The sequence below is a fragment of the Rhodococcus sp. SGAir0479 genome, from assembly GCF_005484805.1.
Classification (GTDB): Bacteria; Actinomycetota; Actinomycetes; order Mycobacteriales; family Mycobacteriaceae; genus Prescottella.
The window spans coordinates 1,371,635-1,602,320 of sequence record NZ_CP039432.1 but is presented as its reverse complement, the minus strand read 5'-3'; the positions used below and the strand labels follow the sequence as shown (position 1 = coordinate 1,602,320).

Sequence of the window (230,686 nt, the reverse complement as noted above, 5' to 3'; positions counted from 1 at the left end):
CATGCCGCCGTGGTATTGGAAGTAGTCGTCGGAGTCGGCGATGTCGTGCTCGCGGGTGTCGGTGTTCTTGGCGGCCACCGCGATCCGCTTGTACGCGCTGCGCATGTCGTCCGACGCCGGGACACCGTCGAGTCCGCGCCCGTACGCGTAGCCGCCCCACGTGGTGTACACCTGCGCCAGGTCGGCGTCGTCGCGCCAGTTCTTCGAATCGATCAGCTGCAGCAGGCCGGCGCCGTACGTGCCGGGCTTGGAGCCGAAGATGCGGGTGGTGGCGCGGCGGTCGTCGCCGTGTTCGGCGAGGTCGGCCTGTGCGTGGGCGCGGACGTAGTTGTCCTCCGGGGACTCGTCGAGGCCGGCGACCAGGCGGACCGCGTCGTCGAGCAGCGCCAGCACGTGCGGGAACGCGTCCCGGAAAAAGCCGCTGATCCGGACGGTGACGTCGATGCGCGGACGGCCGAGCTCGGCGAGGTCGATCACCTCGAGGCTCGTGACGCGACGCGACGCCTCGTCCCACACCGGGCGGACGCCGAGCAGCGCGAACACCTCGGCGATGTCGTCGCCGGACGTGCGCATCGCGGACGTGCCCCACACCGACAGTCCCACCGACTCGGGCCACGCGCCGTGGTCGGCGCGGTAGCGGGCGGCGAGCGACTCGGCCATCGCCTGACCGGTCTCCCACGCGAGCCGCGACGGCACCGCCTTGGGGTCGACGGAGTAGAAGTTGCGGCCGGTCGGCAGCACGTTGATCAGCCCGCGCAGCGGGGACCCGGACGGGCCGGCCGCGATGAAGCCGCCGTCGAGCGCGTGCAGCACCTGATCGATCTCGCCGGACGTCTGCCGCAGCCGTGGCACCACCTCGGTCGCGGCGAAGCGCAGGATCTGCCGGACGGTGTCGTCGTCGGACAGCCGGTCGGCGGCAGCCGGGTCCCAGCCCGCGTCGGCCAGCGCGGCCAACAGCGCGTGCGCCCGCGCCTCGATCTCGTCCACCCGCCCGCGGTCCTCGTCGCCGGCTTCGCTGAGCCCCAGTGCCTCCCGCAGACCCGGCACCGTCTGCTCGCCGCCCCACATCTGCCGGGCCCGGAGCATCGCGAGCACCAGCTCCACCTCGGCGTCGCCCTCCGGCGCCTTGCCGAGGATGTGCAGGCCGTCGCGGATCTGGACGTCCTTGATCTCGCACAGCCAGCCGTCGACGTGCATGAGCATGTCGTCGAACACGTCCTCCTCGGGACGCTCGGTCAGGCCCAGGTCGTGATCCATCTTCGCGGCCCGCATCAGCGTCCAGATCTGCTGGCGGATCGCCGGCAGCTTCGCCGGGTCCAGCGCGGAGATGTTCGAGTGCTCGTCGAGCAGCTGCTCGAGCCGCGAGATGTCGCCGTAGGACTCGGCGCGGGCCATCGGCGGGATCAGGTGGTCGACCAGGGTGGCGTGCGCGCGGCGCTTGGCCTGCGTGCCCTCGCCCGGGTCGTTGACCAGGAACGGGTAGATCATCGGCAGGTCGCCGAGAGCGGCGTCGGTACCGCACGACGCCGACATGCCCAGTGTCTTGCCGGGCAGCCATTCGAGGTTGCCGTGCTTGCCCAGGTGCACGATCGCGTCGGCCTGAAAGCCTCCGGCAGCCGCGTCGGCGGCGAGCCAGCGGTACGCGGCCAGGTAGTGGTGGCTCGGCGGCAGGTCGGGATCGTGGTAGATCGCGACCGGGTTCTCGCCGAAGCCGCGCGGCGGCTGCACCATCAGCACGACGTTGCCGGCCCGGAGGGCGGCGATGACGATCTCGCCCTCGGGATCGGACGACCGGTCCACGTACAGCTCGCCCGGTGCGGCGCCCCAATGCTCCTCGACGCCGTCACGGAAGTCCTGCGGCAGCGTCTGGAACCACTCGCGGTAGCGGGCGGCGGAGATGCGGATCGGGTTGCCCTCGAGCTTCTCGTCGGTGAGCCAGTCCGGATCCTGCCCGCCCGCGGCAATGAGCGCGTGGATCAGCGCGTCGCCGTCCTGGGCGGCGAGGCCGGGCAGCGCGTCGTCGCCATCGACCGGTCCGAGGTCGTAGCCGTGCTCACGCATCGCCGTGAGCAGGTCGATCGCACTGGCCGGGGTGTCCAGGCCGACGGCGTTGCCGATGCGCGCGTGCTTGGTCGGATACGCCGACAGCATCAGCGCGATCTTCTTGTCCGGGTTCGGGATCCGGCGCAACCGCGCGTGGCGGACGGCGATCCCGGCGACGCGGGCGGCGCGCTCGGCGTCGGGCACGTAGGCGGTGAGGCCGTCGGCGTCGATCTCCTTGAACGAGAACGGGACGGTGATCAGGCGGCCATCGAACTCGGGGACGGCCACCTGGGTGGCCACGTCCAGCGGGGACATGCCGTCGTCGTTGGCCTCCCACGTCTCGCGGCTGCTGGTCAGGCACAGGCCCTGGAGGATCGGCACGTCGAGCGCGGCGAGTTCGGCGACGTCCCACGCCTCGTCGTCGCCACCGGCCTGCGCGTTGGCGGGCTTGGTACCACCGGCCGCGAGCACGGTCACGACCAGCGCGTCGGCGCGGCCCAGCGTCTCGAGCAGATCGGCGGGCGCGGTGCGCAGCGACGCGCAGTAGATCGGGAGCGGATTCGCGCCGGCGTCCTCGATCGCCCGGCACAGCGCGTCGATGTAGGCGGTGTTCCCGGCCAGATGCTGGGCACGGTAGTAGAGCACCGCGACGGTCGGCTGGCCGAATGTCACATCGGTTCCGTCAGACTGAACCGATGTGACATTCGGACCCCGGCGCTCGAGAATCCCCCAGGTCGGCAGGTGGACGGCGGGTTCGAATCCGTACCCGGTGAGCAGCACCGTGTCGGACAGGAAGTTGTGCAGTTGCCGCAGGTTGTCCGCGCCGCCCTCGGCGAGGTACGTGTGGGCCTCGGCCGCGGTCCCGGCCGGGACCGTCGAGCATTCCATCAGCTCCGCATCCGGCGCCTGCTCGCCGCCGAGCACGACGGCCGGCAGCCCCGATGCGAGCACCGCGTCGATGCCGTCCTCCCAGGCCCGGCGGCCGCCGAGGATGCGGACGACGACGAGGTCGACACCGTGGAGCAGCGCGGGCAGGTCCTCGTCGACGAGCAGGCGGGCGGGGTTGGCCCAGCGGTAGTCGGCGCCGCTCGCGCGGGCGCTGAGCAGGTCGGTGTCGGACGTCGACAGCAGCAGGATCACTGGTGCAGCCTTTCCGGGGTTTCGCGCCCCACGGCAGGGTTCGACGAGTCCGCGGACTCGTCGAAGCGGTTCGGGCGGCAACGGAGGGTCTGACTTTCACAGTGGCGCGACCGCCCGGAATCTCACCGGCTTCCTCTGCTGCCGCGGTCGCCGGTGATGCTACCGGTCGCGCGTCGCTAGCCTTGTCGTGTGTCGTCTCCACGTTCTGTCCCGGACCGGTGCCCGGGCGCTCTCCAGGTTCACCAGGCCGCCGACGGCCCCCTCGCGCGTGTCCGCCTGCCGGGCGGGGTGATCACATCGGTGCAGCTCCAGGCGCTCGCGGCGGCGGCGCAGGAGATCGGCAACGGCGAGATCGAACTGACCTCGCGCGGCAACGTCCAGCTCCGCGCGGTCGCCGACCCGCAGGAGTTCGCCCGCCGCATCGCCGACGTGGGCCTGCTGCCGTCCACCACCCACGAACGGGTGCGCAACATCCTCGCGTCCCCGCTGTCGGGCCGCATCGGTGGTGTCGTCGACGTCCGCGGCCTCGTCACCGACCTCGACCGCGGGCTGTGCGCCGATCCGGCACTGGCCGACCTGCCCGGACGCACGCTGTTCACGATCGACGACGGCACCGGTGACGTCTCGGGTCTGCGCGGCGACTTCGGTGTGCACGCGCTCGGCGACGACGCGTTCGCGCTGGTCCTGTCCGGCGAGGACACCGGGGTGCGGGTGGCGGAGTCGGCGACGGTCGACGTGCTGCTGCGGGCGGCGCGCACGTTCACCGAGATCCGCGCCGACGCGTGGCGACTCGACGAGGTGCCCGGCGGCACCGAACGCGTCCTGGCGCGGCTCGGTCTCGAGTACGGCGATCCGATACGGCTCCCCGAACCGATCGAGCGGGGGCCGATCGGCTGGCTCGACCAGCCCGACGGAAACGTCACCCTCGCCGCGGGACTCGCGTTCGGCACCCTCCCGGCGCGGCTCGCGGAGTTCCTCGCCGCCGTCGAGAAGCCGATCGTGGTGACCCCGTGGCGCTCGGTGCTGCTGCCCGATCTCGAGGAGTGGGCCGCCGAACAGGTGGTGCGGGTACTCGCGCCGATGGGCCTGATCTTCGACGAGAACTCACCGTACCTGCAGGTCAGTGCGTGTGCGGGCCGACCCGGCTGCGCCAAGTCGCACACCGACGTGCGGGCCGACGTCCGGCAGGCGATCGAGGACGAGGATCTGCCCGCCGAGGGCCGACAGCACTGGTCCGGATGCGAGCGCAAGTGCGGTCGCCCGCGCGGTGAGGTAACAGATGTGGTCGCCGCCCCCGAGGGTTACCGGGTGCAGAACCCGCGCTCGTGATGCCTCTATCGTGTGGCGCATGATCGACTACGTCCGCGACGGTGCGGAGATTTATCGCCAGTCCTTCGCGACCATCCGGGCCGAGGCGGACCTCACCCGGTTCCCCGCCGACGTCTCGCAGGCGGTGGTGCGGATGATCCACGCGAGCGGTCAGGTCGATCTGGTCGACGACATCGCCTTCACCCCGAACGTCGTGGCCGACGCCCGCGAGGCGCTCCGTCGCGGCGCCCCGATCCTGTGCGACGCGAAGATGGTCGCCGCTGGTGTCACCCGCAAGCGTCTGCCCCGTGACAACGACGTGCTGTGCATGCTCGGTGATCCCCGAGTTCCGGTGCTGGCCAAGGCGATCGACAACACCCGGTCGGCGGCGGCGCTGGAGTTGTGGGGCGACAAGCTCGCGGGCGCGGTGGTCGCGATCGGCAACGCCCCCACCGCACTGTTCCACCTGCTGAACCTCATCGAGGCCGGTGCGCCGCGACCCGCGGCGATCGTCGGTGGACCCGTCGGTTTCATCGGCGCGATGGAGTCGAAGGAGGCGCTGATCGAACATCCCGCCGGCCTCGAGTACCTGGTGGTTCGTGGACGCCGCGGCGGCAGCGCGATCACTGCGGCCGCCCTCAATGCGATTGCGAGCGAAGTCGAATGAGTGGTGCAGGCAAGCTCTGGGGCGTCGGCATCGGACCCGGCGACCCGGAACTGATGACCGTCAAGGCCGCCCGCGTGATCGGCGAGGCCGACGTGGTCGCGTTCCACAGCGCCCGGCACGGCCGCAGCATCTCCCGCGGGGTCGCCGCGCCGTACATGCACGACGGCCAGATCGAGGAACACCTGATCTACCCGGTGACCACCGAGACGATCGATCACCCCGGTGGATACCAGGGCGCGATGGACGAGTTCTACGAGCAGGCCGCCGCCCGCCTGGCCGCGCACCTCGAGGCCGGTCGCAGCGTCGCACTCCTCGCCGCGGGCGACCCGCTGTTCTACAGCTCGTACATGCACATGCACAAGCGTCTGGCCGAGCGGTTCGAGGCCGAGGTGATCCCCGGTGTGACCGCCGTCAGCGCCGCGTCCGCCGCCCTCGCCGAGCCGCTCGTCGAGGGTGAGGAAGTGCTGACCGTCCTGCCGGGCACGCTGCCGCAGGACGAGCTGACCCGCCGGCTGCGCGAGACCGACGCCGCCGCGATCATGAAGCTCGGGCGCACGTATCCCGCTGTGCGCCAGGCGCTGAAGGACTCGGGCCGGATCGACGAGGCGTACTACGTCGAACGCGCCAGCACCGACCGCCAGCGCGTCGCGGCCGCCGATGAGGTCGACGACGCCGGGGTCCCGTACTTCTCGATCGCGATCGTGCCCAGTCCGGTCAACAACCGGACCGCACCCGCGCCGGCGCGCGGGGAGGTGGTGGTCGTCGGGCTCGGTCCCGGTGACCAGGGCTGGACCACGCCGGAGGTGCGGCACGAGCTCGCCCACGCGACCGACCTGGTGGGCTACACCACCTACATCGACCGGGTGCCGGTGCGACCGGGCCAACGTCGGCACGCGAGCGACAATCGCGTCGAGGCCGAGCGGGCCGCGATGGCCCTCGACCTGGCCAAGCAGGGCGCGCGCGTCGCGGTGGTCTCGTCCGGCGATCCGGGCGTGTTCGCGATGGCCGCTGCGGTGCTCGAGGTGGCGGCCGAGGACCAGTGGCGCGACGTCCCGGTCCGGATCCTGCCCGGTATGACGGCGGCCAATGCCGTCGCCAGCCGGGTCGGCGCGCCCCTGGGCCACGACTACGCGATGATCTCGCTGTCCGACCGCCTCAAGCCGTGGGACGTCGTCGCCCAGCGGGTGTCCGCGGTCGCGAGTGCCGATCTGGCGTTCGCGGTCTACAACCCGGCGTCGAAGTCCCGCACGTGGCAGGTGGCCGCGATGCGCGATCTCGTCCTCGAACACCGCTCCCCCGACACCCCCGTGGTGATCGGCCGCGACGTCGCCGGCCCGCAAGAGTCGATCAAGATCGTGCGCCTCGCCGATCTCGACCCCGCCGACGTCGACATGCGGTGCCTCCTGATCGTCGGCTCGTCGCAGACCACCGTCGTCGAGCACCCCTCCGGGACGCGGGTATTCACCCCGCGGCACTATCCGGGCTGACCCCAACCGCTGAACGGGAGTTCACGGCACGCTTTCGCCGCAGAAGTGTGCCGTGAACTCCCGTTCGGCGTTTGCGCTGAAGGACGCCCGGCACCTTACAGCCGCGCGATACGCACGAACGGGTACCGGGCCACCGCGGTGACGACGAAGCCGTATGCGGCAGTGGCCGCGCGTTTCCAGGTGGGAAGCGGGATCCGAAACTCCGAGAAGATGCCGGGGGCCAGGGCCGCCGCCGGGATCAGAGCGAGCACCGCCGCCGCAGCGCACCATCGAGCGACGAGCGTGTTCGCGAGCCGCGTCAGTTCCGGGTTTCCCCGCACTGTGGACGGGACCCGGTAGCCCTTCGCCGGATCCGTGACCCAGCCCCGGGTTCCGGTGTACGCGGCCAGCGCACACACGCCGGCGAAGGCCACGAACAGCAGCGCCAGTACTACGTCTTCCATCAGTTCCACTCCCACTCGCACGCACGGTTCCACCCGGCGCCTCCGATGATGCCGCGGAAGACGGGTACCGTCCCTGCGATGGGTGCAAATCCGGGACGGTCGTGGTGGGACGACTACAACGACGACGTTCGACGCCTGCACGAATCCGGCTGGGGCAAAGGAGCATCGGTCCTCTCGCCGGAGATCTGCGCACTGCTCACCGACGTCGACGCGGCCTTCGCCGTCACCGGCCCGGACACGCCGGGGTGGCCGAACCCGTACGGGGACGGCGCCGAGCGGAACGAGGCCGTGTACGAGCGCGTCACCGACCCGGAGAAGTTCCTGATCGTGGTGGCCCGGGCGCGGGCGTGGACGCGGGTGCTCCTCGACCGCGGCTGGGCGCGAGAAGCCGCGCAGGTGAGGTGGGCGCTGCGCCCCTCGGAATCGGGCGGTGCCGACACCGTCCTCGAGCCCGTGGTCGACGGTGCGGTCCCCCTGGTGCTGACGACGCACAGCCCGGTGGACAGCGACCACATCTTCACCGTCACGGTCGCAGCGGGCGACCCGGCAGTGACGTTGGCGGAGATCCCCGACTGCGGATGCGACGGGTGCGACAGCGGGTCCGCTGAACTGCTCCAGGAGATGGACGAGTGGGTGCTGTCGGTGGTCGACGGGTCCCTCCGGGTCGACGTCGCTGTCGACCACTCCTCGATCCGGACCTCGTTCGGCGGTCGCGGCGGCACGGTCCAGAACCTCGACGAGCCCACGTCGTTCACGGCCGCACCGTGGTCCGCGAACTGGACCGCGCGCCCCCTCCCGCCCGAGATCGAGACCCGCCATCCCGAACGCGCGTTTCCGCGCGCGGTGCTGAATCGCCTGCCGGGCCCGGACGGACCGCCGGGCAGCGCGCAGCGCTACCGGTCCCGATGAACGCTGGTCTGACCACTTGACCAGATCGATCACCTCGCCCTAGCGTTGTGACATGGATCTCACTCCGGTGCGCCGCAGATCGATCCCCGACGAAGTGTTCGACCAACTCCTCGACAGCGTCGTCGCGGGCAGTCTGGCGCCCGGCGAGACACTTCTGGGCGAACGCCGGATGGCGGACGCCCTCGGCGTCTCACGACCCGCGGTGCGCGAGGCGCTCACCCGGATCGCCGCACTGGGCCTGCTCGACATCCGGCAGGGCGGTGCGACGGTCGTCAACGACCTGCGACGCCGCGGCGGGCTGGATCTGCTCCCCCGACTCCTGGTTCGCGGCGGCGAGGTCGATCTCGCGGTGGCCCGCAGCATCCTCGAAGCACGCCTGTGGAACGGCCCCAAGGTGGCCGAACTGGCGGCGAGGCGCGCGCCGGCCGCCACCGCCGACACCCTGGACGCCGTCGTCGACGCGCTCGACGCGGACGACGACCCGGTCCGCCGACAACGGGTCGCCCTCGACTTCTGGGACCTGCTCGTCGACGGCGCCGATTCCATCACCTTCCGCCTGATGTTCAACACGCTGCGGGCGTCGTACGAGCCGATGCTCGACGCCCTGGCGATCGTGATGGCGGCCGAGGTCTCCGAGACGGGTCGCTACCGCGCGCTCGCCGACGCGGTCCGGCGACGCGACCCGGAGGCGGCATTCACCGCGGCGCACACCCTGCTCGAGCCCGCGACCGCACTGCTCGACACCGCGCTCGTCGCCGCACAGGATCCAGCCGAGGAGGACACATGACCACCTCCCGCCCGACGTCGCCCGCGTTCGGCCGCGACGTCACCCTCGCGGGCGCGGCCCGCGAATTCGTCCGCCACCCGAGTCCGTGGATCATCGGTGGCCTCCTCGCCGGCGCCCTGACGATCCGTCTCGTGCTGGGCGGATGGACGTGGGCCGACGCCCTGGTGCCGGTCGTGATGGCCGCGCTGTTCCCCGTCCTCGAATGGCTCATCCACGTGTTCGTCCTCCACTGGCGCCCGAAGCGGATCGCCGGGATCACGATCGATCCGCTCCTGGCCCGCAAACATCGTGCGCACCACGGAGACCCGCGGAACATCCCCTTGGACTTCATCCCGACGCCGGTGTTCGTGTGGCTGGTGCCGCTGTTGCTGGCGACGGCCCTGCTCGGCTTCCCACGGGTGGAACTCGGGTTGACCTTCCTGATCGTCATCACGGCACTCGGCCTGGCGTACGAGTGGACCCACTTCCTCATCCACACGGACTACAAGCCGACATCGGCGCCGTACCGGGCGACGTGGCGACACCATCGCAATCATCACTACCGCAACGAGCACTACTGGTTCACGGTCACCAGCTCGGGCACCGCCGACCGGGTGTTCGGCACGGAACCGGATCCGGACGCCGTCGAGAAGTCGCCCACCGCGAAGCGCCTGCACGGACTCGACGTCGCCGGCGCCTAGCCGGGTCGCACGGGAATCAGCCGTCCGCGTCCTCCCTCAGCGTGTGGGCGACGAGCGCGTTGGCGTGCCCGCGACCGAGGCCGTGCTCAGCTTTCAGCCAGTTGACCAGGTCCATGTGCTCGGTGAGCTCCGAGGCCCGAATCAGGCTCTGCCACTCGCCGATCGGCCTGCCGTACTTCTTCTCGATCGACGGAAAGTACGACGCGGGGCCCTTCACCGGTTCAGTCATGACCGGGAGGCTAGCGGTGAGCTACGACACGCCTGCGCATTCCCCGTAGCCACGCCGCCGGGTCCCAGGTCCCCGGCCTCGCCCGCGTGAGCGGGTAGCACCCCAGTCCGATGAGCGTGGCGGTGAAATGTCCGATGTCGGTGAAGGTCAGGCCACCGAGCAGCGGCAGCCCGTAGACGAGCAGGACGCCGACCACATACGGATAGCGCCACGGCGGCGCGATGCGGTAACTGAGCACCGCCATCACGCCGGCCAGCGCGTAGCTGACACCGATGTCGAGCGTGTTCACCGCGGACTCGGGCGCCCGCCCGTGCCGGATCGCGAGGTACAGCACGCCCTCGCTCAGATACGTGGCGCCGACATGCGCGACGACGACCACCGTGAGCCACCGCCACGTGCCGAGCCACCGTTCGGCCGGTACGTGGAAGAGGTTGTAGAGCACGACGTAGCCCAACCACGATCCGCCCGCCAGCCAGAACGCGCTGCTGATCAGGACACGGACCGGGTCCTGCCGCAGATGGTGCAGATTGGTGGAGCGATCCCCCAGCACGTCGTTCAGCGCGGTCGGCGACAAGTGATGCATGACGACCGTCGTCGCCAGCAGAACGGCCAGCCAGACGAACGTGCCCGGTGCGCGGCGCACATACCCCCAGGCCGCGGACGGGAGGTCCCGGCCCCGGAATCGCCGCTCGGCATCCACCTGACCAGTATGGCGCCGGAGACCTGCCGCGTGACGCCCGTCGCCTGCGGACGATCGCGGGCAGCACCCGCCCGCCCCTTCCATCTGTGCACCTGGCCGAGTTCTTTGGGAGGTGGGACCGGTTCTCGACGGGTGGTCATGGGAGGCGGCGGTGGTGTTTCGGTAATTCCTTCCATTCCGTCCGGCGCGAAGTTCCACACCGGCGGCCTCGCCGTCACGGTTGCTGCCACTACAGATCAGGCGCACTGGCGCGGAGCGCCTCAGTCGTGGAGCACCCAGTCGACGGCGACGTCCGGATCGGTGGTCGACGCCACCCCGTCCGGGATCGGCGTGCGCGCGACCATCACCACCGGGACGCCCAGCCGGCGGGCCGCCGCGAGCTTCGCCGAGGTGAGCGCTCCCCCGCTGTTCTTCGTCACCAGCACGTCGATCCGGTACCGGCGCATCAACGCGGCCTCGTCGTCGACGGTGAAGGGGCCACGCGCGAGCAGCAGTTCGGACCGCTCCGGCATGCGCACCTCGGGCGGATCGATCGCGCGGATCAGGAACCACCCGGAGGCGTCGGCGAACGCGTCGACACCCTGCCGTCCGATCGTTAGGAACACCCGCTCCCCCAATTCGGTCACCGACTCGGCGGCCGCGACCAGATCCGGAACGACATGCCAGTCGTCCCCCGGCCCGGGAACCCACTCGGGGCGGCGTAGCACCAACAGCGGAACTCCGATCCACGCGGTCGCCGCGGCGGCGTTCGCCGTGATTCTCGCGGCGAACGGGTGCGTGGCATCGACGACGGCATCGATTTCGTTGTCTCGCAGCCAGTGCACCAGTCCGTCGATGCCGCCGAAGCCGCCCACCCTGACCTGCCCTACCGGCAACACCGGTTCACGAACCCGGCCGGCGAGGGACGAGATCACTTCCACACCGGGCTCGCTGTCCAGCCGCGACGCGAGCGTCCGGGCCTCGCGGGTGCCGCCGAGCACGAGAACCCGGCGCGACCGCGATCTCAATGGGTGTCGCGCGACCGCGTCGCCGAGTACAGGTAGCTGTCGGGGAATCCCTCGGCGGCCAGCACCCGGCCCACGATCACCACGGCGGTCTTGGTGATGCCGGCAGCGTGCACCTGGTCCACCAGCGTCGCGAGCGTGCCGCGCAGGATCACCTCGTCGGGCCGGGTCGCGAACGCGACCACCGCTGCGGGACAGTCGGATCCGTAGTTCTCCGACAGCTCCTCGACGATCTGCTCGATTCGGTGCGCCCCGAGGTGCACCACCATCGTGGCGCCGCTGCGACCGAGCGATCGCAGGTCCTCCCCCGGTGGCATCGCCGTGGACAGCGTGGACACCCGGGTCAGCACGATCGACTGCGAGACGCCCGGCACCGTGAGCTCGCGACCGAGCGCGGCCGCGGCGGCGGTGAACGCCGGAACTCCCGGCACGATGTCGTACGCGACCCCCGCCGCGTCGAGCCGGCGGACCTGTTCGGCCACCGCCGAGTAGATCGACGGGTCACCCGAATGCAGCCGCGCCACATCGAGCCCCGCGGCGTCGGCGGCGATCAACTGTTCGACGATCTCGTCGAGACTCATCCTGGCGGTGTCGACCACCTCCGCGTCGTCCGGGCAGAGGGTGAGAAGTTCGGCCGGCACGAGGCTTCCCGCGTACAGGCACAGCGGGCTCGTGGCGATGAGGCGCGAGGCGCGCAGCGTGATCAGGTCCGCGGCGCCCGGCCCGGCTCCGATGAAGTGGACTGTCATGTCGTTTCCCTTTCGGTGCTGACGGAACGGCCGGGCTTGACGACCGTCCACTGCGCCACCGGCAACTGCGGTCGCCACGCCGTGAACCCGCCGAGCGGCTCGCCGCGGTAGACCTGGAACTTACGGAGTTGCCCGCCCACCCGCGAATGCCACTGCAGTACGAGCGCCTCCGATTCGGCGGTGACGGCGTTGACGACCATCCGTCCGCCCGGACGCAGCCGCGCCCAGCACGCGTCGAGCATGCCGGTCTGCGTCACGCCGCCACCGACGAAGATCGCGTCGGGGGGTGTCGACTCGTCGGCGAACGCCGCCGGCGCCGCCCCGACCACGCGCAGGGACGGGGTGCCCAGCCTCGACGCGTTGTCGACGATCTGCGCGACGCGCTCGTCGTCCCGCTCGAATGCGACGGCGCGGCACCGCGGGTCGGTGCGCATCCACTCGATCCCGATGGTGCCGGACCCGCCGCCCACGTCCCACAGCAGCTCCCCCGGCGCGGGGGCGAGCGCGGACAGGGTCAGTGCGCGCACCTCGTGCTTCGTCATCTGCCCGTCGCCGCGATAGGCCGCGTCGGGCAGCCCGGGGGTGCGGGTGAGCCGCAGCGCCGAATCCGACGCCCGCAGGTCGAGCGCGATCACGTTCAGCGGGTCCCCGGGTGCCCGGTCCCACGTGCCGGCCGAGCCGTGCACGACGTTCTCCGCGGGTCCGCCCAGTTGTTCGAGGACCACCATCTCGGTGTTCCCGAAACCCCCGTCGGTGAGAACCTTCGCGACTTCGGCGGGGGTGTGCTCGTCGTTGCTGAGCACGAGCAACCGCTGACCGTCGACGGCCGCCGCCACGAGCGTGGACGGCGGCCGTCCCACCAGGCTCACGGTCGACGTCTGGTGCAACGGCCAGCCGAGGCGGGCGCACGCGAGCGACACCGACGACGGGTGCGCGATCACGCGCAGCCGTTCCGGCCCCAGGATGCGGCCCAGGGTGACGCCGATGCCGTGGAACATCGGGTCGCCGCTGGCGAGCACGCACACCCGCCGGCCGCGGTGGGCGTCGAACAGGGCTGCCAGTGCGGGCAGCATCGGGGACGGCCACGGCACCCGTTCGGCGGCCGACTCGGGAACCAGCGCGAGCTGGCGGGTCGAGCCCATCAGCACCTCGGCGTCCCGGAGGGCCGCCTGGGCGCGTGGCGCGAGACCGTCCCAGCCGTCGGCACCGATTCCCACCACGACGATCGGGTCGCTCACTCGGGTCGTCACCGGGGCATCCGCCGCCACACGAACTGCGGCAACAGGCGCATACCGAAGAAGATCGGCCGCAGCAGTCCGGGCACCCACACCCGCTCGCTTCCCCTGCGGAGCCCGTGCGCGACCGCGTCGGCCACCTGTTGCGGCGTGCTCGAGAAGGGGGCCGGCTTCATCCCCTCGGTCATGCGGCCGATGACGAACCCCGGCCGGACCAGCAGCAACCGCACCCCGCTGCCGTGCAGGGCGTCGGCGAGGCCGCTTGCGAAGCCGTCGAGCCCCGCCTTCGCGGACCCGTACACGTAGTTGGCTCGCCGGACGCGGACGCCGGCGACCGACGAGAAGACCACGATCTGTCCCGAACCGTGGGCCCGCATGAGGTTCGCGAGATGCGTCAGCACACTGATCTGCGCGACGTAGTCGGTGTGCACCACCGCCAGCGCGTGCCCGGCGTCCTGCTCCGCTCGGGCCTGGTCGCCCAGCACTCCGAACGCGAGGATCGCGACCCCGACGGGACCGTGCTGCTCGACGATCGCCGACAGGACCGTCGGGTGATCGGCGACGCGGTCGGCGTCGAACTCGACGCAGTGCACGGCCGTGGCCCCGGCGTCGAGGATCGCGCGCCGCTGCTGCTCCAGGTCGTCGCTGCGGCGGGCCGCGAGCACCACCACTCGGCCGGGTGCCAGCCGCTCCGCCACCTCGACGCCGATCTCGCTGCGACCGCCCAGCAGAACCACCGTGCCGGGCGCGTAGTCCGTGTCGGTCACGCCTCTCACTGTCATGCCTCCAGTGTCGCGGATTCGGCCCGCTCGAGTACCGTCGGGGCATGGCCCGAACTCCGTCCGATCCCTCCCACCTCACCGCCGAGGCCGGGACCTTCCTCACCGAGCGGCATCTGGCGACGCTGACCACCCTCCGCAAGAACGGCACCCCGCACGTGGTGGCGGTCGGATTCACGTGGGATCCGGACAGTCGGATCGCCCGGGTCATCACCAACGACACTTCCCAGAAGGCCCGCAACGCCGACCGCGGCGGGTACGCCGCCGTCAGTCAGGTCGACGGGGGCCGCTGGCTCACCCTCGAAGGGCCCTCGCGGGTGCTGTCGGACCGCGAGTCGGTCGCCGATGCCGAGCGCCGGTACGCGGCGCGGTACCGGACGCCGCGGGAGAACCCGACACGCGTGGTGATCGAGATCGCGGTGGAGCGGGTGATGGGGTCGGCGATTCTTCTCGATCGGTGAAATAGCCTGATTTGCACCGACATTCGGCGGACCGGATCCGCCGTGCGGCGCACGCGGCGCGGGTACCGTCGGGGGACGTCACCAGCGCAGCCGAGTGGGGATGGCCATGACACCTCGACCCGAACACCCTTCGACCGACAACCGCCGGGTCCGCCGCGCCCCACGGTGGGCCGCAGTCGCCGCCGTCGCGGCCGCGACCGTCGCGGCACCGGCAACCGCCCACGCCCTGCCGCCCCACCCGTTCGGTCCACCGGCCCTGACCATCGGCTGCGCCAACCAGGGCAGCGTGATGTCGTTGACCGGCGCGACCGGACAGTCCGGACCCGAACAGAACCCACCGATCGGACCGGGTGAGATTCGCTTCGCCACGTTCCCTGCGGCGCCCCCGATCCCGGCCGCCGGGCAGGTGACGGTGGCCTGGATCAACCTCGACACCGGCGCGACGGGGGTCGCCGCACTCGAGGGCACCTACCCGTACTACGCGAAGACGGTGAACACCGGGCACGGCAACATCCGGGCCACCGTCTTCGGCACGATCGACCTGACGAGCCTGCCGCTGTGCCAGACGAATCCGACGTTCGGGAACTTCGTCGTCTGACGCGCGCCGTCAGCCCGGCAGCACCGTCAGCCCGTGGGGACGCAGGTTCATCGACTCACACCCGTCCGCGGTGACGACGACGATGTCCTCGATCCGGGCGCCCCACCGACCGCGGAAGTAGATGCCCGGCTCGATACTGAACGCCATGCCCGGCTCGAGCGTGACGGTGTTGCCGGCGACGATGTACGGCTCCTCGTGGACCGACAGACCGATGCCGTGCCCGGTGCGGTGCACGAACACGTCGGCCAGACCGGCATCGGCCAGCACGTCCCGCGCGGCCGCGTCCACGGACTCGGCGGTCACCCCGGGGCGGACGGCTCGGGTTGCGGCGCGCTGGGCGGCCTCGAGGATTCCGACCTGCCGGGCGATCTCGGCATCGGGCTCGCCGAGGACGTAGGTACGCGTCGAGTCTGAGTTGTAGCCCGGCTCGACCGGCCCGCCGATGTCGACGACGACGACGTCACCGGATTCGATGACGCGTTCGGACACCTCGTGATGAGGATCCGCGCCGTGCGGCCCGGACCCGACGATCACGAACGCGGCCTCGGTGTGCCCCTCGTCCAGGATCGCAGCCGAGATGTCCGCGGCCACCTCGGCCTCGGTGCGGCCCGGTCGCAACCACTCCCCCATCCGCGCGTGCACCCGGTCGATGGCCGCGCCGGCCCGGCGCAGCGCCTCGATCTCGGCGTCGTCCTTGATCATGCGCAGTTCCCGGAGCACGCCCGTCGCCAGCACCGGAACACCGCCGAAACGCCGAGCCAACGGCACCAAGTGCAGCGCCGGCATCGCGTCCGCCACCGCCACCCGCGGGGTCTCGGGCAACAGCGACGAGACCAGCTCGTACGGATCGACACCGTCGACCCAGTCGTGCAGCGGCAGATCGAGCTCCGCGACGGCCGAATCCCCCAGCGACGCGAGCTCGAGCCGCGGCACCACCACGGACGGGGCACTGCCGTCCGACGGCACGACCAGGCACGTGAGCCGCTCGAACGAGTCGGCACGCGAGCCGACCAGGTATCGCAGATCCGGACCCGGGGTGATGAGCAGACCGTCGAGCCCGGCGCGTTCCGCGAGTGCGGCCGCGCGCGCGAGCCTGTCGGCATACACGGCGGTGGGGAAACGGGCAGCGTCGGCGTCGAGAGAACTCGCCGAGGATTCCTTACTCATGCCGATCAGGTTAGTGCCGTTTGGCAGGATGAGCGCATGAGTGCGCCTTTGCTGCTGTTGGACGGTGCGAGTCTGTGGTTCCGGGCGTACTACGCCCTCCCGGAGTCGATGACGGCCCCGGACGGACGTCCGGTCAACGCGGTGCGCGGATTCACCGACATGGTGGCCGCGCTCATCACCCGCACCCGGCCCTCCCGCCTGGCGGTGTGCCTGGACCTCGACTGGCGTCCGCAGTTCCGCGTCGACGCCGTGCCGTCGTACAAGGCGCACCGGGTGGCGGAGGAGTCCGACGGGTCCGTCGAGGAAGTGCCCGACACGCTGACCCCGCAGGTCGGCATGATCATGGACGTGCTCGCGGCGGCCGGTATCGCGACCGCCGGAGCCACCGGCCTCGAGGCCGACGACGTGCTGGGAACCCTTGCCGCGCAGGAGAAGAACGACCCGGTCGTGGTGGTGAGCGGAGACCGCGACCTGCTCCAGGTCGTCTCCGACGATCCCGTCGCCGTCCGCGTGCTGTACGTGGGGCGCGGGCTCGCGAAGGCCGAGCTGTTCGGCCCGGTCGAGGTGGCCGCGAAGTACGGTGTGCCCGCCGACCGGGCCGGGGACGCCTACGCCGAATTGGCCCTCCTGCGTGGCGACTCGTCCGACGGGCTGCCGGGTGTCAAGGGCGTGGGCGAGAAGACCGCGTCGACGCTGCTGCTGCGGCACGGCTCCCTCGAACAGCTCCGCGCCGCCGCACTGGATCCGACGTCGGACGTCGCGAAGGGTGTGCGCGCGAAGCTCGCGGCCGCCACGGACTACATCGATGCCGCTCTGCCGGTCGTCCGCGTCGTCGCGGACGCCGACGTCGAGCTGTCCCGCCCGGACGTCCTGCCCACGGCGCCGGTCGACGGTGATCGACTCGCCGCCGTCGCCGCCGAGCTGGGAATCGAGCGATCGGTGGCCCGACTCGTGGCCGCGATGGCGGCCGAGCGGCCCGAGCTGCCCTAGCCGGGCGGCCCGGACCGCGGCCGGAACCCTACCGCGGGCGGCCGACCTCGTAGGTGCCGTCGTCGTCGGTGAACGTGACGGTCACCTTCTTCGGGCTTCCGTCGACGGTCAACGAGCACTCGAAGGTCGCGCCGCGGTCGACCTTCTGGTCGGCGGGGCAGCTGACGTCGGTGACCGAACGGCCGCCGTACGAGTCCGTGACGATCTGCTCGACTCCCCGCTCCGCCGCGGATCGGTCCAGAGTCTTCCCGCCCAGCACGCTCGACAGCGCCAGACCGATGACCGCAAGCACGACGAGGACACCGGCGCCGATACCGACCCACACCCACGGCTTCTGCTTGCCGCCGGCCGGTCGGGCGGGAGGCGGAGCCCACTGGTTCGGCGGCTGCGCACCGAACTGCGGCTGCGGATAGCCCGGCTGCTGACCCCACTGGGGCGGCTGCGGCGCGCTCGCCTGCGGGTGCCACTGCGGTGCCGGTCCGGGCGCCCCCCAGGCCGGGCCGCCGCCCCACTGCTGCGGCGGGACCGGGCCGCCCGGGCCGGGCTGTCCCCACCCCAGGGCCGGCGCACCGTAGGGGCCGGGCCCACCCGGACCGGGAACGGGCTGTCGCTGCTCCTCGGATCCGGCAGGCGTCGCCGCGTGTCCCTGTCCCGGCCGGGCCGCCCAGCCGGTGTTCGACTCGTCGGGGCCCTGAAGTCCGCCCATGGTCACCTTTCCTCGTCCTCGATCCGATCGGCTACGACGCGACGACGTACGTGAGCACACCGCGACCGCGTCGATACTCACGCACGTGGGAGCTGTTCACCGCAATATCGTGCGTCGAGATCAACGCCACATTACGCACCGACGGCGCTCGCCAGGCACCGTGCCCCCACCGGCGCCCGCGGCTCGGCTACTCGGTCAGATGGGCCGGCGTGTGCGTGACGCCCTCGATGTCACCCACCGTCGTCTCGATCAACTGGTGGGCCAGGTCGGCCAGCGCCCGGGCGGTGGCGAGCTCGTCGCCGATCTCGGGAACGTTCCGGTCCAGCGGGTTGCGGCGAGCCAGCCCGACGCCGACCAGCGTGGTGTCCCGGGTGTGCAACCGTGCGGTCGAGCGAGTCCGACTGTCGTGCTCGTCGATGGCGATGTCCACGTTCCACTGTTTCGTGTCCATGTGCGCGCTCCTCTCGTCCGATCCCGGCGGCAAACCGTTCCGCCGGGCGTACAGGAGCAAGTCAACCGCGTCCGGAGGCGGTCCGGTAGGGCCGCGCGGCTGCCCGTCCCGGCCGCCGCCGACTCACGTGGCCGCGACGGCCACCACACCCCGTCGGATGGCCCCGACCGCACGCGCGGCCGCCTTCGCCACCGACGGATCGGGCGCGGTGGAATGCAACTGGTCGAGGATGTCGATCACCTGCCGGCACCACCGCACGAAGTCGCCCGCCGACAGCTCCTTGCCGCCGGACCCGGCGGCGAGCAGCGCGTCCACCAGCGACTCCTCGCTTGCCCACTGATAGATCGCGTTGACGAAGCCCGTATCGGGTTCGCGGGTGAGCGGCAACTTGTGCCGGATCTCGTCGGCCCGCAGCTGTCCCCACACCCGCGCGGTGTCGGCGAGCGCCCGCCGGATCGGGGCCGTGGGCCCGCGGTCGGGTGCCTCCGCGTCCTGGCGCGACTCGTACACCACGCACGAGACCACCGCCGCCAGTTCGGCCGGCGTCAGCCCGCTCCACACCCCGTTGCGCAGGCACTCGGCCACCAGGAGATCGCTCTCGCAGTAGATGCGGGCGAGGCGTCGGCCGTCCTCGGTGGCCTTGGGGTTCTCGCCCGCGTCGATGAAGTTGCGCTCCGTCAACAGCGCGACGATGCGGTCGAACGTGCGGGCCAGCGAGTTCGTCGTGGCGGCCACCTTCTGCCGCATCGACTCCGTCTCCCGCGCCAGACGGCTGTAGCGCTCACCGATCCGGCTGAGCTGCTCACGGTCCGGATCCGTGTGGCACGGGTGCGCGCGCAACGCCTTGCGCAGCTCGACGATCTCGGCGTCCTCGCGACCACGCTTGTCCCGCTTGGGTTTGCGGGGAGCGTGGATACCGGTGCTCCGCAGCGCCGAGGCGAGGTCGCGGCGCACTCGCGCCGTGCGGTGATCGACGTGCCGCGGAAGGCGCATGCGACCCAAGGCCCGCGCGGGCACCGGGAAGTCCGCCGCACTGATCTGTCCCGCCCACTTGTCCTCGGTGAGCACGAGCGGCCGGGGGTCGCCGCGATCCTGGCCGGTCTCGAGCACCACGGCGAGGCCCGACCGCTTCCCCACCGGGATGGCGATGACGTCCCCGCGGCGAAGCGAGTTGAGCGACTCCACCGCCGCGCCGCGACGATCGGCGCGCTTCTGCCGCTCGAGCGCGCGCTCACGGCTGCGCAATTGCTCCCGGATGGAGATGTACTCGAAGTACTCGCCGTCCGCGCCGCCGAGGCGGTCGAGCAGCTCGGCGAGAACCTGCTCGTTGCGTTCGATCCCCCGGGTCAGACCCACGACCGAACGGTCCGCCTGGAACTGTGCGAACGACCGCTCGAGCAGCGCCCGGGATTCGACCGCCCCCATCCGGTCGACCAGATTGATCGACATGTTGTATCCGGGACGGAACGAACTACGCAGCGGGAAGGTTCGCGTCGAGGCCAGTCCGGCGACGTCGGCCGGTTCGACGCCCGGCTGCCACAGCACGACCGCATGCCCCTCGACGTCGATGCCCCGACGCCCGGCACGACCGGTCAGCTGCGTGTACTCGCCCGGTGTCAGTTCGGCGTGCGTGTCGCCGTTGTACTTGACCAGACGTTCGAGCACGACGGATCGCGCCGGCATGTTGATGCCCAACGCGAGGGTCTCCGTCGCGAACACCGCCCGCACCAGGCCGTTGACGAACAGCTCCTCGACCGTCTCGCGGAACGCGGGGAGCATGCCCGCGTGGTGGGCGGCGAAACCGCGCTCGAGTGCCTCCCGCCAGCCCCAGTATCCGAGGACCTCGAGGTCCGCCTTGGGAAGGTCGCGGGTGTGCTTGTCGACGATGACGCGAATGCGGGCGGTCTGCTCCGGCGTCGTCAGCCGCAGCCGGGATCGGACACACTGTGCGAGTGCGGCCTCGCAACCGGCCCGGCTGAAGATGAAGGTGATGGCCGGCAGCAGGCCCTCCTCGTCGAGGCGGGCGATGACATCGGGGCGTGGGAGCGGGCGGAAGTCGCCGGAGCGCCCGCGACCACGCGAGTCCCAACCGTTCATCCGATCCAGCGCCAGGCGCTGTTTGACGTGCCGCATCAGGTCGGGGTCGACGACGACGTCACGGCCCCCGGCCGGGGTGGACTTGGCGTCGAACAGGTCGAACAGTCGGCGCCCCACCAGAATGTGCTGCCACAACGGAATCGGGCGGGTCTCGTCGACGACGATCGTGGTGTCGCCGCGCACGGTCTCCATCCACGCGCCGAACTCCTCGGCGTTGCTCACGGTCGCCGACAGGCTCACCAACCGGACGTCGTCGGGCAGATGCAGGATCACCTCCTCCCACACCGCGCCGCGGAACCGGTCGGCGAGGAAGTGCACCTCGTCCATCACGACGTGCGAGAGCCCCCGCAGTGCCGGCGATTCGGCGTAGAGCATGTTGCGCAGCACCTCGGTCGTCATCACGACGATCGGGGCGTCGGAGTTGATGCTGGTGTCGCCGGTGAGCAGGCCGACCGCGTCCTTGCCGTACCGCTCGGTGAGTTCGGCGAACTTCTGGTTGCTCAGTGCCTTGATCGGGGTGGTGTAGAAGCACTTGCGGCCCGATTCGAGCGCCAGGTGCACCGCGAACTCACCGACGACCGTCTTGCCGGCGCCCGTCGGTGCGCACACCAGCACGCCGTGCCCGGCTTCGAGCGCCGCGCACGCCTCGACCTGGAACGGGTCGAGCGGGAAGCTCAGCTGTTCCGTGAACGAATCGAGTTGGGTCCTGGGCCTCACAGTGTGTCCGAGAAATCCTGTGCGGACGACGTCGTGGGCGTCGTCGACGGCCGCACCGGCACGGCGTCGTCGATCGGGCTCGGCGCGCCGATGGTCGAGGCCTCCTCGTCCGAGAGGGCGGCGAGGTCCTCGGCCTCACGCCGCTGCTTGCGCTTGTCGTGCACCCGTGCGATCTGGATCGAGAACTCGAGCAGGACCGTGAGCGCGCCCGCCAGCGCCAGCATCGTGAACGGATCCTGGCCCGGGGTCGCGATCGCGGCGAACAGGAACAGCGAGAAGATCAGGCCGCGCCGCCAGCGCTTGAGCTTGGCGTACGGCAGCACGCCGACGACGTTGAGCGCCACCACGAGCAGCGGAATCTCGAAGCTGACACCGAAGATGATCAGCACGTTGATGACGAAACTGAAGTACTGGGCACCGCTGAGCGCCGTCACCTGGACGTTGTCGCCGATGGTGAGGAGGAAGTGCAACGCCTGAGCGACCACCACGTAGGCGAGGACGGCGCCGGAGACGAACAGCAGCGACGCCGCCGTGACGAAGCTGAATGCGTACTTGCGTTCCTTGGCGTACAGCCCGGGCGTGATGAACCGCCACAGCTGGTACAGCCAGATGGGGCAGGCCAGCACGATGCCGGCGGTGAGCGCGACCTTGAGTCGGAGCATGAACTGCTCGAAGGGCCCGGTCGCGAGCAGACGGCACGCACCGTCCGGGCTCAGGTCCGCACGGCTGGACGAGGGCAGCGAACAGTACGGACCGCGCAGCAGTTCACCCAGGCTCTCGATGCCCAGCACGCGGCTCGAGTACCAGAAGAACCCGACGAGGGTCGTCACGACGATCGCGGCGACCGCGATCAACAAGCGGGTTCGCAGCTCGTACAGGTGCTCGACGAGCGACATCGTGCCGTCTGGATTTGTCCTGCGCCGGCTGCGACGCGGGTCGAACGGAATTCGCACTATGGGCCCTAGCCTTGGTCAGCAGTGATCCGGGGTGAAGAACTCACCCCGGATGCTCGTCATACGTGAACTAGGCCGACTTCGGCTCGGTGCGAGGCTGCTGCGGGGTCTCCACGACCGTGGCATCGACCGGCGCCGACGGCAGCTGTGCGGACTGGTTCGGGTCGGCTGCGGGATTCGCCTGGCTGTTGCCGTCGTTCTGCATCTCCTTGACTTCACTCTTGAAGATGCGCAGCGACCTGCCGAGTCCACGAGCCGCTTCGGGCAGCTTCTTGGAGCCGAACAGGATCACGACCACCAGCGCCACGATGGCCCAGTGCCACAGGCTGAAGCCTCCGGTCATTACTACCTCCCAATGTCAGACGCCAACGATGCTACCGGACGTGCAGGTGTCGGCCGTAGTGCAAATGCCCTGTTCACCGTGACGTAACAACCGTCCGGAGCGGTATGCGCACCTGCCGGGCTCCCGGTTCACGCAACCGCCATCCGAAGTTACTCTTCTCGCCGTCTGCGTGCGCCGGGCCGCGCCGGGAGGACCGGGCCGGGATCTCACACTTCCAGGGTCTCGTACGCCGCCAGCGCTGCCCGCGCACGGTCGCGCACCGCGTCGACCAGTTCCGCGGGGCCGAGCACGGTCGTCGCCGACCCGAAACCCAGAACCAGGCGGGCCATCCATTCGAGGGAGCCGTAACGCATGGTGACCTCGACCGATCCGTCCGGCAGCGTCCGCACCGGGTCCATCGGATAGTTGTCGAGGATCCAACCCTGGTCGGCGGAGACCCGCAGGTGGGCCTGGGGCAGCGCGGGATCGTCACTGAACAGCTCGAGATGCTCACCGGCGCCCAGCGCGCGGGCCGGCGGCGCGGACGGCTCGTCCAGTTCCTCGGCGGCGTCGATCCGGTCGAAGCGGAAGAGCCGCACCCCCTCGGCCTGCCGGCACCACGCCTGCAGATACGTGTGATCGTCCACCAGCAGCGACCGGATGGGGTCGACGACACGTGCGGAAACGGTGTCGCGGGACGCCGAGTAGTACGTCAGGTGCAGCGCGTGATCGTGCTGGAGGGCCGAGCGGACCGTCGCGGCCACCGGGGACTCGGGCACCGCGGCGTCGTCGCCGGACTCGTCGCCGTTCTTCTCGCGGGCGACGGTGCCGGCCGCCGACTCGATCTTCGCGATCGCACCCTGCGCGGCGGTCGGGTCGACCATTCCCGGCATCTCGGCCAGCGACCGCAGCGCGACCAGCAGCACGGTCGCCTCGGTGGATGTCAGCCGCAACGGCCGGTCGATGCCGGCGGAGAAGATCACCGACACCGTGTCCTCGTCGAAGGACAGGTCGATCAGGTCGCCGGGACCGTACCCGGGCAGGCCGCAGACCCACAGCTGGTCGAGATCCTTCATCAGATTCGGCACGGTGACCCCGAGGTCGCGCGCCGCCTCTTCCTTGCTGACCCCGGGGTTCGCCATGAAGTACGGGACCATGTTGAGCAGTCGCGCCAGCCGCGACACCCGAACACTCATCGCGCGACCTCCGTGTCGTCGAGACCGGCCGCGAACCTGAGCCGCTCCCGCACACTGGCGCGCAGCGACTCCGGTTCGAGGGCGACCGCGTCCACCCCGTGACCGGCGACGAGTCGGGCGATCCATCCCCAGGACCGCACGGGAATCTCGAGGATCGACCCGGGCCGGCCACCGAACTCGCGCGGCTCGCGGACCGTGCCGAGGCGGCGCAGTTCGAACGCCCGCCCCTCCGCCACCCACACGACGGCCATGCCCGTCACCGAACCGGCCCCGGTGGCCGCGGCGACGATGCTGCGCAGATCGACGTCGGCGGGCTTGCGGACCGCGTTCGGCGGGCCGACGGCCTCCACGGGTTCGGCGATGCGCGAGAGCCGGAACGTCCGCGTCGCATCGCGGTCGACGTCGTGCCCCACGAGGTACCAGCGTCCGCGGAGCGTCACCACACCCCACGGCTGCACGGTCCGGGTGACGAATTCCGCGGTGGGCGCGCTGCGATGCCGGAAGGTGACCGCGCGTCCGGCGTCGATCGCGGCGAGCAGCTGCCGCATCGCGGACTCGGACCCGCGCGTGCGTGCGGGAATGGCCGACACCGGTACCGCGTCGAGGTCGGGATCCACCTGCACACCCGCGGCGCGCAACTTCATCAGCGCGCTCTGCGAGGCCGACATCATCTCGGGCGAACCCCACAGGCCGGCCGCGACCGCGACCGCGGCGGCTTCCTCGGCATCGAGGTCGATCTCGGGAAGTTCGTACGCGGTGCGGTCGATGCGATACCCCTCGACCCCGGAGAAGCGGGAGGCCTGACCGGTCTCGAGCGGGATCCCCAGATCGCGCAGTTCGTTCTTGTCCCGCTCGAACATGCGGCTGAACGCCTCGTGACTGGCCGAGTCGTCGTAGCCGGCCACGCTCTCCCGGATCTTCTCGGCAGTGAGGAACTGTCGCGTCGAGAGCAGGCAGATGACGAGGTTCATCAACCGCTCGACTTTGGATATCGCCACTTCGCCGAGCCTAGCGGCACCGCGGCGGACCGAGCGGTAGCAAAACGGGCGAATTGGGGCCCGTCACATCGACGCGATGAGCCGCTCCACCCGTTCGTCCACCGAGCGGAACGGATCCTTGCAGAGCACCGTGCGTTGCGCCTGATCGTTGAGCTTGAGGTGGACCCAGTCGACGGTGAAGTCGCGCCCGGCATCCTGCGCGGCGGCGATGAAGTCGCCGCGCAGCTTCGCCCGCGTGGTCTGCGGCGGGGTGGAGACGGCCGCCTCGATCGTCTCGTCCTCGGTGACCCGCTTGGCCAGACCCCTGCGTTGCAGCAGGTCGAAGACCCCGCGGCCGCGCTTGATGTCGTGGTACGCGAGATCGAGCTGTGCAATCTTCGGATCCGCCAGTTCCATGCCGTACTTGTCCTGGTACCGCTGGAACAGCTTGCGCTTGATCACCCAGTCGATCTCGGTGTCCACCTTCGCGAAGTCCTGACTCTCGACCGCGTCGAGCGTGCGCCCCCACAAATCGACCACCTGGTCCACCTGAGGGTCGCGCTCGCGGGTGCGCAGGTGCTCGACCGCGCGCGAGTAGTACTCGCGCTGGATGTCGAGCGCGCTGGCCTGACGCCCGCCGGCGAGCCGGACCGGACGGCGTCCGGTGAGGTCGTGACTCACCTCCCGGATGGCCCGGATCGGGTTGTCGAGCGCGAAGTCGCGGAAGGGGACGCCCGCCTCGATCATCTCGAGCACGAGGGCCGCGGTCCCCACCTTGAGCATCGTGGTGGTCTCGGCCATGTTGGAATCGCCCACGATGACATGCAGCCGGCGGTACTTCTCGGCGTCGGCGTGCGGCTCGTCCCGAGTGTTGATGATCGGCCGCGAACGCGTGGTCGCCGACGACACGCCCTCCCAGATGTGCTCGGCTCGCTGCGACAGGCAGAACGTCGCCGCCTTGGGGGTCTGCAGAATCTTGCCGGCACCGCAGATCAACTGCCGGGTCACCAGGAACGGCAACAGCACGTCCGAGATGCGGGAGAACTCGCCGGCCCGCACCACCAGGAAGTTCTCGTGGCAGCCGTACGAATTGCCCGCCGAATCGGTGTTGTTCTTGAACAGGTAGATGTCGCCGCCGATACCCTCCTCGGCCAGCCGTTGCTCGGCGTCGACGAGGAGGTCCTCGAGCACCCGCTCGCCCGCGCGATCGTGGTTGACCAGCTGCAGCAGGCTGTCGCACTCGGCGGTCGCATACTCGGGATGCGAGCCGACGTCGAGGTACAACCGGGCGCCGTTGCGGAGGAACACGTTGGAACTGCGACCCCACGAGACCACCCTCCGGAAGAGGTAGCGGGCAACCTCGTCCGGACTCAATCGCCGGTGACCGTGAAAGGTGCAGGTGACACCGAACTCGGTCTCAATTCCCATGATTCGTCGCTGCACACTTCGACAGTACAGCGCCGGACGCGATTGCCTTGCCGTTCAGGAACGCCCATTCCGCCCTACGGTAGGAACGTGGCCGAAGTGAGATGTTTCCCCGAACGTACCGACCGCGTACTCATGCGCCTGAGTTCCGAGCTCCCGGCGTCCCGACTGGACGGCGGACTGCGCCGGTTGAGCACCGCCGCGAACCACAGCGTGCTGTGGATGGGCATCGGTGCCGGCATGGCGCTGGGGGGCCGTCGTGCGCGCCGCGCCGCGGTCCGCGGACTGCTGTCGGTCGCCGGCGCCAGCGCGGTGTCCAACGCGGTCCTCAAGCCGCTGCTCCCGCGCCGGCGACCGCCCGCCGGCACGGCCGAGTTCGCGATGCGGCGCGGTCTCCCGGCGCCCCGCTCCTCGTCGTTCCCGTCGGGGCACTCGGCGTCGGCGGCGGCATTCGCGACCGGAGTAGCGCTCGAGTACCCCGCGGTCGGCATCGCGCTCGCCCCGCTCGCCGCGGCCGTCGCCTACTCGCGGGTGCACACGGGAGTGCACTGGCCGTCGGACGTGGTGGTGGGAATGGGCGTGGGGGCCGCGGTCGCGCTCTCGACCCGGCGGTGGTGGGCCGTCCGGGACGAGGAGCCGGCGACGCTGGGGCCGGACCACCCGACCCACGCGCTCCCCGACGGCGCCGGCATGGTGGTCTTCGTCAACCCCGGCTCCGGCACCGACGACGGCACGATCCGCGACGAGGTACTGAAGTACCTGCCGGACGCCGAGGTAATCGAGTTCGACGGGGACCGCGACTTCGGCGCCCAGATCGACGAGGTCGTCGCCGACCGCTCCCCGCGCGCGCTGGGCGTCTGCGGCGGCGACGGCACGGTCGTCACCGTGGTCGACGCCGCGGTCCGGCACGACCTGCCGCTGGCCGTCTTCCCGGGCGGCACGCTGAACCACTTCGCCCGCGATGCCGGCGTCGGGGACGTCGCGTCCACCGCCGACGCGATCGCCACCGGCAGCGCCGAACTCGTCGACCTGGGTCGGATCCGGGTGGACGGTCATCAGGAGTCCGCGTTCGTCAACACTGCGAGCCTGGGCGGATACCCCGACTCGGTGCGGCTGCGCGAGCGTTGGCAGCCCAAGCTCGGGAAGTGGCCCGCCGCGGGACTGGCCATGGCCCGGGTGCTCGCGTCGGCGCAACCGCTGCCGGTGACCATCGACGGCGCCGAGCACACCCTGTGGATGCTGTTCGTCGGCAACGGCCGCTATTCGCCGCGGAATCAGGTCCCGATGTCGCGACCCGAGATCCACCGCGGCACCCTCGACGTGCGGTACCTCCTCGCCGACCGGCGCTTCTCGCGGACCCGGCTGGTCTCGGCGGCACTCACGGGCACGCTCGGCGCCTCCCCCACGTACGTGCAGCGCAACGTGCGCTCACTGACCGTGGAGATCGACGGCGATCCCGTGGCGCTGGCGACCGACGGCGAGGTGGTCGCCGACGGTCGTCGCTTCCAGTTCCACAGCGAGCCCCAGCGCGTGGTGCTCTACCGCAAGCTCTAGTCGGATCCGGCGGTGTCCCCGGCCCCGGGGGCATCGCCCGATCCGGACTGCTCGAACTCGCCGTTGCCGGTCCCGCCGGTGGACGTCGCGGCGGGCGGCAGCAGCGGCTCGAGTGCAGCCCCGGCGATGCGCCGGAACGCCCGCCGCGGACGGGACTGGTCCAGGACCGCCACCTCCAGGCTCGCCACACCGATGGTTCGTCGATCGGCGTCGCCGTTGCCCGATCCGCCGTCCAGCAGCGCCGTCACCGCAACAGTGACCGCCTCGGCGAGATCCATTCCGGGACGGTAGGACTCACGCAACGCCGTCACGATGGGCTCGGTGGTACCGCCCATCACCACGAAGTGCTGCTCGTCGACGATGGAACCGTCGTACGTGATGCGGTACAGCTGTGCCTGCGGGGGCGCGCCGTGCGGCCCGACCTCCGCGACGCAGATCTCCACCTCGTACGGCTTGGGCTGCTCGGTGAAGATCGTGCCGAGCGTCTGCGCGTACCCGTTGGCCAGCGAACGCCCGGTCACGTCCCGGCGGTCGTACGAGTACCCCCGCATGTCGGCGTGCACGATCCCGGCACGCCGCAGATTCTCGAACTCGTTGTACTTGCCGACGGCCGCGAAACCGAGGCGGTCGTAGAGCTCGCTGACCTTGTGCAGCGCCGTGGAGGGATTCTCCGCGACGAACAGCACCCCGTCCGCGAAGGTCAACACGATGACACTCCGTCCGCGCGCAATTCCCTTGCGCGCCAACTCCGAGCGATCGCGCATGATCTGCTCGGCGGAGGCATAGTACGGAAGCGTCATCGCGGAGTGCGTCCTTCCTCGGTACGGTCGGCCACCACGGCACGAGCGATCTCGGCGGTGCGTTCCGCGGGGACGTATGCGGCGCCCGCGGAGGAAATCGAGACGGCGGTCGGGTAGATGGACCGCACCATGTCCGGCCCGCCCGTCGCGGAGTCGTCGTCCGCCGCGTCGTACAGCGCCTCGACTGCCATCCGCAACGCCGACGCCTCGTCGCCGCCCTCGCGGTAGAGCTTCTTGAGCGACGCCTTGGCGAACAGCGATCCGGACCCGACAGCGTGGTAGCCGGCGCGTTCCTCGTACCGCCCGCCGACGACGTCGTAGGACACGATCCGGCCGGCCCTCTCGGGGTCCGCGGCGTCGAGGTCGAATCCGACCAGCAGCGGTACCACGGCCAAGCCCTGCATCGCCGCACCCAGGTTGCCCCGGACCATCGACGACAACCGATTGGCCTTGCCGTCGAAGGTCAGCTGGACGCCCTCGATCTTCTCGTAGTGCTCGAGTTCCACCGCGAACAGGCGCACGAGTTCGATCGCCACCCCGGCGGTGCCCGCGATGCCGGCCGCCGAGAAGTCGTCGGTGACGAACACCTTCTCGACGTCACGGCTCGCGATGAGGTTGCCCATCGTGGCCCGCCGGTCGCCGGCGATCACGACACCACCGGCGAACGTGAGGGCCACGATCGTCGTGCCGTGAGGCGCGATGTCGGCGGTGTCGCCGTCCGAACCGGTGCGGCTCATGTTCATTCGATTTCCGGGCAGCAATTCCGGTGCGTGGAGGCGCAGGTGCTCGGTGAACGACGACAGGTTCGATCCGTAGGTGAACCCCGTGTTCATGCCCACGCTGTCGAACGCCGACGGCACCCCTGCACGATCCGCCCTCACTGGCCGCCCTTCTGGACGTAGGCGCGCACGAAGTCCTCGGCGTTCTCTTCGAGCACGTCGTCGATCTCGTCGAGCAGATCGTCGGTGTCCTCCGCCAACTTCTCGCGACGCTCCTGCCCGGCCGCGCCCTCCCCGATCGGGGCATCGTCGTCGTCGCCACCACCGGTACGCTTGGTCTGCTCCTGGGCCATGGCCACCGACCTCCTTCTCACCGCGGACTCGCCGAAGGGTCTTCGACGAGTCCTGCTCGGACCCTAACCCTACCGACCGCCGGTGTCCGGCGGGCTGCAGGCGCGCGGCGCGATTCGCCGCGTGATCAGTTCGTAAGCTGATTGACGAGCTCGGCCGCGGAATCCACCGAGTCGAGGAGTTCACCGACGTGTGCGCGGCTGCCCCGCAACGGTTCCAGCGTGGGGATCCGGACGAGCGATTCACCACCGAGGTCGAAGATCACCGAGTCCCAGCTCGCGGCCGCGATGTCGGCACCGAACCGCCGCAGGCACTCACCACGGAAGAAGGCGCGGGTGTCGGTGGGCGGATTGTGCACGGCGTCCAGGACCTGCTGTTCACTCACCAGCCGTTCCATCGAGCCGCGGGCCACCAGGCGGTTGTACAGGCCCTTCTCCAACCGGACGTCCGAGTACTGCAGGTCGATCAGGTGCAGTCGGGGCGCCGACCACGACAGTCCCTCGCGCTGGCGGAACCCTTCCAGCAGACGCAGTTTCGCAGGCCAGTCGAGCAGGTGCGCGCACTCCATGGGATCGCGCTCGAGCAGGTCCAGCACCATCGCCCACTTGTCGATGATGTCCGCTGCCCGCGGGTCGTCGTTGCCCTCGCGGTCGACGAACTTGGCCACCCGGTCGAGGTAGATCCGCTGCAACGCCAGTCCGGTCAGTTCCCGCCCGTCGGCGAGGGCGACCGTGGCGCGCAACGTCGGGTCGTGGCTGATGTGGTGAACGGCGGTGACCGGGCGCGCGAGCTGCAGGTCGGTGAGATCGACGCCGGCCTCGATCAGATCGAGCACCAGCGCGGTGGTGCCGACCTTGAGATACGTCGACATCTCGGCGAGGTTCGCGTCACCGATGATGACGTGCAGGCGGCGGTACTTGTCGGCGTCGGCGTGCGGTTCGTCGCGGGTGTTGATGATGCCGCGCTTGAGCGTCGTCTCGAGCCCCACCTCGACCTCGATGTAGTCGGCGCGCTGGGAGAGCTGGAAGCCGGGCACGTCGCCGCCCTGCCCCATTCCCACCCGCCCCGAGCCGCACACGACCTGTCGTGACGCGAAGAACGGGGACAACCCGGTGATCACGGCCGAGAACGGCGTCTCGCGGGACATCAGGTAGTTCTCGTGGGTGCCGTACGAGGCGCCCTTGCCGTCCACGTTGTTCTTGTACAACTGCAGCCGTGGCGCTCCGGGCACACTGGACGCGTGCCGGGCGGCGGCCTCCATGACGCGCTCTCCGGCCTTGTCCCAGATCACCGCGTCCATCGGGTCGGTCACCTCGGGCGCCGAGTACTCCGGATGCGCGTGGTCGACGTACAGCCGTGCCCCGTTGGTGAGGATCATGTTGGCCGCGCCCACCTCGTCGGCGTCGATCACCGGGGCGGGGCCGTTGAGTCGTCCCAGGTCGAACCCGCGGGCGTCACGGAGCGGGGATTCCACCTCGTAGTCCCAGCGCGTGCGCTTGGCGCGGGGCACCCCCGCCGCCGCCGCGTACGCCAGCACCGCCTGCGTCGACGTCAGAATCGGGTTGGCCGAAGGCTCGTTGGGCGAGGAGATGCCGTACTCGACCTCGATACCGATGATCCGCTGCATGGCACGAGCCTAGATCGTTTCGGCCGGACACATCCGAGCGACCGCGACCGCCGCCGTGATCACTGCAGGTCCAGGCGGCATTGCAGGTAGTTCTCCGCCCCGATCCGCCGGAGCACCGCGGCCACCGGCGCCGGCGCCCAGCGCGCGGAGCGGTCGGTCTCGAGCCGCGGATCGACCAGATGGATGCGGCGTCCGCGCACGGTCACGTCACACTCCCCCGCCGCCAGAACGTTGCGCGCCCAGTCGCTCTCCCGGCCGTAGGTCAGCGCGAAGCGATAGCCGTTGCCGATCCGAAACGCGTTGACCGGCGTCGTGTAATCGCGTCCGGAGCGACGCCCGGTGTGGTGCACCAGGGCGAAGCCTGGCAGATACCCGGCGACGAGTCTCACCACCCGGTTGAGACCGACGCGGTTCATCCGTGCGAGTCGACGTGGAAGTACCACGACGCCACCGCCTCTCGTGTCGCGGGCGTGCTCCCGGATCCTATCCGGGTGGACCGCACCGGCACGGCGGTTCGGCGACGATGACACGATGGGCGGATGGACGAGGTCGTCGCGGTGTACGACGCGCAGGGTCACCCGGTGGGGCAGGCATCCCGTGCCCGGGTCTACGCGGAAGGGCTGTGGCACGCGAGCGCCGGGGTGTTGTTGCGTTCGATGGACGGCGATCGGCTGTACGTCCACCGACGTTCCCTCGCCAAGGCCGTGTTCGCGGGCATGTACGACTGCCTGGCCGGCGGAGTCGTCGATCCCGGCGAGACCCCCGAGGTGACCGCGCGCCGTGAACTCGCCGAGGAACTGGGCGTGACCGGCGTGCGCCTCTCCCCGCTCGCGCAGATCGCGTGGGACGGCGTGTGGCACGACGCGCCCCTGCGGTGCCACCTGTTCGCATTCGAGGCCCGCTACGACGGCCCCGTCCACCACCAGCCGAGCGAGGTCGTCGACGGGTGGTGGTGGACGGAACGGGAACTGCGGGAGCACCTACAGGACCCGGCGTGGCCGTTCGTGCCGGACACGCGGGTCCTGCTGGCGGACCACCTCGACTGAGCGTTCCCGCTACAGGTACTGCCCTCGCTTCACGGAAACTGCGCTGGGTTCACAAGTACTGGCCGGTGTTCGACTCGGTGTCGATCGCCCGGCTCGCACTGGCATTCTTGCCCGTCACCAGCGTGCGGATGTAGACGATCCGTTCGCCCTTCTTACCGGAGATTCGCGCCCAGTCGTCGGGGTTGGTCGTGTTCGGCAGATCCTCGTTCTCGGAGAATTCGTCGACGATCGAATCGAACACGTGCTGCACCCGCAGACCCGGCGACCCGGTTTCGAGCACCGACTTGATCGCGTACTTCTTGGACCGGTCCACGATGTTCTGGATCATCGCACCCGAGTTGAAGTCCTTGAAGAACAGCACTTCCTTGTCGCCGTTGGCGTACGTGACCTCGAGGAACCGGTTGTCGTCGCTCTCGGCGTACATCCGGTCGACGACCCGCTCGATCATCGCCTTCACGCACGCGGTCCGATCGCCGTTGAACTCGGCGAGGTCGTCGGCGTGCAGCGGCAGCGTCTCGGTGAGGTACTTCGAGAAGATGTCCTGCGCCGACTCGGCGTCCGGGCGCTCGATCTTGATCTTCACGTCGAGGCGGCCGGGCCGGAGGATGGCCGGATCGATCATGTCCTCGCGGTTGGACGCGCCGATCACGATGACGTTCTCGAGCCCCTCGACACCGTCGATCTCACTGAGCAACTGCGGCACCACGGTCGTCTCGACGTCCGAGGAGACGCCGGATCCGCGGGTCCGGAAGATCGAATCCATCTCGTCGAAGAACACGATCACCGGCGTGCCCTCGGACGCCTTCTCCCGCGCCCGCTGGAAGATCATGCGGATGTGCCGCTCGGTCTCACCGACGAACTTGTTCAACAGTTCGGGGCCCTTGATGTTGAGGAAGTAGGACTTGGCCTCCTTGCTGTCCTCACCCCGCGCCTCGGCGATCTTCTTCGCCAGCGAGTTCGCCACCGCCTTGGCGATCAGCGTCTTGCCGCAACCGGGCGGCCCGTACAGCAGCACGCCCTTGGGCGGACGCAGCGCGTACTCGTGGAACAGATCCTTGTGCAGGAACGGCAGTTCCACCGCGTCGCGGATCTGCTCGATCTGCCGGCCCAGGCCGCCGATGTCGTTGTAGCCGACGTCCGGCACTTCTTCGAGCACGAGGTCCTCGACCTCCGCTTTGGGGATCCGTTCGAACGCGTAACCGGCCTTGGTGTCGACCAGCAGCGAGTCGCCGGGGCGCAGCCGGCGCGACGGCGAGTCCGGATCCTTGACGACGTCCTCGATCGCGATCTCGGCGAGCGGCGCCGCTAGCCACACCACGCGCTCCTCGTCGGCGTGTCCCACGACGAGCGCGCGGGTTCCGTCGTCGAGGACCTCACGCAGCGCGCAGATCTCCCCCACACGTTCGAAACTCGTCGCCTCGACGATCGTCAGTGCCTCGTTCAGCCGGACGGTCTGGCCCATCGACAGCGATTCCGCGTCGACGTTCGGCGAGCACGTCAGACGCATCTTGCGGCCGGACGTGAACACGTCGACGGTCTGGTCCTCGTGGACGGCGAGCAGTACCCCGTACCCGCTCGGCGGCTGGCCCAGGCGGTCGACCTCCTCGCGCAGTGCGATGAGCTGCTGGCGGGCCTCCTTGAGGGTGTCCATCAGCTTGCCGTTGCGGATGGTGAGCGAGTCCACCCGTGATTCCAGCTCGCGGAGCTGCTCCGGCGATTCCGCGAGTTGTCGGCGGAGCGCGATCGCCTCCGCCCTGAGCGCCTCGAGTTCACGAGCCGCCGCAACCGGGTCCGGATTCTCTGTCGGGTTCATTGCAGCTCCTCCCAGTCCGATCTATCAACGCTACCGGGAGCGAGAGGAATGCGCGCCGCGACACGAGGCGGATACGGTCGTCGGCGTCTCTCTTCGGTCTCGGAACCGCGAATACCAGGCATGTTAGCCTTACCTATCTCTTGGTCCCGGCCCGTCCGAGTGACCCCGAACGAAAGGCTTCCCCCCGTGATCATCCGCAAATCCCTCGTCGCCGCCGGCGTCCTCGCTGCCGCCCTCGGCATGACCGCATGCGGCTCCGACGACTCGTCCGATCAGGCGGAGACGACGGCGACGACCACGTCCGCCACGACGGGTGCGACGACCTCGACCGCAGCCTCCGCGGCCGCGCCGTCCGCGGAGGTTCTCCAGGAGCAGCTGACGACGTTCTTCGACCCCGCCGTGCCGGCCGCCGAGAAGAGCGAGGTCATCGAGAACGGTGCGCAGCGCACCGCGACGCTCGAGCAGTTCAATCAGGTACTGGCCGGCTACCCGCTGACCGCGAAGGTCGGCGAGGTGACCGCCGCGGGAGACACCGTCACGGCCACCACCGAGATCGCGGGCCCGCACGGCGGCGCTCCGGTCCCCGTCACGTTCACCGAGTCGAACGGCGAGTGGGTCATCTCCGACGCCTCGAGCTGCCAAATCTTCGGAATGGGCCGCGTCAGCTGCTGATCGCGACCCCTCCGCGCCGCGGCGTCAGCCCTTGCTGGGGCGGCGCTGCGGCTTGGGGGTCACCGTCCCCTCGGCCAGCCGGCGCGCGGTGACCAGGAACGCCGTGTGCCCCTGCATCCGGTGCTCCGGACGCACGGCCAGGCCCACCACGTGCCACCCGCGCACCATCGACTCCCAGGACCGGGGTTCGGTCCAGCACTCCTGCTCGCGCATCGCCTCGACGACCTTGGACAGCTGCGTCGTGGTCGCCACGTAGACCACGAGCACACCACCCGGCACGAGCGCCTTGGACACTGCAGGCAGCACGTCCCACGGCGCGAGCATGTCCAGCACCACCCGGTCGACCTTGCCGTCGATGTCGGCGTCGTACTCCGCGAGGTCCGCGATCGTCAGGTCCCAGTTGTCGGGACGCCCGCCGAAGAACGTCTCGACGTTGCGGACCGCGTGCTCGGCGTGGTCCTCGCGCACCTCGTACGACGTGACGCGGCCGGTGGGACCGACCGCGCGCAGCAGCGAGCACGTCAGCGCGCCCGAGCCGGCGCCCGCCTCGAGCACGCGCGCACCCGGGAAGACGTCGCCCTCGTGCACGATCTGCGCCGCATCCTTGGGGTAGATCACCTGCGCGCCGCGCGGCATCGAGAGCACGTAGTCCGTGAGCAACGGCCGCAGCGCGAGGTACGGCGTGCCGTTCGTCGACGTGACGACGCTGCCCTCGTCGGTCCCGATCAACGCGTCGTGCAGGATTCCGCCGCGGTGCGTGTGGAACTCCTTGCCGGGTTCGAGGACGACGGTGTACTTGCGCCCCTTGGCATCGGTGAGTTGGACGCGGTCACCGACCTGAAACGGTCCGCTACGTCCCAGTCCGCCTGATGCCATCTCGTGCCCACTCCGTTCGTCCGACGGGCCCGACACCGTGTCGGACCCAGCGCCTAGCCTGCCAGGTGTGAGCACGACCCTTCCTATGCCCCCTACCTACGACGCCCCGATCGCCGACCCGCAGCCAGACCGGGGATCGGTGCGGCGCCCCGCGTTGTCGCCCTCGCGCGCGGGCGACTTCAAGCAGTGCCCGCTGCTCTACCGGTTCCGCGCGGTCGACCGGCTTCCCGAGACGCCCTCACGCGCACAGGCCCGGGGTTCGGTGGTGCACGCCGCGCTCGAGGCGTTGTTCGCTCTGCCTGCGGCAGAACGCATTCCGGAGCGGGCGCGCGAGCTCGTCGAACCGGCGTGGGAACGGGTGCTGGCGGAGTCCCCGGAACTGGCGGACGTGATCACCGCGGACGAACACGGCCGCTTCCTCACCGAGGCGCGGCGTCTGGTCGCCGGCTACTACCGACTCGAGGATCCGACGCGCTTCGACCCGGAAGCGTGTGAGCTGCGTGTCGAGACCGAGCTCGACGACGGTGTGCTGCTGCGCGGCTTCGTCGACCGCATCGACGTCTCTCCCACCGGGCTGGTGCGGGTGGTGGACTACAAGACCGGCCGCGCACCCCGGGAGGTGGGCGAGTCCAAGGCGTTGTTCCAGCTGAAGTTCTACGCGCTGGTCCTGCTGCGCGTGCGCGGGGTCGTGCCGGCCCAGCTGCAACTACTGTACCTGGGCGACGGGCAGGCGCTGACGTACGAACCGGACGAGGCGGAGCTGCGACGCTTCGAACGGACGTTGTCGGCGCTGTGGGAGGCGATCCTGGCGGCCGGGCGGACGGGCGACTTCCGCCCCAAACCGAGCAGACTGTGTGACTGGTGCGACCATAGGGACCGTTGCCCGGCCTTCGGAGGAACACCGCCCCCGTACCCGGGCTGGCCCGACGTTCCCCCCGAGGCGAGTTCGGATTTCGAGGAGATGGTCGAGTGAGCGATCTGGCGTACTACGTCCCGCTCGGGGTCGGTGCGGACGGAGCCGAACGGTTCTCGTCGACGCCGCTGACCGCCAGCACGTGGGCCGACACCATGCAGCACGGCGCGCCGCCGTCCGCGCTGCTGGTCCGCGCACTCGAGCACTGCGAACCGCGGCCGGACGCTCGGCTCACCCGTGTCGTGATCGAAATCCTCGGGCCCGTCCCGATCAGCGACATCGAGGTGCGCTCGTGGGTGGAGCGCCCCGGCAAGCGTGTCGAACTGGTGGTGGCCGAGCTGTGGGCCGCCGGGCCCGACGGCGCCGCGCGGGCGGTCGCCCGCGGCACCGGGTGGCGGATGCAGACGGTCGACACCACCCCGGTCGTCCACACCGCCGACGCGCCCCTGCGTCCGGTCTCCGCGGGCCACGAGATCGAGATGTCGGGGCCGTTCTGGGGCAGCGGATTCGTCACGAGTCTCGACTGGCGCTGGCTGGCCGAGATCAGTTGCGAGGGGCCGGGACAGGTGTGGGTGCGCCCCAATCCCGTTCTCGTCGAGGGTGAGTCGCTCAGCCCGATCCAGCGTCTGTTCAGCGTCGTCGACGTGTCCAACGGTGTGGGCGCCAAGATTCATCCGAGCGAGTGGACGTTCCTCAACACCGATCTGACGGTGCACCTGTTCCGCGTCCCGGACGGCGAGTGGATCGGCCTGTCGTCCGAGACGTCGTACGGCCCCGACGGTGTCGGCATGTGCGCGGGCGTCGTCTACGACGAGGCCGGCGCGGTGGGGCGGATCAACCAGACCGTCCAGGTCCGCGCACGGTAGGGCTCCCGACAGCGCGAGGGCGGTGGCATCCGTGTCGGGATGCCACCGCCCTCGCGGTACGAGTGTCGTTCGGGTCAGAAGGCGCGGCAGGACCGGATGTCGGACGCCAGGATCGCCTTGGCACCGAGATCGGCGAGCTCGTCCATCACGGCGTTGTGGCCCTTGCGTGGGACCATCGCGCGCACGGCCACCCAGTTCTCGTCCGCCAGCGGGGACAGGGTCGGCGACTCGAGACCCGGCGTGACCTTGACGGCCTTGTCGAGCACGGTCTTGGGGCAGTCGTAGTCGAGCATCAGGTACTGCTGCGCGAACACGACACCCTGGACGCGGGCGATCAGCTGGTTGCGGGCGCGGTCCTCGCGGTCGGAGCCCTCGCGTTCGATCAGTACTCCCTCGGAATCGCAGAGCGACTCCCCGAACGCGACGAGGTTGTGCTGGCGCAGCGTCCGGCCGGAGCCCACGACGTCGGCGATCGCGTCCGCGACCCCGAGCTGGATCGAGATCTCCACGGCGCCGTCGAGCCGGATGACCGTGGCCTCGATGCCCCGGGCGGCGAGATCCGTGCGGACGAGATTCGGGTAGGAGGTGGCGATCCGGAGGCCGGCGAGGTCCTCGACCTTCCACTCCTTGCCCTGCGGTCCGGCGTAGCGGAACGAGGACCGGCCGAACCCGAGCGAGAGCCGCTCGGCGACCGGGGCGCCGGAATCGAGTGCGAGATCACGGCCGGTGATGCCGAGATCGAGATCGCCCGAACCCACGTAGATGGCGATGTCCTTGGGGCGCAGGAAGAAGAACTCGACCGAGTTGGTGGGGTCGAGGACGGTCAGGTCGCGGGAATCGGTGCGGCGACGGTATCCGGCCTCGGCGAGAATCTGGCTCGCGGACTCGGAGAGCGATCCCTTGTTGGGTACTGCGACGCGCAGCATGCGGGGTGGTCCTTCCGGGACGATGTGGCTGACGGTGGTGACGACGGCTGCCGTCACAGATGTCGGTAGACGTCCTCGAGCTTCAGCCCCTTGCCCACCATCAGGACCTGAACCCAGTACAGCAGCTGGGAGATTTCCTCGGCGAGCGCTTCGTCGCTCTCGTGCTCGGCGGCGATCCACACCTCGCCGGCTTCCTCGAGCACCTTCTTGCCCTGCGCATGGACACCTGCGTCCAGCGCGGCAACGGTGCCGGATCCCTCGGGGCGGGAAGCGGCGCGCTCGGTCAGCTCGGCGAACAGGGATTCGAAGGTCTTCACGGGGACCCATTGTTCCACGCGGCAACGGACGCCTCGCACTCAGTACTCCAGCACCCGCCGGCTCTCGAACCGCCTGGTCTCGCCGGTGAGCGGGTCGTCGAACTCGAGGGCTCGGGCGAGCAGGCGCAGCGGGTCGGTGAAGTCGTCACGTTCGCGCCGCCTCAGCTGCGGATAGAAGTTGTCGCCCACGATGGGCGCGCCGAGCGAATCGAGGTGCAACCGCAGCTGGTGGGTGCGTCCCGTTCGCGGGAACAGCCGGTAGCGGGCGAGACCACCGCGCCGCTCGACGAGCTCGATCAGTGTCTCGGAGTTGGGTTCCCCCGGCTCCTGGGAGGCGGTCAGCTCGCCGTGCACCTTCCGGATCCGGCTGCGGATCACTCGCGGGAACTCGACGTCGTCGAGGTACGGCGCGACGGCCTCGTAAGTCTTGCGGACTCGCTGTCGTTCGAACAACTCCTGGTAGGGCCGGCGCAATCCGGGATCCGACGTGCACAGCAGCACCCCGGCGGTCATCCGGTCCAGCCGGTGCACCGGAACCAGGTCCGGAAGCCCGAGGTCACGTCGCAACCGCACGACCACGGTCTCCCGGATGTGCGTACCGCGGGGAATGGTGGCCAGGAAGTGTGGTTTGTCCACGACGACCAGTCCGTCGGCGTGGTGCAGGACGTCGATGTCGAACGGCACCGGGATCTCCGGCGCGGGCTCCCGGTAGAAGTACACGAATCGCGTCGGCTGGTAGCCGGTGTCCGGGCCGATCACGCGGCCGTGTTCGTCGACCACCTCGCCCGAGGCGACCCGGCCGTTCCAGTCCTCGCCCGGGTGATGCGTCGTCAGGAATTCCAGGATCGTCGTCGCACCGAGGTCGGCGGGCATGCGAAGGCGATCCGGGCCGAGGCCGTCCCGCACGGGCAGAGGGGCACGCGTCATCGTTCGCCGGTCAGGCGTCCGGCACGCAGGATTCGCACACCAGCGTCAGCTCCCGGCCGTTCACGTCCGGATGGTTCCGGTACCTCGACGTCGGCGACTGGCACAGCGTGCACGTCCCGAGCGTCACGGCCCGCTCGGTGAAGTCCACGTTCATCCGCTTGTCGAACACGTACAGCGACCCCTCCCACAGGCCGTCGTCACCGAAAGTCTCTCCGTACCGGACGATTCCGCCGTCGAGCTGGTACACCTCGTCGAAGCCGCGACCACGCATCAACGCCGAGAGCACCTCGCAACGCACCCCGCCGGTGCAGTAGGTGACGACCGGCTTCGACTTGAGGTGGTCGTAGCGTCCGCTGTCGAGTTCGGCCACGAAGTCGCGGGTGGTCGCGACGTCGGGAACGATGGCGTTCCGGAAGCGTCCGATCTCGGCCTCGAAGGCGTTGCGACCGTCGAAGAACACCACGTCGTCGCCACGCTGCTCGATGAGTTCGTGAAGTTCGTTCGGGGACAGGTGCACTCCGCCCCCGACGACACCGTCCGCATCGACCTTCACTTCGTCGGGGGCACCGAAGGTGACGATCTCCGGCCGCACCTTCACCGACAGCCGCGGGAAGTCGTCACCGGTGCCGTCGGACCACTTGATGTCGGCGTCCTTGAACGGCCCGTACGACCGGGTACCCCGCACGTACCGTTTGACGTCTGCGATGTCGCCGCCGACGGTGGCGTTGATCCCGCGCTCGGAGATCAGGATCCGACCCTTCAGGTTGTTGGACTCCGCCAGGGTGTGCTGCCACAACCGGATCGCCTCGGGATCCGCCAGTGGCGTGAATCGGTAGAACAGAACGATCTTCGGGGTCGCCACGGCTACGCCACGCCCGACCTGTGCAGCTCGCGCAGGTCGGCCGCCGTCAGCCCCTCGAGCGTGGTGCGGAAGACCCGGTGCGCCGACTCCGGCACGGTCGTGATCGACGGCACCACCAGCACCGCGCATCCGGCCGCCTCCGCCGAAGCCGCGCCGGTCGGCGAATCCTCCACCGCGAGACAATCGGTCGGATCGACACCCAGCAGCTCGGCGGCCCGCAGGTACGGCGCCGGGTCCGGCTTGCCGGCCGGGACCTCGTCGCCGCACACCGAATGGTCGAAGTGCTCGCGACCGAGAGTCTCGAGTGCGAACTCGCACAGCTGCCGGTCGGTGTTGGTCACCAGCGCCGATCCCAGACCGGCCGACCGCACCGCCTGCAGCGCGTCGCGTGCGCCCGGACGCCACGGCAGCCCGCCCGCGAACAACTCCCCCATGCGCGTGTACAGCCAGCGCTTGGCGTCCGCCAGCGCGTCCGGTGTCGGCTCGAGACCGAGCGACGCGAACACGGTGATCAGCGCGTTGTAGCTCGAGGCGCCGATGGTGGCCTGACGGGTCTCCTCGGACATCGGGCCGCCGAGGTGCAACGACAGCTCGCGCACCCCGACGTCCCACAGGTTCTCCGATTCGAGCAGCGTGCCGTCCATGTCCCACAGCACCGCTCGCAGGGTGCCGGTCGTGGTGACGTCGGTGGTGCCGGCGGGATCAAACATTGAAGTACTTGGCCTCCGGGTGGTGCAGCACGAACGCGTCGGTGGACTGCTCGGGGTGCAGCTGAACCTCCTCAGACAACTCGACGCCGATCCGATCGGGTTCGAGCAGCGCGACGAGCTTGCGTCGATCCTCGAGGTCCGGGCACGCGCCGTAGCCGAACGAGTAACGCGCGCCGCGATATTCGAGCTTGAAGAAGTCCTCGACATCGGCGGGGTCCTCGGCGGCGACGTTGCGTCCGCCGGGCATGATGAGTTCCTCGCGGACCCGGCGGTGCCAGTACTCGGCCAGCGCCTCGGTCAGCTGGACGCCGATGCCGTGGACCTCGAGGTAGTCGCGGTACGAGTTGGCCGCGAACAGCTCGTTCGCGAAGTCCGCGATCGGCTGGCCCATCGTCACGAGATTCATCGGCAGCACGTCGACCTGTCCGGCCTTCCGGGCGTCCTCCCGCGAGCGCACGAAGTCCGCGACGCACAGGAACCGCCCGCGCTGCTGGCGCGGGAACGTGAACCGGAAACGTTCGGGCGCATCCGCATCCGGCTCGGTGAGCACGACGACGTCGTCACCCTCCGAGACGGCCGGGAAGTAGCCGTACACCACGGCGGCGTGCTGCAGCACGCCCTCGGTGCTGAGCCGGTCGAGCCAGTACCGCAGGCGCGGCCGCCCCTCGGTCTCCACGAGCTCCTCGTACGTCGGTCCGTCGCCGGCACGCTGGCCGCGCAGGCCCCACTGCCCCAGGAAAAGTGCCCGTTCGTCGAGCAGACCGGAGTACTCGGCCAGGGCGATGCCCTTGACGATCCGGGTGCCCCAGAACGGCGGCGTGGGCACGTCGATGTCGGTCGCGACGTCGGAACGCTCCGGTACCTCGACCGGGACCTCGGCGGCCTTGCGCTTCTCGGCGATCCGCTTGGACCGCTCGTGCCGCGCCTTGCGTTCGGCCGCCTTCTCCTTGGCGGCCAGCGCCTCCGGGCTGTCCGGGTCCGGACCCTCACCGCGCTTGGTGGCCATGATGCTGTCCATCAAATGCAGGCCCTCGAAAGCGTCCCGCGCGTACGACACCTCGCCCTCGTACACCTCGGAGAGGTCGTTCTCGACGTACGAGCGCGTGAGCGCCGCACCACCGAGCAGCACCGGGAACTGCTCGGCGACGCCCTTGGCGTTGAGTTCCTCGAGGTTCTCCTTCATGACGACGGTCGACTTCACCAGCAGTCCCGACATGCCGATCACGTCGGCCTTCTTGTCGAGCGCGACGTCGAGGATCGTGGCGATCGGCTGCTTGATGCCGATGTTGACGACCTCGTAGCCGTTGTTGGAAAGGATGATGTCGACGAGGTTCTTGCCGATGTCGTGCACGTCGCCCTTGACGGTGGCGAGCACGATGCGACCCTTGCCCTCGTCGCCCGTCGACTCCATGTGGGGCTCGAGATGGGCCACGGCCGCCTTCATGACCTCGGCCGACTGCAGCACGAACGGTAGCTGCATCTGACCGGAGCCGAACAGTTCACCGACCGTCTTCATCCCCGACAGCAGGGTCTCGTTGATGATCTCGAGCGGCGGGCGCTCGGTCATGGCGGCGTCCAGGTCGGCCTCGAGCCCGTTGCGTTCGCCGTCGACGATGCGCCGCTCGAGCCGCTCGAACAGCGGCAGCGCGGCCAGTTCCTCGGCCCGCGATTCGCGCGCCGACGCCGCCGAGACGCCCTCGAACAGCTCCATGAGCTTCTGCAGCGGGTCGTATCCCTCGCGGCGGCGGTCGTAGACGAGGTCGAGCGCGGTCTCGCGCTGCTCGTCCGGGATACGTGCCATCGGCAGGATCTTCGACGCGTGCACGATCGCGGTGTCCAGCCCGGCCTCGGTGCACTCGTGCAGGAACACCGAGTTCAGCACCTGCCGGGCAGCCGGATTGAGGCCGAACGAGATGTTCGAGATACCGAGCGTGAAGTGGACGTCGGGGTAGCGGCGCTTGATCTCGCGGATCGCGTCGATCGTCTCGATGCCGTCCTTGCGCACCTCCTCCTGGCCGGTGGAGATAGGGAACGTCAGGGCGTCGATGATGATGTCGGACTGCGTCAGCCCCCACGTGGTGGTGATGTCCTCGATCAGCCGCGCGGCGATCCGCACCTTGTGCTCGGCGGTGCGGGCCTGGCCCTCCTCGTCGATGGTGAGCGCGACGACGGCCGCGCCGTGTTCCTTCACCAGGCGCATGATGCGCTGGTACCGCGAATCGGGCCCGTCGCCGTCCTCGTAGTTCACCGAGTTGACCGCGCAGCGGCCGCCCAGGTGCTCGAGACCTGCCCGCAGGACCTCGGGCTCGGTGGAGTCGAGCATGATCGGCAGCGTCGAGGCGGTCGCGAACCGGCTCGCCAGGGCCGCCATGTCGGCGGCGCCGTCGCGGCCGACGTAGTCGACGTTGAGGTCGAGCATGTGCGCGCCGTCGCGGGTCTGGTCCTTCGCGATGTCGAGGCACTTCTGGTAGTCCTCGGCGATCATCGCTTCGCGGAACGCCTTGGAGCCGTTGGAATTGGTGCGTTCGCCGATCATCAGAATGCTGGCGTCCTGCGCGAACGGCACCGCCTGGTACAGCGACGACGTGCCGTCCTCCGGATCCGGCCGGCGCTGCGCCTTCTCGACCGCACGAACGGCCTCGGCGACCTGCCGGATGTGCTCCGGGGTGGTGCCGCAGCAACCGCCGACGAACGAGAGACCGAACTCGCCGACGAATCCCGCCAGGGCCGCGGCCAGCTCCTCCGCACTGAGCGGGTACTCCGCACCGTTGGGGCCCAACTGCGGCAGACCTGCGTTCGGCATCACCGAGACCGGCAGCTTCGAGTGCCGAGACAGGTGCCGCAGGTGCTCGCTCATCTCGTCCGGGCCGGTGGCGCAGTTGAGGCCGATCATGTCGATGCCGAGCGGTTCGAGCGCCGTGAGCGCCGCACCGATCTCGCTGCCGAGCAGCATCGTGCCGGTCGTCTCGACCGTGACGTGGGTGATGATCGGCAGGCGGCGGCCGAGCTTCTCCATCGCGTGCTGGCTGCCGATGATCGCTGCCTTCACCTGGAGCAGGTCCTGACACGTCTCGATCAGGATCGCGTCGGCGCCACCGTCGATCATGCCGAGGGCGGATTCGGTGTACGCGTCGCGCAGCACCGCGAACGGGGCGTGGCCGAGAGTGGGGAGCTTGGTGCCCGGGCCCATCGACCCCAGCACGAACCGCGGCATGCCGTCGCGGCCCGGCCCCATCTCGTCCGCGACCTCCCGCGCGATGCGGGTGCCGCGCTCCGCGAGGTCGCGGATGCGGTGGGCGATGTCGTAATCGGCGAGGTTCGGCAGATTGCAGCCGAAGGTGTTGGTTTCGACCGCGTCGGCGCCGGCCTCGAAGTACGCGCGGTGGATGTCGCGCAGGACGTCGGGGCGAGTTTCGTTGAGAATCTCGTTGCAGCCCTCGAGCCCGAGAAAGTCGTCGAGCGTCAGATCCGCGGCCTGCAACATCGTGCCCATGGCGCCGTCGCCGATCACAACGCGCTTTTCCAGCGCATCGAGCAGGGCAGAGTGGAATGGTGCAGACATGCCGTCCAGAGTAGTGGGCGGCTCGACAGGGGCGGGTCGTAGGCTGGACACGTGAGTTCCCCCGAGTACCCCGAGGCTACCGAATCGGCTGCTGCCGATGCGGAAGTGCCGACGTTGCGCGACCCCGTCCTCATCGCCGCCTTCGAGGGGTGGAACGACGCCGGCGACGCGGCCAGCGGAGCCGTCGAGCATCTCGAGTTGACCTGGGACGCGACCCCGCTCGCCGAACTCGACTCCGAGGACTACTACGACTATCAGGTCAATCGCCCCATGATCCGGCAGGTCGACGGCGTCACCCGCGAGATCGTCTGGCCCACCACCCAGCTGTCGCTGTGCACCCCTCCCGGCAGCGAGCGGGACGTGCTCCTCCTGCGCGGCATCGAGCCGAACATGCGGTGGCGGAGCTACTGCGCCGAGCTGCTCGAGTTCGTCGAGGAACTCGGTGTCCACACCGTCGTCATCCTGGGCGCGCTGCTCGCGGACACCCCGCACAGCCGGCCGGTCCCCGTTACCGGCACCGCGTACAGCGCCGAGGCCGCCGAACGTTTCAATCTGGAGCGCTCCCGGTACGAGGGGCCCACCGGTATCGCCGGCGTGCTGCAGGACGCCTGCGTGAAGGCCGGGGTGCCGGCCGTCTCCTTCTGGGCCGCGGTCCCCCACTACGTGTCCCAGCCGCCCAATCCCAAGGCCACCGTCGCGCTGCTGCAGCGGGTCGAGGACGTGCTCGACGTCGAGGTCCCGCTCGGCGAGCTGCCCAGCCAGGCCGAGGACTGGGAGGAGTCGGTATCCGAGATGACCCGCGACGACGAGGAGATCGCGGAGTACGTGCGCACCCTCGAGGAGCGCGGCGACGCCGAGACCGACATCTCCGAGGCGATCTCGAAGATCGACGGGGACGCGCTCGCGGCCGAGTTCGAGCGTTACCTGCGACGCCGCGGTCCCGGACGTTTCGGGGCGTGAGCTCCGACACCGCGCCCACCCTCCGCTCCCGGCTCCAGCTCTCCGCGCTGTACGCGGGCGGATTCCTCGGCCCGTTCGGCGGGGGCGTCGTCACGTCGATGCTGCCCGAGATCGGCACCGGCCTGGGCGTCGACGCGGGTGCGGCCGCCTCCTCCCTCACGGCGTACCTGCTGCCGTTCGCGCTGGTGATGCTCGTGTCCGGCACCCTGGGGACGCGCTGGGGCCGGATGCGGACCGTACGCATCGCCTACGGCGTGTACCTCGCCGCCTCGGTGGCGTGCTTCGCCGCTCCGACGCTGGAGCTGTTCCTCGGCGCCCGCATCGTGCAGGGCTCCGCGAACGCGTTCACCACTCCCCTCCTGCTCGCCACCCTGGCGGCGATGACCCCGCAGCACAAGCTCGGTCGTGCGCTCGGCGCGTTCGGCGCCCTCCAGGCCGCCGGTCAGACCAGTGCCCCACTGATCGGCGGACTGGCCGCCGAGGCGAACTGGCGGCTGGCGTTCCTGGCGATCGCCGTGGTCGCCGCCGTCCTGGGCGCCGTCGGGCTCCCGGATGCTGCGCGCAGCATCCCCGCGGACACCGGCGCCCGGCTGCGGGACGCGTGGACTCCCGCGGTGCTGCGGGTCGGCGTCGTCGCGCTGCTCGGGTGGGGCGCGCTCGGCGGCCTCGGCTTCCTGCTCGCGTTCCGCGCCGAGGACGTGTTCGGGATGAGTCCCGCGACCCGCGGACTGCTGCTCACCGGCTTCGGTGTGGCCGGCATCCTCAGCGCCCGGCCGATCGGCACGCTCATCGACCGGATCGGCGCGCGGAGGGCGGTGCTCGTCGGCGCGTTCGCGGGCGCGGTACTGGTGGCGATCGCCGGCACGGTGGGCCTGTCCGCGGTCGCCGCGGCAGCGTGGTTCCTCGCCGGCACCGCGTCACAGTTCCTGCTCGTCGGGGTCAACGCCGTCGTCCTCGGCGGCCGGGGCGGGAACCGGGGCGGGGCGGTCTCGGTGGTGCAGTCACTGCGCTTCGCCGGCGCGGCGCTCGCACCGGTGGCCCTCACTCCGCTGTACGCCGTCCACCCCGGCATCAGCTTCCTGCTCCCCGCTCTGCTGCTCGCGGTGCTGCCGCCGTTGCTGATGCCGCGCTCCACCACGCCCCCGAATTCGCGCTGAGGCCGCTCCGGGCCCGGTGCGCCGCAGGCGCACCCCGGACGCGCGCAGGCCCATGGTTCGGAAAATCCCGACTTTCCGTCGAGTACCGATCTCCGCGTCCGGAACCGCGCGGCCCCGTTGCACGACACGCCGGCGCTGATTCGGCATTTCTTCCGTTTCCGTTGTGCACAGAGTGGCTACAGTGGCGAATGTGACTGTTGCTGCCGGAACCGTCCCGCGCCCCGAGCGCAGCATCGACATCTACCGCCGAGCGCTCACGTGGCTGGAGACGCATCTCCCCGGGGGCTGGTCGGTGTCGTCGGACCGCCCACGCTCCCCCGCTGCGCCCAACCGATTGCTCGTCACCGCGCCCGACGGCGACTCGGTGTCGTTCGCCATCGTCGCGTCGAAGGGGGTCCTCAGCGGCGACGTCGCCCGTATCGCCGCCGAGCTGTCCGACAGCGACCGCGGATTCGTGTGCGCGCACTACCTGTCCGAGCCCGTCCGGCGGCAACTGGACGGACACGGGATCTCGTACGCGGACGCGACCGGCAACGTCAGTCTGGTGGCGGACCGGCCGGCGATCTGGGTGCGCAACCGGGGCGCAGACGCCGATCCCTGGCGAGGACCGGGACGCCCGTCCGGGGTACTCACCGGCGAGCCCTCCGAACGCGTCGTACGCGCCCTCGCCGATCACGCCGGCCAGATGTCGGTCCCCGAACTGATCAAGTTGTCGGGCGCGTCCACGGGTGCGGCGTACCGCGTCGTCGAGGTGCTCTTCGAACGCGAACTGGTGTCCCGGCTCCCGAGGGGCCCCATCACCGAGGTCCGGTGGGAGCACATGCTGCGGGCCTGGGCCGCCGACCGCAAACCCTGTCCGACACGCGGTTTCGCCGCCCCGGCGGGCCTCGACGAGCTCCGGGCACGACTGGCCGCCGCGGACGGCGCGCTCGGCTACGCGGTGACCGGTATCGGCGCCACCGACTACGCGACCCCGGTGGTGCTCGAGGTGTACGCCGACGACGTCGACGCGTTCGCGGCCGCGCTCGAACTGCGTCCCGTCGACGGCGGCGCCGACGTGGTGGTGGCGACGCCGTGGTCCTCGGTGGTGTTCGACCGCATGCAACACCGCGACGGATTGCATTGCGTGGCCCCCTCGCACGCCTACGCGGACCTCGTCGCGGGCCCCTTCCGGCACCCCGACGCGGCCGAGTACCTCCTGACGACGATGACGACGGACGAGACGAGTTGGCGCCGCGCCGTCCGCCGCGCGCGGTGACCTACCGGCGTGTTCGCTCGCGGGTACACCGACGCCCTAGGCTGTGACGGTGAGCGATTCAGGTGACACGCAGGCGGCGGAGACGTCGTCGGACGTCGACTTCACCGTGCGCGAGGACCGGCTGCGGCTGTTCTCCTTCACCACCGCGGAGAAACGTGCCGAATACCTCTGGGTACTGCGGGCATTCGACAACGCCCGGGCGAACTACGTCGTCCTCCTGCACGCCGGCGAGGTGGCCGACATCCTCGGCCGCATCGCCGACGACGGCGCGGCGTTGACGTCCGGCGAGATCACTCCCCTGCTCGAACAGTTGCACGTGTGGGGAGTCCTCGAGCGCAGCTACGACGGCAGCCGCGCGGCCACCCTCGCCGAGTACCGCAACCGGCACTTCGTCTACCAGTTCAGCCAGGCCGGCTACCTCGCGTTCCGGGCGGTCGAGGACCTCCTGGGCGCGCGGCTCGAGGATGCGACGCTGTCCCGGCTGGCGCTGCCCGACCTGCTCGCCGATCTCGAGGAGCTCGCCGAGGCCAATCGGCGCGGCGACGGCGACCTGATCTACCGCAAGCTCGCGCGACTGGATTCGACGCTGTCCGACATGGCCGCGCGGGCGGCGCAGTTCTATCTCATGCTCGGCGACCTGGTCCGCACCACGGAGGTCACACCCGAGGCGTTCCTGGCCCACAAGGACGCGCTGCTCAGCCACATGCGCGAGTTCAGCTCGGATCTCGCGCGGTACGCGCCCAAGCTCGCGGCCGCGATCGGCGTCGTGGAGTCGACCGGTGTGGACGCGCTCGTCGCGCGCGCCGCCGCGAGCGACGACCGACTGTTCCTCTCGCACACCGAGCGTGAATCCGACTGGCGGGCAAGATGGTCCGGGCTCACCCAGTGGTTCGTGGCAGGCGCCGGTCCGAGCGAGTCCGACCGGTTGCGCGAGGGCACGATGAGTGCGATCGCCGCTGTGCTGTCGCTGCTGCGCCGCGTGACCGAAACCCGCCGCGGCGGGGTAAGCCGCGAGAGTCAGCTCCGGCACCTGGCCGGGTGGTTCGCCGCGACCCCCACCGAGGAGTCCGCGCACGCGCTGTTCCAGCTGGTGTTCGACCTCGGCCGTCCCCGGCACCTGTCGATGGTCCATCCGGACGCCGACATCATCCCAGACTCCCGGTCGTGGTGGGATGCGACGCCGGTCGAGATCTCCCGCACCCTCGCCGAGACCGGACGGGCCGCGACACCGGGCATGCCGTCGCGGGTGCAGCGCAACGAGGGCAGCATCCGCCGTCTGCGCGAGGAACAGCTGGCGGCGCAGCGGGCCCGGGCTGTCGCCGCGTCGTCACTGGCGACCAAGGGCCCATACGACCGTGTCCTCGACGCGCAGGAGACCGACGTCCTGCTGAGCCTGCTCAACGCCGCTCTCACCGCACGGGTTCCGGTGAGCGGCGCGGTGCCCAGCTCCACCGGCTCGGAGAGCGGGGTGCGACTCACCCTCAGTCCGCATGCCGAGTCGACGGTCGTACAGACCGCGCGCGGCCGCCTACACCTCGACGGACTGCAGGTGAGTGTGCAGTGAGGGCTCGCACCGTCTCGCCCCTGGATCTCGACTCGTACCAGCGGGCCGCTCGCGTCATCCTGTCGAATCACCTTGTGACGCAGACCTATCCGGACCGGCTGGCGCTTCCGTTGCTGCGCCGGTGGGCGACGGAGCTGCGTGACGACCTGCTCGACCTGTTCGGCTACCGCCTCGAGGTCACCGAGACGACCGCGCGTCTGTTCACCGTGGCGGACCGGCTCACGCCCGGAACGCCCGCCCGCACCGCCACGGACCGCACGTTCGACCGGCACCGGTACGCCTACCTCGCGCTGGCGTTGGCCGCGCTCGGCCGCGCCGGCAACCAGATCACGCTGTCGGAGCTGGCCGAGCACGTCGCCACCGAGGCCGCGCAGGTCCCGGGCGTGACGCTGTCGACCGATCGCGCCGCCGACCGCGACGCGTTCGTCGACGCCGTCGGCTGGCTCGCCGCGCGCGGCGCGATCGTGCTGGCGGACGGCGACGCCGGCGGGTGGGCGTCCAACCCCGGTGCCGGCGAAGCGCTCTACGACATCGACCGCTCGGTGGTCGTCGCGCTGTTCCGGCCGCCGCGAGCTCTCCAGCACCTGACGTCGGCGCGCTCGCTCCTGGCGGGTGAACAGCCCGGAGCCGAGGACGAGGTGATCGCGTACCGCCCCGCCGACCAGCGTGAGGTCGCCCGGCGGATACGACGCGCGCTGGTCGAACGACCGGTCGTCTACGCGGACGAACTCACCGACGACGAACGCCTGCAACTCGCGCTGCCACGCACCGCCGCCGATGTCGAAGAGCTCACCGGACTCGTCGCCGAACGCCGCGCCGAAGGCATCGCGATGATCGACCCGTCGGGCCGGATGTCGGACGTCCGCTTTCCCAGCACGGGCACGGTCTCACAGGTGGCGCTGCTGTTGGCGGGCGAGATGGCCGACCGGGTGCTCGATCCGGACGCGCCCGCGCTACCGACGCGGCCGCTGCCGGATTCCGGCACCGACGCCCTGATCGCCCAGTTGGACGCCGCCATCCCCCGTCACGGTGTCTTCGAGCAGTTGGCGGACGAGCCGGCCGATACCGTCCCGCCGGCAGAATTCTTCGCGCCGGCCGACGACTCCCCCGACCCGGTCCGCTACGCACTGCTCGACGACGCGTGGCTGACCGGCGCGGTCGACGAACTCGTCCATCAGTTCGGACGCACCTTCGCCGCCCAGTGGCAGGCCGACCACACCGGGCTGCGCCGCAGCGCCGTCGCGCTGCTCGACCGGCTGGACCTGATCCGGACGGTGGACGACGGCGTCCTGGTCCTGCCGGCGATCGCCCGCTTCCGCGGCGTCGTCGTCAACATCCGGGAACGCACGGCGCAGTCCGACCTGTTCCACGACCCGGTCCCCGGCGGCCCACCCACCACCGCCGAGCACCCCTCCGCAGAGAAGTAGAGGCACCTTTCGCATGGCACACGCGCGTTTCAAGCCGACCCGCGCCGGGATCATCAACCTCTGGGACTACCGCGACCAGGAGTTCTCCTTCGCCGACGGCCGCCTCGTGCTGCGGGGCCCCAACGGCTCCGGTAAGACCAAGGCGCTCGAGGTGCTGTTCCCCTTCGTGTTCGACGGCCGGATCGAGCCGCGTCGGCTCAACCCGTTCGCGGGCGAGGAACGGACCATGAAGTCGAATCTGCTCTACCGCGGACAGGATTCGGCGCACTCGTACGTGTGGATGGAGTTCTGCCGCGGAGCGCAGGACGACCCGGAAGCCGTCACGGTCGGCATCGGGATGCGCGCGACCCGCCAGAACGACAAGGTCACCCGCTGGTACTTCGTCGCCGAGGGACGCGTGGGGGTCGATTTCTCGCTGCTCGGCAGCGACGACCGGCCGCTGACCAAGAAGCAGCTCGCCGACCAGCTGGGCAGCGACGCCATCACCGACCGCCCCGTCGACTACCGTGCTGCCATCGACGCGCGCCTGTTCGGGCTCGGCTCCGAGCGGTACGACCAGTTGATCAACCTGATCCTGACGCTGCGGCGTCCTCAGCTCGCGAAGAACCTCGACCCCAAGGGGCTCTCGCAGGCCCTGACCGACGGACTGCGCCCGCTCGACGAACAACTGGTGCTCGAGGCGGCGCGGTCGTTCAGCGACATGGAGGAGGTGGGCCGGGCCCTCGAGGGCCTCGCCGCCGCCGACCAGGCCGCGCAGAGCTTCGTGACGGTGTACTCGCGGTATCTGGCTCAGCAGGCCCGCACCGACGTCGAGCAGGTCGCCCGCCGACTCGAGTCGGTGGACCGCGCGAAGGCGGTCCTCGACGAGGCGTTGGCGTTGCAGACGACGCGCCAGGAGGAACGGCTGCGCGCGGAGGACCGCTTCACCGCCGCCGAGCGCGCGCTCGAGCAGGCCCGCGCGGATCTCGACACCTTGCAGCGGTCGGGCGCCTACGAGGGCAAGCAGCAGCTCGACGACCTCGCCGCCGCCGTCGAGCAGCTCAAGGTGTCGACCGCCCAGCAGGCGGACAAGGCGCGCAAGGCGCAGGCGACACTCGAGCAGCGCACGGCCGATGCGGCCCGCGCAACCGACTCGGTCCGCCGGGCGGGTGCCGCGCTGGTGCGCGCGGAGGAGGAGCTGGCCGACGCGGCCGAGCAGGCGGGCATCGCCTGGACGCCGCTGCCCGAGAACGTGCGCTCGGACAAGATCACGACCGCCGTGCGCGGACACGCGGAGGAACGCGACGGCGACGTCCGCGCGGTCCGCGCCGCGCTCGCCACGGTGGAGAAGGCCGGCACGGAGCGGGAGCGCGCCGACCGTGCAGCCGGCAAGGGCCGCGAGCTCCTCGACGCCGCGCAGGCCGCGGTGGCCGAGGCCGAGGCGGCCGTCGAGCTCGCGCGCGCGGACTGCGCGGCATCGCTGCGCGGGTGGTGGACCGAGCACTCCACCGAATACGCGTCGATCGGGGTGACCGCGGACCTGTTCGCCGCGCTCGACGGCGCTCTGGCGCAGGCCGGTGAGGACGACTCCCCCGGCCTGCCGACCGTGCTGCACGAGCATGCGCAGTCCGCCCTCGACGAACAGCGTGCCCAGCGCCGCGACGCGGTGGCCGCGCAGACGGCGACGAAGGAACGGATCGCCGCGTTGCGGGCCGACCGCGGGCGGGTCGCGGCCGAGCACGACGACGCCCCGGCGGCCTTCGCGTTCCGGACGGATGATCGCAGCGGTCTGCCGGGCGCACCGCTGTGGCGTCTCGTGCGCTTCGCGGACGGGACGGACGCCGCGGTCGCCGCCGGTGTCGAGTCCGCGCTCGCCGCGGCCAATCTGCTGGACGGCTGGGTGTACGGCGGCGAGGATCCGCTGCCCGACGTCGAGTCCGAGCAGTTCCTCACGGCGTTGCCGGCCGACCGGCGGCCGGCGGGGCCGACGCTGGCGGACGTGCTCGAGGTCGAGCCCGACGCGGGTGTGCCGGAGGCGGCCGTGCAGGCGATCCTCGAATCGATCGCACTGCACCGTGACGGTTCCGTCGGCGACTTCGGTGTCGCCGTCGGGATCGACGGGCACTTCCGGCAGGGGATCCAGCACGGTCGTCACGTCAAGGCCCACGCCGAGTACATCGGCACCACGGCGCGCGAGCGGCGCCGCGCCCAGCGGCTCGCGGAGATCGACCACGAGATCGCGGCCGCCGAGGAGGCGCTCGCCGCGGCCCGGGACGCGGAGGCGGAGACCACCGACGTTCTCGATCGGTTGGCCGGGGCCGCCAAGGCGCTGCCGCGCACGTCGGGGGTGCTGGTCGCGATCAAGAAGCTCACCGAGGCCGCGGGCGCGCTGCGGACCCGCACCGAATCCACCGCGAGCGCCGGCGACGAACTCGACCAGGCGATCGCCGATCACACCGCCAAGGAGAAGCAACTGCGCGCCGTCGCCGCCGCGCACCGGATGCCGCCCCACGCCCGCGACGTCGACGCGCTCGCGGCCGCCATCCGTCACTTCGAGAGCCAGGGCGAGCAGCTGCTGCGGTGCCGACGCGAGCACGAGAAGGAACTCGAACTGCACCGCGAGGCGGAGGACCGCCTCGAGGAGGCGCGCGGCAACACCGAGGAATTCGTCGAGGAAGCGGCGGTCGCGGAGGAGAACTACGCGCAGCAGGTGTCGCGCCTCGAGACGCTGCGGGAGGCGCTGGGCGCGAGCGCCGAGCAGATCGACGCCGACCTCGAACAGGCCCGGGCCCGCATCGAGATGTGCAAGACCGAGCAGCGCGCGGCCCGCAAAGCCTACGACGTCGCTGTCGAGCAGATCGGCAAGGCCGAGGGCGCGCACACCGCGGCGATCGAGACGCTGCGCAACGCCCTGACCGAAACCCGAACGGACGCAGATCGTCTCGCGCCCTACGCGCGCCGGGACCTGCTCGACCTGCTCGGTGTGGAGACCGCCCACTCGTGGCCGCAGAGTTCGGCCGCCTGGATGACGCCCGACCAGCTCGTCTATCGGATCGCGACCGAGGGCGATCCGGACGCACCCATCCTCCCACCCGAGGTGGCGGCGCTGTACCGCGCGGTGGACACCGCGACCGGGTCCGTGAGGACGAGTGAGAACGCCAAGAAGTCGACTCGATCGGCGCTGACGGCCGCGCTGCAGGACTTCGACGCCCAGTTGGCCGCCGCGGGCCAGGACTACCGTCTGCAGTGGGACGCGCCGGACGGTCTCACCGTGGTGCGCGTCCAGGACGACCAGGGGTACTCGTCGATCGGTGAGTTCTCGACCCGGATCCGCGCGGCGCGGCAGGAGCAGGAGGTGCTGCTGACCGACTCCGAGCGGCGAATCCTCGAGGACGCACTGCTCACGGGCCTCGCGCAGCAGATCCACGAGCGCACCGCCGACGCCCGCGACCTCATCGCGCAGATGGGTGCCGAGATGCGCGAGCGGCGCATGTCGTCGGGCAGCACGATCGGCGTCCACTGGGTGCTCGCCGACAATCTCGACGACAGCTCGCGGGCCGTCTCGAAGCTTCTCGACCGCGCGCCTTCGGCACTGAGCGCCGACGAATTGGCTACCATCCGTGCGCATTTCGCGTCCCAGGTGCGGTCCGCACGAGCCGCGCACCCGGAGCGGTCGTACCCGGAGATCCTCGCGGGGGCGCTGGACTACCGACGCTGGCGCGTGTTCTCGTTCACGCTCATCGGTGGCGACGGAAGCGAGGACCGGCTCACGGTCGCCCGGCACAGCGCCCTGTCCGGCGGCGAGCAGTCGGTGTCGCTGCACCTGCCGCTGTTCGCGGCCGCACACGTCATGCTGTCCTCGGCCGATCCGCACTCACCGCGCCTGTTGGGGCTGGACGAGGCGTTCGCCGGCGTCGACGACAACGGGCGCAGCGAGTTGCTGGGGTTGAGCGTGCAGTTCGACCTCGATCTGTTCATGACCGGTTACGACCTGTGGATCACGTATGCCGGCGTGCCGGGCTGCGCGCACTACGATCTCGCGCACTCGACAGCCGAGCAGACGGTGAGCGCGGCCCTGCTGGTGTGGTCCGGCGGGGAACTGCTGGCCGAGCACGACGGCAGCAACCTGGCGCGCGCGCTGGGCTCACCGATGCGCCGCCGGCTCCCGGCCGCGGCTGAAGGCGGCCTGGAATTCGTCGACGCCTGACCGGCGGCCGGCCCGAACGGTAGCTACGCCGTCCCGCACCCGCGGGGCGGCGTATTGCCGTCTGTACCAGCACAAACACCGCGTGCAGGCTTCGTCACACCGCTCGCCCACCGCTGTGGGCCATGTCACACCGTTACTGGATTGTGACGCTGTCGATGCGTCCTTGCGATCTTTGCGTATCGACCTGTTATCTAGTTGTGACCTTGCCGTGACCGCCGAGTAATTCAACGGTCGGAACCACTCCCCGACTCTACCGGTGCTCACGTCCGGAGGCTGCCCCGTCTGCAGCCCGAAGCTGGAGCACGAACCTTGACCGATTCGCGTACGTACACCTTCGACCAGACGTCGACCTCCCGCTGTGGCTTCATGTCACGCGCCCGCGTAGCGGGACTGGCGACCCTCGCCGCAGCCGGCCTCTGGGTGGGTAACGCCACCCTGGGCTCGGCGACACCGAGCCAGGCCGCAACCCTGCCGGACGCTCCCGCAGCCACGGCCGCGCCGCTGACCACCCCGGCGCAGTTCCTCGATTCCACCGGCCTGCTGAAGGCCCTCAACCTGCCGGGCACCACCACACCCGCGACCTCGACGACCAACGCCGTCACGGACGTTACCGCGACGGCGCCCGCGCCGCAGGCCGCCGCCGTCCCCGCGGCGATCGCGGCCATCGCACCCCCGCCGCCGCCGGCACCGGCATCGGTGACGCTGGACGAGCTGGCCCGCATCGTGCCGCAGGTGGCGCCCGATCGACTGGCCGGCTACGTCGCGCCGCTGAACGAAGCGCTCGCGAAGGCCGGGATCGACACCCCGCTGCGCAAGGCCGCGTTCATCGCGCAGCTCGTCGTCGAGTCCGACTCGTTCCGCACGTTCGAGGAGTACGCCTCGGGCCGTGCCTACGAGGGCCGCGCCGACCTCGGCAACGTCGCTCCGGGCGACGGCGAGCGTTACAAGGGTCGCGGCGCGATCCAGGTCACGGGCCGGCACAACTACGAGAGCGTGAGCGCCTACCTGGGCATCGACTTCGTCGCCCACCCCGAGCTCATGGCGACGCCGGAGAACGCGTTCGAGACCGCCGCCTGGTACTGGCAGTCGCGCAACCTCAACGCCGTGTCCGACAGCGGCAACATCGAGAGCGTCTCGCGCATCGTCAACGGCGGAACGCACGGCCTGCTGCAGCGCATCGACAGCTTCCAACGCGGCCTGGCCGTGCTGCACTAGGCCGTTCCACCACCGACCACGGTTGAGGTTTCGGGTAGCCGAACTCTATAGTGCGAACATGCGAATGGCCGACCGGCGGCTGTTCGACCGACGCCCTCTGGAGTTCCGTGAGCACCGAGACCGCCGCACCCGCCCCGCGCCGTCCGCGGGGCGGGTTGCGTTCCGTTGCGCTCCTGGGGCCCGCGTTCGTCGCGGCGATCGCGTACGTCGACCCCGGGAACGTCGCGGCGAATCTCACCGCCGGCGCCAAGTACGGCTACCTGCTCGTGTGGGTCCTGGTCCTCGCGAACGCGATGGCCGTCCTGATCCAGTACCTGTCGGCCAAGCTCGGCCTGGTCACGGGCCGGTCGCTGCCCGAGATGCTCGGACTCCGGCTGCGGAAGGGCACTCGCCGCGCGTTCTGGCTGCAGGCGGAGGCGATGGCCGCGGCCACCGATCTCGCCGAGGTGATCGGCGGAGCCGTCGCGCTGCACCTGCTGTTCGGGCTGCCGCTGTTCGTGGGCGGTCTGATCACCGGCATCGTGTCCACGGCCATCCTGTCGATCCAGTCCCGACGCGGCCAACGAACGTTCGAGTTCGTCGTGATCGGGCTGCTCGCCGTCATCACGCTCGGGTTCCTCACCGGTCTCGCGTTCACCGACGTCTCGGGCCGCGACACCGTCGCGGGGCTGGTGCCGCGATTCGAGGGCGCCGACACCGTCCTGCTGGCCGCGAGCATGCTGGGTGCGACGGTGATGCCGCACGCGATCTATCTCCATTCCGCGCTCGCGCGGGACCGCCACGGATTCGCCGGGCACGGGCCGCGGTTGCGTCGGCTGCTCCGCATCACCCGGTGGGACGTCGGGGGGGCGCTGGTGGTGGCCGGGGCGGTCAACATCGGCATGCTGCTGCTCGCCGCGGCGGCGTTGCGCGGGGTGCCGGACACCGACAGCATCGAGGGCGCCCACGCCGCCATCCAGGACTCCCTGGGCCCCGGTGTCGCGGTCGTCTTCGCGGTGGGCCTGCTCGCCTCCGGTCTGGCATCGACGTCGGTGGGGTGCGCTGCCGGGTCGGAGATCATGCACGGCCTGCTCAACGTGCGGATCCCCGTCCTGGTCCGCCGCGTCGTCACGCTGATCCCGGCCCTGGTCGTGCTGGCCGTCGGAATCGATCCGACGCTCGCGCTGATCGTCAGCCAGGTGGTCCTGAGTCTGTGCATTCCGTTCGCGCTGGTACCGCTGGTACGGATGACGTCCGACCGGACGCTCATGGGACCCGAGCGCAACGCGCCGCTCACGACCGCCGCGGCCTGGGTCTGCGCCGGGCTCATCACGGCGCTCAACGTCGCCCTCCTGTGGTTGACGGTCACCGGCGCGGAGTGAACGCGGGGTCACGGCAGGTCCCAGACCACGGTGGTCGCGAGCCAGAAGCCGACCGCGGCCACCGTGAGGACGGCCACGGAGACCGCCAGCCCCACGGTGTCGATCCGCCGACTGTCCGTGCCGGGCTGCAGCCAGAACCGCAGGGCCCGCGTGACGACCGGCATCACGCCCCACGTGAGCAGACACACCGACGCGACGTTGCCCACCAGCAGGCTCGCCCACAACGGTCCGCCCGGCCACAACTCGTCGATCGTGATCGTGAGCACCACCACCAGCGGGTAGAGCCCGACGAGCACCGCCAGCGCGGTCTTCCACGACGGAACCGGACGGTCGCCGGCTGCAGGCGCGGCGAACCAGGAGCCGTACGGGTTCGAGATCGGCCGGACGGTGAAGTCCTCGAACCCCGCACCCTCGGCCAACAGCGCCGCACGTTCGGAAGAGTCGAGCCATCGGTCCAGGTGCGCGCGGGACGCGAAGGTCACCAGAATCGTCCAGTCGTCCTGCACGCCCGGAATCGGCGGATGCCACTGCGAACTCCGGAAACCGGGAAAACGCTTCTCGGCGTCCGTGATTCGACGCTGCCAGGCGAGGAACTCGAATTCGCGGCCCGGCGCGGGGGGACGATGGGTCACCACCAACGTCACCGGATCGTCACCGTTCTCCACCAGCACGCTCTGGGACGGCGGGTCCGAGAACAGCGGCGCGGCACGCTCGACGAGTGCGCGTCGGGGAGCGCTGTCCAACCACGCGCGCAGATGGTCGAGGCTGTCGAACCGGTAGACGACGGACCACTCGCGGCCACCGCCGCGGGGCGGTGACACCTCGGTGCCGCCGTACCCGGCGAATGCCGCAGCGGCGGAGTCGACTTCGCGCTGCCACCGCCGGAAGCGGTGCTCCGCGCCCGGACGCAGCACGTGCGTGACCACCACCGTCGCCGGCCTACGGTGCACCGACGGCTCCGAACCGGTCATGCCAGTCACCCCGGCGAGATCAGTAGGGGTGCCGGTCGGGCTTCTCGGCCCACGTCTCGTAGGCTGCCGCACCCAGATCGGGGCGGAGCTGCTCGACCTTGACGGACCGATCGGCCAGCGGTCGCGCGAAGTCCTCGTACTGGAACGCGTCGTCGAACCCGATCCTGCTCGTCGCAGCGACATCGCTCGCGAAGTAGACGGCGTCGAGCCGCGCCCAGTAGATCGCGCTCATACACATCGGGCACGGCGCACCGCACGTGTAGATCTCCATGCCCATCAGCATCCGGGCCCGCCGGGGCACCCGATCGGGTGAGCCGTCCGGCCGCGGCACCAGCGTCAGAGTGGACCGGTCCACATGCTCGGACCCGATGCTCGGCGCCCGGGGGTTGAGCACCTGCACAGCCTTGCGGATGGCCTCGATCTCGCCGTGTGCCGTCACATCGCCGGTGAGCAGCACCCGGTTCTGTCCGCGGGCGACGATCTCGCCGTCCCGGGCGATCACCGCCCCGAACGGTCCGCCCCACGCGTTGGCGACCGCCTCGATCGCCAACCGGCAGGCCTCGTTCATGAGTTCGTCGGGTGTCACGGCTCGCTCACCTCCGCACCTCGTCGGCGGCCCCGCCCACCAATCTATCCGGCGGGTGACTCCGACCACACGGCTTCGGCCACACCCACGTCGTGACCGGCGCTTTCACCCCGAAAGGCAGGTGGCCGGGCGCCGGCGTCGGGCCTGACAGCACACGCCGCGCGGTGTCTACTGGAGAACCCGGCCCGAAGCGAGGTGACGGCAGATGCCGGTATGGCGGTTGCGCGACTTCCAGAACGACGACCTCGATCAGGCGATCGGGGTGTGGGACCAGAGCCGGACACCCGGCTCCCCCGAACCGGTGTTCACGCTCGCCGAGGTGATGGCGGCCGCCCGCGCGGGGCAACCCGCGGTGGTCGCGGTGGCCGGTGACGAACTGGTGGGCATGTCGGTGGCGCAGGTGCACGGAGAACGCGCGTGGATCCTGTTGGTCGCCTTGGCCTCCCGATGGCGTAACCGAGGAATCGGCAGCGCCATGCTGGCCCACCTGGAACGCCGTCTGCGCGCGGCGGGCGCCCATCGCATATCCGCCGTACTCCCCGAGGCGGCGACCGGGTCGGCGGCGTTCGAGCACTCGGGATATCTGCGCCGCGACCGCTTGGTGTACTACGAACTACTCGAACCCCCGGGACCGGACAAGACGCTGCTGAGCGAACTCGGCGGCCGGCTCATGGCGGGCGGACTGTGGCAGACCATGTCGGGCATGGAGAGCGTCAAGGACGTCATCGAGCGCCGCATCGTCTCGCCGCTCGAGAACCCCGACCTGGCCGATCGCTACGGTGTGCAGCCGCCCAAGGCGGTCATCCTCTTCGGACCACCCGGCACCGGCAAGACGAGCTTCGCCAAGGCGATTGCCTCGCGGCTGGACTGGCCGTTCGTCGAACTGTTCCCCTCGCGGCTGGCCGCGGCGTCCGAGGGCGGTCTGGCGGCGTCGTTGCGCGACGTCTTCGCCGATCTCTCCGAACTCGACGAGGTGGTGTTGTTCATCGACGAGGTCGAGGAGATCGCCGGTGCGCGAACGGGAGTCGCCACCAGTCCCGCACACGGCGTGACCAACGAGCTGCTCAAACTCATCCCGGCGTTCCGCGAGGGCGAGCGCCGGCTGCTGGTGTGCGCCACCAACGCGGTGCACTCCCTCGACTCGGCGTTCCTGCGGCCGGGACGTTTCGACTACGTCATACCCGTCGGTCCCCCGGACGCGCCCGCCCGCCGTGCGGTGTGGCGCCGGTACCTCGGTGCGTCCGCGGACCACGTCGATCTCGATCGTCTGGTCGAGGCCAGCGAGCTCTTCACCCCTGCGGACATCGAGTTCGCATCCCGCAAGGGATCACAGGCCGCATTCGAGCGCGAGGTCACCGAGCGCACCGGGCGGCCCGCCACCACCGCGGACTACCTGTCGGCGATCGCCGACACCCGGCCGACACTGACGACCGACCTACTGACCGAGTTCGAGGAGGACCGGGAGAAGTTCACCCGCCTGTAGCCCTCAGCGCAGGTTCACACCCAGCAGCGCGTCCACCGCGTCCGCCACCGCGCCCGGCGCCGTTGCGTCCGGCCCGCCGTGATCGACGGCCCGCCGCGCCCAGCCGTCGATCGCGTCGAGCGCCTTCGGGGTGTCGAGATCGTCGGCCAGGTGCTGGCGCAGTCGCGCGATCGTGTCGTCCGCCGACGGACCGGCACCCAGCGCCGCGGCCCGGCGCCACAGCGCCAGCCGCTCCTGCGCCTGCGTCAGAACGGCGTCGGTCCACGGCCGGTCGACACGGTAGTGGCCGGACAGCAGCCCGAGCCGGATCGCAGCGGGATCGACGCCCTCACCGCGCAGCTTCGACACGAAGACCAGGTTCCCCCGGCTCTTCGACATCTTCTCGCCGTCCAGGCCGATCATGCCGGTGTGCACGTAATGGCGCGCGAAACGCTCACTGCCGGTCGCCGATTCGGCATGGGCAGCGGAGAACTCGTGGTGCGGGAAGATCAGGTCACTGCCGCCACCCTGGATGTCGAAGCCGGACCCGATCCGGTTGAGTGCGATCGCCGCGCACTCGATGTGCCACCCCGGACGGCCGGGACCGAACGGCGAGGGCCACGACGGCTCGCCCGGCCGCTGCGCCCGCCACACCAGCGCGTCGAGCGGATCCTTCTTACCCGGACGATCCGGATCCCCGCCGCGTTCGGCGAAGAAGTGGTCCATCGTGGCGCGGTCGTAGCCGGATTCGTACCCGAACTGGCTGGTCGCGTCGGCGCGGAAGTAGACGTCGGGGAACTCGGGATCGTCGACGATGTACGCCGCACCCGAGGCGACGAACTTCTCGACCAGCTCGACGACCTCGCCCACCGACTCGACGGCCCCGATGTAGTCACGCGGCGGCAGCACCCGCAGCGCCTCCATGTCCTCACGGAAGAGCGCGGTCTCCCGCATGCCGAGCACCACCCAGTCCTCTCCGTCGCGCTCGGCGCGCTCGAACAGCGGGTCGTCGACGTCGGTGACGTTCTGCACGTAGTGGACCTCGTGCCCGGCATCGCGCAACACCCGGTTGACCAGATCGAACGTCAGATAGGTCGCGGCGTGACCGAGATGCGTCGCGTCGTACGGCGTGATTCCGCACACGTACATCTTCGCGGTGGGTCCGGGAGTCACCGGGCGGACCTGACGATCCGCGGTGTCGTAGAGCCGGAGGGCCGGACCCTGACCGGGCACGGAGGGGACAGCGGTGTCGGACCAAGACTGCATGGGAACGAGCCTAATGGAGAGCCGATCGGCCACTCTCGGGCGGAGTCGACGACGGTTCGGGCGCCGAGGCCAGCCGGCCGGGCCACCAGATCCGTCGTCCCAGGTCGACGGTGAGTGCCGGCACGAGCAGCGAGCGCACCAGCAGGGCGTCGAGCAGCACGCCGAACGCCACGATGAACGCCAGCTGCGCCAGGAACAGCAGCGGGATCACCGCCAGCGCGGAGAACGTGGCCGCCAGTACGACACCGGCCGAGGTGATCACGCCGCCGGTCACCGTCAGCGCGCGCAACGCGCCGCGGCGCGTGCCGACGCGCAGCGACTCCTCCCGCACCCGGGTCATCAGGAAGATGTTGTAGTCGATGCCCAACGCCACCAGGAACACGAACGCGAACAGCGGCACCACCGGGTCGGCGCCCGGGAACCCCAGCAGGTGGTCGAACACCAGCGACGACACCCCGAGCGTGGCGGCGAACGAGAGCACCACCGTGCCCATCAGCAGCAACGGCGCCAGCAGGGCTCGCAGCAGCAGCGCCAGGATCGCGAACACCACCACGATGACGATCGGGATGATCAGTGTCCGGTCCCGGATGGAGGTGTCCTTGGTGTCGAGGTCGGTCGCCGTCGGGCCTCCGACCAGTGCGTCGGCGCCGGGCACGGCGTGGACCGCGTCCCGCAGCCGCTCGATCGTCGCCTCGGCGGCCAGGGAGTCGGCCGGATCGGCCAGCGTCGCCTGGAGCGCGACCCGGCCGTCGACGATCCGCGCGGCCTCCGCTCCCGGCGCGGTCACGGGCCGGACCTCGGTCACGCCGTCGACGCGGGCGGCGGCCTCCACGGCGTCCAGCCGGTCGGCGGCGGCGACGACGACCGCGGGCGATCCCGCTCCGGCGTCGAAGTGCGCGCTCAGGATCTCCTGCCCGGACGCCGAGTCGACGTTCAGCAGGAAGACGTCGGACTGCGCGACACCGCCGGCCTTGAACATCGGCAGCAACAGGGCGAAGGCAGCGAGCACGAGCGTCGACGCGACCCAGAAGCGTCGGGGATGCGCGCCCACCTTCGTGGCCAGGGCGCCCCAGAAGCGGTGATCCTCGGTCTCGTCCCGGCCAGCGTGCGCCGGGTCGTAGGCGGGACGTTTCGGCCAGAACGCCACCCGGCCGAACAGCACCAGGACCGCCGGCAGGTACGTCATGGACGCGACGAACGACGCCGCGATGCCGACCGCGGCCACCGGCCCCAGCCCGCGGTTGGAGTTCAGGTCCGACAGCAGCAGGCACAGGACGCCCGCGATCACCGTGCCCGCCGACGCCGCGACCGGTTCGAGCGTCGCCCGCCATGCCCGCTTCATCGCGTCGAAGCGGTCGGGCGCGTTGCGCAGTTCCTCGCGGTACCGGGCCACCAGCAGCAGCGCGTAGTCGGTGGCAGCGCCGAACACCAGGATGAACAGGATGCCCTGGCTCTGCCCGTTGAGTGCGATCGCGCCGGCATCGGCCAGCAGGTACACCAGCAGACTCGCGAGACCGAGCGCGAAGACCGCCGACGACAGCACCAGCAGCGGCAGCAGCGGGCTGCGGTAGACCACCACGAGGATCAGCAGCACCACCCCGGCCGCCACCAGCAGCAACAGTCCGTCGATGCCCTTGAACGCCGTCGAGAGGTCCGCGACCTGCCCGGCCGGACCCGTGACGAGCACGGTGAGCCCGGCCGGTGGATTCTCGAGGTCGGTGCGCAGGTCCGCGACCGTGTCGCCCACCTCGGCGGTGGAGTCGACGGGCACGACCATCTGCAGGGCCCGCCCGTCCTCCGACGGGATCGGCGGGGACGTCTGCGACGCGAAGCCGGGTTCGCCCGCGACCTGCTGCCCCACCCCGGCCAGGAACTCGGTGTCGGCCGGGGTGATCCCGGACTCGCGTTCGGCGACCACGATGGCCGGCACGAAGCGGGTGTCGGTGAAGTCCGCGTAGATCTCGCCCGCCTCGGTCGCCTCGGCCGACGCCGGCAGGAACGCGGTGTTGTCGTTCTGCTGGACGTCGCCGAGCTTGCCGGCGAAGGGGCCGCCGAACCCGCCCACGGCCAGCCACACCAGGACGAGCAGCGCCGGGAGCAGCCAGCGCGCCCGGGAAGGGCGCGTGGTCGGACGGTCGTGGACGGACGTGCTCACGGAACCTCCGAAGGCAGGCGGACTAGTGTCGGATCACTTCGGATCAGAGTTTATTCAGCTTGCTGAGCAATTGCACGGAGACGCGAGTGACCCACCCCGAACCCCCCTCCACCGCCGACGGCTTCGAGTCGTGGCCCACCGGCCGACTGCTGTCGACCGCGGCCCGACTGGTCGAACACGCGTGGGAGGAGGTGCTGCGCGAGCACGACGTCACGCACGCGGGTCTGATCGCATTGCACACGCTCACCTCCGGCGCGCGTTCGCAGCGCGACCTCGCCCGCGCGTGCCAGGTGACCGACCAGACGATGAGCCGCACCGTCGAGCGCCTCGCCCGGGGCGGGTTCGTGCAACGGGAGACCGATCCCGCGGACGAGCGCCGCGTGCGGGTCACCATCACCGACGCCGGCCGGGACACCTACGCGCAGCTGCTGGCACGGGAGCAGGACGACGCGGCGCTGACGGCCGTGGTCTCGGACCCCGCGGGTCTGCGCCGGATGCTCGTGGAGCTGATCCGGGCGCGGCGCGCGCCGGGGCCCTAGAACGCCGGCCACGGGATCGGCCGCGGCCCCTCGGGCTGCGGCATGACCGGGGTGCGCAGCAGCGCACGGGCCCGCCGACGCAGGGCGACGATCTCGCGGCCGGTGATGTGCTCGGCGAGCACTGCCGGCAACTCGTCGCCGGAGAGGCGTTCGGCGAACTCCGCCACATCCGTCATGAGATCGTCCGCGACCGGCTTGCCGGCCCAGCCCCACAGCACGGTGCGCAGCTTGTGTTCCTCGTGGAGACAGATGCCGTGGTCGACCCCGTACACCGACCCGTCGAGGCCCTCGAGTGCGTGGCCACCCTTGCGGTCGGCGTTGTTGAGCAGCACGTCGAGCACGGCCATCCGCTGCAGCCGCGGATCGTCGGCGTGGATCAGCGCCACCTCGCCGCCGTCGACGTCGACGGCGCGCAGCACCTCGAGCCACCCGGGCGGCACCGCGTCCGGCGGGCAGATGTCGACCAGGTCCGGCCGGCCACCGGCCTCGGGACGGTGTTCGGACGTCTCGACCCACTGCTGGACCATCCCGGGCCCGAACGGGCCGTCCCGCAGCACCGTTCGCGGAATCACACCCCACCCGAGAGCCTCGGAGATCAGGTACGACGCCACCTCGCGCCCCGCGAGCGTGCCGTCGGGGAAATCCCACAGGGGACGTTCGCCGCGGATCGGCTTGTAGACGCATCGCACCGACATCCCGTCGACGGCCGCGTCGCAGACCAGCGTCGCGTTGCTCGCGTGCACGACGCGCCCGACCAGCGTCAACTCGCCCCGGGCGAGGACGTGCCCGGGGTCGTCGGTCGCGGCCGCGGTCAGAGTTCTTCCCCGAAGTCGACGGACGAATCGAAACCGGCCGTGCGCCGATATCCATTGGTCCGGATGCACAGGTGCCCGTCGGCCGCGAGCGGTTCGCCGCACAGCGGACACGGCGCGCGGCCGGCCGCCACCACCCGTTCCGAACGCAGCGCGAACTCGCGTGCCTGAATCGGCGTGAGGAACACCCGCACGGCGTCCGGGCCCTCCTCGGCGTCGTCGAGGACCACCGACTCGTCGAACTCGGTCTCGCTGACCGCCAGCAACTCGACGACGACGGCCTCGGCCTCCGCGTCCCAACCCAGCCCCATCGTGCCCACCCGGAATTCGACGTCGAGCGGGGTGACCAACGGGCTCAGGTCACCGGGCTCGCCGGGCTCGGGCGGCACTGCCGTCCCGAACCGCCGGTGCACCTCGTCCAGCAACAACCCCATGCGGTCGGCGAGCACCTGTACCTGCTGCTTCTCGAGCAGCACGCTCACCACCCGCGCGTCGTGCACAGCCTGGAGATAGAACGACCGGTCGCCGGGCTCGCCGACCGTCCCCGCAATGAATCGATCAGGGGTGCGAAAAACATGTATCGCGCGTGGCATTGCACCTCCTCGAACTATGCGTACCGCTTCATTATCCGCCTACCGACCATGCCCGACCTCGCCGCCGGGAACCGGCGCCTGGGCGTCCGAGGCGCCGTGACCGCCGTCCAGCCCGGAGAGATCGCCGCCGGTGTCGTTCATCCGGAGGACGAACGGACGGACGTCGGTGTACCGGACGACACTCATCGACGCCGGCTCGGTGACGATGCGCTGGAACCCGTCGAGGTGGGTTCCCACCGCATCGGCGAGCACGGCCTTGATGACGTCACCGTGACTGCACGCGACCCACACGACGTCCTTGCCGTGCGTGGCCGCGAGCCGGCGATCGTGCTCCCGGATCGCCGCGACGGCCCGCGCCTGCACCTGGGCGAGGCCCTCACCGTCGGGAAAGACCGCGGCCGAGGCGTGCTGCTGCACCACCTTCCACAGCGGCTCCTCGACCAGGTCCTTCAATGCACGTCCGGTCCACTGGCCGTAGTCGACCTCGAGCAGTCGCTCGTCCGCGACGGGAGTCAGCTCCCGGTCCACCGCGAGCGGCGCGACCGTCTGTTCACACCGGAGCAGCGGCGAATGCACGATCTCGGCGACCGCGACTCCCGCGAGACGATCGATCAGACCCTTGGCCTGCTCGACCCCGACCTCGTCGAGCGCGACGCCGGGTGACCGGCCCGCGAGGGTGCGGGACGTGTTGGCCGTCGAGCGGCCGTGACGCAACAAGATGACCGTCATGCGCCCCAGCCTAGTTGTGGGTCCGGCGGGAGACCGATCACGTCGCCGAGACCACCCCGGTGGCGAGCAGGGACAGCACGACGACACCGAGGGCGATCCGGTACCCGACGAACCAGTACATCGAGTGGTCGACCACGAACCGCAGCAGCCAGGCGATGGAGGCGTACCCGATGGCGAACGCGATGAGCGTCGCGACGAGCAGCTGCGGACCCGAGGCGTTCAAACCCTCGCCCGCGGGCTCGAAAGCGTCCGGGAGGCTGAACAGCCCGGACGCGACGACCGCCGGAATCGCCAGCAGGAACGAGTACCGTGCCGCGGCCTCACGGGTGAGCCCGAGGAACAGGCCGGCACTGATGGTGCCGCCGGACCGCGAGACCCCGGGGATCAGTGCGAGCGCCTGAGCCGAACCCATCACGATGCCGTCGCGGGCCCGCAGGTCCTCGATGGGACGCGCCTTGCGCCCGTAGTACTCGGCGGCGGCGATGACGAGGGCGAACACGATGAGCATGGTGGCGATGAGCCAGAGGTTCCTTGCGCCCGTGCGGATCTGGTCCTTGAAGAGGAAGCCGAGCACGCCGACGGGGATGGTGCCGATGATGACGTACCAACCCATCCGGTAGTCCAGGTCCTTGCGGTGCTCGGCGTGGAGGAGGCCGCGGAACCACGCCGCGACGATGCGGCCGATGTCACGTGCGAAGTACAGCAGAACCGCTGCCTCCGTACCGAGTTGGGTGACGGCGGTGAACGACGCGCCGGCGTCGGTGCCGAAGAAGATCTCCGACACGATCCGAAGATGCCCGGACGACGAGATGGGCAGGAACTCCGTCAGCCCCTGGACCGCTCCCAGCACGACGGCCTGGAGCCAGGTCATGGCTTCACCGATCACGCGTGGAACTCCTCGATGCCGGGCGTGGACTCGGAACGGTGGATGCGGGCGGAGGCATCCGGATTACACACGTGTGGTCCGTATTTCACCGGACAGACGGTACCCGGCGTGGCTGTCATCGGCGCGCCGTGCGCACCACTAGGGTTCTTCTCGGTGGAGACACTCCACCGAGAAGAACATCCGGTGTCGAGGCGTGGGCGGTTATGGAATACAGAGCAGTGGGAACGAGCGGGCTGCGGGTGTCGAGGCTCGGTCTGGGCACCCTGCACTGGGGACGGGACACCGACGGTGACGAGGCCGCGGCCCAGCTGTCCGCGTTCGTCGACGCGGGCGGCACGCTCGTCGACACCTCCCCCGCGTACGGCGACGGGAAGGCGCAGCGGATCCTGGCCGAGTTGCTCGACGACGTCGTCCCCCGCGAGTACCTGATCCTCGGCGGCAGTGCCGGCATCAACCCGGCCGCGCCCGGCGGCAACCGCGTCGACTGCTCCCGTCGGGGGCTGCTCACCCAGCTCGACGCGACGCTGCGCGAACTCGGCACCGACCACCTCGACATGTGGCAGGTGGCCACGTGGGACGCGCTGACACCGGTGGACGAGATCGCCTCCACCCTCGACTACGCCGTCAGCAGTGGACGGGTCCGCTACACCGGCGCGCGCGGCTACCTCGGGTGGCAGCTCGCGACGGCAGCCGGACACCGGGGCCCCGGTCGGCTGATCGCGACCCAGGCCGAGTACTCGCTGCTCGCCCGCGGGGTGGAAGAGGAACTGCTTCCCGCCGCCGCCCACCACGGCATCGGCGTGTTCGCGGCGGTGCCGCTGGCCGGGGGTGTGCTCACCGGCAAGTACCGCAACGGCATCCCGGCCGACTCCCGCGGGGCGGACGAGACGCACGCCGCGGAGGTGCGGAGCTATCTCACCGAGACGTCGGCCCGCGTCGTCGAGGCGGTTCTCACCGCGGCCGACGGTCTGGGCACGTCGCCCCTGGCCGTCGCGCTCGCGTGGGCGCGGGACCGCCCCGGGGTGGCGAGCGCGGTCGTGGGCGCGCGTGACATCGCACAGTTGACCGGTGTGCTGTCGGCCGAGGACCTCGAACTTCCGCCCGCGATCGCGGCCGCGCTCGACGACGTCAGCGCCTGACCACGGCCCGACTCGACCGCGTATCCAACTTTCGATTGATTCGCGATGGTTAGCGATGACAACGATACGGAGGGTAGGCTAACCTCCCATCCATCGTGTTTGACACAGGTCGACGTGGAGGAGATCACATGGACGTGCTCGACCAGGGAGCCGAGGTGGGCGAGGCCGCCGGCTTCGCCGAGCGCATCAAGGCCGAGACCGACGCGGCGCATCGCGCCACCGAGCAGTCCCGCTTCGTCGGCGACCTCCTGGCCGGCAAGCTCACCTCGGCGGGGTACGCCGCCCTGCTGGCGCAGACCTACTTCGTCTACGAGACGCTCGAACGTGCCGCCGAGGTGCACGCCAACGACCCCCTGGCGGCACCGTTCATCGCTCCCGAGCTGATCCGGCTGCCCTCGCTGGCCGCGGACCTCCAGTTCCTGCTCGGCGAGCAGTGGCGGGCGCAGCTGTCCGCCACCCCGGCGACCGCGCGTTACGTCGCGCGCCTCGAGGAGGTCGCCTTCACGTCACCGGCCGCCTTCGTCGCCCACCACTACCTGCGCTACCTCGGTGACCTGTCCGGCGGCCAGATCATCCGCCGGATGCTCGAACGCGCGTACGGCTACGACGTCGACGGCCTGCGGTTCTACATCTTCGACGAGATCGCCAAACCCAAGGTCTTCAAGGACGAGTACCGCGCCAAGCTCGACGCGGCCCCCCTCACCGCCGACGAGCAGGCCCGCTTCATCGACGAGGTCAACCTCGCCTACGGTCTCAATGGTGCCCTCTTCGCCGACCTCGAAGCCGACATCGATCGCTACCTCGTGAAATGAGACCGTTCTCCCGACTCGTCGTCGTACTCGCCGCCATCGCGTCCGTCGTGGTGGTGGCCGGGTGCGCGTCGGTCACCACCGGCGACACCGACCAGCGCGGCCGGACCACGGCGGTGGTCGCGAACCCGGACCCCCGGCCGGTGGCGAGCGACCCGGTGCCGCAACTGCCCACGACGGTGCGCAGCTTCGACGGCGCCGACGTCACGGTGACCGACGCGAGTCGCATCGTCACCGCCGACCGGTACGGCACGCTCACCCAGACCGTCTTCGCGCTCGGGCTCGGCGGCAACGTCGTCGGGCGCGACACGGCATCCGCGTTCCCGGCGGCGAAGGACGTCCCGAACATCACTCCGGGCGGGCAGTCGCTCAACGCCGAGGCGATCCTCGACCTCGCCCCGACCGTCGTGCTGACGGACACCAGCATCGGCCCCAAGGCGGTCCAGGACCAGTTGCGCGCGGCCGGCGTCCCGGTCGTCTTCTTCGATCCGGCGCGCACCCTCGACGGCGTGAGCGAGCAGATCCGCTCGGTGGCGCAGGCGCTGGGCGTGCCCGCGCAGGGGGATGCCCTGGCGGCCCGCACCGAGCAGGAGATCGCCGACGCCGAAGCCTCCGTGCCGGCCGACGCCGAGCCGTTGAAGATCGCCTTCCTCTACATGCGCGGCCCCGCGCTCACGATGTTGGCGGGCCCCGGATCCGGCGCCGATTCCCTGATCGAGACCCTCGGTGCAACCGACGCCGGTACCGCGTCGGGCCTGACACGCGAGTTCGTGCCCATCACGAGCGAGGCGATGATCGCAGCCGCGCCGGACGTGATCCTGATGATGAGCGGCGGTCTCGAATCGATCGGGGGCGTCGCCGGGCTCGAGAAGGTGCCGGGCATCGCGCAGACGCCCGCCGGGAAGAACGAACGAGTGGTCGACATGTCCGATACCGTCCTGCTGAGTTTCGGACCGAACACCGGCGAGGTTCTCGCCGCGCTGTCCGACGCGATCTACCGTCCCGCCGGCGAATGAGCGCAGTCGTCACCGCCCGCCCACGGCTGCGTGCCGGGACGGTCCTCACGGGGCTGCTGATCCTCGTGGCCGTCCTCGCGCTGACGTCGGCGTGCATCGGTCAGGTCCCCACCAGCCCGATGGAAGTACTGGGCAGCATCCTGCACCGCACGGGGCTCGACATCGGACCGCTGCCGTCGCATCCCAGCGGCGAGGTCACGCTGTGGCAGGTGCGGTTCCCGCGGGTGCTGCTGGCCCTGCTCGTCGGTGCCGCGCTCGGCTGCGCGGGCGCGTTGCTGCAGGGCGTGTTCTCCAACCCCCTCGCCGAGCCGGGCGTCATCGGCGTGTCCGCGGGCGCCGCGGTGGGCGCCAGTGCCGCGATCGTCGTCGGTGGCGCGTTCAGCGCCGGCCCGGTGGTCGCCGCGGCAGCGTTCGTGGCGGGCCTGATCACCACCACGCTCGTGTACCTGCTCGCCCGTGCCGAGGGGCGCACCGAGGTGGTGACACTCGTGCTGACCGGAGTGGCGATCAACGCGTTCGCCGGCGGCCTCATCGCCTTCTTCACGTTCGTGGCCAGCCCCGCGGCCCGCGACCAGATCGTCTTCTGGCAACTGGGCAGCCTCAACGGCGCGACTTGGAACGCGGTGGCGATCGTGGCGCCGATGGCGGTCGCCGGCATCGCGGTCTCCATGGTCCTCGCCGCCAAGTTGGACCTGCTCGCGCTCGGCGAGAGCGCGGCCCGGCACCTCGGCGTGGACGTCGAGAAACTGCGGCTGGTCGTGATCGTCGTCGTCGCCGTCCTGGTGTCGTCCAGCGTCGCGTTCACCGGCATCATCCTGTTCGTGGGTCTGGTGGTGCCGCACGTGATGCGGATGCTCGTGGGGCCCGGACACCGCCTCCTGCTGCCGGCCAGCGCGCTCGGCGGCGCCATCGTCCTCGTCGCCGCGGACCTCGGCGCGCGCACGCTGGTGCCGAACGCCGATCTGCCGCTGGGCATGCTCACCTCCCTCGTCGGTGGTCCGTTCTTCTTCTGGCTGCTGCGCCGCACTCGATCCCGACAGGGCGGGTGGGCGTGATGGCCTCGCTCCTCGACTACTCCCGCAATCTGCTCGGGCGTACCGACGACGTCCCGGAACCGACCGAGCGCGGCGCGGTGACGCTGCGCGCCACCGGGATCGACGTCGCGCGTGGTGGCCGCACCGTCCTCGCGGGTGTCGACGTCGACGTCCGCGCCGGCGAGGTGCTGGCGCTCGTCGGCCCCAACGGCGCGGGCAAGTCCACGCTGTTGGCCGCGCTGGCCGGTGACCAGCCGGTCTCGTCCGGCACGGTCGAACTCGACGGGCGACCGCTCGCCCAGTGGACGCCCGCGCAGATGTCGCGCCGCCGCGCGGTGCTGCCGCAGCAGCACACTGTCGGGTTCTCCTTCACGACCCGCGAGGTGGTGCGGATGGGCCGGGCGCCGTGGCAGCGGACCGCACTCGCGTCCGAGGACGAGCAGCGAATCGACGAATGCCTGGACATCTGCGACGTCCGGCACCTGGCCGATCGGCCGTTCAGCGTGCTCTCGGGTGGTGAGCGTGCCCGCGTGGCGCTCGCTCGGGTGCTGGCGCAGTCGACCGAGACCATCCTGCTGGACGAACCGACCGCGGCGCTGGACCTCGGACACCAGGAGGACGTCATGCAGGTCGCCCGCGATCGGGCGCGTGCCGGGGCCGCGGTCGTCGTTGTGCTTCACGATCTGGGGTTGGCGGCCGCGTACGCCGATCGCATCTGCATCCTCGAGAGCGGTCGCGCCGTCGCGGAGGGCGCCCCCACCGACGTGCTCACCGAGGAGCTGCTCACCCGCGTGTACGGCCATCCCGTCGAGGTGTTCGCGCACCCGCGGTCCGGGGCCACCCTGGTCCTGCCCCGCCGCGACGGCCCCGCGCCGGCGCCGCGCTGAGTGTCGCGCTGCTCACGAGCGGGGTGAGTCGAATTCAGCTCGCCGCGGTCGATCATGGATGCTAGAGGGCAGTCGACTGCACCACCTTCGAGGAGCACACCCATGCGAGTACCCGCACCGCGCATCACCGCCACCGCGATCGGGGCGGCAATGCTGCTGCTGGCAGGGTGCTCCTCCGAAAAGGACGGCGACGACCTCCAGACGATCGAGCCCGCGACCGCGGCCGTCTCCCCCGCCACCGCGACACCGGCCGGGACCGTCCAGAATCTCGGACGCTCGATCGACGCCCTCGCCTTCGACCCCGCCACCGGGACCACGGCGATCCTCGCGGACGGCGGCACGCGGCTGTTGCTGCAACGGGAGGGCGGCGCCGAACCTCGCGACGTCGCGCTCGACGGGAAGGCGGCGCAGGTTGCGCTCGCCCCCGAGGGCCGGGTGCTCCTCCCGATGGACGGGCGCGTCCAGATCGTCGACACCGCCACCGGTGAGAAGTCGTCGATCACCGTCGACGGTGAGGCCCGGTCCGCGCTGTTCCTGGCCGACGGCAACCTCGCGGTGGGCCTCGCGAACGGCCGCATCCTGGTGGTCGACGCGTCGGGTGCGGTGTCCGAGACGATCTCCGGGCTCGCGTCCGTCGACGCGCTGGCACTGACGAAGGGCGATCTCAGTGCCCTCGACCGCCGTCAGACCTCGCTCACCGAAGTGGAGGTCGACGACGACTCTCTCGGCATGGCGCTGCGCGCGGGCGAGGGTGCCACCCAACTGGTGACCGACCCGCACGGCCGGATCCTCGTCACCGACACCGGCGGCGACGAACTGCTGGTCTTCACCACCGACCCGCTGCTGATGCGGCAGCGGTTCCCCGTGCCGGACGCGCCGTACGGCGTCGCGTACGACGATCGCACCGACCTGGTGTGGGTCACGGTGAGCGGCACCAACACCGTCGTCGGCTACGACATCTCCACCGGAATCCCCGTCGAGAAGTCCCGCTTCGGCACGGTCCGCCAGCCCAACTCGGTGACGGTGGACACCGCCTCCGGAACGCTGCTGGTCGGCTCGGCGAGCGGCGACGGTCTGCAGCGGATCCCGTTGGCGGCCGGGTGATCTCGCGATGTCTTCACGCTTTCGGGGGATGCCCCGCGAATGGGAGACCGACTCGGACGAGTTCGAGTACATCCCGCTGCGCCTGCCGCGCGACGTCACCCGCGTGAGCGCGTCGATGCGTCTGGCCCTGCAGGCCGAGTTCGGCGGCTGGGAGTTGTCCCGTGTGCGCCTCTACACCGACGGCAGCCGACGGATCCTGCTGCGCCGCCGCAAGACCACCCACCACGTTCCGGCACCTGGAATCTAGGGAGATTCGTGTACTACCTGCTTCTGCGTCTGATGTTCCGCCTCCCGCCGGAACGCGCCCACCACCTGGCCTTCGCCGCGATGCGGCTCGTCACCCGCTTCGCGCCGCTGCGTGCACTGGTGGCCAAGGTGCTCGTCGTCGACGACCCGGCACTGCGCACCCGGGCGTTCGGGGTGGACTTCCCCGCACCGGTCGGCCTCGCCGCCGGGTTCGACAAGGACGCCACGGGCGTGGACACGTGGGGCCCCATGGGCTTCGGGTTCGCCGAGGTCGGCACCGTCACCGCGCAGGCGCAGCCGGGCAACCCCGCCCCGCGCCTGTTCCGGCTCCCGGACGACCGCGCGCTGGTGAACCGCATGGGATTCAACAACCACGGTGCCGGCAACGCCGCGAACCACCTCCGACACCGGCGCGGTGACGTGCCGATCGGCGCGAACATCGGCAAGACCAAGGTCGTCCCGGCCGAGGAAGCGGCGGACGACTACACCGCGAGCGCACGCCTGCTCGGGCCGCTGGCGGACTTCCTGGTCGTGAACGTCAGCTCCCCCAACACCCCGGGCCTGCGCGACCTGCAGGCCGTCGAGTCGCTGCGCCCGCTGCTGCAGGCCGTGCTCGACACGGTCCACATCCCGGTTCTGGTGAAGATCGCCCCGGACCTGTCGGACGAGGACGTCGACGCCGTCGCGGACCTCGCGGTGGAACTGGGCCTGGCCGGCATCGTCGCCACCAACACCACGATCGCGCGCAGCGGATTGCGGACCCCCCGGTCACGGATCGACGAGATCGGTGCGGGTGGACTGTCCGGTGCCCCGGTCGCGGCGCGCTCGCTCGAGGTGCTCCGGCGGCTGCACGCACGCGTGGGCGACAAGCTCACGCTGATCTCGGTGGGCGGCATCGAGACCGTCGACCAGGCGTGGGAGCGCATCCTCGCCGGCGCGACGCTGGTGCAGGGCTACACGGGCTTCATCTACGGTGGACCGTTCTACGCCCGCTCGCTACACAAAGGACTGGCCCGCAAGGTCCGCGAGGCGGGCTTCCGGTCGATCACCGACGCCATCGGCGCGGGAGCTCGCGCGTAGCCCGTCTCCGACGAAAACGGCCCGCCACGACACTCGTGGCGGGCCGTCGACGTGTCTGCGCCCGGCTTCTCGCCTCCCCGATCAGCGTTGTCGACCCGCCACCGCGGGCTGTTGCTGCGGCCGCCACTCGGGCGATGGCGCAGTAACAGCCCGCAGCGTCGGATCCCGACCTTCCGGCCGCCTACTTCTGCTCGTAGGTGCCGGTGATCACGGCGCGGGCGATCGCGTGCGAGAAGAGGTTGAAGCCCAGGAACGCCGGCGTCGAGTCCGGCGTCACGTCGAGGTGGTCGACGTCGACGGCGTGCACGGCGATCATGTAGCGGTGCGGACCGTGGTCCTTGGGCGGCGCCGCGCCGAGGAAGCGTGCGAGCCCACCGTCGTTCTTCAGCGTGACGGCACCGGTCGGCAGGCCCGAGCCCGTGTCGTCACCGGCCCCTGCGACGAGGGACGTCGTCGAGGCGGGAATGTTCGCGACGGCCCAGTGCCAGAAGCCGGCGGCGGTCGGCGCGTCGGGGTCGTACATGGTCACGGCGAAGCTCTTGGTCTCGGGCGGGAAGCCGGACCACGACAGTTGGGGCGAGATGTCGTGGCCGCCGGCCCCGAAGATCCCGCTGACCTGTTCCTTCTTCAGCGGAGCCCCGTCCGACACGTCCTCGGAGGTGAGGTTGAAGGTGGGCAGCTCGGGCAGCTCGTCGTACGGATTGTGCGCCATGGAGGTCCTCTCTCGCGATCAGCTGTGTAGCAGGAAGTGTTCCATCACTCGGGTACCGAAGTGCAACGCGTCCACGGGTACCCGCTCGTCGACGCCGTGGAAGAGGGCGGCGAAGTCCAACTCCGGCGGCAACCGCAGCGGCGCGAAGCCGAAGCACCGAATTCCCAGCCGCGCGAACGCTTTTGCGTCGGTGCCGGCGGACAGCATGTACGGCACGGTGCGGCCGTTCGGGTCGTGCGCCAGGATCGCGTCGTTCATCGCGTCGACGAGATCGCCGTCGAACGTGGTCTCGTACGAATCGAGTTTGGTGATCCACTCGCGGGTCACGTGCGGTCCAATCAGCGCGTCGACCTCGCGCTCGAACGCGGCCTGCCGCCCCGGGAGTACGCGGCAGTCGAAGACGGCCTCGGCGGTCTGCGGAATCACGTTCGCCTTGTAACCGGCCTTGAGCATCGTGGGATTCGCGGTGTCGCGCAACGTCGCCCCGATGATCCGTGCGATCGAGCCCAGCTTGGCGAGCGTGCCGTCGATGTCCGGGGAGGCCGGATCGAACTCGATCCCGGTCTCCTCGGCGAGCACCGTGAGGAACTCGGCCACCGAGTCCGACATCACCAGCGGGAAGGTGTGGTTGCCCAGGCGGGACACGGCGTCCGCGAGGATCGTGACCGCATTGTCCTCGTGCAGGAACGATCCGTGCCCCGCGGTGGCCTTGGCGGTCAACCGCATCCAGCCCAGGCCCTTCTCGGCCGTCTCCACGAGATACAGGCGCTTGTCGGTGCCGTCCGCGCGCGGGATGGTCAACGAGAAACCGCCCACCTCGCCGACGGCCTCGGTGACGCCGTCGAAGAGTTCGGGGCGGTGGTCGACGAGCCACTGGCAGCCGTACTTGCCGCCGGCTTCCTCGTCGGCCACGAACGCGAACAGGATGTCGCGCGGCGGCACCGTACCCTCGGCCTTGAACTGGCGGGCGAGCGCCAGCATCATGCCGCACATGTCCTTCATGTCGACGGCGCCGCGCCCCCACACGTAGCCGTCCTCGACCGCTCCCGAGAACGGGTGCACACTCCAGTCCGCCGGTTCGGCCGGCACGACGTCGAGGTGGCCGTGCATCAGAAGCGTTCCGCGGTTCGGGTCCGCGCCCCGCAGCCGAGCGAAGACGTTGCCCCGGCCCGGCGCTCCCGATTCGACGTACTCGGTCCGGTAGCCGACCTCCTCGAGCTTCTCCTGCACCCACAGGGCGCAGTCCCGCTCCCCCTTGGTGGTCTCGAGTTCGCCGGTGTTGGACGTGTCGAACCGGATCAGCGCGCTGACGAGGTCGACGACCTCGATCTCGGCGCGTCCGGCGGGCCGCGGTGCGGACACTGCTTCGTCATGTGATGCCACCCCACTTTCCTACCACCGCAGCGCGCCCGGCACGCGCTGCGACAGGCGTCCGGTTTCGGCTCCAAAACCTGGCTTGACCAGCCGATTTTGGACCTGGCGCAATATCGGATAATCTTTCCTGGCACCCGGAGAGCGGGGGCAGACGAAAAACAACTGAAGGCCTCGCGAACAGGCGAGAAAACAACGAGTCCGAGTGGCGGAATGGCAGACGCGCTAGCTTGAGGTGCTAGTGTCCTATTAACGGACGTGGGGGTTCAAGTCCCCCCTCGGACACTCTGAGTTGAGACAGACGAGAAGATCCCCGGTTCCTTCGAGCCGGGGATCTTCTCGTTTCCGTACTGTCCGCCCTCACTGTCCGCCCTCAGTGCCGCATCGCCTCCGTCCGTAGGCCCGCGCGATCGGCCCGCGCCAGTTCCCGCACCGCGAGATCCTTCGCGCACACGAGCAGCGATCCCAGCGCACTCACTCGCGGAAACGTCAGTTCGGTGTGATTGACGTTGTCGTGGTCGTCGGCGCCGTCGAAGACGACGGTCGACCCGCGCGTGAGCCACCGCTTGACGTCCGTCACCGTGGGCAGCCGGCCCACCGTCCGCAGATGGAACGACTGCAGCAGCGCCACCACACCGAGCACCACCGGCGTGGCCTGGCTCGCCCCGTACTGGATCGACTCGCCGGTGTCGTTGAGGATCCCGGACGAGGTGATGGGCGCGCCCGGTGCGAACGCGTCCGTCGCGCACGGGCCACCGACGGTACGGTGCAGCCGCTGGGTGAACGGCGTGAGCCGGTCCGAGTCCGAGGCGAACGCCTTCGCGCCGTCCCGGTACCGGAAGCTCCCCTCGTCGGCGTCGTACACGGCGCCGACGCTGATCGTCTGACGGAAGATAGCCGGATAGCACATCCCCTGCACACCGCCGTGGGCGTAGTAGTCGTTGCCGGCCGCGACGCAGCAGCACACCCCCTCGTCGGTGAGCTCCTGCAGGAGGGCACCGATCACGTCACCGGGCATGTCCGTGTCCGTGCTCCGGTTGTCCGCGGCGCCGGTGGCCAGGCACAGCGCCGAGACGCCCAGCGCCGCCCGCCGGTCGAGCACCCAGTCGAGCGCGTCACGGATGTCCTCGAACCGTCCCGTCCCGTCGTTCGCGAGCACCTTCAGCGGCACGACCCGCGTGTTCGGGGCGACGCCGGTGTGGATCCGGCCGGCGGCGGCGATGCCCGCCACGCTGGTGCCGTGCCCGTGGCCGTCGGCGACCTCCGCGGGGTCACCTCCGTAGTCGGCGGTGAAGTTCCGGCCGGGCAGCACCCGGCCGGCGAAATCCACGTGTGTGGTCCGCAGCCCGGTGTCGAGGACCGCGACGGTCACTCCCGACCCCGACACGTTGAAGTCCCGGCGCGCCTGCGGCGCCCGGACCAACAGGTCGACCTCGGTCAGCTCCGGCAGGAACGGGCCCTCCTTCTGCAACGGGGGCTCCACCGGTACCACCGATTCCGCGTGCAACGTCTCGAAGGTGCCGACAGTGCTCGCTCCGTACACACCCGCGCCGTCGGACCCGGGATGCCCGGAGAACCCCTTCGACTGGTTCATCGTTCTCACCCTCCTCGAGTGTCGAGTCTCGAGCGGGGAACGGCCCCGGGGGCGCTCCCCCTGGTAGTTCAAATGCTCCTCCGGTGACAGCTTCGTGTCACCAGGGCGCCGCCGGTAAGTGCGGCCCGGGACCCCCGGTAGACTCGTGCGTCGGCCCGCCACCGCCGGGTCGCATTCCGCACGAGATCAGGACTGAGTTACCCACCGATGGCACAACCGATGACGGGCATCGACCCCGCCGACCTGGACGTCTGCCTGCGGGTGCTGTCGGAGGCATCCTTGCTCGACGCCGACCACCCGGATTCCGTTGCGGTGCAACGGGCCGTCGGCAGCATGTTCAAGAAGCTCAAGCGGTTGCGCCGCAGGCAGGCGCGGGACGCGATCTCGGCCGCCGACCGCACGGTCGTCGCCGCCACCGCGACCGGGTCCCCGGATCGCATCGACGACGAGACCGCCGGCATTCCTCTCACCTCGAACGCCGCCGGCGCCACCGCGGGCACGCTCATCCGGCCGCGGCCCTGCTACATCTGCAAGCAGCGGTACACCCAGGTGGACGCGTTCTACCACCAGCTGTGCCCCACGTGCGCGGCGAGCAGCCACGCCAAGCGGGATCAGCGCACCGACCTCACCGGCCGGCGCGCACTGCTGACCGGTGGCCGCGCCAAGATCGGGATGTACATCGCGCTGCGGCTGCTGCGCGACGGCGCCCACCTGACGATCACCACGCGGTTCCCGAACGATGCGATCCGCCGCTTCACAGCGATGGACGACAGCGCCGACTGGATCCATCGCCTGCGGGTGGTGGGCATCGACCTGCGCGATCCCGCACAGGTGGTTGCCCTTGCCGATTCCGTTGCCGCGCAAGGCCCGTTGGACATCCTCATCAACAACGCCGCGCAGACGGTCCGTCGCTCCCCCGGCGCGTACAGCGCGCTGGCCGAGGCCGAGTCCGGTCCGCTGCCTGCCGGCGAGCTGCCCGACGTGGTGACGTTCGGCAAGACCAGCGAGGCGCACCCCGCGGCCCTCGCGGGCTCGCTGTCGACGGCGACGCTCGCGGCGTCGGCCAACCTCTCGGCCGACGAGGTCAGCTCGCTCGCGCTGGTCGCCGGATCGGCCACCCCGGCGCGGATCGAGCAGGGCGTCGCGATCGACGCGGGTGGACTGCTTCCCGACCTGGCACATACCAACAGCTGGGTGCAGACCGTCGACGAGGTGGACCCGATCGAGCTGCTCGAGGTCCAGTTGTGCAACTCCGTCGCGCCGTTCATCCTCGTCTCCCGGCTGCGTCCGGCCATGGCCGCGGCGCCGGCGCGACGCAAGTACGTGGTGAACGTCTCGGCGATGGAGGGCCAGTTCGGCCGGGCCTACAAGGGGGCGGGACACCCGCACACCAACATGGCGAAGGCCGCGTTGAACATGCTCACCCGGACCAGCGCCGCGGAGATGCTCGACGACGGGATCCTCATGACCGCGGTGGACACCGGCTGGATCACCGACGAGCGGCCGCACTACACGAAGCTGCGGTTGGCGGAGGAGGGTTTCCACGCCCCGCTCGACCTGGTGGACGGGGCGGCCCGGGTGTACGACCCGATCGTGCAGGGCGAGCAGGGCGTCGACCTCCACGGCTGTTTCCTCAAGGACTTCGTGCCGTCGCCCTGGTAGCCGACGGAGGAGCGACGTGTGCCACACCCGGTTTCGTGTGCGGACCGGGGATACTGGACCCACGCATCCGACGTCGATCTACCGGGAGGCTTCATGGCCATCGCCGTGGCATTCAGCGACAGTCCGGAAGGGCGGTTCGCGGTGGCGCACGCCGCGCAGGAGGCGATGCGACGGCGCGAGCAACTCCTCGTTCTCCAGATCGTCGACGACGCGTCGTCGACGGCCGAGATCGACGCGCTCCGCGGCGTGGTGCAGGCGGCTCTCGACGCCGGCAAGGTCGGCGAGTCGCCGTGGGAGTTGCGGGTCGCCGAGCACAGCGGGGATCGCGTCGGTGCTCTGGTCGAGCTGATCGCGGAGTGCGGCGCGGGGTTGGTGGTGGTCGGCAGCCGGCGGATGAAGCCCATCGGGAAGTTCCTGCTCGACCGATCGCTCCAACGGCTGCTGATCGAGGTGGACGTACCGGTCCTGGTGGTCAAGGAACCGCAGTAGCCTGAAGGCGAAGTGCTCACGTCCCTGCGGCGGGAGGTCTCGTGGTGCCGTATCGGGTCCTTGCGGATGCCACCGTGGTCGTCCATCTGCTGTTCCTCGGTTACGTCGTGGCCGGCGGATTCCTGGCGTGGCGTAGGCGGCGCACGATCTGGTTGCACGCCGCCGCCGTCGCGTGGGGTTTCGGCACGGTCCTGATCGGGATCGACTGTCCGCTCACGCACCTCGAGAACTGGGCGCGCGAGCGCGGCGGTGAGCCGCAGTTGCCGTCGAGCGGGTTCATCGCGCACTACCTCACGGGTGTGGTGTATCCCGAGCACGCCGTCGATCTGGTGCGCGCCGTCGTGGCCGCGGTGGTGGTGGCGTCCTGGGTCGGATACGCACTGCTCCGCCGCCGCGACCGGCGCCGCCTCGTCGTGTGACACCTGTCGCACTTTTCCTTACCCGCAAGTAGGGTCGGATCCATGACCACACGCACCCGGGACCTCGACGTCGTCGTCTACGGCGCGACGGGCTTCGTCGGCAAGCTCGTCGCCGAATACCTCGCGCGCAACGCGCCGGCCGATACGCGCATCGGCCTCGCCGGGCGGTCGGTCGACCGCCTCGAGAAGACACGGCGGGCCCTCGGGCCCGCGGCCGCGGAGTGGCCGCTGCTGCGGGTCGATGCCACCGACGAGGCGTCGCTGGCCGAGCTCGCCGCCACCACCCACGTCGTCGCCACGACGGTCGGGCCGTACGCGAAGTACGGCCTGCCGCTCGTGCGTGCGTGCGCCGAGGCCGGCACCGACTACGTCGATCTGACGGGCGAGACCCCGTTCGCGCGCGAGAGCATCGATCGGTTCCACGAGACCGCCACCGCCAGTGGTGCGCGCATCGTGCACTCCTGTGGGTTCGACTCGATCCCGTCCGACCTCGGCGTTCACGCCCTGCACCGTCAGGTCCAGCAGGACGGCGCGGGTGAGCTCACCGACACGACGCTCGTCGTGACCTCGATGCGCGGCGGCGTCAGCGGCGGCACCGTCGACTCGCTGCGCACCCAGATCGACGTCACCAAGCGTGATGCGGCGCTGCGCCGCCTGACTGCCTCGCCGTACTCGCTCAGTCCTGATCGCGCGGCCGAACCCGACCTGGGTCGGCAGGCGGATCTGGCGCTCGCGCGCGGCCGGGACATCGCACCCGAACTCTCCGGTTGGAAGGCGCCGTTCTTCATGGGGCCGTACAACACCCGCGTGGTCCGTCGCAGCAACGCGCTCACCGGACACTCCTACGGCAAGCAGTTCCGGTACCGCGAGGTCATGAACGTGGGGTCGTCGCCGGTGTCGCCGGTGCTCGCCGGCGGGGTCGCGGTCGGGATGGGCGCGCTCGTGGCCGGGCTGGCGTTCCCACCGACGCGCTGGGTGCTGGACCGGGTGCTGCCCAAGCCCGGCCAGGGCCCGGGTGAGCAGTCCCGCACCAAGGGCCACTTCACGATCGACATCTACGGCCGGACGACGACGGGCGCCCGGTACACGGTCCGGTTCGCCGCGAAGGGGGATCCCGGATACGCTGCGACGGCAGTGATGTTCGGCGAGTCCGCGCTCGCCCTCGCGCTCGACCGCGACGCTCTGCCCGAGACGCCCGGCGGCGTCCTCACCCCGGCGACCGCGCTGGGCGACGTGCTGGTCGGCCGGCTCCGCGACGCCGGATTCGAGATCCGGGCACGACGGGCGTGAGGCGCCGCTAGCGGGGGCTCGGCGCCTGGGCGGCGGCCGCGTGGCCGGTCAGGTCGTCGAGCGTGAGTCGGTGCGCCGGCGCCCGGTCCAGGATCACGGTGCGCGACACCTCGAGCTTCGGCCCGACGTGCAGCAGTTCACCGGGGCACAGCGACTCCCAGGCCGGGTCCTCGTCCATCTGTTCGGTGGCGACCACGACGGCAGGCAGTGTCGCGAGCGCACCGGATCGGGCCCGCACCGTGCCCGCGGCGCTCGCGTGGTCCAGATGCCGGCGCCCGCCGGTCCCGCCGGGGTGGCGGAGCAACACCAGCAGGTCGTGCGTGTCGGGGTAGCGGAACGCCCACATCTCGTCGTCGCTGACCATGACGAAGTTGATGGCCAGCATGCGCAGGTTGTCGGCGATCCACCCGACCGCGGACGCGATGCCCGCCGCCACGTCGCCGTCGTGCTCGTCGATCCGGCGGGTGATCAACGCGAAGAAGCGCTCGGAGTCGGTGTCGCCGCGGACCAGATCGCGGTACGAGCCGAGTTCGTCCTCGAGGGCGGGCAGGTCCTCCACCACCCCGTTGTGGGCGAAGAGCCGCCCCTTCTGCTCGAACGGGTGGGTGTTGACCGCCACGGATTCCCCGGTCGTCGCGTAGCGGACGTGCGCCACGAACGTGCGCGATTCCCGGTCCTTGGCCTCGCGGGCGAACTGCGGGTCCTCGTACGCGGCCAGCGGCTGCTTCTCGACCCGCGGTGCCCCCTCCGGGTTGAAGGTCCCCAGTCCCGTGCCGTCGGGCATGCGGCGACTCTGCTCCGCGAGACTGTCCTCGGCCTCGAGCAGCCAGAACGTGGCGTGCACGCGGTGCGGCGCCGCGGACATTCCGAACAACCGACACATCGGCGTCCTCCTCGCGTCGAGAGGCGGTACTCGGACCAGTATGACCGCCCGCGCGGCGCCGCCGTGGCGGTTCGCGGCGTCAGAACTCCATGCCGGCGTCGGCGCCCATCTGCCGGGTGGTGTTCGCACCGTCCAGGGATTCGCGAATGATGTCCGCGTGACCCGAATGCTGGGCGGTCTCACGCAACAGGTGCAGCAGCACCCGGCGCGCCGACCACCACTGGCGTTCCGGCGCCCAGGGCGCGGTGGGCAGGGGAATCGGCAGGTCGAGGTCGTCGAGTTCGACCACCGCGGCGTCCGTGGCGGCGGCGGCCTCCGTGTACTCCGCGAGCAGTTGCGCGACGGTCGTGTCGTCCGCCATTCGGTACTGCTCCATCGCCGCCTCCATGTCGAACGTGGCGGTCTCGTCGCGCTCACGGAGGGTTCGTACCCAGTGCCGTTCGGTGTGCGCGAGATGAGTGAGGAGCCCGCCGAGCGTGAGTTCACTGACGGTGGTGCGCGCCCGCGCCTGTTCCTCGTCCAGCCCCCGCATCGTGATGAGGAAGTTGTGCCGTTGGTCTGCGAGCAGCGCCAGGATGTCGGCGCGTTCGCCGGTGCTGGCGGTGGCGGTGTGCTGGTGCTGGGTCATCGAATCGTCCTTCCGTCGGGTGATCTACGACAACGACGTTACGAACGATTGCGGACAACTACGGTCCTGATTGAGCACCGAGTTCGACGAGCAGCACTCCCCCGACGATGACGGCCACGCCGACGCCCATGAGGGCAGTGAACGGTTCCCGGAATACGATTCGGCTCAGGACGGCGGTCGCGGCGATGCCGACGGCGGACCAGACGCCGTACGCGACACCGATGCCGAGGCCGTGGGCCAGGGCGGCGGACAGGAGCGCGAAGGCGGCGACGTAGCCGAGACCGACCACGGCGTACCACCGTGGCCGGCCCAGTGCGGCGACCCTCAGCGACATCGTCGCGCCGATCTCCGACGCGATGGCCCCGAACAGGAACATCCAGGCCGTCATCGCGTGTACTCGTGTCGTCGCGGTTCGGGCTCCCGCGGACGAGCGCGGGCCGCCTGGGCACCGAGTTCGACGATCAGAACGCCGACGATGACGAGCACCAGGCCGGCGACCATCAGTGCCGTCAGCGGTTCACCGAAGAGCACCGCCGACAGCAGCGCGGTGGCCGCGACGCCGGTGGCGCCCCAGATCCCGTACGCCACCCCGAGCGCCATGCCCTGCCGCAGGACGAACGTGAGCAGCACGAACCCCGCGGCGTAACCGACGACCACGACCACGTACCACGCCGGGACGTCGAGTGCGGCCTTCAGCGACAGCGACGCGCTCACCTCCGCGACGATCGCGCCGGCGAGCAGCGTCCACTTCAGCACGGTCGGCCCGGCGAAATACGTTGCACGATCGCGGTTTCCGCATCTCCGAGCCACAGCGTCCCCCGCGGCACGCAACCATGGCCGCGTCTCCGGCCCGTCACCCACCCACCCGCGAGCGGGAACTCCCCGGCTGCCGCGACAAACTTTCCCATGGACCATCAGTAGCACCCCACCGGGGAACGCCACGGCCCACCGTCCGAAAACCACCGTCACGGCGGGGCGGGTGCGATTCGATTTCGCCGGATACCGTCGCCCGCCGCGGCAGATTCGCGGAAAAACGAACGCCCGGGTATGTGGAACCGGCCGCCCGGTCGTTTTTCTTTTTCTCTGCGACGACAAATGCGCCGGAAAACACCCCAGCAATCCTCGAGAGATTGCTTTCATCGAAAAAACAGGCGTTGCCGAATTCGGATTTCCGACCATCAACCGAAACAAGAAAGGGCGCCACCCGCGGGTGCGCGGGGCGGTTGCCATCTCGTCTCGCCGGCGTCGGCCGCGCCCGCCGCACCTGTGGGGTGCGTCGGGCGAGCCTCGGGCGGAGGAGGGTCGCCGCGATCAGCTGCCGAAGCCGGGGCTCGGTTCGCCTCGCGAGGCGAGGGAGCCGGTCGCTGCACCGCCGGTGATCGGCGGGTCGAGGGACGGGTCGCTACCGGTGACGGTCACCACCACGTCGGGAGACGAGGCCGCGGCCCAGCGCTGGTAACCGTCGGTGAAGGCGGCGAACTCGGCGTGGTACCGGTGCGTCGTGGTCCGCGGCGCCCGTGCGACGACGTCGTTCCACACGAGCTCGTTGCCCACCGGCAGGGACACGGGCTCGCCCAGAGGCACGCCGTCCCGGTAGAGTTGCACCTTCGCGCGATCGGAGACGGGGCCGGCAGGCTTGTTGATCGTGGCGACGACGGAGACCGGAACTTCGTCGGACGTTTCCACACCGAGGTTCGCGCGGAACGCGTCGAACTTGATCTCGTTGAAGACGGTCGCCTCGGCGGTGTTGGTCACGGTAACCGTCGACGAGGCGCTGGTGGCGACGTCGCCGGCAACGCCCGCATACTCGGCGACCACGTGCCGATCCTGGTCCGGTTGCCCCGGGGCGATCGGATCGAAGGTGTGGTTCAAGGTGGCCACTCCGGCAGCGTTCGGCGTCACCGTGCCGAGGACCTCGTCGGTGTCCGCGTCACGGAACGTCACCTGGCCCTGCGGCAGCTGCGGTAGGGCACCGTACTGGGTGGTGACCTGCGCGGTGAAGGTGGTCGGCTGACCCGGGCCCAGCTTGGTGAGGCTACTGGCCAGCGTGGTGGTGGACGGCAGCAGCACCGGAGCGAGGTCCCCGACGACGGTCGTGGTCAGCGCGGCCGCCAGGGCATCCGAGCTGCACTGCGCCGGTCCCCACGGGCTGCTGCTGCGGACCCACTGGAGATCCGTCGAAGCGGCGGTGCCGTCTCCGGTGTGCGTCTCGTCGGCGCCGGGAAGCCCGATGCTCACGGTCGCACCCGGCTGGGCCGGGGCGCGGAGAGTGACGTTGAGCTTGGGGAGCCGGAAATTGGTGTTCGCGGCGACGGTCGTGCCGCCCGTGGAGTTGATGGAGGAGCTGGTCCCGAATCGTCCCGAGGCGCCACCCCAGATCCGGGCCACCGTTCCGGCGGGATCGGTCAGCTTGGTCTGCGAGTTGACCCGCACCACAGAGCGTGCGGCGCCGCCCAGACCAGACTCCCCGCCCGCGAGGCCGAGGTTCAGGACCGTGGCATTCGTCGGCAGCGCGTAGTCGAGCGTCAGTCGGTTGATCACACGCGTGTTGTTGCGCATCTGGCCCGGTTGCAGGGAGACCGTGAAGATCTCGCCGGGGGCGACTTCCTCGGGATAGGTCACGGTGAAGGTGTTCGGCGAGACTGCCGAGTTTCCGGCGTCCACGCCCGTGCAGGTGAAGGTGACCTCCTTCCCGGCGGTGATCGGAGTGGTTTCCGCACCCGCGGACGGCGCCGCGGCCGCGGCCGCTGCAATGGCCAGTGCGGCTCCGGCTATCACCGGTACAGCCTTCTTCATCAACATGAGGACTCGCCTTCGCCTACGGGACAGATCGGTTTCGATCTCTGGTCATGGATGTATTTCAGCACAATAACGAGAACGCGTGATGAAAAACACACAAACTGGTTGAATGTTGGTTAAGGTGCAGCAAGCTCGGGTGCCGCGGCCTATACCCGATTACGGCTTTTACGCGGACCCGGGAATGCTCACCCCGAATGCGAGGAGCAAGAACTCATGACAGCAAATCCGAAACCGGCCTGCCGGATCGCCGTCACAGCCCTGGCCGCCGCTGCGGCCGTCGCCGCCGGCGCGGGAGTGGCTTCCGCGCAGATCCCCGGCGAGACTCGGGTCACCACGGTGTTCCCTGTCGACGACCACCGGATTCAGCTGGCCGTCGACGGACCGAATCTCAGCACCGGCACGGTCAGCGGTTCCATTCAGAACAACACCGACAGCAACCTGACCTGCACCGGGCTGGACGGCGGGCCGGCAGGCACGGTCACGCGCGACACCATCGTCGCCAGGTCGGTGGACTTCCACGCCCGATTCCCCTACTCGCCCCTGGCACCCTTGCGCATCGGCGCCCAGGGCCCGGGTGTGTCCGACTCGGAATTCGGCTTGGGCAGCCTGGCCGGCGCCGCGGGAAGCCTGGCGGGCATGCTGTGGCCCGATCTCGCTGCGCTGGAACCGATTACAGCCGAGTACGACCAGGCGCGGCTCGCCGGCCAGGTCGGCAAGATGGCCACCTCCGTGACCGTCCCGGCCCGGACCAGTCAGCCGTTCACCGTGAACCTCGATCGTCCCAGCGCCGGCACCCGGACGGACTTCGGCACCGGCGTGTTTCTGACGTGCGTCCTGGATGGGCAGCGCTACGTCTTCCACGGCTACGAGAACGGCCGGCCCGCCGACCTCCCGGAGGCCGACGGCAACACCCGCTTCCTCGGCAGCTGACTTCGCCGCATCCCCCCTCGGCGGCCCCGGGGCGCCGAGCACCCGCCCCATCCGGCTGTGAGCAACTCGGATCACTAGGAGAGAAATTCATGAGAGTGTCCACCAGAACCGCGGCGCTGGCCGGTGCCGCAGTCACCTTCGCCGCCACCACCGTCCTGACCGGCGGCGTGGCCTCCGCCTACATTCCCGGTGCCGACAACGACGGCGTCGTCGTCATCACCGACAGCGACCTCGTTCAGGTCGCCGTGAATCCCAAGGCACCGAACGCTGTTCAGGTCACCGGGTCGATCACGAACACCGGTGACCGCCCGCTGCGATGCGGTGTCCCCAGCGCGGATTCGGCAGCCGCGGACGGCCCGGGTCAGGTCACCGAAGCCGAAGTCGTCACCCGCTCGATGGACTTCTATCGCACCCACGTCTTCGAGCCCGGCGGCTTCGTGGTTCCCATGGGCGGCGGCGTGGTGATGGCCGGAAGTCTGTACAACGTGCTGCCGACCACCGGCAGCCTGACCGGCTCGCTGCTCGGCGACTCCGGTGCCGAGATGGTGCAGATTCGCGACATGCAGAAGAACGCGCGGGTCGCGGGCCACACCGGCGACCCGGTCGTCGGCACTGCCGCCGCGTTCACTCTCAATGCCGGCCAGACCTCGAACTGGACCGCGAACCTGGCCGCGCCCGCGACCGGTGACCGCGGTGACTGGCGGGCGGCCGCCATGTTCTTCTGCCGCCACACCACGGCCCCGGTCGAGAACTTCGTCTTCGCCGGTTACGAGCCGACCACCCCGCCTGAGGAGCCGTAATGCGCCACCCGCTTTCCGGAACGCCCTGCACCGTCCGTCGTCCACGATCCCCCGAATCCGCTAGGAGTCCCATGGCCACCACCTTCCGTCGGGCCGCAGCCGCGACCACCGCGGTCGCCGGACTCGCGCTCGCCGGCGCCGGTGTCGCCGGGGCCGCGAACGTCATCCCCGGCGACACCGATCCCGGCCGCACCATCATCACCAGCCAGCCCGGCGTCACCGTGACCATCGACACGGTCGACCGTGCCACCGGTGCGGTCACCGGCACCCTCGTCAACCAGTCCGGGATGAACCTCAACTGCACCTCACCGAACCCGAACCCCGGTCTGCAGCGCGGCGGCACCGTCAGCGCCGCGACCGTGATTCGGGACTCGCTGGACCACTACACCCGGTTCCAGAGCGACCAGGCCGGAGCCATCAATGCCGGCAGCAACATCTTCCTCGTCGGACGGGCCGGCGTGGACATCCCCTTCTGGCCGCTGCTGCAACTCCTCCCCTCCGGCAGCCTTGCCGGCTCGCTCAGCGACGGCACCGCCGAATCGGCCGAGATCGCCAACGCTCACCAAGACGCCAAGATGCGAGGGCTGGTGGGTGAGCTCGCCACCTTCACGGTCAACAACGGTGTCACCCGCCCGTGGAGCACGACGCTGAGTCCGGCGGCCATCGGTGAGCGTGGGAAGGATCAACTCGGCGCGATCTTCGTCTGCCGCGTCGGCGCCGACACCGGTCAGCACTACGCATGGGTGGGATACGAGGGCGGTGCGGCCCCCGCCCCCGTCGACGACACGGGCAGCCTGGCCTCGAGCTCGGCGGGTACGCCGGAGGCTCTCACCGGGTCGGCGGCGCCGGGCAGCACGGGCTCCGCCGGCGAGTAGTTGCGCCCCACCCTGTGCTTCCCGGTTACCGCAATGCCGCCGAGGCCGACCGTTCGTCGGCCTCGGCGAAGGGCCTGCTCACCACACGACGACGAGATCGTCGCCGCTGTGCACCATGGGGTCTCCGGGACCACAGCCGAAGGACTGCGCGAAGCCCGGTGTGTTCGGCACGGTGCCGTTGGTGCGCTCCCGGGCCGGGGAATGCGGATCGGTCTCGAGCTGTGTCACCAACGCCTCCTCGCGTACGGCCGTCCGCCAGATCCGTGCGAAGTTGAGGAAGAACCGCTGACTCGGGGTGTAACCCTCGAGGACGACCTCGCCGGATCCGGGCTCGGTGGCGAGCACCGTCTGGAGGGCGTCGTAGGCGGCGTTGACTCCACCGAGGTCGGCGATGTTCTCGCCGAGTGTCAGCCGCCCGTTGACGTGCAGGTCGGGCCGGGTGGCGATCGGGGTGTAGGCGTCGAACTGGTCCACCAGCCTGGCGGTCCGGGAGTCGAACTCGGCCCGATCGGTCGGGGTCCACCAATCCACCTGATTCCCCGCGCCGTCGAAGCGGCTCCCCTCGTCGTCGAATCCGTGGGTCACCTCGTGCCCGATGACGACGCCGATCCCGCCGTAGTTCAAGGCGTCGTCCACCGTGGCGTCGAAGAACGGCGCCTGCAGGATCGCGGCCGGGAAGTTGACGGAGTTGTCGAGCGGGTTGTAGAAGGCGTTAACGGTCTGCGGACTCGTGATCCACTCGGAGCGGTCCGCCTGCGTTCCCACGCGGGACATGTCGAACTCGTGGTTGAAGGTGTCGGCGGCCAGGAGGCTGCCGAAGTAGTCCCCTGCCGTCACGTCGAGACCCGACAGGTCACGCCACCGATCCGGGTAGCCGATCCGTGGCAGGATCGACGACCACTTGTGGAGGGCCTTCTGCTTCGTCTCGTCGCTCATCCAGTCGACGTTCTCGATACGCGTCCGCACCGCGGCGAGCACGCTCTGCACCAGCTGCTCGGCCTGCGCCTTCGCCGATTCGTCGAACTCCTGCTCCACGTACAACCGGCCCATGGCGTCCTCCATCGCGGAGTTGACGTCCGCGACCGCGTCCTTCCACCGGGGCTGCTGTTCGGTCGCACCGGAGATGAGCTGGTCGTACCGGAAAGCATTGTCCCGGAAAGACTTCGACAGCCTGTTGTCGTACTGTCGGACGAGGCCGGCACGCAGGTACGCCCGCCACTGCTCGACCGGGGCCGACGCGAGCAGGCTCTCCACCTTCTCGAAATACGCCGGCTGCGGCAGCGAAAAGGTCTCGGCACGAACCGACTGCGCCTCGAAGTACGCGCGCCAGTCGAACGACGGCGTCGTGCGGTTCGCCTCCTCGACCGTCACCAGCCGGTAGTCCGCCGACTGATCACGTTGCTCCTCCGGCGACAGCGACACTTCCGCGAGCTCTTCCTCCAGCGCGAGAGCTCGGCGCGCCTGCTCGGCGGCCGCTCCGGGCTCCACCCCCACCAATTCCAGTGCGGTGGCGGTGTACTCACGGTAGGCGTCGACGATCGGGGCGTACGACGGATCCGTGTAGTAGTTCTCGGCCGGCAGGCCCAGTCCGGTGGGCGACACATAGGCGATCAGCCGGGAGGCGTCGGCGTGATCACGCTCGCTGAAGGACCGGAACAGCACGCCGCCACCGCGGACCGCGTCGTCGATCAGGAACCGGACGACGTCGTCCCGGGAGGTGACGGCGTCGACACTCGCCAGCAGGCGTTCCAGCGGCCGCGCACCGGCGGCGTCGATCGCGTTCTCGTCCAGCGCATCCCGGTACAGGACGCCGAGCTTGTACCGGTCCGACGACGGGTCCTCGCCCGGGACGTCACCGGCGGCGCGTTCAGCGATGTCGCGCTGTGCTTCAAGACTGCGGTCCCGCAGGACGTCGAACATCCCGAAGCTCGATTCGTCCGGCGGGATCTGCGCCTGGGCGAGCCATTTGCCGTTGACGAAGCCGTACAGATCCGCGCACACGTCGGTCGCCGAGTCGAGTTCACTGGTGTCGAACGCGGCCGTGGTGGCCTGTGGGGCCTGGGGGGCGGCCTCGGTTGCACACCCGGCGAGCCCGGCCGCCGCCACGACACCGACTGCGATGCCCGACACCCACGTGCGCGCTGCAGACTTCACCGGTACCCCCGTTTTCGACCGACCCGACCGACCCCCGATCCCGCCGCCTGCGCAGGCAGCCGACGAGGGCTGGACCTGCCACGAGACGGTACGCGGGAATCCACGCGGGCGTGGACGATCGTCTACCGCGGAACGGTCGGCCCACCCCGAGTGCGGGATCTCCCGGGTTCGGCCGTGCGCCGACGATACGGTCGCGCCTCGGCGGTCCGCTGCCGGAAGTGGGAGTGATCGGTGGGGCGCTGACGGGTCTGCTGCTGTGTCGCCCGCTCGCGGGCACGCGGTTGCTGCGCTTGGGTGGGGAGCCGCGTGGGCCGTCCGGCGTCGGCGCGGGCCCGTTCGGCGCGGGGCCGTTCGGCGCGGGGCCGGCGTGCGGTCCTCGAAGTGACGGGGCGGGCCGGTCGCCCGAACACCGCTCGCATCCAGCGTCCGCCACCGTCGTGGAGCGAGACCAGCGCCTCCGGTTCCCGCAGCGCGGCGTGGGCGATGAAACCGAACATCATCATCGTGGTGATCATCGAGGTACCGCCGGCGGAGATCAGCGGCAGCTGGAGTCCGGTGACGGGGACGAGGCCGACCACGTAGGCGATGTTGATGAACGCCTGCAGCACGATCCACGTGGTCGCCGCGGCCGTGAGGATCCGCAGGAACGGGTCGGTGGACCGCTGGGCGATGCGCATGCCCGCCAGCAGCACGATCACGAAGAGCCCGATCAGCAGCGCCGCACCGACGAAGCCCAACTCCTCGCCGATGACCGCGAAGATGAAGTCGTTGTGCGACTGCGGCAAGTAGCTCCACTTCGCGTCCGACTGCCCGAGCCCCTTGCCGAACAGACCACCGTTCGCGAGGGCATACTTCGCCTGGATGGTCTGGTAGTTCAACCCCTGCGGGTCCAGCTCCGGGTTCATGAACGCCCGAATGCGGTCGGACCGGTACCCGGCCGTCATACCGAGGACGACCGATGCCACGACGCCGGTGACCGAGATCGCGGCGACGTAGCGGGCGCGGAACGCTCCGAACCACAACATCGACATCAGGATGATCCCGATCGTGATCATGGTGCCGAGGTCACGCTGGAGCACGACGAGAGCCATCACGATCACGCTCACCACGGCCAGGGGCCGAAGTGCCGCGTTCACGTCGGACCCGGACGCGAGGTAGGTCGCGAGAAGGTGGGCGCACCAGACCGCGAGGGCGACCTTAGCGAGCTCCGACGGCTGGAACGAGATCCCGCCCACGACGAACCAGCTCCGTGCGCCCATCTGCTCGACACCGATGCCGGGGACGAGCACGAGCACCAGGAGCACACCCGAGACACCGAGGAGCCACGGCGCGACGGCGCGCATCGTGCGAGTGCTGGTCCGCACGATCGCGACGAAGGCGACGGTTCCGATGACCGCGTACATCGCCTGCGGCAGGAACCGCGCGTACGGCGACCCGGAGGTCACGTACGACTCGACGCTCGACGACGACAACACCATCGTCAGTCCGACGGTCACCAGCAGCGCGGTCACACCGACGATCACGTGGAAATCGAACAGCGGCCGCGAAAGCCACACGCCCAGGCGCGTTCTCGCGGGTGTCCCCGCCGTGTCGGGGCCCGGGGTCCGCTCCTCGTGCTCACGGCGGGAAGACTCCGGGACGTCCTGCGGACGGGTTCGAGCCCGGTCCCCCGCCGGATTGGTGTCCGGCTGCGCTCTCACGTCTCGATGCTCCCATGTTCGGCGGCTCCGGCGGGGACGGCTGCACGTGCGGCGGGTCCGCGCCCCGCATCCGTCATCATGGAACCCGTGCCCGCGAACTCGCCCCTGGAAACCACCTCACTCATCGTCGACGTCGACACCGGCATCGACGACTCGGTCGCGCTGCTCTATCTGCTCGCCCGCGACGACGCCGACGTCGTGGCGATCCTCTCGACGGCCGGCAACGTCCCGACGGCTCAGGTGGCGGTCAACAACCTGGCCTGGCTCGAACTGTGCGGGCGCACCGACATCGAGGTCGCCGTCGGCGCCGACGGCCCGCTCAGCAGTCCGCTGCGTACCACCGAGGACACGCACGGCCCACAGGGCATCGGCTACGCCGTGCTCCCGCATCCGACCCACCGCGTGTCGGACCGATCGGCTGCGCAGGCCTGGATCGACCTCACCCGCGAGCGTCCCGGCGAGTTGGTCGGGCTGGTGACGGGCCCGCTCACCAACCTGGCACGCGCAGTGCGCGCCGACCCCGAGCTCCCGGGGCGGCTGCGCCGACTGGTGGTGATGGGCGGCGCCTTCGAGTACCCCGGCAACACCACCCCCGTCGCGGAATGGAACGTCTCCGTCGACCCCGAGGCCGCCGCCGAGGTGTTCGCGGCCTTCTCCTCGGTGCCGCAGGACCGCGCCCCGATCGTGTGCGGCCTGGACGTGACCGAGCGAATCATCCTGCGGCCCGAGCACCTGCACCGCCTGGGGGCGTTGACCGGCAGCACACCCGTCGAGACCGTCGGCCCCGACGACGACCCGTCGACCCGATCGACGACGTCGAATCCGGTGGTGCGTCACGTGTCCGACGCTCTGCGCTTCTACTTCGAGTTCCACCGCGACCACGGGCAGGGGTTCATCGCCCACCTGCACGACCCGTTCGCGGCGGCGGTCGCGCTCGATCCCGGCATCGCCCGCTACCGACGGGCCACGGTGGACGTCGAGACCGAGGGCAGGATCACCCGCGGGCAGACCGTCGCCGACTGGAACGGTCTGTGGGGCCGACCGCCGAACGCCTGGATCGCCACCGACACCGATCCGGACGAGTTCCTCGACGACCTGATCCGGCGTGTCGCCGGGTTGGCCCGGCTCGTCGGCGCGGATCGGGAGCGGACCGACCGGTAGCCCGGCACTGGTACCGTTTCGTCGCCCTGGAAGAGCGTCCGGTCGGTTCCGTTCGGCGCGCTCTCCCCAGGTCGTCAAGTCGGGAAAAGGCGGTACAAGTGGCAAAACAAGCGCGCGCCGTGGCCACACGGCAGCAGATCATCACCGGGGCGGCTCGTATGTTCGAGCAATCCGGATTCGAAGGAGCCAGTCTGGGCGACATCGTCGACGGCGCCGGCACCACGAAGGGTGCACTCTACTTTCACTTCCGGTCGAAGGACGAGCTGGCGAAGGTCGTCATCGACGAGCAGCACCAGACGTCCATCAGCACCGTGCACGAGATCGCGAAGACCGGGGCCGGCGCCCTGCGACAACTCGTGATGCTCTGTCACGAGATGGGACGGCAGATCGTCCACGATCCCGTCGTACGCGCGGGACTCCGGTTGACCCTCGAATTCAGTGGCACCGTCGGACCGGATCAGCCGTACCTGGACTGGATCGACAGCTGCCGCAAGCTGGTCGACACGGGCGTCGAACACGGGGAGATCTCCGCGTCGGTGGACTCCGACACGCTGGCCCGCTACATCGTCGGCGCGTTCACGGGCGTCCAGCTCGTCTCGCAGGTGCTGGCGCGCCGGGAGGACCTGGAGCAGCGCATCGACGAGATGTGGACGTACCTGCTGCCGAGCATCGCGACGACACGCGACGCGGCGGAGCTCGCGGACATCCGCGCGTCCCGTTGGACTCCCCCCGAGTCCTCCACGCCCACAGCCGAATCCGGCAGCTGAGATCCGACGTCCCGTACCCGAACTTCCCCGGGCACGGGACGTCGGCCGGCGCTAGTCCGCGTCGTCGAAGGCGTCGAGGATGCGGTTGGCCGCGAGCGCCGCGGTGAGTGTTCCGCTCCGCAGCTGGTCCTCGACCTCGCGGCGGATCTTCTTGACCCGCTCGTTCGACTCGAGCCGACGCAGCAGCTGGTCGTGCACCATCGACCAGGTCCAGTCCACCTGCTGCTGTTGGCGCTTCTGTTCGAGGGCACCGGCCTCGCCCAGAACCTTGCGGTGCCGGAGCACCTCGTCCCAGAACTTGTCGACGCCGATGTTCTCGAGCGCACTCATCGTGAGTACCGGCGGCTTCCACAGCGCGTCGTGCGGGTAGATCAACCGCAACGCCCCGGCGAGTTCCCGGGCCGCGACCCGCGCCTCCGCCTCGTGCTTGCCGTCCGCCTTGTTGACGGTGACGATGTCGGCGAGTTCGAGCACACCCTTCTTGATGCCCTGCAGCTGGTCACCGGTGCGGGCGAGGGTGAGGAACGTGAAGGTGTCGACCATGTTCGCGACCGTCACCTCCGACTGCCCCACGCCGACGGTCTCGACGAGGATCACGTCGTAGCCGGCGGCCTCGAGCAGCACCATCGTCTCGCGCGTGGCCTTCGCGACACCGCCGAGGGTGCCGGACGTCGGCGACGGACGGATGAACGCGTCGGGCTCCACCGACAGGTTCTGCATCCGGGTCTTGTCACCGAGGATGGAACCACCGGTACGGGTCGAGGACGGGTCGACCGCCAGCACGGCAACCTTGTGCCCCAACGAGATCAGGTGCATCCCCAGGGCTTCGATCGTCGTGGACTTGCCCACGCCGGGAACACCGGTGATCCCGACCCGAATCGCGTTGCCCGCGTGTGGGAGCAGGCGCAGCAGCAACTGCTGCGCCTGCTCCCGGTGATCGGTCCGGGTGGACTCGACGAGGGTGATCGCCTTGGAGATCTCCGCCCGCCGGCCCGCCAGGATCGCGTCACCGAGCGCGACCAGATCCAGACGAGGACGCTTAGTCGGCGGCAATCGGATCGTGTCCCAACTGTTCCGACAGCTTCTGCAGCAGCCCGATCGCCGCGTCGGCGAGCACCGTGCCGGGCGGGAAGATCGCGGCCGCACCGGCCCGGTACAGCTCGTCGAAGTCGCCCGGCGGGATGACGCCGCCGACCACGACCATGATGTCGGGGCGACCGACCGCCGCGAGGGCCTCCCGCAAGGCCGGCACCAGCGTGAGGTGACCGGCGGCGAGGGAGGACACACCGACGATGTGGACGTCGGCGTCGGCCGCCTGCTGGGCGACCTCCTCGGGGGTCTGGAACAGCGGTCCCACGTCGACGTCGAAGCCGAGATCCGCGAAGCCGGTGGAGATCACCTTCTGTCCGCGGTCGTGCCCGTCCTGGCCCATCTTGGCGACGAGGATGCGGGGACGACGGCCCTCCTCCTCGGCGAACTTCTCGACGAGTGCGGTTGCGTTGGAGATGTTGCTCACCTTTCCGGCCTCGTCCCGGTACACACCGCTGATGGTCCGGATCTCGGCCTGGTGGCGCCCGTACACCTTCTCGAGCGCGTCGGAGATCTCGCCGACGGTCGCCTTGGCGCGGGCGGCGTCGATGGCGAGAGCCAGCAGGTTGTTCTCCATGCCGCCTTCGGTCGACGCGGCGGCGCGGGTGAGCTCGGCGAGTGCAGCCTGCGTGGCCGCCTCGTCGCGCTCGGCGCGGAGCTGCTCGAGCTTGGCGATCTGCTCGGCCCGCACCTTGGAGTTCTCGACCTTGAGAACCTCGATCTCGTGGTCCTCTTCGACCTGGTACTTGTTGACGCCGATCACCGGCTGACGGCCGGAGTCGATGCGCGCCTGCGTACGGGCCGCGGCTTCCTCGATGCGCAGCTTGGGGATGCCCTCGCCGATGGCCTGCGCCATGCCGCCGGCCTCCTCGACCTCCGCGATGTGCGCGCGGGCACGGTTCGCGAGTTCGTGGGTGAGCCACTCGACGTAGTACGAGCCGCCCCACGGGTCGATCGGGCGGACCGTGTTGGACTCCTGCTGGATCAGCAGCTGCGTGTTGCGGGCGATGCGCGCCGAGAAGTCGGTGGGCAGCGCGAGCGCCTCGTCGAGCGCGTTGGTGTGCAGCGACTGGGTGTGGCCCTGCGTCGCGGCCATCGCCTCGATGCAGGTGCGCGCGACGTTGTTGAACACGTCCTGCGCGGTGAGCGACCAGCCCGACGTCTGCGAGTGGGTGCGCAGCGACTTGGACTTGGCCGACTTCGGGGAGAACTTCTCGACGAGCTCGGCCCACAGCAGGCGGCCGGCGCGCATCTTGGCGATCTCCATGTAGAAGTTCATGCCGATGGCCCAGAAGAACGACAGGCGCGGCGCGAACTTGTCGATGTCCATGCCGGCGTCGAGGCCCGCGCGGATGTACTCGATGCCGTCGGCCAGCGTGTAGGCCAGCTCGAGGTCGGCCGTCGCACCGGCTTCCTGAATGTGGTAGCCGGAGATGGAGATCGAGTTGAACCGCGGCATCTTCGCGCTGGTGTACCCGAAGATGTCGGAGATGATCCGCATCGACGGCTTGGGCGGGTAGATGTAGGTGTTGCGGACCATGAACTCCTTCAGAATGTCGTTCTGAATGGTTCCGGCCAGCTGCTCGGGGGTGACCCCCTGCTCCTCGGCGGCCACGACGTACAGCGCGAGGATCGGCAGCACCGCGCCGTTCATCGTCATCGACACCGACACCTGCGACAGATCGATGCCGTCGAACAGCTGCCGCATGTCGAGAATCGAGTCGATCGCGACACCGGCCATGCCGACGTCACCCTGGACGCGCGGATGGTCGGAGTCGTAGCCGCGGTGCGTCGCCAGGTCGAACGCGACCGACAGGCCCTTCTGCCCCGCCGCGAGGTTGCGACGGTAGAAAGCGTTGGACTCGGCCGCGGTGGAGAAGCCCGCGTACTGGCGGATGGTCCACGGCTGATTGACGTACATCGTCGGGTACGGGCCGCGCACGAACGGCTCGATGCCCGGGAAGCTGCCCAGCGGGTACCCGTCGGCTTCGGCCGCGTCGCGGTCGGCCTTGGTGTACACCGGGCGCACGTCGATGCCCTCGGGCGTCGACCACACCACCTGGTCGGTGCTGTAGTTGTTCGCGGTCGCGAGGTTCTCGACCAGCGCGTCGGTCTGCTGGCCCGTGGGCGCAGCCGGCTGCGGGAACTCCGGGTCCGTCAATGCGACGTCGGCAAAGCTGCCGATGAGGTGCTCGACCTCGTTCGTTGTCACTTCGATGCTCCCAGTCACTTGTTGTCGCCGTCGATGGCACCGAGCAGTTCGGTCAGGGCCGCGACTGCGTCGATGCGGGCGGTGAGGAATCCGTCGGGGCGTCCGGCGCCGTCGACCTCTGCGAAGACCTTCTCCGGCCCGGCCAGCAGCACCTGCTCGATGCCGGCGTCGCGCAGGGCCGTGACGGCCGCCGCGCCCTGCTCGCCGTAACGCTTGTCGGTGCCGCACAGCACCGCGATCTTCGCACCCGCTTCCGCGACGGCCGCGGCGATGCTGTCGCCGCCGGGATCCAGCGGGCCGGGGTTGACGGCCTCGATGCCGCCGGAGGCGAGGAGGTTGGCCGCGAAGGTGGACCGGACGTTGTGCTCGGCGACGGGGCCGAGCGGGGCCAGCAGCACCCGGGGGCGGGCGCCGTTCGCGGCGAGGTAGGCGTCCGACCGATCACGCAGAGCCTCGAACGGGGCGGCGTAGCGGGCGACCGTGGCACCGGCTTCTGCGGCGCCGGCGGGCAGCGGGGCCTCCGCGAGATTGGGGAACTCGTTGACGCCGGTGACCGCGGTCCGGCGGTGGGCGATGTCGGCCTCGCGGGCAGCCTTGGTGGCCGCGATCCGGTCGGCGACGACACCGGCGGCGAGCGCGGCGCGGTAGCCACCGGCCGCCTCGATCTGCTGGAAGAACTCCCACGCCTTCTCGGCGACCTGCTGCGTCAACTGCTCGACGTACCAGGAGCCGGCACCCGGGTCGAGGACGCGGCCGAGGTGCGATTCCTCGAGCAGCAGCAGCTGGGTATTGCGGGCGATGCGCTCGGAGAACGTCTTCGACACACCGGCGGCGCCCGCGGGCAGCGCGGCGTCGAACGGCAGGACCCGCACGGAGTCGGCGCCGCCGACACCCGCACCGAAGGCGGCCAGGGTCGTGCGGAGCATGTTCACCCACGGATCACGCTGCGACATCATCGCGGCCGACGTCACCGCGTGCTGGACCGCGCCGCCGAACTCGGGGGCACCGCACACCTGCGCCACACGCGCCCACACCTGGCGTCCCGCACGGAACTTCGCGATGGTCTGGAACTGGTCGTCGGTCGCGGCGAAGCGGAACTCGAGCTGCCCCAGCGCTGCCGCGATCGGCAGGCCCCGGTCGGCGAGCGCCCGCAGGTACTCCACGCCGGCCGCGACGGCCGCGCCGAGTTCCTCGGCGTCCGAGGCTCCGGCGTCGTGGAAGGCGGTGCCGTCCACGGTGATCGCGCGGACCGATTCGGCGCGCGCGGCGGCGGCCTCGGCGAGCGTGACCGCCTCGTCCAGCTCCACACCGGCGGCACCGGAGAACGCATCGGTCAGCGGCGAGGCGCCCAGGCCCACGCGCACCTGAGCACGGTCGGCGACGCCGTCACCGGCGGCGACGCGCGCATCCAGGACCTGGAAGAGCTGCTGCGCGGCCGCGGCGACGTCCGCGCCGGCATCCAGCGTCAGCGGTGCGAGATCGAGCAGCACGCCCTCGAGGGCGGCATCGATCCCGGCGACCGGAAGATTCGCGCCGCCGACCGACAGCGACACCGCGCTGACGCCGTTCTCGAGCCCGTCGAGGACGGTCCGGTTGACCGCGGCGGCGTCCTGCGCGTCCTGGCCGAAGCGCGCGTTGACCAGCCAACCGGAGTTGACGTCACGGTTGGCGTCGGCGCCACGGACGAACGGGAACTCGCCCGGCAACGGCGCCTCGGGAAGCTCGTCGCGCCCGGTGTACAGCGGCGAGACGGTCACACCGTCGTACGTCGTGGTGTCGAGTAGCGTCTGCGGCTCCGGGCCCAGCTCGGCGGCGTCGACTCGACGCGACTTGGCGAGCACGCCGGCGACGGCCTGCTGCCATTCCGAGTAGGCGCGCGCGGCGTCCTCGGCTTGTGAAGCTGGTGACACGGGGCGGCTCCCTCTCACTCTCGTGCGCGATCGCTCGTGACGAGCGGTCTCCTCAATCGGGCAAACAAATGGGACGATTCCCGTCCCTCTGATCTGTGATGCTAACCGCATCCCCCGGATCGGCGACGCCAGCCCACCCGCCGTTCGCTAGCCTCGATTTCATGAGCGTTGCGAACATGCTGGAAGAGGGTGTGGCGATCACGCCGCAACGACTGTTCCGGATGGGTCCGCCGCAGCGCGTCGACTCGGTCAACCGGCTCACCATGGACATCGACGGAACGGACCCGCAGGGCGGCTCCACGACCGCTGTACTGGGAATGCTCGTCGACGACGTCCTCGGGTTCACGCTGTGGGACCGGCGCGCCGCGCGCGCCGGGGTCGTCACGGCCGAGTTGTCCGTGGACTTCGTCACACCGACCGGATGGACGGGTCCCGAGGTGCAGGCGGACGGGCGGATCCTGAGCCTCACCGAGGACGGCGGACTCGCGGCCACCGAGATCCGTGACAGTGCCGGCACGCTGATCGCGGCCGCCACGGCGTGGGGCAACTTCGTCGACGGCGGCGCCGACCGCAGCACCTCCGTCGTGCGGCCGCTGGCCGCGCCGGGAACGATCCCCGCCGCCGCGGTGGCACCGCTCACCCGGCTCGGCGGGCGACTGGAGCACAGTGCGGACGGAACCCGTTTGATCGTGCCCCCGAACCCGGCGCTCGCGAACAAGCTCGGGGTGATGCACGGCGGGATCCAGGCCTGCGCGATCGATCTGGTCGGCCACGCGGCGCTGAGCTCCGCGGAGGCACCCATGCACACGGCGTCGCTGCGCATCAACTACTTCCGGACCGCCCCGATCGACACCGAGGTCGTGTTCACCGCCGAGGTCGTGCGCGCCGGGCGGTCGGTGGCGGTGGCGCGGGTGACCAGCACCGGTGTCGACGGTCGCGCATGCGCGGTGGCGACGGTGACGTGCCGACGCCCCAGCGCCGCCCGTGCCGACTCGGTCCGCTAGGCCCCGCGCGACCCGGCGTATCCTGGTCGATTGTGATTGCGCGACTGAGGGATCCCCGACTTCTCGGCGCCCTCGCCGGACTGCTCGTCCTGTTCGTCGCGGCGGCGCTGGTGCCGCACCCGTCGATCGAACAGATCCGCGGGTGGTCCGAGTCGACCGGCCCGGTCTTCCCGCTCGTGTTCCTCCTCGTCCACATCGTGGTGACGATCGCGCCGGTCCCCCGCACGCTCTTCACCATCAGCGCCGGAGTGCTGTTCGGCGCGGCCACCGGGATCGCGATCGCGGTGGTGGCGACGACCGTCAGTGCCGTGCTCGCACTGCTGCTCGTCCGGGCGATCGGCCGCGACGCCGTCGCGGCGCACCTGACCCATCCGGCCGTCCAGGCGGTGGACACCCGGCTGGCGCGCCGCGGATGGCTGGCCGTGGGATCGCTGCGACTGATCGCGGCCGTGCCGTTCTCCGTCGTCAACTACTGCTGCGGCGTCTCCTCGGTCCGCACACTGCCGTACACCGCCGCGACGGTCGTCGGGATCCTGCCCGGCACCGTGGGTGTCGTACTCCTCGGCGACGCGCTCACGGGACGGACCGATCCCGCACTGTTGGCGGTGTCGGGGGCCTGCATCGCCCTCGGCGTGCTGGGGCTCGTCCTCGACGCGCGCACCCCGGTGTCCGCGTCCTCCACCGTCCGTCAAGGGCAGGGGACTGATTCGCGACAGTAAAGCCTGGATGCTTGATTTTGCTGAATCAAGCCAATAGCCTTTCCTCATGTACGTCCTGACCGTGGACCAACGCGGCAGCCGGCGCGACATCGACCGCGTCGCGCCGCTGCTGAAGGATCTTGCATCCGCGCCGCTGCTGCGTCCGTTCGAGCGCACCGCCGGAGACGAGGTCCAAGCCGTCACCGCCGACCCCGACACCGTCGTGGATCTGGCACTCGACCTCGTGCGACGGGCCCACTGGAGCATCGGCGTGGGGATCGGCACGGTCGAAGAACCCCTCCCGGCCCAGACCCGCGCCGGCCGCGGCCCCGCATTCGAAGCCGCCCGCGACGCCGTCGAGCGCGCCAAGAAGGCACCCGCCGCGATCGCCGTCGAGGCCGCGGACCCACTGGCAGCGGCCGATGCCGACGCCGCACTGACTCTCCTCGCGCTGCTGGTCTCCCGGCGTTCGACCCAGGGCCATGCCGCGGTCGCCCTGGCCCAGCGCGGACTCACGCAGGCCGAATCCGCCGCCGAGCTCGGCATCAGCAAGCAGGCCGTGTCGCAGCGCCTGATCGCGGCCGGCTGGCATGCCGAACTCGCGGGCAGACAACTGGCAGCCCGCCTACTGGAAAGGGCGGATCGGTGACCGTACTGAGCCTGACACTGCTCGCCGTCGCGACGGTCGTGGGCACGATCGCGGGCCGGTTGAGCGACCGGACGACCCTCGCCGCCACCCTCGCACCGGTGCTGGCCGCCGCCGCGCTGGCCGGATCGGCACTGGCCGCCACCGCGGCCTCCCCCGTGCGGGGCTTCGCACTGGCCGCGACCTACGTGCTGGTGGTTGCCGCCGCGGCGACCGGCGGGGCACCGATGGTGCTCGCGGCCTTCCGCTTCGCGCGTCGGCAACCCGACGCCGGGCCGGACCCGGACGACGGCCCGCTCCGCGGCGGGCGGGTGATCGGACTCCTGGAACGGACCGCTGTCGCGGTGTCGATCCTCGCCGGCTGGCCCGAGGGCATCGCGATCGTCCTCGCCGTCAAAGGCCTCGCCCGCTACCCCGAGCTGCGCGAGCCGCACGCGTCGGAACAGTTCATCATCGGCACCTTCACCAGTGTCCTGTGGGCGATCGCCGCGGCGGGGGTCGGACGGGCACTGGTGACGTAGGAAGCGAACGGCCACAATGGCCACCGTGAGTTTCGGACTGTGCCGAGATGCGTCGGCCGCCACATGGCTCGTCGAGCAGCGACTTCCCTGGTACCGCCTGGCGGCGCGTGGCCCGGCGGGCTATCCGAGCTATGCGCGCTTGCGGTTCATCCCCGACCCGAGCTTTCCCGGACAGAAGGCGAAGGACGTCGATTTCGGACCGCCGGGGCTGTCGGAGAAGGAGCAGGTCGGCGTCGCACTGGACATCCTGTCGCAGTACACGACCACGCCGGACGAGTGCTACTTCTGCATCTGGAACGGGTGGAGCTCCATCGCGATACCCTCCCCACCCAACGTCGTGATTCCCGCACGCGACTACTGGCTGCTGCGCGGCACACTGGCCGACTACGCAGACTGGAACAGCGACGACCCGGCGCTGTGGCCGTTCGGTGACTGCCCCGATCCCGCGTTCATCTGGCCCGCAGACCGCGCATGGTGCATCACCAACGACGTCGACCCGCCCTTCGCGTCCATCGGCGCCGATGAAGCCGCGACGGCTCTCCTCGTCGGCGACCACCACATCGATGCCGTGCTCGACGACCCGACACGCGAGCCGCCGCACTGGAGCTAGCCGATCCGGGAGCCCCAGCGTGTAGTGCTCCCTCCGTAGCCTGCGGCTCACCTACGACCCCGAGGAGGGCACCATGCCGGTACGGCGGATGGATCATGTCGGCGTTGTGGTCGAGGACCTCGCGGCTGCTGTCGCGTTCTTCGTCGAACTGGGCTTGGAACTCGAGGGCGAGGCGACAGTCGGGGGCCGATGGGCCGACGACCTCCTCGGACTGGACGGTGTTCGAGCGGACATCGCCGTCGTCCGAACCCCGGACGGCCACAGCCGGATCGAGCTCTCGACGTTCCACTCGCCGGCGACCACCAACGCCGCGCCGCACGCAGCTGTGAACACCCCGGGCATCCCCCGCCTCACGTTCGTGGTCGACCGAGTCGACGACGTCTTCGACCGCCTGCGCACGCACGGTGCCGAACTGGTGGGCACCGTTGCCCAGTACGAAGACATTTATCGATACTGCTACGTCCGCGGCCCCGCGGGAATCATCGTCGGTCTGGTGGAGGAGCTCCGACCCGACCCGAACCCTTGACTCGAAACACTGACTCGAACCATTGACTCGAACACCAGTTCGAACTAGGCTCGTGTCATGAATCCGGGGGGACTCGACACCACACCTGCTGCACTCGTGGCGCTCGGCCACGATGACGTGCGTGGGCTGGCCGAGTTGGACCTGGTGCGTACGACGGTGGATCTCTCGCGTCTGATCGAGCAACTCGAAGCCCTGCGCGTGACCGCGGTGGCCGAAATCGACGAGCGCGCAGTCTCGTTCGACACGCTGGGGTTTCGCAGTGTCAAGCAGTGGCTCGCGGCCAACACGCTGTTGGAAGTTCCGGCGGCGGCGCGCATCCTCGCTTTAGGGAAGGCGTTGCGGCGTGAACCCGATGTGGCTGACGCCTTCAACGCCGGGGCCATCTCCAGCGAGCATGCTGCCCTGATCACCAGGTTCTGCGAACAGCCGCCGCGCGGGATGCCCTTTGAGGCCCTTCCGTCGTGCCGGCAGGTGCTCCTCGACTGCGCGACGAATCCAGCGGCCACCACGATGAGTGTGCGCACCTGCATCGCACGGCTCGAGCGGATCTTCGAATCCGACGAGTTGCCGCCCAGTGAGGACAGTGACCGCAACGAATTTCACGCCTCGAAGACGTTGAACGGACGGGTCGCGGTCAAGGGTGACTTGGATGCTGTCACCGGGGAGATGTTGCTGACGGCGTTGTCCGCGCTGACCAAGCCGCGGAACCAGAACGACGACCCGACTGCAACGCGGACCGCGGGACAGCGCCGCGCGGACGCGTTCGCCGAAATCCTGCGCCGCTACCTCGACTCCGGAGAGGCACCCATCGAGGGCGGGGAACGCCCCCACCTGTCGCTGCACGTGCACGCCCGCGACCTCGCCCGCGCCGACCACGACCACGACCACGACCACGACCACGACCACGAGCAGTGGGCGAGCCGAGACGCGGACGCCGACGCGCCGGACCTGTTCGGCGGCACACAATTTCAGGAAAGGGACGTGGCGCGCCTGCCGCACCTGGGACCGCTGACGATCGCCACCGCCCGCCGCCTCGCGTGCGACTGCCACCTCACCCCGGTGGTGATGGACGACGGTGTGCCGCTGAACCTGGGCCGCACCACCAGAACCGTGTCCAAGAAGCAACGCCGCGCGCTGATCGCCCGCGACCACGGCTGTGCCTTCCCCGGTTGCGGAGCCCCGCCCGCCCACTGCGAAGGACACCACGTCCATCACTGGGCCGACGGCGGACCCACCGACCTCGACAACCTCGTGTTGCTGTGCCGCTACCATCACCGGCTCCTGCACCACTCCCACTGGGAAGTGCAGATCGGCGCCGACCACCATCCCTGGTTCACCCCGCCGTCACTGGTGGACCCGTACAAGAAACCCATGCCCGCGAACAACCGCGCCGGACCACACGCAGCGTGAACTGTGCTGGAGCACACGGCGACTCGAATACCGTTGCAGCCGACACCGAAAGTGGTGCCGGCTACGACGGTTGCACTACGGACGGTTCGGACCGCCGCAGGCCAAGTCGGCGCCCGGCCGACACCCGGCCGGCGACCGGACGACGAGGAGACGCGAGAACCCCCGGTGGTACGTGGTCCTTCGACCACTGCCCCACCGGGGGTTCCTCACTTCGATACGACCTGCCTGGCGTCGGCGTTTCGGCAGAGTCGACTAGCTGTTGCTCGGCGGAAGTTCCTCGTGCTGCTCCCCACCGAGCAGGTGTTCCTGGGAGAACGGGCTCTCGACAGGAGTTCGGGCAACCGCCTCGGCGGCGCGGACGGCGCGCTCCACCGCCGGATCGGTCTTGGTCTCGAACCAGTCCGCCACCTCCGCCGAATCGTCCTCGGGACGGGGCAGGTCCTCGGCATCGGTGTGGCTCGGCTCGTAGCGGAAGACGCCGTCGTCGCCGGGCGCGCCCAGGGTTTTCGCGAAGCCCTTGAGGGCGTCGCCGAAATCGCTGGGCACCAGCCACACCTTGTTCGCGTCTCCCTGCGCCATCTGGGGAAGCGTCTGAAGATACTGGTAGGCCAGCAGTTCGGGGGTGGGCTTGCCGGACTTGATTGCCGCGAAGACCTTCTCGATGGCCTTCGCCTGTCCCTGGGCCTGCAGGTACTTCGCGGCGCGCTCACCCTGCGCACGCAGGATGCGGGACTGTCGCTCGCCCTCGGCGCCGAGGATCGACGCCTGCTTGGCGCCCTCCGCCGCGAGGATCTGGCTCTGCTTGGCGCCCTCGGCGGTCTTGATCGCCGATTCCCGGTGGCCCTCGGCGGTGAGGATCATCGCCCGCTTCTCGCGGTCCGCCTTCATCTGCTTCTCCATCGACTCCTGGATCGACGGCGGCGGATCGATGCTCTTGAGCTCCACGCGGGCGACGCGCAGACCCCAGCGGCCGGTCGCCTCGTCGAGGACGCCGCGGAGCTGGCCGTTGATGGAGTCGCGCGAGGTCAGCGTCTCCTCCAGCGTCATGCCACCGACGACGTTACGAAGCGTGGTGATGGTCAGCTGCTCGACGGCGGCGATGTAGTTGCTGATCTCGTAGACCGCGGCCTGCGGATTGGTCACCTGGAAGTAGACGACCGTGTCGATCGACAGCGTCAGGTTGTCCTGCGTGATGACCGGCTGCGGCGCGAAGGACACGACCCGCTCGCGCAGGTCCACCTTGGCGCGGATCCGATCCACGAAGGGGACCAGGAACGTCAACTGGCCCGACACGGTGCGCGCGTAGCGGCCCAGCCGCTCGATCACGGCCGCCTCGGCCTGTGGCACCAGGGCCACCGACTTCGCGACCAGAACGACGACGAGTACGACCAGTACCGCCAGAACTATCAGTGCTGCCATTTCTTCTACGGTCCCCTCCATACGACGGCGGTGGCGCCGTCGATCTCCATCACCGTGACTGTCGTCCCCGGCGGATACACCTCGGTGACGTCGAGTGGACGGGCGGTCCACACGTCACCGTCGAGCTTGACCTGACCGCGATGCTCGGCGACCTCCTCGAGGACGAGCGCCTTCTTCCCGGTCAACGCGGCAACATTCGTCAATTTCAGCGGCGGCTGATCGAACCTCCGCAGCAGCGCCGGGCGGACGCCGAGCACGAGTGCGAGCGACACGACACCGAACACGATCGCGTCGACCCACACCGGAACGTCCGTCACCGCGCTGAAACCGGCGGTCACCAGCGCGCCGCCCGCGAGCATGAGCAGGAAGAACTCCCCCACCAACGCCTCAGCGGCCGCCAGCAACACCCCCGCCACCAGCCAAATCAAAGCTGCCACACGACCATCTAACCAGAAGACCCGATCGGCGAGATGTGTACGAAAACGGCCTGTGGATGCCCGGGCTGCCGGGGAGAACCCGTGCGGTCACTCCTCCGTGACGAAGTCGACCAGTCGTTCCACGGCGCCGATCAGGGGCGCCTCGAGATCGCGGAAGCTGCTGACCGCGCCGTAGACGCGACGCCACCCGTCCTGCGGGGTCCCCCAGCCGAGCGCGTCGCACACGCCGGTCTTCCAGTCCTGCCCGCGCGGGATCTTCGGCCAGGCCTCGATCCCGACGGCCTGGGGTCGCACCGCCTCCCACACGTCGATGTACGGATGCCCGGTGACCATCACGTACGGGCCCAGGCCCTGCGTCAGCCGTTCCTCCTTGGAGCCGGTGACCAGGTGGTCCACCAGCACACCCACCTTGCGGCCGGGGCCGGGACGGAACTCCGCGAGCCGGTCGGCGAGGTTGTCCAGACCTTCCAGGTGCTCGACCACCACACCCTCGACCCGGAGGTCGTGGCCCCACACTCGCTCGACCAGCGCAGCGTCGTGGACGCCTTCGACCCAGATCCGGCTGGGCAGTGCGGTTCGCGCGCGCAGTCCCTCGACCTTCGTCGAGCCCGACGCCGACCGTTGCGGCGTCTTCTGTGCCTGCGGTGTGGGCCGCACCAGCGTCACCGGGCGGCCGTCGACGAGGAAGGCGGCCTCACGCATCGCGAACAGGCGGGTCCGCCGGGCCGCATCCTCCAGCCGGACGAAGTCGCCGTCGTAGGTGCGTTCGATTCCGACGACGGCGCCGCAGAATCCGGTGGCGGCGTCCTCGACGACCAGGTCCCGTTCGGCGGCGACCTGCGGCGCCTTCGGCTTCCGGGTGCGGGGGTGACCGGCGAAGATGTCGCCGTACATGTTGCTCGCGTTCACGCCCACCCACGCTATGCCAGGCGGGCGCGGGCGCGGATCCCGCCACGCCGTCCTATGCTCGTTTACCGTGAGTTCCCTCAGCGCGACGCTGACCGTGTGGGCCGGTTCCTGGCTCGCCGGCGACAGTGCCCCCGACGACGTGATCGACGCCCTGCACCAGTGGGCGCCGATGCACATCATCGGCGCGGCCGACGCCGAGACGGCCCTGTCGACGGGACTCGACTGGCCCGGCGTCCAGGACGGCGCGGCGCCGATTCTGCTGCGGCTGGTGCGTCATGCGACGGAGGCCGACGGCACCGAGCTGCGGCTGGTGCTCCCCGCCCCCGGCGACGTCCGCGGCCTCCCGGCCGGCACCGAGTTCGCCCGCGCCGCCCTCGCCGCCGGCGAGGGCGTGATCGTGGGCGAGCCCGGCCGATCAGGACTCGGGCTCGTCCCGGTGGTGGAAGGCCCGGACGTGTTGCGGTGGACGGTCTTCGGAATCCCCTCCGTGCCCGCGACCGTCGAGCACACCGGGCTCGGGGAGGCGGAGTACGCGATGCGGGAGGCGATCCGCGACGCGGCCGACGCGCTCCTGCAGCTGTCGTCGGTGCGCACCGGGCGCCCGGGGACGGACCCGCGCCGCCGCATCGCCGAGGCGCTCGACGACCGCGCGCACCACCGTTACCCGGACTCGGTGCCGGTCCGGGCGCTGCGCATCCTCGATTCCGCCGATCAGGTGGCCGCGATTCTCGCGGTCGCCGAGGACGACTCGCCGACCGAGGCACCGTCCGCGTCCAGCGCCGCGGCGCGGGAGCAGCTGCTGCGTCCGTTGTGGACCGCGGTGCGGACTGCCCGGGTGGCGGCGGTATCGGCGTGTGTGCGGTCCGCGCACCGGGCGTGAGGTCACCCCTCGCGGTGGTTCATGACGATGTGCCGGTCGATTCGCACGTGCTCGTCCAGGGTGGGGTACCGCAGCCCGGTGTCCCGGCCGTAGTCGCGCCGGCGTAGCCACGCGTACACGTCGCCCCACAGCCAGATGCCCCCCGACACCGTGTTGAACGGGGTGGGGAACGGCGTTCCCCGCTGCCGGACACCGCGCACCCACTGCCCCACCGCCTGCCGCGTCACGCCGGCGCGGTCCGCGATGTCCTGCCGCGTCACGAGGTCGGGGTGGGTGCGCAGGGGACGCACCCCCTCCGCGACCAACTGGTCGACCAGACTCATCCCGGCGGTTGCACACCGCATGCCCTCGGTGAAGAGGGTCAGCAACTGCAGGCCCCCGTGCTCACTCACGCGGCCGTCGAAGTCGGTCGCCAGTGCCGCCTCCCGCGAGACCGTCAACAACGGGACGATGAACGTGAACTCGAACCGGTGGTAGAGGCTGTCCTGCACCCGCTCAACATAGTCGGCCGGGCCGCACCGCTCCCGTCACGCCGCGCAGATCCCCGGATCGGCCCGGACCCCGAGGCGTTCCCGGAGGCCGAGCACCGGCGGTGTGCTCAGCGCGCCGCCGGACGTCGAGTGGGGACACAGCAGTCGACTGCACACGGCAGCCCGTCGACGGTGGCCCCCAGCAGCGGTTCTCGACCCAGCCGCGTCGGCGCCGCGCCCGACCGCCGTTCCTCGACGAGTTCGCGCACCATGCGGGCGAACCGCGGATCCGTCCCGGGCGTCGCGACCCGCACGAATTCGAGGCCCAGTTCGGCGGCCTTGTCGCGGGCCTCGGTGTCGAGATCCCACACCACCTCGAGGTGGTCGGAGACGAACCCGACCGGGCACACGATCACCGCCGGCGTGCCCGACGCCGCCACCGTCTCGAGGTGGTCACAGATGTCCGGGTCGAGCCACGGCACCTGCGGCGGACCCGACCGGGACTGCCACACCAGATCGAAGTCGTCGACGCCGACGCCCTCCGCGCACAGGCGGGCCGCCTCGGCGACCTGCCGACTGTAGAGATGCCCGCCCCCGCTGGCCGGGCCGGCGGCGGCGTCGGCCGAGGTGGGCACCGAGTGCGCGGTGAACACCAGTCGCGCCCGATCCCGGACGTCTTCCGAAAGCTGCTCGCGTGCAGCACGAATCGCGTCGACGAACGAACCGATCAGCAACGGGTGGTCGAAGTACTGCCGCAGCTTCGCCAGTGTCGGGGCCCCGTCGACCGCGGCGCGGGCACGGGCGATGTCCTCGTGGTACTGCCGACAGCCCGAGTAGCCGCCCCATGCCGACGTCGGGAAGACGAGTGCGTTGCGCACCCCGTCGTCGCGCATCCGCGCCACCGTCTCCTCGACCATCGGATGCCAGTTCCGGTTGCCGAAGTACACCGGGAGGTCGATCCCGGCCGCGGCCAACTCGTCCTGGACGCGCGCGATGATGTCACGGTTGAGGGCGTTGATCGGCGACACTCCACCGAAGTGCATGTAGTGCTCGACCACCGCGTCCAGCCGCTCCGGCGGCACCCCACGACCGCGGGTGACGTTCTCGAGGAACGGCCGCACGTCCTCGGGCTTCTCGGGTCCTCCGAAGGAGAGCACGAGGAGGGCGTCGTACTCGGTGTCCTGGTTGCCGCTCATGCCGTTCATTGTCGCCCGTCCCGCACCGGCTCGCTGTGGTCGGGTCAGCCGACGACCGCGTGGAATCCGCCGTCGACGTAGATGATCGACGCCGTCGTCCCCGGCAGCCAGTCCGACAGGACGGTACAGACGCTCTTGGCGACCGGCGCCGGATCGTCGACGTCCCAGCCGATCGGGGCCGCGTTGTCCCACGCGGTGTTGAGCTTGTTCAGTTCCGCGCCGGGACCGGTCGCGTCACCGGCGATGGCCTTGGCCGCGAGGGTCTTGACCGGCCCGGCCGCAACGAGATTGGAGCGGATGCCGCGGGCGCCGACTTCCTTGGCCACGTAGCGGTTGACCGCCTCGAGGGTGGCCTTGGACACGCCCATCCAGTTGTAGAACGGCATCGCGCGCGACGGGTCGAAGTCCATGCCGACGATGGACGCGTTGTCGTTGAGGACCGGCAGCAGCGCCTTCGCGAGCGACGCGTACGAGTACGCGGAGATCTCCATGGCCTTGGAGATGTCCGACCACGGCGCGTCCAGGAAGGGGCTGCCCAGTCCCGACCGCGGCGAGAACGCGATCGAGTGCACGACGCCGTCCAGGCCGCCGGGCGCCAGCTCGCGTACGCGCTCGGCGAGGGTCTCGAGGTGCTCGGGGTTCTGGACGTCCAGCTCGATCGCCGGCGGTACCGGTTGCGGCAGCCGCTGCGCGATCCGGTCGATCAGCCGCAGCCGGTCGAAGCCGGTGATGAGCACGGTCGCCCCCTGCTCCTGCGCCACCTTCGCGACGTGGAACGCGATCGACGCGTCGGTGATGATGCCGGTGACGAGAATGGTCTTGCCCTCGAGCAGTCCGCCCATGGGTGATGTTCCTCCTGTAGCTGGAAGTCGTTGTGTGCGAGCCGAGTCGGATCGAGCCGGGTGAGCTCTAGTGGCCCATGCCCATGCCGCCGTCCACCGGGATCACGGCACCGGAGACGTACGCGGAATCGTCGGAGGCCAGGAAGCTCACCACCGCGGCGACGTCCTCGGGCCGACCCAGACGCTGCAGCGGGATGAACTTCTTGGCCGTGTCGCGCAGATCGTCCGACAGGTCCGCGGTCATGTCGGTCTCGATGAAGCCCGGCGCGACCACGTTGGCGGTGATCGAGCGGGAACCGAGTTCGCGGGTGATCGAGCGCGCCATGCCGATGACGCCGGCCTTGGACGCCGCGTAGTTGATCTGCCCGGCCTGGCCGGCGAGACCCACGACCGAACCGAGGAAGATCATCCGGCCCCAGCGCGCACGCAGCATGGCCCGGTTGGCGCGCTTGGCGCACCGGAAGGCGCCGGTGAGGTTGGCGTCGATCACCCGGGAGAACTGGTCCTCGTCCATCCGCATCAAAAGCGTGTCGTCGGTGATACCGGCGTTGGCCACCAACACCTCGACCGGCCCCTGATGGTCCTCGACCTCCTTGAAGGCGTGGTCGATCGACTCCGCGTCGGTGACATCGCACTTGACGCCGAACAAACCCTCGGGGACGCCGGATCCGCGATGGGTGACGGCCACCTTGTGCCCGTCGGCCAGCAGGCGCTGGGCGACGGCCAGACCGATGCCGCGATTGCCTCCGGTCACGAGGACGGAACGGGACGGGGTACTGGTGTTCGACATGCGATCAACCTATCTGCTCGGTCGGCGGTTGCGGGCACGGCTGGACGAAATCGGCGGATCGGGCGGCGACCCGCGACACTCACGGCAGTCGTTGCCGCAGGACGAGTGCGGCACCGAGACCGGCGGCGGTGAACAGGACGCCGAGCACCAGCCAGGGCCGGCTGGCGTCCCCGCGCGCGTTCTCGAAGCCGATCTGTTCCTCGAGCGTGTCGTACACCTCGCGCAGCTCTTCGAGACTCGATGCCGTGAAGAAGCTGCCGCCCGAGAGGGTCGCGATCTCCCGCAGGGACGGGTCGTCCACCGGGACGGGGATCCGGTCCCCCTCGATCTCCACCGTGCCGTACCCGGTGCCGAACGAGATCGTCGAGATGGGCACGCCCTTGTCCTTGGCCTGCCGGGCCGCAGTGAACCCGCCTCGCGGGTCGTCGGAGCTCTCCGGGACGGTCTGCTTGCCGTCGGACAGCAGCACGATCCGCGCCGGCGGCGCCTGCTCGCTGCCACCCAGCACGGCTGCCAGCGTGTCGATCGACTGCAGCGACGTGAAGATCGCCTCGCCCGTGGCGGTGCGTTCGCTGAGTTCGAGCTTGTCGATCGCCGCCTTGGTCTCGTCGCGGTTGGGGGTGGGCGACACCAGCACCGACGCGGTGCCCGCGAACGCGACCAGGCCGAGGTTGATGCCGGGGGTCAGTCCGTCGGCGAACGACTTGGCCGCGTCCTGCGCGGCGGCCAGACGGCTCGGCTCGACGTCGGTCGCCTTCATCGACAGCGAGACGTCGATCACGAGCACGACGGTCGCGCGGTTGCGCGGCACCCGCTTGTCCGCGGTGGGACCGGCGAGGGCGACCGTGAGCAGGAGCAGGCCGACGAGTACCAGGGCCGTGGGCAGGTGCCGGGTGATGTTGGGCCGATTGGGGGCGACCTTCTCGAGCAGTTCCATGTTGGCGAACCGCAGGACGTGCTTCTGCCGGCGCCGTTGGATCAGGACGTAGCCCGCCGCGAGCGCGGCGACGACCACCAGGAACAGCAGCCACCACGGGGAGGCGAACCCGGACAGGCTCATCCGCGTGCCACCCGGCCCGCGCCGGTCGCCCCGCGCGGCGCCCCGAAACTGTGCCGGCGCGCCGAGACGAAGCGCACGACGTCGGTGATCCAGTCCCGGTCGGTGCGCAGACTCAGCCGGGGCGCCCCGCACCGCCGCAACGTCGCCTCGACGTCCGCGCGGTGGGCGCGGGCCGCCTGCGCGAAGTCCGCGCGGAGCTTGGGCGTGGTCGAGAACTCCCGCGTCCTACCGGATTCCGGGTCGTACAACACGACGTCTCCGGCGGCGGGCAGTTCCATGTCGCGCGGGTCGAGAACCTCGACGGCGAGCAGATCGTGCCGCCCCGACAACGCCCGCAACGAGTGTTCCCAGTCGATGGGTCCGAGGAAGTCGCTGACGACGACCGCCAGCCCGCGCCGCCGTTGCGGGCGGCGCAGCGACTCGAGCGCCCCGCGCAGGTCCCCGCGCACCCCGTCGGCGGCGTGCGGTGTGGACGCGATCCGCCGGAGCATCGCCTGCGCGTGCACCCGGCCACCGCGAGCGGGGATCCGCTGCATCCGGTCCCCCGTCGCGACGATCGCGCCGATGCGGTTCCCGCTCCCGCCCGCGAGATACGTGACGGCCGAGGCGGCCGCGACCGCGAGGTCGCGCTTCTCGCACGACGCCGTCCCGAAGTCCAGGCTCGACGACAGGTCGACCACCAGCCAGGTCTCGAGCTCGCGGTCGGCGACCGTCTGACGCACGTGCGGATGTGTGGTCCGCGCGGTCACCGACCAGTCCATCTGCCGCACGTCGTCGCCCGGCTGGTACTCGCGGGCCTCGCCCGGCTCGGACCCCGGACCGGGAATCAGCCCCAGGTGGTCGCCGTGGAGGACCCCGTCGAGGCGGCGCCGCACGGTGAGTTCGAGAGTGCGCAGCGCCGCCGTCATCTCCGGGTCGCGCAACGATCCGGAACGGAACGACGGCACCGCACCCGCCTCCCGGGTCACTGCTGCGGGGTGCCCGACGAGGACATGGGCGCGGGCTCGTGGGCGGGCGGCGCCGGCTGCGGCACGGGCTGCGCGCCGACCTGCGGCAGACCCACGGTCTGCAGCACCCGGGTGACGACGTCCTCGGGCGACACCTCGTCCGCAAGCGCGTCGTAGGACAGGACCAGACGGTGCCGCAGCACGTCGGGAACCACCTCGAGCACGTCCTGCGGGACGACGTAGTCGCGGCCCCGGAGCAACGCCAGCGCCCGGGAGGCGGAGATGATGCCGAGGGTCGCGCGCGGCGACGCGCCGTACGCGATCCAACCGGCGACGTCGTCGAGACCGAACTGCCGGGGCGTGCGCGTCGCGGCGATGACCCGCACCACGTAATCCACGAGCGCGTGGTGCACGAAGACGTTGGCCGCGACGGCCTGCAGGCGGACCAGTTCCTGGGCGTCGAGCACCTGGTGGGGTTCGGGCGCGTCGACGCCCATCCGGTAGACGATCTCCCGCTCCTCCTCGACCGACGGGTAGTCGACGAGCACCTTGAACAGGAACCGGTCGCGCTGCGCCTCCGGCAGCGGGTAGACGCCCTCGTTCTCGATGGGATTCTGGGTGGCCATCACGAGGAACGGCTCCGGCATCGGGTACGTCCGGCCGCCGATCGAGACGTGCCGCTCCGCCATCACCTCGAGCAGCGCCGACTGCACCTTCGCGGGCGCACGGTTGATCTCGTCGGCCAGCAGGAAATTGGCGACCACCGGCCCCAGTTCGGTGTCGAACTCCTCCCGGCCCTGACGGTAGATCCGGGTACCGATCAGGTCGGTGGGCACCAGGTCGGGCGTGAACTGGACGCGGGAGAACGAGCCGCCCACGACCTTCGCGAACGTCTCGACGGCCAGAGTCTTCGCGACGCCGGGCACACCCTCGAGGAGGACGTGGCCCTTCGCGAGGACACCCACGAGCATCCGCTCCACCAGTCGGTCCTGGCCCACGATGACCCGCTTGACCTCGTAGATCGCCCGCTCGAGGGTGTGGACGTCCCGGGCGAGATCGGCCGCCGGACCTCCCACACCCGCGCGCGCCGCGCCGTCCGAGCCGGATCCCGCCACAGCACCGTCACGTGAGGTCACCAACAATCCCCGCTTCCACCTAGATCGATCCGATCGGCCTGTCTGTGCGTTCAACTATTCCAGGTGCCGCCCCGCCCCGGCACGTGGACGACCCCGCGCCACGTCGGACGGAAGTGGGCTACGACACCATACGCACAGCGTAGGGCGTCATTCCGCCCCAGCGCACCGGCGAGACCGTGACCACCGAACCGGACTGGGGCGCCTCGAGCATCTGACCGTCGCCCAGATGCAGCGCCACGTGCTGGCTCGCATTGGGGCCGTAGAAGATCATGTCGCCGCGGCGCATCTCCGACACCGGCACCTGTGTGCCGGCCGTGTACTGGTAGCCGGTGTAGTGCGGCAACGAGATGCCCGCGCCGGCAAACGCGTAGATCATCAGACCCGAGCAGTCGAACCCGACCTTGTTGTAGTCCCCGAAGCTGTCGGCGACACCGCCGTCCCGGATCCCGAGCGTCGGCCCGCTGGCGTTGCCGCCGCCCCACGCGTACGGCACCCCGAGCTGTGACATGCCCCGGTCGATCGCCGTCTCGATCGCGTCGCCGCCCGACACGCTCGGCGCGCTCGGCGCGGACTGCGGCGGCGACCAGCCGCCCGAGTCCTCGTCCAGCTGGGTGTGGGGCCGCTGCTCACCGGCGACCTGCGCCGCCCGGTCCTGGGCGGCGCGGTTCTCCGCCGCCCTGCGCGCGGCCTCCGCGGCGGCGGCTGCGGCCGCGGCCGCGGCGGCCTCCTCGGCACGGCGCTGGTTGTCCCACGCGATGTACGCGTCACGCTGGCCCTGCAGGCCCGCGACGTTGCCGCGGGCGGCATCCAGTTGCGCCTGCGCCGCGTTCCGGGACGCCTCGATCTGCGCCTTGCGGCCGGCCTGTTCCTGCAGGGCGGCCCGGGCGCTCGCGATGGCCTGCTCCGCCGCGGCCTTCTTCGACTCCGCGACACCGGCCGCGGCGTCCGCGCGCTGCTTCGCCTCGCGCGCCGCCGAATCCCGGTTGGCCTGTTCGGTCCGCGCGCGTTGGAGGTTTTCGAGTATCGCCTTCTGGCTCGCCGACAGCCGGCGCATGAGCTGGGCGCGGTCGAGGATGTCCTCGGGGCCCTTCGCGCCGAAGAACGACGACAGCGACGCGACGTTGCGGCCCTTGGTGTAGCTCTCCACCGCGTACTCGGTGAAGCGTTTCTGCGCCTGATCGATCTGGGTGCCGGCATCGCGCAGCGCCTGCTGGCTCTGCGACACCGCCGCTCCGGCGGCGTCGGCCTCGTCCCGGGCCGTCTGCAGGTCCACCAACGCGCGGTTGACGTCCTCGCGCTTGATCGCGACGTCGTCGTCGAGGCGAGCGAGTTCCTGGTTCGCGGTCGCGACCTGGTTGATGAGGTCGCCGACCTCCGAGACACCCGCCGTCACCTGAGCGTTTCCGCTCTCGATCTCGGCGTCCGAGGGATTCGGTGGAGGCGGCGGCACCGCGACCGCGCCGCCCGGCAGCCCCAACACGAGCGCGCCGACCACCGCGGCGCCGAGCACCGCCTGCGTCAGACGCGACCGACCGCGTGAGAAACCCGGACGTCGCACGCCTGGGCGTGAACCCCTTCGCCTCACAACACCCTCCCTACTGCTGCGACCGGGGCCGGCAGCTCCGCCGGTCCCGTGCGGGGAGGTGCGCGACCGACGGCGGGGCGTCGGTCGCGCGCAGATCGCATGGCACGTGGTCGGTCACACGAACGTCACATCACACTCCTGCGGCACTTCTTCCCCAAAAGTGCCACAGGCACCGTACGACACTTTGCGCTCTCTGGTGAACTCTTGTCACAAATGACGGCCAAGTAATTCGCGCCCGTGCGCCGACGCCGGGTGACCGGGGAGGACCTGCGAAAAAGGAGAGAGGTGCGAGTCAGCGACGGGTGCGCGAACTGCTCGTTGCGGGCGCGGCGCCGGGATCGGCCTCGGCCGCCGGGGCCGACGCGGCCGATTCGCCACGGCGGGCCTTCACGAAGTACGACACGCCTCCGACGAGCGCGACCACCAGCACGAGGACCGCGGTGATCAGTCCCCACGACACGTGCGGCTCGGTTACCTCGTCGAGGAAGTTGTTCGCGGACTCGACCGCATTGCCGGTGTAGGTGCGGTCCTGGGCCTTCTCGAGCACCACGCGACTGACGGTGTCGCTGTAGGTCCCCGGCGCAGACGGCCCGAGCACCAGCACCGTGCCGCCCTCTGCCTCGCCGACCTCGGTCGCCAAGTCACGCAACTGCTCCGAACGGGGCGGATCCTGTTCGAGCACAACGACACTGAGATCGATGCCGTGCTCGTGCGCCCGGGCCACGACGTCGCGCAACCCGTCGACGTCAGCGGCCGGTGCCGCGACACCGTCGTCCGAGAGGTCCGCGAGCACCGCGTCTACGGACACGGCGTCCGGGACCTTGGCGACGAACGGCAGGAGGGCGGGCGCGATAGGAGCAGGCATCTCTCATCCGGGGTCGGTGGCGACGGGCAAGCGTGAACAGCACAGTACGGGACGCCCCACGGTCGCAGCACCCAACGTCCGTTGCGCCCGCGCGCCGACTGCGTGAGGATTGGGACCGGCGCGCGCCGACGCGCTGCGCCGGGCGTCGAGGTCCGTACCCTGCAGTCTCACAGGACAAGCGTACTGTTAGACTTGCAATCGAGAAGCCCGTGCAGGCCGTCGGGTTCGGTCCACCGATCGAACCGGGCGTCGCACGCGTGCCTCGCTTCAGCCGTCGTCACAGCCCCGTCGACGGCGAACCTCAAAGACGAGTGGAGCTGACGTGACCACCAGTATTGATACGTTCGGCGCCAAGGGAACGCTAGAGGTCGGAGACAACTCGTACGAGATCTTCCGCCTCTCCGCCGTCCCCGGCACCGAGAAGCTGCCTTACGCCCTGAAGGTCCTCGCGGAGAACCTGCTGCGCACCGAGGACGGCGCCAACATCACCGCCGATCACATTCGCGCCATCGCGAACTGGGATCCCTCGGCCGAGCCGAGTGTGGAGATCCAGTTCACGCCTGCCCGCGTGATCATGCAGGACTTCACCGGCGTGCCGTGTGTCGTCGACCTCGCCACCATGCGTGAGGCCGTCAGCACCCTGGGCGGCGACCCCAACAAGGTCAACCCTCTCTCTCCGGCCGACATGGTCATCGACCACTCGGTCATCCTCGACGTGTTCGGCCGCGCCGACGCCCTCGAGCGCAACGTCGACCTCGAGTACCAGCGCAACGGCGAGCGCTACCAGTTCCTGCGCTGGGGCCAGGGTGCGTTCGACGACTTCAAGGTCGTCCCCCCGGGCATGGGCATCGTCCACCAGGTCAACATCGAGTACCTGGCCCCCACCGTCATGACCCGCAACGGTCAGGCGTACCCCGACACCTGCGTCGGCACCGACTCGCACACCACCATGGTCAACGGCCTGGGCGTGCTGGGCTGGGGCGTGGGCGGCATCGAGGCCGAGGCCGCGATGCTCGGCCAGCCGGTCTCCATGCTGATCCCCCGCGTCGTCGGCTTCAAGCTGACCGGTGAGATCCAGCCGGGCGTGACCGCCACCGACGTCGTGCTCACCGTCACCGACATGCTGCGCAAGCACGGTGTGGTCGGCAAGTTCGTCGAGTTCTACGGCGCCGGTGTCGCCGAGGTCCCGCTGGCCAACCGCGCGACGCTCGGCAACATGAGCCCCGAATTCGGTTCCACCGCAGCGATCTTCCCGATCGACGGCGAGACCATCAACTACCTGCGCCTGACCGGCCGCAGCGACGAGCAGCTCGCGCTCGTCGAGGCGTACGCCAAGGAGCAGGGCATGTGGCACGACCCGGCCGAGGAGCCGGCCTACTCCGAGTACCTCGAGCTCGACCTCGGCACCGTCGTGCCGTCGATCGCCGGCCCGAAGCGCCCGCAGGACCGCATCCTGCTGGCGGAGTCGAAGGACGCCTTCCGCCGCGACATCACCGCCTACGTCACCAACGGTGAGTCGGCCGCGCACTCCGCGCTCGACGAGGCCGTCGAGGAATCGTTCCCGGCTTCCGATCCGATCCAGCCGTCCACCGCCGAGGACGAGGTCGCTCCGGCGCCCGTGCCGTCGGCCGCGAACGGCTCGAACGGCCGTCCGTCCAATCCCGTCCAGGTGCGCTCCGAGGAGCGCGGCGACTTCGTGCTCGATCACGGTGCCGTCGTGGTCGCGGGCATCACGTCCTGCACCAACACCTCGAACCCGTCGGTGATGCTCGGCGCCGCCCTGCTCGCCCGCAACGCGGTCGAGAAGGGTCTCGAGACCAAGCCGTGGGTCAAGACCAACATGGCGCCCGGTTCGCAGGTCGTCTCCGACTACTACGAGAAGGCCGGCCTGTGGCCGTACCTCGAGAAGCTGGGCTTCTACCTGGGCGGCTACGGCTGCACCACCTGCATCGGCAACACCGGCCCGCTGCCGGAGGAGATCTCCAAGGCCGTCAACGACAACGACCTGTCGGTGACCGCCGTGCTCTCGGGTAACCGCAACTTCGAGGGACGCATCTCCCCCGACGTCAAGATGAACTACCTGGCGTCGCCGCCGCTCGTCATCGCCTACGCGCTGGCCGGCACGATGGACTTCGACTTCGAGAAGGACGCACTGGGTCAGGACAAGGACGGCAACGACGTCTTCCTGAAGGACATCTGGCCGTCGGCGCAGGAGATCGACGACACCATCAAGTCGGCGATCAGCCAGGACATGTTCCGCAAGTCGTACGCGGACGTGTTCAAGGGCGACGAGCGCTGGCAGAACCTGGAGACCCCGGAGGGCGACACCTTCGCGTGGGACGAGAACTCGACCTACGTCCGCAAGGCGCCGTACTTCGACGGCATGACGATGGATCCGGCTCCGGTCACGGACATCAAGGGCGCCCGCGTCCTGGCGCTGCTGGGCGACTCGGTCACCACCGACCACATCAGCCCGGCCGGCCCGATCAAGCCCGGCACCCCGGCCGCGCAGTACCTCGACGCCCACGGTGTCGAGCGCAAGGACTACAACTCCCTGGGCTCGCGGCGCGGTAACCACGAGGTGATGATCCGCGGCACGTTCGCGAACATCCGCCTGCAGAACCAGCTGCTCGACGGCGTCTCCGGCGGTTACACCCGCGACTTCACCCAGGAGGGTGCACCGCAGGCGTTCATCTACGACGCGTCGCAGAACTACCAGGAAGCCGGCATCCCGCTGGTCGTCCTGGGCGGCAAGGAGTACGGCTCCGGTTCGTCGCGCGACTGGGCGGCCAAGGGCACGAGCCTGCTCGGCGTCAAGGCCGTCATCACCGAGTCGTTCGAGCGCATCCACCGCTCGAACCTCATCGGCATGGGCGTCATCCCGCTGCAGTTCCCGGCCGGCGAGTCGGCCGCGTCGCTGGGCCTGGACGGCACCGAGACCTTCGACATCGAGGGCATCGAGGAGCTCAACTCCGGCACCACGCCGCGCACCGTGCACGTGACCGCCACCAAGGGTGACGGAAACAAGGTCGAGTTCGACGCGGTCGTCCGCATCGACACCCCCGGCGAGGCGGACTACTACCGCAACGGCGGCATCCTGCAGTACGTGCTGCGCAACATGATCCGCGGCTGATCACTGTCTGTCGCACCACCTGCGTAGTGCGCTGACGGCGGGCCCGGGACGTCGGTCTCGGGCCCGCCGTTGCCGTTTCGGACGAAAGGAAGTCGGCTGTGCCGAAGGTCAGTGAAGACCACCTCGCGGCGCGGCGGAGCCAGATTCTCGACGGGGCTCGCCAGTGCTTCGCGCAGTACGGCTACGACGGCGCCACCGTGCGCCGCCTCGAAGAGACCACCGGGCTCTCGCGCGGTGCGATCTTCCACCACTTCAAGGACAAGGACGGACTGTTCCTCGCGCTCGCGCACGAGGACGCCAAGCGGATGGCGGACGTCGTCGCCGAGGGCGGTCTGGTCCAGGTGATGCGCGACATGCTGGCCTCGCCCGAGCAGTTCGACTGGCTCGGCACTCGGCTCGAGATCGCCCGTCGTCTGCGCACGGACCCCGAGTTCGCCCGCGACTGGACCCAGCGCAGCGCCGAACTCACCGAGGCGACCGTGCGGCGGCTCGAGCGGCAGAAGTCCGCCGGACGCCTGCGCGACGACCTCCCCACCGATGTGCTGCTCGACTACCTCGACCTCGTGCTCGACGGCCTCATCGCCCGGATCGCGTCCGGGCACGGCGCGGAGAACCTGGCCGCCGTCCTCGATCTCGTCGAAGAATCCGTGCGGCGCAAGGGCTGAGCGGGGGCCGCGCGGCAACGGGACTACGCGGCGCTGGAGTGGTTCGCCGCTCACATGTAATACGGCATGGCATCGACCGAGTACCCGAACGCACACATGGCGGCGGCGACCACCACCAGCCCGAGGATGAAGCCGGCGGCGAAGGAACGCGAACTCCGCGGGAACAGCAGCACTGCGGCGAGGCCGACCGTCACCGCGACCGGCAGCCACCAACACATCCAGTACGTGCCGCCGCTGGGCGGGAAGTGGGGGACATCGAGCGCGTCACGCAGCGCAACGGTGGCGGGCCAGTAGCCCACCCCGCACGTGACGGCACCCAGGAACGCGCCCAGAAACGCCAGACCCCACCGGGAGGCCGAAGACTTTCCCGGAGCACGGTCCAGTTCCCGATCCCCGGTGCGTTCGCCCACAGCATCGGTCCCGTCGGAGGTTCCTTGCCGGGCCGTCAATCGCTTTTCTTGCGCCGGTTCGGTCCGCCGCGCCGCCGCAACGTCACGTCGGCCTCGACGAGGACGTTGTGGATGAATCCGTATGAGCGCCCGGTCTGTTCGGCGAGCGTGCGGATGCTCGCGCCCGCCTCGTACTGCGCTTTGAGGTCGTCGCGGAGCTTGTCACGCGATTCCCCGGTTATTCGGGTTCCCCGCGAGATTTCCGTGCTCTCCGCCATGACGTCCTCCGGTCGACTGAAGAGTCCCCCGCCATTTCAGGCTAGATCACGCGCGGACCGGTGATCAACGAAACGAGCAGCTACGCCGCCCGTGCGCGGTTTGTGCAGTCCCGACTACCGAAACGGCGCTCGGGCGCGGAGCGCCTAGGCGAGCTGGATGAGCTCGAGGTACTCCTGCGACCAGTGGTCCTCGGTGCCGTCGGGCAGCAGGATCACACGTTCGGGGTTGAGCGCCTCGGCGGCACCCGGGTCGTGCGTGACGAGCACGACGGCGCCGGTGTAGCTGCGCAGCGCGTCGAGGACCTGCTCGCGCGAGATCGGGTCGAGGTTGTTGGTGGGCTCGTCGAGCAGCAGCACGTTCGCGGCCGAGGACACCAGACCGGCGAGGGCCAGGCGGGTCTTCTCACCACCGGACAACGTGCCGGCCGGCTGCTCGAGCTGTGGGCCGGTGAACATGAACGCGCCGAGGAGAGAGCGCAGCTCCTGCTCCCCCGTGTCCGGGGCGGCGTGCCGGATGTTCTCCCACACACTGGCGTCGTCGTCGAGGGTGTCGTGCTCCTGCGCGAAGTAGCCGATCTTCAGGCCGTGGCCCGGGACCAGCTCGCCCGCGTTGGGCGTTTCGGTGCCCGCCAGGATGCGCAGCAGCGTCGTCTTGCCGGCACCGTTGAGCCCGAGCACGACCACCCGGCTGCCCCGGTCGATGGCCAGGTCCACACCGGCGAAGATCTCCAGCGAGCCGTACATCTTGGTGAGGTTCTCGGCCATCAGCGGGGTCTTACCGCACGCGGCCGGCTCCGGGAAGCGGATGTGCGCGACCTTGTCGTCGACCCGGACCTCGTCGAGCGCGGCCATCATCTTGTCGGCGCGCTTCGCCATGTTCTGCGCGGCCGTCGCCTTGGTGGCCTTGGCGCCGAGCTTGGCGGCCTGCTGCCGCAGGGCGCCGGCCTTCTTCTCGGCGTTCGCACGCTCGCGCCGGCGGCGCTGCTCGTCGGTGGCGCGGGCGTCGAGGTACTTCTTCCAGCCCATGTTGTAGATGTCGGCCTCGCCGCGGACGGCGTCGAGGAACCACACCCGGTTCACGACGTCGTTGAGCAGGTCCACATCGTGACTGATCACGATCAGGCCGCCGTCATGGTTCTGCAGGAACCCGCGCAGCCACGCGATGGAATCGGCATCGAGGTGGTTGGTGGGCTCGTCGAGCAGCAGCGTCGTGTTCGACTTGCCGCCGGAGCCGTCGGACGCGGCGAACAGGATGCGCGCCAACTCGACGCGGCGACGCTGACCGCCGGAGAGCGTGCGCAGCGGCTGCTCCAGGATGCGGTCCGCCAGCCCGAGGCTGTTGCAGATGCGGGCGGCCTCGGACTCCGCGACATAGCCGCCGAGGGCGGAGAACCGGTCCTCGAGCGAACCGTACTTGCGCACGGCCTTGTCACGGACGGCGTCGTCGACGGCCTCGGCCATCAGGGTCTGCTGCTTCTCCATGCTGCGCAGAATCTCGTCGAGTCCGCGCGCCGACAGGACCCGGTCCTTGGCGAGAACGTCGAGGTTGCCCTCCTTGGGATCCTGCGGCAGATAGCCCAGTTCACCGCTGCGGATCACCGCGCCCGCGTAGGGCTCGCCCTCGCCGGCGAGGATGCGCAGTGTCGTGGTCTTGCCGGCACCGTTGCGCCCGACCAGACCGATCCGGTCCCCGGCCTGCACACGCAGCGCCGGGCCTGGAGCAGACAGCAGGGTCCGCACACCGGCACGAACTTCGAGGTCGGTGGCGGTAATCAAGCAAAACTCCTCAAACGAACGACCAGCGGAACCACGAGGCAGAAAGACCTCGGACGTCATCGTGCCCACGATTGGGCACAAGAACCACCGATTTTACCGCGACCCCGGCTCGGCACCACTCCCCGACCCAGTGACTCGGCTAACGTTCGATGCCATGACACGCGTGAAGGATCTGCAGGACCGCAGCGCCCTCGTCACCGGCGCGAGCCGCGGCATCGGCAAGGCCATCGCCGCCGAGCTCCTCGCCCGGGGCGCGAACGTGGTCGTCACCGCCCGCAAACCCGAGCCCCTCGAGGAGGCCGCGGAGGAACTGCGCGCCCTCGGGCACGGCGGAAAGGTGCTCGCCGTCGCGGGCAACTCCGGCGACGCGGAGGCTCGCCGCGAGGCCGTCGCCCGGGCGGTATCGGACTTCGGCTCCCTCGACATCCTGATCAACAACACCGGCATCAATCCGGTGTACGGCGCGCTGATGGACGCCGACCTCGAGGCGGTCCGCAAGATCTTCGACGTCAACGTGGTCTCGGCGCTGGGCTACGTGCAGGAGGCGTACCGAGCCTGGATGGGCGAGCACGGCGGGGCCGTGGTCAACCTGGCCAGTGTGGCGGGTCTGCGCTCGACGGGTGTCATCGCCGCGTACGGCGCGTCCAAGGCCGCGCTCATCCGCCTCACCGAGGAACTGGCGTGGCAGTTGGGTCCCGACATCCGCGTCAACGCGGTGGCGCCGGGCGTGGTGAAGACCAAGTTCGCGGCCGCACTCGTCGCCGCCGGCGAGGACCAGGCGTCGTCGGTCTATCCGATGAAACGGCTCGGGACTCCGGAGGACGTCGCGGGTCTGGTGGGCTTCCTGGTCTCCGACGAGGCGGCGTGGATCACCGGCGAGACCGTGCGCGTCGACGGCGGTCTCCTGGCGACGGGCGCGCTCTGACCACGACGTGCGACCTCGCGGTCGTCGGGCTCGGGCCCGCCGGCCGCGCCCTCGCGCACCGCGCCGCCGCGGCCGGACTCACCGTCACGGCCATCGACCCGCACCCGGACCGGCCGTGGTCGCCCACCTACGCGGCGTGGACGGACGAGTTGCCGGCCTGGCTCGGCCCCCACATCCTGCGGGCGACCAGTCGCCGTCCGCACGTCTTCGGTACGCGCGCGCACGTGCTGGACCGCCCGTACGCCGTGCTCGACAACGCCGCGCTGCACCGCCGCCTCGACCTGTCCGAGGCCCGCGTGGTGCGCGGCACCGCCGCCACCGTGTCGCCGGACGAGATCGCGGTGCAGGGCGGGCCCGACATTCGTGCACACCGGGTGATCGATGCGCGCGGGCTGCGCCCGGACCCCGCGCTGGCCGAGCAGACGGCGTTCGGGATCGTGCTGCCGTCGGCGGCGGCGGCACCGGCGATGGACGGTGCGGACTGCTGGTTCATGGACTGGCGGCGCGACAACGGGACGTCCGCCGACGATCCGCCGTCGTTCCTGTACGCGGTCCCGTTGGGCGCCGACACCGTTCTGCTCGAGGAGACGTGTCTGGTGGGGCGCCCAGGTCTACCGCTGGACGAGCTGCGTCGCCGCCTCGACGCGCGCCTGCTCCGCCGCGGCGTCGAGCCCCCCGCCAACCTCGAGGTGGAGCACGTCCGGTTCCCCGTGCAGGCGCCGCCGGACCGCGCCCGAACGACCGCGTTCGGGGCCCGGGCCGGATTGATCCACCCGGGCACCGGCTTCAGCGTCGCGGCGTCGCTGTCGGCCGTCGACGACGTCGTGGCCGCGCTCGTGACCGGCACCGACCCGGGGACGGCATTGTGGCCGCGGCGGGCCCGCGCCGTGCGGACGTTGCGCGAGATCGGGCTGTCGGCGCTGCTCCGGTTGGAGACCGCACGCACCGCCGCGTTCTTCGACGCCTTCTTCACACTCCCGGTGCGCCGGCAGCGGGCGTACCTGTCGGGGCGCGACGACGTCACCGGCACCGCCGCGGCGATGTGGACGCTGTTCCGGGCGGCCCCGATGCCGGTCCGCCGGACGCTGGCGTCGGCCGGCGTCCGGCGGTGGTGAGATCAGGACCCGAGCGAACCCGTTGGGATCCACGACGGCAGCGGACCGAGCGATCCGGTCGCGGGCGCCGCGGTCTTCGCCAACGGCGCACCGTCGAGGTCGGCGGGCTGCGCGACACCGAGATTGGCCAGGACGGTCGGCGCGATGTCCGCGATGGTGTACCCGTCGTCGGTGGCGCCGGGCAGGTAACCCGGTCCGCGCGCGATCACGAACGTCGACGCCTCCGCGGCACTCTGGCCGCCGTGGCCACCCGCGGGCTTGTGCCCGTGATCGGCGGTGACGAGGATCGTCCACTTCTCACCGGTCGACTTGCTCCGTGCGTCGACCGCACCGACGATCTTGCCCACCTCGGCGTCGACCCGCTCGAGTGCCGGCACGTACTCCGGTCCGGCGGTGCCCGACGAGTGTCCGGCCCCGTCGACCTGATCGAGCTGGGTGAACACGAAGTCCGGTCCGTTGGACGTGATCTCGGCGGCCACCGCGGTCGCGGTCGCCGCGTCCGTGGCCGCCTCGCTGCCGGCGCCGGGCGTGGTCGCGACGACGTCGGCGTCGGGGTTCCCGGAACCGGCGATGGTGGCGATCCCGCCCCACGTCGAGATCGACGCGGTACGCAGCTCCGGCTTCGCCTGCTCGATGCGGGTGAACGCGGTCGGGTACCGGTCGTAGCGCGAGCCGTCGAAGGAGTTGTCGACCACGCCGTGCTTGGTGTGCCAGACGCCGGTGAGGATCGTCGACCAGGACGGGCCGGAAATGGTGGGGTGGCCCAGGATCGACGACTGGCCACTGGTGCCCTCGGCGATCAGCCGGTGCAGATTGGGCGTGTTCGCCGACTTCACCTGGTCGAGCATCGTGCCGTCCAGGCCGATGACGACGGTCTTGGTGACGGCGGCGGGGGCAGCGGCCGCGGTGCCGGCACTCGCGGTGGCGACGCCGGCCACGAGCGTGCCCGCGGCGAGGAGCAGGGACAGGGACTGGGGAACTGTGATGGTGTTGGTCACGGCACCCACACTGGATCGGCCTAGACCAATTGTCGCCCTTTGTCGCAACTGTTGTGACAACGTTCGCCGGGGGTTCGTCCACGTCGCCGCACGGCCGCCGGTCGGTCGCCGGGTAGTCGGCGAAATGTCTCGAGATGGTGATGATCTCCGCTGCGTACCGCGCGCGCCGACGCCGGCTGGGCGATAGTGGGGACATGCGATCAATCTGGAAGGGTTCCATTGCGTTCGGGCTGGTCAACGTGCCGGTCAAGGTGTACTCCGCCACGGAGGACCACGACATCCGCTTCCACCAGGTCCACGCCAAGGACGGGGGCCGGATCAAGTACAACCGCGTGTGCAGTGAGTGCGGCCAGACGGTGCAGTTCGCCGATATCGACAAGGCGTACGACTCCGACGAGGGCGACCGCGTCATCCTCACCGACGAGGACTTCGAGAAGCTCCCCGCGGCCGAGAAGCACGAGATCCCCGTGCTGCAGTTCGTGCCGACCGAACAGATCGATCCGATCCTGTTCGAGAAGAGCTACTACCTGGAGCCGGACTCGTCGTCCCCCAAGGCGTACGTGCTGCTCGCGAAGGCGCTGGCGCAGACCGATCGCACCGCCCTCGTCCACTTCACGCTCCGGCAGAAGACCCGGCTGGCGGCGCTGCGCGAGCGCGACGGGGTGCTGGTGATCCAGACGCTGTTGTGGCCCGACGAGGTGCGCGCCGCGGAGTTTCCGTCCCTCGACGACGCCGAGGAGCCCAAGGCCAAGGAGCTCAAGATGGCGGGCACACTGGTCGAGAGCATGGCCGACGACTTCGATCCCACCGAGTTCACCGACGACTACCAGATCGAGCTGCGCCAGCTCCTCGACGAGGCGATCGCCAGTGGCGGCAAGAAGGTCATCCCCGCGGCCGAGCACGCGGAGGGCGGCGAGGACGCCGAGGTGGTCGACCTGGTGGCGGCGCTGCAGCGCAGCCTCGACGCGGCGGGCGAGGAGGTCAAGCCCGCACCGAAGAAGAAGGCTCCCGCGCGCCGCAAGCGCGCGTAGGTGCCCTACCGGCGGCCGGGCCGGTCGACGAAGGCGTGCAGGTAGCGCCTGGTCATCAGCGTCTGGACGACGCGGGCGACCGGGTCACCCAGGCGGGTGTACCACCGTCCCGGCCGGGAGAACGTGGTGATGACGGCACGCACCTCGCCGTCGTCGTCGCGTTCGACGCAGAAGCGTTCCTCCCCCGACTCCGGGTGGCCCGGGAGGGTGCCGTACGCGAAGCCGCGCCGGTTCGGCTCGTCGATCACGTAGACGACCCGGCACGGGATGGTGAAGCCGAACCACCGCAACACGACCGTGGTGCCCACCTTCACCGTCGGCGACTCGGCGTCGACGCGCAGACCGGCCCGCCGGTGCACCTGCCAGTGCATCAACGCGTCGGACGCGGCGAGGAACGTGTCCTCACCGCGTCCGAGACGAAGCGACTCCCGTAGGTGGCGGTATCCCGCCGGCAGCTCCCCTGCGGTGGCGCCGACCTCGCTGTAGGTCAGTTCCGGGGCCACGGGAGAGTCCTGCCTAGACCGTGAACCCGAGCGCGCGCAACTGCTCGCGACCGTCGTCGGTGATCTTGTCCGGGCCCCACGGGGGCATCCACACCCAGTTGATCCGGAGCTCGTCGCACAGGCTGCTGTTGACCAGCGCCCGCTTGGACTGCTCCTCGATGACGTCGGTCAGCGGGCACGCCGCCGAGGTCAGCGTCATGTCGAGTTGTACGACGTCGATGCCGTTCTCGTCGATCTCCTTGAAGTCGTAGACCAGACCGAGGTCGACGACGTTGATGCCGAGCTCGGGGTCGACGACGTCACGCATCGCCTCCTCGAGCTCGTCGAGCCGCTCCGGAGTGAGCGTGGCGCCGTACTCGCCGACCGCCGTCTCCTGCTGCGGGTTCTGGGCCTGCTCGGCCTGGGTGTCCGTCATGATGTCCGTCCTCCGGTTCGGGCCAGGTCGTTCTCGGAATCGCCGTCCACAATTCGAACAACGGCGTCCTTGAAAGCCATCCATCCCAGCAGCGCGCACTTGACGCGGGCCGGGTACTTCGACACCCCACTGAACGCGATGCCGTCGCCGATCACGTCCTCGTCGCCCTCGACGGTGCCGCGGCTGCTCACCATCTCGTTGAAGGCGTCGACGGTACGCAACGCCTCGTCGAGCGGCATGCCGACGATCTGGTCGAACAGCACCGACGTCGACGCCTGGCTGATCGAGCAGCCCTGACCGTCGTACGAGATGTCGGCGACCACAGGGCGCCCGTCCGCACCGTCGGTGAGGTGCGCGCGCAACGTGATCTCGTCACCGCACGTGGGGTTGACGTGGTGCACCTCGGCACCGAACGGGTCGCGCAGACCGCGCCCGTGCGGGTGCTTGTAGTGGTCGAGGATCACTTCCTGGTACATCTGCTCGAGTCGCACCGTCAGTTCCCTCCCGTCACGCCGAAGAACTCCTGGGCGCGTCGGATGCCGGCGACCAGCACGTCGACCTCGTCGAGCGTGTTGTACAGCGCGAACGACGCCCGCGCGGTCGCGGCGATGCCGAACCGCTGGTGCATCGGCCAGGCGCAGTGGTGCCCGACGCGCACCGCGACACCCTCGTCGTCGAGGACCTGCCCCAGGTCGTGGGCGTGGATGCCGTCCACCAGGAAGGACACGGCGGAGCCGCGGTCCAGGCCGTCGGTCGGACCGACGATCCGGACGCCGTCGATGCCTGCGAGACCCTCGAGCGCCGCGGTCACCAGCATGTGCTCGTGTTGCGCGACGGCATCCATGCCGATGTTCTCGAGGTACTTCACGGCGGCACCGAGACCGACGACCTGTGAGGTCATCGGCACCCCGGCCTCGAACCGCTGCGGCGGCGGCGCGTAGGTGCTGCCCTCCATCGTGACGGTCTCGATCATCGAGCCGCCGGTGATGAACGGCGGCATAGACGCCAGCAGCTCCCGGCGCCCGTACAGCACACCCACACCGGACGGCCCGAGCATCTTGTGTCCCGAGAACGCCGCGAAATCGACACCGAGCGAACGGAAGTCGACGGCTTGGTGCGGCACCGACTGGCACGCGTCGAGCACGGTGACCGCGCCGACGGCCTGCGCGCGGCGGACCAGTTCGGCGACCGGCGAGATCGCGCCCGTCACGTTGGACTGGTGCGTGAACGCGACGACCTTCACCTTGTCGGTGAGTTCGAGCGAGTCGAGGTCGATGCGCCCGTCGTCGGTGATGCCGTACCAGCGCAGCGTGGCCCCGGTCCGACGCGCGAGTTCCTGCCACGGAACGAGATTCGCGTGGTGCTCGAGCTCGGTGACCACGATCTCGTCGCCGGGGCCGACGGCCTTGGCGAAGCGATCGTCCCCGAATACGTAGGCGACCAGGTTGAGCGACTCGGTCGCGTTCTTCGTGAACACCAACTCGTCCGGGGCGGCGCCGACGAACGACGCGATCGCCGCCCGCGCGCCCTCGTACGCGTCGGTGGCTTCCTCGGCCAGCTGATGCGCACCGCGGTGGACCGCGGCATTGCACGTGGTCAGGAAGTCCCGCTCGGCGTCGAGCACCTGCACCGGACGCTGCGAGGTCGCGCCCGAATCCAGGTACACCAAGGGCTTTCCATCGCGCACGGTCCGCCCCAGGATCGGAAAGTCCTCCCGGATCCTGGTGACGTCCAGCGCAGCCGCCGTGGTGGTGGTCATCGCGGTTACGCTCCCGCCGCGGCCTGGGTGAAGCGCACGTAGCCGTTGGCCTCGAGCTCGTCGGCGAGCTCCGCGCCACCGGACTCGACGATCTGGCCGCCCACGAACACGTGCACGAAATCCGGCTTGATGTACCGCAGGATGCGCGTGTAGTGCGTGATCAGCAGGATCCCGCCGTCCTCGCGCTCCTTGTAGCGGTTGACGCCCTCGGAGACCACGCGCAGCGCGTCGACGTCGAGGCCGGAGTCGGTCTCGTCGAGTATCGCGATCTTCGGCTTGAGCAGGCCGAGCTGCAGAATCTCGTGGCGCTTCTTCTCGCCGCCCGAGAAGCCCTCGTTGACGCTGCGGTCGCCGAAGGTGGAATCGATGTCGAGTTCGCCCATCGCCTCCTTGACCTCCTTGACCCAGTGGCGCAGCTTGGGGGCCTCGCCACGGACCGCGGTGGCCGCGGTGCGGAGGAAGTTCGACATCGAGACGCCGGGCACCTCGACGGGGTACTGCATCGCCAGGAACAGGCCGGCGCGGGCACGCTCGTCGACGCTCATCTCGAGGACGTTCTCGCCGTCGAGGGTGATCGAGCCCGACGTCACCACGTACTTGGGGTGACCGGCGATCGCGTACGACAGGGTGGACTTGCCGGAACCGTTGGGGCCCATGATGGCGTGCGTCTCGCCCGAGCGGACGGTCAGGTTCACACCCTTGAGGATGTTGATCGGCTCGGCGTTCTCGTCCGAGTTGGCGACGTCGACGTGCAGGTCGCGGATTTCAAGCGTAGACATTCGATTTCCTATACGGGTATCGGCGAAGTATCGGGAAAGGGCGACGAACCGGGTCAGGCACCGACCGCGGCCAGTTCGGCCTCGACGGCGGCCTCGAGTCGCTCGCGCACCTCGGGGACCGCGATGCGGTTGATGATCTCGTGGAAGAAGCCACGCACGACCAGCCGTCGGGCCTGGTCCTCGGGAATGCCCCGGGCGCGCAGGTAGAACAGCTGCTCGTCGTCGAATCGTCCCGTGGCGCTGGCGTGCCCGGCGCCGACGATCTCGCCGGTCTCGATCTCGAGGTTGGGCACCGAGTCGGCGCGGGCGCCGTCGGTGAGCACCAGGTTGCGGTTGAGCTCGAACGTGTCGGTGCCCTCCGCCTCGGCGCGGATCAGCACGTCGCCGATCCAGACGGTGTGCGCGTCCGGCTTGCCCGACGTCGGATCGCCCTGCAGCGCACCCTTGTACACGACGTTCGACTTGCAGTGCGGCTGCGAGTGGTCCACCAGCAGCCGGTGCTCGAAGTGCTGACCGGCGTCGGCGAAGTACAGGCCGAGAAGTTCGGCGTCGCCGCCGGGGGCCGCGTACTTGACCGTCGGGGTGATGCGGACCAGGTCGCCGCCCAGGCTCACCGACGTGTACCGCAGCACCGCGTCACGTCCGAGCAGCGCGTGGTGCGCGGCCGTGTGGACGGCGTCGTCGGCCCAGTCCTGCACCGCGACCACCGTGAGCGACGCGCTGTCGCCGAGCACGAACTCGACGTTCTCGGCGTAGGTTCCGCTGCCCTTCTGGTCGAGCACGACGGTCGCCTTCGCGAACTCCGCGAGCCGGACCTGCAGGTGGCCGAACGCGACCTCACCCTCGCCGGGGCCGGTGACCCGGATGTGCACCGGACCGGCCACCTCGGTCTCCGGTCCGACGGACACGACCGTCGCGGACTCGAACGACGAGTACGCCTGTGCCGCAACCCGGTCGAACGGAACGCCGCCCTGGCCGAGCCGGGCGTCGTCGCGACCGACGGTCTCGACGGTCACGTCACCGGCGACCTCCACGGTCGCGTTCCCGGACGCGACGGCGGTGCCGTCGTGCAGGCCGCGCAGGCGGCGCAGCGGCGTGAACCGCCATGCCTCGTCGCGGCCGCCGGGGACCTCGAACGCATTGACGTCGAACGAGGTGAAGACCTCACCCTTGTTGGTGGCCGGGCCGGCGTTCTCGCCGGCCGCGGCACCCTGCACTCCCGTCACCGGCGCACTCCGCGTCATCTCTCCCGTCGCTTCGTTCGCCACTTAGCCCACGGCCCCTTCCATCTGCAGTTCGATCAGGCGGTTGAGCTCGAGGGCGTACTCCATCGGCAGCTCCTTGGCGATGGGCTCGACGAACCCGCGCACCACCATGGCCATGGCCTCGTCCTCGGTCAGTCCGCGGCTCATGAGGTAGAACAACTGGTCGTCGCTGACCTTCGACACCGTCGCCTCGTGGCCCATCGTGACGTCGTCCTCGCGGACGTCGACGTACGGGTAGGTGTCCGAGCGGCTGATCTGGTCGACCAGCAGGGCGTCGCACTTGACGGTCGCCTTCGACCCGTGCGCCCCCTTGTTGACCTGGACCAGACCGCGGTACGACGCGCGACCGCCGCCGCGGGCCACCGACTTCGACACGATCGTCGACGACGTGTGCGGCGCCAGGTGCAGCATCTTCGCGCCGGTGTCCTGGTGCTGGCCCTCGCCGGCGAACGCCACCGAGAGCACCTCACCGCGGGCGTGCTCGCCCATCATCCACACGGCCGGGTACTTCATCGTCACCTTGGAACCGATGTTGCCGTCGATCCATTCCATCGAGCCGCCCGCCTCGACCTTGGTGCGCTTGGTCACCAGGTTGTAGACGTTGTTCGACCAGTTCTGGATCGTCGTGTAGCGGCAGTGGCCGCCCTTCTTGACGATGATCTCGACGACCGCCGAGTGCAGCGAGTCGGACTTGTAGATCGGGGCGGTGCAACCCTCGACGTAGTGCACGGAGGCACCCTCGTCGACGATGATGAGCGTGCGCTCGAACTGGCCCATGTTCTCGGTGTTGATCCGGAAGTAGGCCTGCAGCGGGATGTCGACGTGGACCCCCGGCGGCACGTAGATGAACGACCCACCGGACCAGACGGCGGTGTTGAGCGCCGAGAACTTGTTGTCACCGGCCGGGATCACGGTGCCGAAGTACTCGCGGAACAGCTCCGGGTGCTCACGCAGACCCGAGTCGGTGTCGAGGAAGATCACGCCCTGCGACTCGAGGTCCTCGCGGATCTGGTGGTAGACCACCTCGGACTCGTACTGCGCCGCGACACCGGCGATCAGGCGCTGCTTCTCCGCCTCGGGGATGCCCAGCTTGTCGTACGTGTTCTTGATGTCCTCGGGCAGCTCGTCCCAGCTCGCGGCCTGCTTCTCCGTGGACCGCACGAAGTACTTGATGTTGTCGAAGTCGATGCCCTCGAGGTTCGAACCCCAGTGCGGCATCGGCTTCTTGTCGAAGGTCTTGAGCGCACGGAGCCGGATGTCGAGCATCCAGTCGGGCTCGTTCTTCTTCGCGGAGATGTCCCGCACGACGTCCTCGGACAGCCCACGCTGCGCGCTGGCACCGGCGACGTCGGAATCCGACCAGCCGTATCCGTACGTGCCCAGCGAGGCGATCGTCTCCTCCTGGGAGAGTGGCGCCTCGGGTGTCACCTGGTCTGGTGTGACTGTCATGCGAGCTCCTTCCGGAGTCTTGTTGCGTACCGGTGTGAGCTGTTCACCGGAGAGAACATCTATGGGGTCTTTCGGGGTAACGCGAGCGGAACGTGGGTGGTGCAGGCGCAGTCGCCGTTCGCGATGGTCGCCAGCCGTTGGACGTGGCGCCCGAGCAGTTCGGTGAACGCCCGCTGCTCGGCCTCGCACAGTTCGGGGAACTCCTCGGCGACGTGCGACACCGGGCAGTGGTGCTGACAGATCTGCACGCCGTTGCCGACCGGGCGAATCGAGGCCGCGAAGCCCGCCGAGGTGAACGCGTCCGCGATCTCCTCCGCCGTCGACTCCACAGCGGTCGGTTCGTCGTCCCGGACCGGAGCGACGGCACCGACGATGGACTGCACCCGACGGCGGGCGAAGTCCTCGATCGCCGCGTCGCCGCCGATCTCGCGGAGCTGGCGCATCGCGGCGCCGGCGAGATCGTCGTAGGTGTGCCCGAGCTTGCCCCGGCCGGCCGCCGTGATCTGGAACAGTTTCGCGGGGCGTCCGCGTCCCCGCTGCCGCCAGCTGGCCGCACTGGCCTCCTGCGCCTCACCGGCTTCGATGAGGACATCGAGATGCCGGCGGACACCGGCCGCACTGAGGCCCAACCGCGCGCCGATATCGGTGGCCGAGATCGGGCCCTCCTCGACGAGGAGCTGGACGATCGCGGCTCGGGTGTGACCCTCGTGCGGTCCGGTCACCGGCAGCGACGAATTGACGCCGGACTGCGCAGGCGTCTGACCTGCGCCTTCCTGACGCAAACGGCGGGTCGCTTCCGATTTCACAACACCAGTGTGACGGAATTCGTCGCCCCGGTCCACGAAGGGTCCCCTGTGTAATAGAGCCCACACCGAGTGTGAACCCTCACGATCGGGGTGCTCGGGGCATATCGCGCGCCCCGCTACGCTGCTCCGTGTGCCGCAGACCGAGATGGATCACGAGTCGGACGCCCCGGCTCGATCCGGGGTCGATCGGGCGAAGGCGTTCGCCAAGCGCGCGCTCGGCGTCGACGGGCGCTCCCCGCGTCCGTCGGTAGCCGACGCGCTCCACGGGGACGAAGCGGAGGCACCGGGCCTCGACGCCCGCGAGAACCGGCAGCTGCACTGGATCCGGCTGTTCGGCGCGACCGGCGCCGTGCTCATGGCGATCGGCGCGCTCGGCGCGGGCGCGCAGCCGGTCCTGCAGAACCCGGTGGCAGGCCTGCGCGTGCTCGGCCTGCCCGCTCGGATGGGCAGTTCCACGCTGGCCATGGCGATGACCGGCACTGTCATGGTGGTGCTGGCCTGGCTGCTGCTCGGGCGGTTCGCCGTGGGCAGCATGCGCGGCGGCCGGGCGCTGCGTCAGCTCAGCCGTTCCCAGCTCGACCGCACCCTGCTGCTGTGGACGATCCCGCTCACCGTCGCACCGCCCATGTTCAGCCGCGACGTGTACTCGTACCTGGCCCAGAGCGAGATCACCGCCCGCGGCCTCGACCCGTACGAGATCGGTCCCGCCGGCGCCCTCGGCGTCGACCACGTGCTGACCCGCACCGTGCCGAACATCTGGCGCGACACCCCGGCCCCCTACGGCCCGCTGTTCCTGTGGATGGGGCGCGGGATCACGTGGCTCACCGGCGACAACATCGTGGCCGGAATCTTCCTGCACCGGCTGCTCGCCCTCGCGGGCGTCGGCATGATCGTGTGGGCGCTGCCGCGACTGGCCCGACGCTGCGGCGTCTCGAGCGTGAGCGCGCTGTGGCTCGGCGCCGCGAACCCGCTGGTGCTCTTCCATCTGGTGGCCGGCATCCACAACGAGGCCCTCATGATCGGGCTCATGCTCGCGGGCGTCGAGCTGGCGTTGCGCGCGGTGGAGGGAACCGGCCCGATCCGCGGGCGCGCGCTCGTCCTACTGCTGGCGGGCGCGACGCTCGTCGCGTTGTCGTCGACGATCAAGATCCCGTCGCTGCTGGCTCTCGGTTTCGTGGGCATGGCGCTCGCCCGTCGCTGGGGGGCCAATCTCAAGGCGCTGGTGTCGGCGGCACTGCTGTTGGGCGCCGTGACGGTCGCCGTGACGGTCTTCGTCAGTATCGCGAGCGGGCTCGGCATGGGGTGGACGCAAACCCTCGGAACGGCCACCGAGGTGCGCAGTTGGATGTCGGTGCCCACGCTGCTGGGCCTCGGCACCGGCCTGGTCGGGGTGCTGCTCGGCCTCGGCGACCACACCACCGCGGTGCTCAGCCTCACCCGGCCCATCGCGTCGCTGATCGCGGCGTTCATCACGCTGCGCATGCTGGTGGCCGTGCTGGTCGGCCGGATCCACCCGGTCGGGGCGCTGGGCGTGTCCCTCGGCGCGATCGTGCTGCTGTTCCCGGTGGTGCAGCCGTGGTATCTGCTGTGGGCGGTGATCCCGCTCGCCGCCTGGGCCACACGCCCGGTCTTCCGGATCCCGACGATCGCATTCTCGTCGTTCGTCAGCGTCATCCTCATGCCCAACGGCGCCGAGTACGAGCCGTTCATGATCGTGCAGGCCGCGGTGGCCACCGCCATCGCCAGCATCGTGCTGATCATCGCCACACGTAATCGGCTGCTCTGGCGTCCGCAGCCCGGGACCACCGCACAGGCCTGATCGGTCCGGGGCTTAGGCTGGTACATCGTGATTGTCAGCGCGTCGGAGACGACGTCACGCAAGGGTTCACCCGCGGTACAGCTCAGCGGCGTCGTCAAGTCGTTCGGCACGGTCCGCGCCGTGGACGCACTCGATCTGACCCTCGAACGAGCGCAGGTGCTGGCCCTGCTCGGCCCCAACGGCGCGGGCAAGACCACCACGGTCGAGATGTGTGAGGGCTTCGTCTCCCCCGACGCCGGGTCCGTCCGTGTCCTGGGCCTCGACCCGATCACCCAGTCCGCCGCGCTCCGGCCCCGCATCGGCGTCATGCTCCAGGGTGGCGGCGCCTACCCCGGCTCCAAGGCCGGCGAGATGCTCGACCTCGTCGCGTCCTACTCCGCCGACCCGCTCGACCCGGAATGGTTGCTGCGCAGCCTCGGGTTGCAAGACGCCCGCCGCACGCCCTACCGCCGGCTCTCGGGCGGGCAGCAGCAGCGGCTCGCGCTCGCGTGTGCGCTCGTGGGCCGCCCCGAACTGGTGTTCCTCGACGAACCGACCGCCGGGCTCGACGCCCAGGCGCGACTGCTCGTGTGGGAACTGATCGACGCGCTGCGCCGCGACGGGGTCAGCGTGCTGCTGACCACCCATCTGATGGACGAGGCCGAGGAACTGGCCGACGAACTGGTCATCATCGACCACGGCCGGATCGTCGCGTCGGGCACGCCGTCCGAAGTGACCCGCACGGGCGCCGAGGGCCGGCTCAGCCTGGTGGCCCCGGCGGGACTGGACCTGGCACCGCTGCAGGCCGCGCTGCCGACCGACTTCCAGGTGCAGGAGACCGCACCCGGCGACTACGTCGTGCGCGGCACGATCGACCCGCACGTGGTTGCCGCGGTGACGTCGTGGTGCGCAGGGCAGGACGCGCTGGCCACGGAGATCCGGGTCGACCAGCGCCGACTCGAGGACGTCTTCCTCGAACTCACGGGACGGGACCTCAGGGGATGAGCATGACGCACCACGACCGCCTCGCCGACAACCGCTTCGCCGACGGCACCTTCTCCCCGCGCCCGCAGCCGGCCCCGCCCGCCCGCATGCTGGCCGCGCAGACCCGGCTCGAACTGACGTTGCTGCTGCGCAACGGCGAGCAGCTGCTGATCACGATGTTCATCCCGATCACGCTGCTGATCGGCCTGACCTTGCTGCCGATCGGCGACTTCGGTACCGAGCGTGTCGACACCATCGTTCCGGCGGTGATGATGGTCGCCATCATGTCGACCGCCTTCACCGGTCAGGCGATCGCCGTCGGTTTCGACCGCCGGTACGGCGCGCTCAAACGCCTCGGCGCCACTCCCCTTCCGCGCTGGGGCATCATCGCCGGCAAGAGCGCCGCGGTCGTCATCGTGGTCGCGCTGCAGACCGTCCTGCTCGGCGCCATCGGTGCCGCGTTGGGGTGGCGGCCCAGCGCGCTGGGGCTCGTGCTGGGTGCGGTGGTGATCGCGCTGGGAACCGTGACCTTCGCCGCGCTCGGGCTGCTCCTCGGCGGCACGTTGCGCGCCGAGATCGTGCTGGCGCTCGCGAACATCCTGTGGTTCGCGATGGCCGGCGTCGGCAGCGTCGTCTTCGCCGACGATCTGCACGCGGGCGTGCGGGTGGGCGCCCAGCTGGTCCCGTCCGGCGCGCTCGCCCAGGCGCTCGAGGACGCCACCTCGGGCAGCATCAACATCGTGTGTGTCGCGATCCTCGCGGCGTGGGCGGCGGTGGCCGGGTTCGTGGCCACCCGCACGTTCAAATTCACCTGAGCCCCCCGCCGGTCCAGCCCGGTCTTTCGGCGCATGTCGGGCGAAACGCTCCCCCGAACGACCGTCCGGTACCACAATGGGCGCCGTGACCTTTCCCCCGATCAGCGGATTCCGTCGCACCTCCCTCGCTGCGTGCGGGGCGCTCGCGCTGGCCTTCGCGCCGATGACCGCCTCCGCCGACCCGGCCTGGGGGCCGCTGGCGCCGCCCAACCCGCACCTCGGTCCGGACGGCACCTCGACGATGCACGGCGACGCGGGCTCGTCCGACGCGACCGCACTGGCCGGCCCCGGTACCGGCCCGGTCTCGATCGCGCAGTATCCGCTCGCGTCCGCATGCCCCACGCTGCTGCAAGGAGCGGACGGCCTCGTCGTGGCCCTGTGCACGACGATGATCGGCCAGAACCCCACCGTGCACCTGCTGGACCCGGCCGCCTCGACGTTCCCCGTCGGCGGCACCCTCGCGCAGCTCCCGCTGACCAAGGGCAGCCTGCTCGGCGGCGTGTACGCCTACCTCGATTCCGCGGACCGGCTCGTCGTGGTCGACGGCACCCGGCACCTGCTCCGGATCGGGCACACGCAGGTGCACGGCAACTGGCAGCTGACCGTCGACTCCAGCGTCGACCTGACCTCGGCGATCCCGGACGGGGACAACGTCACCGGGCTCGCGCCCGACTGGGACGGCAACGTCTGGTTCGCAACCGGTGGCGGCATCGTCGGGACGGTCGACGCGGCCGGCACCGCGCGCACGGTCGCACTCCCCGAGGGCGAGCAGGTGCAGAACAGCATCTCCACCTCGGTCGACGGCACCGCCGTAGCCACGACGCACGCCACCTACCATCTGGGCGCCGGGCCGGACGCGCAGCCGTACATCGACTGGCGGCGGCCGTACGACCGCGGTTCCGCCCGCAAGCCCGGGCAGCTCAGTTGGGGCACCGGCTCCACTCCCACCTACTTCGGCCCCGTCACCGGCTCGGAGTACATGACGATCGTCGACAACGCCGACGGACAGGTCAACCTGCTCGTGTACCGGTCCGCCACCGGCGACGAGATCTGCAAGGAGCCCGTACTGCCCCCGGGTGACGCCGCCGGCAGCAGCAGCGGATCGGCCGGGAGCCTGTCGGGCAGCGTGAGCGGCAGCACCGGGTCCGGCAGCGGCAGCGAGAACTCGCCCATCGGCATCGGCCGCTCGGTGTTCGTCGCGAGCACTTACGGCTACCCGTACCCGACGGTCCCCGCCGGCGCCGGCCCCGCGGTGCCCCCGTCGGCGCCGTTCCGCGGCGGCATGACGCGGGTAGACGTCGACGCCGACGGCCAGGGTTGCACGACGGTGTGGCAGAACCAGGTCCGCAGCGCGGCCGTACCGCACCTGTCCATCACCGACGGGAACATCTACACCATGGTCCGGGAGGGGCTCGACGTGACGACGCCCCTGGACGGCTTCGCCTACGCCGTCGTCGACCCCGGGACCGGAGCGGTGAAGACCACGAGAACGGTGACCGGGACCCTGCTGGGCGACACCCTCCAGATGTCGGCGCTGGTCACCGCCGACGGCAGGTACATGCAGGGCACCATCTCGGGCATCGTCTCGGTCGAGCCCGCCGGCAGCGGCTCGGGCGGGTCGGCGGGTTCGTGACGTGCACCTCGGGCGCTGTCCCGGACCCGCCCCGGACCTGCACGTTTCCGGAGGGCAACGGAACCCCAACTACACCACGTAGTGGACGGCCCTCTACCATCGTGGCGTGCTGTATCGCGGGTTTGTGAACCTGGTCAACCGACTGCCGCTGCCGTCCCTGGCGGTCCAGAAGTGGATCGCCGTCGCGGTGATCGTCTCGCAGGGCGGCATCGCGGTCACCGGCTCGGTGGTCCGGGTGACCGCGTCCGGTCTGGGCTGCACCACGTGGCCGCAGTGCTACCCGGGCAGCTTCGTCCCGACGTCGTCGTCGACCGCGCCGTGGTTCCACCAGGCCATCGAGTTCGGTAACCGCCTGCTCACCTTCCTGGTGGTCGCGACGGCCGCCGCCGTGGTGCTGGCCGTCACCCGCGCCGCACGGCGGCGGGAGGTGCTGGTCTACGCGTGGCTGATGCCGCTGTCGACCGTCGCGCAGGCCGTCCTCGGCGGCATCACCGTGCTCACCGGACTGCTCTGGTGGACTGTTGCGCTGCATCTGCTGGTCTCGATGGCGATGGTGTGGCTGTCGGTAATGCTGTACCACAAGATCGACCAGCCCGACGGCGGTGTCGAGATCACCACGGTGCCCCGGCCGCTGAGCCGGCTCACCGCGCTCACCGGCGTCGCTCTCGCGGGCACCCTCGTCGCCGGAACCATGGTGACCGGGGCGGGACCGCACGCGGGCGACAAGAACCCCGAACGCACGGTCGAACGCCTCGATCTCGACATCACGAACCTGGTGCACCTGCACGCCGAACTGCTGGTCGGCTACCTGGCGCTGCTGGTCGGCCTCGGATTCGGGCTGTACGCCGTCGGTGCGAGCGCCGCGGTGAAGCTGCGGCTGAAGGTCGTCATCGCGCTGGTCGTCGCGCAGGCCTGCGTGGGCCTCGTGCAGTTCTGGACGCACGTGCCCGCCGCGCTCGTCACGATCCACGTGGCCCTCGCCGGCGCCTGCACCGCCGCGACCGCCGCCCTGTATGCCGCCGGCCGCATCCGCGTGCCCGCCGCGGACCGGACCGAGACCGAGGCCGTCGCACCGGCCTGACCTCCCGCACGAACGCCGAAGGCCGGGGCTCCTGCGTCACCGCAGGGGCCCCGGCCTTCCGTCGTGTCAGATCTCGTTGCGTGCCTTCGGGAACCGCGTCTGGTGGGCGACCCAGCCCGCCATCTTCGCGATGTGACCCTTGCGTGGGGTGGCGACGCTCGTCAGGGCGCGGTCCCACTCGGAGACGGTGATCTCGTCGAAGGACTCGACCACGGCGTTCGCGACGGCGACGTTGTCGACCACCTGGTCACCGAGGATGCCGTCGGCGCCGACGAGCGTGATCCGCACGCCCGCGCGGCCCACGGGCTGGATGACCGCGCTGGCGGATCCACCGTGCTCGGAGAGGAACTTGCGGATGGCGGCGACCGTGCCCGAGGGCAGGACCGGGGCCGCAGCGGTGCTCTGGGTATCGGTGCTCATGAGCTCAGACTACTGTGCGGAACGCGAACGACCGCGCCGACCGTCCCGCCGCTCGGCGCCGCGTGCGGTGTACAACGAGAGCATGCGCGCAATCGTGGTATCCGAGCACGGCGGTCCCGAGGTCCTCGCCCCCACGGAGGTGCCGGCCCCGGCGCCCGGCCCGGGCGAGTTACTGGTGGCCACCGAGGCGATCGGGATCAACTTCATCGACACCTACTTCCGCAACGGCACCTACTCCCGCGAGCTGCCGTACGTGCCCGGCGACGAGGGCACCGGCGTGGTGGAGGCCGTGGGCGCCGACGTCACCGAGTTCGGTGTGGGCGACCGGGTGGCGTGGGCCGCGGCCCCGGGCAGCTACGCGGAGAAGGTCGTCGTTCCTGCCGCCGTTGCGGTGGACGTCCCCGACGGGGTGGCCCCGGAGCTGGCGGCGTCGGCGCTGCTGCAGGGCATGACCGCGCACTACCTGATCGAGTCCGCGTATCCGGCGCGTTCGGGCGAGACGGTGCTCGTGCACGCGGGCGCCGGCGGCGTGGGTCTGCTGTTGACCCAGCTGGCCGCCGCCAAGGGCGTCAAGGTGATCACCACCGTCTCCACGGACGAGAAGGAGGCGTTGTCGCGGGAGGCGGGCGCCTGGCGGGTGCTGCGGTACGGCGACGGGCTCGCCGACAAGGTCCGGGAGCTGACCGGCGGCGAGGGCGTCGCCGCCGTCTACGACGGCGTCGGCAGGGACACCTTCGACGCGAGCCTCGACGCGCTGCGCATCCGCGGCACGCTGGTGCTGTTCGGTGCCGCGAGCGGCCCCGTCCCGCCGTTCGACCTGCAGCGCCTCAACGCCGCGGGCTCGCTGTTCGTGACGAGGCCGACGCTCGCCCACTACGTCCGCCATCGCGAGGAGCTCACCTGGCGGGCGGGAGCGGTGCTCGACGCGATCGCGGCGGGGACGCTGAAGCTGCGCGTGGGCGGGAGCTATCCCCTGGATCGGGCGGAGCAGGCGCACCGGGATTTGGAGGGCCGCCGGACCACCGGCTCCGTCGTGCTGACGCCCTAGAGACGTGACGAGGGCCCCGGTCGAATCCGACCGGGGCCCTCGTCACTGCGCAGGTCAGAAGTAGCCGGCGATCGTGCTCCAGCCGAGGACCGAGTCCACCGCGAGGCCGCAGCACACGACCGCGAGGTAGTTGTTGGACTGCAGGAACAGCTTGAGCGGCTTGACCGAGCCGCCGTTGCGGACGCTGTGGTTCAGCTGGTGCGCGACGAACAGGAACCAGGCGCCGGCGAGCAGCGTGACGATCGCGTAGATCCATCCGGCGGCCGGCACCAGCGCGAGCGACGCGAGGACCGTGGCCCACGTGTAGATGACGATCTGCTTGGTCACGTGCGTCTCGGAGGCGATGACCGGGAGCATCGGGACACCCGCGGCCTTGTAGTCCTCCTTGTAGCGCATCGCGAGCGCCCACGTGTGCGGCGGCGTCCAGAAGAAGATGATCAGGAACAGGACGACCGGCTCCCAGCTGAGCGAACCGGTGACGGCGGCCCAGCCGACCATGACGGGCATGCAGCCGGCCGCGCCGCCCCAGATCACGTTCTGCCACGTCCGGCGCTTGAGCACCATCGTGTACACGAGGACGTAGAACGCGATGGTCAGCACCACCAGGAAGCCGGCCAGCAGATTCGCGCGCCACCACAGCCAGGCGAACGACGCGATTCCGAGCGTCATACCGAACACGAACGCGTTCCGCGTGGGCACCGCCTGCCGCGCGAGCGGACGCAGCGCTGTGCGCTTCATCACCTTGTCGATGTCGGCGTCGACGACGCAGTTGAGCGAGTTCGCGCTCGCGGCGCCCATCCAGCCGCCGAAGAGCGTGCTCAGGATGAGGACGAGATCGATGTGCCCGCGATCGGCGAGCAGCATCGCGGGGATCGTCGCCACCAGCAACAACTCGATGACGCGCGGCTTCGTCAGCGCGACATACGCCAGGACCCGTGCGGTGACCCGGCCCCACGCCGTGGAGGTGTCCCGCACAGCCTTCGATTCGGAAGCGGATGCGTCGCCCGGGCTGCCGAAGCCGTGTCCGCTCGGCCTATGCCCTGTACGCACGCTTTCTCCTTGCCCCACGCGACTACATCCTCGCTGCCTACTGCACTACTACAACCGATGGTAGACGCCGGTCACCCGGCAACCGAATCGACCCGAATTGGGCGGCACACTAGGCTGGAGGCGCACAAGAGGCCCGCCAGCGCCGACAGCACCCTCCGGCTCCACGTACAACCATGTCAGGAGACATCTGCCCGTGTCGATCACAGACGAGATCCGCGTCCTCACCGAACCGGTCCACCCCAGCGACTGGACCGATCTGGACACCAAGGCCGTCGACACCGCCCGCGTCCTCGCCGCTGACGCCGTCCAGAAGGTCGGCAACGGACACCCGGGCACCGCGATGAGTCTTGCACCGCTCGCGTACACGCTGTTCCAGCGGGTCATGCGGCACGACCCGGCCGACGCGGACTGGATCGGACGCGACCGGTTCGTGCTCTCGTGCGGGCACTCGAGCCTGACGCTCTACATCCAGCTGTACCTCGCCGGCTACGGCCTCGAGCTCGACGACCTGAAGTCGCTGCGCACGTGGGGCTCCAAGACGCCCGGCCACCCCGAGCACGGTCACACCCGCGGCGTGGAGATCACCACGGGCCCGCTGGGGCAGGGCCTCGCGTCGGCGGTCGGCATGGCGATGGCGGCGCGGCGCGAACGCGGTCTGTTCGACCCGGACGCAGCTCCCGGCGAGAGCCCCTTCGATCACCACATCTACGTGGTCGCGTCGGACGGTGACATCCAGGAGGGCGTCACCTCGGAGGCGTCGTCGATCGCCGGTGTGCAGCAGCTGGGCAACCTGACGGTGATCTACGACGACAACAAGATCTCCATCGAGGACGACACGACGATCGCGCTGGGCGAGGACGTCGCCAAGCGGTACGAGGCGTACGGCTGGCACGTGCAGGTCGTCGAGGGCGGCGAGAACGTGGTCGCGATCGAGGAGGCGCTGCAGGCCGCCCGCGAGGTGACCGACCGCCCGTCGCTGGTGCTGCTGCGGACCATCATCGGTTACCCGGCGCCCAACAAGATGAACACCGGCGCCGCGCACGGCGCCGCACTCGGCGCGGACGAGGTGGCCGCCGTCAAGGAGGCCCTCGGTTTCGATCCCGAGCAGACGTTCGAGGTCGCCGACGCGGTGATCGCGCACACCCGCAAGGCGATCGACCGTGGCGTGCAGGCCCACAAGGAGTGGCAGCAGGCCTACGACGAGTGGGTGCAGCGCGCGCCCGAGGGCAAGAAGCTGCTCGACCGCCTGACCGGCCGGGACCTGCCCGAGGGGTGGGCCGAGGCGCTGCCGACGTGGGAGCCGGACGCCAAGGGCCTGGCCACCCGCAAGGCGTCCGCGGCGGTCCTCAACGCCGTCGGCCCGGTGCTGCCGGAGCTGTGGGGCGGCTCGGCGGATCTCGCCGAGAGCAACAACACCACGATCAAGGGCTCGGACTCCTTCGGTCCCGAGTCGATCTCCACCGACATGTGGACGGCCCAGCCGTACGGCCGGACCCTGCACTTCGGTGTCCGCGAGCACGCGATGGGCTCGATCCTCAACGGCATCGCGCTGCACGGCCCGACCCGCCCGTACGGCGGCACGTTCCTCGTCTTCAGCGACTACATGCGCCCGGCGGTGCGTCTGGCCGCGATCATGAAGACTCCGGTCACGTACGTCTGGACGCACGACTCGATCGGCCTCGGCGAGGACGGCCCGACGCACCAGCCGATCGAGCACCTCGCGGCGCTGCGCGCCATCCCGGGTCTGTACGTCGTCCGCCCGGGCGACGCCAACGAGACCGCGCACGCGTGGCGGGCCGTGCTCGAGAAGGGCGCGGACGAGGCCACGCGCGCCCCGGCGGGTCTGGCCCTGACCCGGCAGGATCTGCCGGTGCTCGAGGGCACCAGCTACGAGGGGGTCTCGCGCGGCGGGTACGTGCTGGCCGACGCGTCCACGGGCGCCCCGGAGGTCGTGCTGATCGCCACCGGCTCCGAGCTGCAGCTGGCCGTCGCGGCCCGCGAGAGCCTCGAGGCCGAGGGTGTGCCGACCCGCGTCGTCTCGATGCCGTGCGTCGAGTGGTTCGACGCCCAGGAGCAGTCGTACCGCGACGGCGTGATCCCCCCGACCGTCAAGGCCCGCGTCGCGGTCGAGGCCGGCACCGCGATGCCGTGGTACCGATTCGTCGGCGACGCCGGTGAGATCGTCTCGATCGATCACTTCGGCGCGTCCGCCGACTTCAAGACGCTGTTCCGTGAGTTCGGCATCACCGCCGAAGCCGTCACCGCGGCCGCGCAGCGTTCGCTCTCCCGAGTGAAGGGATGATGTACCCGATGACTCAGAACCCGAATCTGCAGAAGCTGTCCGAGGCCGGGGTGTCCGTCTGGCTGGACGACCTCTCCCGCGACCGCATCCAGCTGGGCAATCTCGCCGAGCTGATCAACACCCGCAGCGTGGTGGGTGTCACCACCAACCCGTCGATCTTCCAGGCCGCGCTGAGCAAGGGCCACGTCTACGACGCGCAGGTGCGGGAGCTCGCCGCGCAGGGCGCGGACGTCGAGGCGGCGATCCGTACCGTCACCACCGACGACGTGCGGGCCGCGTGCGACATCCTCGCCGGATCGTACGAGGCCAGCGGCGGCAAGGACGGCCGCGTGTCGATCGAGGTCGATCCGCGGATGGCCCACGACGCCGACCGCACCGCCGCGCAGGCCGTGGAGCTGTGGAAGATCGTCGACCGCCCGAATCTGTTCATCAAGATTCCCGCGACCGAGGCCGGGCTGCCCGCGATCACGAAGGTGCTCGGCGAGGGCATCAGCGTCAACGTCACGCTGATCTTCTCGGTCGAGCGCTACCGCAAGGTGATGGACGCCTACCTCGCGGGCTTGGAGGCGGCGAAGTCCGCCGGTCACGACCTGTCCCGGCTGCACTCGGTGGCCTCGTTCTTCGTCTCCCGCGTGGACACCGAGATCGACAAGCGGCTCGAGAAGATCGGTACGCCCGAGGCGTTGGCGCTGCGCGGTCGCGCGGCACTGGCGAACGCCCGGCTGGCGTACGACGCCTACCTGGAGGTGTTCGCCGGCGAGCGGTTCCGCGCGCTGGCGGAGGCGGGCGCCCACGTGCAGCGTCCGCTGTGGGCGTCGACCGGGGTGAAGAACCCGGAGTACCCCGACACCCTGTACGTCTCCGAGCTGGTCGCCGCGGACACCGTGAACACGATGCCCGAGGCGACGCTCGAGGCCTTCGCCGACCACGGCGAGGTCACCGGGGACACCGTCACGGGCACCGCCGCCGAGTCGAAGCAGGTCTTCGACGAGTTGGCCGCCGTGGGCGTGGACCTGACGGACGTCTTCGTCGTCCTCGAGAAGGAAGGCGTCGACAAGTTCGAGGTGGCGTGGAACGAGCTGCTCGAGGCCACCGCCGAGCAGCTGCGTGCCGCCGGCCAGAAGAGCTGATCCGTGAGCGAACCCGCGGCGGACCGTTGGATCAACCCACTTCGGGACGGCAGGGACCGGCGACTGCCTCGCATCGCCGGCCCCTGCGGCCTGGTGATCTTCGGCGTCACCGGTGACCTGGCGCGCAAGAAGCTGATGCCGGCGGTGTACGACCTCGCCAACCGGGGGTTGTTGCCGCCCGGGTTCGCTCTGGTCGGTTTCGCTCGGCGCGACTGGGCGGACCAGGACTTCGGCCAGGTCGTCCACGACGCGGTGCGCGAACACTCGCGCACCCCGTTCCGTGAGGACGTGTGGGAGCAGTTGTCGAAGGGCATCCGCTTCGTGCAGGGCAGCTTCGACGACGAGGCCGCGTTCACCGAGCTGGCGAACACGCTCGCGACGCTCGACCGGGAGCGCGGCACCCGCGGCAATCACGCGTTCTACCTGTCGATCCCACCCGCCCAGTTCCCGACCGTGTGCGAGCAGCTGTCGAAGTCGGGTCTGGCGAAGTCCGCCGACGGGCAGTGGCGCCGCGTGGTGATCGAGAAGCCGTTCGGCCACGACCTGGCGAGCGCCCGCGAGCTCAACGCGGTGGTCAACGACGTGTTCCCCGAGGACCGGGTGTTCCGCATCGACCACTACCTGGGCAAGGAGACGGTGCAGAACATCCTGGCGCTGCGGTTCGCGAACCAGTTGTTCGACCCGATCTGGAACGCGCACTACGTCGACCACGTGCAGATCACGATGGCCGAGGACATCGGCCTCGGGGGTCGCGCCGGGTACTACGACGGGATCGGCGCCGCCCGCGACGTCATCCAGAACCACCTGCTGCAGTTGCTCGCCTTCACGGCAATGGAGGAGCCGGTCAGCTTCGAGCCGTCCGAGCTGCAGGCCGAGAAGATCAAGGTGCTGTCGGCGACGCGGCTCGCCGAGCCCCTCGACGAGACCACCGCGCGCGGTCAGTACGCGGGCGGCTGGCAGGGCGGGCTCAAGGTCGTCGGGCTGCACGAGGAGGAGGGGTTCGCGCAGGACTCCACCACCGAGACCTACGCGGCGATCACCCTCGAGGTGGACACCCGCCGTTGGGCCGGTGTGCCGTTCTACCTGCGGACCGGAAAACGGTTGGGCCGCAGGGTCACCGAGATCGCGGTGGTGTTCAAACGGGCGCCGCACCTGCCGTTCGACGCGACCATGACCGAGGAACTCGGCCAGAACGCGCTCGTCATCCGCGTCCAGCCCGACGAGGGCGTCACCATGCGCTTCGGCTCCAAGGTGCCGGGGTCGAGCATGGAGGTCCGCGACGTCAACATGGACTTCAGCTACGGCGAGGCGTTCACCGAGTCGTCTCCCGAGGCGTACGAGCGACTGATCCTCGACGTGCTGCTCGGTGAGCCGTCGCTGTTCCCGGTCAACGCCGAGGTCGAGCTGTCGTGGAAGATCCTCGACCCGGTGCTCGAGCACTGGGCGAAGCAGGGCAGACCCGAGCCGTACGAGGCCGGCACGTGGGGACCGCCGTCGGCGCAGGAGATGATGCGCCGCACCGGTCGGGAATGGAGAAGACCGTGATCATCGAGTTGCCGTCGACCACCACCGGCGCGGTCAACAAGAAGCTCGTCGAGCTGCGCGAGACCGGCGGTGCGGTCACGCTGGGCCGCGTGCTGACGCTCGTGGTGTCCACGCGCGAGAGCAAGAACTCCGAGGACGTCATCGACGCTGCCAACGAGGCGAGCCGCGAGCACCCGTGCCGCGTCATCGTCGTCGCCCGCGGGTCCCGGACCGAGGAGACCCACCTGGACGCGGAGATCCGCGTGGGCGGTGACGCCGGCGCGTCGGAGGTGGTGATCCTGCGGGTGTTCGGCGAGCTCGCCGACCACGAGGCCAGCGTCGTCGTCCCGTTCCTGCTCCCCGACACCCCGGTCGTGGCGTGGTGGCCGGACGACGCCCCCGCCGTTCCGGCGCTGGATCCGGTGGGCCGGTTGGCCATTCGCCGGATCACCGACGCCACCGGCGCCGACGACCCCACCGCGACCATCAAGAGCCGCCTGGGTTCGTACACCGCCGGTGACACGGACCTGGCGTGGAGTCGCATCACGTACTGGCGTGCGCTGTTGACGTCGGCGCTCGATCAGCCGCCGCACGAGCAGATCGTGTCCGCCACGGTGTCCGGGCTCGCGACCGAGCCGGCCCTGGACATCCTCGCGGGCTGGCTGGCCGATCGCATCGACGGCCCGGTCCGGCGGCGGACCGGCCCGCTGTTCGTCGAGCTGGAACTGACGAACGACGACCGAATCGCGATCAGCCGCCCGCAGGCCGAGACGACCGCGACCCTGGCCCGGACCGGCCAGCCGGACGCCCTGGTGGCGCTGGCCCGGCGCGAGACCCGCGACTGCCTCGCCGAGGAACTGCGCCGACTCGATCCCGACGAGATCTACGAAGCGGCCCTGACCGGCCTGTCGAAGGTGGAATATGTCTGACGTGACGTCCCAGCAGGAGATCGCGCGTTTCCCCGACACGGACGCGCTCGTGCGCGCGGCGGCCGAGCGGTTCGTCGACACCGTCGTCGCGGCGCAGCGGGCCCGCGGATCCGCCGCGGTGGTCCTCACCGGCGGTGGCACGGGCATCGCGCTGCTCGAACAGGTCCGGGAGAACCCGGGCGCGATCGACTGGGCGGCACTCGATGTGTTCTTCGGTGACGAGCGGTTCCTGCCCACCGGCGATCCCGAGCGCAACGAGGTGCAGGCGCACGCAGCGCTGCTCGACCACGTCCCGGTCGATCCTGCCCGCGTCCACGTGGTGGCCGCGTCGGACGGCGCGTACGGCAGCGACCCGGTGACGACGGCGGCCGCGTACGCCGAGGTCCTCGACGCGTTCGCCGCCGGCCGCGAAGGCCCGCTGTTCGACGTCCACCTGCTGGGGATGGGCGGGGAGGGCCACGTCAATTCGCTGTTCCCGCATACGGATGCGGTGCGCGAGGACGAACAGCTGGCGGTGGCGGTTCTCGACTCCCCCAAGCCGCCGCCGGTGCGCGTCACGTTGACGTTGCCGGCGCTGCGGTCCGCCCGCGAGGTGTGGCTGGTCGTCTCGGGTGAGACGAAGGCCGACGCGGTGGCGGCGGCGGTCGGCGGCGCGGCCGCCGAGGAGATTCCGGCGGCCGGGGCCCGCGGCATCGAGAAGACCGTCTGGCTGCTCGACGAGGCCGCGGCGAGCGCCCTCCCCCGCACCTGACGCCGCCGGTCACTCGGGCCGGCCGGACTCGTCGGCCCGTTCGACCGCCGGCGCCGCCTGCGGTGTCTCGGCGATGTCGGACAACGGCTTTCGTGGCCGACACCCCGCTGCCAGCCGCGCACTGCAGCGGGGCCCGCGTGTGGTGACCGTACCGAACACCGCTCCCCGCCGATAACGCTTTGTCCCCATCGTTTCCCTCCCCCTCGGCGCGCTGCTCGGCGCCGTTCGATGAGTAGGACGTGGTGGGCGGGCGTTCGGTTCCCCCGCCCCCTCGCCCGCGACCGGACGGTACGCTGCCCTCGTGAATCGCGATGAGTACCTGTCGGCGCTCGCGGCCGTCCTGGATCGGTACACCGACGCCGCGGCCGGCAAGCTCTCCGCGATCGTCGACGCGCTGCCGGCGGCGGCCACCGAACTGTGCATCGACGTGTTCCCCGACCAGGACGGCGAGGGCACGTTCGACGTGTGGGTCCGGCTCGAGGGCCCCGACTACTTCGCGATCAACAAACCCATCGACGCGCACCGGCACCTCTTCGGCATCGTCTACACCGAGGACGGGGTCGAGCCCGACGTCCCGCGTTGGGGGCACGACGCGCCCTTCGGCGTCGAGGATGCCGTCGTCGACGCCGCCGCCGCATGGCTCACGGTGCTGTGGACGCGGGTCGGTGAGGGCCGCTCACCGGTGCCCTGGCGCGTCGAGGGTGAGGACGGTCTGGGCACCGTCACGCCGCTGCTGTTCCCGGCGGCGACGGACTGACGCCGCGCTAGCGGCCCGTCGACTCCTGGAGCTGCTGGAGGCGGGCCTCCTCGACGTCGAGCATGCGCTGGGCGGCCAGAAGGGTGCTCGAGCTGTACGCCCCGGACGAGCGGGCGTCGAGCAACGCCCGTCGCTCCGCGGCGATGGACGCCAGCCGCAGCCGCAGGTACTCGTCCCGCCGCACGTCGTTGTCGGGATCGCGTTGCGCGCGGGCCCGATCGGCGCGGCGTCCCACCAGCCCGTCCGCCCGCACCCGCGACACCAGCGCCGGGTCGTCGGCGCCGGCGAGCACCTCCTCGGCCGCCTCGACCATCTCGTCGAGCAGGTCGTCGTACTGGGACCGGAGCCGGTTCTCGTCGTCGCCCGGAATCTTCACCCACCGGATCACCCGGGGCAGGGTGGATCCCTGCAGCAGCAGCGTGGTCACCGCGACGACGAACGCGATCAGGATCAACTCGGCACGATAGGGCGTGTCCGCCGGCAGCGTCTGGGCGGCGGCCAGCGTGATCGCCCCGCGCATGCCCGACCAGGCCAGCACGATTCCGCCGCGCCAGCCGAGCTTCTCGGACAGCAGGAAGTCGGCGTCGGCGCTGGCCCGGTTGACGCGGCGCTCGATGTGGAATCGGCGCCGGGAGCTCAATCCCTCGACGGCGCCCGGGCGGCCGAGGCGGTCCTGCCACCGTTCGAGGTACGGCAGCCGCGCCGCGGCCCGTCGCTCGTCGCGCTTGAGCACCGCGACCAGCGGAATCACGAAGATCATGCGGGCCGCGATCACGAAGGCCGAGGCGATGAAGCCGTACAGCACGGCCTCGCCCACCGACAGGCCGGAGTCCTGCACCTCGTCGATCAGGTGCTCGAGGCTGAGCCCCATGATCAGGAAGATCGCGGACTCGAGCAGGAACGCGACCGTGTGCCAGTTCATCTCCTCGCCGATCCGGTGCTCGGCCTCGAGGTACCGCGGGGCGAGGTGCCCGGTCACCAGTCCGCACACCACGACCGCGAGCACACCGGAGGCGCCGAGGTCCTCGGCCGGGACGAAGGCGACGAACGGCACGACGAACGACAGCGCGGTGTTGAGCACCGTGTCGTTCACCCAGCCGCGCACCCGGACGCCGATCACACCCACGACCGCACCGATCGCCGTCGCGGCGATCACCGACCAGACGAAGTCGCCGGCGACGTGCCACAACGACACGGCGCCGGCCATGGCCGCCACCGCCGAGCGCAACAGCACGAGCGCCGACGCGTCGTTGACCAGCCCCTCCCCCTCGAGCACCGTCAGTAGCCGCGAGGGCAGACCGAGCTTGCGACCGACCGACGTCGCCGCCACGGCATCGGTGGGACTGACCACGGCGCCGAGCGCGAACGCGGTGGCCCAGCCCAGGTCGGGGATCAGCAGGTGGAACAGCGCGCCGGTGCCGGCGGTGGTGACCACCACCAGCAACACCGCGAGCCCGCTGATCGCCTTGAAGTTTCGTCGGAAGTCCTGGGCGGGCATGGACACCGCGGCCGAGTACAGCAGCGGCGGCAGCACCACGGCCAGGATCAGTTCGGGTTCGACGTCCACGTCCGGTACCGCGGGCAGGAAGCTCAGCCCGATTCCGACGACCACCAGCAGGAGTGGGGCGGCCAGTCCGAGTCGCTTGGCGAACGCAGCGACCGCGACGATGCTCGAAACGCCGACGACGGCGATCAATGTCAGGTCCACGAAGTCCTATTGTCCTTGTCGCCCGGCGTCGGCCACCGACCGCCCTTTCGGCCGCGTCAGCCGGTGTTGCCGCGTCATCCGCTGTTGCCGCATCATCCGCTGTTGCGCAGCGCCGTCGCCAGGCCGTTCATGGTGAGCTGGATGCCGCGCCGCACACTGTCGGAGTCGTCGCCCGCGCGGTAGCGCCGCAGCAGCTCCACCTGGAGATGGTTGAGCGGCTCGAGGTACGGGAAGCGGTTGTGCACCGACCGTTCGAGGGCCGGGTTGTCCCACAGCAGGTTGTCGTGCCCGGTGATCGCGCGGTACATCGCGACCGTGCGCTCGTGCTCGGCCGCGATCTTGCCGAACACCTCCTCCCGCAGCGCGACGTCGGGCACCAGCTCCGAGTAGCGCGCGGCCAGCCCCATGTCGGACTTCGCCATCACCTGCGCCATGTTGGAGAGCACGGTGCGGAAGAACGGCCACCGCTCGTACAGGTCCGTCAACGTGGCCAACCGCTCGTCGTCGCCGCCCACCCACTGCTCGAACGCGGTCCCGGTGCCGTACCAGCCGGGCAACATGACCCGCGACTGGCTCCAGGACAGCACCCACGGGATGGCTCGCAGGTCGGAGATGGACTCGGTCGGCTTCCGGGAGGCCGGCCGGCTCCCGATGTTGAGGGCACCGATCTCGGCCACCGGCGTGGACGCCTTGAAGTACTCGACGAATCCCGGGGTGTCGTGAACCAGGTCGGCGTAGGCGACACGCGCCAGTTCCGCGAGCTCGTCGAGGATCTCGTACGCGGGGGTCGCGTCGTCGCCGAGGCCCTCGACGTCGAGCAGCGTGGACTCGAGCGTGGCCGAGACCAGTGCCTCGAGATTGCGGCGGGCCAGCCGCGGCTCCGCGTACTTCGCGGCGATGATCTCGCCCTGCTCGGTGATCCGCAGCGCGCCCTCGACCGCGCCCGGGGGTTGCGCCAGGATGGCGTCGTAGCTCGGTCCGCCGCCCCGGCCCACGGTGCCGCCGCGACCGTGGAAGAGCCGCAACCGGATTCCCGTCTTGCGGGCGACCCGGACGAGTTCGAGTTCGGCGCGGTACAGCGCCCAGTTCGCCGCGAGGTAGCCGCCGTCCTTGTTGGAGTCCGAGTACCCGAGCATCACCTCCTGGGGGTCGCCGCGATTGGCGACCAGCGCCCGGTAGATCGGCACCTCCAACGTCGCGGTGAGCGTCTCGGCGCCGCGGCGCAGGTCCTCGATCGTCTCGAAGAGCGGCACGATGCCCACGGGGCAGGTGGGGCCGTCGTCTCCGTCGGGGTCGAACAGGCCCACCTCCGACAGCAGCAGCGCGGCCTCGAGCATGTCGCTGACCGAGTCGCACATGCTGATGATGTAGTTCGGTACGGCCTCGGGGCCGATCCGCCGGACCGCGTCCGCCGCGGCCGCCAGGATGCCGAGTTCCTTGGCGGTGAGCTCACTGAACTCCGCATGCGGACCGGCGAGGGGGCGGCGGGTCGCGAGTTCGGCCGCCAGCAGCTCCACCCGTTCGTCCTCGGACAGGGAGCGGTAGTCCGCGTGCACACCGGCCCACGCCAGCAGTTCCGCCACCACCGTCTCGTGCACCTCGGAGTTCTGCCGCATGTCCAGACCGCACAGATGGAAACCGAAGGCTTCTACCGAGTTCCGCAGCCGCGTGAGCCGGTCGTCGGCCACGATCCCGTCTCCGTGCGAACGCAACGAGGTGTCGATCACGGCCAGATCCGCCAGCAGGTCGGCGGGCGCGTCGTAGCCCGGCTGGTCGCCGGCGACGGCGTGGACCGCGGGGTGTCCGAGAATGCGCTCCGCTGCCACCGAGAGCCGCGCGCGCAGTCCCCGCACCGCGCGCCGGTACGGTTCGTCCGCACGGAACGGGGAGTCGTCCCCGGCCGCGTCGGCCAGCCGGTCCAGCTCGGGTGTCACGGTCACCAATCGGGCGGACATCGACAGCTCCCGCTCGAGCACCTCGAGCTCGGCGAGATGGTGCTCGACGGCGGTCTCCGCTGCGCGGTGCGTGGCTCGGCCCACCACCTCGGCGGTGACGAAGGGGTTGCCGTCGCGGTCCCCGCCGATCCACGACCCCGGCCGCAGCATCGGTTCCGACAGCACACCGGTGCCCGGCCAGCGCGACTGCAACGCATCACGGATGTCCGCGTTGATCTGCGGGACCACCTCGAACAGCGAGGCGTCGTAGTAGCGCAACCCCACTTCGATCTCGTCCTGGATCCGCAAGCGCGACAAGCGGATCAGGGCCGTCTGCCAGAGCGTGAGAATCTGGCGGCGCAACTGCAGATCGACGGCGTCGCGCTCCTCGGGGTCTTCCGCCGAACGATCGCGCAGGCGCATCAACTCCATGATCCGATGCTGGGTCTCGAAGACGGTCCTGCGCCGGGTCTCGGTCGGGTGCGCGGTGATGACCGGCGCCACCAGCGCGCCCTCGAGGGCGGCGGCGGCGGATGTCGGATCCACCTCGGCCGCATCGAGTTTGGCGTAGGTCGCCGCCAGGCTGCTGTCCTGCGGGGGCTCGCCGGCCCGGACGTGGATCGCCCGGCGGCGCTCGCGGTGGATGTCCTCGGCGACATTCGCGAGGAGCGCGAAGTGACTGAAGGAGCGGATGACCGGAATGGCGTCGGACGTGTCGATCCGCGCGAGCGATTCCGCCAGTTGGGCGCGATCGATCTCCGATCTACGGACCCGGAACGATTCGACGCGGGCACGCTCGACGAGGTCGAAGATGTCCTCGCCGGATTGCTCACGCACGATGTCACCGAGGATGCCGCCGAGCAGGCGGATGTCCTCCCGGAGCGGCTCGGTGGCTTCTCGGGGAGCGGGTGCGGATGCGGAGGAGGTCGATGACGACGCAGGGATCCCGGTCATCCCCCGATTATCGACCGGCGTCCCGGCGGACGCACGGCAAGGACGCCGCGCTCGGCGGCGTCAGCAGAGTCCAGGTGCGGTCAGCTGAACTTGATCTCGAGCCCGATGCCGAGGATCGCGATGAGCCAGATGGCCGCGGTGAACACCGTGAGGCGATCGAGGTTCTTCTCGACCACACTCGAACCCGCCAGGCTGGACTGGACACCGCCACCGAAGAGACTGGACAGGCCGCCGCCCTTGCCGCGGTGCAGCAGGATCAGCAGAACGAGCAGCAGACTGGTGATCACCAGCAGGATGTCCAGGAACAGTGCCATTTCGGTATTCGCTGCCCTTCACGCACGACGGATTCGGTCACTAGCGGGCCCAGCCTACCCGCTGCCGCAGCGAGGGACCCCACCCGCGCTCCGGTTCGTCGGGACGGGCGGCCCTGCCGGCTTCATCCGCGCCCATCCTCCCGCGTGGTGAGACAGATCACTTTCGTGGCACAACGTGCCACGCTACCTTGCTCGCGAGTCAGACACCCCGACGAGGAAGGCCTTCCCCATGACGCACCGCTCGACAGCTCTGCGCCGCACGACCCGGACCGCCGTGGCGGTCACCCTGTCCGGATCGCTCCTGCTCGCCGGCGCCGCCGCGGCCGGCGCGGCCGGCTCGCTCGATCTCCCGGCCCTCGGCTCGACCGGCTCCAGCGCCCCGACCGTCGTCGAGACGCCCCGGCTGGCGTCCGTCGACAACTTCCGCGACGTGGCCGGCCCCGGCTACAAGAACGCACTCGGTCTGCCCATGCGCACCGGCGTCTTCTACCGGGCCAACGCCGTCGTCCCGAGCGACGAGGATCTCGCGACCCTCGAATCGCTGGGACTGTCGGCGATCTACGACGTCCGCACCGACCAGGAGGTGGCCGACAAGCCCGACCGGCTCCCCGCCGGCGCCGAGTACGTGCGGATCCCCATCCTGTCCGGCGACCTCGCCGGTGCCGCCTTCCAGCTGCAGTCCCCGGAGGAGGGACGCGCGTTCATGCGGGACATGAACCGGTCCTTCGTCAGCGACGCAAGCGTCCGCGCCGGGTTCACCACCCTGCTCACCGACCTCGCCGAGACCTCCGGCCCGCAGCTGTTCCACTGCACGGCAGGCAAGGACCGGACGGGCTGGGCCGCTGCCCTCCTGCAGAGCATCGCCGGTGTGCCCCGGGAGACCATCATGGCGGACTACCTCCTCACCAACGAGTACACCGCCGACTCGATGGCGAGGACCCTGCAGGGACTGGCGGCCCGATTCGGACAGGAGCGCGCTGACATCTTCGCGCCCCTGGTCGGCGTCGAAGCCAGCTACCTGCAGGCCGCCTTCGACCAGGTCGAGGCCGAGTACGGCAGCGTCGAGAACTACCTGCACGACGGACTCGGGCTGTCCGACGTCACCCTCGCGAAGCTGAAGGTCAAGCTGTTCGTCTGACCCGACCGACGAAGAACGCGGGGCGCGTGACCTTTCGGTCACGCGCCCCGCGCTTCGAGTACTACCGTGTCACGGCCGTGTCACTCCGCCGTGTCACTCCGCCGTGTCACGGCAGTGTCACTTCACCGTGTCACGGCAGCGGGCCGCCGGCGGCAATCGCCGACAGCGTCGCGAACTCGTCCGCCTTGAGCGAGGCTCCACCGACGAGACCGCCGTCGACGTCGGGCTGAGCGATGAGCTCGCCGACGTTCTTGGCGTTGACCGATCCGCCGTAGAGCACCCGCACCGCCTGCGCGATCTCGGGCGTGGCCAGCTCGGCGAGCGTGTCACGCACCGCCTTGCAGACCTCCTGGGCGTCGGCGGCCGAGGCCACCTTGCCGGTACCGATGGCCCACACGGGCTCGTACGCGACGACGATCTTCGAGATCTCGTCCGCGGACAGACCCGCGAGCGAACCCCGCAGCTGCGCCACGTTGTAGGCGACGTGCTCGCCGGCCTCACGGATGTTGAGGCCCTCGCCGATGCACACGATCGGGGTGAGCCCGTTCTTCAGCGCCGCCTTGGTCTTGGCCAGCACGGTCTCGTCGGTCTCACCGTGCAGCGTGCGCCGCTCGGAGTGCCCGACCACCACGAAGGTGCAGCCCAGCTTGGCCAGCATCGAACCGCTGACCTCACCGGTGTAGGCGCCCGAGTCGTGCGCCGAGACGTCCTGCGCACCGTAGGTGAGGTCGAGCTTGTCGCCCTCGACCAGCGTCTGCACGCTGCGGATGTCGGTGAACGGCGGGATCACCGTCACGTCGACCTTCTCGAAGTACTTCGCGGGCAACGAGAATGCGATCTTCTGCACCAGAGCGATGGCCTCGAGGTGGTTGAGGTTCATCTTCCAGTTGCCGGCGATCAGAGGCTTACGTGCCATGCGTCAGTCCTCCAGTGCTCGGTCTTCGAGGGCACTGATGCCGGGAAGCGTCTTGCCCTCGAGGTATTCGAGGGACGCGCCGCCGCCGGTGGAGATGTGCGAGAAGCCGTCCTCGGGCAGACCGAGCTGACGCACGGCCGCCGCGGAATCGCCGCCGCCGACGACGCTGAACGCGCCCTTGCCGGTGGCCTCGATGATCGCCTCGGCGACACCCTTGGTGCCCGCCGCGAACTTCTCGAACTCGAACACGCCCATCGGACCGTTCCAGAACACCGTCTTCGCGCCGGACAGGATCGCCGCGAAGCGCTCCACCGACTGCGGTCCGATGTCCAGGCCCATCCAGCCGTCCGGAATCTCGAGCACCGAGACCGTCTGCGCCTCGGCGTCCGCCGAGAACGAGTCCGCGATCACCACGTCCTGCGGGATGTGGATGACGTCCGCGTACCGCTCGAGCAGCACCTTGCAGGTCTCGATCATCTCTTCCTGGCACAGCGAGTTGCCGACCGAGACGCCCTGCGCGGCGAGGAAGGTGTAGAACATGCCACCGCCGATGACGAGGGTGTCGACCTTGGGGGCCAACGCCTCGATCACGGCAAGCTTGTCCGAGACCTTCGAACCACCGAGCACGACCGCGTAGGGGCGCTCGGAGTCCTCGGTGAGCTTCTGCAGCACCTCGACCTCGGCCGCGACGAGCGTGCCCGCGTAGTGCGGGAGCAGCTTGGCGATGTCGTAGACCGACGCCTGCTTGCGGTGCACCACACCGAAACCGTCGGACACGAACGCGCCCGCGCCGTCGACCAGCTCGACGAGCGCCTTGGCGAGCGCCTCGCGCTCGGCGTCGTCCTTGCTGGTCTCACGCGGATCGAAGCGGATGTTCTCCAGCAGGAGCACGTCGCCGTCGGTGAGACCCTCGGAGCGCGCGAGCGCATCCTGGCCCACCACGTCGCCGGCCAGCTGGACGTTGCGGCCCAGCACCTCCCCGAGCTTCGCGGCGACCGGCGCCAGCGACAGCGCCGGGTCGACCTCGCCCTTCGGGCGACCGAGGTGTGCCATCACGATGACCTTGGCGCCGGCCTCGGCCAGCGCCGAGATGGTCGGCGCGGACGCGACGATGCGGCCCGGATCGGTGATGGTGCCGTCGTCCAGCGGGACGTTGAGGTCGGAGCGCACCAGCACGGTACGACCCTCGACCCCCTCGTCCAGCAGGTCCTTCAGAGTCTTGACAGCCACGGCGTCAGAGGGACTTCGCGACGAGACCGATGAGGTCCGCGAGGCGGTTCGAGTAGCCCCACTCGTTGTCGTACCAGGACACGACCTTGACCTGATCGTCGATGACCTTGGTCAGGCCGGCGTCGAAGATCGAGGAGTGCGGGTCGGTGACGATGTCCGACGACACGATCGGCGCCTCGGTGTACTTGAGGATGCCCTTGAGCGGTCCCTCGGCGGCGGCCTTCATCGCGGCGTTGATCTCGGCGACCGACGCGGACTTGGCCAGGTTGACCGTGAGGTCGGTGACCGAGCCGGTCGGGATCGGCACACGCAGCGCGTAGCCGTCGAGCTTGCCCAGCAGCTGCGGGAGGACCAGGCCGATGGCCTTGGCGGCACCCGTGCCGGTCGGGACGACGTTCAGCGCGGCGGCGCGGGCGCGACGCAGGTCGCTGTGCGGGCCGTCCTGCAGGTTCTGGTCCTGCGTGTACGCGTGGACCGTCGTCATCAGACCCTTGACGATGCCGAACTCGTCGTCGAGGACCTTGGCGATCGGGCCGAGGCAGTTGGTGGTGCACGACGCGTTGGAGATGATGTCCTGGCTGCCGTCGTACTTGTCGTCGTTGACGCCCATCACGATCGTGATGTCCTCGCCCTTGGCGGGCGCGGAGATGATGACCTTCTTGGCGCCGGCCTCGAGGTGACCCTTGGCCTTCTCGGCGTCCGTGAAGATGCCCGTGGACTCGACGACGACGTCGACGCCCAGCTCGCCCCAGGGCAACTCGTTCAGCGGGCCGCGGTGCGCGAGCGCCTTGATCTTGGTGTCGCCCACGACGATGGTGTCGTCGCCCTCGAGCGAGACCTCGTGCGGCAGACGACCCAGGATCGAGTCGTACTTGAGCAGGTGAGCCAGCGTCGCGTTGTCCGTGAGGTCGTTGACCGCCACGATCTCGATGTCGGTGGTGCCGAGCGCCTTCTGCGCATCGACCGCCCTGAAGAAGTTACGTCCGATACGACCGAAGCCGTTGATGCCTACCCGGACCGTCACAGTTAGCTCCTTTGCCCATCTACTCTGGTGTGCCAGTTTTCGCCCCCGCATGAACCTCGCGGGCACGTTGGTACCCACGACGCTCGAAACCGAAACGCGCGGGACTCATCGGTCGATGTACGTCCCACCCTAGTTGGCACACCCCCGTGGGCGCGCATCTGCCCCGGTCACCGGAATCGGCGCCGGGCGCAGCGGGTGGGAGCGGTCCTCGTCGGGGCCGTCCCGGGTGGGTCAGGCCTCCTCGAGCAGTTCGGGGGTCACCGCCGACTCGGTGTCGGGGATCCCCAGGTCCTTGGCCTTGCGGTCCGCCATCGACAGCAGGCGGCGGATGCGCCCGGCCACGGCGTCCTTGGTCATCGGCGGGTCTGCCAACTGCCCCAGTTCCTCGAGCGACGCCTGCCGGTGCTTGACGCGCAGCGTGCCCGCCGCCGCGAGGTGGTCCGGGACGTCCTCGGCGAGGATCTCCAGCGCCCGCTCCACCCGCGCCGCCGCCGCGACCGCAGCACGCGCCGACCGGCGCAGGTTGGCGTCGTCGAAGTTCGCGAGCCGGTTGGCGGTGGCCCGCACCTCGCGCCGCATACGGCGTTCCTCCCAGGTCAGCCGCGTGTCCTGCGCACCCATACGGGTGAGGAGGGCACCGATCGCCTCGCCGTCCCGCACGACCACCCGGTCGGTGCCGCGCACCTCGCGGGCCTTCGCGGTGATGCCGAGCCGGCGCGCGGCGCCGACGAGGGCGAGCGCGGCCTCCGGGCCCGGACAGCTGATCTCGAGCGCGGACGAGCGCCCCGGCTCGGTGAGTGAGCCGTGCGCCAGGAACGCGCCGCGCCACGCCGCCTCGGCGTCGCCGACACTGCCGCCCACGACCTGGGCCGGCAGACCGCGCACCGGACGCCCTCGCATGTCCAACAGGCCGGTGCGGCGGGCGAGCGCCTCGCCGTCCTTCGCCACCCGCACCACGTACCGGGACGCCTTGCGCAGTCCGCCCGCGCTGAGCACGTGCACGTCCGAGTGGTAGCCGTAGAGATCGAGGATCTCACCGCGCAGTCGGCGCGCGATCGATCCCAGATCGACCTCGGCTTCGACGACGACGCGTCCACCGACGATGTGCAGGCCGCCCGCGAACCGCAGCAGCGACGACACCTCCGCCTTCCGGCAGCTGATCTGTGTCACCGCGAGCCGACTGAGCTCGTCCTTGACCTCGGCTGTCATCGCCACGTGGCGCTCTCCCTTCCCCCGACTGTCCGTTCGGCGGCCTCGTCGTCCCGATCGCTGTCCACCGCGGGCACCCGCGCGGCGACGCCGTCGAGCACGGCGGCCAGCTTGCCCGCATGGTGCTTGTGGGTGCCGTCCTCGGCGACGTCGGCGTAGACGACCTCGGCTCCCAGTTGCAGCGCCGCCCGGCACAGGTGATCACGCTCGCGGCCGGGCGGTACCGAGGCCGAGTCGACGATCACGTGGTCGACGCGGAACTCGGGCGCGTGCTGGCACAGTACGTGCAGGTGGCGCTCGGCGGAGAATCCGGCGGTCTCCCCCGGCTCCGGCGCGAGGTTGAGGATCAGCACCTTGCGGGCCGCCGACCGCATCATCGCGTCGAGCAGCTCCGGCACCAACACGTGGGGGATGACACTCGAGAACCACGATCCCGGGCCGAGCACGACGGCGTCCGCGCGCGCGATCGCGGCCACCGCGTCGGGGCACGCCGGTGGGTTCGCGGGACACAGCCGCACGCGGCGGACCTTGCCGGGAGTGGTCGCGACCGCGACCTGCCCCCGGATGCAGCGGCTGACCCGCGGATCGGTCTCGAGCCCCACCACGTCGGCCTCGATGTCGAGCGCGACCGTCGACATCGGCAGCACCCGGCCCTCGATCTGCAGCAGCCGCGCGACGGTGTCGAGTGCGGCCACCGAGTCGCCGAGCACCTCGGTGAGCCCGGCCAGGATCAGGTTGCCGACCGAGTGCCCGGCGAGGGCGCCGCTGCCCCCGAAGCGGTGCTGGACGGTGTCCGTCCACGGCTGGACCTGCGGGTCGCGGGCCGCGAGCGCCGCGAGCGCCATGCGCAGGTCGCCGGGCGGGATGACACCGAGCTCGCTGCGCAGCCGGCCCGACGATCCGCCGTCGTCGGCGACCGTCACGACGGCGGTGACCTCCGAGCTGAGGCGGCGCACGGCGCTGAGCGTCGCGTACAACCCGTGCCCGCCGCCGAGGGCGACGATGCGGGGTGCGCGGCCGTCGGCGCGCTGTCGCTCGTCGCTCATTCGCGCCCCACATCACGGTGGACGACACGGACGGCCAGGCCGTCCTCCTTCCGCAACCGGTCCGCGAGTGCCTCGGACATGGCCACGCTGCGATGCTTGCCGCCGGTGCACCCGACCGCGATCGTCATGTAGCGCTTTCCCTCCCGGCGGTAGCCCGCCGTCGTCAACTCCAGCAGGCGCAGGTAGGTGTCGAGGTACTCCTCGGCGCCGTCCCGGGTCAGGACGTAGTCCCGCACCGCATCCTCCAGTCCGGTGTGCTCGCGCAGTTCCGGAATCCAGTGCGGATTCGGCAGGAAGCGCACGTCGCACACCATGTCCGCGTCCATCGGCAGGCCGTGCTTGAACCCGAACGACTGCACCGTCACCTGGATCTCGCTGCTGGTCTCACCGCCGAACGCGGTCTCGATCTTCTCGCGCAGTTCACGCACCGCGAGTTGCGAGGTGTCGACGACCAGGTCCGCGGCCGCCTTCACGTGCGCCAGCTTGGCCCGCTCGGCGGCAATGCCCTCCGAGAGCGTGCCCTCCTTGCTGTCGCTCTGCAGCGGATGACTGCGGCGCACGTGCTCGAACCGCCGGATCAGGACCGAATCGTTGGCCTCGAGGTACAGCACCCGCATCTGCACGGGCATGCGTTCGAGCGCCGCGACGACGCGGCCGAGGTCGCCGCTGAACGGGCGGCTGCGCACGTCGAGCACGACGGCCAGGCGCTGGATCGGGGGATCCGACTCGACGCCCAGGTCCACCATGCGGGTGATCAACTCCGGCGGGAGGTTGTCGACGACGTACCAGCCGAGGTCCTCGAGCACCTTGGCAGCGGTGCTCAGTCCCGCTCCGGACAATCCCGTGACGAGCGCGACCTCCATTCCGCCGGGCCGTTCCTGCTGGTCCTTCACTCGCGACTGTGTCCTGTTCTGCCCGATGCGCCGATGTCCGACACATCATCCCCCACGGTCGGCTCTCCCGCAGCGACATCCGCCGCGACAGCCGGGTCGCCCACCGGGGCGGCCTCGACGTCGACGACAGGGTCGGCGGCGGTCACCGGGTCGGCCCCGCGCAGGGCGTCGAGCACCGCGCGTGCGGTCGCCACCCCCACACCGGGCACCTCGGTGATCTCCTCCACGGTCGCACTGCGCAGCCGCGCGACGGATCCGAAGTGCCGCACGAGCGCGGTCCGCCGGGTCTCCCCCAGCCCGCGCACCGAGTCGAGCGCGGACGCGGTCATCCGGCGCGAGCGCTTGCTGCGGTGGAAGGTGATCGCGAACCGGTGTGCCTCGTCGCGGACGCGCTGGAGCAGGTACAACGACTCGCTCGTGCGGGGCAGGATCACCGGATCCTCCTCGCCCGGCACCCACACCTCTTCGAGCCGCTTGGCCAGGCCGATGACCGCGACGTCGGTGATCCCGAGCTCGTCCAGCACCTCGGCGGCCGCCGCGACCTGCGGTGCGCCGCCGTCGACGACGAACAGGTTCGGCGGATACGCGAACTTGCGGGGACGACCGGTCTGCGGGTCCAGCGCGGCGTCGGGTGCGAGGTCGCCGCCGTTGCCGTCCGCCGCGTCCGCGCCTGCCGCGCTCGCCGCGGAGTCCCGGTTGTGCCGCAGGAACCGGCGCCGGGTGACCTCGGCGATGCTCGCGACGTCGTCCGAGCGGCCGTCGCCGGCCGCCTCCTTGATCGCGTAGTGCCGGTAATCGGATTTACGCGGCAGCCCGTCCTCGAACACGACCAGCGACGCGACCACGTCGGTGCCCTGCACGTGGCTGATGTCGACGCACTCGATGCGCAGCGGCGCGGAGTCGAGGTCGAGGGCCTCCTGGATCCCCTGCAGCGCCGCCGACCGTGACGTGAAGTCTCCGGCGCGCTTCAGTTTGTGCTGTGCCAGCGCCTCTTTCGCGTTGCGCTCGACCGTCTCCGCGAGCGCCTTCTTGTCGCCGCGCTGGGGAACGCGCAGCTTCACCGCCGAGCCGCGCAGTGTCGAGAGCCACTTCTGGATCTCGTCGGTGTTGCGGGGCAGCACCGGCACCAGCACCTCCCGCGGCACGGCGTTGGCCGGCTGGTCGGCCGGGCCGCCGGTTTCGCCCAGCGCGGCCTGCTCCCCGTAGAACTGGGTGAGGAACTGCTCGACGAGGATCGCCAGTTCGGACTCGTCGCCGGTGTCCGCGGCGACGGCGTCCCGCTCGATGACGTCGCCCGCCTTCTCCACCACCCAGCCGCGCTGGCCGCGGACGCGGCCGCCGCGCACGTGGAAGACCTGCACCGCGACCTCGAGGTCGTCGGAGGCGAACGCCACCAGGTCGGCGTCGGTGCCGTCACCGAGCACCACGGCCTGTTTCTCGAGGGCCTTCTTCAGCGCGCCCACGTCGTCGCGCAGCCGCGCCGCCGTCTCGAAGTCGAGGTCCTCGGCCGCCTCCTGCATCCGGGACTCGAGCTGCCGCACGAGACGGTCCGTGCGGCCCGACAGGAAGTCGCAGAAGTCCTCGACGATCTCCCGATGCTCGGCCGCACTCACGCGGCCGACGCACGGAGCCGAACACTTGTCGATGTAACCGAGCAGGCACGGGCGACCGATCTGGTTGTGCCGCTTGAAGACTCCTGCCGAGCATGTGCGCGCCGGGAACACCCGCAGCAGCAGGTCCAACGTCTCGCGGATGGCCCAGGCGTGGGAGTAGGGCCCGAAGTAGCGCACGCCCTTGCGCCGCGGTCCGCGGTAGACGAACAGCCGCGGATACTCCTCGTTGAGGGTCACCGCCAGCACCGGGTAGGTCTTGTCGTCCCGGTAGCGGACGTTGAACCGGGGATCGAACTCCTTGATCCAGTTGTACTCGAGCTGCAGCGCCTCGACCTCGGTGCTGACCACCGTCCACTCGACGCTGCCCGCGGTGGTGACCATCTGCCGGGTGCGCGGGTGCAGCGACGAGAGGTCCGCGAAGTACGAGTTGAGCCGCGACCGCAGGCTCTTGGCCTTGCCCACGTAGATGACCCGGCCGTGTGGGTCGCGGAACTTGTAGACACCCGGCGCAACCGGGATGGTTCCGGGCGCGGGTCGATACGTCGAGGGATCAGGCACGATTCAAGGCTAGTCGGCGGCACCGACGGTGCTCGCGCACGATCACTCCGCGCGGGAGCCGGTGTACTTGGCCTCGAGCTCCCGGAACGTACGGACGGCGTGCACGGCGTGATCGCCGTCGTTGGCCTGGATCGCCATTACCGGCACGTATTCGTCGTCGGGCAGCTCGATCCGGGCCCACGCCGATCCCTCCGGGAACGACAGACCCTGATCGAGGTCCCATTCGACGACCCGTTCGCCGAGGATGTTGCGGACGCCGATGCCCTGCGGCCCGACCCGCAGCCGCGGGCGGGTCAGCAGCAGCACGCCGCATGCGAGGAGCAGCCCGATGCCCGCCATCGCGAACTGGTCGACGGGACGGAAGTACACCCCGGTCGCGGACGAACGCAGCAGCACCGCGAGTGCGACGTGCACCACCACCAGCACGCCCGCGGCGACCATCGCGTACCGCGCCGACTTCCTCGACCGCACCTCGAAGTCCCAGTCACGCTGCCGATCGGTCATCGCGACGTCGACCCCGTCCGCTTCCGTCGCAGCTGGGCCAGCGTCACCGCGGTGTCGATGGCCGCAGCGCACGCCTCACCGCCCTTGTCCTCGACCGAGCCGGGCAGACCGGACCGGTCCAGCGCCTGCTGCTCGGTGTCGGTGGTGAGCACGCCGTTGCCGACGGGAGTGCCCTCGTCGAGCGCGACCCGTGTGAGCCCGGCCGTGACGGCGTCGCACACGTACTCGAAGTGCGGTGTGCCACCCCGGATCACGACGCCCAGCGCGACGACCGCGTCGTGCGACTTCGCCAGTTCCTGCGCGACGACCGGCAGTTCGATCGCGCCCGCGACGCGGACCAGCGTCGGATCCTCGATCTGCGCCTGCTTCGCGACGCGCCGGGCGCCGGCGATCAGCGCCTCACTGATCTCGGGGTGCCACTGGCCTGCGACGATCGCGAGTGTCAGTTCCTTGGCCATGCCCAGCTGCAGGTCGGGGCGTCCCTCGCCGCTCACAGCGCGTCCCCCGCCTCGAACTCGTCGAGGCCGATGAGGTCGTGGCCCATCCGGTCCCGCTTGGTGCGCAGGTAGGTCAGGTTCTCGGCGTTGGCGCGCAGCGGCATGGGCACCCGATCGGTGATCTGCAGCCCGTAGCCGTCCAGGCCGACCCGCTTGGCCGGGTTGTTCGTCAGCAGCCGCATCGACTTGATACCGAGATCGACGAGGATCTGTGCCCCGATCCCGTAGTCCCGCGCGTCGGCGGGCAGTCCCAGCTGGAGGTTCGCGTCGACCGTGTCGGAGCCGGCGTCCTGCAGCTGGTAGGCCTGCAGCTTGTGCATCAGGCCGATACCGCGGCCCTCGTGCCCGCGCATGTAGAGCACCACCCCGCGGCCCTCCTGCGCGATCATGTCGAGGGCGGCGTCGAGCTGCGGTCCGCAGTCGCAGCGCAGGGAGCCGAACACGTCGCCGGTCAGGCACTCGGAGTGCACCCGGACCAGCACATCACTGCCGTCGCTCTCGCTGAGGTCGCCGCGCACCAGCGCCACGTGCTCGACCTCGTCGTAGATGCTCTTGTAGCCGACCGCGGTGAAGTCACCGTGCCGGGTGGGGATGCGGGCCTCGGCGACCCGCACCACGTGCTTCTCGTGCTTGCGCCGCCACGCGATGAGGTCGGCGATGGAGATCAGGGCCAGATCGTGGTCGTCGGCGAAGACGCGCAGCTCGTCCGTCTTGGCCATGTGGCCCTCGTCCTTCTGGCTGACGATCTCGCAGATCACACCCGCCGGACGCAGGTCGGCCATGCGCGCCAGGTCGACGGCGGCCTCGGTGTGCCCTGGACGACGGAGCACGCCGCCCTCCTTCGCGCGCAGCGGGACCACGTGGCCGGGACGGGTGAAGTCGCCGGCACCGGACTCGGGGTCGGCCAGCAGCCGCATCGTCGCGGCCCGGTCGGAGGCGGAGATGCCCGTGCCGATTCCCTCGCGGGCGTCGACGGTCACGGTGTACGCGGTGCCGTGCTTGTCCTGGTTGGTCGCATACATCGGAGGGAGACCGAGCCGGTCACAGTCCTCGCCGTCGAGCGGCACGCACAGGTAGCCCGACGTGTAGCGCACCATGAACGCTACGAGTTCGGGGGTGGCCTTCTCGGCCGCGAAAATGAGGTCGCCCTCGTTCTCGCGGTCCTCGTCGTCCACAACGACAACCGCCTTACCAGCGGCGATGTCGGCGACTGCGCGCTCGATGCTGTCGAACCTGGTCACGTGCTTGGGCTCCAAAATCTTGAACTGGCGTGCTCGAGTATGTCCCGGCGCATCGCGTCAGATGCACCTCAACAGTACGACCCTTCGATACGAGGTCGTTATTCCGGCTACCGGCCGGCGGCGGTCGTCAGGCGCTCGACGTACTTCGCGATGACGTCGACCTCGAGGTTGACCGGGGTCCCCGGTTCCGCGGAGCCCAGCGTGGTGAGCGCCAGCGTCGTCGGGATCAGTGAGATCTCGAAGTACTCCTGCCCGGGCTCGCCCCCGAGCGCCGACACGGTCAGCGACACGCCGTCGACCGTGATCGACCCCTTCTCCACGACGTATTGGGAGATGTCCGACGGCAGCGCGATCCGCACCACCGTCCAGTGCTCGGACGGGGTGCGCGAGAGGACCGTCCCCACGGTGTCGACGTGGCCCTGCACGATGTGCCCGCCCAGCCGGCTGTTCACCGCGGCGGCACGCTCGAGGTTGACCCGGCTGCCGACGTCCAACGCGCCGAGGCTCGACCGCACGAGGGTCTCGCGCATCACGTCGGCGGTGAAGGACTCGCCGCCGACGACGTCGACCACCGTCAGGCAGACGCCGTTGACCGCGATCGAGTCGCCGTGTCCGGCGTCCGCGGTGACCACGGGCCCGCGCACGGTGAACCGGGCCGCGTCGGCCAGGTCCTCCTTGCCGACGATTTCGCCGAGTTCTTCGACGATTCCGGTGAACATGTCCTCACCCACTCCTCACTGACGATCCCGCGCCGCGATGCGGCTCGATTGCTCGGGGATCAGGTTCAACAACACGTCCTCGCCGACCGTCTCGACGCTCTCTCGCCGAAACCGTAACGCCTCGGCGATGGTCCTCACCCCTGCGCCTTCCACTGCGTGGGACCCTGCGCCCAGCACGACCGGGGCGAGGTAGGCCTGGATCCGGTCGACCCGCCCGGCCGCCAGGAAGGCCCCCGCCAGCCTCGGCCCGCCCTCGACCAGCACATCGTCCCGGTCGGGCAGCGCCGCCAGCACGTCGTCGACGTCGTGGGTGCGCAGTACCAGGGTCGGTGCGGCGTCGTCGAGGACCTTCGCGGTGGGTGGGATCGGCCGCGTCCCGACCACGACGCGCAGCGGCTGGTGGGGCGCGAGCGAGCCGTCGGGCAGCCGGGCGGTGAGCCACGGGTCGTCGGCCAGGACGGTCCCGGTGCCCACGACGATCGCGTCGAGCCGGGCCCGGTCGGCGTGCACCCGGGCGCGGGCCTCGGGCCCGGTGATCCACTGGCTGGTGCCGTCCGCGGCGGCGATGCGGCCGTCGAGGGTGGCGGCGAACTTCCACGTGACGTGCGGCCGGCCCGTGCGCTGGCGGTGCAGCCACGCGCGCAGCGGTCCGCGTTCGACGTCCTCGGCGAGCACGCCGCCCGTCACCGCGACACCGGCCGCTCGCAAGGTCTCGGCGCCGCCGGCGGCGGTCGGATTGGGGTCGGCGGCCGCGAAGTACACCGCCGCGACACCGGCCTCGACCAATGCCCGCGAGCACGGGCCGGTCCGGCCGTAGTGGTTGCACGGCTCGAGCGTGACGACCGCGGTGCCGCCGCGGGCGCGCTCCCCCGCCTCCGCGAGCGCCACCACCTCGGCGTGCGGGCCGCCGGGCGGCTGCGTGCCCCCGATCCCGACGACCTCACCCGAGGCGTCGAGAATCACCGCACCCACCGGCGGGTTGGGGCTGGTGCGTCCCCGGACGCCGTGCGAAGCGTCGATCGCGAGCCGCATCGCGGCGTCGGGGATGCGGGCTGGGGTCGTCACGGCCGGGCCGTCAGATCGACAGCGTCAGGTGGGGCGACACCTGCGCGGCCTGCTCCCGCAACGCGCGGACGGCGGCCGCCGGGTCCGACGCGCCGTAGACGGCGGAGCCGGCGACGAAGCAGTCCACTCCGGCCTCGGCGGCCTGCTCGACGGTGTCGGTGTTGATGCCGCCGTCGATCTCCACCAGCAGCCGCAGTTCCCCGGCGTCGACGAGCTTGCGCACCGCCCGCGCCTTCTCCAGCACGGCTGGGATGAAGGACTGCCCACCGAACCCCGGCTCGACGCTCATCACCAGCAGCGTGTCGAAGTTCTTCAGGATCTCGAGGTAGGGCTCGATCGGCGTGTTCGGCTTGATGCTCAGGCCCGCCTTCGCGCCGGCCGCGCGGATGTCGCGCGCCACCGCGACCGGGTCGTCGGTGGCCTCGGCGTGGAAGGTCACGTTGTGCGCGCCGGCCTCGGCGTACGGCGGCGCCCAGCGTCCCGGGTCGTCGATCATCAGGTGGCAGTCCAACGGGATGTCGGTCGCCTTCAGCAGGCTCTGCACCACGGGCAGGCCCAGGGTCAGATTCGGGACGAAGTGGGCGTCCATGACGTCGACGTGCAGCCAGTCCGCGCCCGCGACGGCGTCGGCCTCCTCGGCGAGACGTGCGAAGTCGGCGGACAGGATGGACGGAGCGATCATCGGGGTTGCCACGGCGCCAGTTTAATCGGCGACGGTCGGCCTGCCGCCGCTGCCGGGGTGACGACGGGCCGGCGCCCGCCCCGGCGGTTGTGTGACGACCGGGCCCGGGGGCGGCTGCACCGTCGGCATCACTCGAACCTCGTTGCCCCGCAACGTGATCTCCGTGCCCGCGTGGTGCAGGGTCAACTCTTCGCCCTGCACCAACCGGTACCGGGTCTCGACCGGGCCGATCTCGACCCGGAGTCGGCAGCCGGCGGCCGCGATCCCGAACTCGAGGCGGCGGATGCCGTGCGGCAGGATCGGCCGGAACGTCAGCCCGGTCCGACGGCGGCGGGCGCCGCCGAAGCCCTGGACCAGTGCGATCCAGATCCCGGCCAGAGACGCCAGATGCAGTCCGTCGCTCGTGTTGTGTTCGAGGTCGAGCAGGTCGATCAGCGCGGTCTCGCCCAGGTAGTCGTACGCGAGGTCCACGGCGCCGACGTCGGCGGCGACGACCGCCTGACTGCACGCCGAGAGCGACGAGTCGCGCACGGTGAGCCGCTCGTAGTAGGCGAAGTTCCGCGCCTTCTGTTCGGCCGTGAACTCGTCGGGCACCCACTGCATCGCCAGCACGACGTCGGCCTGCTTGACGACCTGCTTGCGGTACAGATCGAAGTAGGGATAGTGCAGCAGCAGCGGGTAGTGCTCGGCGGGAGTGCCGGCGAAGTCCCACACCTGCCGGTCGGTGAACCCCGACGACTGCGGATGCACCCCGCGCCGCTCGTCGTACGGAACGAACATCCGATCGGCCGCGATCCGCCAGCCCCCGATCTCCTCGTCGGTGACGCCGAGGTCGGGCATCCGGCCGCGGTGCTTCTCGACGATTCCGACGGCCGCGACGAGGTTCTCCCGGGCCATCAGATTGGTGTACAGGTTGTTGCGGACCAGCGCGCTGTACTCGTCCGGACCCGTGACGCCGTCGATGCGGAATCGGCCGTCCTCGTCGAAGTAGCCCAGCGAACGCCACAATCGCGCCGTCTCGACCAGCAGGTCCACCGCGACGGTGCGTTCGAAGTCGGAGTCCCCGTTCGCCCGCAGACAACCGATGACGGCCCGCGCGATCGCGGCGTTGACGTGGAACGCGGCCGCCCCGGCCGGCCAGTAGCCGCTGCATTCCTTGCCGGTGATGGTGCGCCACGGGAACGCCGCACCCTCGAATCCGAGCTGGCGGGCACGAGTGCGTGTGATCGCCAGCGTGGAGTGGCGCCACCGCAGCGCGTGGGTGACGGCCTTGGGGTAGACCGACGTCAGCACCGGGAGCACGAACATCTCGGTGTCCCAGAACGCGTGCCCGTCGTAACCGCGTCCGGTCAGGCCCTTGGAGGCGATCGCGACACCCTCGGCCCGCGCCGAGGCCTGCAGGACGTGGAACAACGCGAACCGCACCGCCTGCTGCACCTCGGGGTCGCCGTCGACGACGACGTCGGCCCGATCCCAGAACGTGTCCAGGAACGATCGCTGCTCGGAACACAGCCCGTCCCAACCCATTTCCCGCGCGATCGTCAGCTCCCCGGCAACCTCGTCACGCATCGCCGGCGCCGTGCGGCGGGCCGACCACGCGTGCGCGACGTACTTGACCATCCGCAGCTGTTCACCCTGCGCCAGTTGCGACGAGACCGTCACCCGACCCTGGTCGGGGTAGTGCTCGGATTCCACGTGGGGGTCGGGACCGTACACCTCGTGGTCCATCCCGACCGCCACCCGCAGCCCGCTCTCGCCGGTCGCGTGGATCAGCTGCACCAGCGCGTCGTGCGCGAAGCTCTCCTGCGCCACCAGCGGTTCGGCCAGCACGGCCGCGGCGCGGGGGTCGGCCTCGGGCCGCGGCATCGGCTCGTTCGCAACCAGTTCGGACTGCACCACCACCCGGGCGGGGCCGTCGAGGGCCTCGACGCGGTAGTCGATCGCCCCGATCGCGCGCTGCCCGAACGACACCAGCCGCGTCGTCGACACCCGCACCGTCCGCCCGGCGGGCGAGCGCCACTCGACGGTGCGGCGCAGCACGCCGGCACGCAGGTCCAGTTCCTGCTCGTGTTTCAGCAGGCTGCCGCGGCGGACGTCGAACGGCTCGTCGTCGACGAGCAATCGCACGATCTTGCCGTCGGTGATGTTGATGATCGTCTCGCCGAAATCGGGATAGCCGTAGCCCGGTTCCGCGTACGGCATCGGCTTGACCTCGTACACCCCGGACAGGTAGCTGCCCGGCAGGCCGTGGGGATCGCCCTCGTCGAGGTTGCCGCGCCACCCGAGATGTCCGTTGGACAGTGCGAACAGCGACTCGCTCTGCGCGAGCACCGTCAGGTCGAGGCTGGTGGCGCGCAGCCGCCACGGTTCGACGGTGAAGGCGGGATGAGTGATCACGGCGTCCGTACCTTCCAGTCGCGGGCGGGCCCGGCGACGGTCCGCCCGTCCACGCTAGGACACCCGGGCGCTCACGGCACGAGAACGGCGGCACCTCCGAAGACGCCGCCGGCGAGGTCCGCGAGCGCCTTGTCGGCGGCGTCGAGCGGATACCGGTGGGCGCTGACCCGCAGGCGGTGCTGCTGCGCGATCGCGAGAAACTCCTTCGCATCCTGGCGCGTGTTGGCGGTGACGCTGCGGATCTGCCGCTCCCGGAACAGATCGCGCTGGTAGTCGAGCGCCGGGATGTCGCTGAGGTGGATGCCGGCGAGCGCGAGCGTGCCACCGGCGTCGAGCGCCTGCAGGGCAGGTGGGACCAGGTCGCCGGCCGGCGCGAACAGGATCGCCGAGTCGAGCGGCTCGGGCGGCGGATCGGACGCTCCCTGCACCGACGCCGCACCGAGGCTGAACGCCAGTTCGCGGGCCTCCCGGCCGCGGGTCATCACGTGCACCCGGGCGCCGCGGGCGAGCGCGACCTGAGCGGTCAGGTGGGCGCTGCCGCCGAACCCGTAGATCCCGAGGCGGCCGCCGTCGGGCAGCGCGGCCCGCTGCAGCGCGCGGTAGCCGATGATCCCGGCGCACAGCAGCGGCGCCAGTTCGACGACCGGGTAGCCGGTGGGGAGTTCGAGTGCGTAGTCCGCGGGCACCGTGGTGTATTCGGCGTACCCGCCGTCGGCGTCCCACCCGGTGTACGTCGAGTACGGGCACAGGTTCTCGTCGCCGCGGATGCAGTAGCGGCAGTGCCCGCACGTGCACCGCAGCCACGCGATGCCCACCCGCTGGCCCACGGCGAACCGGCCGCCGGCGTCCGCCCCGACGGCCACGACCTCACCGACGATCTCGTGCCCCGGAATCACGTTGAGCCGGTGCGGTGGCAGATCCCCCTCCACCACGTGCAGGTCGGTCCGGCAGACCCCGCACGCGAGCACCCGGACGAGCAGGTCCCGGCTGGTGGGTCGCGGCAGCAGTTCGCGGCTCATCCGCAGCGGCCGGTCCGTCAACGGGCCCGGTCTCGTGGTTCGCCATGCCCGCATGGTCGTGGTCGCTGTCGTGGTTCGCGCAGTCCGCGAGTTGTCCGTCCGCATACCAGATCCGTACGTCCTCGATCGCCGATCACGATCGGTGTCCGACACCGTGGTGCCACCGTCGTCTTCTCCAGGATGCCTGGTTCGACGGCTTCGCAACAGAGGCGGGCGGCGGACCGGTCGGCCCGCGCACCCCCACGGGAGCGCACATCCGCCCTACAGTCGTGATTGGAAGCACTTCCCCGACCGGAGGAGCCGACCCGTGACGCACAGCCCGGACGACCCGTCGACCGACGAACTCGAACTGCTCCACCGGTACTGGATGGCGGCCAACTACCTCACCGTGGCCCAGATCTACCTGCGGGACAACGTCCTGCTCCGCAGGCCGCTCGTCGCGCCCGACATCAAACCCCGCCTGCTCGGGCACTGGGGCACCAGCCCCGGTCTCTCGCTGGTGTACACCCACCTGAACCGGCTCATCCGCCGTACCGGCGCCGACGTCGTGTTCGTCGCCGGGCCGGGCCACGGCGGCCCGGCGGTGGTCGCGAACACATATCTGGAAGGCACCTACTCGGAGTTGTATCCGGACGTGACCCCGGACGAGGCGGGGCTGCGCCGGCTGGCCCGCCAGTTCTCGACGCCCGGGGGCATCCCGAGCCATTCCGGGGTCGAGACGCCCGGCTCCATCAACGAGGGCGGCGAGCTGGGGTACTCCCTGGCTCATGCCGCGGGCGCCGCGATGGACAACCCGGACCTCATCGTCGCGTGCGTCGTCGGCGACGGGGAGGCCGAGACGGGACCGCTGTCGGGATCGTGGAAGATCCCCTTCTTCCTCGATCCCGCGCACGACGGCGCGGTCCTGCCGATCCTGCACCTCAACGGCTACAAGATCTCCGGGCCCACCGTGCTGGGGCGGCGCACCGACGAGGAGGTGTCGGAGCTGCTGCACGCGTTCGGGTGGGAGCCGGTCGTGGTCTCGGGCGACGAGCCCATGCAGGTCCACCGCGATCTCGCCGAGACCCTCGACCGCGCCCACGCCGCGATCACTCGGATCCGCAGCGACGCCCGGGACTCCGGGATCGCCGATCGCCCCCGCTGGCCGGCGATCGTGCTACGGACCCCCAAGGGGTGGACGGGACCGGACATCGTCGACGGCCTCGAGATCGAGGGCACGTTCCGGGCGCATCAGGTGCCGATCGCCGACGTCCGCGACGACGAGTCCCATCTGGAGCGGCTCGAGCAGTGGATGCGCTCGTACCGGCCCGAGCAGCAGTTCGATCCGCAGGGGCGACTGGTCCCCGAGCTCGCGGCTCTCGCCCCGCGCGGCAACGAACGGATGGGCGCCAACCCCCACGCCAACGGCGGGCGGCTGCTGCGGCCGCTCGACGTGCCTCCGATCGAGAAGTACGCGCTCGACGTGCCCGCGCCCGGTGCCGTCCACCACGAGACCACGCGTCCGCTCGGGGAGCTGCTGCGCGACATCTACACAGCGAATCCCGACGACTTCCGGCTGTTCTGCCCCGACGAGACGAACAGCAATCGTCTGGGCGCCGTCTTCGAGGTCACCGACCGGTGTTTCGTGGGGACCGTGGTGCCCGACGACGATCACGTGAGCCGGCACGGCCGGGTGATGGAGGTGCTGTCGGAGCACCTGTGCCAGGGCTGGCTCGAGGGGTACCTCCTCACCGGCCGGCACGGCCTGTTCGCGACGTACGAGGCGTTCGCGATGGTCAGCGCCTCGATGACCATCCAGCACACCAAGTGGCTCGAACGCGCCCGCGGTCTCGACTGGCGGGCCCCGATCGCGAGCCTGAACATCCTGCTCACGTCCACTTGCTGGCGCAACGACCACAACGGCTTCTCCCACCAGGGGCCCGGCCTGATCGACACCGTGCTGTCGCTGTCCGGGGGCGTCACCCGGGTGTACCTGCCACCGGACGCCAACACGATGCTGGCCGTCGCCGAGGGACTGTTCGACTCGCGCGACTGCGTCAACCTGCTCGTGGTCGACAAGCAGTCGCATCCGCAGTACCTGCCGATGGCCCAGGCGCGCGAGCACGTGGAGGCGGGGGCGTCGGTGTGGGAGTGGGCGGGCACCGAGGACGGCGACGGAACCCCGCCCGACATCGTCCTGGCGTGCGTCGGCGACGTCCCGACAGAGGAGATCCTCGCCGCCGCGGCGCTGCTGCGCGGTCATGTCCCTGATCTCCGGGTGCGCGTCGTCAACGTCGTCGACCTGATGTCGATGGCGCCTCCGGACGTGCACCCGCGCGGGCGTTCGCACGACGATTTCGCGCGGCTGTTCACCGAGTACGTGGACGTCGTCGTCGCATGGCACGGGTACGCGCGCGCGTTCCACCAGCTGCTGCACGGTCGGATGAATCCCGGCCGCTTCCACGTGCGCGGATATACCGAGCAGGGCTCCACCACGACGCCCTTCGACATGGTGGTGCTCAATCACATGAGCCGCTATCACCTGGCCATCGAGGCGTTGCGGCGGAGTCGTCGGATCCCGGACGGCGCCAACGCGCTCGTCGGCTACTGCGAGCGGATGCTCGAGCGGCACCACGACTACGTCCGCGAGCACCTCGAGGACATGCCGGAGGTGCGGAACTGGGTGTGGCCCGAACCCGTGTGACGGCCGACGGCCTCAGCAGCCACTGTCGTAGGTACCTCGCTGCTGCACCAACTCGCCCAAGTGCGCGTCGGACTCGATCCACTCGCCGGACCTGTCCACGGTCTCGAACACCGCGTCGAACGCGTCGACGAGCCAGTCGCGGTGGGCCTCCGCCAGCACCCGGACACCGGAGTCCTGCGTCTCGCAGAACCGCACGAGCCACCCGTCGGGGGCGTCCGGGTCGTCGCTCAGTCCGGCGGCGGTGTTGGTGGCGACGAGAAAACGGTCGAACGCGAAGTCGACCCGGATGGCGTAACCGTCCCCGTGGTTGACGACGTGCGTGGGCCGGTGCGTCGCCGCCGACAGCGCAGTCAGCGCATCGGCGTAGCGGTCGGCATGTTCCTTCTTGCGCGGCACGGGTGTTCTCGTCTCTCGAACGGTGGCCGTCACACGGGGCGTGACGCCGGCAGACCGCGCATCGGAGTCGCGGATGTCGCCCGAAGCGTAGCCCGGTGGGACGACAGGGTCATCCTCCTGACGTGAACCGGGCCGACACGGCGCCCCGAGCGCGCGGTGTCCAGCGCACCGGCCGGCGAATCTGTACCGTCAGCCATAGATAAGTTCTTACCCCGACGTCAGCTCGGTGCCCGGTTCGTCCGGCCCGCGCCGTCCGTCGATCGACAGGAGGCCCGGTGCACCATCCCCTCCCCCGCCCTCCGGTCCCCCGCGCCGTCGTCACGGTCGTTCCCGCGCACAACGAGGAGCAGTTGCTCCCGGCGTGCATGGCCGGGATCCGGCGCGCCGCCGACCGCGTGCGGCTGCCCGTGACCACCGTCGTGGTCCTCGACTCCTGCACCGACGACTCCGCGCGCTCCGCCGCCACCGCGGATCAGGTGCTGGAGGTCGACTGCCGCAACGTGGGCGCGGCCCGTGCGGCCGGGTTCGCGGCCAGCGGCGAAAGCGGCCGTGCCGACGTCTGGTTCGCCACCACCGACGCCGACAGCGTGGTGCCCGAGACGTGGTTGGTCGACCAACTGGCCTATTGGGCCGATCACGATGCGGTCGTGGGCACGGTCCGCGTGGACTGGCGCACCGGTACGGCGGGGACCCGGCGCCGCTACGACGAGGCCTACCGCCTACGCCGCGGCGCGGTGCACGGTCACGTGCACGGCGCCAACCTGGGACTGCGGGCGGACCTGTACCGGGACGTCGGCGGGTTCCACCCGCACGCCCTCGCCGAGGACGTGGATCTGGTGCGGCGCCTGGGCGACGCCGGCGCACGGATCGCGTGGGACGAACACAATGCGGTCGTCACCTCCGATCGCCGACGGCCACGCGCGCGCGGCGGTTTCGGCGATTTCCTGTCCACGCTCGACCGGCTCGAGACCCGAGGGCCGGTGCGCGCCGACGTGCAGGAGTTGCGATGAGCCAGACGGCTATTCACCCGACCGTCACCCCGACCGAGGCCGGTGCCTGGCCGCTGCCGGGCGGGGGCCGAACCGGGGAGCGGTGGCGCGCGCTCACCGACGCCGCCCGGACCGACCTGGTGGGCGCGCGCCTGCTCGAGGCGCACGCCGACGCCACCGCGATCCTGCACGAGCTCGGTGGGCCGCAGGTGGAGGCCGGCCAGTTGTGGGGTGTGTGGGCGGCCGAGCCGCCGGAGCCGGCGGTGACGGCCCGGCAGACGGACGCCGGCATCGTGCTGGACGGCCGCAAGCTCTGGTGTTCGGGCGCGCACTCGTGCACCCACGCGCTGGTCACCGCGCGCCGCGATGGCGAGCGGGCGCTGTTCGCGGTGGAACTGTCGGCGCCCGGGGTGACTCCGGTGCCGGACAGCTGGCACGCCGTGGGGATGGCCGCCAGCGACTCCGGCGCGGTGGACTTCGCGGCCGTTCCGGCCGTGCCGGTCGGGGCGCCGGGCGAGTACCTGACGCGACCCGGATTCTGGCACGGCGCCATCGGCGTCGCGGCCTGCTGGTACGGCGGCGCCCTCGCGGTGGCGCAGCCGCTGCGCCGGCGGGCCGGTGACGATCCGCACCGACTGGCGCACCTCGGGGCCGTCGACGCCGCGCTCTATGCGGCGCAAAGCGTGCTCGATTGCGCCGCAGTCGATCTCGACGCCCGACCGCGGGACCGTCGGGCCGCGGAGCTCCGGGCTCGCCGGGTGCGGGCGGTCGTCGAGGACACCGCGACCACGGTGCTCGACCGCGTCGGTCGCGCGCTCGGCGCGGCCCCGCTGTGTGACGACCCCGTACACGCCCGCCTCGTGGCGGATCTGACCGTGTACCTGCGCCAGAGCCACGCCGAACGCGACCTGGCCGAGCTGGGCAGCGCCCTGAGAGCCGAGGAGGCGGACCGATGAGCAGTGTCGAACGTTTCGCGCAGGTGCCCACCGTCGAGGTCGGCACGCCCGAGGACCACTGGTCCGGACACACCCGGTTCCGGCATCTGGACGTCCACGAGTGCCCCGCCCTGGTGGTCGTCGCTCCGCATCCCGACGACGAGGTGCTCGGCGTCGGGGCACTGGCCTCCGAACTCGCGGACCGCGCCGTCCCGGTGACGGTCGTGTCGGTGACCGACGGGGAGGCCTCGCACCCCGGTTCACCGACGCTGTCGCCCGCGGACCTCGCCGTCCGGCGCCGCGCCGAATCCGACCGGGCGGCGTCCCGGCTGGGACTCGCCCCGCCCGTCCGGTGCGGGCTGCCCGACGGCGCCGTGGCCGCGCACGAGGACGAGCTGGCCGAGCGGATCCGGGCCCACCTGGCACCGGGTACGTGGTGCGCTGCGCCTCTGCGCACCGACGGACACCCCGACCACGAGGCCGCCGGCCGGGCCGCGGCCCGGGCCGCGCACGAGGCGGGTGCGGTCCTCCTCGAGTACCCGATCTGGCTGTGGCACTGGGCTGTTCCGGGCGACCCCGCGGTCCCGTGGGACCGCGCCCGCACCTTCCCCCTGACCCGACACCGGCTGCAGGCCAAGCAGTCCGCCGTGGCCGAGTTCGCGACACAGATCACCGACCTGTCGGACGATCCCGCAGATCGGGCGATCCTTCCGCCGCACGTTCTCGCCCGCCTGCTTCGCGACCACGAGACGGTGATCGTGCCGTGAACCGACTACCCGACGACTACTTCACCGACATGTATGCCCAGGACCCGGATCCGTGGCGGTTCGACGAGCGCTGGTACGAGCACCGCAAGCGGGCGTTGACCGTGGCGATGTTGCCGCGCAGACGGTTCCGCAACGCGTTCGAGCCGGGGTGCTCCACCGGCGCGCTCACCGAGATGCTCGCACTGCGGTGCGATGAACTCCTCGCCACCGACGTCGTCGACGACGTCCTGGACACCGCCCGGGCCCGCCTGGACGGTGTGCCCGGAGTGACGTTCCTCAACTGGGCGCTCGGAGACCCGTGGCCGGCGGACATGTTCGACCTCATCGTGCTCAGCGAGGTCGGCTACTACGTGAAGCCGGAGGCCTTCGACGACGTCGTCGAGGACGTCGCGCACCACCTGGGACCGGACGCGGTGGTGCTGGCCGCGCACTGGCGGCACCCGGTGAGCGACTACCCGACGACGGGCGACGAGGTCCACGACGCACTGGCCCGGAACCCCGGGCTGATCCGCACGGCCCGCTACGAGGACGCCGACGTACTGATCGAGACGTTCGCGTCGGCCGCCGTGCCGCCGGACTCCGTGGCCCGCCGCGAGGGTCTGGTCGACTGACCACCTGTCCGAGCACCGAGCGTCCGCCGGATGCCCACCGAGGAAGGGAGATTCACCGATGAACAAGACCGCTGCCAAGGCTCTCTACAAGCCGCTCTCCATGGCCACGAGCGTGCTGGGCGGAGTGCTGGCCGGCGTCGCGTTCCGCCAGGTCTGGAAGCGCGTCGGCGAGGACGAGCAGGCCCCCGATCCCAAGGATCTGTCGCGCACCAACCGCGAGGTGCTCATCGCCGCGGCGCTCCAGGGCGCCGTCTTCGCCGTGGTGAAGGCGGCGGTGGACCGGGCCGGTGAGCGTGGCTTCCGCGCCATCACCCACTAGCCCGGCCCCGCCGGGGCCGGCCGGTCAGGCCTCCAGCGGCCGCCGCAGCGCCGCCATGAACATCGCGTCGGTGCCATGGCGGTGCGGCCACAGCTGGACGCCCGGGCCGTCGCCGAGCCCCGGCACCCCCGGCACCAGTTCCCTGGTGTCGAGCGGGATCGCGCCGTGCCGGCGGACCGCGTCGGCCACCACGGCGACGGTCTCCGAGAGATGCGGTGAGCACGTGGAGTACAACACCACACCACCCGGTCGGACCAGCTTCAGTGCCGACTCGAGCAGTTCCCGCTGCAGCTTGGCGAGGCCCGCGACGTCCGAGGGCTGTCGCCGCCACCGCGCCTCCGGGCGCCGGCGCAGCGCGCCGAGCCCGGTGCACGGCGCGTCCACCAGGATCCGGTCGAAGCCGGGTTCGAGCCCGGGATCGCGCCCGTCCGCGACATGGACGTCGACGGGCAGATCCCGCGTCGTCTTCCGGACCAGGTCGGCTCGATGTTCTGCCGGTTCGACCGCGTCCAGGCGTCCGCCCTCGATGTCGGCGAGTGCGCCGAGCAGGGCCGCCTTGCCGCCGGGTCCGGCGCACAGGTCCAGCCACCGTCCGCCGTCGGGACCCTCGAGCGGTGCCAGCGTCAACGCGCGGGCCACCAGCTGGCTGCCCTCGTCCTGGACGCCCGCCAACCCCTCCCGCACGGCATCGAGCAGGCCCGGGTCGCCGCCGTCGAGATGCACCGCGTACGGCGAGTACGGGCCGACCTCGCCGCCGGTGACGAGCGCGAGTTCCTCCGCGGAGATCTCGCCGGGCCGCGCCACCAGGTGCACCGCGGGCCGCGCGTCGTCGGCGCGCAGGACGTCCTCGAGGTCGCCGGCGTCCGCGCCGAGCGCGTCGGCGAACGCCTGCGCGATCCAGGTGGGATGCGCGTACCGGAAGGCGAGGCGGCCCACCGGATCCGTCTTCGCGTCGGGCGCAAGCTCGGCCACCCATTCGTCCTCGGTCTTCTCCGACACCCGCCGCAGCACCGCGTTGACGAAACCGGCCTTGCCCGAGCCGGCCTCGGCGCGCACCAGGTCCACCGATGTCGCGACCGCGGCGTGCGGAGCGACCCGGGTACGCAGCAACTGGTAGGCACCGAGTTCGAGAACGTCGAGCAGCGGTCCGTCGATCTCCTCGATCGGCCGACCCGCGCAGCGCGCGATGATCGCGTCGAGCAGTCCGCGGGCCCGCGCGGCGCCGTAGGCCAGCTCGGTCGCCAGGGCGGCGTCGCGGCCGTCGAGCCGGCGCTCCCGAAGCAGCCCCGGCAGAACGAGATTGGCGTAGGCGTCACGCTCGCGGACCGCGCGCAGAACGTCGCGGGCCGCACGCCGCGGCTGGTCGAGCGCCGCCTGTGCCGGGTCGGGCCGATGCGCCTGCCGGGGCCGGGTGCTCCGGTCGTTCCGTCGTCCCCGGCCGCCCTGACCGCCGCCGCTCCGGCCGCCCTGAGCGCCCCCACTCCGGCCGCCCTGTCCCGGCGCACCCGACCGCCGCGGCCGCTTCTCCTCGGTCACTGTGCCCGCGCCTCTCCGTCGAGGCGGGCCCCGCGTGCCCAGTCGAGAGCCGCCATCTGCTTCTTGCCCTGCGGCTGAATCTGGTTGAGCCGCACCGCGGTGGTCGACGTGCCTACATAGAAGCCGTCCTTGCGGATCTCGAGCCGGCCCGGCGGCAGCGAGTCCTCCACGAGCGTCACCGGACCCACCTTCACCCGCAGATCGCCGATCATCGTCCACGCGCCGGGGGCCGGCGTGACCGAACGGATGTGGCGGTGCACCGCGAGCGCCGGCTGGTCCCAACGGATGCGGGCCGACTCCACCGTCACCTTCGGTGCGTGCGAAATGCCGTCACGCGGCTGCGGAACCGCCTGCACCGCGCCGTCCTCGATGCCGTCGAGCACGCTCTCGAGCAGCATCGCGCCGCTCTCGGCGAGCCGTCCGAGCAGTTCACCGGCGGTGTCGGTGGTGCGGATCGTCTCCGTCACCACGCCGTAGACCGGGCCGGTGTCCATGCCCTCGTCCAGCGCGAACACCGTCGCGCCGGTCACCTCGTCTCCCGCGTTGATCGCGGCCTGCACGGGCGCGGCGCCACGCCAGGCCGGCAGCAGGGAGAAGTGCAGGTTCATCCACCCGTGACGCGGGACGTCGAGGACGGGCCGAGGCAGCAGGTTCCCGTACGCGACCACCGGACACGCGTCGGGCGCGAGGGCGAGCAACCGCTCGAGAAACTCGGGATCGGACGCCGACTTCGGCGTCAGCACCTCGATACCGTGCTCGTCGGCGAGTTGCCCGATGGGCGAGCGCACGAGTTTGCGACCACGCCCGGCGACGGCATCGGGCCTCGTGACCACGGCCACCACCTCGTGCCGCTCGGACTCGATGAGCCGCCGCAGCGACGGGACGGCCGGATCGGGCGTTCCCGCGAAGACGAGCCGCATCAGCGTCGTCCCTCCACCGCGGTACGACAGATGGTTCGGTGGATGGTGGTCACTGAGTTCACGAGGGCGGCTCCCGGAGCGTCGAATCCCGGCGGCGCCGGAAAGAGGTTCTCCCCGGATTCTACGGAGCACTCCCCTCGCCGGTCAGCGCCGCCTGGACACGGGCGGTATCGGCGCCCGACCATCCCTCGGGGTGCAGGATCCGCGCCCACATCCCCGCGGCCTCGGGCCCGTACGCGTGACCGTGTCCCGGCGGGACGCCCGCGGAGAACACCATGTCGAGCGTCACCTGCCAGAACGTCACGAACGGCATCCACGTCATGTGGGGATCGACGTCGCGTCCCCGCGGTTCGCGCAACCAATCCGGCTCGTGGAAGAGCAGATCGGGCGACCACCACACGATCGGGTCGCTCGCGTGCTGCCAGTAGACGATCCGCCGCGGCCCCCACGCGCCGCCGAGGTCGAGGTCCTCGGGCTCGGACGCGAACCGCACCGCGGCGCCGTCCCCGACGATCGGGAGGATCTCCGACGAGCCGGGGTCGCGGTCCGCCGTCACCTCCTGCCACTGCGGGGTGAAGTTGGGCGTCCCGACCCACAGCCCCCCGTCCACGCGGACCGCCATGTCCTGGTAGCCCGCGAACGCGTTCTGCCCGCCGTACGCGCCGAGGCTCTCGCCGAAGACGACGAGTCGCGGACGCGTCTCGACCGGCAGATCGATCCAGCGCGCGAACACCGCGTTGAACAGCGCCCGCCCGGCGGCCTGCGGGGTCTCGCGGTCCGCGATGAACGCGAGCGGGCTCGGCAGGAACGAGTACTGCATGGACGCGATCGCGGTGTCGCCACCGGCGATGTACTCGAGCGACGACGCGACGTCCTGGTTGACCCAGCCGCGCCCGGTCGTCGTGTTGACCGCCAGCACCTGCCGCTCCCACGCCTTCGTCCGGTCCAGTTCGGCGACCACCAGATCGGCGACGGCCGCGACGGAGTCCGCCGATTCACGACCGGCGTAGACGCGGATCGGTTCCTGCGCGGGGCGGCCGGTCACCGCGGTGATCTCGGCGGCCCCCGGTCCGCGGCCCACGAACGTGCGGCCCTCCTTGCCGAGGGTGTCCCACGCTTGCGCGGACGCCGGTGAACCGCTGCGCTCGGGCATTGTCGGCTGTTCGACGCCCGGTGCGGTCGCGGTGTCGGCCCCCGAGAAGCTCCAGTTGGCGAAGGCGATCAGGCCGTTGTAGAGCGCCCCGTTGACGATCAGGACCGCGAGCACCGCGGCCACCACGAGGCCGGCCACGTTGGCGGCAGGACGCGGAACCACCCGCAGGGCCAGGCCGGTGAGTCGACGGGTTCCGACGCGGATGCCGCGAGCCGCCTCGAGCAGGACGAACCACACGGCGACGGCGATGAGGAACACCAGCAGCACGTTCGCCTCGCTCGTGCGCTCGACGCCCACGAGGTCACGAACGTAGTTCTGCCACACCGCACCGAGGGCGAGGAACACCGGGACCAGCACCACCGAGGCGACCCCGAGAACCCACCAGCCGACCCGGCGGGTGAGTGGGGACCACGACGGCCGGATCCCGCACGAGCGGACCACCCAGGCCGCCAGGCACCCCGCGCCGTACCCGGCCGCGACCGAGATCCCGGTCGCCAAACCCTGGAGGTACCACACCCGCGGCAGCAGCGACGGACTCATCGACCATGTGAACAGGACCAGCGCGACGGCCAGACCCACGGGGTGCAGCCGGCCCCCGTATCCCCGCAGCCGGGCCCGGAGCCGGCGGCGCGGGGGATCCGCCCCCGCGGCTCCCGGAGCGACGGTGTCGGACACGCGGGTCGCAGCGCTCATGGCCCGAACACTAGGCGTCGGTGTAGGCCACGGCGCCGATTCTCGCGGGAAACACCGCAGCGTTCTCGGAGTGTGCGCTGTACTCGATACGACGGTGTCGCCCACCGCGCACCTACGAGCATCGATCGGAGCCGAACATGACCGGGATCGCCCACAAGTTCGCCAAGGCCTTCGAATCGCGTCCGGTGGACGATCTGGCCGACGCACCGGTGACCGCCCTGCGCGGTGTCAGCGAATCGGATGCCGAACATCTGCGCGCCGCCTTCGGTATCCGCACGGTCCGAGACCTCGGCACCAACGAGTACTTCCTCTGGGCGCACGCGGTCGCGACCCTGGCCGACTGACGTCCGCCGTCAGGAATTGCTCGCGATGATCATGTCGAGGATCCCGGCGCCCAACGGCACCGGCGCGCACTCCGGCGCGGGCGCCGCCGGGTCCAGCGTGCGCAACGCGAGTCCGAGCGCGAACGGGTCGTAGACCATGTTGAAGTGCCCGCCCTCGTTCTCGGGGCACAGGTCCTGCACCGTCAGGTTCACCGCGCCCGGTCCGCGGAGCGCGATGTTGGTGTACGGCTGGATCATCTCGTCGTAGCGCGATCCGATGGTCGTGTACTGCGGGCCGGGCACGGTGTCGCCGCCCGCGTTCAGTGCCGTGAGGAAGTCCGATCCCTGCATCTGCTGACTGATCGCCTCGGACGTGAGCCACTCCGCGATCCGGTCCGGGTGCGGCAACGCCTGCAACAGCGGGACCAGACCGTACATGTTGCCGCCGTACGTCGGCGACGCCATCCCCACCCAGCGGCCCACCAGCCGATCGCCGCCGAGGCGGTTGACGAAGTACCGCGCCACGGTCGCGCCTTGCGAGTACCCGACCACGTCCACCTGGCCCGAGTCGGTCGCCGCCCGGATCCGGTCGACGAAGTCCGCGAGCTCGCCGGCGCTGCGGGTCATGTCGCCGCGGGCGTACTTGCCGGGCTTGCCGTCCGCCCCGTAGTTGAGCGCGAACACGCAGAATCCCCGAGCACTCAGCAGTGGCGAGAGCGCGGCCCAGTCGGTGTACGCGTCCGAATCGCTCCCGTGTACGAGCACGACCGGATTGGGATGCGCGGCGCCGGGCCGGCACTCGAAATCGTTCGCCCCCGCCGGCGCGGAGTCGGGATGTTGCTCCGCGTACCGCAGCGCCGCCGCGTGCCGCGTCTGCACGGGACCCGGCACCTGCGGGACGACGTATCCCTGGTCCGGTCCCTCGAGCGAGCCGGAACCGAACGGCGCCGCCCCGGCACTCGCTCCGGATCCACCCACCACCGCCAGGGCCGCGACCACCCCGACGACAACCGTCCGTATCGATCGACGCACGTGTACCTCCTGCGGCCCCTCGGGCCCCGGACTCTGTCTATCAAGCCCGCCGCCGCTCTGTCGCCGGCAGGTACCGGTGGGCAGGATAACGATCGCGGAACGAAGTCCGGTTCCGGGTGGCGCGGGATCGCCGTGGCCTCTCCCTGCAACCGCGCGCTGCCCACCCGAGCGTGATGCAATATGGCGGACTCGCGACAAGAACGGGGCGCGCATGACCATCGTGGACAACGCCGTCTACGTCGACGGCGTTCGGATCGACACTCCGCGGACACTCGACTCCACCTACGAGACGATGAACCGTCTCGGCGGCATGGCATGGATCGGACTGTATCGGCCGGACGCCACCGAGATCGAATCGCTGGCAACCGAATTCGGGCTGCACCACCTCGCGGTCGAGGACACGATCGCGGCACACCAGCGTCCCAAACTCGAGCGGTACGACGACATCCTGTTCGTCGTGCTGCGGCCCGCCCGCTATCTCGACGACGTCGAGAAGGTCGAGTTCGGCGAGGTGCACCTGTTCGTGGGCCCCAACTTCGTGGTCACGATCCGGCACGCCGAGTCGCCCGATCTCGGGCAGGTGCGACGCCGGCTCGAGGCGCAACCGGAGCTGCTGCGACTGGGCCCCGAGGCCGTGCTCTACGCGATCCTCGACCAGGTGGTCGACGAGTACCTGCCGGTCGCGGCGGGGCTCGAGAACGACATCGACGAGATCGAGAACCAGATGTTCACCGGGGACCCGGCGGTGGCGCGACGCATCTACGACCTGTCCGGCGAGGTCATCGACTTCCAGCGCGCGACCCACCCGCTGGTCGAGATGCTCGGAGCGCTCGAGCGGGGGTCCGACAAGTACCACGTCGACGTGGAGCTGCGACGGCACCTGCGCGACGTCCTCGACCACACGCTGCGCATCGGCGAGCGCGCCGACTCGTCGCGGGCCCACCTGCAGACTGCGCTGTCGGTACACGCGACGCTCGTCGCGCAACGGCAGAACGAGGAGATGCGCCGCCTCACCGTGACCAGCCTGAACCAGAGCGAAGAGGTGAAGAAGATATCGTCCTGGGCGGCAATCCTTTTCGCGCCGACGCTGGTGGGGGCCGTGTACGGGATGAACTTCCACGACATGCCGGAGCTGGGCTGGCAGTTCGGCTATCCCGTCGCGCTGCTGCTCATGGTCGCGACGTCCGTCACGCTGTACGTGGTCTTCAAACGGCAACGGTGGCTGTGAGACCGGGGCGTCCGGTGGGCGAGATCACACCTGTTCCGCGCGGCCGCCGCGGGCGTACGGTCGGCCGATGATCAAGGCCGTAGCCCTCCTCGCCCGTCGTCCGGACCTCACCCACCACCAGTTCGTCGAGTACTACGAGAACAACCACGCGAAGCTGATCCGCAGTCTCCTGCCGCAGATCGTCGAGTACCGCCGCAACTATCTCGACCGGGGCACCGCGATCGGCGCCGACGGCGCCACCGACCCCGATTTCGACGTCGTCAGCGAGTTCGTGTTCGCCGACCGCGCCGGCTACGACGCGATGCTCACCACCCACGCGCGACCGGAGGTGGCCGCCGCGATCGAGGCCGACGAGAAGAATTTCCTCGACCGCTCACGCACCCGGATGTACGTCGTCGACGTCCGGGAGAGCTGACCGATCCCCGTGGGCCCCGGGACGGGGATCGGCCGGTCGCAGACGCGACGTCGGTTCGGCGAGGTCGGCATCGAATTCGGCACGGCGCACCTACCGTATCTACGCATGACCATCACCGCTCGCGCTGGGCTGGCCATCCTGGCCGCGGCCGCCCCACTCCTGCTCGCCGGCTGCGCTCCCGACAGCCCGACCGCGGAGCCGACGGCGAGCGAGCCAGAGTCGACAACTGTCGACGCGTCCGAGGGGCCCGCGGACTGCGCCGCGCGCGCGTGGTACGGCAACGTGGACAGCTTGTTCGGACGGGAATGGCTCCTCTCGTACAAGAAAAACCCGTCCACCTCGGGTGTGACGCTCACCCGCTGTCACTACCTGCACCACCCGAGCCTCGAGCTCGAGTCGGCGAGTGAAACAGCACTCGAGGCCATGACGGGAGACCTCGTTCTGCCCGCATCGATCATCGCCGACGGCATCGAAGTCCGGAGTACTCTCCTGGCACTACCCGACGCGCCCGAGGTGGGTCACCGGTGCCCCGGACCGGGGGTCGCGGCCTTCGACCAGGTCAGCGTGCTCGATGACCGCGGAACGCCGGTGGCGAAGTTCCAGACCAGCGAGCACGGAAGTGCTTGTGGGATATTCCACGTGATTCCCTGGGCGTGACATCTCCGGTGCGAACGTGCCTGACGGCCCAGCCACACGCGAGTCGGCAACACGAAATGCTTCACTGGCACGATGACCATCGGCAAATCCGCTGCGGATTCCCGAACGCGCCACTACCTCCACTACTTCTCGCGATACGTCACGGCCTGTGCCAGCGGACTTCTCATCGCAGGATCGATCGTGCTGGCTACACCTGGGACCGCATCTGCCTGCTCGTGCGTCAGCAGCGAAACACCGGAGGAAGCCGTCTCGCACGCGTCCGCGGTCTTTGTCGCCCGCGCGACCGACAAGGTCTCGGACGGGTTCACCGACACTTACGAATTCGAGGATTCACAAGTATTCGAGGGTGATGTGAGCTCCACAACGACAGTCGGCACCCTCTCGAACGGCAACGGGTGTGGAACCAGCTACCAAATCGGGGACGAGTACCTACTCTTCGTCTCCAAGCCGTACGACGTCGATGCCGCGTGGGAAGGCCACGCCTGCGGCCCGTACACCGGCGCCCCGTTCGACATCCGATCCGTCACCGAGAAGGTGTACGGGCCACCCCACCCTCCCCGAGAAGCCGCACCCACGGCCGCGATCAGTTGGCAGACCCGGATGACCGCCGCACTACCGACGCCGGTACTGGCGATCGCTGGACTCGCCTTGGTCGGATTGATCGGATGGAGCGCCTTGGTGTTCCGCAGACGCCGGTGAGCGCGTGGTGAGCGCGGTCTGGACCAGGTGAACGCGTGCCGGTCCCCGAATATCCGGTGTGCGACAGTCCGGCCAGGACGCCGTGGACCGTCGCGGATCGCGTTAGCGTCGCACCATGCCTCCCATCGAGAACTGGCTCGACATGACCCTCTCCAGCTCAGTCAGCTCCCGCCTACCGCTCGTCGTCCAGCGACTACTCAAAATCGGTCCCCGCTACGGGATCGCGCGCGGCATCGTGCTCTACGGCCCCGGACCCAGCGGCGGTGTCCTGGACGCGCGCTCACCGCTACTCGAACCGACCGAACTCTGGCAGTGGCTCGCCGACCACGACGAACCCCACGACCGGACCCGCGGCACCCTCACAGCCACCGAACGGCGCCTCTCCCAGCTACAAGACGACCCCGACCTCCAACACCAACTCTTCACCCAGATCGGGCTGCTTCTCGGACAAGCCCTCACTCACGCCAACCCCGAAGCCCACTGGACCGTTTGGCCCAACGGGCACCCCGTCGTCCGCACCCCCACCACCGACGTCGACGTCACAGCCGCCGCGCACAACTACCTCGCCAACCACGGTCCTGCCCCCACCACCATCCTCGACGCTCACACACCCTGAACAACACTTGGACATCTCCGTCCTCGCGAACACCACCGTCCGCGTCCCCATCGAGTCGATCGCTCGATGCGTGCAGGCCCGGAGCACGGCCCCTGCACCCATCCGTCCTCGCAGGAGTTCTCGTGCCCACTCGTCTTCCCGCCGACAGCCACGTCCACTCCGAATGGTCCTGGGACACCGGCGGACCCTCATCCTCCGCCGCCGGCCGCATGCGCCTCATGTGCGAGCGCGCTCTCGCGATCGGCTTGCCCGCCGTCGTGTTCACCGAACACTTCGACTTCGACAGCACGTGGCGCACCGAACCCGAAGACCTACTCCCGCACCAACAGTCGCTGCTCGACTCGCGCGGATACCTCGCGCCCCCGCCCCTGGACATCGTCGGCTACCTCGACAGCATCGACCGCTGCCGCCACCGTTTTCCCGAATTGACGATCCTCACCGGCGTCGAGTTCGGCCAACCGCACCTATACGCCGACAACGCTGCCGAGCTCGTCGATCTGTCTGCCATCGACCGTGTCAACGGCTCCTTACACACGCTGAAGGTCGGCGAGGACCGCTACGAACCCAACACGCTCTACCGACAGTGGCATCCAGACGACGTAGTCAACGCCTACCTCGACGAGATTCCCCGGATGGTCTCAGGGGCAGACGAGTTCGAAGTGTTCTGCCACATCGACTACGCCGTCCGAGCATGGCCCACCGCTGCCGGCCCCTTCGACCCCCGCCATTTCGAGGAGCGATTCCGGACCGCCATGAAAGCGATCGCCGACAGCGAACGAGCTCTCGAAATCAACACACGACGACTACGGCCGTGGATACCCCAGTGGTGGAGCGAAGAAGGCGGACGTGCCGTCACCTTCGGCAGCGACGCACACGTCCCCGAAGCTCTCGCCGACAACTTCCCCGAAGCCGTCGCGATGATCGAGCACCACGGATTCACTCCCGGCCGCCGGCCAGAAGACTTCTGGACCCGCTGATCCAGGTGGTGTCCACGCGAGGAGGGGGTGTTTCCGCTGGGCGAGGGTTGCCGGTTGCTCGCACAGACACCACGAAAGAGAGGGCACGTGCACACCTCTTGCTGAGCCCTTGGGAGGGTTCTCTCGGTACCTGCGCCGCATCAGCAAGCATCTGATCGAATCGGGTCGCAGCGATCGGGCGCGGCCGGGGCGCCCTCGGCGAGGGTAGACATCGAAGGGAGGGCTCGTGATCTCGTCACTCAACCGGCTCGTCGACCTCGTCGAGCAACACCTCACCGAGGAGTTCGACGTCAAGGATGTAGCCAGGGCGCTCGGTACGACCGAACACCACCTGCGCAGGATGTTCTCATCACTGGCCGGTATGCCGCTGTCGGAGTACGTCCGCCGACGCCGGATGACCGTCGCCGCGGCCGCAGTCGTCCGGGGCGAGGGCGATCTCCTCGGCATCGCCGTCCGGTACGGATACGGCTCGACCGAGGCATTCGGGCGGGCGTTCCGGGCGGTGCACGGTGCGGGCCCGAGTGATGTGCGTCGCGACGGAGGCCCCCTTCGAACACAACCGCAACTCAGGTTCCACCTGAGTGTCGAAGGGAGCAGACCGTTGGACACCCGCATCGTCGACCAGCCCGCGTTCCGGCTCGTCGGACACGCCGCCCGCGTTCCACTGATCCACCAGGGCGTCAACCCGCACATCGAACGACACATCGCCGCGTTGCCACAGGAGGAACATCTGCGGTTGAAGGCCCTCAGCGAGATCGAGCCGGCGGGTTTGTTGGCAGTCTGCGACGACCTCGACCCGGATCGTGCCGAGGGCAGCGAACTGACCTACCTGCACGGCGCTGCCGTCTCCCGCGACACCCCTACGCCGGAGGACCTCGATACCATCGAGGTGCCGGCCGGCAGGTGGGCGGTCTTCCACACCAACGGACCGTATCCGCAGGTTCTGCAGACCACTTGGGCCGCGACCGCAACCGAGTGGTTTCCATCCAACCCGTGGCGTTCGCGGCCGGGTCCGGAGATCGTCGCGGTGTCGGAACGCGCGGACGACTTCAGCACAGCGACATGTGAACTGTGGCTTCCCGTCGAGCCGGCCGCTGGCTGACCGGGCGGTGCGCAGCGCCCCGGCGGGCCCGGACCACGTGATTCACAGCTCCGTCAGCTGATCTCGCACGTGGCAACGTCCATGTACCGGACCTCTCCATCGACGTTCGCTACCGCGATTCTGCCGTCGCCGTTGTCCTCGATCGTTGCGGCACCGGGGATTTCCGCGTTGCACTGTTCTGTGTCGTCCAAGAGAATCACCACCGAAGTCGACCCGTTCTCGTCGACCAGTTTCGCCGTCCGCCCCTCACCGAGATCGATCGGTTCGACGTCCGGACTGGGTGGCGTCGAGGACGACGTGGGAACTTCGGACGGCGGTCGCGTCGTGGTGGGCTCGGTCGGCGATAGCGCGGTCGAAGGTGGCGTGGTAGCCGACGTGCTGGTGGAAGGGGCGTCCGACCCACTCGGCGGCGCGGTCGGCGTCGACGAAGGCGTCGGATCGCCAGGATCGGGCTCGGCCAAGCCGAACGACTGAACAGACTCTACTTGCCTGGGCCCCAGCTCTGCGGGCGTCCAGGCGGTCTGATTTTCCCAAGCTTGGTTCTCGACATTTTTGTAGTTTCCGCTACATTTCGTTCGACTGGATACCAGGTCGCCGTACGTGAGTCCCGCAGCCCTGTATCCACTCGACGTAGCCGGACCATTGAGCGTGTGCAGGCGGACAAATCTCTCCTCGTTGCGCGGGACGGTGATACCGGTGACGGACGTTTGCGACGCGGGCAGATTCTGCGGCGTACCTACCACCGTGCCGTCCGAGGCTTTCACATAGACAATTCGATACCCCGTCGCCCCGGGCACTGCATTCCATTTGATATTCGCGCGCTCGCTGACGGAAAAGCCACTGGTGGTGCACTCGAAACCGTTCGCCAGCGGCGTGGGATAGTAGTTTCCCGTCGCGATCCTCGACACGTTCGCCGCGGATGCGTCGGTGAACGCGGCCAGCGTGCTGGGCACTTCCGACACCCCCCACGTCACGAGCGCGATACCGGCGGCCGCGAGGGCGGACCGTAGCGACACCGTTCGGGAGCAGAGATTCCGGGGCTCGAGCACGCTGATTCTCCTCACTACTCGCCGGCTCGAGGGCCAGCCGACGCTGGCGGGGCCGTGGCTGTGAACTGGAACGTAGCGCCGAGGTACTTCATCCGCGTGTCGTCGGGCGCCGATGAACTCAGGGTGATCTGGAAACACAGCGTGTCCTGGGCCTTCGATGCGAGAGTCCGCGCCGGAACGAGGTCGACCGGCGCCTTGGTCGACAACGTCGTCGAACTGATCGGCGTACCGCCGGCGCACGTTGCTCCGTTGCTGCTTCCCCCGTTCCTCACAGCCACGGTGAGGCTGTTCGCAAGGCTGGAGTCGCCAGTTGTGATGACCTTGGCGACGTACGAGAAGTTCGTGGTACCAGTGTTTTGCACGGGCAGCATTGCGGCGACGCTGTCACCGCGAAGCATGCCGGTCTTCTCCAGCGCCGCGAAGCGGTGGGTGGGACGCGATCCGTCCAACTTCATTTCGATTGTGCCAGTGGTGAACACACCGCTGGTCGCACTGGCGTTGTCGGACCACGACGCCAACGTACCCACCGCGCCCAGTCCCAGAAAAATCCCCAGGGACAACACCGCCTGTGTACGCGTCCGGGCGTGCCCACTGATACGTCCAGCCATCCGAAATCCCATGAGCCTTCCCGGTGTCGAGGATTCCTCGGTGCCCGGATCGTATATTCGTACGGCGGTTTCGTCCCGGCGAGAACGACTCGGACCGGAGCGCGAATGACGTTTCCAGCGGAACGGGGTACAACTCGGTGTCCGAGAACAGTGACGCCGTTATCGCCCGCGCGGGCACGGGAGACGACCCCGGCACACGTACAAATTGCACGGTCGTTCCAAGAGAATTGGCCTGCGATGTCGGTTCGGTGGTGAGTAGCGTCCGGAGTATGAATTTTCGAGCAGCTGTCACGGCGACTGCCATGGCTGTCGCCGTCACTGGCTGTGCAGGTACCGGTGCCGACGACCAGGTCACCACGGCGACGAGTCCACCGCCACCGAGTGAGCCGGCACTGCTCTACTCCGCCGCTCTGCGCCAATTGATCCTGGTCGACAATCCGTTCGCTCGGTCGCCGTCGAAAGTGGAGCATGTCTATGTCGTCGATGGCGCCGCCTCGCGTAGCGCGGAGTTGGCCATCGCAGCCGACGGTCCACAGTTCAGCCCTGACCTGAAGAAGGAGATCACCGAACAATCCACCGATCTGCCGCCAGTCGAATTCGTGACGGAGCCCGAGCAACATACCGATGTCGGACGGGTAGGGCTGACCGGAGTCGAGAATGACGGTGTCGTCATCGGGCTCGCCGCACCCCAGTACCAAGACGATGGGACGGTTCGGATCGGTACGGGGCTCTGGTGCGGAATCGACTGCGGAATCGCACTCGCCTACGTCCTCGAGCGCACCGAGGAGCACTGGGCCGTCACAGGAACGACCGGCCCCGTCACCATCTCTTGACTCCGCCGGGGCGCAGAGCAGTCGCGCAGGACGATCACCACATCGAGAGCTGATCGCTGCCGCCCTGCGGCGACCTGCGTCGTCGTGGCGGTTTCTCCGGCGCCTGCGCGGCGGGCTCTCTCGTGAGCAGCCCTGCACGCCGTGCCCTGTCGACTTCGGGTCGCGCGTCCACCCCGGCGGCCTCGGCGATTGCGATTTTCACCCGTGCGCGGTGCGCCCGCGCGGCGTGGCCGGCATCGGTTTCCCGTGCAGCCCAAGCCTGCCGCCAGGCCTCGGAGCCAGGCTGCGGTGCGCCCAGAACGGCGTCGGTGGCACGCTCGAGCAGGACGTCGATCTTCTCCGCGACCGCATCGGCGGCCTCGGCGATCGCATCGTGTGGCACTTCCCGCGCGCCCATACCGCGAAGTGTAGGTCCAGGCGCCGACGTATTTCGGAGGTTCGGGCGCCGCCGTGCCGGTATCGGGGTGCGCGCGACCACTCACGCCCCGGGTTGTGCGTCGTCGACGCGCGGAAGATCTAGCCGATCCGCAGCGGATCCACCTGGACCCGTACCGGCCCCGCGGAGCGGCGAGCGCTGCGGACGGCCTGCGCCTCGGCGAGGCCCTTCGCCAGTGCCCGGCCCGCGCTGCGCGGCACTCGCACCAGCATCCGCTCCACCTCGTCCGGTTCCGGCTCGTCGCTCGAGAACGGCAGCCGCTCGCCCGGCGGGAGCGGCACCGGTCCCAGCACCTCCGCCCCGTCGGGCAGCGCGGCCAGTTCCAGAATCTCGGCGACCGTCACGCCGGTGCCGTCGACCGCCGCCATGTGCACCGCGGGCGGGAATCCGACTTCCGCGCGTTCCCCGAGCTGGCCACGCGCGTGCCAGACGGGGTCCCAGCGCACCAGCGCCTGGACGGTCGGGATACCCGAGTCAGCCACGACGACCACCTGCCCCCCGTCGGCGTGTGAGCGCACGAGCGCCGACGCGGTCATCCACCGCCGCAGCGTCTCCTCCGCGGCCCGCAGATCCGCGCGTCCCAGCAGCGCCCACCCGTCAAGCAGCAACGCGGCGCCGTAGCCGCCCGGCATCACCGGTTCGGCGCCCACCGTGGACACGATCAATTTCGGCCCCGGGTCGACCTCCGCCTTGACGTCGGCGCCACCCGAGGTGTGCACTGCGACCCCGGGGAACGCGCGGCCGAGTTCCTCCGCGGTACGCCCGGCCCCGACGACGACGGCCCGCAAGGCCCGCGCCCCGCACGCGTGACAGCGGTGATTCGTGTCGGCGACGCCGCACCACTTGCACGTCGGCGAGCCGGCACCGTCCGGACCCGCGGCGGCGGGCAATGCCAGCGGACCGTTGCACCGACGGCAGCGCGCGGGCGTCCGGCACTTGGCACACGCCAACGACGGCACGTAGCCACGTCGCGGAACCTGAACCAGGACACCGCAACCCGCCGCCAGTGCCTCACGGGCGGCGGCGAAGGCGATGGCCGGCAACCGCGCGGCGCGGGCACCGGGATCCCGCGCGAGCGCGTGGTCGCTGTCCGCGAGCGCCGTCACCTTGGGGGCACGCACGCGGACGACGTCCCGCGCCGCGACCAGGTCGTGGGCCCAGCCGGAGTCCACGAGCGCCTGCGCCTCCGCGGTCCGCGCGTGTCCGGCCAGCACGAGCGCGCACCCGGTGTTGTGGGCGCGCAGCAGCGCGACCTCCCTGGCATGGGGGTACGGGGACCGCGGCTCGGCCAGGCTGCTGTCGCCGTCGTCCCACACCACCACGAGTCCGAGGTCCGGGGTGGGGGCGAACACCGACGCGCGGGTCCCGACCACGACCCGCGCGGTCCCCCGCAGGGCTGCCAGCCACCGCCGGTACCGCGCGGACGGTCCCAGTCCCGCCGCCAGTCCCACGACGTGCTCCGAGCCGAGCAGACTCGCGCACGCCTGCACCAGACGGTCGAGGTCCCGCTGGTCGGGTACGACGAGCACCACGCCGCGGCCGGACGCGGCCGTCGTCCCGGCCAGTTCGGCCAGGCGCGCGCACCAGTCCTCCCCCGGCAACGCCTGCCACACCGCGCGCGGGGCCCGGCCGGCGCCGAGCGCCTCGACGAAGTTGTCCCCGTACACGTACGACGACCAGGCGGTGGCGTCGACCGCCGGCGCGGCGGGTGGCGGAACCGGTTGGCTCGCTTCGGATTCGACCTTGGCGTGCCGCGGCGGGACGGCCAGGCGCAGCACGTCGGCGCGCGTGCCCGCGTACCGCTCGGCGACGGCGTCCACCAGCTGCTGCACCTCGGGCGTCAGGACCGGCTCGCCGGACACGACACGGTCGAGCCATGCGAGCTTGCCACCGTGCTCGCTCGTCTCGATCCGCTCGAGCAGGAAGCCGTCGACCAGCCGGCCCGAGAACCGCACCCGCACCCGGACGCCGGGGCGCGCCTGTTCGTCGAGCTCCGCAGGAACCAGATAGTCGAATTCCCGGTCCAGATGCGCAACAGGAAGCAGCGGCAGCACCCGCGCCACGGGCGCGTGTGCTGCCGCTGTCTTGTCAGGGCCGGTCAGCGAGCGGACTTTCGGTGCGCGTCAGAGACCGGCGGCCGCGCGCAGCTTCTCCGCGCGGTCGGTGCGCTCCCAGGGCAGATCCACGTCGGTGCGACCGAAGTGGCCGTACGCGGCGGTCGCGCCGTAGATGGGGCGCAGCAGGTCCAGGTCGCGGATGATCGCACCCGGACGCAGGTCGAAGACCTCGCTGATCGCCCGCTGGATGGTCGCGACGTCGACCTTTTCGGTGCCGAACGCCTCGACGAACAGACCCACGGGCGCCGCCTTGCCGATCGCGTACGCGACCTGGACCTCGATACGGTCCGCGAGCCCGGCCGCGACCGCGTTCTTGGCCACCCACCGCATCGCGTAGGCCGCCGAACGGTCCACCTTCGACGGATCCTTGCCGGAGAAGGCGCCGCCGCCGTGACGGGCCATGCCGCCGTAGGTGTCGACGATGATCTTGCGCCCGGTGAGGCCGGCGTCGCCCATCGGTCCGCCCAGCACGAACTTGCCCGTCGGGTTCACCAGCAGGCGGACGTTCGAGGTGTCGAGATCGATGGTCAGCTCGGACAGCACGTGGCCGAGCACCTTCTCCCGCAGATCCGGGGTGAGCAGGTTGTCGAGGTCGATGTCGGCCGCGTGCTGGGTCGAGATGACCACGGTGTCGAGGCGGACCGCACGGTCGCCGTCGTACTCGATGGTGACCTGGGTCTTGCCGTCCGGACGCAGGTAGGGCAGCACACCCGTCTTGCGGACCTCGGTGAGGCGACGCGAGAGGCGGTGCGCCAGCGCGATCGGCAGCGGCATCAGCTCCGGGGTGTCGGTGCACGCGTAGCCGAACATCAGGCCCTGGTCGCCGGCGCCCTGGCGCTCGATCTCGTCGTCCGCGGTCCCGCCGACGCGGGCCTCGTGCGAGTGGTCCACACCCTGGGCGATCTCGGGCGACTGCGCGCCGATCGCGATGTTCACGCCGCAGGAGTTGCCGTCGAAGCCCTTGGCCGAGGAGTCGTAGCCGATCTCGAGGACCTTGTCCCGAACGATCTTGGGGATGTCGACGTACGCCGACGTCGTCACCTCGCCGGCGACGTGGACCTGCCCGGTGGTCACCAGCGTCTCGACCGCGACACGGCTGCGCGGATCCGCCTCGAGCATCGCGTCGAGAATGGAGTCACTGATGGCATCACAGATCTTGTCCGGGTGACCTTCGGTCACGGACTCACTGGTGAATAGCCGCTTGCCGGACGTGCTCACAGATCTCCCTCTCGACGTTTGTCCGGAGCCGACAATGCGAAACTCCTGTATCGCATTCCCTCGGCCCCGCTACGACACCTGAGTTGATTTTCGTTTCTACTTCTATTCAATACCGCAGTCGGCGACTGTGCCAGGCGCGAGCCCGGTGCGCCGCCGACCGCAGGCCCCGCTATCGGGGAGCCAACAGCCCCGCGACCGCATCGAGCACCCGGCTGGCCATCAGCGCCTTGGAGCCGGGTTCGATCGCCGTCTCCGTTCCGTCGGCACCGAGCAACCAACCGTCGTTGTGATCGACCTCGAACGCCTTGCCGTCGCCGACGGCATTCACGACGAGGAGGTCGCAGCCCTTGCGCGCCAATTTCGCGCGCGCATGGTCGAGAACACTGCCCGACGCGTCTCCCGTCTCCGCCGCGAAGCCCACGATCGCGGTGTCGGACGCGAGGGTGCCGTCTCGCCGAGCCTGCACCAGTCCCGCAAGAATGTCATCGTTTTTGATCAGCGGAATCGAGTCCGGTTCGCCGGCGCCCTTCTTGATCTTGCTGGTCGCGACGGAGGCCGGACGGAAGTCCGCCACGGCGGCCGACATGACCACCGCATCGGCGTCCACGGCGTGCTTCATGACGGCTTCACGCATCTGCTCGGCGGTGCGGACGTCGACGACGTCCACCGCGGCCGGGTCGGCCAGTTCGGCGGTCGCACCCGCGATCAGCGTCACCTGCGCACCCCGCTGGGCGGCGAGACGGGCGATCGCGAAGCCCTGCTTGCCGGAGCTGCGGTTGCCGAGGTACCGGACCGGGTCGAGCGGCTCACGCGTGCCGCCCGCGGAGACGACGAGACGGCGACCTTCGAGGTCGCGGGGCAGCGCGCCGGCCCGCTCGAGCAGCAACGACGCCAGACCGAAGATCTCCTCCGGTTCGGGCATGCGGCCCGCCCCGGTGTCCTTGCCGGTGAGCCGGCCCGACGCCGGTTCGACGACGATGTTGCCGCGCTCCCGCAGCGTCGCCACATTCGCGACCGTGGCGGGGTGCTCCCACATCTCCGTGTGCATCGCCGGGGCGAACACCACCGGACAACGGGCGGTGAGCAGGGTGGCGGTGAGCAGGTCGTCCGCCCGGCCGGCCACGGCGCGGGCCATGAGGTCCGCGGTGGCGGGGGCGATGACGACGAGATCGGCCTCCTGGCCGAGACGGACGTGAGCCACCTCGGGCACGTCGGCGAACACTCCCGTCTCGACGGGACTGCCCGACAGCGCCTCGAACGTGGCCCGGCCGACGAAGTTGAGCGCCGACTCGGTCGGGATCACCCGGACGCGGTGACCACTCTCGGTGAAACTACGGATCAGCGCACAGCTCTTGTAGGCGGCGATACCCCCGCCCACGCCGACGACGATCCGCCGGGGGGCGTCGGAGCCGCCGGCGCCCTCAGCTGCCGCGCCGGACTGCGGACCGGGCACGGGCCCTCCTCCGCTCACTCGCCTTCGGTGTGCTCGAGCAGGTCGGCGTGGATCTCGCGGAGCGCGATCGACAGCGGCTTCTCCTGCAGGCCCGGCTCGACCAGGGGGCCGACGTACTCGAGGATGCCGTCGCCGAGCTGGTTGTAGTAGTCGTTGATCTGGCGGGCACGCTTGGCCGAGTAGATGACCAGCGCGTACTTCGACGACGTGCGCTCGAGCAGTTCGTCGATGGGCGGATTGGTGATGCCGAGCGGGGTGTCGTAGGCAGGCAGGGCGCCACGACCTGCGGTGTCGGACACAACTGCTTCGGTGCTGCTCACTCGGTTACTCCTGAACTGGACTCGAAAGTGCCAAATTGAATGTCGGAATAGCGGGCGGCGCCCGTCAGGGCTGCCGTCCAACCAACAAGGATACCAACTCGTCGCAGGCCCGGCTGACGTCCTCGTTCACGATGACCGTGTCGAACTCGTCCTGCGCGGCCAATTCGACCTTCGCGGTCTGCAGCCGACGCTCGACGACGTCGGCGGGTTCGGTGCCCCGGCCGGTCAGCCGCGACACCAGCGTCTCCCAGCTGGGCGGCGCCATGAACGTCAGCACGGCCTCGGGCATCGCGGCGCGCACGGAGCGCGCACCCGCGAGGTCGACCTCGAGCAGGACCGGCTTGCCGTCCGCGAGCGCCCGGCGAACCGGGGCGGCCGGCGTACCGGACCGCTGCAGTCCGCCGTGGATCTCCGCCCACTCCAGCAGGTCGCCGGCGTCGATCATGCGGTCGAACTCCTCGCGCGAGACGAAGTGGTAGTCCTGCCCGTCCACCTCGCCCGGACGCGGGTCACGAGTGGTGGCCGAGACACTGAACACGACCTCGGGCGCGCGTTCGCGGAGCAGTCGGACGACGCTCGACTTGCCGACGGCGGAGGGGCCGGCCAGAACTACCAGCCGGCCCCTCCGCACTGCGTCGCCACTCTCGACGGATGCCGGAGCAGCTGCGCTGCCTGACACCTGTTGTGCGTCAGCAATCACTTGTCGCGCTCAGGCCTCGAAATCGAAGCGCGCGAGCAGAGCCTTGCGCTGCCGATCGCCGAGGCCACGCAGGCGACGGGTCGGAGCGATCTCCAGCTCGGTCATGATCTCCTGCGCCTTGACCTTGCCCACCTTCGGCAGGGCTTCGAGCAGGGCCGAGACCTTCATCTTGCCGAGGATCTCGTCCTCTTCGGCATCCTTCAGGACCTGCTTCAGGTCGGTGCCGCCGCGCTTGAGGCGCTCCTTGAGCTCAGCCCGGGCCTTGCGGGCGGCAGCCGCCTTCTCCAGAGCAGCAGCACGCTGCTCGTCGGTCAACTGGGGAAGGGCCACGGTTCCTCCGTCTCGTCGTGTGCAAATCCGTCAACTCCCGGCGGGGCCGGGACGTCTACATCCCCCGGATAACCAGGGGCGATAGCGACCGTACTCACGCCGCGCGTCGATTGCTAACCCACCCCCGACGTCGCAGCCCGATTCGGGTGGGTTATGTGCTCGTTCGATGGTGCGTTCGAACACGGGTGCGGATGCCCGCGGAAAGTCCTCTCCCCACACCACCCGGCCCCCGCTGCAGGACTATAACCGCAGTTCAGCGCGGGTTTGCGAGGGGTGGAAGCGGAATGTCCCCGGGATTTCGGCGTGGCGTGGCACACAATTGCGCCGCCACGGCCCGCGGGGCCGCGAAAATCCGCGAAACTTTCCGCGCTCCAGCGCGTGTCGGCTCCCGGTCAGCGGGCCGCGGACGACGAAAGCCGGGCTCGGGACACCCCGAACCCGGCCTCGCCGGCACTACGTGCACACGTCCGCGGACGCGGTCAGTCCTGCAAGAACCCGAAGGCCTCCGCCGAGCGCGCCACCGCGTCCTGGAGCGCCGCGACGGACGGTCCTGCACGCAGGACCTCTCGCGACACGCTGGGCACCACCGAGCGCAGACAGTCCCCCGCCAGTCGGCGCACGTCGTCCGCGGTACCGCCCTGGTGCCCGACACCCGGCATGAGGATGGGGCCGTGCAGCGCGCCCAGATCCGGCGCGTCGGTGAGCGTCGCACCGACCACCACACCCACGGAGCCCAGCACGGCGGCTCCCGCGTTGCGCGCGGCCGCCTCGTCGACCATCACCTGGCTGATACGACGGTCCCCGGCCGTCGCAGACTGCACCTGGGCCCCCTCCGGGTTGGAGGTCGCGGCGAGCACGAACACCCCGCCGTGATTGCGCTCGGCCACCTCCAGTACGGGGTCGAGGGAGCCGAACCCCAGATACGGGGAAACCGTCACCGCGTCGGACTCGAGCGGCGAGCCCGCCTGCAGCCAGGCCCGGGCGTACGCGCTCATCGTGGACCCGATGTCGCCGCGCTTGGCGTCCGCGAGCACCAGCGTGCCGGCGTCCCGGAGCACCTCGACGGTACGTTCGAGGACGGCGAACCCGCCGGACCCGTACGCCTCGAAGAACGCGACCTGCGGCTTGACCAGGGCGACGCGACCGACGAACGCCTCCACACAGATTTCGGCGAACCGCTCGAGGCCGTCGACGGACTCGGGCAGCCCCCACGCCTGCAGCAGCTCGGGGTGCGGATCCACGCCCACGCACAGCGGGCCGTATCGGCCCAGTGCCGCGTGGAGCCGCGCCCCGAACGTCTCGGTGGACGTCACCGCTGCTGGTCCCGCAGCCGCGAGTGCAGCTCCTGCAGGGACTGGACCCCGATGTCGCCGCGGATGGCGGACTCGATGCCCTGCACGGCCGCCGAGGCGCCCTGCACGGTGGTGATGCACGGCACGCTCTTCGACACGGCGGCGCTGCGGATCTCGTAGCCGTCGACGCGCGGGCCGGAGTTGCCGTACGGGGTGTTGATCACCATGTCGACCTCGCCGTCCTTGATCTGGTCGACGATCGTGCGGGCACCCTCGGGGAGGTTCTCGCCGGACTGCTTGTGAACCTCCTCGCACGTGATGCCGTTGCGGCGCAGGACGTCCGCGGTGCCCTCGGTGGCCAGGATCCGGAAGCCGAGGTCGGCCAGCCGCTTGACCGGGAAGATCAGCGACCGCTTGTCCTTGTTGGCCACCGAGACGAACACCGAGCCGCTGGTCGGCAGGGAGCCGTAGGCAGCGGTCTGGCTCTTGGCGAACGCGGTACCGAAGTCCGCGTCGATGCCCATGACCTCGCCGGTGGACTTCATCTCCGGGCTCAGCAGCGTGTCGATGTTGGTGCCGTCGGCGCGGCGGAACCGGTTGAACGGCAGCACCGCCTCCTTGACCGCGACGGGGGCGTCCATCGCCGTCGTACCGCCGTCACCGGTGGCCGGCAGGATGCCCTGGCTCCGCAGCTCGGCGATCGACTCGCCCAGCATGACCCGGGCGCACGCCTTCGCGAGCTGGACCGCGGTGGCCTTCGAGACGAACGGCACGGTCCGCGACGCGCGCGGGTTGGCCTCGAGCACGTACAGGACGTCGTCCTTGAGCGCGTACTGCACGTTGAGCAGACCCTTGACGCCGATGCCCTTGGCGAGCGCCTCGGTCGACCGGCGGACGTTCTCGAGGTCCGCGCGGCCCAGCGTGATCGGCGGCAACGCGCACGCCGAGTCGCCGGAGTGGATGCCGGCCTCCTCGATGTGCTCCATCACGCCACCGAGGTACACCTCGGTGCCGTCGCACAGCGCGTCCACGTCGATCTCCACCGCGTCCTCGAGGAAACGGTCGACCAGCACCGGCCGGTCGTCGGAGATCTCGGTGGCGCGGGAGATGTAGTTCTCGAGCGACTTCTCGTCGTACACGATCTCCATGCCGCGGCCACCGAGCACGTACGACGGGCGCACGAGCACCGGGTACCCGATGCCGGACGCGATGTCACGCGCCCCCTCGAACGTGGTGGCCGTCCCGAACTTGGGCGCGGGCAGACCGGCCTCGGTGAGCACGCGACCGAACTCGCCGCGGTCCTCGGCCAGGTCGATGGCCTCCGGGCTGGTGCCGACGATCGGCACACCGGCCGCCTGCAGGCGCTTGGCCAGCCCCAGCGGCGTCTGACCGCCGAGCTGGACGATGACGCCCGCCACGGTGCCGGACTCGCACTCCGCCCGGTACACCTCGAGCACGTCCTCGAACGTCAGCGGCTCGAAGTACAGGCGATCGGCGGTGTCGTAGTCGGTGGACACGGTCTCCGGGTTGCAGTTGACCATGACGGTCTCGTACCCGGCCTCGGACAGCGTCTGCGCGGCGTGCACGCACGAGTAGTCGAACTCGATGCCCTGACCGATGCGGTTGGGGCCCGAGCCGAGGATCAGCACCTTGGGGCGCTCGGTCTGCGGCGCGACCTCGGTCTCGGCGTCGGGGTCGAGTTCGTAGGTCGAGTAGTGGTACGGCGTCTTGGCCTCGAACTCGGCCGCGCACGTGTCGACGGTCTTGTAGACCGGGTGCACGTTCAGCTCGGCGCGCAGCGCGCGGACCGCGTCGTCGTCGGCGAACTGCTGCGGGCGCAGCGCCGCGATCTGGCGGTCCGAGAAGCCGTGGTGCTTGGCGAATCGCAGCTCGGTCGCGCCGAAGGTCTCCGCGGAGCGGACCTTGTCCCCCAGCTCCACGATCTGCTGCATCTGGTCGAGGAACCACGGATCGATCGCGGTGGCGTCGAACAACTGCTCGAGCGTCGCGCCCAGCTCGAAGGCCTGCGCGATCTGGTACATGCGGCCGTCGGTCGGAACCTTGATCGCCTCGAGCAGCTCGTCGAGCGTGCCCTCCACCTCGGGCCCGGTCCAGTAGCCGGCCCGCTTGGTCTCGAGCGAGCGCAGGACCTTGCCGAACGCCTCGGTGAAGTTGCGGCCGATGGACATCGCCTCGCCGACCGACTTCATGGTCGTGGTGAGCGTGCCGTCGGCGCCCGGGAACTTCTCGAACGCGAACCGCGGAGCCTTGACCACCACGTAGTCGAGCGTCGGCTCGAAGCAGGCCGGAGTCTCCTTGGTGATGTCGTTGACGATCTCGTCGAGCGTGTAGCCGATGGCCAGCTTGGCGGCCATCTTCGCGATCGGGTAGCCGGTCGCCTTCGACGCCAGCGCCGACGAGCGCGACACGCGCGGGTTCATCTCGATGACGACCAGGCGGCCGTCCTTCGGGTCCATCGCGAACTGGATGTTGCAGCCGCCGGTGTCGACGCCGACCTCACGGATGATGGCGATCGAGAGGTCGCGCATCTTCTGGTACTCACGGTCGGTGAGCGTCATCGCCGGTGCCACGGTGACCGAGTCGCCGGTGTGCACACCGACCGGGTCGACGTTCTCGATCGAGCAGACGATCACGACGTTGTCGCTGCCGTCGCGCATGAGCTCGAGCTCGTACTCCTTCCACCCGAGGATGGACTCCTCGATGAGGACGTTCGCGGTGGGCGACGCGGCCAGGCCGCCGCCGGCGATGCGCTCGAGGTCGACCTCGTCGTAGGCCATACCCGAGCCCAGGCCGCCCATCGTGAAGGACGGGCGCACGACCACCGGGTAGCCGAGCTCGGCGACGGTGTCCTTGACCTCCTCCATCGTGTAGCAGACCCGCGAGCGCGCGGACTCGCCGCCGCACTTCTCGACGATGTCCTTGAACTTCTGGCGGTCCTCGCCGCGCTGGATCGCGTCGAAGTCGGCGCCGATCAGCTCGACGTCGTACTTCTCGAGAAGGCCCTGCTCGTGCAGCGCCACCGCGGTGTTGAGCGCGGTCTGCCCACCGAGTGTCGCCAGCACGGCGTCGATCTTGTTGCCGTTGGCGGCCTCACGGGCGATGACCTTCTCGACGAACTCGGCCGTGATCGGCTCGACGTACGTGGAGTCGGCGAATTCGGGGTCGGTCATGATCGTGGCCGGGTTCGAGTTGACCAGGCTCACGCGCAGTCCCTCCTCGCGGAGGACGCGGCACGCCTGCGTGCCCGAGTAGTCGAACTCGCAGGCCTGTCCGATGACGATCGGCCCGGAGCCGATCACCAGGATGTGCTCGAGATCTGTACGACGTGGCATTACTTCTTGACTCCCTCGAGCATGGTGGCGAAACGATCGAACAGGTAGGCGGCGTCGTGCGGGCCGGCCGCGGCCTCGGGGTGGTACTGCACCGAGAACGCCGAGTCGTCGAGCAGCCGCACCCCCTCGACGGCACCGTCGTTGGCGCACGTGTGGCTGACCACGGCGCGACCGAACGGGGTGTCGAACTCCTGACCGGCCTCGCCCTCGAGCGCGAACCCGTGGTTCTGCGCGGTGATCGCGATGCGTCCGGTCTCGTGCTCGACGACCGGGATGTTGATGCCGCGGTGCCCGAACTTCATCTTGTAGGTGTTCAGCCCCAGTGCCCGGCCCAGGATCTGGTTGCCGAAGCAGATGCCGAACAGCGGCAGCCCCTGGCCGATGACCTCCTTGGTCAGGTGCACGGCACCGTCGGCGGTGGCCGGGTCGCCCGGACCGTTGGACAGGAAGACCCCGTCGGCCTTGATGTCGAGGATGTCGTGCAGCGTCGCGGTGGACGGCAGCACGTGCACCCGCATGCCGCGCTCGGCGAACATCCGCGGCGTGTTGGTCTTGATGCCCAGGTCGATGGCCGCGATGGTGAAGCGAGCCTCGCCGCCGGCGGGCTCGACGACGTAGCCGTTCGGCGTGGACACCTCGCCGGCCAGGTCGGCGCCGAGCATCGACGGCTGCGTCTTGACCCGGTCGAGCAGGACATCCACGTCCGCGAGCGCGTCGCCCGAAAACACACCGGCGCGCATCGAGCCGCGGGTACGCAGGTGCCGGACGAGGGCGCGGGTGTCGATGCCGGCGATGCCGACGATCCCCTGCCGCTCGAGCTCGTCCTGCAACGACCCGGTGGCCCGCCAGCTGGACGTGCGGCGCGACGGGTCGCGCACGACGTAACCGGCGACCCAGATCTTCGACTCCGACGCGTCGCCGGTCGGGCCGACCGACTCGTCGTCCTCGTTGTTCCAGCCGGTGTTGCCGATCTGCGGTGCCGTCGACACCACGATCTGGCGGTGGTAGCTGGGGTCGGTGAGAGTCTCCTGGTAACCGGTCATGCCGGTGCTGAAGACGGCCTCACCGAGGGTCTGTCCCACTGCGCCGAAGGTGGTCCCGCGGAAGACGCGGCCGTCCTCGAGAACCAGCATCGCCGTATTGCTGTCAAAGCCGCTCATGCGTCTTCTCCGTTCTGCTCGACCTCACCAGAGCCCGCCGCATTCGCTGTGTCATCACTGTCTGTCTCACGCACCCATGCCGGGTACATCGTCTTGTCGTCTCCGCGGAATCCCGTGTCGATCTCGGTCCCGGTGGGCAACTCCCACCGGATCACGAGGACTCCGTCCTTCGTCATCACTTTTCCGGCCAGCCCGCGCTCGGTCCGGATCGCCCGGACCGACTCGTTCGGGATCCAGATCGCCGACGCCCCGTTCCGTTCGAGCAGGATGCCGCGCGACCAGCGGCTGAGCTCGCCGGTGGCCCGGTAGCCGATGTCGCCGACCGCGATGCGGTCCTGCCAGCTGGGGGCCATGGTGCTGCCCACGTACAGACCCGTACTCGGCGCGATCAGCTGCTCACCGAGGTCGGCCGGCACGGTCGGCAGAGCACCGATCCGGTCCGCCTGCCGTGCCGCGCGTGCCTTCCACCCGCGGTACATCAGGAACACCAGTAGCGCCCACACCACGATGCAGCCGACGACCCACAGAATGCGCTCCATGATCAGCGCACCCCCGCCAGCGGTCGCACCGCGCCGTCGCGGGCGGTGACCCGGCCGCGCAACACTGTCGTCGTCACCCTGCCGGGCAGCGTCATCGCCTCGTACGGCGTGTTGTCCGCGACGCTCGCCAGGTCGGGCCCGCGCACCGTCCACTCCGCGTCCGGGTCGACGAGCACGAGATTCGCCGGTTCACCCACCGCGATCGGCCGGCCCTGGTCGTCGAGCCCGACGATCTCGGCGGGTCGCTCGCTCATGACGCGGGCCACGCCGCGCCAGTCGAGCAGTCCGGGCCGCACCATCGTTTCCACCACGATCGACAACGCCGTCTCGAGGCCCAGCATTCCGGGTCGTGCCTGCGAGAACTCGCAGCACTTGTCCTGTTCGGCGTGCGGTGCGTGGTCGGTGGCCACGCAGTCGATGATGCCCTCGGCCAACCCCGCGCGCAGCGCCGCGACGTCCGACGCCTCCCGCAGCGGCGGGTTCACCTTGTTGACGGCGTCGTAGGTCTCGAGCCGCGAGTCGTCGAGCAGCAGGTGATGCGGCGTGACCTCGGCGGTGATCGCGATGCCCTGCCCGCGCGCCCACTTCACGAGTTCGACCGACCCGGCCGTCGAGGCGTGGCAGATGTGCACCCGCGCCCCGGCGTCACGGGCCAGGAGCGCGTCACGCGCGACGATCGACTCCTCGGCGGCGCGGGGCCAGCCCGCCAGGCCGAGCCGGGCGGCAGTGGGTCCCTCGTGGGCGACCGCGCCGACCGTCAGCCGCGGCTCCTCCGCGTGCTGCGCGATGAGCACGCCGAGCGTGGCCGAGTACTCGAGCGCGCGACGCATGATGAGCGGATCGGCGACGCAGTGCCCGTCGTCGGAGAACATCTTGACCCGGCCGACGCCGGCGGCCATCGTCGCCATCTCCGCGAGCTGCTTGCCGGCGAGCCCGACCGTGACGGCGCCCACCGGGTGCACGTCGACCAGACCGACCTCCTGCCCGCGCCGCCACACGTGGTCGGTGACGACCACGGTGTCGGCGACCGGGCTGGTGTTGGCCATCGCGAACACCGCCGTGTACCCACCGAGCGCCGCCGCGGCGGAACCGCTGTCGATCGTCTCGGTGTCCTCGCGGCCCGGCTCGCGCAGATGCGTGTGCATGTCCACGAACCCGGGCAGCAGGATCTGGCCGGCGCCGTCGATGATCTCGACGTCGTCGGGGGCGGTCAGCCCGCTCCCCATGTCGAGGATCTGGCCGTCGCCCAGCAGCAGGTCGGTCGGTTCGCCCTCGCCGTACACCAGAACGTTTCGGATCAGCACGTTCCCGCTCGCGGACATCTGCGGCGCCACCTTCTCGTCTCTCGTCGTGTTCGGGTCGCTCACGCGACCTCCTCCGTGCCCACCAGCAGCCGGAACAGCACTGCCATCCGGACGTGGACTCCGTTCGTGACCTGTTGCAGCACGGCCGTTTTCGGGGAATCCGCGACCGAGGACGCGATCTCCATGCCGCGCAGCATCGGCCCCGGATGCAGGACCACCGCGTGGTCGTCGAGCAAGCCCAGCCGCTTCTCCGACAGCCCGTACGTGATCGAGTACTCCCGCGGCGACGGGAAGAACCCGCCGTTCATCCGCTCCGCCTGCACGCGGAGCATCAGGACCGCGTCGGCGCCCGGCAGTTCGGCGTCGAGCGAGTGCGACACCCGCACCGGCCACGTCTCGACCCCGGCCGGCAGCAGCGTGCGCGGGGCCACCAGGACCACCTCGGCGCCGAGCATCGACAGCAGCAGCGCGTTCGACCGCGCCACCCGGCTGTGCAGGATGTCGCCGACGATCACGATGCGGCGGCCCTCGATGCCGCCGAGTCGCTGGCGCAACGTGAGCGCGTCCAGCAGCGCCTGCGTGGGGTGCTCGTGGGTGCCGTCACCGGCATTGACGATCGCCGGACCGCCGTCCTCGGCCGCCCCGGTCCACGCCGCGATCTGATGTGCCGCACCGGAAGCCGGGTGGCGGACGATCAGCGCGTCCGCGCCGGCCGCCCGCAGCGTCATCGCGGTGTCGCGCAGCGACTCCCCCTTGGACACCGAGGAACTGGACGCGCTGACGTTGATGACGTCCGCGCTCATCCACTTGCCGGCGACCTCGAACGACACCCGCGTGCGGGTGGAGTTCTCGAAGAACACGGTCATCACGGTGCGCCCGCGCAGCGTCGGCAGCTTCTTGACTTCCCGCCCCAGCAGGGCCTGTTCGAACCGCTCCGCCTCGTCGAGCAGCTCGGTCGCAGAATCCCGGTTCAGATCCGCGATGGAGAGCAGGTGCTTCACTTCTCGTTCTCCTCTGCGTGCCCGCTCGACAACACCACACCGTCCCGTCCGTCGTGCTCGGCCAGGAGCACGGCGACGTCCTCGGTGCGTGCGGTGGGCACGTTCTTGCCTACGTAGTCGGCGCGCAGCGGCAGCTCGCGATGGCCGCGGTCGACGAGGACCGCCAGCTGGACCGCGCGCGGGCGGCCCAGGTCGCGCAGCGCGTCGAGGGCGGCGCGGACGGTGCGGCCGGAGAACAGCACGTCGTCGACGAGGACCACGAGTGCGTTGTCGACGCCGCCCTCGGGGACGGACGTGCGCTCGAGCGGCCGGTGCGGCTTGGTCCGCAGGTCGTCGCGGTAGAGCGTGATGTCGAGCGAGCCGACCGGCGGACGGATGCCGGTGAACTCCTCGATCTTGTCCGCGAGGCGCGCGGCGAGCGTGGTGCCGCGGGTGGGGATTCCGATCAGCACGACGCGCGGCGCCGCTTCGACGGCAGCGCCGTCCGAGGCGTCGGCCGAGTCGAGCGCGGTCTTCTCGATGATCTGGTGCGCGATACGGGCGACGGTCCTGCCGACGTCGGCCGGGGACAACAGTTCGCGAGCGTTCGCGGGAAGACCTGATGAGGGCCCTTCGGGCATACGCATTCAGCGACCTCCTTCTCCGCCTCTCTGGACGGATCGTTAAAGGATGTCTGACGCGGGTGAGCCTACCAGCGGCCGATTTCGCGCCAGATTCCGGGCGGGTCCCGGGTGATCAGACCACGCTGCCGCCCACCCCGGTACGGGATGGGCGGCAGCGGAAGTCACTGTCAGGACTCGGAGTCTTCGGGGTCGGCGTCGTCGTTCGCACCACTGTCGGTGGACGCCCGCTGCGACGTCGCGGCAGCGGCGGCGCGCACCTGCGGGGCCACCAGGACGATCTGACCGAGTACACCGTTGACGAATCCGGGCGAGTCGTCGGTGGAGAGCTCCTTGGCCAGTTCGACGGCCTCGTCCACCGCCACGACCGGCGGGACATCGGTGGCGTGGAACAACTCCCACGCCGCGATGCGCAGGATCGCGCGGTCGACCGCCGGCAACCGTTCCAGCGTCCAATCCTGCAGGTGGGACGCGATCACCTGGTCCAGCCGGTCCAGGTTCTCGGCGACTCCCTGCACGACCGTCGCGGTGTACGGGGCGACCGGCGCGACCGAATCGTCGCGGGCCGCGAGCTGTGCCCGCTCCTCCGCGAGTTCCACCGGGTCGACGTCGCGCGCCTCGGCCTCGAACAGGAAGTCGACGGCCCGCTTGCGGGCCTTGTGACGTGCTCCGAGTTTCTTATGCGTGCCCGACACTCAGGAATTCACGCGCCCGAGGTAGTTGCCGTCACGCGAGTCGACCTTGAGCTTGTCGCCGGTGTTGATGAACAGCGGGACCTGGATCTCGGCGCCGGTCTCGAGCGTCGCAGGCTTGGTGCCGCCCGTCGAGCGGTCGCCCTGCAGACCGGGATCGGTGTGCTTGACCTCGAGCTCGACCGTGACCGGGAGTTCGACGAACAGCGGGGCGTCCTCGTGGGTGGCGACCTGGACCTGCATGTTCTCGAGCAGGAAGCGCGCACCGTCGCCGACGATGTCCTCCGCGACCGGGATCTGGTCGTAGGTCTCGCCGTCCATGAAGATGTAGTCGCTACCGTCGTGGTAGAGGTAGGTCATGTCGCGGCGGTCGACCGTGGCGGTCTCGACCTTGACGCCCGCGTTCCAGGTCTTGTCGACGGTCTTACCGGAGAGCACGTTCTTGATCTTCGTACGGACGAAGGCCGGACCCTTGCCGGGCTTGACGTGCTGGAACTCGAGGATCTGCCACAGCTGACCCTCGATCTTCAGCACGAGGCCGTTCTTGAAATCACTGGTATCTGCCACTTGGTTTCGCGTCTCCTTCAGACGATCGTGAAATCCTTGCTGGTGAGAGTGAGGAGTTCCGGCTCCTGCTCGCGAACGACGAGCGTGTCCTCGATCCTGACGCCACCGCGTCCGGAGAAATACACACCCGGCTCGACGGTCACCACCGCACCGCGTAGCAGTGTACCGGTGCCGAGCTTGCCGATCCCGGGCGCTTCGTGGATCTCGAGACCGACGCCGTGCCCGAGTCCGTGCAGGAACAGCTCCCCGTATCCGGCGTCGTCGACGACCGTCCGCGCCGCGGCGTCCACCACCGCGACGTCGGTTCCGGGCGCGAGAGCGGCCCGGCCCGCGGCCTGCGCCCGGGCGACGAGGTCGTAGAGGTCGCGCTGCCACGCCGCGGCGCGGTCGAGGACGTAGGTGCGGGTCATGTCCGAGTGGTAGCCGCCGACCTGCGCCCCGAAGTCCAACTTCACGAAGTCGCCCGACCGCAGCACCGCGTCGGTGGGACGGTGGTGCGGGACGGCCGAGTTGGGCCCGGCGGCCACGATCGTCTCGAACGAGATGCCGTCCGCGCCGTGGTCGAACATCAGCGATTCGAGTTCTCGCCCCACCTCCCGCTCGGTCCGCCCCGGGCGCAGCCCGCCGCGGGCGACGAGGTCGGCGAGCGCCCGGTCCGCGACGGCGCACGCCCGGCGCAGCAGCTCGATCTCGCCCTCGTCCTTGACCTCCCGCAGTTGCTCGACCAGCCGCGGTGCCCGGACCAGCGCGACCGCCGCCGCGGCGTCGGACCACGCGGCGTGCTGATCGAAGGTCACCACGTGACTCTCGAACCCGAGCTTGCCGAATCCCCACTCCGCCGCGGCCTCGAGCAACCGGGGGGCACTGGCACGCGCGATCTCGGCCCGCAGGTCCGGCACCTGCTCGGCGATCTGGACGAGGTACCGCCCGTCGGTGCAGACGACCGTCCGGTCCTCCGTGCCCGGCTCGTCGGCCGCCGCGACCAGCAGCGCCGCGTTCGATCCGGTGAACCCCGTGAGGTAGCGGATGTTCAGCAGATCCGTCACCAGCAGCGCGTCGAGGCCGCGTTCGCGGAGCAACTCGCGCAGCCTCGCACGGCGCGCGGCGGTCGGAGCGGTCACCGATTCTGTCGACATGCCTCGAAACTACGGCAGATCCCCCGCGTCCCCCACCTCCGCCCGACCGTGTGCGACGCCTCTTCGAGCGCTTTGTGTGGGTTAGGACACACGCGCGGAACTCTGCTGGTTACGCTGTGTCACATGAATGGGTGGGTCGTACGTGGTCTCGGTCTGGCATTGGTACACGTCGTGGTGCGCACGTTCTTGGGGGCTGCGGTGACGCAGTGGCCCGAGCAGGGCAGCATCATGCGCTGGTTCTCGCTGGCCGTGGTGATACTGCTGGCGTTCGCGTGGGGGGCGCTGGACGGCATTCGCGACCGGCGCGCCAATCCGGATCCCGACGACGGCGCCGACCTGACCATGATGTGGCTCAAGGCCGCGTTCGTCGCCGGCATCCTCGCCGGTCTCGCCGCCTGGATCGTCGGCCTGCTGTTCGACATCGCGGTCACCTCCGCCGGCCTGTTCTTCGAGGTGACGTCGGGGGCGGCGTTCACCGTGCTGCTGGTCTTCATTCCGTCGACCGTCGGCGTCGGTCTCGGCCGCTTCGTCGCCGGGCGCGACGGCCGCAAGTCCGGTGCGGTGGCACCGGCCGACGATGCCGACCGTGAGGTCGAGGAAGAGGCGGCGGAGAACTACGCCGACAGCGAGTGGTCGTACGAGCACCGCGAGGACGGCGGCGACTACGACGGCGACAACACCGACACCGAGGTCTTCAGCCCGGTCGAGACGCAGGGCGGGAACGGGGGCAGGTCCGGCGGCGCGCACCGCGCCGAGCAGTAGCCCGCGGCGGCGTCCGGACGAGACGACGAAGGGGCCGAGGCGGTGGATCCGCCTCGGCCCCTTCGTTGTTCGTGAACGACCCGCCCTCCGGCGGGTCGCTGTCAGCCGCGCTCCGCCAGGAACCGGAGCGCCAAGGCGTACCCGGCCACGCCGAGACCGACGATCGATCCGGTCGCGACCCCACTCAGGTACGAGTGGTGCCGGAACTCTTCCCGCGCATGCACGTTGGAGATGTGCAGTTCCACCAGCCCGGCGGTCAGTTCCGCACATGCGTCGCGCAACACGATCGACGTGTGCGTCAGTCCCCCGGCGTTGAGGATCACCGGTTCGCGCGCGTCGGCCGCGTCGTGGATCCAGCCGATGAGTTCACCTTCGCTGTCGCTCTGCCGGACCACGACCTCGATCCCCAGTTCCTTCGCGGTCCGCTCGCACAGCGCGACGAGGTCGTCGTGTGTGGTGGAACCGTAGACCTCGGGCTGGCGCTTGCCGAGACGACCCAGATTGGGTCCGTTGACGACCTGCACTCTCACAGCAGCACCGTCCCCCCGCTGGGGCCCGCGTCGCGTGCGACGGCCCCGTACGCGGCGACCAGCAGCGACGGGTCCGGGCCCTCGAGGCGGCCCGGCTTGGCGAGCCCGTCGAGCACGACGAACCGCAGCAGCCCGGCCCGGTTCTTCTTGTCGGTCTGCATGCCCTTCATGAGGTCCGCGAAGGCGTCGCCGTCGTAGGTGGTGGGCAGTCCGACGAGTTCGAGGATCGAGCGGTGCCGGTCGGCCGTGGTGTCGTCGAGCCGTCCGGCCAGGCGGCCCAGTTCGGCCGCGTACACCAGGCCGACAGCCACCGCGGCGCCGTGACGCCAGCGGTAGCGCTCACGACGCTCGATCGCGTGGCCGAGGGTGTGCCCGTAGTTGAGGATCTCGCGCAGGCTCGACTCCTTGAGGTCGGCGGCGACGACCTGCGCCTTGACCTCGACGGAGCGGCGGATCAGCTCGGGCAGCACGGTGCCGGTGGGATCCAGTGCCGCCTCGGGGTCGGCCTCGATGAGGTCGAGGATCACCGGGTCGGCGATGAAACCGGTCTTGATGATCTCGGCCATTCCCGCGACGATCTCGTTGCGGGGCACCGTCTCCAGGGTGGCCAGGTCGATCAGCACCGCGGACGGCTCGTGGAACGCACCGACGAGGTTCTTGCCGGCCTCGGTGTTGATGCCGGTCTTGCCGCCGACCGCCGCGTCGACCATCGCCAGCAAGGTCGTCGGGACGTGCACGATCCGCACTCCGCGCATCCACGTCGCGGCCACGAAGCCGGCGAGGTCGGTCGCGGCGCCGCCGCCGAGGCTGACGATCGCGTCGCTGCGGGTCAGCCCGATGCGCCCGAGCACCTCCCAGCAGAAGCCCGCGACCGCGAGGTCCTTGCCCTCCTCGGCATCGGGAATCTCGATGCGGTGGGCGTCGATCCCCTTCTCGGCGAGTGCCTTTCGCACCGCCTCGGCGGTCTCGGCGAGCGGCGGCTGGTGGAAGATCGCCACGGTGCGGGTGCCTTCGAGTTCCTCGACGAGTTCCCCGAGCAGACCCCGCCCGATGATCACGGGGTAGGGGTCGGCTGTTGCCACCTGGACGCGTACCGGTTCGGTCACTTCTCTACTGCTCCGCTTCTGTCTCGTGTGCCGGGGCGCCCGGGGCGGGCGCGTCGGTCAACTTCGTCACCAACTGCTGGACCACCCGACCGGGGCTGCGGCTGTCGGTGCGCATCCGGATGGTCGCCACCTGCCGGTAGAGCGGCCGGCGTCGTCGCATCAACGCGTGATACTTCGCCTTGGGATCGCCACCGGTCAGCAGGGGCCGGCCGGTGCTGGCGCCGGTCCGCTTGAGTCCTTCCGCGACGCTGATCTCCAGATACACCACGGTATGCCCGGACAGCCGGGAGCGGGTCCGTTCGGACAGGATCGCGCCGCCGCCGAGCGACAGTATTCCGTCGTGCGTCTCGAGCGCCTCCGCGACGACCTGTTCCTCGATCTCCCGGAAGTACGGTTCCCCGTCCGTCGCGAAGATTTCCGGGATGGTGCGGCCGGTGCGGCGTTCGATCTCGACGTCGGTGTCGAGCAGTTCGAGGTCGAACGCCTGCGCGAGCCGCCGACCGATGGTCGACTTGCCCGCGCCGGGCGGGCCGATCAGCACGGCGCGCGGTGTCATCGGATCACCGCGGCGGACGCGCCGCGATGCCCTCGACGTAGCGCTGGTAGTTCGAACGGGTCTCGGCGATCGAGTCGCCACCGAACTTGTCGAGCGCGGCCTGCGCGACGACCAGCGCCACCATCGCCTCCGCCACGACGCCGGCCGCGGGGACCGCGCACACGTCGGAGCGCTGATGGATCGCGACGGCCTCCTCGCCGGTCGCCATGTCGACGGTCGACAGTGCCCGCGGGACGGTGGAGATCGGCTTCATCGCCGCCCGCACGCGCAGCGCCTCCCCGTTGGTCATGCCTCCCTCGAGACCGCCCGCGCGGTTGGTCGAGCGCAGGACGCCGTCAGCCCCCGGGCGCATCTCGTCGTGGGCGGCACTGCCCCGGCGCCGCGCGGTCTCGAAGCCGTCGCCGACCTCGACGCCCTTGATCGCCTGGATGCCCATGAGCGCGGCCGCGAGTTTGGAGTCGAGACGGTCCGCCCCGCTGACGAACGAGCCGAGCCCGACCGGCAGGCCGTGGACGATGACCTCGACGACACCGCCGAGCGTGTCGCCGTCCTTCTTGGCCGCCTCGATCTCGGCGATCATGGAAGCTTCTGCGGCCTCGCCGAACGCCCGCACCGGGCTGGCGTCGATGGTCTCCAGGTCCCCGGCCTCGGGGCCGACGCCGGTGTACGGCTCGGACGCCCCGATCGAGACGACGTGCGAGAGCACCTCCACGCCGAACAGCTGACGCAGGAACTGGCGGGCGACGGTCCCGGCCGCGACTCGCGCGGCGGTCTCCCGGGCGCTGGCGCGCTCGAGCACCGGGCGGGCGTCGTCGAACCCGTACTTGAGCATGCCCGAGTAGTCGGCGTGGCCGGGGCGCGGACGGGTCAGCGGTGCGTTGCGGGCCTGACCGGCGAGTTCGGCCTCGTCCACCGGGTCGGCGGACATGATGGTCTCCCACTTGGGCCACTCGGTGTTTCCGACCTCGATCGCGATCGGGCCGCCGAGGGTGCGGCCGTGCCGGACGCCACCGATGATCGTGACCTTGTCGGCCTCGAACTTCATCCGGGCGCCGCGGCCGTAGCCGAGGCGGCGGCGCGCGAGCTGCGCCGAGATGTCGTCGGACGTCACCTCGACGCCGGCGACCATCCCCTCGAGCATGGCGACGAGGGCGGGACCATGGGACTCTCCAGCAGTTATCCAGCGCAACACGTCCAGCATCTTTCCACGTCGGCAGCCTCACCTTCGACAGCGGGCCGTCCGTCGCACGCGTCACAGCCACCACAACGCCACCGCGGTCGCCGCGCACATCGACGGACCGTGTGGGATCGGGCTTGTCGTGCGCCCGCGCGCGAGCCCGATCGCGGCCGTGAACAGCGGCGCGAGAAGTGCCGCGAACAGCCACGCGGACGCCCCGGCCACGCCGGTCGCGGCCCCGAGACCGAGCGCGAGTTTGACGTCGCCCGCGCCCATCCCCGACGGCGCCGCGAGGTAGAGCACCAGGTACACGCCCGCCAGCAGCAGCGCCCCTCCCACGGCGGCCCGGCCGCTCCCGGCCAGGACCGCGGCGGAGACGATCACCACGGCTCCCGGGAGGGTGAGCGCGTTCGGTAGCCGGCGCACGAGCAGATCGACGGCGCCGAGCATGAGCATCCACGAGACGAGCACGAGCCCCGCGAGCAGGGACGGCCACGGACCGCCGTGCCGGGCGACGACGGCGAACCCGACGGCGCCCGCGCCCGCGCACCATCCGCGCGGGACCGAGACGTCGTCGGCGAACATCGCCGCGCCCCGGCGTATCCCGTACCCGACGACGATGCCGGTGAGCCCGCTCCCGGCCGGCCACCACCAGACGTCCATGGGGACAGCATCGGGTCACCGCCCGACGGGACCGCGGCGCCGACGTGGGCCGACGACAGCCCTGGGGAGCAAGCCGCGCCTGTGGAGAAACGGCGCGGAACGGCTAGCGGATCGCCGCGGCCATCGCCTCGCGCGGCGCGGGGCGATTGGTGAACTGCTCGACCTGGCCGTAGGCCTGGTTGAGCAGCATGGCCAGCCCGCCGACGACCGTGCCGCCCGCGTGCGCAACGGCCGCGGCGAGCGGGGTGGGCCACGGGTCGTAGATGGCGTCGAGGACGAACGGCGCCCGGCCGAGCACGTCGGCGTACGGTGCGGCGCCCGCTGCGGGAACGGTACTGACCAACGCGCCCGCCGCGGCGCACAGCGGTCCGAGGCTGTCGCTGTCGAACGTGACGTGACGCACCCGCAGCCCCACCGCCTCGGCGCACGCGAGCGTGGGCCGGGCACGCGCGGCGTCGCGCGCCACCACGGTGACCGCGTCGACGCCCAGGTCCGCCAAGGCGACCAGGGCGGGACGGGCCGTGCCGCCGGCGCCGACGACCACCGCGTCGCCGCCGGTGAGGTCGCCGACGCCACCCTCGACGAGGGCGCCGCGGACACCGTCCACGTCGGTGCAGTCCGCGCGCCATCCGTCCGCGGTGCGGACCAGCGTGTTGGCCGATCCGATCGTGACGGCACGGTCGGTGCGTTCGGTCGCGAACTCGAGTGCCGCAACCTTGCCGGGCATGGTGACCGAGAGCCCGACCCATTCCGGGCCGAGGCCGGACACCAGGCCGGGTAGCTGCTCCCCCGTGCACTCGATCCGCTCGTACGTCCAGTCGTTCAGCCCCAGCGCGCGGTAGGCCGCCAGATGGAGCAGCGGCGACTTCGAATGCGCGATGGGGCTACCCAACACCGCCGCCTTGCGGGTCGCCGGGTTCTGCGAGTCGGGCATGTCCGTCACCGTCCGCTGTCGAGGATGCCGCTCCGGCGAGCGAGCTCGATGTTCGCCAGGTGCTCCTCGTAGCTGCGGGTGAACAGCGTCGTGCCCTTCTTGTCGATCGTGACGAAGTACAGGAAGTCTCCGGGGGCCGGATCCTCCACGGCGCGAAGGGCGTTGATACTCGGCGACGCGATCGGGGTGGCCGGCAGGCCGGGCATCGCGTAGGTGTTCCACGGCGTGACGCGGGCCCGGTCGGCGTCGGTGGTCGCCACCTCGGTCTCGTCGAGGGCGTAGTTCACGGTGGAGTCGAACTGCAGCGGCTGGTTGACCGCCAGGCGGTTCAGCACGACGCGCGCGACCTTGTCGAAATCGGTGGGCAGCGCTTCACGTTCGACCAGCGACGCGACGACGAGCATCTGATACGGCGCCAGCCCCACCTTGCCGCCCGCGCTCTCGAGCCCGGTGGACTCGTAGCTGTCGGCGCTCGATCCGACGAGGTGGCGCAGGATCTCGACGGGGCTCTGCGTGGGATCGAAATCCCAGCTGCCGGCCGCGATGAGCCCTTCGAGCTGACGGTCGCGGTCCGGGACGTTCGCGACCTGCGCGCGGGCCCAGTCCGGCACCCCCAGCGCCGCCAGGTCGGCGCCGGCTCCGGCGCGGTTGAGGTCGTCGTAGCTGATGCACTTCTCGGCGTCGCCCCGGCCGACGCAGCTCGCCTCGGCGATGAGCGAGTAGATGCCCTTCTTGACGGCACCGGTCTGGACGTCCTTGGTGTCGTGGAGCTGACGACCCTCCGAGACCACCAGCGCGCCGACGCGCGCCTCGGGCGAGACCAGCGCCGACACGGCGTCGGAGCCCGAGATCCGGGTCGCGACGGAGTAGTAGCCCGGCTGTACCGAACCCATCGCATCGTCGTGCAGCGCCGCCCGGTAGAAAGCGGCCGAACTCTTGACGACGTCCTTGGCCGCCATCGCGTCCGCGATCTGATCGGCGGTGTCACCGGGATGGACCTGGACGACCACCTCGGGACCGCCCGGGCCGGCGTAATCGGCGATGTCGCGCCCGGTCACCTTGTCGTACACCGCGAACGCGGCCGCGCCCATGCCGCCGAGAAGGACCGCGCCGGCCAGGACACCGATGACGCGACCGCGGCGCTTGCGCCGAGCGGCGGCCTGCAATCGCCGCGCCTCACCGCGGCTGACGGGACGCGCTCCGACGGCGGTCGGCAGTGCACGACGGCGGGAGTCGTCGTACGCGTACGCGTCGTACTCCGGTTCGTAGCCGTAGCCCGCGCCGTGATCCGGTCCGCCGTACTGCGGCCGCCCGTACCCGTCGTCGTGTCCGGGAGCGGGTTCGTAGGGGCGGCCGTAGTCGTGGCCGTAGTCGTGCTCGCCCGCATAACCGGGAGCCGACTCGTACTCGGGACGACCCGTCGGATCGCGGCGATCGCTCACAGGGCGTCTCCCGACGGTCGATGGCCACCGTCCGCATCCGACACGTTCACCGCTCTGCTCCGCTCGTCCAACCATCCCTGCAAGATCGCCACTGCTGCCGCCTGGTCGATCATCGGCCGCTGCCCCTTCGCTCGGACACCGCTCTCGCGCAGTGCCCGCGACGCCGTGACTGTCGTCAGTCGCTCGTCGGCCATCCGCACCGGGATCGGGGCGACGGCACGCTGCAACCGGCGCGCGAAGGCAGACGCCACGTCGGCGGCCTTGCCGTGCTCACCGCGCAGCGTCTGGGGCAGTCCGACGATAACCTCGACAGCCTCGTACTCCTCGACAAGCGCGACAATCCGCCGGAGGTCGGGCGCGTCGGTGCCCTTCTCCTTGGACCGCGGCACCGTCTCCACCGGCGTCGCGAGGATGCAGTCGGGATCGCACGAGGCGACCCCGATCCGCACGCTCCCGACATCGACGGCGATCCGGCGCCCACGGCCGGGATCGTCGGCCCCGGGCCGGTCGGGGCCCGAACGCGCCGACCGGTCGTCACCCGACACAGCCGGGGGCACCGCTAGGAGTTTCCTGCCAGTTCGGCGACCCGGCCCCGGACGCCTTCGAGCGCCGCCGGGATGCCGGAGACGTCCGACCCCGAGCCCTGCGCCATATCGGCCTTGCCGCCACCGCGTCCACCGATCTGCGGGCCGAAGCTCGCCACCAGCTCACCGGCCTTGATGCCCAGTTCCTGAGCCGCCTTCGTCGTCGCGACGACGAACGGCACCTTGCCGTCGGCGTTGCCGAGCAGCACCACCACCGCGGGCTGCGTGCCGAACCGGCCGCGGATGTCGCTGACCAGACCGCGCAGGTCGTTGCCGGCGACGCCGTCGGGCGCCTGCTCGGCGACCAGCAGCACCTGTCCGATGCGGTGCGCCTTGTCGACGAACGTGCCCGCGGACGCGAGGACAGCGGCAGCCTTGGTGGCCTCGAGTTCCTTCTCGGCCACCTTGAGGCGCTCGACGAGCGCCTCGACGCGGCCCGGAACCTCCTCCGACGGCACCTTCAGCGACGACGCCACACCGGCGAGCAGTGCACGTTCCTTGGCCAGGTAGCGGTAGGAATCGAGCCCGACGAACGCCTCGACGCGGCGCACGCCCGAGCCCACGGACGACTCGCCCAGCAACGTCACCGGGCCGATCTGCGCCGACGTCTGCACGTGAGTGCCGCCGCACAGCTCCATCGAGAACGGTCCACCGATCTCGACGACGCGCACCTCGTCGCCGTAGTTCTCCCCGAACAACGCCATCGCGCCCATCTGCTTGGCCCGGTCGAGGTCGGTGACGAAGGTGTTCACCGTATGGTTGGCGGCGACGGCCTCGTTGGTGACGACCTCGATCTCCTGCTTCTGCGACTCCGACAGCTGGCCCTGCCAGTTGAAGTCGAAGCGCAGGTAGCCGGGCTTGTTGAGCGAACCGGCCTGCACGGCGCCCGGGCCCAGCACCTGCCGCAGCGCCGCGTGCACCATGTGCGTGCCGGAGTGGCCCTGGGTGGCGCCCTTGCGCCACTCGGGGTCGACCTGGGCCAGGACGACGTCACCCTCGGTGAGCTGGCCCTCCTTGACGGTGACCTTGTGGACCCACACCTTCTTGGCGATCTTCTGCACGTCGTTGACCTGTACGCGCAGACCGGACGCCGTGATGGTGCCGGTGTCGGCGATCTGTCCGCCGGCCTCGGCGTACAGCGGGCTGCGGTCCAGGATGACCTCGACGTCCTCGCCCGCCTTCGCGGTGGGCACCCGGACCCCGTTGGAGATCAGCGCCAGCACGTGCGCCTCGGAGACCAGCTCGTTGAAGCCGGTGAACTCGGTGGGTCCGCGGTCGACGAACTCCTTGTAGACCGTGAGGTCGGCGTGCGCGTGCTTGCGTGACTGGGCATCTTCCTTGGCCCGCTTGCGCTGCTCGGCCATCAGCGAGCGGAAGCCCTGCTCGTCGACGCTCAGACCGGCCTCGGCCGCCATTTCCAGCGTCAGGTCGATCGGGAAGCCGTAGGTGTCGTGCAGCACGAACGCCTCGTTGCCGCCGAAGACCTTTTTGCCGGCGGACTTGACCTGGTCGGCCTCCGCCTCGAACATCTTCGAACCGGCCGCGATGGTGCGCAGGAACGCGGTCTCCTCGCCCACGGCGACGCCGACGATGCGGTCGAAGTCGGTGGCGAGATCGGGATACGACGGCGACATCGTGTCGCGCACGACCGTGACGAACTCGCGCATGCTCGGCTTCTCGGCGCCCAGCAGCTTGGCGGAGCGGATGATGCGGCGCAGCAGGCGGCGCAGCACGTAACCGCGGCCCTCGTTGCCCGGGTTGACGCCGTCGGCGATGAGCATGACGGCGGTGCGCGCGTGGTCCGCGATGACGCGGAAGCGCACGTCGGCCTCCGGGTCGGTGCCGTACGTGCGGCCCGACAGCTCCTCGGCCTTGGTGATCACGGGGCGCACGAGGTCCGTCTCGTACACGTTGTCGACGCCCTGCAGCAGGAACGCGACCCGCTCGACACCCATGCCGGTGTCGATGTTCTTCTTCGGCAGCGGGCCGAGAATCTCGAAGCTCTCCTTGCCGGTGCCCTCGCCACGCTCGTTCTGCATGAACACGAGGTTCCAGATCTCGAGGTAGCGGTCCTCGTCGGCCTCGGGGCCACCCTCGGCGCCGTACTCGGGGCCACGGTCGTAGTAGATCTCCGAACACGGACCGCACGGGCCGGGGATGCCCATCGACCAGTAGTTGTCGGCCATCCCGCGGCGCTGGATGCGCTCCTCGGGAATGCCGATCTCGTCGCGCCAGATGTCGCGGGCCTCGTCGTCGTCGAGGTACACGGTGACCCAGAGGCGTTCGGGATCGAAGCCGTAGCCGCCGTCCTCCTGCGAGTCGGTCAGCAACGACCACGCGTGCTTGATCGCGCCGCGCTTGAAGTAGTCGCCGAAGCTGAAGTTGCCGGCCATCTGGAAGAAGGTGTTGTGGCGGGTGGTGACGCCCACGTTCTCGATGTCACCGGTGCGCACACACTTCTGCACGCTGGTGGCGGTGTCGTACGGCGGGGTCTGCTGGCCGAGGAAGAACGGCTTGAACTGCACCATGCCGGCGTTGACGAACAGCAGGTTGGGATCGTCGAAGATCAGCGAGGCGCTGGGCACCTCGGCGTGGCCCGCCTTGACGAAATGGTCGAGGAAGCGCCTACGGATCTCGTGGGTCTGCACCTGGGTTCGTCCTTACGTACGTCTCGTCGAATGGCACCGTCTCCGGCCGCCGATGTCGCCTACGAGGTGCGAATCAGCCATCGGCAAGCTTAACGCCCTCGCGCACGCCGTTTATTCGGCGCGGGTGACCGCCGCCGGGACGGCGCTCGTCCCGGCTCCCGGAGTGTGGCGGGAATCTCAGCGGCCCCGCACGATCCGCCGCAGCTTGCCCACCCGCGCCGCGATCTCCCGTTCGGCTCCGTGCGTGGTCGGCTCGTAGTAGTCGACGCCGACCAGCTCGTCCGGTGGATACTGCTGCGGCAGGATGCCGTCCGGATGATCGTGCGGGTACTTGTAGCCGACCGCGTTCCCGAGCTGCGCCGCCCCGGCGTAGTGGCCGTCCCGCAGGTGCGGCGGCACCAGGCCGGACTTGCCGGCCGACACGTCGGCCATCGCCGCTCCGAGCGCCGCGATGACGGCCCCGGACTTGGGCGCGGTCGCGAGATGGATGGTGGCCTGGGCCAGCGCGAGTCGCGCCTCGGGCATCCCGATGAGCTGGACGGCCTGCGCGGCCGCGGTCGCGGTCTGCAACGCCGTCGGGTCGGCCATCCCGATGTCCTCGCTCGCGTGGACGACGAGGCGGCGCGCGATGAAGCGCGGATCCTCGCCCGCCGTGATCATCCGAGCGAGGTAGTGCAACGCGGCGTCGACGTCGGATCCGCGGATCGACTTGATGAACGCACTGATCACGTCGTAGTGCTGATCCCCGTCGCGGTCGTAGCGGACGGCAGCCTTGTCGACGCTGGACTCGACCGTCTCGAGGTCGAGCACGGCGGGCCGCCGGTCGGTGCGGTCCAACGCGGTCCCGGCGGCGGCCTCGAGCGCGGTCAGCGCCCGGCGCGCATCGCCCGCCGCCAGCCGGATCAGGTGCTCGAGCGCGTCGTCCTCGATCTCGACGGAACCGCCGAGGCCGCGCTCGTCGACGCGGGCGCGCTCGATGACGAGCCGGATGTCGTCGGCCGTGAGCGACTGCAGTTGCAGAACCAGCGACCGCGACAGCAGCGGCGAGACCACCGAGAAGGACGGATTCTCGGTGGTGGCGGCCACGAGCAGCACGATCCGGTTCTCGACCGCGGCGAGGAGGGCGTCCTGCTGGGTCTTCGAGAAGCGATGCACCTCGTCGATGAACAGCACGGTCTGCTCGCCCTGGAGCAGCCGCCGGCGGGCCAGTTCGATGACCCCGCGCACCTCCTTGACGCCCGCGGACAGCGCCGACAGCGCCTCGAACCGGCGCCCGGTGGCACCCGAGATGAGCGACGCCAGCGTCGTCTTGCCGGTTCCGGGCGGGCCGTAGAGCAGCACGGACGACGCGCCGGATCCCTCCACGAGGCGGCGCAGCGGGGCTCCCGGCGCCAACAGGTGCTGCTGTCCGACGACCTCGGACAGCGTCGCCGGGCGCATCCGAACGGCGAGCGGAGCGCCGGGACTCGGTGCGGCCGCCGGGCGCGGCACCGACGGGAGCGGGTCGGGTTCGGCCTCGCGGCCCGTCTCTGCGACCGGCGCCTCGAACAGGCCCGCCGCGTCGTCGGCCGCGTCCGTGTCGCCGAAGAAATCAGTCACACCCGAAACGCTACTAGCCGCCCCCGACGCCTTCCGGGGTCCGTCACTGCGGTCAGCGGCCGAACAGCGACGCGAAGAAGCCCGACTTGGCCGGCTTCGCGCACGTGCAGCGCTGCGCGGCCGGGACGGTCCGCATCACGCTGTCGACATGCTGGCCGCAGCCGCCCCACGTGGTCTTGGCACAGGTCTTGCAGGTGACGGGGTAACACACGGTGGATCTCCTCCGGGGCCGATGGGCGAATTCCACTCCCGATAATACCCCCAGGGGTATCAACCCTCGCCGTGTCGCTCGCCACAGCAGGCCGACGAGCCTGCTCGACCTGCCGCGGGAAGCCCTCCCACCTGCGGGCCTTACGTCGTATAGTCGTCAGAGCGCGACGCGCTTTACAACGTAAGGAATGGTTTCGCGATGGTGAACCGGGACGCGCGCGGCGACGCCGCGCGCACGTTGGCGCTGCTGTGGGAGGGCCGATATCCCCGTGGCGACGAGGCCGGTCAGCGGACGGCGCTGTCCCTCGACGCGATCGTCGAGGCCGCCACGGCGCTGGCGGACGCGCGCGGAACCGCGGCCGTGCCGCTGCGAGCGGTGGGTGAGCGGCTCGGCTGCACCGCGATGGCGCTCTACACCTATGTCGGCGGCAAGGACGAACTACTGGACGTCATGTACGACCGCGCGCATGCCGCCTTCGCGGCCACGCCGGTGGCGAGCGTCGCGGAGTGGGCCGAACGGCTCCTCGATCTGTACGTCGCGCACCCGTGGATGCTCGATCTCGCGCACACGCGGCCCGTCCTGGGGCCGCACCAACAGGAGGTCTTCGAGGCTCTGCTGGGGCTGCTGCTGCCTACGGTCGACGATCGCCGGGACGTCGCGGCCATCGCGTCGTCGTCCTTCTCGCTCGCGGCCGCGGCGGCGCGGTCGGTGGTCGACGCCCGCCGCCAGCCTCACCCGCAAGAGCCGGACGCGGCGCGGGGCCGGTCCGAGCGGATGGAAGCACTCGCGACCGCGGCGCCGGACTTCTCGGATCGGTTCCCGCTGTCGACGACGATGATGGACGGCGCGACGGCCGACGGCGGGGGCCGTCACGCCGGTGACGTGCCGCCCATGGAACACGCGGCGCGGGACAACCTGCGCCGATCGGTCGAACTACTGCTGGCCGGGTCCGGACGCCCCCCGACGGCGTGAGAAGCTACGCGATCCGTTCGCGCAGGCGTGCGACGACGAGCGTGGCGTGGTCGGCGATCGCGTCGTGCCCGGACTGCTCGGCGAACGTGGCCAGGCTCTCCCAGCGCGCCAGCAGAGCGTCGGCGCGCGGCGCCGAGAGCTGATGGTCGCGCACCGCCGCGAGCCGGGTGTAGTCCTCGGGCAGGAACAGGTAGGTGCTGAGCCACACCCACATCAGTTGGGCGTCGAGCACCCGTTCGGTGAGGAGTGCGTCGTCGGCCAGCGCCGGCCACATACCGACGACCTCGGCCCGCCAGGCCTCCGTCATCGCCCGCTGCCGCTCGTACGAGAGGTGAATGCTGCACAGGCACGCCGGGAACGACACGAGCGCGTATGCCAGGTCCAGCGTCGCGTCGCGGAAGCCGCCCCACTCGTAGTCGAGGAATCGGACGCCCTCGTCGTTGACGATGATGTTGTCCGGGCACAGATCGGAGGGGCTGAACGCCCGGAACCGGCCACCGGCGAACAACTTGCCGGCCCGGCCCGCGATGGCCCGGATCTCGTCCGGTACCTCGACACCGAGGCGTTCGGCCAGCAGGTCCGGCACCGTGTCGAGCGAGGCCTGCGCCTGTTCGGCCACGACGTCGCCGCAGTGCGCGACCTCGGCCCGGCGCAGCAGGGCGGTGAAGTCCTCCTCGCGTCCGACCGTCGCGGCGTGCATCCGGCCGAGCGCCTGCGCCATCGCCATCAGCGAATTGGTGACGGTGTCCGGGTCCGCGTTCTTCAGCAGGGCCGCGAACGGGGCCGAGTCCCCGAGGTCGCCGAGCACGAGCAGACGGGTCTCGAAGTCGTAGGCGAGCAGCTCCGCGCCGGGTCGGCTCTCCGTCGCGAGCGCGGTCGCGAACTGGTAGGAGACGGCCTCCCGGAGGAAGGCGACGTCCACGGTCGAGTGCTCGGGCACGTCGAACTCGATGCGCTGCGCCGTCGGCGCCTTGGGCGAGGTCTCGCGGACCTGCTTGATCACGAGGGTGCGCGGAAGCGAGAACGGGTTCTCCGCGACACGGACGCGTACGACGACGGTCCGGCCGCTTCCCCCGAGATCCACCGGGTCGACGAGCCGGACCTGGGCACCGGTCCGCCGGGTGAGCAACTTCTCTGCTGCGGCAACGACCTCTGAGAGGGGTTCCGCCAATATTGCGGTCATCGGTCACCAACCTACCTGGATCCAGCGCTCCCGACCCGACATTCGCCGTCACCTCCGCCGAGTCGGGGCGGATGACCTGCGCAAACGCCGGGTTGCAGCTCGGTCACGGGCTTCGTGAGTCCGCTGCAGCAACAACACGGCGATCGCGGCGATCACGATGCCGGTGAGGTTGACCCCGAGCTGGAGCGCCGACATGAGTGCGACCCGCCAGTCCCCGAGGGTGGCGGCGACCGCGGTGAAGCCCGCGGCGGGCACCGTCGTGACCGAGATGAACACCCCCACCAGGGCGGCGGATTTGGCGGACACGAGCGCGAGCATCCCGGCCGCGCCGGCGAGCAGCGCGACGATGAACGACGACAGCCCCACCCGGTAGATGAAGTCGACCTGGTGCAGGTCCTCGATCGTGTCGAGGCCCACCCACCCGAGCAGCTTGGCTACGAGGGTCGCGACCGCCGCCACCACGATGGCGAACGGGAAACCGATCACGAGAGCGAGGAGGGAACGGCGCGCGAGGCTGAACTTGCGGCGCGCGACCGCAACCGCGAGCGCGGCGAGTGGCCCGAACTCGGGGCCGACGACCATCGCGCCGACGATCGTCACCGGCGAATCGGTCACGATGCCCACCGACGCGAGCAGACACGCGATCGTGAGAAACGCCAGGAACGTGACGTTGAGCGTGGACTCCTCCCGGGTCCGGGAGATCAGCTCCTCCCAAACCACCGAATCGTCCGGATCGCCGGGCGCGGCGCGCTCGGCGCCGCGCGCCGCCTCGGACAGCACGGTCTCGATCGGCACCAGCGTGATGGCGCCACGGAATTCGATCCTCAGCTCGTGCAGCTGATCGAGCACCTCGTTGGCCGACTCGCGCGCGATGTCGGCCTGGACCACGTCCCCGGCGGGTTCGACGGCGGAGCCCCGCGCCACGGTGATGTGCGTGGCGCCGGGCTCCTCCTCGAGCAGCGCGAGGATCTCGTCGGTGTCCTCCTCCGGACAGATCACCCGCAGATGCAGCACGTCGGCCCCCCGTCGTCAGCCATCTCCCCCGGACCGGCGCTACTCGGACTTCGCCCCGGCCGGTTCCGGCTTCGCGTCGATGCCCGACTCCTTGCGCTGCAGCTCGGTGATCGGCGCGGGGGCGTCGGTCAGCGGGTCGACACCGCCGCCGGACTTCGGGAACGCGATGACCTCGCGGATCGAGTCGAGCCCCGCGAGCAGCGCGGTGATCCGGTCCCAGCCGAACGCGATGCCGCCGTGCGGCGGAGCGCCGAAAGCGAAGGCGTCGAGCAGGAACCCGAACTGCTCCTGGGCCTCCTCGTGCGAGATGCCCATCACCTTGAACACCCGCTCCTGGACGTCCCGGCGGTGGATACGGATGCTGCCGCCACCGATCTCGTTGCCGTTGCACACGATGTCGTAGGCGTAGGCGAGGGCCGATCCCGGATCGGTGTCGAAGGTGTCCATCGACTCCGGCTTGGGCGACGTGAACGCGTGGTGCACGGCGGTCCAGGCGCTGGATCCGAGAGCGACGTCACCGCTCGCGGTCGCGTCGGCGGCCGGCTCGAACAGCGGTGCGTCGACGATCCACACGAACTCCCACGCATCGGGGTCGATGAGGTTCTGCTTGCGAGCGATCTCGCCGCGGGCGGCGCCGAGCAACGCGCGCATCGGCTTGGTCGCACCGGCCGCGAAGAAGATGCAGTCGCCCGGCTGCGCGCCGACGTGCGCGGCCAGCCCGTCCCGCTCGGCGTCGGTGAGGTTCTTGGCGACCGGACCGCCCAGCGTGCCGTCCTCGTTCACCAGGACGTACGCGAGACCCTTCGCCCCGCGCTGCTTGGCCCACTCCTGCCACGCGTCGAGCTGCTTGCGCGGCTGGCTCGCGCCACCCGGCATCACGACGGCGCCGACGTACTCGGCCTGGAACACCCGGAAGGTGGTGTCCTTGAAGAAGTCCATGCACTCGACGAGCTCGATCCCGAACCGCAGATCCGGCTTGTCCGAGCCGTAGCGGCGCATCGCCTCGGCGTACGTCATCCGCGGAATCGGCGTGGTGATCTCGTAGCCGATGAGCTTCCACACCGCGTGCAGGATCTCCTCGGCCAGCAGGATCACGTCCTCCTGGTTCACGAAGCTCATCTCGATGTCGAGCTGCGTGAACTCGGGCTGGCGATCGGCGCGGAAATCCTCGTCGCGGTAGCAGCGGGCGATCTGGAAGTAGCGCTCGATACCACCGACCATGAGCAGCTGCTTGAACAGCTGCGGACTCTGCGGCAGCGCGTAGAAGCTGCCCGGCTGCAGACGCGCCGGCACCAGGAAGTCACGGGCACCCTCGGGGGTGGAGTGCGTCAGCGTGGGGGTCTCGACCTCGACGAACTCGTGGTGGGCCAGCACGGCGCGGGCCGCGGCGTTGACCTTGGACCGCAACCGGATCGCGTGACCGGGCACCTCGCGGCGCAGGTCCAGGTAGCGGTACTTGAGACGGGCCTCCTCGCCCACCTGGTCGTCGAGCTGGAACGGGAGCGGGGCACTCTCGTTGAGCACCTCGAGCTCGACGGCGTTGACCTCGATGGCACCGGTGGGGATCTCGAAGTTCTGGTTGCCCTCGGGACGAATCTCGACCACACCGGTGACCTTGACGCAGTACTCGGCACGCAGACGGTGGGCCTGTTCGAGCACGTCACCGGCGCGGAAGACCACCTGGGACACACCCGACGCGTCGCGGAGATCGATGAAGATCACCCCGCCGTGATCGCGCCGACGAGCCACCCAACCGGT

Annotated in this window: 217 protein-coding genes and 1 tRNA gene (2 of these 218 cut by a window edge); 85 read left to right on the top strand and 133 right to left on the bottom strand. The window is 70.3% G+C overall.

All coding sequences use genetic code 11. The features are described 5' to 3' along the window. On the bottom strand, window positions 1-3,183 hold the 5' portion of the coding sequence (gene cobN, locus E7742_RS07515; RefSeq protein WP_137798381.1) for a cobaltochelatase subunit CobN. It extends 450 nt beyond the left edge of the window; 3,183 of the gene's 3,633 nt are visible here — the first part of the coding sequence; its start codon is at window positions 3,181-3,183; the stop codon falls past the left edge of the window. Window positions 3,184-3,372: 189 nt separating this feature from the next. On the opposite strand from cobN, the gene cobG reads away from it, so the two are divergent. The 3 genes from cobG to cobJ are packed head-to-tail and all read left to right on the top strand — an operon-like array spanning window position 3,373 to window position 6,645. After that, window positions 3,373-4,512 (top strand): precorrin-3B synthase, encoded by a 1,140-nt coding sequence (cobG, locus tag E7742_RS07510; protein WP_137798380.1) that lies wholly within the window; start codon window positions 3,373-3,375, stop codon window positions 4,510-4,512. A 19-nt stretch (window positions 4,513-4,531) separates the two neighbouring features. Further along, complete coding sequence (locus tag E7742_RS07505) at window positions 4,532-5,158, top strand: precorrin-8X methylmutase (RefSeq protein WP_137798379.1); 627 nt, start codon at window positions 4,532-4,534, stop codon at window positions 5,156-5,158. Further along, window positions 5,155-6,645 (top strand): precorrin-3B C(17)-methyltransferase, encoded by a 1,491-nt coding sequence (cobJ, locus tag E7742_RS07500; protein WP_137798378.1) that lies wholly within the window; start codon window positions 5,155-5,157, stop codon window positions 6,643-6,645. The genes E7742_RS07505 and cobJ overlap by 4 nt, the downstream gene beginning before the upstream one ends. Window positions 6,646-6,740: 95 nt before the next feature. On the opposite strand, the gene E7742_RS07495 is transcribed toward cobJ, so the two are convergent. Next, on the bottom strand, window positions 6,741-7,088 hold the full coding sequence (locus E7742_RS07495; RefSeq protein ID WP_137798377.1) for a hypothetical protein: 348 nt from the start codon (window positions 7,086-7,088) through the stop codon (window positions 6,741-6,743). A 78-nt stretch (window positions 7,089-7,166) separates the two neighbouring features. Between E7742_RS07495 and E7742_RS07490 the strand changes: the two genes are divergently transcribed. From E7742_RS07490 to E7742_RS07480, 3 genes are read left to right on the top strand one after another with little or no spacing between them, the layout of a single operon-like run. Next, window positions 7,167-7,997 (top strand): DUF6226 family protein, encoded by an 831-nt coding sequence (locus E7742_RS07490; protein ID WP_254699189.1) that lies wholly within the window; start codon window positions 7,167-7,169, stop codon window positions 7,995-7,997. Window positions 7,998-8,049: 52 nt separating this feature from the next. Further along, window positions 8,050-8,784 (top strand): FadR/GntR family transcriptional regulator, encoded by a 735-nt coding sequence (locus E7742_RS07485; RefSeq protein ID WP_137798376.1) that lies wholly within the window; start codon window positions 8,050-8,052, stop codon window positions 8,782-8,784. After that, on the top strand, window positions 8,781-9,464 hold the full coding sequence (locus tag E7742_RS07480) for a sterol desaturase family protein (RefSeq protein ID WP_137798375.1): 684 nt from the start codon (window positions 8,781-8,783) through the stop codon (window positions 9,462-9,464). The genes E7742_RS07485 and E7742_RS07480 overlap by 4 nt, the downstream gene beginning before the upstream one ends. 16 nt (window positions 9,465-9,480) lie before the next feature. Here the strand turns inward: E7742_RS07480 and E7742_RS07475 are convergent, their stop codons facing one another. From E7742_RS07475 to E7742_RS07450, 6 genes are all read right to left on the bottom strand, one after another. After that, window positions 9,481-9,693, bottom strand: a complete 213-nt coding sequence (locus E7742_RS07475) for a DUF4287 domain-containing protein (RefSeq protein WP_137798374.1) — start codon at window positions 9,691-9,693, stop codon at window positions 9,481-9,483. Between the two features lie 10 nt (window positions 9,694-9,703). Then, entirely contained in the window at window positions 9,704-10,393 is a 690-nt protein-coding gene (locus E7742_RS07470; RefSeq protein WP_137798373.1) for a rhomboid-like protein, read from the bottom strand. A gap of 260 nt (window positions 10,394-10,653) precedes the next feature. Continuing rightward, a complete protein-coding gene (locus tag E7742_RS07465; RefSeq protein ID WP_137798372.1) occupies window positions 10,654-11,400 on the bottom strand; it encodes a cobalt-precorrin-6A reductase in 747 nt (248 codons plus the stop codon). After that, window positions 11,397-12,146: a precorrin-4 C(11)-methyltransferase gene (cobM, locus tag E7742_RS07460; RefSeq protein ID WP_137798371.1), complete on the bottom strand. Its 750-nt coding sequence runs from the start codon at window positions 12,144-12,146 to the stop codon at window positions 11,397-11,399. Before cobM ends, E7742_RS07465 begins: the two co-directional genes overlap by 4 nt. After that, on the bottom strand, window positions 12,143-13,384 hold the full coding sequence (cbiE, locus tag E7742_RS07455) for a precorrin-6y C5,15-methyltransferase (decarboxylating) subunit CbiE (protein WP_137801087.1): 1,242 nt from the start codon (window positions 13,382-13,384) through the stop codon (window positions 12,143-12,145). Before cbiE ends, cobM begins: the two co-directional genes overlap by 4 nt. An 8-nt stretch (window positions 13,385-13,392) precedes the next feature. After that, the gene (locus E7742_RS07450; protein ID WP_175420432.1) at window positions 13,393-14,163 is read right to left on the bottom strand and encodes an SDR family NAD(P)-dependent oxidoreductase; all 771 of its coding nucleotides are present in this window, start codon (window positions 14,161-14,163) and stop codon (window positions 13,393-13,395) included. Between the two features lie 44 nt (window positions 14,164-14,207). Here E7742_RS07450 and E7742_RS07445 point away from each other — a divergent pair, with 44 nt between their 5' ends. Continuing rightward, entirely contained in the window at window positions 14,208-14,621 is a 414-nt protein-coding gene (locus E7742_RS07445; protein WP_137798369.1) for a TIGR03618 family F420-dependent PPOX class oxidoreductase, read from the top strand. Between the two features lie 106 nt (window positions 14,622-14,727). Beyond that, window positions 14,728-15,219 (top strand): hypothetical protein, encoded by a 492-nt coding sequence (locus E7742_RS07440; RefSeq protein WP_254699188.1) that lies wholly within the window; start codon window positions 14,728-14,730, stop codon window positions 15,217-15,219. 9 nt (window positions 15,220-15,228) lie between these two features. On the opposite strand, the gene E7742_RS07435 is transcribed toward E7742_RS07440, so the two are convergent. Beyond that, entirely contained in the window at window positions 15,229-16,386 is a 1,158-nt protein-coding gene (locus E7742_RS07435) for a M24 family metallopeptidase (protein ID WP_137798367.1), read from the bottom strand. Window positions 16,387-16,422: 36 nt separating this feature from the next. Between E7742_RS07435 and E7742_RS07430 the strand changes: the two genes are divergently transcribed. Next, the gene (locus E7742_RS07430; protein ID WP_137798366.1) at window positions 16,423-17,376 is read left to right on the top strand and encodes a 5'-3' exonuclease; all 954 of its coding nucleotides are present in this window, start codon (window positions 16,423-16,425) and stop codon (window positions 17,374-17,376) included. A 28-nt stretch (window positions 17,377-17,404) separates the two neighbouring features. On the opposite strand, the gene E7742_RS07425 is transcribed toward E7742_RS07430, so the two are convergent. The 8 genes from E7742_RS07425 to pafA all read right to left on the bottom strand — a co-directional run bounded on the left by E7742_RS07425 (window position 17,405) and on the right by pafA (window position 26,238). Further along, the gene (locus tag E7742_RS07425) at window positions 17,405-18,082 is read right to left on the bottom strand and encodes a DUF4333 domain-containing protein (RefSeq protein ID WP_137798365.1); all 678 of its coding nucleotides are present in this window, start codon (window positions 18,080-18,082) and stop codon (window positions 17,405-17,407) included. A 187-nt stretch (window positions 18,083-18,269) separates the two neighbouring features. Next, entirely contained in the window at window positions 18,270-18,533 is a 264-nt protein-coding gene (locus tag E7742_RS07420) for a DUF1876 domain-containing protein (protein WP_137798364.1), read from the bottom strand. Window positions 18,534-18,656: 123 nt separating this feature from the next. Next, complete coding sequence (locus E7742_RS07415; protein WP_137798363.1) at window positions 18,657-21,347, bottom strand: DEAD/DEAH box helicase; 2,691 nt, start codon at window positions 21,345-21,347, stop codon at window positions 18,657-18,659. After that, window positions 21,344-22,300 carry a twin-arginine translocase subunit TatC gene (gene tatC / locus E7742_RS07410; protein WP_137798362.1) on the bottom strand — a complete coding sequence of 319 codons (957 nt, stop codon included), beginning with the start codon at window positions 22,298-22,300 and terminating at the stop codon, window positions 21,344-21,346. Before tatC ends, E7742_RS07415 begins: the two co-directional genes overlap by 4 nt. Window positions 22,301-22,370: 70 nt before the next feature. Next, complete coding sequence (gene tatA / locus E7742_RS07405) at window positions 22,371-22,643, bottom strand: Sec-independent protein translocase subunit TatA (RefSeq protein ID WP_137798361.1); 273 nt, start codon at window positions 22,641-22,643, stop codon at window positions 22,371-22,373. 206 nt (window positions 22,644-22,849) lie between these two features. Continuing rightward, on the bottom strand, window positions 22,850-23,818 hold the full coding sequence (locus E7742_RS07400; protein ID WP_137798360.1) for a helix-turn-helix transcriptional regulator: 969 nt from the start codon (window positions 23,816-23,818) through the stop codon (window positions 22,850-22,852). Next, on the bottom strand, window positions 23,815-24,816 hold the full coding sequence (locus E7742_RS07395; protein WP_137798359.1) for a helix-turn-helix transcriptional regulator: 1,002 nt from the start codon (window positions 24,814-24,816) through the stop codon (window positions 23,815-23,817). The genes E7742_RS07400 and E7742_RS07395 overlap by 4 nt, the downstream gene beginning before the upstream one ends. 63 nt (window positions 24,817-24,879) lie before the next feature. Further along, the gene (gene pafA, locus E7742_RS07390) at window positions 24,880-26,238 is read right to left on the bottom strand and encodes a Pup--protein ligase (protein ID WP_217497522.1); all 1,359 of its coding nucleotides are present in this window, start codon (window positions 26,236-26,238) and stop codon (window positions 24,880-24,882) included. 117 nt (window positions 26,239-26,355) lie between these two features. Between pafA and E7742_RS07385 the strand changes: the two genes are divergently transcribed. Next, window positions 26,356-27,774: a bifunctional phosphatase PAP2/diacylglycerol kinase family protein gene (locus E7742_RS07385; RefSeq protein WP_137801086.1), complete on the top strand. Its 1,419-nt coding sequence runs from the start codon at window positions 26,356-26,358 to the stop codon at window positions 27,772-27,774. On the opposite strand, the gene prcA is transcribed toward E7742_RS07385, so the two are convergent. The 5 genes from prcA to E7742_RS07360 form a co-directional block, all read right to left on the bottom strand. Beyond that, the gene (gene prcA / locus E7742_RS07380; RefSeq protein ID WP_137798357.1) at window positions 27,771-28,574 is read right to left on the bottom strand and encodes a proteasome subunit alpha; all 804 of its coding nucleotides are present in this window, start codon (window positions 28,572-28,574) and stop codon (window positions 27,771-27,773) included. The two genes, E7742_RS07385 and prcA, sit on opposite strands and share 4 nt — an antisense overlap. Next, window positions 28,571-29,407, bottom strand: a complete 837-nt coding sequence (gene prcB, locus E7742_RS07375; protein ID WP_137801085.1) for a proteasome subunit beta — start codon at window positions 29,405-29,407, stop codon at window positions 28,571-28,573. The genes prcA and prcB overlap by 4 nt, the downstream gene beginning before the upstream one ends. 44 nt (window positions 29,408-29,451) lie before the next feature. Beyond that, the gene (locus tag E7742_RS07370) at window positions 29,452-29,646 is read right to left on the bottom strand and encodes a ubiquitin-like protein Pup (RefSeq protein ID WP_114723093.1); all 195 of its coding nucleotides are present in this window, start codon (window positions 29,644-29,646) and stop codon (window positions 29,452-29,454) included. A gap of 125 nt (window positions 29,647-29,771) precedes the next feature. Further along, on the bottom strand, window positions 29,772-31,271 hold the full coding sequence (gene dop, locus E7742_RS07365; RefSeq protein ID WP_137798356.1) for a depupylase/deamidase Dop: 1,500 nt from the start codon (window positions 31,269-31,271) through the stop codon (window positions 29,772-29,774). A gap of 59 nt (window positions 31,272-31,330) precedes the next feature. Further along, on the bottom strand, window positions 31,331-31,687 hold the full coding sequence (locus E7742_RS07360) for a nitroreductase family deazaflavin-dependent oxidoreductase (RefSeq protein ID WP_137798355.1): 357 nt from the start codon (window positions 31,685-31,687) through the stop codon (window positions 31,331-31,333). Window positions 31,688-31,810: 123 nt separating this feature from the next. Here E7742_RS07360 and E7742_RS07355 point away from each other — a divergent pair, with 123 nt between their 5' ends. Beyond that, entirely contained in the window at window positions 31,811-32,317 is a 507-nt protein-coding gene (locus tag E7742_RS07355; RefSeq protein ID WP_137798354.1) for an NUDIX hydrolase, read from the top strand. Window positions 32,318-32,366: 49 nt separating this feature from the next. Here E7742_RS07355 and arc read toward each other — a convergent pair whose 3' ends face one another. Next, complete coding sequence (gene arc / locus E7742_RS07350; RefSeq protein ID WP_137798353.1) at window positions 32,367-34,130, bottom strand: proteasome ATPase; 1,764 nt, start codon at window positions 34,128-34,130, stop codon at window positions 32,367-32,369. A gap of 186 nt (window positions 34,131-34,316) precedes the next feature. Between arc and E7742_RS07345 the strand changes: the two genes are divergently transcribed. Continuing rightward, window positions 34,317-34,802, top strand: a complete 486-nt coding sequence (locus tag E7742_RS07345) for a nuclear transport factor 2 family protein (protein WP_137798352.1) — start codon at window positions 34,317-34,319, stop codon at window positions 34,800-34,802. A gap of 24 nt (window positions 34,803-34,826) precedes the next feature. On the opposite strand, the gene E7742_RS07340 is transcribed toward E7742_RS07345, so the two are convergent. Beyond that, window positions 34,827-35,678 (bottom strand): tRNA (adenine-N1)-methyltransferase, encoded by an 852-nt coding sequence (locus E7742_RS07340; protein WP_137798351.1) that lies wholly within the window; start codon window positions 35,676-35,678, stop codon window positions 34,827-34,829. Between the two features lie 139 nt (window positions 35,679-35,817). On the opposite strand from E7742_RS07340, the gene E7742_RS07335 reads away from it, so the two are divergent. Together E7742_RS07335 and E7742_RS07330 are read left to right on the top strand one after the other, a co-directional pair. Beyond that, a complete protein-coding gene (locus E7742_RS07335) occupies window positions 35,818-36,651 on the top strand; it encodes a RecB family exonuclease (RefSeq protein ID WP_217497541.1) in 834 nt (277 codons plus the stop codon). Continuing rightward, window positions 36,648-37,457, top strand: a complete 810-nt coding sequence (locus E7742_RS07330) for a thioesterase family protein (RefSeq protein ID WP_137798350.1) — start codon at window positions 36,648-36,650, stop codon at window positions 37,455-37,457. Before E7742_RS07335 ends, E7742_RS07330 begins: the two co-directional genes overlap by 4 nt. A gap of 74 nt (window positions 37,458-37,531) precedes the next feature. Here the strand turns inward: E7742_RS07330 and hisG are convergent, their stop codons facing one another. Genes hisG through metH form a run of 6 tightly spaced genes read right to left on the bottom strand, consistent with a single transcriptional unit; the run spans window position 37,532 to window position 44,761 of the window. Continuing rightward, on the bottom strand, window positions 37,532-38,383 hold the full coding sequence (hisG, locus tag E7742_RS07325; protein ID WP_137801083.1) for an ATP phosphoribosyltransferase: 852 nt from the start codon (window positions 38,381-38,383) through the stop codon (window positions 37,532-37,534). Window positions 38,384-38,436: 53 nt separating this feature from the next. Then, window positions 38,437-38,718 carry a phosphoribosyl-ATP diphosphatase gene (locus E7742_RS07320; RefSeq protein ID WP_175420429.1) on the bottom strand — a complete coding sequence of 94 codons (282 nt, stop codon included), beginning with the start codon at window positions 38,716-38,718 and terminating at the stop codon, window positions 38,437-38,439. Between the two features lie 21 nt (window positions 38,719-38,739). Continuing rightward, a complete protein-coding gene (locus E7742_RS07315) occupies window positions 38,740-39,627 on the bottom strand; it encodes a pseudouridine synthase (protein WP_137798349.1) in 888 nt (295 codons plus the stop codon). A 10-nt stretch (window positions 39,628-39,637) separates the two neighbouring features. Then, a complete protein-coding gene (gene trhO, locus E7742_RS07310; RefSeq protein WP_137798348.1) occupies window positions 39,638-40,489 on the bottom strand; it encodes an oxygen-dependent tRNA uridine(34) hydroxylase TrhO in 852 nt (283 codons plus the stop codon). A 2-nt stretch (window positions 40,490-40,491) separates the two neighbouring features. After that, complete coding sequence (locus tag E7742_RS07305) at window positions 40,492-41,199, bottom strand: HAD family hydrolase (RefSeq protein WP_137798347.1); 708 nt, start codon at window positions 41,197-41,199, stop codon at window positions 40,492-40,494. After that, a complete protein-coding gene (gene metH / locus E7742_RS07300) occupies window positions 41,192-44,761 on the bottom strand; it encodes a methionine synthase (RefSeq protein ID WP_137798346.1) in 3,570 nt (1,189 codons plus the stop codon). The genes E7742_RS07305 and metH overlap by 8 nt, the downstream gene beginning before the upstream one ends. Window positions 44,762-44,812: 51 nt before the next feature. Here metH and E7742_RS07295 point away from each other — a divergent pair, with 51 nt between their 5' ends. The 8 genes from E7742_RS07295 to E7742_RS07260 all read left to right on the top strand — a co-directional run bounded on the left by E7742_RS07295 (window position 44,813) and on the right by E7742_RS07260 (window position 57,889). After that, window positions 44,813-45,721, top strand: coding sequence for a PAC2 family protein (locus E7742_RS07295; RefSeq protein ID WP_137798345.1), 909 nt, complete (start codon window positions 44,813-44,815; stop codon window positions 45,719-45,721). Then, the gene (locus E7742_RS07290) at window positions 45,718-46,878 is read left to right on the top strand and encodes an MFS transporter (protein WP_137798344.1); all 1,161 of its coding nucleotides are present in this window, start codon (window positions 45,718-45,720) and stop codon (window positions 46,876-46,878) included. The genes E7742_RS07295 and E7742_RS07290 overlap by 4 nt, the downstream gene beginning before the upstream one ends. A 190-nt stretch (window positions 46,879-47,068) precedes the next feature. Then, entirely contained in the window at window positions 47,069-48,136 is a 1,068-nt protein-coding gene (locus tag E7742_RS07285) for a hypothetical protein (protein WP_254699187.1), read from the top strand. Window positions 48,137-48,257: 121 nt separating this feature from the next. Further along, the gene (locus E7742_RS07280; RefSeq protein WP_175420587.1) at window positions 48,258-49,700 is read left to right on the top strand and encodes a TIGR02677 family protein; all 1,443 of its coding nucleotides are present in this window, start codon (window positions 48,258-48,260) and stop codon (window positions 49,698-49,700) included. Next, on the top strand, window positions 49,697-51,127 hold the full coding sequence (locus E7742_RS07275; protein ID WP_137798341.1) for a TIGR02678 family protein: 1,431 nt from the start codon (window positions 49,697-49,699) through the stop codon (window positions 51,125-51,127). The genes E7742_RS07280 and E7742_RS07275 overlap by 4 nt, the downstream gene beginning before the upstream one ends. 13 nt (window positions 51,128-51,140) lie before the next feature. Continuing rightward, complete coding sequence (locus tag E7742_RS07270) at window positions 51,141-55,313, top strand: TIGR02680 family protein (RefSeq protein WP_137798340.1); 4,173 nt, start codon at window positions 51,141-51,143, stop codon at window positions 55,311-55,313. Between the two features lie 309 nt (window positions 55,314-55,622). Next, window positions 55,623-56,528, top strand: a complete 906-nt coding sequence (locus E7742_RS07265; RefSeq protein ID WP_254699186.1) for a glycoside hydrolase family 19 protein — start codon at window positions 55,623-55,625, stop codon at window positions 56,526-56,528. Window positions 56,529-56,635: 107 nt separating this feature from the next. Continuing rightward, window positions 56,636-57,889 (top strand): Nramp family divalent metal transporter, encoded by a 1,254-nt coding sequence (locus tag E7742_RS07260; protein ID WP_137798339.1) that lies wholly within the window; start codon window positions 56,636-56,638, stop codon window positions 57,887-57,889. A gap of 8 nt (window positions 57,890-57,897) precedes the next feature. Here E7742_RS07260 and E7742_RS07255 read toward each other — a convergent pair whose 3' ends face one another. Continuing rightward, window positions 57,898-58,860: an antibiotic biosynthesis monooxygenase gene (locus E7742_RS07255; protein WP_137798338.1), complete on the bottom strand. Its 963-nt coding sequence runs from the start codon at window positions 58,858-58,860 to the stop codon at window positions 57,898-57,900. Between the two features lie 19 nt (window positions 58,861-58,879). Next, entirely contained in the window at window positions 58,880-59,446 is a 567-nt protein-coding gene (locus tag E7742_RS07250) for a nucleoside deaminase (protein ID WP_137798337.1), read from the bottom strand. 205 nt (window positions 59,447-59,651) lie between these two features. On the opposite strand from E7742_RS07250, the gene E7742_RS07245 reads away from it, so the two are divergent. After that, window positions 59,652-60,929, top strand: a complete 1,278-nt coding sequence (locus E7742_RS07245) for an ATP-binding protein (protein ID WP_137798336.1) — start codon at window positions 59,652-59,654, stop codon at window positions 60,927-60,929. 3 nt (window positions 60,930-60,932) lie between these two features. Here E7742_RS07245 and mshC read toward each other — a convergent pair whose 3' ends face one another. Together mshC and E7742_RS07235 are read right to left on the bottom strand one after the other, a co-directional pair. After that, the gene (gene mshC / locus E7742_RS07240; RefSeq protein ID WP_137798335.1) at window positions 60,933-62,174 is read right to left on the bottom strand and encodes a cysteine--1-D-myo-inosityl 2-amino-2-deoxy-alpha-D-glucopyranoside ligase; all 1,242 of its coding nucleotides are present in this window, start codon (window positions 62,172-62,174) and stop codon (window positions 60,933-60,935) included. A 10-nt stretch (window positions 62,175-62,184) separates the two neighbouring features. Continuing rightward, the gene (locus E7742_RS07235; protein ID WP_137798334.1) at window positions 62,185-64,329 is read right to left on the bottom strand and encodes an MMPL family transporter; all 2,145 of its coding nucleotides are present in this window, start codon (window positions 64,327-64,329) and stop codon (window positions 62,185-62,187) included. Between the two features lie 86 nt (window positions 64,330-64,415). Between E7742_RS07235 and E7742_RS07230 the strand changes: the two genes are divergently transcribed. After that, window positions 64,416-64,868: a MarR family winged helix-turn-helix transcriptional regulator gene (locus tag E7742_RS07230; protein ID WP_137798333.1), complete on the top strand. Its 453-nt coding sequence runs from the start codon at window positions 64,416-64,418 to the stop codon at window positions 64,866-64,868. Here the strand turns inward: E7742_RS07230 and E7742_RS07225 are convergent. Genes E7742_RS07225 through E7742_RS07210 form a run of 4 tightly spaced genes read right to left on the bottom strand, consistent with a single transcriptional unit; the run spans window position 64,865 to window position 67,885 of the window. After that, on the bottom strand, window positions 64,865-65,683 hold the full coding sequence (locus E7742_RS07225; protein ID WP_137801081.1) for an SCO1664 family protein: 819 nt from the start codon (window positions 65,681-65,683) through the stop codon (window positions 64,865-64,867). The two genes, E7742_RS07230 and E7742_RS07225, sit on opposite strands and share 4 nt — an antisense overlap. Beyond that, window positions 65,680-66,273 carry a DUF3090 domain-containing protein gene (locus E7742_RS07220; RefSeq protein ID WP_137798332.1) on the bottom strand — a complete coding sequence of 198 codons (594 nt, stop codon included), beginning with the start codon at window positions 66,271-66,273 and terminating at the stop codon, window positions 65,680-65,682. Before E7742_RS07220 ends, E7742_RS07225 begins: the two co-directional genes overlap by 4 nt. A gap of 39 nt (window positions 66,274-66,312) precedes the next feature. Further along, a complete protein-coding gene (locus E7742_RS07215) occupies window positions 66,313-67,002 on the bottom strand; it encodes a histidine phosphatase family protein (RefSeq protein ID WP_137798331.1) in 690 nt (229 codons plus the stop codon). 37 nt (window positions 67,003-67,039) lie between these two features. Then, window positions 67,040-67,885, bottom strand: coding sequence for an undecaprenyl-diphosphate phosphatase (locus E7742_RS07210; protein WP_175420586.1), 846 nt, complete (start codon window positions 67,883-67,885; stop codon window positions 67,040-67,042). A gap of 206 nt (window positions 67,886-68,091) precedes the next feature. Between E7742_RS07210 and E7742_RS07205 the strand changes: the two genes are divergently transcribed. The 8 genes from E7742_RS07205 to E7742_RS07170 all read left to right on the top strand — a co-directional run bounded on the left by E7742_RS07205 (window position 68,092) and on the right by E7742_RS07170 (window position 75,203). After that, window positions 68,092-69,027, top strand: coding sequence for an aldo/keto reductase (locus E7742_RS07205; protein WP_137798330.1), 936 nt, complete (start codon window positions 68,092-68,094; stop codon window positions 69,025-69,027). 128 nt (window positions 69,028-69,155) lie between these two features. Next, a complete protein-coding gene (locus tag E7742_RS07200) occupies window positions 69,156-69,839 on the top strand; it encodes a biliverdin-producing heme oxygenase (RefSeq protein WP_137798329.1) in 684 nt (227 codons plus the stop codon). Beyond that, on the top strand, window positions 69,836-70,852 hold the full coding sequence (locus E7742_RS07195) for a heme/hemin ABC transporter substrate-binding protein (RefSeq protein WP_137798328.1): 1,017 nt from the start codon (window positions 69,836-69,838) through the stop codon (window positions 70,850-70,852). The genes E7742_RS07200 and E7742_RS07195 overlap by 4 nt, the downstream gene beginning before the upstream one ends. Continuing rightward, complete coding sequence (locus E7742_RS07190) at window positions 70,849-71,907, top strand: FecCD family ABC transporter permease (protein WP_137798327.1); 1,059 nt, start codon at window positions 70,849-70,851, stop codon at window positions 71,905-71,907. Before E7742_RS07195 ends, E7742_RS07190 begins: the two co-directional genes overlap by 4 nt. Beyond that, on the top strand, window positions 71,907-72,773 hold the full coding sequence (locus E7742_RS07185) for a heme ABC transporter ATP-binding protein (RefSeq protein WP_137798326.1): 867 nt from the start codon (window positions 71,907-71,909) through the stop codon (window positions 72,771-72,773). Before E7742_RS07190 ends, E7742_RS07185 begins: the two co-directional genes overlap by 1 nt. Before the next feature lie 102 nt (window positions 72,774-72,875). After that, complete coding sequence (locus E7742_RS07180; protein WP_137798325.1) at window positions 72,876-73,877, top strand: hypothetical protein; 1,002 nt, start codon at window positions 72,876-72,878, stop codon at window positions 73,875-73,877. Window positions 73,878-73,884: 7 nt separating this feature from the next. Beyond that, window positions 73,885-74,124 (top strand): DUF5703 family protein, encoded by a 240-nt coding sequence (locus tag E7742_RS07175; protein WP_137798324.1) that lies wholly within the window; start codon window positions 73,885-73,887, stop codon window positions 74,122-74,124. An 8-nt stretch (window positions 74,125-74,132) separates the two neighbouring features. Continuing rightward, window positions 74,133-75,203 (top strand): quinone-dependent dihydroorotate dehydrogenase, encoded by a 1,071-nt coding sequence (locus E7742_RS07170; protein WP_137798323.1) that lies wholly within the window; start codon window positions 74,133-74,135, stop codon window positions 75,201-75,203. A gap of 181 nt (window positions 75,204-75,384) precedes the next feature. Here E7742_RS07170 and E7742_RS07165 read toward each other — a convergent pair whose 3' ends face one another. Continuing rightward, window positions 75,385-75,915: a YbhB/YbcL family Raf kinase inhibitor-like protein gene (locus E7742_RS07165; protein ID WP_137798322.1), complete on the bottom strand. Its 531-nt coding sequence runs from the start codon at window positions 75,913-75,915 to the stop codon at window positions 75,385-75,387. A gap of 18 nt (window positions 75,916-75,933) precedes the next feature. Next, window positions 75,934-77,298, bottom strand: coding sequence for a M20/M25/M40 family metallo-hydrolase (locus tag E7742_RS07160; protein WP_217497521.1), 1,365 nt, complete (start codon window positions 77,296-77,298; stop codon window positions 75,934-75,936). A gap of 187 nt (window positions 77,299-77,485) precedes the next feature. Here E7742_RS07160 and E7742_RS07155 point away from each other — a divergent pair. Next, window positions 77,486-77,571: transfer RNA gene (locus E7742_RS07155), tRNA-Leu, on the top strand. An 88-nt stretch (window positions 77,572-77,659) separates the two neighbouring features. Here the strand turns inward: E7742_RS07155 and E7742_RS07150 are convergent. After that, window positions 77,660-78,880 (bottom strand): S8 family peptidase, encoded by a 1,221-nt coding sequence (locus tag E7742_RS07150; RefSeq protein ID WP_137798321.1) that lies wholly within the window; start codon window positions 78,878-78,880, stop codon window positions 77,660-77,662. A 219-nt stretch (window positions 78,881-79,099) separates the two neighbouring features. Between E7742_RS07150 and E7742_RS07145 the strand changes: the two genes are divergently transcribed. The 4 genes from E7742_RS07145 to E7742_RS07130 all read left to right on the top strand — a co-directional run bounded on the left by E7742_RS07145 (window position 79,100) and on the right by E7742_RS07130 (window position 82,740). Continuing rightward, window positions 79,100-80,542 carry an SDR family NAD(P)-dependent oxidoreductase gene (locus E7742_RS07145; protein ID WP_441346883.1) on the top strand — a complete coding sequence of 481 codons (1,443 nt, stop codon included), beginning with the start codon at window positions 79,100-79,102 and terminating at the stop codon, window positions 80,540-80,542. Between the two features lie 93 nt (window positions 80,543-80,635). Then, on the top strand, window positions 80,636-81,031 hold the full coding sequence (locus tag E7742_RS07140; protein ID WP_137798319.1) for a universal stress protein: 396 nt from the start codon (window positions 80,636-80,638) through the stop codon (window positions 81,029-81,031). 44 nt (window positions 81,032-81,075) lie between these two features. Continuing rightward, on the top strand, window positions 81,076-81,450 hold the full coding sequence (locus E7742_RS07135) for a DUF2784 domain-containing protein (protein ID WP_137801078.1): 375 nt from the start codon (window positions 81,076-81,078) through the stop codon (window positions 81,448-81,450). Between the two features lie 42 nt (window positions 81,451-81,492). Next, window positions 81,493-82,740 carry a saccharopine dehydrogenase family protein gene (locus tag E7742_RS07130; protein ID WP_137798318.1) on the top strand — a complete coding sequence of 416 codons (1,248 nt, stop codon included), beginning with the start codon at window positions 81,493-81,495 and terminating at the stop codon, window positions 82,738-82,740. Between the two features lie 7 nt (window positions 82,741-82,747). On the opposite strand, the gene E7742_RS07125 is transcribed toward E7742_RS07130, so the two are convergent. The 5 genes from E7742_RS07125 to E7742_RS07105 all read right to left on the bottom strand — a co-directional run bounded on the left by E7742_RS07125 (window position 82,748) and on the right by E7742_RS07105 (window position 87,053). Beyond that, window positions 82,748-83,623 (bottom strand): class II glutamine amidotransferase, encoded by an 876-nt coding sequence (locus tag E7742_RS07125; protein WP_137798317.1) that lies wholly within the window; start codon window positions 83,621-83,623, stop codon window positions 82,748-82,750. A 79-nt stretch (window positions 83,624-83,702) separates the two neighbouring features. Continuing rightward, the gene (locus E7742_RS07120; protein WP_137798316.1) at window positions 83,703-84,251 is read right to left on the bottom strand and encodes a mycothiol transferase; all 549 of its coding nucleotides are present in this window, start codon (window positions 84,249-84,251) and stop codon (window positions 83,703-83,705) included. A gap of 58 nt (window positions 84,252-84,309) precedes the next feature. Then, the gene (locus E7742_RS07115) at window positions 84,310-84,639 is read right to left on the bottom strand and encodes a DMT family transporter (RefSeq protein WP_137798315.1); all 330 of its coding nucleotides are present in this window, start codon (window positions 84,637-84,639) and stop codon (window positions 84,310-84,312) included. Next, window positions 84,636-85,007 carry a DMT family transporter gene (locus E7742_RS07110; protein ID WP_137798314.1) on the bottom strand — a complete coding sequence of 124 codons (372 nt, stop codon included), beginning with the start codon at window positions 85,005-85,007 and terminating at the stop codon, window positions 84,636-84,638. The genes E7742_RS07115 and E7742_RS07110 overlap by 4 nt, the downstream gene beginning before the upstream one ends. Before the next feature lie 555 nt (window positions 85,008-85,562). Continuing rightward, complete coding sequence (locus E7742_RS07105; RefSeq protein ID WP_137798313.1) at window positions 85,563-87,053, bottom strand: Ig-like domain-containing protein; 1,491 nt, start codon at window positions 87,051-87,053, stop codon at window positions 85,563-85,565. A 210-nt stretch (window positions 87,054-87,263) separates the two neighbouring features. On the opposite strand from E7742_RS07105, the gene E7742_RS07100 reads away from it, so the two are divergent. From E7742_RS07100 to E7742_RS07090, 3 genes are all read left to right on the top strand, one after another. After that, a complete protein-coding gene (locus tag E7742_RS07100; protein WP_137798312.1) occupies window positions 87,264-87,980 on the top strand; it encodes a hypothetical protein in 717 nt (238 codons plus the stop codon). 95 nt (window positions 87,981-88,075) lie between these two features. Next, window positions 88,076-88,780: a hypothetical protein gene (locus E7742_RS07095; protein ID WP_137798311.1), complete on the top strand. Its 705-nt coding sequence runs from the start codon at window positions 88,076-88,078 to the stop codon at window positions 88,778-88,780. A 71-nt stretch (window positions 88,781-88,851) separates the two neighbouring features. Continuing rightward, the gene (locus E7742_RS07090; RefSeq protein ID WP_137798310.1) at window positions 88,852-89,655 is read left to right on the top strand and encodes a hypothetical protein; all 804 of its coding nucleotides are present in this window, start codon (window positions 88,852-88,854) and stop codon (window positions 89,653-89,655) included. Between the two features lie 78 nt (window positions 89,656-89,733). Here E7742_RS07090 and E7742_RS07085 read toward each other — a convergent pair whose 3' ends face one another. Together E7742_RS07085 and ftsW are read right to left on the bottom strand one after the other, a co-directional pair. After that, window positions 89,734-91,809 carry a M13 family metallopeptidase gene (locus E7742_RS07085; RefSeq protein WP_175420428.1) on the bottom strand — a complete coding sequence of 692 codons (2,076 nt, stop codon included), beginning with the start codon at window positions 91,807-91,809 and terminating at the stop codon, window positions 89,734-89,736. A 122-nt stretch (window positions 91,810-91,931) separates the two neighbouring features. Then, a complete protein-coding gene (gene ftsW, locus E7742_RS07080; RefSeq protein ID WP_254699185.1) occupies window positions 91,932-93,509 on the bottom strand; it encodes a putative lipid II flippase FtsW in 1,578 nt (525 codons plus the stop codon). A 105-nt stretch (window positions 93,510-93,614) separates the two neighbouring features. On the opposite strand from ftsW, the gene E7742_RS07075 reads away from it, so the two are divergent. Both E7742_RS07075 and E7742_RS07070 read left to right on the top strand, forming a co-directional pair. Beyond that, window positions 93,615-94,670 (top strand): nucleoside hydrolase, encoded by a 1,056-nt coding sequence (locus tag E7742_RS07075; RefSeq protein WP_441346914.1) that lies wholly within the window; start codon window positions 93,615-93,617, stop codon window positions 94,668-94,670. Between the two features lie 98 nt (window positions 94,671-94,768). After that, window positions 94,769-95,437: a ScbR family autoregulator-binding transcription factor gene (locus E7742_RS07070; protein WP_175420427.1), complete on the top strand. Its 669-nt coding sequence runs from the start codon at window positions 94,769-94,771 to the stop codon at window positions 95,435-95,437. 51 nt (window positions 95,438-95,488) lie between these two features. Here the strand turns inward: E7742_RS07070 and meaB are convergent, their stop codons facing one another. From meaB to mutA, 3 genes are read right to left on the bottom strand one after another with little or no spacing between them, the layout of a single operon-like run. Next, complete coding sequence (gene meaB / locus E7742_RS07065; protein ID WP_137801075.1) at window positions 95,489-96,466, bottom strand: methylmalonyl Co-A mutase-associated GTPase MeaB; 978 nt, start codon at window positions 96,464-96,466, stop codon at window positions 95,489-95,491. Window positions 96,467-96,476: 10 nt separating this feature from the next. After that, the gene (gene scpA, locus E7742_RS07060) at window positions 96,477-98,738 is read right to left on the bottom strand and encodes a methylmalonyl-CoA mutase (protein ID WP_137798307.1); all 2,262 of its coding nucleotides are present in this window, start codon (window positions 98,736-98,738) and stop codon (window positions 96,477-96,479) included. A 14-nt stretch (window positions 98,739-98,752) separates the two neighbouring features. Beyond that, window positions 98,753-100,648 carry a methylmalonyl-CoA mutase small subunit gene (gene mutA / locus E7742_RS07055; protein WP_137798306.1) on the bottom strand — a complete coding sequence of 632 codons (1,896 nt, stop codon included), beginning with the start codon at window positions 100,646-100,648 and terminating at the stop codon, window positions 98,753-98,755. A 161-nt stretch (window positions 100,649-100,809) separates the two neighbouring features. Between mutA and E7742_RS07050 the strand changes: the two genes are divergently transcribed. The 7 genes from E7742_RS07050 to E7742_RS07020 all read left to right on the top strand — a co-directional run bounded on the left by E7742_RS07050 (window position 100,810) and on the right by E7742_RS07020 (window position 106,063). Further along, entirely contained in the window at window positions 100,810-101,652 is an 843-nt protein-coding gene (locus tag E7742_RS07050) for a PaaI family thioesterase (protein WP_137798305.1), read from the top strand. A 32-nt stretch (window positions 101,653-101,684) separates the two neighbouring features. Continuing rightward, window positions 101,685-102,371, top strand: a complete 687-nt coding sequence (locus E7742_RS07045; protein WP_254699183.1) for a TVP38/TMEM64 family protein — start codon at window positions 101,685-101,687, stop codon at window positions 102,369-102,371. A gap of 46 nt (window positions 102,372-102,417) precedes the next feature. Further along, complete coding sequence (locus E7742_RS07040) at window positions 102,418-102,999, top strand: hypothetical protein (protein ID WP_137798303.1); 582 nt, start codon at window positions 102,418-102,420, stop codon at window positions 102,997-102,999. 47 nt (window positions 103,000-103,046) lie between these two features. Next, entirely contained in the window at window positions 103,047-103,517 is a 471-nt protein-coding gene (locus tag E7742_RS07035; protein WP_254699280.1) for a hypothetical protein, read from the top strand. Window positions 103,518-103,533: 16 nt separating this feature from the next. Continuing rightward, window positions 103,534-104,127 (top strand): hypothetical protein, encoded by a 594-nt coding sequence (locus E7742_RS07030; RefSeq protein ID WP_137798301.1) that lies wholly within the window; start codon window positions 103,534-103,536, stop codon window positions 104,125-104,127. 73 nt (window positions 104,128-104,200) lie between these two features. Then, entirely contained in the window at window positions 104,201-104,653 is a 453-nt protein-coding gene (locus E7742_RS07025) for a VOC family protein (protein ID WP_137798300.1), read from the top strand. Between the two features lie 57 nt (window positions 104,654-104,710). Next, complete coding sequence (locus E7742_RS07020) at window positions 104,711-106,063, top strand: HNH endonuclease signature motif containing protein (protein ID WP_137798299.1); 1,353 nt, start codon at window positions 104,711-104,713, stop codon at window positions 106,061-106,063. A 252-nt stretch (window positions 106,064-106,315) separates the two neighbouring features. Here E7742_RS07020 and E7742_RS07015 read toward each other — a convergent pair whose 3' ends face one another. The 3 genes from E7742_RS07015 to E7742_RS07005 all read right to left on the bottom strand — a co-directional run bounded on the left by E7742_RS07015 (window position 106,316) and on the right by E7742_RS07005 (window position 108,813). Next, window positions 106,316-107,482 (bottom strand): SPFH domain-containing protein, encoded by a 1,167-nt coding sequence (locus E7742_RS07015; protein WP_137798298.1) that lies wholly within the window; start codon window positions 107,480-107,482, stop codon window positions 106,316-106,318. Between the two features lie 5 nt (window positions 107,483-107,487). After that, window positions 107,488-107,919, bottom strand: coding sequence for an NfeD family protein (locus E7742_RS07010; RefSeq protein ID WP_137798297.1), 432 nt, complete (start codon window positions 107,917-107,919; stop codon window positions 107,488-107,490). An 87-nt stretch (window positions 107,920-108,006) separates the two neighbouring features. Further along, the gene (locus E7742_RS07005; protein WP_137801074.1) at window positions 108,007-108,813 is read right to left on the bottom strand and encodes a DUF3097 domain-containing protein; all 807 of its coding nucleotides are present in this window, start codon (window positions 108,811-108,813) and stop codon (window positions 108,007-108,009) included. Window positions 108,814-108,895: 82 nt separating this feature from the next. On the opposite strand from E7742_RS07005, the gene E7742_RS07000 reads away from it, so the two are divergent. Then, complete coding sequence (locus tag E7742_RS07000) at window positions 108,896-109,708, top strand: hypothetical protein (RefSeq protein ID WP_137798296.1); 813 nt, start codon at window positions 108,896-108,898, stop codon at window positions 109,706-109,708. Window positions 109,709-109,710: 2 nt separating this feature from the next. Here E7742_RS07000 and E7742_RS06995 read toward each other — a convergent pair whose 3' ends face one another. The 9 genes from E7742_RS06995 to E7742_RS06950 all read right to left on the bottom strand — a co-directional run bounded on the left by E7742_RS06995 (window position 109,711) and on the right by E7742_RS06950 (window position 118,599). Beyond that, on the bottom strand, window positions 109,711-110,199 hold the full coding sequence (locus E7742_RS06995) for a helix-turn-helix domain-containing protein (protein ID WP_137798295.1): 489 nt from the start codon (window positions 110,197-110,199) through the stop codon (window positions 109,711-109,713). Between the two features lie 107 nt (window positions 110,200-110,306). Next, window positions 110,307-111,374 (bottom strand): ferrochelatase, encoded by a 1,068-nt coding sequence (locus E7742_RS06990; RefSeq protein ID WP_137798294.1) that lies wholly within the window; start codon window positions 111,372-111,374, stop codon window positions 110,307-110,309. Between the two features lie 44 nt (window positions 111,375-111,418). Next, on the bottom strand, window positions 111,419-112,216 hold the full coding sequence (inhA, locus tag E7742_RS06985) for an NADH-dependent enoyl-ACP reductase InhA (RefSeq protein ID WP_137798293.1): 798 nt from the start codon (window positions 112,214-112,216) through the stop codon (window positions 111,419-111,421). A gap of 67 nt (window positions 112,217-112,283) precedes the next feature. Then, complete coding sequence (gene fabG1 / locus E7742_RS06980; RefSeq protein WP_137798292.1) at window positions 112,284-113,006, bottom strand: 3-oxoacyl-ACP reductase FabG1; 723 nt, start codon at window positions 113,004-113,006, stop codon at window positions 112,284-112,286. 79 nt (window positions 113,007-113,085) lie between these two features. Further along, the gene (locus E7742_RS06970) at window positions 113,086-114,066 is read right to left on the bottom strand and encodes a VWA domain-containing protein (protein ID WP_137798291.1); all 981 of its coding nucleotides are present in this window, start codon (window positions 114,064-114,066) and stop codon (window positions 113,086-113,088) included. Further along, complete coding sequence (locus E7742_RS06965) at window positions 114,063-114,974, bottom strand: DUF58 domain-containing protein (protein ID WP_254699279.1); 912 nt, start codon at window positions 114,972-114,974, stop codon at window positions 114,063-114,065. The genes E7742_RS06970 and E7742_RS06965 overlap by 4 nt, the downstream gene beginning before the upstream one ends. A gap of 56 nt (window positions 114,975-115,030) precedes the next feature. Further along, on the bottom strand, window positions 115,031-116,128 hold the full coding sequence (gene moxR1, locus E7742_RS06960) for a chaperone MoxR1 (protein WP_254699278.1): 1,098 nt from the start codon (window positions 116,126-116,128) through the stop codon (window positions 115,031-115,033). 139 nt (window positions 116,129-116,267) lie between these two features. Further along, window positions 116,268-117,707 carry an NlpC/P60 family protein gene (locus E7742_RS06955; protein WP_254699181.1) on the bottom strand — a complete coding sequence of 480 codons (1,440 nt, stop codon included), beginning with the start codon at window positions 117,705-117,707 and terminating at the stop codon, window positions 116,268-116,270. Between the two features lie 319 nt (window positions 117,708-118,026). Beyond that, entirely contained in the window at window positions 118,027-118,599 is a 573-nt protein-coding gene (locus tag E7742_RS06950; protein ID WP_137798287.1) for an Rv1476 family membrane protein, read from the bottom strand. A 322-nt stretch (window positions 118,600-118,921) separates the two neighbouring features. On the opposite strand from E7742_RS06950, the gene acnA reads away from it, so the two are divergent. Together acnA and E7742_RS06940 are read left to right on the top strand one after the other, a co-directional pair. After that, window positions 118,922-121,732: an aconitate hydratase AcnA gene (acnA, locus tag E7742_RS06945; protein WP_137798286.1), complete on the top strand. Its 2,811-nt coding sequence runs from the start codon at window positions 118,922-118,924 to the stop codon at window positions 121,730-121,732. 98 nt (window positions 121,733-121,830) lie between these two features. Then, window positions 121,831-122,397, top strand: coding sequence for a TetR/AcrR family transcriptional regulator (locus E7742_RS06940; protein WP_137798285.1), 567 nt, complete (start codon window positions 121,831-121,833; stop codon window positions 122,395-122,397). A 50-nt stretch (window positions 122,398-122,447) separates the two neighbouring features. Here the strand turns inward: E7742_RS06940 and E7742_RS06935 are convergent, their stop codons facing one another. From E7742_RS06935 to E7742_RS06925, 3 genes are all read right to left on the bottom strand, one after another. After that, on the bottom strand, window positions 122,448-122,807 hold the full coding sequence (locus E7742_RS06935) for a hypothetical protein (protein ID WP_137798284.1): 360 nt from the start codon (window positions 122,805-122,807) through the stop codon (window positions 122,448-122,450). A gap of 35 nt (window positions 122,808-122,842) precedes the next feature. Continuing rightward, a complete protein-coding gene (locus E7742_RS06930; RefSeq protein ID WP_137798283.1) occupies window positions 122,843-123,064 on the bottom strand; it encodes a helix-turn-helix domain-containing protein in 222 nt (73 codons plus the stop codon). A gap of 144 nt (window positions 123,065-123,208) precedes the next feature. Further along, window positions 123,209-124,840, bottom strand: coding sequence for an ABC-F family ATP-binding cassette domain-containing protein (locus E7742_RS06925; protein WP_137798282.1), 1,632 nt, complete (start codon window positions 124,838-124,840; stop codon window positions 123,209-123,211). A 154-nt stretch (window positions 124,841-124,994) separates the two neighbouring features. Between E7742_RS06925 and E7742_RS06920 the strand changes: the two genes are divergently transcribed. Together E7742_RS06920 and E7742_RS06915 are read left to right on the top strand one after the other, a co-directional pair. Then, window positions 124,995-125,765 (top strand): SDR family oxidoreductase, encoded by a 771-nt coding sequence (locus tag E7742_RS06920; protein WP_137798281.1) that lies wholly within the window; start codon window positions 124,995-124,997, stop codon window positions 125,763-125,765. Continuing rightward, complete coding sequence (locus E7742_RS06915) at window positions 125,762-126,880, top strand: lycopene cyclase family protein (RefSeq protein ID WP_254699277.1); 1,119 nt, start codon at window positions 125,762-125,764, stop codon at window positions 126,878-126,880. Before E7742_RS06920 ends, E7742_RS06915 begins: the two co-directional genes overlap by 4 nt. Before the next feature lie 2 nt (window positions 126,881-126,882). Here E7742_RS06915 and E7742_RS06910 read toward each other — a convergent pair whose 3' ends face one another. After that, on the bottom strand, window positions 126,883-127,878 hold the full coding sequence (locus E7742_RS06910; protein WP_175420424.1) for an alkaline phosphatase family protein: 996 nt from the start codon (window positions 127,876-127,878) through the stop codon (window positions 126,883-126,885). Between the two features lie 194 nt (window positions 127,879-128,072). Between E7742_RS06910 and ku the strand changes: the two genes are divergently transcribed. Next, a complete protein-coding gene (ku, locus tag E7742_RS06905) occupies window positions 128,073-128,909 on the top strand; it encodes a non-homologous end joining protein Ku (RefSeq protein ID WP_137798278.1) in 837 nt (278 codons plus the stop codon). A gap of 5 nt (window positions 128,910-128,914) precedes the next feature. Here ku and E7742_RS06900 read toward each other — a convergent pair whose 3' ends face one another. Genes E7742_RS06900 through E7742_RS06865 form a run of 8 tightly spaced genes read right to left on the bottom strand, consistent with a single transcriptional unit; the run spans window position 128,915 to window position 135,885 of the window. After that, window positions 128,915-129,412 (bottom strand): DUF1990 family protein, encoded by a 498-nt coding sequence (locus E7742_RS06900; RefSeq protein WP_137798277.1) that lies wholly within the window; start codon window positions 129,410-129,412, stop codon window positions 128,915-128,917. A 13-nt stretch (window positions 129,413-129,425) separates the two neighbouring features. Continuing rightward, window positions 129,426-129,827, bottom strand: a complete 402-nt coding sequence (locus E7742_RS06895; RefSeq protein WP_137798276.1) for a metal-sulfur cluster assembly factor — start codon at window positions 129,825-129,827, stop codon at window positions 129,426-129,428. Next, window positions 129,824-130,318, bottom strand: a complete 495-nt coding sequence (gene sufU / locus E7742_RS06890) for a Fe-S cluster assembly sulfur transfer protein SufU (RefSeq protein ID WP_137798275.1) — start codon at window positions 130,316-130,318, stop codon at window positions 129,824-129,826. Before sufU ends, E7742_RS06895 begins: the two co-directional genes overlap by 4 nt. 2 nt (window positions 130,319-130,320) lie before the next feature. Further along, on the bottom strand, window positions 130,321-131,586 hold the full coding sequence (locus E7742_RS06885; RefSeq protein WP_137798274.1) for a cysteine desulfurase: 1,266 nt from the start codon (window positions 131,584-131,586) through the stop codon (window positions 130,321-130,323). A 5-nt stretch (window positions 131,587-131,591) separates the two neighbouring features. After that, window positions 131,592-132,365, bottom strand: a complete 774-nt coding sequence (gene sufC, locus E7742_RS06880; RefSeq protein WP_137798273.1) for a Fe-S cluster assembly ATPase SufC — start codon at window positions 132,363-132,365, stop codon at window positions 131,592-131,594. A gap of 53 nt (window positions 132,366-132,418) precedes the next feature. Then, window positions 132,419-133,609 carry a Fe-S cluster assembly protein SufD gene (gene sufD, locus E7742_RS06875; protein WP_137798272.1) on the bottom strand — a complete coding sequence of 397 codons (1,191 nt, stop codon included), beginning with the start codon at window positions 133,607-133,609 and terminating at the stop codon, window positions 132,419-132,421. Between the two features lie 24 nt (window positions 133,610-133,633). Continuing rightward, on the bottom strand, window positions 133,634-135,079 hold the full coding sequence (gene sufB, locus E7742_RS06870) for a Fe-S cluster assembly protein SufB (protein WP_137798271.1): 1,446 nt from the start codon (window positions 135,077-135,079) through the stop codon (window positions 133,634-133,636). A 59-nt stretch (window positions 135,080-135,138) separates the two neighbouring features. Then, window positions 135,139-135,885, bottom strand: a complete 747-nt coding sequence (locus E7742_RS06865) for a helix-turn-helix transcriptional regulator (RefSeq protein ID WP_441346882.1) — start codon at window positions 135,883-135,885, stop codon at window positions 135,139-135,141. A 145-nt stretch (window positions 135,886-136,030) separates the two neighbouring features. On the opposite strand from E7742_RS06865, the gene mptB reads away from it, so the two are divergent. The 5 genes from mptB to E7742_RS06840 all read left to right on the top strand — a co-directional run bounded on the left by mptB (window position 136,031) and on the right by E7742_RS06840 (window position 142,196). Beyond that, window positions 136,031-137,704: a polyprenol phosphomannose-dependent alpha 1,6 mannosyltransferase MptB gene (mptB, locus tag E7742_RS06860; RefSeq protein WP_137801073.1), complete on the top strand. Its 1,674-nt coding sequence runs from the start codon at window positions 136,031-136,033 to the stop codon at window positions 137,702-137,704. A 30-nt stretch (window positions 137,705-137,734) separates the two neighbouring features. After that, window positions 137,735-138,688, top strand: a complete 954-nt coding sequence (locus E7742_RS06855) for an ABC transporter ATP-binding protein (RefSeq protein ID WP_137801072.1) — start codon at window positions 137,735-137,737, stop codon at window positions 138,686-138,688. Then, the gene (locus tag E7742_RS06850) at window positions 138,685-139,482 is read left to right on the top strand and encodes an ABC transporter permease (RefSeq protein ID WP_137798269.1); all 798 of its coding nucleotides are present in this window, start codon (window positions 138,685-138,687) and stop codon (window positions 139,480-139,482) included. Before E7742_RS06855 ends, E7742_RS06850 begins: the two co-directional genes overlap by 4 nt. A gap of 76 nt (window positions 139,483-139,558) precedes the next feature. Beyond that, on the top strand, window positions 139,559-141,115 hold the full coding sequence (locus E7742_RS06845; RefSeq protein ID WP_137798268.1) for a hypothetical protein: 1,557 nt from the start codon (window positions 139,559-139,561) through the stop codon (window positions 141,113-141,115). Window positions 141,116-141,221: 106 nt separating this feature from the next. Further along, on the top strand, window positions 141,222-142,196 hold the full coding sequence (locus tag E7742_RS06840) for a COX15/CtaA family protein (RefSeq protein ID WP_137798267.1): 975 nt from the start codon (window positions 141,222-141,224) through the stop codon (window positions 142,194-142,196). A 66-nt stretch (window positions 142,197-142,262) separates the two neighbouring features. Here the strand turns inward: E7742_RS06840 and E7742_RS06835 are convergent, their stop codons facing one another. Continuing rightward, on the bottom strand, window positions 142,263-142,616 hold the full coding sequence (locus E7742_RS06835) for a hypothetical protein (protein WP_137798266.1): 354 nt from the start codon (window positions 142,614-142,616) through the stop codon (window positions 142,263-142,265). Between the two features lie 82 nt (window positions 142,617-142,698). On the opposite strand from E7742_RS06835, the gene E7742_RS06830 reads away from it, so the two are divergent. Beyond that, window positions 142,699-143,664 (top strand): quinone oxidoreductase family protein, encoded by a 966-nt coding sequence (locus tag E7742_RS06830; protein WP_137798265.1) that lies wholly within the window; start codon window positions 142,699-142,701, stop codon window positions 143,662-143,664. 54 nt (window positions 143,665-143,718) lie between these two features. Here the strand turns inward: E7742_RS06830 and E7742_RS06825 are convergent, their stop codons facing one another. Further along, window positions 143,719-144,714: a heme o synthase gene (locus tag E7742_RS06825; protein ID WP_137798264.1), complete on the bottom strand. Its 996-nt coding sequence runs from the start codon at window positions 144,712-144,714 to the stop codon at window positions 143,719-143,721. A gap of 193 nt (window positions 144,715-144,907) precedes the next feature. Here E7742_RS06825 and tkt point away from each other — a divergent pair, with 193 nt between their 5' ends. The 6 genes from tkt (at window position 144,908) to E7742_RS06795 (ending at window position 152,107) form a co-directional block, all read left to right on the top strand. Then, window positions 144,908-147,016 carry a transketolase gene (gene tkt, locus E7742_RS06820; protein WP_137798263.1) on the top strand — a complete coding sequence of 703 codons (2,109 nt, stop codon included), beginning with the start codon at window positions 144,908-144,910 and terminating at the stop codon, window positions 147,014-147,016. Between the two features lie 8 nt (window positions 147,017-147,024). Beyond that, window positions 147,025-148,146 (top strand): transaldolase, encoded by a 1,122-nt coding sequence (gene tal / locus E7742_RS06815; protein ID WP_137798262.1) that lies wholly within the window; start codon window positions 147,025-147,027, stop codon window positions 148,144-148,146. 3 nt (window positions 148,147-148,149) lie between these two features. After that, window positions 148,150-149,691 carry a glucose-6-phosphate dehydrogenase gene (gene zwf, locus E7742_RS06810; RefSeq protein WP_137798261.1) on the top strand — a complete coding sequence of 514 codons (1,542 nt, stop codon included), beginning with the start codon at window positions 148,150-148,152 and terminating at the stop codon, window positions 149,689-149,691. Next, on the top strand, window positions 149,688-150,599 hold the full coding sequence (opcA, locus tag E7742_RS06805; RefSeq protein WP_368076955.1) for a glucose-6-phosphate dehydrogenase assembly protein OpcA: 912 nt from the start codon (window positions 149,688-149,690) through the stop codon (window positions 150,597-150,599). The genes zwf and opcA overlap by 4 nt, the downstream gene beginning before the upstream one ends. Next, window positions 150,592-151,350, top strand: coding sequence for a 6-phosphogluconolactonase (gene pgl / locus E7742_RS06800; RefSeq protein ID WP_137798259.1), 759 nt, complete (start codon window positions 150,592-150,594; stop codon window positions 151,348-151,350). Before opcA ends, pgl begins: the two co-directional genes overlap by 8 nt. Window positions 151,351-151,651: 301 nt before the next feature. After that, the gene (locus E7742_RS06795) at window positions 151,652-152,107 is read left to right on the top strand and encodes a DUF6389 family protein (protein ID WP_137798258.1); all 456 of its coding nucleotides are present in this window, start codon (window positions 151,652-151,654) and stop codon (window positions 152,105-152,107) included. Between the two features lie 7 nt (window positions 152,108-152,114). Here E7742_RS06795 and E7742_RS06790 read toward each other — a convergent pair whose 3' ends face one another. The 3 genes from E7742_RS06790 to secG all read right to left on the bottom strand — a co-directional run bounded on the left by E7742_RS06790 (window position 152,115) and on the right by secG (window position 157,017). Further along, a complete protein-coding gene (locus tag E7742_RS06790) occupies window positions 152,115-153,815 on the bottom strand; it encodes a cation:proton antiporter (RefSeq protein ID WP_137798257.1) in 1,701 nt (566 codons plus the stop codon). A 92-nt stretch (window positions 153,816-153,907) separates the two neighbouring features. Then, the gene (gene ppc, locus E7742_RS06785; protein ID WP_137798256.1) at window positions 153,908-156,703 is read right to left on the bottom strand and encodes a phosphoenolpyruvate carboxylase; all 2,796 of its coding nucleotides are present in this window, start codon (window positions 156,701-156,703) and stop codon (window positions 153,908-153,910) included. Window positions 156,704-156,783: 80 nt separating this feature from the next. Then, window positions 156,784-157,017, bottom strand: a complete 234-nt coding sequence (gene secG, locus E7742_RS06780) for a preprotein translocase subunit SecG (protein ID WP_137798255.1) — start codon at window positions 157,015-157,017, stop codon at window positions 156,784-156,786. Window positions 157,018-157,267: 250 nt separating this feature from the next. Between secG and E7742_RS06775 the strand changes: the two genes are divergently transcribed. Then, the gene (locus E7742_RS06775) at window positions 157,268-158,155 is read left to right on the top strand and encodes a tyrosine-protein phosphatase (RefSeq protein WP_441346913.1); all 888 of its coding nucleotides are present in this window, start codon (window positions 157,268-157,270) and stop codon (window positions 158,153-158,155) included. A 130-nt stretch (window positions 158,156-158,285) separates the two neighbouring features. Here E7742_RS06775 and tpiA read toward each other — a convergent pair whose 3' ends face one another. From tpiA to E7742_RS06700, 15 genes are all read right to left on the bottom strand, one after another. Then, window positions 158,286-159,071, bottom strand: coding sequence for a triose-phosphate isomerase (gene tpiA / locus E7742_RS06770; RefSeq protein WP_137798253.1), 786 nt, complete (start codon window positions 159,069-159,071; stop codon window positions 158,286-158,288). Window positions 159,072-159,074: 3 nt separating this feature from the next. Next, window positions 159,075-160,301 (bottom strand): phosphoglycerate kinase, encoded by a 1,227-nt coding sequence (locus tag E7742_RS06765; protein ID WP_137798252.1) that lies wholly within the window; start codon window positions 160,299-160,301, stop codon window positions 159,075-159,077. Window positions 160,302-160,305: 4 nt separating this feature from the next. Continuing rightward, window positions 160,306-161,325 carry a type I glyceraldehyde-3-phosphate dehydrogenase gene (gene gap / locus E7742_RS06760; RefSeq protein WP_137798251.1) on the bottom strand — a complete coding sequence of 340 codons (1,020 nt, stop codon included), beginning with the start codon at window positions 161,323-161,325 and terminating at the stop codon, window positions 160,306-160,308. Between the two features lie 231 nt (window positions 161,326-161,556). After that, complete coding sequence (gene whiA / locus E7742_RS06755) at window positions 161,557-162,534, bottom strand: DNA-binding protein WhiA (protein ID WP_175420585.1); 978 nt, start codon at window positions 162,532-162,534, stop codon at window positions 161,557-161,559. Then, entirely contained in the window at window positions 162,531-163,580 is a 1,050-nt protein-coding gene (locus tag E7742_RS06750) for a gluconeogenesis factor YvcK family protein (protein WP_137798249.1), read from the bottom strand. Before E7742_RS06750 ends, whiA begins: the two co-directional genes overlap by 4 nt. Further along, a complete protein-coding gene (gene rapZ, locus E7742_RS06745) occupies window positions 163,577-164,443 on the bottom strand; it encodes an RNase adapter RapZ (protein WP_137801071.1) in 867 nt (288 codons plus the stop codon). The genes E7742_RS06750 and rapZ overlap by 4 nt, the downstream gene beginning before the upstream one ends. Window positions 164,444-164,469: 26 nt before the next feature. Further along, window positions 164,470-166,644 (bottom strand): excinuclease ABC subunit UvrC, encoded by a 2,175-nt coding sequence (uvrC, locus tag E7742_RS06740; RefSeq protein ID WP_137798248.1) that lies wholly within the window; start codon window positions 166,642-166,644, stop codon window positions 164,470-164,472. 42 nt (window positions 166,645-166,686) lie between these two features. Next, window positions 166,687-167,148, bottom strand: a complete 462-nt coding sequence (locus E7742_RS06735) for a PH domain-containing protein (protein ID WP_137798247.1) — start codon at window positions 167,146-167,148, stop codon at window positions 166,687-166,689. Continuing rightward, window positions 167,145-167,642, bottom strand: coding sequence for a 6,7-dimethyl-8-ribityllumazine synthase (gene ribH / locus E7742_RS06730; protein WP_137798246.1), 498 nt, complete (start codon window positions 167,640-167,642; stop codon window positions 167,145-167,147). The genes E7742_RS06735 and ribH overlap by 4 nt, the downstream gene beginning before the upstream one ends. Continuing rightward, on the bottom strand, window positions 167,639-168,886 hold the full coding sequence (locus E7742_RS06725) for a bifunctional 3,4-dihydroxy-2-butanone-4-phosphate synthase/GTP cyclohydrolase II (protein WP_137798245.1): 1,248 nt from the start codon (window positions 168,884-168,886) through the stop codon (window positions 167,639-167,641). The genes ribH and E7742_RS06725 overlap by 4 nt, the downstream gene beginning before the upstream one ends. A gap of 107 nt (window positions 168,887-168,993) precedes the next feature. Further along, window positions 168,994-169,605 (bottom strand): riboflavin synthase, encoded by a 612-nt coding sequence (locus E7742_RS06720; protein WP_137798244.1) that lies wholly within the window; start codon window positions 169,603-169,605, stop codon window positions 168,994-168,996. A gap of 15 nt (window positions 169,606-169,620) precedes the next feature. Continuing rightward, a complete protein-coding gene (gene ribD, locus E7742_RS06715; protein ID WP_137801070.1) occupies window positions 169,621-170,637 on the bottom strand; it encodes a bifunctional diaminohydroxyphosphoribosylaminopyrimidine deaminase/5-amino-6-(5-phosphoribosylamino)uracil reductase RibD in 1,017 nt (338 codons plus the stop codon). Between the two features lie 43 nt (window positions 170,638-170,680). After that, window positions 170,681-171,364 (bottom strand): ribulose-phosphate 3-epimerase, encoded by a 684-nt coding sequence (rpe, locus tag E7742_RS06710; RefSeq protein WP_137798243.1) that lies wholly within the window; start codon window positions 171,362-171,364, stop codon window positions 170,681-170,683. 9 nt (window positions 171,365-171,373) lie between these two features. Then, the gene (locus E7742_RS06705) at window positions 171,374-173,749 is read right to left on the bottom strand and encodes a glycoside hydrolase family 65 protein (RefSeq protein WP_137798242.1); all 2,376 of its coding nucleotides are present in this window, start codon (window positions 173,747-173,749) and stop codon (window positions 171,374-171,376) included. A 71-nt stretch (window positions 173,750-173,820) separates the two neighbouring features. Continuing rightward, the gene (locus tag E7742_RS06700; protein WP_137798241.1) at window positions 173,821-174,822 is read right to left on the bottom strand and encodes a zinc-binding alcohol dehydrogenase family protein; all 1,002 of its coding nucleotides are present in this window, start codon (window positions 174,820-174,822) and stop codon (window positions 173,821-173,823) included. A 253-nt stretch (window positions 174,823-175,075) separates the two neighbouring features. Between E7742_RS06700 and E7742_RS06695 the strand changes: the two genes are divergently transcribed. Beyond that, complete coding sequence (locus E7742_RS06695) at window positions 175,076-177,451, top strand: phosphoketolase family protein (protein ID WP_302660908.1); 2,376 nt, start codon at window positions 175,076-175,078, stop codon at window positions 177,449-177,451. Between the two features lie 12 nt (window positions 177,452-177,463). Here the strand turns inward: E7742_RS06695 and E7742_RS06690 are convergent, their stop codons facing one another. Continuing rightward, a complete protein-coding gene (locus E7742_RS06690) occupies window positions 177,464-177,847 on the bottom strand; it encodes a hypothetical protein (RefSeq protein ID WP_137798240.1) in 384 nt (127 codons plus the stop codon). Between the two features lie 365 nt (window positions 177,848-178,212). Here E7742_RS06690 and E7742_RS06685 point away from each other — a divergent pair, with 365 nt between their 5' ends. Genes E7742_RS06685 through E7742_RS06665 form a run of 5 tightly spaced genes read left to right on the top strand, consistent with a single transcriptional unit; the run spans window position 178,213 to window position 181,468 of the window. Continuing rightward, window positions 178,213-178,857 (top strand): glycosyltransferase, encoded by a 645-nt coding sequence (locus E7742_RS06685; protein WP_137801068.1) that lies wholly within the window; start codon window positions 178,213-178,215, stop codon window positions 178,855-178,857. Beyond that, window positions 178,854-179,792 (top strand): acyl-CoA dehydrogenase family protein, encoded by a 939-nt coding sequence (locus E7742_RS06680; RefSeq protein ID WP_137798239.1) that lies wholly within the window; start codon window positions 178,854-178,856, stop codon window positions 179,790-179,792. Before E7742_RS06685 ends, E7742_RS06680 begins: the two co-directional genes overlap by 4 nt. After that, window positions 179,789-180,538, top strand: coding sequence for a PIG-L deacetylase family protein (locus tag E7742_RS06675; RefSeq protein ID WP_137798238.1), 750 nt, complete (start codon window positions 179,789-179,791; stop codon window positions 180,536-180,538). Before E7742_RS06680 ends, E7742_RS06675 begins: the two co-directional genes overlap by 4 nt. Then, window positions 180,535-181,149, top strand: coding sequence for an SAM-dependent methyltransferase (locus E7742_RS06670; RefSeq protein WP_137798237.1), 615 nt, complete (start codon window positions 180,535-180,537; stop codon window positions 181,147-181,149). Before E7742_RS06675 ends, E7742_RS06670 begins: the two co-directional genes overlap by 4 nt. A gap of 58 nt (window positions 181,150-181,207) precedes the next feature. Further along, entirely contained in the window at window positions 181,208-181,468 is a 261-nt protein-coding gene (locus E7742_RS06665) for a DUF4235 domain-containing protein (protein ID WP_137798236.1), read from the top strand. Window positions 181,469-181,492: 24 nt separating this feature from the next. Here E7742_RS06665 and E7742_RS06660 read toward each other — a convergent pair whose 3' ends face one another. The 3 genes from E7742_RS06660 to E7742_RS06650 all read right to left on the bottom strand — a co-directional run bounded on the left by E7742_RS06660 (window position 181,493) and on the right by E7742_RS06650 (window position 185,770). Continuing rightward, complete coding sequence (locus tag E7742_RS06660; protein WP_137798235.1) at window positions 181,493-183,004, bottom strand: RsmB/NOP family class I SAM-dependent RNA methyltransferase; 1,512 nt, start codon at window positions 183,002-183,004, stop codon at window positions 181,493-181,495. Next, window positions 183,001-183,924 carry a methionyl-tRNA formyltransferase gene (fmt, locus tag E7742_RS06655; protein ID WP_137798234.1) on the bottom strand — a complete coding sequence of 308 codons (924 nt, stop codon included), beginning with the start codon at window positions 183,922-183,924 and terminating at the stop codon, window positions 183,001-183,003. Before fmt ends, E7742_RS06660 begins: the two co-directional genes overlap by 4 nt. 121 nt (window positions 183,925-184,045) lie before the next feature. Next, on the bottom strand, window positions 184,046-185,770 hold the full coding sequence (locus tag E7742_RS06650; RefSeq protein WP_137798233.1) for an alpha/beta hydrolase: 1,725 nt from the start codon (window positions 185,768-185,770) through the stop codon (window positions 184,046-184,048). Window positions 185,771-185,907: 137 nt separating this feature from the next. On the opposite strand from E7742_RS06650, the gene E7742_RS06645 reads away from it, so the two are divergent. Beyond that, window positions 185,908-186,114, top strand: a complete 207-nt coding sequence (locus tag E7742_RS06645) for a hypothetical protein (protein WP_137798232.1) — start codon at window positions 185,908-185,910, stop codon at window positions 186,112-186,114. A gap of 9 nt (window positions 186,115-186,123) precedes the next feature. Here E7742_RS06645 and E7742_RS06640 read toward each other — a convergent pair whose 3' ends face one another. After that, a complete protein-coding gene (locus E7742_RS06640) occupies window positions 186,124-187,125 on the bottom strand; it encodes an esterase/lipase family protein (RefSeq protein ID WP_254699179.1) in 1,002 nt (333 codons plus the stop codon). 211 nt (window positions 187,126-187,336) lie between these two features. Here E7742_RS06640 and corA point away from each other — a divergent pair, with 211 nt between their 5' ends. From corA to E7742_RS06605, 7 genes are all read left to right on the top strand, one after another. Continuing rightward, on the top strand, window positions 187,337-188,353 hold the full coding sequence (corA, locus tag E7742_RS06635; RefSeq protein WP_137798230.1) for a magnesium/cobalt transporter CorA: 1,017 nt from the start codon (window positions 187,337-187,339) through the stop codon (window positions 188,351-188,353). A gap of 67 nt (window positions 188,354-188,420) precedes the next feature. After that, window positions 188,421-188,768 carry an EthD domain-containing protein gene (locus tag E7742_RS06630; RefSeq protein WP_137798229.1) on the top strand — a complete coding sequence of 116 codons (348 nt, stop codon included), beginning with the start codon at window positions 188,421-188,423 and terminating at the stop codon, window positions 188,766-188,768. Between the two features lie 105 nt (window positions 188,769-188,873). After that, window positions 188,874-189,425 (top strand): hypothetical protein, encoded by a 552-nt coding sequence (locus E7742_RS06625; RefSeq protein ID WP_137798228.1) that lies wholly within the window; start codon window positions 188,874-188,876, stop codon window positions 189,423-189,425. Window positions 189,426-189,497: 72 nt separating this feature from the next. Further along, window positions 189,498-190,124, top strand: coding sequence for a hypothetical protein (locus tag E7742_RS06620; protein WP_137798227.1), 627 nt, complete (start codon window positions 189,498-189,500; stop codon window positions 190,122-190,124). Window positions 190,125-190,239: 115 nt separating this feature from the next. Continuing rightward, window positions 190,240-190,740: a DUF6278 family protein gene (locus E7742_RS23150; protein ID WP_175420423.1), complete on the top strand. Its 501-nt coding sequence runs from the start codon at window positions 190,240-190,242 to the stop codon at window positions 190,738-190,740. 122 nt (window positions 190,741-190,862) lie between these two features. After that, window positions 190,863-191,717 carry a PHP domain-containing protein gene (locus E7742_RS06610; RefSeq protein WP_137798226.1) on the top strand — a complete coding sequence of 285 codons (855 nt, stop codon included), beginning with the start codon at window positions 190,863-190,865 and terminating at the stop codon, window positions 191,715-191,717. Between the two features lie 226 nt (window positions 191,718-191,943). Continuing rightward, the gene (locus tag E7742_RS06605) at window positions 191,944-192,819 is read left to right on the top strand and encodes an AraC family transcriptional regulator (protein ID WP_137798225.1); all 876 of its coding nucleotides are present in this window, start codon (window positions 191,944-191,946) and stop codon (window positions 192,817-192,819) included. Between the two features lie 53 nt (window positions 192,820-192,872). Here the strand turns inward: E7742_RS06605 and E7742_RS06600 are convergent, their stop codons facing one another. Both E7742_RS06600 and E7742_RS06595 read right to left on the bottom strand, forming a co-directional pair. Next, complete coding sequence (locus tag E7742_RS06600; RefSeq protein WP_137798224.1) at window positions 192,873-193,772, bottom strand: hypothetical protein; 900 nt, start codon at window positions 193,770-193,772, stop codon at window positions 192,873-192,875. Window positions 193,773-193,882: 110 nt separating this feature from the next. Further along, on the bottom strand, window positions 193,883-194,476 hold the full coding sequence (locus tag E7742_RS06595; protein WP_175420422.1) for a SipW-dependent-type signal peptide-containing protein: 594 nt from the start codon (window positions 194,474-194,476) through the stop codon (window positions 193,883-193,885). Between the two features lie 302 nt (window positions 194,477-194,778). On the opposite strand from E7742_RS06595, the gene E7742_RS06590 reads away from it, so the two are divergent. Next, window positions 194,779-195,309, top strand: a complete 531-nt coding sequence (locus tag E7742_RS06590) for a hypothetical protein (protein WP_137798222.1) — start codon at window positions 194,779-194,781, stop codon at window positions 195,307-195,309. Window positions 195,310-195,343: 34 nt separating this feature from the next. Here the strand turns inward: E7742_RS06590 and E7742_RS06585 are convergent, their stop codons facing one another. The 17 genes from E7742_RS06585 to E7742_RS06505 all read right to left on the bottom strand — a co-directional run bounded on the left by E7742_RS06585 (window position 195,344) and on the right by E7742_RS06505 (window position 213,547). Beyond that, complete coding sequence (locus E7742_RS06585; RefSeq protein ID WP_137798221.1) at window positions 195,344-195,706, bottom strand: hypothetical protein; 363 nt, start codon at window positions 195,704-195,706, stop codon at window positions 195,344-195,346. A gap of 119 nt (window positions 195,707-195,825) precedes the next feature. Continuing rightward, window positions 195,826-197,847, bottom strand: coding sequence for a primosomal protein N' (locus E7742_RS06580; protein ID WP_175420584.1), 2,022 nt, complete (start codon window positions 197,845-197,847; stop codon window positions 195,826-195,828). Between the two features lie 21 nt (window positions 197,848-197,868). Then, on the bottom strand, window positions 197,869-199,080 hold the full coding sequence (gene metK / locus E7742_RS06575) for a methionine adenosyltransferase (RefSeq protein ID WP_137798220.1): 1,212 nt from the start codon (window positions 199,078-199,080) through the stop codon (window positions 197,869-197,871). Window positions 199,081-199,249: 169 nt separating this feature from the next. Then, a complete protein-coding gene (coaBC, locus tag E7742_RS06570; protein ID WP_137798219.1) occupies window positions 199,250-200,533 on the bottom strand; it encodes a bifunctional phosphopantothenoylcysteine decarboxylase/phosphopantothenate--cysteine ligase CoaBC in 1,284 nt (427 codons plus the stop codon). A gap of 14 nt (window positions 200,534-200,547) precedes the next feature. After that, window positions 200,548-200,832 (bottom strand): DNA-directed RNA polymerase subunit omega, encoded by a 285-nt coding sequence (gene rpoZ, locus E7742_RS06565; RefSeq protein WP_207390550.1) that lies wholly within the window; start codon window positions 200,830-200,832, stop codon window positions 200,548-200,550. Window positions 200,833-200,917: 85 nt separating this feature from the next. Then, window positions 200,918-201,484: a guanylate kinase gene (gene gmk, locus E7742_RS06560; protein ID WP_137798218.1), complete on the bottom strand. Its 567-nt coding sequence runs from the start codon at window positions 201,482-201,484 to the stop codon at window positions 200,918-200,920. Between the two features lie 78 nt (window positions 201,485-201,562). Beyond that, entirely contained in the window at window positions 201,563-201,883 is a 321-nt protein-coding gene (gene mihF / locus E7742_RS06555; protein WP_007535578.1) for an integration host factor, actinobacterial type, read from the bottom strand. A gap of 479 nt (window positions 201,884-202,362) precedes the next feature. Then, window positions 202,363-203,196, bottom strand: coding sequence for an orotidine-5'-phosphate decarboxylase (pyrF, locus tag E7742_RS06550; protein ID WP_137798217.1), 834 nt, complete (start codon window positions 203,194-203,196; stop codon window positions 202,363-202,365). Next, the gene (carB, locus tag E7742_RS06545; protein ID WP_137798216.1) at window positions 203,193-206,528 is read right to left on the bottom strand and encodes a carbamoyl-phosphate synthase large subunit; all 3,336 of its coding nucleotides are present in this window, start codon (window positions 206,526-206,528) and stop codon (window positions 203,193-203,195) included. The genes pyrF and carB overlap by 4 nt, the downstream gene beginning before the upstream one ends. Next, window positions 206,528-207,688, bottom strand: coding sequence for a glutamine-hydrolyzing carbamoyl-phosphate synthase small subunit (carA, locus tag E7742_RS06540; protein WP_137798215.1), 1,161 nt, complete (start codon window positions 207,686-207,688; stop codon window positions 206,528-206,530). The genes carB and carA overlap by 1 nt, the downstream gene beginning before the upstream one ends. Then, window positions 207,685-208,227, bottom strand: a complete 543-nt coding sequence (locus E7742_RS06535; protein ID WP_137798214.1) for a PH-like domain-containing protein — start codon at window positions 208,225-208,227, stop codon at window positions 207,685-207,687. The genes carA and E7742_RS06535 overlap by 4 nt, the downstream gene beginning before the upstream one ends. A gap of 2 nt (window positions 208,228-208,229) precedes the next feature. Further along, window positions 208,230-209,549, bottom strand: a complete 1,320-nt coding sequence (locus E7742_RS06530) for a dihydroorotase (protein ID WP_137801066.1) — start codon at window positions 209,547-209,549, stop codon at window positions 208,230-208,232. Between the two features lie 41 nt (window positions 209,550-209,590). Then, entirely contained in the window at window positions 209,591-210,532 is a 942-nt protein-coding gene (locus E7742_RS06525; protein WP_137798213.1) for an aspartate carbamoyltransferase catalytic subunit, read from the bottom strand. Further along, window positions 210,529-211,158, bottom strand: a complete 630-nt coding sequence (gene pyrR / locus E7742_RS06520) for a bifunctional pyr operon transcriptional regulator/uracil phosphoribosyltransferase PyrR (protein WP_137798212.1) — start codon at window positions 211,156-211,158, stop codon at window positions 210,529-210,531. Before pyrR ends, E7742_RS06525 begins: the two co-directional genes overlap by 4 nt. Before the next feature lie 164 nt (window positions 211,159-211,322). After that, complete coding sequence (gene nusB, locus E7742_RS06515) at window positions 211,323-211,847, bottom strand: transcription antitermination factor NusB (RefSeq protein WP_137798211.1); 525 nt, start codon at window positions 211,845-211,847, stop codon at window positions 211,323-211,325. Then, on the bottom strand, window positions 211,848-212,411 hold the full coding sequence (gene efp, locus E7742_RS06510; RefSeq protein ID WP_137798210.1) for an elongation factor P: 564 nt from the start codon (window positions 212,409-212,411) through the stop codon (window positions 211,848-211,850). A gap of 17 nt (window positions 212,412-212,428) precedes the next feature. Continuing rightward, entirely contained in the window at window positions 212,429-213,547 is a 1,119-nt protein-coding gene (locus E7742_RS06505) for a M24 family metallopeptidase (RefSeq protein ID WP_137798209.1), read from the bottom strand. 123 nt (window positions 213,548-213,670) lie between these two features. On the opposite strand from E7742_RS06505, the gene E7742_RS06500 reads away from it, so the two are divergent. Beyond that, entirely contained in the window at window positions 213,671-214,309 is a 639-nt protein-coding gene (locus E7742_RS06500; RefSeq protein ID WP_137798208.1) for a B-4DMT family transporter, read from the top strand. Between the two features lie 101 nt (window positions 214,310-214,410). Here E7742_RS06500 and aroQ read toward each other — a convergent pair whose 3' ends face one another. The 11 genes from aroQ to E7742_RS23145 all read right to left on the bottom strand — a co-directional run bounded on the left by aroQ (window position 214,411) and on the right by E7742_RS23145 (window position 225,759). Beyond that, window positions 214,411-214,839 (bottom strand): type II 3-dehydroquinate dehydratase, encoded by a 429-nt coding sequence (gene aroQ, locus E7742_RS06495; protein ID WP_137798207.1) that lies wholly within the window; start codon window positions 214,837-214,839, stop codon window positions 214,411-214,413. Next, window positions 214,836-215,945, bottom strand: coding sequence for a 3-dehydroquinate synthase (aroB, locus tag E7742_RS06490; RefSeq protein ID WP_137798206.1), 1,110 nt, complete (start codon window positions 215,943-215,945; stop codon window positions 214,836-214,838). Before aroB ends, aroQ begins: the two co-directional genes overlap by 4 nt. A 4-nt stretch (window positions 215,946-215,949) precedes the next feature. Further along, window positions 215,950-216,501, bottom strand: a complete 552-nt coding sequence (locus tag E7742_RS06485) for a shikimate kinase (RefSeq protein ID WP_137798205.1) — start codon at window positions 216,499-216,501, stop codon at window positions 215,950-215,952. Window positions 216,502-216,505: 4 nt separating this feature from the next. Then, window positions 216,506-217,693, bottom strand: coding sequence for a chorismate synthase (gene aroC / locus E7742_RS06480; protein ID WP_137801065.1), 1,188 nt, complete (start codon window positions 217,691-217,693; stop codon window positions 216,506-216,508). 60 nt (window positions 217,694-217,753) lie between these two features. Next, complete coding sequence (locus E7742_RS06475) at window positions 217,754-218,341, bottom strand: prepilin peptidase (protein WP_254699177.1); 588 nt, start codon at window positions 218,339-218,341, stop codon at window positions 217,754-217,756. Between the two features lie 103 nt (window positions 218,342-218,444). Next, entirely contained in the window at window positions 218,445-219,275 is an 831-nt protein-coding gene (locus E7742_RS06470) for a shikimate dehydrogenase (RefSeq protein ID WP_137798204.1), read from the bottom strand. A 5-nt stretch (window positions 219,276-219,280) separates the two neighbouring features. Then, window positions 219,281-220,717, bottom strand: a complete 1,437-nt coding sequence (gene mltG, locus E7742_RS06465) for an endolytic transglycosylase MltG (protein WP_137798203.1) — start codon at window positions 220,715-220,717, stop codon at window positions 219,281-219,283. Next, entirely contained in the window at window positions 220,714-221,262 is a 549-nt protein-coding gene (gene ruvX / locus E7742_RS06460; protein ID WP_137801063.1) for a Holliday junction resolvase RuvX, read from the bottom strand. The genes mltG and ruvX overlap by 4 nt, the downstream gene beginning before the upstream one ends. Before the next feature lie 14 nt (window positions 221,263-221,276). Then, window positions 221,277-223,949: an alanine--tRNA ligase gene (gene alaS, locus E7742_RS06455; RefSeq protein ID WP_137798202.1), complete on the bottom strand. Its 2,673-nt coding sequence runs from the start codon at window positions 223,947-223,949 to the stop codon at window positions 221,277-221,279. 177 nt (window positions 223,950-224,126) lie between these two features. After that, window positions 224,127-225,548, bottom strand: coding sequence for a replication-associated recombination protein A (locus E7742_RS06450; protein WP_137798201.1), 1,422 nt, complete (start codon window positions 225,546-225,548; stop codon window positions 224,127-224,129). A 52-nt stretch (window positions 225,549-225,600) separates the two neighbouring features. Beyond that, window positions 225,601-225,759, bottom strand: coding sequence for a hypothetical protein (locus tag E7742_RS23145; RefSeq protein ID WP_175420420.1), 159 nt, complete (start codon window positions 225,757-225,759; stop codon window positions 225,601-225,603). A 198-nt stretch (window positions 225,760-225,957) separates the two neighbouring features. On the opposite strand from E7742_RS23145, the gene E7742_RS06445 reads away from it, so the two are divergent. Beyond that, window positions 225,958-226,731: a TetR/AcrR family transcriptional regulator gene (locus E7742_RS06445; RefSeq protein WP_137798200.1), complete on the top strand. Its 774-nt coding sequence runs from the start codon at window positions 225,958-225,960 to the stop codon at window positions 226,729-226,731. Between the two features lie 4 nt (window positions 226,732-226,735). Here the strand turns inward: E7742_RS06445 and E7742_RS06440 are convergent, their stop codons facing one another. The 3 genes in view from E7742_RS06440 to aspS are tightly spaced (at most 48 nt apart) and all read right to left on the bottom strand, a layout consistent with a single transcriptional unit that may run on beyond the window. Next, window positions 226,736-227,914 (bottom strand): kinase, encoded by a 1,179-nt coding sequence (locus tag E7742_RS06440; protein ID WP_137798199.1) that lies wholly within the window; start codon window positions 227,912-227,914, stop codon window positions 226,736-226,738. A gap of 48 nt (window positions 227,915-227,962) precedes the next feature. After that, a complete protein-coding gene (locus E7742_RS06435) occupies window positions 227,963-228,928 on the bottom strand; it encodes a DUF389 domain-containing protein (protein WP_137798198.1) in 966 nt (321 codons plus the stop codon). A gap of 39 nt (window positions 228,929-228,967) precedes the next feature. Continuing rightward, window positions 228,968-230,686, bottom strand: partial view of an aspartate--tRNA ligase gene (gene aspS, locus E7742_RS06430; protein WP_137798197.1) — the 3' portion only. It continues 63 nt past the right edge of the window; only the last 1,719 of its 1,782 coding nucleotides appear in the window; its start codon lies off the right edge, out of view — the gene reads right to left on this strand; its stop codon occupies window positions 228,968-228,970.

What these genes read in the sequence shown, in the direction of transcription:
- E7742_RS07505 (WP_137798379.1), top strand. Translation starts at nt 4,532, where the DNA reads ATGATCGACTACGTCCGCGACGGTGCGGAGATTTATCGCCAGTCCTTC.
- cobJ (WP_137798378.1), top strand. Translation starts at nt 5,155, where the DNA reads ATGAGTGGTGCAGGCAAGCTCTGGGGCGTCGGCATCGGACCCGGCGAC.
- E7742_RS07495 (WP_137798377.1), bottom strand. Translation starts at nt 7,088, where the DNA reads ATGGAAGACGTAGTACTGGCGCTGCTGTTCGTGGCCTTCGCCGGCGTG.
- E7742_RS07490 (WP_254699189.1), top strand. Translation starts at nt 7,167, where the DNA reads ATGGGTGCAAATCCGGGACGGTCGTGGTGGGACGACTACAACGACGAC.
- E7742_RS07485 (WP_137798376.1), top strand. Translation starts at nt 8,050, where the DNA reads ATGGATCTCACTCCGGTGCGCCGCAGATCGATCCCCGACGAAGTGTTC.
- E7742_RS07480 (WP_137798375.1), top strand. Translation starts at nt 8,781, where the DNA reads ATGACCACCTCCCGCCCGACGTCGCCCGCGTTCGGCCGCGACGTCACC.
- E7742_RS07475 (WP_137798374.1), bottom strand. Translation starts at nt 9,693, where the DNA reads ATGACTGAACCGGTGAAGGGCCCCGCGTCGTACTTTCCGTCGATCGAG.
- cobM (WP_137798371.1), bottom strand. Translation starts at nt 12,146, where the DNA reads ATGACAGTCCACTTCATCGGAGCCGGGCCGGGCGCCGCGGACCTGATC.
- E7742_RS07450 (WP_175420432.1), bottom strand. Translation starts at nt 14,163, where the DNA reads ATGACAGTGAGAGGCGTGACCGACACGGACTACGCGCCCGGCACGGTG.
- E7742_RS07445 (WP_137798369.1), top strand. Translation starts at nt 14,208, where the DNA reads ATGGCCCGAACTCCGTCCGATCCCTCCCACCTCACCGCCGAGGCCGGG.
- E7742_RS07440 (WP_254699188.1), top strand. Translation starts at nt 14,728, where the DNA reads ATGACACCTCGACCCGAACACCCTTCGACCGACAACCGCCGGGTCCGC.
- E7742_RS07435 (WP_137798367.1), bottom strand. Translation starts at nt 16,386, where the DNA reads ATGAGTAAGGAATCCTCGGCGAGTTCTCTCGACGCCGACGCTGCCCGT.
- E7742_RS07430 (WP_137798366.1), top strand. Translation starts at nt 16,423, where the DNA reads ATGAGTGCGCCTTTGCTGCTGTTGGACGGTGCGAGTCTGTGGTTCCGG.
- E7742_RS07425 (WP_137798365.1), bottom strand. Translation starts at nt 18,082, where the DNA reads ATGGGCGGACTTCAGGGCCCCGACGAGTCGAACACCGGCTGGGCGGCC.
- E7742_RS07420 (WP_137798364.1), bottom strand. Translation starts at nt 18,533, where the DNA reads ATGGACACGAAACAGTGGAACGTGGACATCGCCATCGACGAGCACGAC.
- tatA (WP_137798361.1), bottom strand. Translation starts at nt 22,643, where the DNA reads ATGACCGGAGGCTTCAGCCTGTGGCACTGGGCCATCGTGGCGCTGGTG.
- E7742_RS07400 (WP_137798360.1), bottom strand. Translation starts at nt 23,818, where the DNA reads ATGAGTGTTCGGGTGTCGCGGCTGGCGCGACTGCTCAACATGGTCCCG.
- E7742_RS07385 (WP_137801086.1), top strand. Translation starts at nt 26,356, where the DNA reads ATGCGCCTGAGTTCCGAGCTCCCGGCGTCCCGACTGGACGGCGGACTG.
- prcA (WP_137798357.1), bottom strand. Translation starts at nt 28,574, where the DNA reads ATGACGCTTCCGTACTATGCCTCCGCCGAGCAGATCATGCGCGATCGC.
- prcB (WP_137801085.1), bottom strand. Translation starts at nt 29,407, where the DNA reads ATGAACACGGGGTTCACCTACGGATCGAACCTGTCGTCGTTCACCGAG.
- E7742_RS07370 (WP_114723093.1), bottom strand. Translation starts at nt 29,646, where the DNA reads ATGGCCCAGGAGCAGACCAAGCGTACCGGTGGTGGCGACGACGACGAT.
- dop (WP_137798356.1), bottom strand. Translation starts at nt 31,271, where the DNA reads ATGCAGCGGATCATCGGTATCGAGGTCGAGTACGGCATCTCCTCGCCC.
- E7742_RS07360 (WP_137798355.1), bottom strand. Translation starts at nt 31,687, where the DNA reads ATGAACCGCGTCGGTCTCAACCGGGTGGTGAGACTCGTCGCCGGGTAT.
- E7742_RS07355 (WP_137798354.1), top strand. Translation starts at nt 31,811, where the DNA reads ATGGACGAGGTCGTCGCGGTGTACGACGCGCAGGGTCACCCGGTGGGG.
- arc (WP_137798353.1), bottom strand. Translation starts at nt 34,130, where the DNA reads ATGAACCCGACAGAGAATCCGGACCCGGTTGCGGCGGCTCGTGAACTC.
- E7742_RS07340 (WP_137798351.1), bottom strand. Translation starts at nt 35,678, where the DNA reads ATGGCATCAGGCGGACTGGGACGTAGCGGACCGTTTCAGGTCGGTGAC.
- hisG (WP_137801083.1), bottom strand. Translation starts at nt 38,383, where the DNA reads ATGCTGCGCGTCGCAGTACCCAACAAGGGATCGCTCTCCGAGTCCGCG.
- E7742_RS07315 (WP_137798349.1), bottom strand. Translation starts at nt 39,627, where the DNA reads ATGACGCGTGCCCCTCTGCCCGTGCGGGACGGCCTCGGCCCGGATCGC.
- E7742_RS07305 (WP_137798347.1), bottom strand. Translation starts at nt 41,199, where the DNA reads ATGTTTGATCCCGCCGGCACCACCGACGTCACCACGACCGGCACCCTG.
- metH (WP_137798346.1), bottom strand. Translation starts at nt 44,761, where the DNA reads ATGTCTGCACCATTCCACTCTGCCCTGCTCGATGCGCTGGAAAAGCGC.
- E7742_RS07270 (WP_137798340.1), top strand. Translation starts at nt 51,141, where the DNA reads ATGGCACACGCGCGTTTCAAGCCGACCCGCGCCGGGATCATCAACCTC.
- E7742_RS07255 (WP_137798338.1), bottom strand. Translation starts at nt 58,860, where the DNA reads ATGACCGGTTCGGAGCCGTCGGTGCACCGTAGGCCGGCGACGGTGGTG.
- E7742_RS07245 (WP_137798336.1), top strand. Translation starts at nt 59,652, where the DNA reads ATGCCGGTATGGCGGTTGCGCGACTTCCAGAACGACGACCTCGATCAG.
- mshC (WP_137798335.1), bottom strand. Translation starts at nt 62,174, where the DNA reads ATGCAGTCTTGGTCCGACACCGCTGTCCCCTCCGTGCCCGGTCAGGGT.
- E7742_RS07220 (WP_137798332.1), bottom strand. Translation starts at nt 66,273, where the DNA reads ATGCCACGCGCGATACATGTTTTTCGCACCCCTGATCGATTCATTGCG.
- E7742_RS07215 (WP_137798331.1), bottom strand. Translation starts at nt 67,002, where the DNA reads ATGACGGTCATCTTGTTGCGTCACGGCCGCTCGACGGCCAACACGTCC.
- E7742_RS07205 (WP_137798330.1), top strand. Translation starts at nt 68,092, where the DNA reads ATGGAATACAGAGCAGTGGGAACGAGCGGGCTGCGGGTGTCGAGGCTC.
- E7742_RS07200 (WP_137798329.1), top strand. Translation starts at nt 69,156, where the DNA reads ATGGACGTGCTCGACCAGGGAGCCGAGGTGGGCGAGGCCGCCGGCTTC.
- E7742_RS07195 (WP_137798328.1), top strand. Translation starts at nt 69,836, where the DNA reads ATGAGACCGTTCTCCCGACTCGTCGTCGTACTCGCCGCCATCGCGTCC.
- E7742_RS07190 (WP_137798327.1), top strand. Translation starts at nt 70,849, where the DNA reads ATGAGCGCAGTCGTCACCGCCCGCCCACGGCTGCGTGCCGGGACGGTC.
- E7742_RS07185 (WP_137798326.1), top strand. Translation starts at nt 71,907, where the DNA reads ATGGCCTCGCTCCTCGACTACTCCCGCAATCTGCTCGGGCGTACCGAC.
- E7742_RS07180 (WP_137798325.1), top strand. Translation starts at nt 72,876, where the DNA reads ATGCGAGTACCCGCACCGCGCATCACCGCCACCGCGATCGGGGCGGCA.
- E7742_RS07175 (WP_137798324.1), top strand. Translation starts at nt 73,885, where the DNA reads ATGTCTTCACGCTTTCGGGGGATGCCCCGCGAATGGGAGACCGACTCG.
- E7742_RS07165 (WP_137798322.1), bottom strand. Translation starts at nt 75,915, where the DNA reads ATGGCGCACAATCCGTACGACGAGCTGCCCGAGCTGCCCACCTTCAAC.
- E7742_RS07150 (WP_137798321.1), bottom strand. Translation starts at nt 78,880, where the DNA reads ATGAACCAGTCGAAGGGGTTCTCCGGGCATCCCGGGTCCGACGGCGCG.
- E7742_RS07145 (WP_441346883.1), top strand. Translation starts at nt 79,100, where the DNA reads ATGACGGGCATCGACCCCGCCGACCTGGACGTCTGCCTGCGGGTGCTG.
- E7742_RS07140 (WP_137798319.1), top strand. Translation starts at nt 80,636, where the DNA reads ATGGCCATCGCCGTGGCATTCAGCGACAGTCCGGAAGGGCGGTTCGCG.
- E7742_RS07130 (WP_137798318.1), top strand. Translation starts at nt 81,493, where the DNA reads ATGACCACACGCACCCGGGACCTCGACGTCGTCGTCTACGGCGCGACG.
- E7742_RS07125 (WP_137798317.1), bottom strand. Translation starts at nt 83,623, where the DNA reads ATGTGTCGGTTGTTCGGAATGTCCGCGGCGCCGCACCGCGTGCACGCC.
- E7742_RS07120 (WP_137798316.1), bottom strand. Translation starts at nt 84,251, where the DNA reads ATGACCCAGCACCAGCACACCGCCACCGCCAGCACCGGCGAACGCGCC.
- E7742_RS07115 (WP_137798315.1), bottom strand. Translation starts at nt 84,639, where the DNA reads ATGACGGCCTGGATGTTCCTGTTCGGGGCCATCGCGTCGGAGATCGGC.
- E7742_RS07105 (WP_137798313.1), bottom strand. Translation starts at nt 87,053, where the DNA reads ATGTTGATGAAGAAGGCTGTACCGGTGATAGCCGGAGCCGCACTGGCC.
- E7742_RS07100 (WP_137798312.1), top strand. Translation starts at nt 87,264, where the DNA reads ATGACAGCAAATCCGAAACCGGCCTGCCGGATCGCCGTCACAGCCCTG.
- E7742_RS07090 (WP_137798310.1), top strand. Translation starts at nt 88,852, where the DNA reads ATGGCCACCACCTTCCGTCGGGCCGCAGCCGCGACCACCGCGGTCGCC.
- E7742_RS07050 (WP_137798305.1), top strand. Translation starts at nt 100,810, where the DNA reads ATGAGCGTTGCGAACATGCTGGAAGAGGGTGTGGCGATCACGCCGCAA.
- E7742_RS07040 (WP_137798303.1), top strand. Translation starts at nt 102,418, where the DNA reads ATGTACGTCCTGACCGTGGACCAACGCGGCAGCCGGCGCGACATCGAC.
- E7742_RS07030 (WP_137798301.1), top strand. Translation starts at nt 103,534, where the DNA reads ATGGCCACCGTGAGTTTCGGACTGTGCCGAGATGCGTCGGCCGCCACA.
- E7742_RS07025 (WP_137798300.1), top strand. Translation starts at nt 104,201, where the DNA reads ATGCCGGTACGGCGGATGGATCATGTCGGCGTTGTGGTCGAGGACCTC.
- E7742_RS07020 (WP_137798299.1), top strand. Translation starts at nt 104,711, where the DNA reads ATGAATCCGGGGGGACTCGACACCACACCTGCTGCACTCGTGGCGCTC.
- E7742_RS07015 (WP_137798298.1), bottom strand. Translation starts at nt 107,482, where the DNA reads ATGGCAGCACTGATAGTTCTGGCGGTACTGGTCGTACTCGTCGTCGTT.
- E7742_RS07005 (WP_137801074.1), bottom strand. Translation starts at nt 108,813, where the DNA reads ATGTACGGCGACATCTTCGCCGGTCACCCCCGCACCCGGAAGCCGAAG.
- E7742_RS06990 (WP_137798294.1), bottom strand. Translation starts at nt 111,374, where the DNA reads ATGAGCGGCAACCAGGACACCGAGTACGACGCCCTCCTCGTGCTCTCC.
- inhA (WP_137798293.1), bottom strand. Translation starts at nt 112,216, where the DNA reads ATGGGCGGACTGCTCGAGGGCAAGACCATTCTCGTCACCGGCATCATC.
- fabG1 (WP_137798292.1), bottom strand. Translation starts at nt 113,006, where the DNA reads ATGTCGAACACCAGTACCCCGTCCCGTTCCGTCCTCGTGACCGGAGGC.
- E7742_RS06970 (WP_137798291.1), bottom strand. Translation starts at nt 114,066, where the DNA reads ATGAGCCTGTCCGGGTTCGCCTCCCCGTGGTGGCTGCTGTTCCTGGTG.
- E7742_RS06965 (WP_254699279.1), bottom strand. Translation starts at nt 114,974, where the DNA reads ATGACGGCGGCGCTGCGCACTCTCGAACTCACCGTGCGGCGCCGCCTC.
- E7742_RS06950 (WP_137798287.1), bottom strand. Translation starts at nt 118,599, where the DNA reads ATGCCTGCTCCTATCGCGCCCGCCCTCCTGCCGTTCGTCGCCAAGGTC.
- E7742_RS06930 (WP_137798283.1), bottom strand. Translation starts at nt 123,064, where the DNA reads ATGGCGGAGAGCACGGAAATCTCGCGGGGAACCCGAATAACCGGGGAA.
- E7742_RS06920 (WP_137798281.1), top strand. Translation starts at nt 124,995, where the DNA reads ATGACACGCGTGAAGGATCTGCAGGACCGCAGCGCCCTCGTCACCGGC.
- ku (WP_137798278.1), top strand. Translation starts at nt 128,073, where the DNA reads ATGCGATCAATCTGGAAGGGTTCCATTGCGTTCGGGCTGGTCAACGTG.
- E7742_RS06895 (WP_137798276.1), bottom strand. Translation starts at nt 129,827, where the DNA reads ATGACGGACACCCAGGCCGAGCAGGCCCAGAACCCGCAGCAGGAGACG.
- E7742_RS06885 (WP_137798274.1), bottom strand. Translation starts at nt 131,586, where the DNA reads ATGACCACCACCACGGCGGCTGCGCTGGACGTCACCAGGATCCGGGAG.
- sufC (WP_137798273.1), bottom strand. Translation starts at nt 132,365, where the DNA reads ATGTCTACGCTTGAAATCCGCGACCTGCACGTCGACGTCGCCAACTCG.
- sufD (WP_137798272.1), bottom strand. Translation starts at nt 133,609, where the DNA reads ATGACGCGGAGTGCGCCGGTGACGGGAGTGCAGGGTGCCGCGGCCGGC.
- sufB (WP_137798271.1), bottom strand. Translation starts at nt 135,079, where the DNA reads ATGACAGTCACACCAGACCAGGTGACACCCGAGGCGCCACTCTCCCAG.
- mptB (WP_137801073.1), top strand. Translation starts at nt 136,031, where the DNA reads ATGGATCACGAGTCGGACGCCCCGGCTCGATCCGGGGTCGATCGGGCG.
- E7742_RS06850 (WP_137798269.1), top strand. Translation starts at nt 138,685, where the DNA reads ATGAGCATGACGCACCACGACCGCCTCGCCGACAACCGCTTCGCCGAC.
- E7742_RS06845 (WP_137798268.1), top strand. Translation starts at nt 139,559, where the DNA reads ATGGGCGCCGTGACCTTTCCCCCGATCAGCGGATTCCGTCGCACCTCC.
- E7742_RS06835 (WP_137798266.1), bottom strand. Translation starts at nt 142,616, where the DNA reads ATGAGCACCGATACCCAGAGCACCGCTGCGGCCCCGGTCCTGCCCTCG.
- E7742_RS06830 (WP_137798265.1), top strand. Translation starts at nt 142,699, where the DNA reads ATGCGCGCAATCGTGGTATCCGAGCACGGCGGTCCCGAGGTCCTCGCC.
- tal (WP_137798262.1), top strand. Translation starts at nt 147,025, where the DNA reads ATGACTCAGAACCCGAATCTGCAGAAGCTGTCCGAGGCCGGGGTGTCC.
- pgl (WP_137798259.1), top strand. Translation starts at nt 150,592, where the DNA reads ATGTCTGACGTGACGTCCCAGCAGGAGATCGCGCGTTTCCCCGACACG.
- ppc (WP_137798256.1), bottom strand. Translation starts at nt 156,703, where the DNA reads ATGACCGGGATCCCTGCGTCGTCATCGACCTCCTCCGCATCCGCACCC.
- secG (WP_137798255.1), bottom strand. Translation starts at nt 157,017, where the DNA reads ATGGCACTGTTCCTGGACATCCTGCTGGTGATCACCAGTCTGCTGCTC.
- tpiA (WP_137798253.1), bottom strand. Translation starts at nt 159,071, where the DNA reads ATGGCACGTAAGCCTCTGATCGCCGGCAACTGGAAGATGAACCTCAAC.
- whiA (WP_175420585.1), bottom strand. Translation starts at nt 162,534, where the DNA reads ATGACAGCCGAGGTCAAGGACGAGCTCAGTCGGCTCGCGGTGACACAG.
- E7742_RS06750 (WP_137798249.1), bottom strand. Translation starts at nt 163,580, where the DNA reads ATGAGCGACGAGCGACAGCGCGCCGACGGCCGCGCACCCCGCATCGTC.
- rapZ (WP_137801071.1), bottom strand. Translation starts at nt 164,443, where the DNA reads ATGGAGGTCGCGCTCGTCACGGGATTGTCCGGAGCGGGACTGAGCACC.
- E7742_RS06735 (WP_137798247.1), bottom strand. Translation starts at nt 167,148, where the DNA reads ATGACCGATCGGCAGCGTGACTGGGACTTCGAGGTGCGGTCGAGGAAG.
- E7742_RS06720 (WP_137798244.1), bottom strand. Translation starts at nt 169,605, where the DNA reads ATGTTCACCGGAATCGTCGAAGAACTCGGCGAAATCGTCGGCAAGGAG.
- ribD (WP_137801070.1), bottom strand. Translation starts at nt 170,637, where the DNA reads ATGCGGCTCGCGATCGACGCTTCGCACGGCGTCCGGGGACGCACCAGC.
- E7742_RS06700 (WP_137798241.1), bottom strand. Translation starts at nt 174,822, where the DNA reads ATGCGGGCATGGCGAACCACGAGACCGGGCCCGTTGACGGACCGGCCG.
- E7742_RS06685 (WP_137801068.1), top strand. Translation starts at nt 178,213, where the DNA reads ATGGCCGGGATCCGGCGCGCCGCCGACCGCGTGCGGCTGCCCGTGACC.
- E7742_RS06680 (WP_137798239.1), top strand. Translation starts at nt 178,854, where the DNA reads ATGAGCCAGACGGCTATTCACCCGACCGTCACCCCGACCGAGGCCGGT.
- E7742_RS06675 (WP_137798238.1), top strand. Translation starts at nt 179,789, where the DNA reads ATGAGCAGTGTCGAACGTTTCGCGCAGGTGCCCACCGTCGAGGTCGGC.
- E7742_RS06665 (WP_137798236.1), top strand. Translation starts at nt 181,208, where the DNA reads ATGAACAAGACCGCTGCCAAGGCTCTCTACAAGCCGCTCTCCATGGCC.
- fmt (WP_137798234.1), bottom strand. Translation starts at nt 183,924, where the DNA reads ATGCGGCTCGTCTTCGCGGGAACGCCCGATCCGGCCGTCCCGTCGCTG.
- E7742_RS06650 (WP_137798233.1), bottom strand. Translation starts at nt 185,770, where the DNA reads ATGAGCGCTGCGACCCGCGTGTCCGACACCGTCGCTCCGGGAGCCGCG.
- E7742_RS06645 (WP_137798232.1), top strand. Translation starts at nt 185,908, where the DNA reads ATGACCGGGATCGCCCACAAGTTCGCCAAGGCCTTCGAATCGCGTCCG.
- corA (WP_137798230.1), top strand. Translation starts at nt 187,337, where the DNA reads ATGACCATCGTGGACAACGCCGTCTACGTCGACGGCGTTCGGATCGAC.
- E7742_RS06630 (WP_137798229.1), top strand. Translation starts at nt 188,421, where the DNA reads ATGATCAAGGCCGTAGCCCTCCTCGCCCGTCGTCCGGACCTCACCCAC.
- E7742_RS06625 (WP_137798228.1), top strand. Translation starts at nt 188,874, where the DNA reads ATGACCATCACCGCTCGCGCTGGGCTGGCCATCCTGGCCGCGGCCGCC.
- E7742_RS06620 (WP_137798227.1), top strand. Translation starts at nt 189,498, where the DNA reads ATGACCATCGGCAAATCCGCTGCGGATTCCCGAACGCGCCACTACCTC.
- E7742_RS23150 (WP_175420423.1), top strand. Translation starts at nt 190,240, where the DNA reads ATGCCTCCCATCGAGAACTGGCTCGACATGACCCTCTCCAGCTCAGTC.
- E7742_RS06595 (WP_175420422.1), bottom strand. Translation starts at nt 194,476, where the DNA reads ATGGCTGGACGTATCAGTGGGCACGCCCGGACGCGTACACAGGCGGTG.
- E7742_RS06590 (WP_137798222.1), top strand. Translation starts at nt 194,779, where the DNA reads ATGGCTGTCGCCGTCACTGGCTGTGCAGGTACCGGTGCCGACGACCAG.
- E7742_RS06585 (WP_137798221.1), bottom strand. Translation starts at nt 195,706, where the DNA reads ATGGGCGCGCGGGAAGTGCCACACGATGCGATCGCCGAGGCCGCCGAT.
- carB (WP_137798216.1), bottom strand. Translation starts at nt 206,528, where the DNA reads ATGCCACGTCGTACAGATCTCGAGCACATCCTGGTGATCGGCTCCGGG.
- carA (WP_137798215.1), bottom strand. Translation starts at nt 207,688, where the DNA reads ATGAGCGGCTTTGACAGCAATACGGCGATGCTGGTTCTCGAGGACGGC.
- E7742_RS06535 (WP_137798214.1), bottom strand. Translation starts at nt 208,227, where the DNA reads ATGGAGCGCATTCTGTGGGTCGTCGGCTGCATCGTGGTGTGGGCGCTA.
- E7742_RS06530 (WP_137801066.1), bottom strand. Translation starts at nt 209,549, where the DNA reads ATGTCCGCGAGCGGGAACGTGCTGATCCGAAACGTTCTGGTGTACGGC.
- pyrR (WP_137798212.1), bottom strand. Translation starts at nt 211,158, where the DNA reads ATGCGTATGCCCGAAGGGCCCTCATCAGGTCTTCCCGCGAACGCTCGC.
- E7742_RS06505 (WP_137798209.1), bottom strand. Translation starts at nt 213,547, where the DNA reads ATGTCGACAGAATCGGTGACCGCTCCGACCGCCGCGCGCCGTGCGAGG.
- E7742_RS06500 (WP_137798208.1), top strand. Translation starts at nt 213,671, where the DNA reads ATGAATGGGTGGGTCGTACGTGGTCTCGGTCTGGCATTGGTACACGTC.
- E7742_RS06485 (WP_137798205.1), bottom strand. Translation starts at nt 216,501, where the DNA reads ATGACACCGCGCGCCGTGCTGATCGGCCCGCCCGGCGCGGGCAAGTCG.
- E7742_RS06475 (WP_254699177.1), bottom strand. Translation starts at nt 218,341, where the DNA reads ATGGACGTCTGGTGGTGGCCGGCCGGGAGCGGGCTCACCGGCATCGTC.
- E7742_RS06470 (WP_137798204.1), bottom strand. Translation starts at nt 219,275, where the DNA reads ATGCCCGACTCGCAGAACCCGGCGACCCGCAAGGCGGCGGTGTTGGGT.
- E7742_RS06445 (WP_137798200.1), top strand. Translation starts at nt 225,958, where the DNA reads ATGGTGAACCGGGACGCGCGCGGCGACGCCGCGCGCACGTTGGCGCTG.
- E7742_RS06440 (WP_137798199.1), bottom strand. Translation starts at nt 227,914, where the DNA reads ATGACCGCAATATTGGCGGAACCCCTCTCAGAGGTCGTTGCCGCAGCA.